This window comes from Streptomyces akebiae, from assembly GCF_019599145.1.
Taxonomy (GTDB): Bacteria; Actinomycetota; Actinomycetes; order Streptomycetales; family Streptomycetaceae; genus Streptomyces; species Streptomyces akebiae.
The window spans coordinates 1,029,637-1,259,505 of sequence record NZ_CP080647.1 but is presented as its reverse complement, the minus strand read 5'-3'; the positions used below and the strand labels follow the sequence as shown (position 1 = coordinate 1,259,505).

202 protein-coding genes, 5 tRNA genes, 11 pseudogenes and 1 riboswitch (2 of these 219 cut by a window edge) are annotated in these 229,869 nt (G+C 70.9%); of the genes and pseudogenes, 145 read left to right on the top strand and 73 right to left on the bottom strand.

Translation table 11 applies throughout. The features are described 5' to 3' along the window. A protein-coding gene (gene ligD, locus K1J60_RS05585; RefSeq protein WP_220645182.1) for a non-homologous end-joining DNA ligase crosses the window boundary here: on the top strand, positions 1-454 show its final stretch. It extends 557 nt beyond the left edge of the window; the window shows 454 of its 1,011 coding nt (coding positions 558-1,011); the start codon falls outside the window, past its left edge; the stop codon is at positions 452-454. A gap of 44 nt (positions 455-498) precedes the next feature. Here the strand turns inward: ligD and K1J60_RS05580 are convergent, their stop codons facing one another. Then, positions 499-2,703, bottom strand: a complete 2,205-nt coding sequence (locus tag K1J60_RS05580) for an OmpL47-type beta-barrel domain-containing protein (protein WP_220645181.1) — start codon at positions 2,701-2,703, stop codon at positions 499-501. Further along, positions 2,703-5,183 carry a ThuA domain-containing protein gene (locus K1J60_RS05575; RefSeq protein ID WP_220645180.1) on the bottom strand — a complete coding sequence of 827 codons (2,481 nt, stop codon included), beginning with the start codon at positions 5,181-5,183 and terminating at the stop codon, positions 2,703-2,705. Before K1J60_RS05575 ends, K1J60_RS05580 begins: the two co-directional genes overlap by 1 nt. 190 nt (positions 5,184-5,373) lie before the next feature. Here K1J60_RS05575 and K1J60_RS05570 point away from each other — a divergent pair, with 190 nt between their 5' ends. Further along, positions 5,374-6,381 carry a multicopper oxidase domain-containing protein gene (locus K1J60_RS05570; protein ID WP_220645179.1) on the top strand — a complete coding sequence of 336 codons (1,008 nt, stop codon included), beginning with the start codon at positions 5,374-5,376 and terminating at the stop codon, positions 6,379-6,381. A gap of 194 nt (positions 6,382-6,575) precedes the next feature. Next, complete coding sequence (locus K1J60_RS05565) at positions 6,576-7,634, top strand: LacI family DNA-binding transcriptional regulator (RefSeq protein WP_220645178.1); 1,059 nt, start codon at positions 6,576-6,578, stop codon at positions 7,632-7,634. A gap of 11 nt (positions 7,635-7,645) precedes the next feature. Here K1J60_RS05565 and K1J60_RS05560 read toward each other — a convergent pair whose 3' ends face one another. Continuing rightward, complete coding sequence (locus tag K1J60_RS05560; RefSeq protein ID WP_220645177.1) at positions 7,646-8,863, bottom strand: glycoside hydrolase family 64 protein; 1,218 nt, start codon at positions 8,861-8,863, stop codon at positions 7,646-7,648. A gap of 211 nt (positions 8,864-9,074) precedes the next feature. Beyond that, positions 9,075-9,866, bottom strand: a complete 792-nt coding sequence (locus K1J60_RS05555; RefSeq protein WP_220645176.1) for a VOC family protein — start codon at positions 9,864-9,866, stop codon at positions 9,075-9,077. A gap of 232 nt (positions 9,867-10,098) precedes the next feature. Here K1J60_RS05555 and K1J60_RS05550 point away from each other — a divergent pair, with 232 nt between their 5' ends. From K1J60_RS05550 to K1J60_RS05535, 4 genes are all read left to right on the top strand, one after another. Next, complete coding sequence (locus K1J60_RS05550; protein WP_052146248.1) at positions 10,099-10,347, top strand: WhiB family transcriptional regulator; 249 nt, start codon at positions 10,099-10,101, stop codon at positions 10,345-10,347. Positions 10,348-10,496: 149 nt separating this feature from the next. After that, positions 10,497-10,568: transfer RNA gene (locus K1J60_RS05545), tRNA-Asp, on the top strand. Positions 10,569-10,681: 113 nt separating this feature from the next. Further along, positions 10,682-12,058 (top strand): SDR family NAD(P)-dependent oxidoreductase, encoded by a 1,377-nt coding sequence (locus K1J60_RS05540; protein ID WP_398683125.1) that lies wholly within the window; start codon positions 10,682-10,684, stop codon positions 12,056-12,058. A 28-nt stretch (positions 12,059-12,086) separates the two neighbouring features. Continuing rightward, a tRNA-Trp gene (locus tag K1J60_RS05535) sits at positions 12,087-12,159 on the top strand. 50 nt (positions 12,160-12,209) lie between these two features. On the opposite strand, the gene K1J60_RS05530 is transcribed toward K1J60_RS05535, so the two are convergent. From K1J60_RS05530 to K1J60_RS05515, 4 genes are all read right to left on the bottom strand, one after another. Next, complete coding sequence (locus K1J60_RS05530) at positions 12,210-13,187, bottom strand: acyl-ACP desaturase (protein ID WP_220645175.1); 978 nt, start codon at positions 13,185-13,187, stop codon at positions 12,210-12,212. Between the two features lie 224 nt (positions 13,188-13,411). Continuing rightward, positions 13,412-14,188 (bottom strand): dimethylargininase, encoded by a 777-nt coding sequence (gene ddaH / locus K1J60_RS05525; protein ID WP_220645174.1) that lies wholly within the window; start codon positions 14,186-14,188, stop codon positions 13,412-13,414. A gap of 529 nt (positions 14,189-14,717) precedes the next feature. Continuing rightward, complete coding sequence (locus tag K1J60_RS05520; protein ID WP_220645173.1) at positions 14,718-16,349, bottom strand: ABC-F family ATP-binding cassette domain-containing protein; 1,632 nt, start codon at positions 16,347-16,349, stop codon at positions 14,718-14,720. Between the two features lie 345 nt (positions 16,350-16,694). Next, the gene (locus K1J60_RS05515; RefSeq protein WP_033529611.1) at positions 16,695-17,111 is read right to left on the bottom strand and encodes a spore wall synthesis regulator SsgD; all 417 of its coding nucleotides are present in this window, start codon (positions 17,109-17,111) and stop codon (positions 16,695-16,697) included. A 295-nt stretch (positions 17,112-17,406) separates the two neighbouring features. On the opposite strand from K1J60_RS05515, the gene K1J60_RS05510 reads away from it, so the two are divergent. From K1J60_RS05510 to mmpA, 4 genes are all read left to right on the top strand, one after another. Next, on the top strand, positions 17,407-18,453 hold the full coding sequence (locus K1J60_RS05510; protein WP_220645172.1) for a WD40/YVTN/BNR-like repeat-containing protein: 1,047 nt from the start codon (positions 17,407-17,409) through the stop codon (positions 18,451-18,453). A 98-nt stretch (positions 18,454-18,551) separates the two neighbouring features. Continuing rightward, positions 18,552-18,878, top strand: coding sequence for a plasmid stabilization protein (locus K1J60_RS05505; RefSeq protein WP_033529609.1), 327 nt, complete (start codon positions 18,552-18,554; stop codon positions 18,876-18,878). A 46-nt stretch (positions 18,879-18,924) separates the two neighbouring features. Then, the gene (locus tag K1J60_RS05500) at positions 18,925-19,614 is read left to right on the top strand and encodes an endonuclease V (RefSeq protein WP_220645171.1); all 690 of its coding nucleotides are present in this window, start codon (positions 18,925-18,927) and stop codon (positions 19,612-19,614) included. Positions 19,615-20,137: 523 nt separating this feature from the next. Continuing rightward, complete coding sequence (mmpA, locus tag K1J60_RS05495) at positions 20,138-20,284, top strand: morphogenic membrane protein MmpA (RefSeq protein ID WP_215457977.1); 147 nt, start codon at positions 20,138-20,140, stop codon at positions 20,282-20,284. Positions 20,285-20,305: 21 nt separating this feature from the next. Here the strand turns inward: mmpA and K1J60_RS05490 are convergent, their stop codons facing one another. Then, positions 20,306-21,487 carry a saccharopine dehydrogenase family protein gene (locus K1J60_RS05490; RefSeq protein ID WP_220645170.1) on the bottom strand — a complete coding sequence of 394 codons (1,182 nt, stop codon included), beginning with the start codon at positions 21,485-21,487 and terminating at the stop codon, positions 20,306-20,308. 103 nt (positions 21,488-21,590) lie between these two features. Between K1J60_RS05490 and K1J60_RS05485 the strand changes: the two genes are divergently transcribed. From K1J60_RS05485 to K1J60_RS05465, 5 genes are all read left to right on the top strand, one after another. After that, the gene (locus K1J60_RS05485; protein WP_220645169.1) at positions 21,591-21,971 is read left to right on the top strand and encodes an MmcQ/YjbR family DNA-binding protein; all 381 of its coding nucleotides are present in this window, start codon (positions 21,591-21,593) and stop codon (positions 21,969-21,971) included. A gap of 156 nt (positions 21,972-22,127) precedes the next feature. Further along, entirely contained in the window at positions 22,128-23,294 is a 1,167-nt protein-coding gene (locus tag K1J60_RS05480) for a CaiB/BaiF CoA transferase family protein (RefSeq protein ID WP_220645168.1), read from the top strand. Between the two features lie 47 nt (positions 23,295-23,341). Further along, positions 23,342-24,556, top strand: coding sequence for an acetyl-CoA C-acetyltransferase (locus K1J60_RS05475; protein WP_220645167.1), 1,215 nt, complete (start codon positions 23,342-23,344; stop codon positions 24,554-24,556). Between the two features lie 40 nt (positions 24,557-24,596). Continuing rightward, on the top strand, positions 24,597-26,771 hold the full coding sequence (locus K1J60_RS05470) for a 3-hydroxyacyl-CoA dehydrogenase NAD-binding domain-containing protein (protein ID WP_220645166.1): 2,175 nt from the start codon (positions 24,597-24,599) through the stop codon (positions 26,769-26,771). Positions 26,772-26,932: 161 nt separating this feature from the next. Continuing rightward, a complete protein-coding gene (locus K1J60_RS05465; RefSeq protein WP_259407566.1) occupies positions 26,933-27,739 on the top strand; it encodes a DUF5995 family protein in 807 nt (268 codons plus the stop codon). Positions 27,740-27,749: 10 nt separating this feature from the next. Here K1J60_RS05465 and K1J60_RS05460 read toward each other — a convergent pair whose 3' ends face one another. After that, complete coding sequence (locus K1J60_RS05460; protein ID WP_220645165.1) at positions 27,750-28,517, bottom strand: MerR family transcriptional regulator; 768 nt, start codon at positions 28,515-28,517, stop codon at positions 27,750-27,752. Between the two features lie 81 nt (positions 28,518-28,598). On the opposite strand from K1J60_RS05460, the pseudogene K1J60_RS05455 reads away from it, so the two are divergent. From K1J60_RS05455 to K1J60_RS05435, 5 genes and pseudogenes are all read left to right on the top strand, one after another. Then, a pseudogene (locus tag K1J60_RS05455) lies at positions 28,599-29,077 on the top strand (macro domain-containing protein). A gap of 51 nt (positions 29,078-29,128) precedes the next feature. Beyond that, complete coding sequence (locus K1J60_RS05450; RefSeq protein WP_220645164.1) at positions 29,129-29,650, top strand: F0F1 ATP synthase subunit B family protein; 522 nt, start codon at positions 29,129-29,131, stop codon at positions 29,648-29,650. A 478-nt stretch (positions 29,651-30,128) separates the two neighbouring features. Beyond that, complete coding sequence (locus K1J60_RS05445) at positions 30,129-32,093, top strand: Xaa-Pro dipeptidyl-peptidase (protein ID WP_220645163.1); 1,965 nt, start codon at positions 30,129-30,131, stop codon at positions 32,091-32,093. Beyond that, positions 32,090-33,373, top strand: a complete 1,284-nt coding sequence (locus K1J60_RS05440) for a M14 family metallopeptidase (RefSeq protein WP_220645162.1) — start codon at positions 32,090-32,092, stop codon at positions 33,371-33,373. Before K1J60_RS05445 ends, K1J60_RS05440 begins: the two co-directional genes overlap by 4 nt. 84 nt (positions 33,374-33,457) lie before the next feature. After that, positions 33,458-35,182, top strand: a complete 1,725-nt coding sequence (locus tag K1J60_RS05435) for a BCCT family transporter (protein WP_220645161.1) — start codon at positions 33,458-33,460, stop codon at positions 35,180-35,182. A gap of 187 nt (positions 35,183-35,369) precedes the next feature. On the opposite strand, the gene K1J60_RS05430 is transcribed toward K1J60_RS05435, so the two are convergent. Further along, positions 35,370-36,320: an FAD-dependent oxidoreductase gene (locus K1J60_RS05430; RefSeq protein WP_259407565.1), complete on the bottom strand. Its 951-nt coding sequence runs from the start codon at positions 36,318-36,320 to the stop codon at positions 35,370-35,372. Between the two features lie 66 nt (positions 36,321-36,386). Between K1J60_RS05430 and K1J60_RS05425 the strand changes: the two genes are divergently transcribed. Both K1J60_RS05425 and K1J60_RS05420 read left to right on the top strand, forming a co-directional pair. Continuing rightward, on the top strand, positions 36,387-37,415 hold the full coding sequence (locus K1J60_RS05425; protein WP_220645160.1) for an oxidoreductase: 1,029 nt from the start codon (positions 36,387-36,389) through the stop codon (positions 37,413-37,415). Positions 37,416-37,474: 59 nt separating this feature from the next. Continuing rightward, positions 37,475-39,115, top strand: coding sequence for an ABC-F family ATP-binding cassette domain-containing protein (locus K1J60_RS05420; protein ID WP_220645159.1), 1,641 nt, complete (start codon positions 37,475-37,477; stop codon positions 39,113-39,115). Positions 39,116-39,307: 192 nt separating this feature from the next. Here the strand turns inward: K1J60_RS05420 and K1J60_RS05415 are convergent, their stop codons facing one another. The 3 genes from K1J60_RS05415 to K1J60_RS05410 all read right to left on the bottom strand — a co-directional run bounded on the left by K1J60_RS05415 (position 39,308) and on the right by K1J60_RS05410 (position 42,964). Next, positions 39,308-41,710, bottom strand: coding sequence for a Tex family protein (locus K1J60_RS05415; RefSeq protein WP_220645158.1), 2,403 nt, complete (start codon positions 41,708-41,710; stop codon positions 39,308-39,310). A gap of 157 nt (positions 41,711-41,867) precedes the next feature. After that, positions 41,868-42,011 carry an LPFR motif small protein gene (locus K1J60_RS45640; protein WP_169797823.1) on the bottom strand — a complete coding sequence of 48 codons (144 nt, stop codon included), beginning with the start codon at positions 42,009-42,011 and terminating at the stop codon, positions 41,868-41,870. An 86-nt stretch (positions 42,012-42,097) separates the two neighbouring features. After that, positions 42,098-42,964: an SCO6745 family protein gene (locus K1J60_RS05410; protein WP_220645157.1), complete on the bottom strand. Its 867-nt coding sequence runs from the start codon at positions 42,962-42,964 to the stop codon at positions 42,098-42,100. A gap of 123 nt (positions 42,965-43,087) precedes the next feature. Between K1J60_RS05410 and K1J60_RS05405 the strand changes: the two genes are divergently transcribed. Both K1J60_RS05405 and K1J60_RS05400 read left to right on the top strand, forming a co-directional pair. Continuing rightward, a complete protein-coding gene (locus tag K1J60_RS05405; RefSeq protein ID WP_220645156.1) occupies positions 43,088-44,059 on the top strand; it encodes a GlxA family transcriptional regulator in 972 nt (323 codons plus the stop codon). Positions 44,060-44,069: 10 nt separating this feature from the next. Next, entirely contained in the window at positions 44,070-44,705 is a 636-nt protein-coding gene (locus tag K1J60_RS05400) for a DJ-1/PfpI family protein (RefSeq protein ID WP_220645155.1), read from the top strand. 18 nt (positions 44,706-44,723) lie between these two features. On the opposite strand, the gene K1J60_RS05395 is transcribed toward K1J60_RS05400, so the two are convergent. Next, complete coding sequence (locus K1J60_RS05395) at positions 44,724-45,467, bottom strand: enoyl-CoA hydratase/isomerase family protein (protein ID WP_220645154.1); 744 nt, start codon at positions 45,465-45,467, stop codon at positions 44,724-44,726. Positions 45,468-45,742: 275 nt separating this feature from the next. Between K1J60_RS05395 and K1J60_RS05390 the strand changes: the two genes are divergently transcribed. Continuing rightward, positions 45,743-46,258 carry an ATP-binding protein gene (locus K1J60_RS05390; RefSeq protein ID WP_220651288.1) on the top strand — a complete coding sequence of 172 codons (516 nt, stop codon included), beginning with the start codon at positions 45,743-45,745 and terminating at the stop codon, positions 46,256-46,258. Positions 46,259-46,288: 30 nt separating this feature from the next. Here K1J60_RS05390 and idi read toward each other — a convergent pair whose 3' ends face one another. The 4 genes from idi to galE all read right to left on the bottom strand — a co-directional run bounded on the left by idi (position 46,289) and on the right by galE (position 49,596). After that, the gene (gene idi, locus K1J60_RS05385) at positions 46,289-46,882 is read right to left on the bottom strand and encodes an isopentenyl-diphosphate Delta-isomerase (protein WP_033529979.1); all 594 of its coding nucleotides are present in this window, start codon (positions 46,880-46,882) and stop codon (positions 46,289-46,291) included. Between the two features lie 125 nt (positions 46,883-47,007). Beyond that, complete coding sequence (locus K1J60_RS05380; protein ID WP_220645153.1) at positions 47,008-47,526, bottom strand: GNAT family N-acetyltransferase; 519 nt, start codon at positions 47,524-47,526, stop codon at positions 47,008-47,010. Continuing rightward, entirely contained in the window at positions 47,517-48,455 is a 939-nt protein-coding gene (locus K1J60_RS05375) for a cation diffusion facilitator family transporter (RefSeq protein WP_220651287.1), read from the bottom strand. Before K1J60_RS05375 ends, K1J60_RS05380 begins: the two co-directional genes overlap by 10 nt. Positions 48,456-48,624: 169 nt before the next feature. After that, positions 48,625-49,596 (bottom strand): UDP-glucose 4-epimerase GalE, encoded by a 972-nt coding sequence (gene galE, locus K1J60_RS05370; protein WP_220645152.1) that lies wholly within the window; start codon positions 49,594-49,596, stop codon positions 48,625-48,627. Positions 49,597-49,999: 403 nt separating this feature from the next. On the opposite strand from galE, the gene K1J60_RS05365 reads away from it, so the two are divergent. The 20 genes from K1J60_RS05365 (at position 50,000) to K1J60_RS05275 (ending at position 71,290) form a co-directional block, all read left to right on the top strand. Beyond that, a complete protein-coding gene (locus tag K1J60_RS05365) occupies positions 50,000-51,805 on the top strand; it encodes a DUF5941 domain-containing protein (protein ID WP_220651286.1) in 1,806 nt (601 codons plus the stop codon). Next, positions 51,802-52,554: a phosphocholine cytidylyltransferase family protein gene (locus K1J60_RS05360; protein ID WP_215454109.1), complete on the top strand. Its 753-nt coding sequence runs from the start codon at positions 51,802-51,804 to the stop codon at positions 52,552-52,554. Before K1J60_RS05365 ends, K1J60_RS05360 begins: the two co-directional genes overlap by 4 nt. Then, positions 52,542-53,606 (top strand): iron-containing alcohol dehydrogenase family protein, encoded by a 1,065-nt coding sequence (locus tag K1J60_RS05355; protein WP_220645151.1) that lies wholly within the window; start codon positions 52,542-52,544, stop codon positions 53,604-53,606. The genes K1J60_RS05360 and K1J60_RS05355 overlap by 13 nt, the downstream gene beginning before the upstream one ends. Before the next feature lie 28 nt (positions 53,607-53,634). Beyond that, on the top strand, positions 53,635-54,363 hold the full coding sequence (locus K1J60_RS05350; RefSeq protein ID WP_033529583.1) for a CDP-alcohol phosphatidyltransferase family protein: 729 nt from the start codon (positions 53,635-53,637) through the stop codon (positions 54,361-54,363). 8 nt (positions 54,364-54,371) lie between these two features. Then, positions 54,372-55,244 carry a glycosyltransferase family 2 protein gene (locus K1J60_RS05345; protein WP_398684222.1) on the top strand — a complete coding sequence of 291 codons (873 nt, stop codon included), beginning with the start codon at positions 54,372-54,374 and terminating at the stop codon, positions 55,242-55,244. Positions 55,245-55,339: 95 nt separating this feature from the next. Next, positions 55,340-56,269 (top strand): ABC transporter permease, encoded by a 930-nt coding sequence (locus tag K1J60_RS05340; protein WP_220645149.1) that lies wholly within the window; start codon positions 55,340-55,342, stop codon positions 56,267-56,269. Next, entirely contained in the window at positions 56,262-57,029 is a 768-nt protein-coding gene (locus tag K1J60_RS05335; RefSeq protein WP_033529580.1) for an ABC transporter ATP-binding protein, read from the top strand. Before K1J60_RS05340 ends, K1J60_RS05335 begins: the two co-directional genes overlap by 8 nt. 430 nt (positions 57,030-57,459) lie before the next feature. Next, on the top strand, positions 57,460-58,365 hold the full coding sequence (gene hpnC, locus K1J60_RS05330; protein ID WP_220645148.1) for a squalene synthase HpnC: 906 nt from the start codon (positions 57,460-57,462) through the stop codon (positions 58,363-58,365). Further along, entirely contained in the window at positions 58,362-59,312 is a 951-nt protein-coding gene (gene hpnD / locus K1J60_RS05325; protein ID WP_220645147.1) for a presqualene diphosphate synthase HpnD, read from the top strand. The genes hpnC and hpnD overlap by 4 nt, the downstream gene beginning before the upstream one ends. Next, on the top strand, positions 59,312-59,452 hold the full coding sequence (locus tag K1J60_RS47070; RefSeq protein WP_398683121.1) for a DUF6380 family protein: 141 nt from the start codon (positions 59,312-59,314) through the stop codon (positions 59,450-59,452). The genes hpnD and K1J60_RS47070 overlap by 1 nt, the downstream gene beginning before the upstream one ends. After that, positions 59,449-60,876, top strand: a complete 1,428-nt coding sequence (hpnE, locus tag K1J60_RS05320) for a hydroxysqualene dehydroxylase HpnE (RefSeq protein WP_220645146.1) — start codon at positions 59,449-59,451, stop codon at positions 60,874-60,876. Before K1J60_RS47070 ends, hpnE begins: the two co-directional genes overlap by 4 nt. Then, entirely contained in the window at positions 60,873-62,018 is a 1,146-nt protein-coding gene (locus tag K1J60_RS05315; RefSeq protein ID WP_220645145.1) for a polyprenyl synthetase family protein, read from the top strand. Before hpnE ends, K1J60_RS05315 begins: the two co-directional genes overlap by 4 nt. Before the next feature lie 138 nt (positions 62,019-62,156). Then, positions 62,157-64,151 (top strand): squalene--hopene cyclase, encoded by a 1,995-nt coding sequence (gene shc / locus K1J60_RS05310; protein ID WP_220645144.1) that lies wholly within the window; start codon positions 62,157-62,159, stop codon positions 64,149-64,151. Next, positions 64,151-64,795, top strand: a complete 645-nt coding sequence (locus tag K1J60_RS05305) for a phosphorylase family protein (RefSeq protein ID WP_220645143.1) — start codon at positions 64,151-64,153, stop codon at positions 64,793-64,795. Before shc ends, K1J60_RS05305 begins: the two co-directional genes overlap by 1 nt. Positions 64,796-64,800: 5 nt before the next feature. Next, positions 64,801-65,859: an adenosyl-hopene transferase HpnH gene (gene hpnH, locus K1J60_RS05300; RefSeq protein ID WP_220645142.1), complete on the top strand. Its 1,059-nt coding sequence runs from the start codon at positions 64,801-64,803 to the stop codon at positions 65,857-65,859. Positions 65,860-65,863: 4 nt separating this feature from the next. Beyond that, positions 65,864-67,021, top strand: a complete 1,158-nt coding sequence (gene ispG, locus K1J60_RS05295) for a flavodoxin-dependent (E)-4-hydroxy-3-methylbut-2-enyl-diphosphate synthase (RefSeq protein WP_220645141.1) — start codon at positions 65,864-65,866, stop codon at positions 67,019-67,021. A gap of 40 nt (positions 67,022-67,061) precedes the next feature. Further along, a complete protein-coding gene (dxs, locus tag K1J60_RS05290) occupies positions 67,062-69,014 on the top strand; it encodes a 1-deoxy-D-xylulose-5-phosphate synthase (RefSeq protein ID WP_220645140.1) in 1,953 nt (650 codons plus the stop codon). Then, positions 69,011-70,420: an aspartate aminotransferase family protein gene (locus K1J60_RS05285; protein WP_220645139.1), complete on the top strand. Its 1,410-nt coding sequence runs from the start codon at positions 69,011-69,013 to the stop codon at positions 70,418-70,420. The genes dxs and K1J60_RS05285 overlap by 4 nt, the downstream gene beginning before the upstream one ends. Positions 70,421-70,538: 118 nt before the next feature. After that, positions 70,539-71,171, top strand: coding sequence for a helix-turn-helix domain-containing protein (locus K1J60_RS05280; protein ID WP_220645138.1), 633 nt, complete (start codon positions 70,539-70,541; stop codon positions 71,169-71,171). Continuing rightward, a complete protein-coding gene (locus tag K1J60_RS05275; protein ID WP_033529568.1) occupies positions 71,168-71,290 on the top strand; it encodes a DUF6126 family protein in 123 nt (40 codons plus the stop codon). The genes K1J60_RS05280 and K1J60_RS05275 overlap by 4 nt, the downstream gene beginning before the upstream one ends. Before the next feature lie 27 nt (positions 71,291-71,317). On the opposite strand, the gene K1J60_RS05270 is transcribed toward K1J60_RS05275, so the two are convergent. Beyond that, complete coding sequence (locus tag K1J60_RS05270) at positions 71,318-72,115, bottom strand: tyrosine-protein phosphatase (protein WP_220645137.1); 798 nt, start codon at positions 72,113-72,115, stop codon at positions 71,318-71,320. A gap of 258 nt (positions 72,116-72,373) precedes the next feature. On the opposite strand from K1J60_RS05270, the gene K1J60_RS05265 reads away from it, so the two are divergent. The 4 genes from K1J60_RS05265 to K1J60_RS05250 all read left to right on the top strand — a co-directional run bounded on the left by K1J60_RS05265 (position 72,374) and on the right by K1J60_RS05250 (position 77,839). Continuing rightward, entirely contained in the window at positions 72,374-74,449 is a 2,076-nt protein-coding gene (locus tag K1J60_RS05265) for an alpha-galactosidase (protein ID WP_220645136.1), read from the top strand. A gap of 302 nt (positions 74,450-74,751) precedes the next feature. After that, positions 74,752-74,910: riboswitch (cyclic di-AMP (ydaO/yuaA leader) on the top strand. 4 nt (positions 74,911-74,914) lie between these two features. Next, positions 74,915-75,922 carry a M23 family metallopeptidase gene (locus tag K1J60_RS05260; RefSeq protein WP_220645135.1) on the top strand — a complete coding sequence of 336 codons (1,008 nt, stop codon included), beginning with the start codon at positions 74,915-74,917 and terminating at the stop codon, positions 75,920-75,922. Between the two features lie 280 nt (positions 75,923-76,202). Beyond that, positions 76,203-76,934: a DUF6250 domain-containing protein gene (locus K1J60_RS05255; RefSeq protein ID WP_220645134.1), complete on the top strand. Its 732-nt coding sequence runs from the start codon at positions 76,203-76,205 to the stop codon at positions 76,932-76,934. Between the two features lie 119 nt (positions 76,935-77,053). Then, positions 77,054-77,839, top strand: a complete 786-nt coding sequence (locus K1J60_RS05250; RefSeq protein WP_033529563.1) for an SGNH/GDSL hydrolase family protein — start codon at positions 77,054-77,056, stop codon at positions 77,837-77,839. Between the two features lie 132 nt (positions 77,840-77,971). On the opposite strand, the gene K1J60_RS05245 is transcribed toward K1J60_RS05250, so the two are convergent. Together K1J60_RS05245 and K1J60_RS05240 are read right to left on the bottom strand one after the other, a co-directional pair. After that, complete coding sequence (locus K1J60_RS05245; protein ID WP_398683120.1) at positions 77,972-78,571, bottom strand: TetR/AcrR family transcriptional regulator; 600 nt, start codon at positions 78,569-78,571, stop codon at positions 77,972-77,974. A gap of 87 nt (positions 78,572-78,658) precedes the next feature. Next, a complete protein-coding gene (locus tag K1J60_RS05240) occupies positions 78,659-79,840 on the bottom strand; it encodes a Glu/Leu/Phe/Val dehydrogenase dimerization domain-containing protein (RefSeq protein ID WP_220645132.1) in 1,182 nt (393 codons plus the stop codon). A 131-nt stretch (positions 79,841-79,971) separates the two neighbouring features. Here K1J60_RS05240 and K1J60_RS05235 point away from each other — a divergent pair, with 131 nt between their 5' ends. From K1J60_RS05235 to K1J60_RS05180, 12 genes are all read left to right on the top strand, one after another. After that, positions 79,972-81,150, top strand: a complete 1,179-nt coding sequence (locus K1J60_RS05235) for an MBL fold metallo-hydrolase (RefSeq protein WP_220645131.1) — start codon at positions 79,972-79,974, stop codon at positions 81,148-81,150. Positions 81,151-81,537: 387 nt separating this feature from the next. Next, a complete protein-coding gene (locus K1J60_RS05230; protein WP_259407564.1) occupies positions 81,538-83,727 on the top strand; it encodes a sensor histidine kinase in 2,190 nt (729 codons plus the stop codon). 80 nt (positions 83,728-83,807) lie between these two features. After that, complete coding sequence (locus tag K1J60_RS05225) at positions 83,808-84,239, top strand: roadblock/LC7 domain-containing protein (RefSeq protein WP_033529559.1); 432 nt, start codon at positions 83,808-83,810, stop codon at positions 84,237-84,239. Between the two features lie 2 nt (positions 84,240-84,241). After that, positions 84,242-84,613, top strand: a complete 372-nt coding sequence (locus K1J60_RS05220) for a DUF742 domain-containing protein (protein WP_033529558.1) — start codon at positions 84,242-84,244, stop codon at positions 84,611-84,613. Next, complete coding sequence (locus K1J60_RS05215) at positions 84,591-85,190, top strand: GTP-binding protein (protein WP_220645130.1); 600 nt, start codon at positions 84,591-84,593, stop codon at positions 85,188-85,190. Before K1J60_RS05220 ends, K1J60_RS05215 begins: the two co-directional genes overlap by 23 nt. After that, positions 85,187-85,744 (top strand): GAF domain-containing protein, encoded by a 558-nt coding sequence (locus K1J60_RS05210; RefSeq protein WP_220645129.1) that lies wholly within the window; start codon positions 85,187-85,189, stop codon positions 85,742-85,744. Before K1J60_RS05215 ends, K1J60_RS05210 begins: the two co-directional genes overlap by 4 nt. A 485-nt stretch (positions 85,745-86,229) precedes the next feature. Next, positions 86,230-87,258: an L-threonine 3-dehydrogenase gene (gene tdh, locus K1J60_RS05205; protein ID WP_220645128.1), complete on the top strand. Its 1,029-nt coding sequence runs from the start codon at positions 86,230-86,232 to the stop codon at positions 87,256-87,258. Positions 87,259-87,449: 191 nt separating this feature from the next. Beyond that, a complete protein-coding gene (locus K1J60_RS05200; protein WP_220645127.1) occupies positions 87,450-88,649 on the top strand; it encodes a glycine C-acetyltransferase in 1,200 nt (399 codons plus the stop codon). 77 nt (positions 88,650-88,726) lie between these two features. Beyond that, a complete protein-coding gene (locus K1J60_RS05195; protein WP_220645126.1) occupies positions 88,727-89,626 on the top strand; it encodes a LysR family transcriptional regulator in 900 nt (299 codons plus the stop codon). A 70-nt stretch (positions 89,627-89,696) separates the two neighbouring features. Beyond that, positions 89,697-90,281: a helix-turn-helix domain-containing protein gene (locus K1J60_RS05190; protein ID WP_220645125.1), complete on the top strand. Its 585-nt coding sequence runs from the start codon at positions 89,697-89,699 to the stop codon at positions 90,279-90,281. After that, a complete protein-coding gene (locus K1J60_RS05185) occupies positions 90,278-90,847 on the top strand; it encodes a GNAT family N-acetyltransferase (RefSeq protein WP_220645124.1) in 570 nt (189 codons plus the stop codon). Before K1J60_RS05190 ends, K1J60_RS05185 begins: the two co-directional genes overlap by 4 nt. A 579-nt stretch (positions 90,848-91,426) precedes the next feature. After that, a complete protein-coding gene (locus tag K1J60_RS05180) occupies positions 91,427-91,786 on the top strand; it encodes an MmcQ/YjbR family DNA-binding protein (protein ID WP_220645123.1) in 360 nt (119 codons plus the stop codon). A 23-nt stretch (positions 91,787-91,809) separates the two neighbouring features. On the opposite strand, the gene K1J60_RS05175 is transcribed toward K1J60_RS05180, so the two are convergent. Then, a complete protein-coding gene (locus K1J60_RS05175) occupies positions 91,810-92,715 on the bottom strand; it encodes a transketolase family protein (protein WP_220645122.1) in 906 nt (301 codons plus the stop codon). Between the two features lie 47 nt (positions 92,716-92,762). Next, positions 92,763-93,452 carry a thiamine pyrophosphate-dependent enzyme gene (locus K1J60_RS05170; RefSeq protein WP_220645121.1) on the bottom strand — a complete coding sequence of 230 codons (690 nt, stop codon included), beginning with the start codon at positions 93,450-93,452 and terminating at the stop codon, positions 92,763-92,765. Between the two features lie 162 nt (positions 93,453-93,614). Between K1J60_RS05170 and K1J60_RS05165 the strand changes: the two genes are divergently transcribed. The 8 genes and pseudogenes from K1J60_RS05165 to K1J60_RS05130 all read left to right on the top strand — a co-directional run bounded on the left by K1J60_RS05165 (position 93,615) and on the right by K1J60_RS05130 (position 100,604). Then, positions 93,615-93,688: transfer RNA gene (locus K1J60_RS05165), tRNA-Pro, on the top strand. A gap of 326 nt (positions 93,689-94,014) precedes the next feature. After that, complete coding sequence (locus K1J60_RS05160) at positions 94,015-95,241, top strand: ABC transporter substrate-binding protein (RefSeq protein ID WP_259407563.1); 1,227 nt, start codon at positions 94,015-94,017, stop codon at positions 95,239-95,241. A gap of 70 nt (positions 95,242-95,311) precedes the next feature. Next, the gene (locus tag K1J60_RS05155; protein ID WP_220645120.1) at positions 95,312-96,271 is read left to right on the top strand and encodes a carbohydrate ABC transporter permease; all 960 of its coding nucleotides are present in this window, start codon (positions 95,312-95,314) and stop codon (positions 96,269-96,271) included. After that, positions 96,271-97,104: a carbohydrate ABC transporter permease gene (locus tag K1J60_RS05150; RefSeq protein WP_317619696.1), complete on the top strand. Its 834-nt coding sequence runs from the start codon at positions 96,271-96,273 to the stop codon at positions 97,102-97,104. Before K1J60_RS05155 ends, K1J60_RS05150 begins: the two co-directional genes overlap by 1 nt. Before the next feature lie 26 nt (positions 97,105-97,130). Beyond that, positions 97,131-98,318, top strand: a complete 1,188-nt coding sequence (locus tag K1J60_RS05145; RefSeq protein ID WP_220645119.1) for an ABC transporter ATP-binding protein — start codon at positions 97,131-97,133, stop codon at positions 98,316-98,318. Positions 98,319-98,431: 113 nt separating this feature from the next. Beyond that, positions 98,432-98,623, top strand: a pseudogene (locus K1J60_RS05140) (response regulator transcription factor); the annotation flags it as partial. Positions 98,624-98,734: 111 nt separating this feature from the next. After that, a complete protein-coding gene (locus K1J60_RS05135) occupies positions 98,735-99,463 on the top strand; it encodes a TetR/AcrR family transcriptional regulator (RefSeq protein ID WP_220645118.1) in 729 nt (242 codons plus the stop codon). A gap of 152 nt (positions 99,464-99,615) precedes the next feature. Next, positions 99,616-100,604, top strand: a pseudogene (locus K1J60_RS05130) (NAD(P)-dependent alcohol dehydrogenase). Between the two features lie 192 nt (positions 100,605-100,796). On the opposite strand, the gene K1J60_RS05125 reads toward K1J60_RS05130, so the two are convergent. After that, positions 100,797-101,192 (bottom strand): N-acetylmuramoyl-L-alanine amidase, encoded by a 396-nt coding sequence (locus K1J60_RS05125; protein ID WP_220645117.1) that lies wholly within the window; start codon positions 101,190-101,192, stop codon positions 100,797-100,799. A 76-nt stretch (positions 101,193-101,268) separates the two neighbouring features. Here K1J60_RS05125 and K1J60_RS05120 point away from each other — a divergent pair, with 76 nt between their 5' ends. After that, complete coding sequence (locus K1J60_RS05120) at positions 101,269-101,622, top strand: hypothetical protein (RefSeq protein ID WP_259407562.1); 354 nt, start codon at positions 101,269-101,271, stop codon at positions 101,620-101,622. Between the two features lie 139 nt (positions 101,623-101,761). Next, positions 101,762-103,222 (top strand): tetratricopeptide repeat protein, encoded by a 1,461-nt coding sequence (locus K1J60_RS05115; protein WP_220645116.1) that lies wholly within the window; start codon positions 101,762-101,764, stop codon positions 103,220-103,222. 225 nt (positions 103,223-103,447) lie between these two features. On the opposite strand, the gene K1J60_RS05110 is transcribed toward K1J60_RS05115, so the two are convergent. From K1J60_RS05110 to K1J60_RS05080, 7 genes are all read right to left on the bottom strand, one after another. Further along, on the bottom strand, positions 103,448-103,975 hold the full coding sequence (locus K1J60_RS05110; RefSeq protein ID WP_220651282.1) for an NUDIX hydrolase family protein: 528 nt from the start codon (positions 103,973-103,975) through the stop codon (positions 103,448-103,450). 108 nt (positions 103,976-104,083) lie between these two features. Next, entirely contained in the window at positions 104,084-104,812 is a 729-nt protein-coding gene (locus tag K1J60_RS05105) for a GntR family transcriptional regulator (protein ID WP_220645115.1), read from the bottom strand. Positions 104,813-104,914: 102 nt separating this feature from the next. Beyond that, entirely contained in the window at positions 104,915-105,916 is a 1,002-nt protein-coding gene (locus tag K1J60_RS05100; protein ID WP_220645114.1) for a proline racemase family protein, read from the bottom strand. A gap of 44 nt (positions 105,917-105,960) precedes the next feature. Further along, positions 105,961-106,875, bottom strand: coding sequence for a dihydrodipicolinate synthase family protein (locus tag K1J60_RS05095; protein WP_220645113.1), 915 nt, complete (start codon positions 106,873-106,875; stop codon positions 105,961-105,963). Positions 106,876-107,041: 166 nt separating this feature from the next. Next, positions 107,042-108,484 carry an FAD/NAD(P)-dependent oxidoreductase gene (locus K1J60_RS05090; protein ID WP_220645112.1) on the bottom strand — a complete coding sequence of 481 codons (1,443 nt, stop codon included), beginning with the start codon at positions 108,482-108,484 and terminating at the stop codon, positions 107,042-107,044. Beyond that, positions 108,474-108,773 carry a (2Fe-2S)-binding protein gene (locus K1J60_RS05085; protein WP_220645111.1) on the bottom strand — a complete coding sequence of 100 codons (300 nt, stop codon included), beginning with the start codon at positions 108,771-108,773 and terminating at the stop codon, positions 108,474-108,476. Before K1J60_RS05085 ends, K1J60_RS05090 begins: the two co-directional genes overlap by 11 nt. Continuing rightward, positions 108,770-109,936 (bottom strand): NAD(P)/FAD-dependent oxidoreductase, encoded by a 1,167-nt coding sequence (locus tag K1J60_RS05080; RefSeq protein ID WP_220645110.1) that lies wholly within the window; start codon positions 109,934-109,936, stop codon positions 108,770-108,772. The genes K1J60_RS05085 and K1J60_RS05080 overlap by 4 nt, the downstream gene beginning before the upstream one ends. A 198-nt stretch (positions 109,937-110,134) precedes the next feature. Between K1J60_RS05080 and K1J60_RS05075 the strand changes: the two genes are divergently transcribed. Then, positions 110,135-111,085 carry a formylglycine-generating enzyme family protein gene (locus K1J60_RS05075; RefSeq protein ID WP_220645109.1) on the top strand — a complete coding sequence of 317 codons (951 nt, stop codon included), beginning with the start codon at positions 110,135-110,137 and terminating at the stop codon, positions 111,083-111,085. A 67-nt stretch (positions 111,086-111,152) separates the two neighbouring features. Here the strand turns inward: K1J60_RS05075 and K1J60_RS05070 are convergent, their stop codons facing one another. Both K1J60_RS05070 and K1J60_RS05065 read right to left on the bottom strand, forming a co-directional pair. Continuing rightward, positions 111,153-112,019, bottom strand: a complete 867-nt coding sequence (locus K1J60_RS05070; protein WP_220645108.1) for an SDR family oxidoreductase — start codon at positions 112,017-112,019, stop codon at positions 111,153-111,155. A gap of 33 nt (positions 112,020-112,052) precedes the next feature. Next, positions 112,053-112,496, bottom strand: a complete 444-nt coding sequence (locus K1J60_RS05065) for a hypothetical protein (RefSeq protein WP_220645107.1) — start codon at positions 112,494-112,496, stop codon at positions 112,053-112,055. 323 nt (positions 112,497-112,819) lie between these two features. Here K1J60_RS05065 and K1J60_RS05060 point away from each other — a divergent pair, with 323 nt between their 5' ends. From K1J60_RS05060 to K1J60_RS05050, 4 genes and pseudogenes are all read left to right on the top strand, one after another. Then, complete coding sequence (locus K1J60_RS05060) at positions 112,820-114,685, top strand: glycoside hydrolase family 15 protein (protein WP_220645106.1); 1,866 nt, start codon at positions 112,820-112,822, stop codon at positions 114,683-114,685. 335 nt (positions 114,686-115,020) lie between these two features. Next, complete coding sequence (locus K1J60_RS05055; protein ID WP_220645105.1) at positions 115,021-115,935, top strand: glutathione S-transferase C-terminal domain-containing protein; 915 nt, start codon at positions 115,021-115,023, stop codon at positions 115,933-115,935. A 259-nt stretch (positions 115,936-116,194) separates the two neighbouring features. After that, positions 116,195-116,483: pseudogene (locus K1J60_RS45635) on the top strand (hypothetical protein); the annotation flags it as partial. Positions 116,484-116,625: 142 nt separating this feature from the next. Beyond that, complete coding sequence (locus K1J60_RS05050; protein ID WP_220645104.1) at positions 116,626-117,987, top strand: amidohydrolase family protein; 1,362 nt, start codon at positions 116,626-116,628, stop codon at positions 117,985-117,987. 312 nt (positions 117,988-118,299) lie between these two features. On the opposite strand, the gene K1J60_RS05045 is transcribed toward K1J60_RS05050, so the two are convergent. From K1J60_RS05045 to K1J60_RS05035, 3 genes are read right to left on the bottom strand one after another with little or no spacing between them, the layout of a single operon-like run. Then, positions 118,300-118,782, bottom strand: coding sequence for a Dps family protein (locus K1J60_RS05045; protein WP_033529527.1), 483 nt, complete (start codon positions 118,780-118,782; stop codon positions 118,300-118,302). Between the two features lie 14 nt (positions 118,783-118,796). After that, positions 118,797-119,072 carry a WhiB family transcriptional regulator gene (locus K1J60_RS05040; RefSeq protein ID WP_220645103.1) on the bottom strand — a complete coding sequence of 92 codons (276 nt, stop codon included), beginning with the start codon at positions 119,070-119,072 and terminating at the stop codon, positions 118,797-118,799. 41 nt (positions 119,073-119,113) lie between these two features. Then, positions 119,114-119,923 carry an alpha/beta hydrolase gene (locus tag K1J60_RS05035; RefSeq protein WP_220645102.1) on the bottom strand — a complete coding sequence of 270 codons (810 nt, stop codon included), beginning with the start codon at positions 119,921-119,923 and terminating at the stop codon, positions 119,114-119,116. Positions 119,924-120,120: 197 nt separating this feature from the next. Between K1J60_RS05035 and K1J60_RS05030 the strand changes: the two genes are divergently transcribed. Continuing rightward, positions 120,121-120,894 carry a sulfite exporter TauE/SafE family protein gene (locus K1J60_RS05030; RefSeq protein WP_220645101.1) on the top strand — a complete coding sequence of 258 codons (774 nt, stop codon included), beginning with the start codon at positions 120,121-120,123 and terminating at the stop codon, positions 120,892-120,894. 158 nt (positions 120,895-121,052) lie between these two features. Here K1J60_RS05030 and K1J60_RS05025 read toward each other — a convergent pair whose 3' ends face one another. Next, positions 121,053-121,673 (bottom strand): DUF309 domain-containing protein, encoded by a 621-nt coding sequence (locus K1J60_RS05025; RefSeq protein WP_220645100.1) that lies wholly within the window; start codon positions 121,671-121,673, stop codon positions 121,053-121,055. 99 nt (positions 121,674-121,772) lie between these two features. Here K1J60_RS05025 and K1J60_RS05020 point away from each other — a divergent pair. After that, positions 121,773-121,846, top strand: a tRNA-Pro gene (locus K1J60_RS05020). A 692-nt stretch (positions 121,847-122,538) separates the two neighbouring features. On the opposite strand, the gene K1J60_RS05015 is transcribed toward K1J60_RS05020, so the two are convergent. Both K1J60_RS05015 and K1J60_RS05010 read right to left on the bottom strand, forming a co-directional pair. Next, positions 122,539-122,715 carry a hypothetical protein gene (locus tag K1J60_RS05015; protein WP_220645099.1) on the bottom strand — a complete coding sequence of 59 codons (177 nt, stop codon included), beginning with the start codon at positions 122,713-122,715 and terminating at the stop codon, positions 122,539-122,541. A gap of 64 nt (positions 122,716-122,779) precedes the next feature. Further along, complete coding sequence (locus K1J60_RS05010; RefSeq protein ID WP_220645098.1) at positions 122,780-123,874, bottom strand: YeiH family protein; 1,095 nt, start codon at positions 123,872-123,874, stop codon at positions 122,780-122,782. Between the two features lie 106 nt (positions 123,875-123,980). Here K1J60_RS05010 and K1J60_RS05005 point away from each other — a divergent pair, with 106 nt between their 5' ends. From K1J60_RS05005 to K1J60_RS04950, 12 genes and pseudogenes are all read left to right on the top strand, one after another. Continuing rightward, positions 123,981-125,012, top strand: coding sequence for a LysR family transcriptional regulator (locus K1J60_RS05005; protein WP_220645097.1), 1,032 nt, complete (start codon positions 123,981-123,983; stop codon positions 125,010-125,012). A gap of 305 nt (positions 125,013-125,317) precedes the next feature. Next, complete coding sequence (locus tag K1J60_RS05000) at positions 125,318-126,103, top strand: GntR family transcriptional regulator (RefSeq protein ID WP_220645096.1); 786 nt, start codon at positions 125,318-125,320, stop codon at positions 126,101-126,103. Positions 126,104-126,108: 5 nt separating this feature from the next. Beyond that, positions 126,109-128,855 (top strand): annotated as a pseudogene (locus tag K1J60_RS04995) (fumarate reductase/succinate dehydrogenase flavoprotein subunit). Between the two features lie 12 nt (positions 128,856-128,867). Next, a complete protein-coding gene (locus K1J60_RS04990) occupies positions 128,868-129,095 on the top strand; it encodes a 4Fe-4S dicluster domain-containing protein (RefSeq protein ID WP_067022061.1) in 228 nt (75 codons plus the stop codon). Between the two features lie 75 nt (positions 129,096-129,170). Continuing rightward, positions 129,171-130,574: an ABC transporter substrate-binding protein gene (locus K1J60_RS04985; protein WP_259407561.1), complete on the top strand. Its 1,404-nt coding sequence runs from the start codon at positions 129,171-129,173 to the stop codon at positions 130,572-130,574. A gap of 88 nt (positions 130,575-130,662) precedes the next feature. Then, on the top strand, positions 130,663-131,559 hold the full coding sequence (locus K1J60_RS04980) for an ABC transporter permease (RefSeq protein ID WP_220645094.1): 897 nt from the start codon (positions 130,663-130,665) through the stop codon (positions 131,557-131,559). Beyond that, positions 131,556-132,329: an ABC transporter ATP-binding protein gene (locus tag K1J60_RS04975; protein ID WP_317619695.1), complete on the top strand. Its 774-nt coding sequence runs from the start codon at positions 131,556-131,558 to the stop codon at positions 132,327-132,329. Before K1J60_RS04980 ends, K1J60_RS04975 begins: the two co-directional genes overlap by 4 nt. A 130-nt stretch (positions 132,330-132,459) precedes the next feature. Further along, positions 132,460-132,798: a ferredoxin gene (gene fdxA, locus K1J60_RS04970; protein WP_220645093.1), complete on the top strand. Its 339-nt coding sequence runs from the start codon at positions 132,460-132,462 to the stop codon at positions 132,796-132,798. Continuing rightward, positions 132,795-134,699: a 2-oxoacid:acceptor oxidoreductase subunit alpha gene (locus tag K1J60_RS04965; protein WP_220645092.1), complete on the top strand. Its 1,905-nt coding sequence runs from the start codon at positions 132,795-132,797 to the stop codon at positions 134,697-134,699. The genes fdxA and K1J60_RS04965 overlap by 4 nt, the downstream gene beginning before the upstream one ends. After that, a complete protein-coding gene (locus tag K1J60_RS04960; protein ID WP_220645091.1) occupies positions 134,696-135,766 on the top strand; it encodes a 2-oxoacid:ferredoxin oxidoreductase subunit beta in 1,071 nt (356 codons plus the stop codon). The genes K1J60_RS04965 and K1J60_RS04960 overlap by 4 nt, the downstream gene beginning before the upstream one ends. A gap of 85 nt (positions 135,767-135,851) precedes the next feature. Further along, positions 135,852-136,970, top strand: a complete 1,119-nt coding sequence (locus tag K1J60_RS04955; protein ID WP_220651280.1) for an Mrp/NBP35 family ATP-binding protein — start codon at positions 135,852-135,854, stop codon at positions 136,968-136,970. A gap of 517 nt (positions 136,971-137,487) precedes the next feature. Then, positions 137,488-137,709: a hypothetical protein gene (locus K1J60_RS04950; RefSeq protein WP_259407560.1), complete on the top strand. Its 222-nt coding sequence runs from the start codon at positions 137,488-137,490 to the stop codon at positions 137,707-137,709. Between the two features lie 234 nt (positions 137,710-137,943). Here the strand turns inward: K1J60_RS04950 and K1J60_RS04945 are convergent, their stop codons facing one another. Beyond that, the gene (locus K1J60_RS04945; protein WP_259407559.1) at positions 137,944-138,321 is read right to left on the bottom strand and encodes a DUF6223 family protein; all 378 of its coding nucleotides are present in this window, start codon (positions 138,319-138,321) and stop codon (positions 137,944-137,946) included. Positions 138,322-138,560: 239 nt separating this feature from the next. On the opposite strand from K1J60_RS04945, the gene K1J60_RS04940 reads away from it, so the two are divergent. Both K1J60_RS04940 and K1J60_RS04935 read left to right on the top strand, forming a co-directional pair. After that, positions 138,561-139,688 (top strand): sensor histidine kinase, encoded by a 1,128-nt coding sequence (locus K1J60_RS04940; RefSeq protein WP_220645089.1) that lies wholly within the window; start codon positions 138,561-138,563, stop codon positions 139,686-139,688. Continuing rightward, a complete protein-coding gene (locus K1J60_RS04935; protein ID WP_220645088.1) occupies positions 139,685-140,347 on the top strand; it encodes a response regulator in 663 nt (220 codons plus the stop codon). The genes K1J60_RS04940 and K1J60_RS04935 overlap by 4 nt, the downstream gene beginning before the upstream one ends. A gap of 1,850 nt (positions 140,348-142,197) precedes the next feature. On the opposite strand, the gene K1J60_RS04930 is transcribed toward K1J60_RS04935, so the two are convergent. Continuing rightward, positions 142,198-142,890 carry a TetR/AcrR family transcriptional regulator gene (locus tag K1J60_RS04930; RefSeq protein WP_220645087.1) on the bottom strand — a complete coding sequence of 231 codons (693 nt, stop codon included), beginning with the start codon at positions 142,888-142,890 and terminating at the stop codon, positions 142,198-142,200. A 302-nt stretch (positions 142,891-143,192) separates the two neighbouring features. Here K1J60_RS04930 and K1J60_RS46845 point away from each other — a divergent pair, with 302 nt between their 5' ends. The 6 genes from K1J60_RS46845 to K1J60_RS04905 all read left to right on the top strand — a co-directional run bounded on the left by K1J60_RS46845 (position 143,193) and on the right by K1J60_RS04905 (position 147,016). Then, entirely contained in the window at positions 143,193-143,387 is a 195-nt protein-coding gene (locus K1J60_RS46845; RefSeq protein ID WP_317619694.1) for a DoxX family protein, read from the top strand. Between the two features lie 26 nt (positions 143,388-143,413). Further along, positions 143,414-143,542, top strand: a complete 129-nt coding sequence (locus K1J60_RS46840; RefSeq protein WP_317619746.1) for a DoxX family protein — start codon at positions 143,414-143,416, stop codon at positions 143,540-143,542. Between the two features lie 51 nt (positions 143,543-143,593). Continuing rightward, positions 143,594-144,094 (top strand): NAD(P)-dependent oxidoreductase, encoded by a 501-nt coding sequence (locus K1J60_RS04920; RefSeq protein WP_220645086.1) that lies wholly within the window; start codon positions 143,594-143,596, stop codon positions 144,092-144,094. Further along, positions 144,003-144,665 carry a class I SAM-dependent methyltransferase gene (locus K1J60_RS04915; RefSeq protein ID WP_220645085.1) on the top strand — a complete coding sequence of 221 codons (663 nt, stop codon included), beginning with the start codon at positions 144,003-144,005 and terminating at the stop codon, positions 144,663-144,665. Before K1J60_RS04920 ends, K1J60_RS04915 begins: the two co-directional genes overlap by 92 nt. Before the next feature lie 156 nt (positions 144,666-144,821). Beyond that, the gene (locus K1J60_RS04910) at positions 144,822-145,880 is read left to right on the top strand and encodes a hypothetical protein (protein ID WP_398683118.1); all 1,059 of its coding nucleotides are present in this window, start codon (positions 144,822-144,824) and stop codon (positions 145,878-145,880) included. Between the two features lie 2 nt (positions 145,881-145,882). Beyond that, entirely contained in the window at positions 145,883-147,016 is a 1,134-nt protein-coding gene (locus K1J60_RS04905; RefSeq protein WP_220645083.1) for a beta propeller repeat protein, read from the top strand. A gap of 19 nt (positions 147,017-147,035) precedes the next feature. Here K1J60_RS04905 and K1J60_RS04900 read toward each other — a convergent pair whose 3' ends face one another. Both K1J60_RS04900 and K1J60_RS04895 read right to left on the bottom strand, forming a co-directional pair. Continuing rightward, the gene (locus K1J60_RS04900) at positions 147,036-147,887 is read right to left on the bottom strand and encodes a class II glutamine amidotransferase (RefSeq protein ID WP_220645082.1); all 852 of its coding nucleotides are present in this window, start codon (positions 147,885-147,887) and stop codon (positions 147,036-147,038) included. Positions 147,888-148,103: 216 nt separating this feature from the next. Next, a complete protein-coding gene (locus tag K1J60_RS04895; RefSeq protein ID WP_220645081.1) occupies positions 148,104-150,026 on the bottom strand; it encodes a helix-turn-helix domain-containing protein in 1,923 nt (640 codons plus the stop codon). A gap of 160 nt (positions 150,027-150,186) precedes the next feature. Here K1J60_RS04895 and K1J60_RS04890 point away from each other — a divergent pair, with 160 nt between their 5' ends. From K1J60_RS04890 to K1J60_RS04840, 11 genes are all read left to right on the top strand, one after another. Next, on the top strand, positions 150,187-151,953 hold the full coding sequence (locus K1J60_RS04890) for an FAD-dependent oxidoreductase (protein WP_317619693.1): 1,767 nt from the start codon (positions 150,187-150,189) through the stop codon (positions 151,951-151,953). Between the two features lie 126 nt (positions 151,954-152,079). Continuing rightward, positions 152,080-152,976 (top strand): intradiol ring-cleavage dioxygenase, encoded by an 897-nt coding sequence (locus tag K1J60_RS04885; protein ID WP_220651278.1) that lies wholly within the window; start codon positions 152,080-152,082, stop codon positions 152,974-152,976. A gap of 5 nt (positions 152,977-152,981) precedes the next feature. Further along, positions 152,982-154,049, top strand: a complete 1,068-nt coding sequence (locus tag K1J60_RS04880) for a maleylacetate reductase (RefSeq protein ID WP_220651277.1) — start codon at positions 152,982-152,984, stop codon at positions 154,047-154,049. Between the two features lie 69 nt (positions 154,050-154,118). Beyond that, positions 154,119-155,030 carry a YceI family protein gene (locus K1J60_RS04875; RefSeq protein ID WP_220645079.1) on the top strand — a complete coding sequence of 304 codons (912 nt, stop codon included), beginning with the start codon at positions 154,119-154,121 and terminating at the stop codon, positions 155,028-155,030. A gap of 202 nt (positions 155,031-155,232) precedes the next feature. Next, positions 155,233-155,415 carry an FxSxx-COOH cyclophane-containing RiPP peptide gene (gene fxsA, locus K1J60_RS04870; RefSeq protein ID WP_220645078.1) on the top strand — a complete coding sequence of 61 codons (183 nt, stop codon included), beginning with the start codon at positions 155,233-155,235 and terminating at the stop codon, positions 155,413-155,415. Beyond that, positions 155,415-156,665, top strand: a complete 1,251-nt coding sequence (locus K1J60_RS04865; protein WP_220645077.1) for an FxsB family cyclophane-forming radical SAM/SPASM peptide maturase — start codon at positions 155,415-155,417, stop codon at positions 156,663-156,665. Before fxsA ends, K1J60_RS04865 begins: the two co-directional genes overlap by 1 nt. A gap of 327 nt (positions 156,666-156,992) precedes the next feature. Then, the gene (locus tag K1J60_RS04860; RefSeq protein ID WP_220645076.1) at positions 156,993-158,330 is read left to right on the top strand and encodes a TIR-like protein FxsC; all 1,338 of its coding nucleotides are present in this window, start codon (positions 156,993-156,995) and stop codon (positions 158,328-158,330) included. After that, positions 158,327-162,379 (top strand): FxSxx-COOH system tetratricopeptide repeat protein, encoded by a 4,053-nt coding sequence (gene fxsT, locus K1J60_RS04855; protein WP_220645075.1) that lies wholly within the window; start codon positions 158,327-158,329, stop codon positions 162,377-162,379. The genes K1J60_RS04860 and fxsT overlap by 4 nt, the downstream gene beginning before the upstream one ends. 274 nt (positions 162,380-162,653) lie before the next feature. Next, complete coding sequence (locus tag K1J60_RS04850) at positions 162,654-162,812, top strand: hypothetical protein (protein WP_220645074.1); 159 nt, start codon at positions 162,654-162,656, stop codon at positions 162,810-162,812. 26 nt (positions 162,813-162,838) lie between these two features. Further along, entirely contained in the window at positions 162,839-164,059 is a 1,221-nt protein-coding gene (locus K1J60_RS04845) for an FxsB family cyclophane-forming radical SAM/SPASM peptide maturase (protein WP_259407558.1), read from the top strand. 47 nt (positions 164,060-164,106) lie between these two features. Next, positions 164,107-164,180: transfer RNA gene (locus K1J60_RS04840), tRNA-Pro, on the top strand. A 144-nt stretch (positions 164,181-164,324) separates the two neighbouring features. Here K1J60_RS04840 and K1J60_RS04835 read toward each other — a convergent pair. Continuing rightward, positions 164,325-164,594: pseudogene (locus K1J60_RS04835) on the bottom strand (SRPBCC family protein); the annotation flags it as partial. A gap of 223 nt (positions 164,595-164,817) precedes the next feature. Between K1J60_RS04835 and K1J60_RS04830 the strand changes: the two are divergent. After that, positions 164,818-165,555: a flavodoxin family protein gene (locus K1J60_RS04830; RefSeq protein WP_220645072.1), complete on the top strand. Its 738-nt coding sequence runs from the start codon at positions 164,818-164,820 to the stop codon at positions 165,553-165,555. A 231-nt stretch (positions 165,556-165,786) separates the two neighbouring features. After that, complete coding sequence (locus K1J60_RS04825) at positions 165,787-166,296, top strand: DM13 domain-containing protein (protein ID WP_220651276.1); 510 nt, start codon at positions 165,787-165,789, stop codon at positions 166,294-166,296. A 973-nt stretch (positions 166,297-167,269) separates the two neighbouring features. Here the strand turns inward: K1J60_RS04825 and K1J60_RS04820 are convergent. Further along, positions 167,270-168,592, bottom strand: a complete 1,323-nt coding sequence (locus K1J60_RS04820; protein WP_220645071.1) for a hypothetical protein — start codon at positions 168,590-168,592, stop codon at positions 167,270-167,272. 115 nt (positions 168,593-168,707) lie between these two features. Here K1J60_RS04820 and K1J60_RS04815 point away from each other — a divergent pair, with 115 nt between their 5' ends. After that, positions 168,708-169,970 carry a molybdopterin-dependent oxidoreductase gene (locus K1J60_RS04815; protein ID WP_220645070.1) on the top strand — a complete coding sequence of 421 codons (1,263 nt, stop codon included), beginning with the start codon at positions 168,708-168,710 and terminating at the stop codon, positions 169,968-169,970. A 316-nt stretch (positions 169,971-170,286) separates the two neighbouring features. Here the strand turns inward: K1J60_RS04815 and K1J60_RS04810 are convergent, their stop codons facing one another. The 3 genes from K1J60_RS04810 to K1J60_RS04800 are packed head-to-tail and all read right to left on the bottom strand — an operon-like array spanning position 170,287 to position 172,321. After that, positions 170,287-171,054, bottom strand: coding sequence for a methyltransferase domain-containing protein (locus K1J60_RS04810; RefSeq protein WP_220645069.1), 768 nt, complete (start codon positions 171,052-171,054; stop codon positions 170,287-170,289). After that, complete coding sequence (locus tag K1J60_RS04805; RefSeq protein ID WP_220645068.1) at positions 171,051-171,668, bottom strand: TIGR04282 family arsenosugar biosynthesis glycosyltransferase; 618 nt, start codon at positions 171,666-171,668, stop codon at positions 171,051-171,053. Before K1J60_RS04805 ends, K1J60_RS04810 begins: the two co-directional genes overlap by 4 nt. Continuing rightward, the gene (locus tag K1J60_RS04800) at positions 171,665-172,321 is read right to left on the bottom strand and encodes a glycosyltransferase family protein (RefSeq protein WP_259407557.1); all 657 of its coding nucleotides are present in this window, start codon (positions 172,319-172,321) and stop codon (positions 171,665-171,667) included. Before K1J60_RS04800 ends, K1J60_RS04805 begins: the two co-directional genes overlap by 4 nt. Positions 172,322-173,050: 729 nt before the next feature. Between K1J60_RS04800 and K1J60_RS04795 the strand changes: the two genes are divergently transcribed. From K1J60_RS04795 to K1J60_RS04775, 6 genes and pseudogenes are all read left to right on the top strand, one after another. Then, the gene (locus K1J60_RS04795; RefSeq protein ID WP_220645067.1) at positions 173,051-173,215 is read left to right on the top strand and encodes a hypothetical protein; all 165 of its coding nucleotides are present in this window, start codon (positions 173,051-173,053) and stop codon (positions 173,213-173,215) included. Positions 173,216-173,517: 302 nt separating this feature from the next. Further along, positions 173,518-174,615, top strand: a complete 1,098-nt coding sequence (locus K1J60_RS04790) for a TerC family protein (RefSeq protein WP_220651275.1) — start codon at positions 173,518-173,520, stop codon at positions 174,613-174,615. 662 nt (positions 174,616-175,277) lie between these two features. Then, positions 175,278-175,581, top strand: a pseudogene (locus K1J60_RS45630) (potassium transporter TrkA); the annotation flags it as partial. Between the two features lie 205 nt (positions 175,582-175,786). Further along, on the top strand, positions 175,787-176,302 hold the full coding sequence (locus K1J60_RS04785) for a hypothetical protein (protein ID WP_220645066.1): 516 nt from the start codon (positions 175,787-175,789) through the stop codon (positions 176,300-176,302). A gap of 116 nt (positions 176,303-176,418) precedes the next feature. Continuing rightward, positions 176,419-177,852 carry a flotillin family protein gene (locus K1J60_RS04780; protein ID WP_220645065.1) on the top strand — a complete coding sequence of 478 codons (1,434 nt, stop codon included), beginning with the start codon at positions 176,419-176,421 and terminating at the stop codon, positions 177,850-177,852. A 148-nt stretch (positions 177,853-178,000) separates the two neighbouring features. Continuing rightward, positions 178,001-178,357, top strand: coding sequence for a hypothetical protein (locus K1J60_RS04775; protein WP_220645064.1), 357 nt, complete (start codon positions 178,001-178,003; stop codon positions 178,355-178,357). 64 nt (positions 178,358-178,421) lie between these two features. On the opposite strand, the gene K1J60_RS04770 is transcribed toward K1J60_RS04775, so the two are convergent. The 3 genes from K1J60_RS04770 to K1J60_RS04760 all read right to left on the bottom strand — a co-directional run bounded on the left by K1J60_RS04770 (position 178,422) and on the right by K1J60_RS04760 (position 181,035). Continuing rightward, a complete protein-coding gene (locus K1J60_RS04770) occupies positions 178,422-179,003 on the bottom strand; it encodes an Rv1733c family protein (RefSeq protein WP_220645063.1) in 582 nt (193 codons plus the stop codon). 288 nt (positions 179,004-179,291) lie between these two features. Next, complete coding sequence (locus K1J60_RS04765) at positions 179,292-179,705, bottom strand: GNAT family N-acetyltransferase (RefSeq protein ID WP_220645062.1); 414 nt, start codon at positions 179,703-179,705, stop codon at positions 179,292-179,294. 97 nt (positions 179,706-179,802) lie between these two features. After that, positions 179,803-181,035, bottom strand: a complete 1,233-nt coding sequence (locus K1J60_RS04760) for a cation:proton antiporter (protein ID WP_220645061.1) — start codon at positions 181,033-181,035, stop codon at positions 179,803-179,805. Positions 181,036-181,432: 397 nt separating this feature from the next. On the opposite strand from K1J60_RS04760, the gene K1J60_RS04755 reads away from it, so the two are divergent. From K1J60_RS04755 to K1J60_RS47395, 3 genes and pseudogenes are all read left to right on the top strand, one after another. Continuing rightward, entirely contained in the window at positions 181,433-182,503 is a 1,071-nt protein-coding gene (locus K1J60_RS04755; RefSeq protein ID WP_220645060.1) for a PucR family transcriptional regulator, read from the top strand. Positions 182,504-182,680: 177 nt separating this feature from the next. Further along, positions 182,681-183,997: a Na+/H+ antiporter NhaA gene (gene nhaA, locus K1J60_RS04750; protein WP_220645059.1), complete on the top strand. Its 1,317-nt coding sequence runs from the start codon at positions 182,681-182,683 to the stop codon at positions 183,995-183,997. Positions 183,998-184,004: 7 nt separating this feature from the next. After that, a pseudogene (locus K1J60_RS47395) lies at positions 184,005-184,097 on the top strand (potassium-transporting ATPase subunit KdpA); the annotation flags it as partial. 155 nt (positions 184,098-184,252) lie between these two features. On the opposite strand, the gene K1J60_RS04740 reads toward K1J60_RS47395, so the two are convergent. Next, positions 184,253-185,125: an alpha/beta fold hydrolase gene (locus tag K1J60_RS04740; RefSeq protein WP_220645058.1), complete on the bottom strand. Its 873-nt coding sequence runs from the start codon at positions 185,123-185,125 to the stop codon at positions 184,253-184,255. A 209-nt stretch (positions 185,126-185,334) separates the two neighbouring features. Here K1J60_RS04740 and K1J60_RS04735 point away from each other — a divergent pair. The 3 genes and pseudogenes from K1J60_RS04735 to K1J60_RS47060 form a co-directional block, all read left to right on the top strand. Further along, positions 185,335-185,580: pseudogene (locus K1J60_RS04735) on the top strand (SpoIIE family protein phosphatase); the annotation flags it as partial. A gap of 34 nt (positions 185,581-185,614) precedes the next feature. After that, positions 185,615-186,148 carry a MarR family winged helix-turn-helix transcriptional regulator gene (locus K1J60_RS04730; protein WP_220645056.1) on the top strand — a complete coding sequence of 178 codons (534 nt, stop codon included), beginning with the start codon at positions 185,615-185,617 and terminating at the stop codon, positions 186,146-186,148. Beyond that, positions 186,085-186,753, top strand: a complete 669-nt coding sequence (locus K1J60_RS47060) for a peptidoglycan-binding protein (protein ID WP_398684217.1) — start codon at positions 186,085-186,087, stop codon at positions 186,751-186,753. The genes K1J60_RS04730 and K1J60_RS47060 overlap by 64 nt, the downstream gene beginning before the upstream one ends. Here K1J60_RS47060 and K1J60_RS04720 read toward each other — a convergent pair. Further along, positions 186,681-187,667, bottom strand: a complete 987-nt coding sequence (locus tag K1J60_RS04720; protein ID WP_220651274.1) for a glycoside hydrolase family 43 protein — start codon at positions 187,665-187,667, stop codon at positions 186,681-186,683. The genes K1J60_RS47060 and K1J60_RS04720 overlap by 73 nt on opposite strands. 192 nt (positions 187,668-187,859) lie before the next feature. On the opposite strand from K1J60_RS04720, the gene K1J60_RS04715 reads away from it, so the two are divergent. Next, positions 187,860-188,843, top strand: a complete 984-nt coding sequence (locus K1J60_RS04715) for an aldo/keto reductase (RefSeq protein ID WP_220645055.1) — start codon at positions 187,860-187,862, stop codon at positions 188,841-188,843. 21 nt (positions 188,844-188,864) lie between these two features. Here the strand turns inward: K1J60_RS04715 and K1J60_RS04710 are convergent, their stop codons facing one another. Next, positions 188,865-189,284: a MarR family winged helix-turn-helix transcriptional regulator gene (locus K1J60_RS04710; RefSeq protein WP_259408228.1), complete on the bottom strand. Its 420-nt coding sequence runs from the start codon at positions 189,282-189,284 to the stop codon at positions 188,865-188,867. Between the two features lie 275 nt (positions 189,285-189,559). Between K1J60_RS04710 and K1J60_RS04705 the strand changes: the two genes are divergently transcribed. Further along, positions 189,560-190,528, top strand: coding sequence for an alpha/beta hydrolase (locus K1J60_RS04705; protein ID WP_220645054.1), 969 nt, complete (start codon positions 189,560-189,562; stop codon positions 190,526-190,528). Positions 190,529-190,607: 79 nt separating this feature from the next. On the opposite strand, the gene K1J60_RS04700 is transcribed toward K1J60_RS04705, so the two are convergent. From K1J60_RS04700 to K1J60_RS04690, 3 genes and pseudogenes are all read right to left on the bottom strand, one after another. After that, positions 190,608-192,827, bottom strand: a complete 2,220-nt coding sequence (locus K1J60_RS04700) for an NADP-dependent isocitrate dehydrogenase (protein WP_220645053.1) — start codon at positions 192,825-192,827, stop codon at positions 190,608-190,610. A 181-nt stretch (positions 192,828-193,008) separates the two neighbouring features. Then, on the bottom strand, positions 193,009-194,091 hold the full coding sequence (locus K1J60_RS04695; protein ID WP_220645052.1) for a mechanosensitive ion channel family protein: 1,083 nt from the start codon (positions 194,089-194,091) through the stop codon (positions 193,009-193,011). A gap of 268 nt (positions 194,092-194,359) precedes the next feature. Further along, positions 194,360-195,258: pseudogene (locus K1J60_RS04690) on the bottom strand (lysylphosphatidylglycerol synthase transmembrane domain-containing protein). 213 nt (positions 195,259-195,471) lie between these two features. On the opposite strand from K1J60_RS04690, the gene K1J60_RS04685 reads away from it, so the two are divergent. Continuing rightward, positions 195,472-197,370: an ABC transporter ATP-binding protein gene (locus tag K1J60_RS04685; protein WP_220651272.1), complete on the top strand. Its 1,899-nt coding sequence runs from the start codon at positions 195,472-195,474 to the stop codon at positions 197,368-197,370. Between the two features lie 402 nt (positions 197,371-197,772). Here the strand turns inward: K1J60_RS04685 and K1J60_RS04680 are convergent, their stop codons facing one another. From K1J60_RS04680 to K1J60_RS04660, 5 genes are all read right to left on the bottom strand, one after another. Continuing rightward, positions 197,773-198,528 carry a metallophosphoesterase family protein gene (locus K1J60_RS04680; protein ID WP_220645051.1) on the bottom strand — a complete coding sequence of 252 codons (756 nt, stop codon included), beginning with the start codon at positions 198,526-198,528 and terminating at the stop codon, positions 197,773-197,775. After that, complete coding sequence (locus K1J60_RS04675; protein ID WP_220645050.1) at positions 198,525-198,830, bottom strand: BON domain-containing protein; 306 nt, start codon at positions 198,828-198,830, stop codon at positions 198,525-198,527. Before K1J60_RS04675 ends, K1J60_RS04680 begins: the two co-directional genes overlap by 4 nt. Further along, a complete protein-coding gene (locus K1J60_RS04670) occupies positions 198,814-199,431 on the bottom strand; it encodes a nucleotidyltransferase family protein (RefSeq protein ID WP_220645049.1) in 618 nt (205 codons plus the stop codon). The genes K1J60_RS04675 and K1J60_RS04670 overlap by 17 nt, the downstream gene beginning before the upstream one ends. 195 nt (positions 199,432-199,626) lie before the next feature. Continuing rightward, complete coding sequence (locus K1J60_RS04665) at positions 199,627-199,887, bottom strand: DUF5988 family protein (RefSeq protein WP_220645048.1); 261 nt, start codon at positions 199,885-199,887, stop codon at positions 199,627-199,629. 328 nt (positions 199,888-200,215) lie between these two features. Further along, the gene (locus tag K1J60_RS04660) at positions 200,216-201,019 is read right to left on the bottom strand and encodes a helix-turn-helix transcriptional regulator (protein WP_220645047.1); all 804 of its coding nucleotides are present in this window, start codon (positions 201,017-201,019) and stop codon (positions 200,216-200,218) included. 87 nt (positions 201,020-201,106) lie between these two features. On the opposite strand from K1J60_RS04660, the gene K1J60_RS04655 reads away from it, so the two are divergent. After that, complete coding sequence (locus K1J60_RS04655) at positions 201,107-201,439, top strand: hypothetical protein (RefSeq protein WP_220645046.1); 333 nt, start codon at positions 201,107-201,109, stop codon at positions 201,437-201,439. Between the two features lie 140 nt (positions 201,440-201,579). On the opposite strand, the gene K1J60_RS04650 is transcribed toward K1J60_RS04655, so the two are convergent. Together K1J60_RS04650 and K1J60_RS04645 are read right to left on the bottom strand one after the other, a co-directional pair. Next, the gene (locus K1J60_RS04650) at positions 201,580-203,169 is read right to left on the bottom strand and encodes an MFS transporter (protein WP_220645045.1); all 1,590 of its coding nucleotides are present in this window, start codon (positions 203,167-203,169) and stop codon (positions 201,580-201,582) included. 792 nt (positions 203,170-203,961) lie between these two features. Continuing rightward, positions 203,962-204,316: pseudogene (locus K1J60_RS04645) on the bottom strand (thioesterase II family protein); the annotation flags it as partial. A 593-nt stretch (positions 204,317-204,909) separates the two neighbouring features. Between K1J60_RS04645 and K1J60_RS04640 the strand changes: the two are divergent. Beyond that, positions 204,910-205,524: a GOLPH3/VPS74 family protein gene (locus K1J60_RS04640; protein ID WP_220645044.1), complete on the top strand. Its 615-nt coding sequence runs from the start codon at positions 204,910-204,912 to the stop codon at positions 205,522-205,524. A 54-nt stretch (positions 205,525-205,578) separates the two neighbouring features. Here the strand turns inward: K1J60_RS04640 and K1J60_RS04635 are convergent, their stop codons facing one another. The 3 genes from K1J60_RS04635 to K1J60_RS04625 all read right to left on the bottom strand — a co-directional run bounded on the left by K1J60_RS04635 (position 205,579) and on the right by K1J60_RS04625 (position 210,412). Next, the gene (locus K1J60_RS04635; RefSeq protein ID WP_220645043.1) at positions 205,579-206,721 is read right to left on the bottom strand and encodes an acetamidase/formamidase family protein; all 1,143 of its coding nucleotides are present in this window, start codon (positions 206,719-206,721) and stop codon (positions 205,579-205,581) included. Positions 206,722-206,984: 263 nt separating this feature from the next. Further along, a complete protein-coding gene (locus K1J60_RS04630; protein ID WP_220645042.1) occupies positions 206,985-209,198 on the bottom strand; it encodes a cytochrome P450/oxidoreductase in 2,214 nt (737 codons plus the stop codon). Positions 209,199-209,329: 131 nt separating this feature from the next. After that, positions 209,330-210,412 carry an NAD(P)-dependent alcohol dehydrogenase gene (locus K1J60_RS04625; RefSeq protein ID WP_259407555.1) on the bottom strand — a complete coding sequence of 361 codons (1,083 nt, stop codon included), beginning with the start codon at positions 210,410-210,412 and terminating at the stop codon, positions 209,330-209,332. Positions 210,413-210,485: 73 nt separating this feature from the next. On the opposite strand from K1J60_RS04625, the gene K1J60_RS04620 reads away from it, so the two are divergent. From K1J60_RS04620 to K1J60_RS04580, 9 genes are all read left to right on the top strand, one after another. Further along, positions 210,486-211,934, top strand: coding sequence for an aldehyde dehydrogenase family protein (locus K1J60_RS04620; RefSeq protein WP_220645041.1), 1,449 nt, complete (start codon positions 210,486-210,488; stop codon positions 211,932-211,934). Positions 211,935-211,944: 10 nt separating this feature from the next. Beyond that, on the top strand, positions 211,945-213,144 hold the full coding sequence (locus tag K1J60_RS04615; RefSeq protein ID WP_220645040.1) for a PucR family transcriptional regulator: 1,200 nt from the start codon (positions 211,945-211,947) through the stop codon (positions 213,142-213,144). A 250-nt stretch (positions 213,145-213,394) separates the two neighbouring features. Then, the gene (locus K1J60_RS04610; protein ID WP_220645039.1) at positions 213,395-213,691 is read left to right on the top strand and encodes an alcohol dehydrogenase catalytic domain-containing protein; all 297 of its coding nucleotides are present in this window, start codon (positions 213,395-213,397) and stop codon (positions 213,689-213,691) included. Then, on the top strand, positions 213,688-215,067 hold the full coding sequence (locus K1J60_RS04605) for an amidohydrolase family protein (protein WP_220645038.1): 1,380 nt from the start codon (positions 213,688-213,690) through the stop codon (positions 215,065-215,067). The genes K1J60_RS04610 and K1J60_RS04605 overlap by 4 nt, the downstream gene beginning before the upstream one ends. Before the next feature lie 322 nt (positions 215,068-215,389). Then, positions 215,390-215,770, top strand: coding sequence for a hypothetical protein (locus K1J60_RS04600; protein WP_220645037.1), 381 nt, complete (start codon positions 215,390-215,392; stop codon positions 215,768-215,770). Between the two features lie 47 nt (positions 215,771-215,817). Beyond that, positions 215,818-216,909, top strand: a complete 1,092-nt coding sequence (locus K1J60_RS04595) for a BMP family ABC transporter substrate-binding protein (protein ID WP_220645036.1) — start codon at positions 215,818-215,820, stop codon at positions 216,907-216,909. 30 nt (positions 216,910-216,939) lie between these two features. Next, positions 216,940-218,493 (top strand): ABC transporter ATP-binding protein, encoded by a 1,554-nt coding sequence (locus K1J60_RS04590; RefSeq protein ID WP_220645035.1) that lies wholly within the window; start codon positions 216,940-216,942, stop codon positions 218,491-218,493. Next, complete coding sequence (locus K1J60_RS04585; RefSeq protein ID WP_220645034.1) at positions 218,490-219,671, top strand: ABC transporter permease; 1,182 nt, start codon at positions 218,490-218,492, stop codon at positions 219,669-219,671. The genes K1J60_RS04590 and K1J60_RS04585 overlap by 4 nt, the downstream gene beginning before the upstream one ends. Further along, the gene (locus K1J60_RS04580) at positions 219,668-220,582 is read left to right on the top strand and encodes an ABC transporter permease (RefSeq protein ID WP_259407554.1); all 915 of its coding nucleotides are present in this window, start codon (positions 219,668-219,670) and stop codon (positions 220,580-220,582) included. Before K1J60_RS04585 ends, K1J60_RS04580 begins: the two co-directional genes overlap by 4 nt. A 135-nt stretch (positions 220,583-220,717) precedes the next feature. Here K1J60_RS04580 and K1J60_RS04575 read toward each other — a convergent pair whose 3' ends face one another. Further along, a complete protein-coding gene (locus tag K1J60_RS04575) occupies positions 220,718-221,752 on the bottom strand; it encodes an aldo/keto reductase (protein WP_220645033.1) in 1,035 nt (344 codons plus the stop codon). Positions 221,753-221,939: 187 nt separating this feature from the next. Between K1J60_RS04575 and K1J60_RS04570 the strand changes: the two genes are divergently transcribed. Next, entirely contained in the window at positions 221,940-222,392 is a 453-nt protein-coding gene (locus K1J60_RS04570; RefSeq protein ID WP_220645032.1) for a VOC family protein, read from the top strand. Next, the gene (locus K1J60_RS04565; protein WP_259407553.1) at positions 222,377-222,772 is read left to right on the top strand and encodes a nuclear transport factor 2 family protein; all 396 of its coding nucleotides are present in this window, start codon (positions 222,377-222,379) and stop codon (positions 222,770-222,772) included. The genes K1J60_RS04570 and K1J60_RS04565 overlap by 16 nt, the downstream gene beginning before the upstream one ends. A gap of 248 nt (positions 222,773-223,020) precedes the next feature. Here the strand turns inward: K1J60_RS04565 and K1J60_RS04560 are convergent, their stop codons facing one another. The 4 genes from K1J60_RS04560 to K1J60_RS04545 all read right to left on the bottom strand — a co-directional run bounded on the left by K1J60_RS04560 (position 223,021) and on the right by K1J60_RS04545 (position 226,434). Continuing rightward, positions 223,021-223,581: a flavin reductase family protein gene (locus K1J60_RS04560; protein ID WP_220645030.1), complete on the bottom strand. Its 561-nt coding sequence runs from the start codon at positions 223,579-223,581 to the stop codon at positions 223,021-223,023. Positions 223,582-223,868: 287 nt separating this feature from the next. Beyond that, positions 223,869-224,534, bottom strand: coding sequence for a nicotinamide mononucleotide transporter family protein (locus K1J60_RS04555; RefSeq protein ID WP_220645029.1), 666 nt, complete (start codon positions 224,532-224,534; stop codon positions 223,869-223,871). A gap of 219 nt (positions 224,535-224,753) precedes the next feature. Beyond that, positions 224,754-225,251: a hypothetical protein gene (locus tag K1J60_RS04550; protein ID WP_220645028.1), complete on the bottom strand. Its 498-nt coding sequence runs from the start codon at positions 225,249-225,251 to the stop codon at positions 224,754-224,756. 73 nt (positions 225,252-225,324) lie between these two features. Further along, positions 225,325-226,434 carry a sugar ABC transporter substrate-binding protein gene (locus tag K1J60_RS04545; protein WP_220645027.1) on the bottom strand — a complete coding sequence of 370 codons (1,110 nt, stop codon included), beginning with the start codon at positions 226,432-226,434 and terminating at the stop codon, positions 225,325-225,327. 255 nt (positions 226,435-226,689) lie between these two features. Between K1J60_RS04545 and K1J60_RS04540 the strand changes: the two genes are divergently transcribed. The 4 genes in view from K1J60_RS04540 to K1J60_RS04525 are tightly spaced (at most 29 nt apart) and all read left to right on the top strand, a layout consistent with a single transcriptional unit that may run on beyond the window. Beyond that, positions 226,690-227,538, top strand: a complete 849-nt coding sequence (locus K1J60_RS04540) for a fumarylacetoacetate hydrolase family protein (RefSeq protein ID WP_220645026.1) — start codon at positions 226,690-226,692, stop codon at positions 227,536-227,538. Between the two features lie 27 nt (positions 227,539-227,565). Next, complete coding sequence (locus K1J60_RS04535; protein WP_220645025.1) at positions 227,566-228,729, top strand: amidohydrolase family protein; 1,164 nt, start codon at positions 227,566-227,568, stop codon at positions 228,727-228,729. Between the two features lie 29 nt (positions 228,730-228,758). Next, positions 228,759-229,532, top strand: a complete 774-nt coding sequence (locus tag K1J60_RS04530; RefSeq protein WP_220645024.1) for an HpcH/HpaI aldolase family protein — start codon at positions 228,759-228,761, stop codon at positions 229,530-229,532. Then, on the top strand, positions 229,529-229,869 hold the 5' portion of the coding sequence (locus tag K1J60_RS04525; protein ID WP_220645023.1) for a cupin domain-containing protein. 16 nt of this gene lie beyond the right edge of the window; the window shows 341 of its 357 coding nt (coding positions 1-341); its start codon is at positions 229,529-229,531; its stop codon lies off the right edge, out of view. Before K1J60_RS04530 ends, K1J60_RS04525 begins: the two co-directional genes overlap by 4 nt.

Sequence of the window (229,869 nt, the reverse complement as noted above, 5' to 3'; positions counted from 1 at the left end):
GACCTTCGCCCAGGTACGCCGCTCGGCCATCGCCGTCGCCCGTGAACTGGAGCGCCGGATGCCGGATCAGGTGACCACGGCCTGGTGGAAGGAAGAACGCGGCGCGAAGATCTTCGTCGACTACAACCAGACCGCCCGCGACCGCACCATCGCCTCCGCCTACTCCGTACGACCCCGCCCGCACGCCCCCGTCTCCGCGCCCCTCACCTGGGACGAGGTGGGAGTCGCCGTGCCGCGCGACTTCGATCTGGGGACCATGCCGGGGCGTTTCGCCGAGGTCGGTGACGTCCACGCGGACATGGACGAGCACGCGTTCTCCCTGGAGGCGCTGCTGGAGCTGGCGGCGCGGGACGAACACGACCACGGGCTGGGGGACCTGCCGTATCCGCCGGAGTACCCGAAGATGCCGGGGGAGCCGAAGCGGGTGCAGCCGAGCAGGGCGAAGAAGACATGACGGTGGCCCGCGCCCCCGCACGGGGCGCGGGCCACCGGGGTTCCCTACAGTTCCTTGATCCGGATGTCGCGGTAGGAGACGACATCCGTCGTGCCGTGCACCTGGAGCCCGATGTGGCCGGAGGCGAACCGTCGCCCGTCCGTGCCCGGGTCGTCCGAGCGGGGCGGGGTGAAGTCCTGCCCGCCGATGTTGTCGAACTCGTTGATCAGGATTCCGTTGCGGTAGACCGAGTAGTGCTGGTCGACCACCCTGATCTCGTAGTCGTTCCAGGTGCCCTTCTGGGTGACGCCCGCACCGGCGAGCCCCACCCGGTCGAAGCCGTAGACCGACCCCGTCTTGTACATGTCGCCGTCGGGCCGGTCGAGGACCTGCACCTCATGGCCGTACTTGATGGCCACCCACTCCGGCCGCGACTCCTCCGGATGGTCGTGGACCGAGGGGAAGCGCACGAACACACCGGAGTTGGCGTTCGACGTGCCGGGCGCGTCGTCACGCCACTGCAGGCGCAGCGAGAAGTCGCCGTACTTCCGCTCGGGGAACCACAGCATGCCGAGCCCGGCCTTCGTCGTCCCCGAGGTGATCGAGCCGTCGGTGTTCAGCCCGAACGAACCGCCGCCCACCTGCTGCCACTTGGCGAACGACTCGGCCGTGCCGTCCAGGATCGTGCGGTAGCCCTCCGTCTGACCGGGCCTGCCGATGCCGGACTCCTCCGCCGCCTCCTTCACGGCCGTGTACTCGCGCAGGTCGACGACCCCTTCCCGGAACAGCTTGTCGAGGACGGCGTCCACGTGCTTCAGGAACAGCGCGTGGGACGTCCACTCCTTCTCGTCCTCGATCAACTCGTTGATCCGGCACCGGTTGTTCGTGACCCGGTTCGGCACCCCCGAGTCGACCGTGCCGACGAAGACCGTCAACCTCTCGTCGTACTCGGCGCAGTTGGGCGCGGGAACCCCACCGCCCGCCACCACGGTGAAGCTGACCGAGCGCGCGGCGGCCGTGTTGCCCGCCTTGTCGCTCGCCCGGTACGCGACCGTGTGGGTGCCCGCCCGGTCGACCACCACGGGCGCGGTGTACGCGAGGTAGGGGCCGCCGTCCAGCGAGTACTCGACGGCGGCGACACCCGAGCCGCCGTGGTCCGTGGCGCTGACGGTGACCTTGGCGCTCTTCAGGTACGCGCCGGCGGAGTTCCGGTCGCCCTCGACGGTCACGCCCGTCACCGGGGGCGTGGTGTCGTCGACGGGCGGTGCGACGACGGTGAAGCCGACGCTCTTCTCGGCGGCGACGTTGCCCGCCTTGTCCGTGGCCCGGTACCGCACCTTGTGCGTGCCGACCTCGTGCACCATCACGGGCGCCGTGTATGTCTGCCAGGCCCCCGAGTCGCCGAGGGCGTACTCGATGGTGTTGACCCCCGACCCGGTGTCCGACGCGGAGACGGTGACCGTCGCCATGGACACGTAGTCGCCCTGGGGGTTCTTCTCGCCGGCCACCGTCGCCGAGGTCTCCGGCGCGGTCGTGTCGTCGGTCGGCGGGGCGACGACGGTGAACGCGACGCTCTTCTCCGCCGCCGTGTTGCCCGCCTTGTCGACCGCACGGTAGCGGACCCTGTGCGTGCCGACCTGGTTGACCACCACCGGCGTGGTGTACGGCAGCCAGGCTCCGGCGTCACCGACGGCGTACTCGATCCGCTCGACACCCGAGCCGCCCGGGTCGCTCGCCTTCACCGTCACCAAGGCCGAACCGACGTACGCGCCCGCGCTGTTCTGCGTCCCGGTGATCTCCGCCGAGGTCTCCGGCGCGGTGGTGTCCTCGCCGGTGCCCTCGGTCACCACGAGGATGCCCTGCATCTGGCCGTGCCCGGGGATCGTGCAGTAGTAGCGGTAGCGGCCGGGGGCGAGCGTGACCTCGGCGGTGTGCCGGCCGCCCTGGTCGTCGCCCGGGTTGGCCAGGATGTTGAGCGGCACGTCGTTGTTGTACTCCGGGTCGGAGACGTCGAACGTCAACGTGTGCGGCATCCCCATGGTGTTGCCGGTCGCCTTGCTGTTCTCGAACACCAGGGTGGCCGGACCCGCGACGGCGGTCTGCGGCGCGGTCAGGTACTTGGTGATGTCGTCACCGGCGGTCCAGGTGAGCACCTGGGCGGCGGCCTTCTCCCGCGCCCCGTCCGTACGGCCGGAGGCGGGCGTCGACGTGAGCCCGAGGACCATCAGCAGGGCCGCCAGCAGGGCCGCCCACAAACGTCTTTCCCGCATCACTCCGCCTTCCTCGCCAGCTCGTCGGCCGCCGGGGTCGGGCCGCCGCCCGTGTAGGTGACGCGCCACAACGCCGACTTGGCGTCCGAGGTGAAGAAGCCGCGTCCGTAGTCGAGGACGTACAGCGCGCCGTCCGGACCGAACTTCCAGTCCATGAGGTTCCTGATGCCGTCGGCCCCGACCGGCACGATCTTCTTCAGGGACTCCGCGTGGACCGGGAGTCCGCCGTTGCCCTGGTTCTTCGGGTCCATGACCACCGCGTGGCGCGGCTGGTCGGCGTCGTAGAAGTCGCCGACGAACCACTTGCCGTCCCAGTAGGCCGGCCACCGGCCGGAGTCGTCGCCGGACGCGGAGTACCGGTAGACCGGCCCGTTCATGGTCGCCTGACCGCCGCCCTTGAGCCACGGCAGCAGGTACGTGGCCTCCTCGTTCTTGTACGAGGGGATGCCGCTCGCGTCCCGGGGGAAGTCGGGGGCGCCGCCCTGCGGTGAGTACCAGATGTTGTTGCCGGTCACCGGGGGCAGGTTGACGAGTCCGTCGTTGTTCGGGGACTCGTTCTTCGGGTGGTCGCAGTCGTACCAGCCGAGCGGCTTCGAGGGGTCCGGCAGGTTGCGGTCCCGGTAGGGCTGCTTGTTGCCCATGCAGTACGGCCAACCCCGGTTCCCCGCCTCGGTGATGGCGGCGAAGGTGTCGTACTTGGCCGGGCCCCAGGCCGTGGAGGGTGTCGAGGCGTCCGGGCCGACCCAGCCGGCGTAGAGGACGTCGGTCTGCCGGTCGACGAAGATGCGGGCCGGGTTCCTGACCCCCATCACATAGATCTCGCCGCGGGTCTTGCCGCCGCCCTCGGCGGTCTCCTTGCCGGTGAAGAGGTTCCCCGCGGGCAGGGTGTAGGTGCCGTCCGGCTCCGGGTGGATGCGGAGGATCTTGCCGTTGAGGTTGTTGGTGTTGCCGGCGGTGCGGCGCGCGTCGGCGAAGGAGACGCCCTTGTGGTTCGGTTCGGGGTTGTTGCCCGAGTAACCGGCGCTGAAGCCACTGGAGTTGTTGTCGCCGGTCGCGATGTACAGGTTGCCCTTGGAGTCGAAGCTCATGCCGCCACCCGCGTGGCAGCAACTGTGGATCTGCACCGGCCACTTGAGCAGTACCTTCTCGCTGCCCAGGTCCAGCTTGTTGCTCGTGAGGTCGAGGGTGAAGCGCGAGACGCGGCGCTCGGCCATCCGGGTGTCACGGTCGATCCGCGAGTGCGGCGTGTAGTGCAGGTACACCCAGCCGTTCTGCTGGAAGCCGGGGTCCAACTCGATGCCCAGCAGGCCCTCTTCGACCTTGATCAGCTCGTCGCCGCCGCCCTTGTTGCCGAAGACGGTGAGGGCACCCGCGAGGGTGACCTTCTTCGTCCTCGGGTCGTAGACGTGGATCTCGCCCTTGCCCTTGCCGATGTCGGGGTTGTTCCAGTCGGTGACCACCGGCTGGGACGAGTCCGCGCCGCCCCGGCCGATGTACAGGACCCGTCCGTCGGGTGCGGTGACCAGGCCGTGCGGTTCACCGATCTGGTCGTTCTGCCCCGGCTGGTTGGGCTGGGTCAGCCGCTCCGCCTTGTAGTGCGCGTTGATGGTCGCCTTGCAGTCCGCCTGTGCGAGGCGGGAGGTCCAGAGCAGGGCGCCGCGCAGATGCGTACGGAAGTCGGTCTCGTCGTAGGCGGAGACGGTCCCGCCCATGCCCGTGTAGAAGGAACGGCCGCCGTCGTAGTCGCGGCACCAACTCACCGGGTGGTCCCAGCCGTTGGCGCCGGTGCCCGGCTGGTAGGTCGACTCGCGGACCCGGGCCACGGTGTGCACGGTGCCGGACGGGTTCTTGGTCCAGTTGAGCCACTTGTCGGGCCGCTTCCACTGCACCGGCAGGTCCTTGGTCGCCGGGTGCCGCCGGTCACCGACCTCGACGGTCGCCCGCTGCACGGTCGTCGGGCTGGACGCGGCCGGCCGCGCGCCGATCAGACCGGTGAACCAGTCCGAGTACGGTTCGGCGCGGGCCGCGTCGTGGACGCCCACGAAACCGCCGCCCGCCTCCATATAGGTTTCGAGGCCGGCCTCCTGCTCGGGATCCAGGACGTCACCACCGCCGGTCAGGAAGACGACGGCGTTGAAGCCGCTCAGGCGGGTCTCGTCGGTGAAGACGGAGGCGTCGTCGGTGGCCACGACCCCGAACCGCTCGGCGGCCGGGCCGGACAGCCCGATCCGTTCGATCGCCTCGATCCCGGCGTTCACGACGGGGGACTCGTCCCCGGCTGCCGCGGAGCCGTGGAAGATCAGCACATGAGGGCCGGAGCCGCCCGGCGGCGACTTGATCGACATCGTTGTCAGCGGTGGTTCCGGCGCCGGTCGCGCCTGGGCCGCGGGGCCCGACAGAAGTCCCGCGGTGACGACCGAGGCGGTCAGGGTGGCCGCCCAGGCCCGTCTCTTCGCGTCGCTCAACCCTCGTAAGTACATGGGCACCTCCTCGGTCACAGCAACAGCGCCAAGGAAGCTAGCCCGCTTTGGCGCGACTCGCCAAGAGCTATGACCGGAATGGTCTGAACTTTGTCCTGGGTGTGGATAAACCGACGTACGGCCGCTACCGTCTCACAGGTTGATCACAGATGCGTCTCCGCAAGATCCTTATCAGCGTGGGGAGTTCCGCATGGACGGGATGGACAGACGAGGGTTCAACCGGCGGATGCTGCTGGGTGGCGCGGCCGCCGCGACATCGTTGTCCGTGGCCATCGAGACCGTCGGCACCTCCGGGGCCGCGAGCGCCGCCACGCAGGCGAGGACGGCCCCGGCGGGCGGCCAGGTCCGGCACATCAAGATGTACGCCGAGAAGCTGCCCGACGGGCAGATGGGCTACGGCTTCGAGAAGGGCAAGGCCTCGATACCGGGCCCACTGATCGAGCTCAACGAAGGCGACACCCTGCACATCGAGTTCGAGAACACGATGGACGTGGCGGCCAGCCTCCACGTCCACGGCCTGGACTACGAGATCTCCAGCGACGGCACCAGGCTGAGCCGGAGCGACGTCGAACCCGGAGGCACCCGCACCTACACCTGGCGCACCCACGCCCCCGGCCTCCGCAAGGACGGCACCTGGCGTGCGGGCAGCGCCGGTTACTGGCACTACCACGACCATGTCGTCGGCACCGAACACGGCACGGTCGGCGTCCGCAAGGGTCTCTACGGTCCCGTCATCGTCCGCCGCAAGGGCGACGTGCTGCCCGACAAGACCGTCACCGTCGTCTTCAACGACCTGCTGATCAACAACAAGCCCGCGCACTCGGGCCCCCACTTCGACGCGACCGTGGGCGACCGGGTCGAGTTCGTCGTCATCACGCACGGCGAGTACTACCACACCTTCCACCTGCACGGTCACCGCTGGGCCGACAACCGCACCGGCATGCTGACCGGCCCCGACGACCCCAGCCAGGTCGTCGACAACAAGATCGTCGGCCCCGCCGACTCCTTCGGCTTCCAGGTCGTCGCGGGCGAAGGGGTGGGAGCGGGCGCCTGGATGTACCACTGCCACGTCCAGAGCCACTCCGACATGGGCATGGTGGGCCTGTTCCTGGTGCGCAGGACGGACGGGACGATCCCGGGGTACGAGCCGCACGAGCCCCACACCACCGAGGAGTCCGGGGCGTCCCACGCTCACTGAGGTCACCGAGGGGAAAGGCCGACCGGGCCGCGCCCGCTCGGCCGCGTCCCGCCGCCCGACGGCTTCGGCCACCTCGTCGATCGCGCAACGGAGCGGGTCGCCGTACGCGTCCCGGCCGGGCTCCGGGGAGCGCTCTCAGAGGGCTCTCCTCCAGGGCTATCCTGAGCGGAGCCGCCCCCGAGGAGTGTTCCGCAGTGACCGAGACAGCGTCGCGTCCCACGTTGGAGGCCGTGGCCGCGCGGGCCGGGGTGTCCCGGGCGACGGTGTCGCGGGTCGTCAACGGGGGCGAGGGCGTTCGGGAGCCCCTCGTCGAGCGGGTGCGGAAGGCGGTCGAGGAGCTCGGGTACGTGCCCAACCAGGCGGCCCGCAGCCTCGTCACCCGGCGGCACGACGCCGTGGCCGTGGTGATCGCCGAGCCGGAGACCAGGGTCTTCGCCGACCCCTTCTTCGCCCTGCAACTCCGCGGCATCAGCAAGGAGCTGACCGCGCACGACTCACAGCTCGTGCTGCTGCTCACCGAAGGACCCGAGGACTACGCCCGGGTGGGACGGTATCTGGCCGGCGGACACGTCGACGGGGCACTCGTGTTCTCGCTGCACCTCGACGATCCGCTGCCCGCGCTGATCCAGGGCGCGGGCGTACCCACCGTGTTCGGCGGCCGTCCCGGCTGGGCCGACGGCACGCGCGGCGACGCCACCACCGTGTACGTCGACAGTGACAACCGGGGCGGCGCGCGGGACGCCGTACGCCATCTCGTCGGCCTCGGCCGCACCCGGATCGCCCACATCACCGGGCCCCTCGACCAGACCTCCGCCGTGGACCGGCTCGACGGGTTCCGGGACGTCATGGTGGACGCCGACCCCCGGCTGATCGTGGAGGGCGACTTCACCCCGGCGGGCGGGGAGCGGGCGATGCGGGAACTGCTCGGCCGCTGCCCCGAGTTGGACGCGGTGTTCGCCGCCAACGACGTGTCCGCGTCCGGCGCGCTCCGGGTGCTGCGGGAGCTCGGGCGACGGGTTCCCGAGGACGTCGCCGTGGTGGGCTTCGACGACATGCTGCCGGTGGCCGAGCAGTCCGACCCTCCGTTGACGACGGTCCGTCAGGACATAGAGGAGATGGGACGTTTGATGGCCCGGCTCCTGCTCCGGGGCCTCGAACGGCGAGCCCCCGACGAGCCGGGCGATCAGGGCCCGGCCGGCACGCCGTCCAGTGTGGTCCTGCCGACCACACTGGTACGACGCGCCTCCGCGTAGCAGCCGAGCGCTCAGGCGCCCACCGTCACCGTGAACCGGCGCGGATTGCCGTCGTGGGCCGCGCCCGACACATCGGGCTGCCCGTCCGGCCGTACGTCGTCGTACGGAAAGGCGTACCCGATGGGCGAGTTGGCGTGCACCACGCGTGACCAGTGGTTCGTCACCGTCCCCCGGTAGTAGTCGGCGGCCGTCGCGCCGTTCGGCTGGGTGGGGTGGGTGAGCATGATCGAGCGGTTGAAGCCGGCCGCGAGGCGGGCGAGGAGGGCCTTCTTGTCGTCGGGGTCACCGGGGTTGTTGGTGAACGGTCCGTGGTTGCAGGTGAAGATGTCCTTCGAGGTGGGCTTGGCGAAGGAGTGGCCGCCGGCGAAGGTGAGGGTGTCGCCCGAGACCCGCCCCGCCAGGACGCCCCGGCCGCCCTGGAGGTCGATCCTCAGATCCGTCGACCGGTACTTCTCCCACACCTGGTCGATGTAGGAGTTCCAGTAGGCGCGGAACGGCATCTGGTCCGGTCGGTCGAAGTAGGGCGCCATCAGGTTCTGCGGTGAGACGACCCGCAGCACCCTGCCGTCGCCGCCCCGGATGACGAGCCGGTCCCAGGGCTGACCGTCCCGCGCCGACTGCGCCACCAGATCCGCGGCGATCCGGTCCACCGCGCCATCGGGCAGCGGGGCGACCGTGTGCGTGCCGTCGCCTTCCAGTGTCAGCCCGATCGGCAGGGCCGTCACCAGGTCGACATAGCTGATGTTGGCGAACAGTTGGGTGGTGTTGAACGTGAACTCGCAGAACGACCACGTCTTGCCGTAGTTGGCGTCGGCGGGTGTCGCGAAGGCGGGCTCGACCAGCGCGGGGCCCGGGTTGAGGAAGAACTCCAGGGTGCTGTCCCGTACGAAGTAGACGCGTGCGCCGAACATCTGGGGGAGCGTCAGCACCTTGGGTGCCGAGCCCGCCGCGCCGAGCGGGATCGCACAGTCGACAGGCAGCGGCGTCTGGGGTGCCGAGGGCGAGGCCGGCCGGTAGACGCTTCCGTCGGCCCGCAGCAGCACCCAGGCGCCCGTCGACTGCTCGTGCCCGGTGACGTAAGCCCGGACCGTACCCGGCAACGAGGCGTTGCGGAGGGCGAGTTGACAGGTCGCCGGCGCAGCTTGGGCCGGAGAGCCGAGGGCACCTCCGACGGCGGTGGCGCCGACCGCGGCGGCGGTCGTGGACAGGAACGTACGGCGGGAGATCACGATGGCCTCCTGGGACGTGGGGGAGTGGAGGCACAGCGGACGGGGCCCCTGCTGTGGTTCCCCCACTGTTCCCAGGGGAAGTTGAGGCGTCAAGACTTATGACTGAGAGCGCTCTCAAGAAGGCGGGTGAGTTCATGAGGTGACGGCAAGTCGAACGGTGTTCGGGCCCTGTTCGCCGAGGACGCCGGGGATGGTGAGGATGCCGAGGGCGCTAACCCTGCGGCCGTTCGCTCCTGATCACCGCGAACCGGGCTCCGTACGGATCGGTGAGTTTGGCGAAGCGCCCCGCGCCCGCGAGGTCGGTGGCGGGCAGCCGGACACCGCCGCCGTGCTCCAGCGCCCTGCTCACCGCCGCGTCCGTGTCCGGGACCTCGAAGTACGGCAGCCAGTACGGTCCGGACCCCGCCTCGCTCGGGTCCTCGTCGAGCGGAACGATGCCGGCGAACATCGACTCCGGCTCGGTCCCCGCCGGGTTCACACAGGTGTAGCTGCCGCCGGCGATGTCGATCGCGGAGGTCTCCCAGCCGAACACGGAGTTGAAGAACCCGGCCGCCGCGGGCAGATCCGGCGTGTACAGCTCCAGCCAGCACAGCGCGCCCGGGTCCATGACGACGTCGAGCCCGGTGATGCGCTGGGGCTGCCACACGCCGAAGGGCACCCCCGCCCGGTCGGCGAGGATCGCCATCCGGCCCTCGTCCGCCACGTCCATGGGCCGCATCAGCACGGAGCCGTGGGCCTGCTCGACCGCCTTGGCCGTGGCGTCGGCGTCCGGGGTCCGGAAGTAGATGTTCCAGGACGGAGGGCCCTGCTCCGGGGGGTTCTGCATACCGGCAGCGGCGGTACGGCCGTCGAGCCGGAAGAACCCGTACCCGCCCATCTCGGGGCCGGCCGACTCGAACTGCCAGCCGAAGAGGTGCCGGTAGAAGGAGGCGGCGCCTTCGATGTCGGGGGTGCCGAGGTCGATCCAGTTCGGGGCGCCGGTGACATAGCGGGTGGTGAGCATGGCTGCGCTCCTCTGAAGAGGTCCGAGGGGTCCGTTGCCGGTACTGCCGAGTCTGGCACCGCGTCCGCGTGACCGCCCGAGCATCGGCCGGACGCGCCACGGAAAGAGGTGCGCGCCCCTCCCGTGCGCCGCCGTGTGTCACCCCGGTGGGCGAGGGGACCATGGAGGCCGGGAGCGTCGTGTTGATGTCACGTTGATCGAACGTTTTTCGGCACTCGGCACGATGCCGTGCATGCACAACGACACGATCACCCCGATCGACCGTGCCTGGCAGGAGCGGGCGCTGTGTGCGCAGACGGGGGCAGACTTCTTCTTTCCCGAGCCCGGCAGCTCGGTGCGTGAGGCGAAGCGCATCTGCGGCATGTGCGAGATGCGTACCGCATGTCTCGAGTACGCGCTGTCCAACGACGAACGGTTCGGCGTCTGGGGCGGACTCTCCGAGAAGGAGAGACTGCGACTCCGCCGCAGCGACAACGGCTGACCGGCCGGTGGCGCACAGGTCCCACAGCGGCGAACCTGTTGGCTCCGCAGGCCTGTTCGGTGTCGGACCGGTCGGGTCGTCGCCCTCCGGTCCGGTCATAAATCGGTGGGCCGCGGCCGGCACGGGCGCATAGGATCCGGGGACGCGGTCCGGACGTAGCGCAGAGGCAGGCGCACCGCCTTGTCAGGGCGGAAACGCCGGTTCGAATCCGGTCGTCCGGACCGCTCTCCACGGTGGCGCACCGCGCCCGACGCATGGCGTTTGCTGCTCCGAAGGCCGCGTGGGCCGGCGGGGCAGCCGCGACATGACACGGGACACGCGGGGCGGGGCACTCATGAGCGACGACGGCGGCATCGCCGAGGACGGCGGCATCGCCGAGGACGGCGGCATCACCGAGGACGAACTGGCGGCCTTCCACCGTACGGTCGGCCGGCTGCGGGCGCTGCCCGTCGACGACCCCGTGCGGCTACGGGCCGAGCGGGTCGCCGCGTCCTTCGCGCGCGACGGTTGGAAGCGGCGCCGTAAAGCGCTCAGCGCCCGGAAGTCCGCCGCGGACGCCGCCGTGATGGCCGCGACAGCCACCGGAGCCCTGGACCGGCGCGAGGACGCCCCGCTGCCGGAGCGGGCGGCGGGCGGCGGGGGAGTCCTTCTGAAGTCGCGTCACTGCTATGTCTGCAAGACGTCCTATCGACACGTCGACCCGTTCTACCACCGGCTGTGCCCGGACTGCGCCGCCGACAACACCGCCCGCCGCGCCCTCGGCACCGACCTGAGCGGGCGCCGCGCGCTGCTCACCGGCGGCCGGGTGAAGATCGGCTTCCAGCTGGCCCTGATGATGCTGCGCGACGGCGCCGAGCTGCTCGTCACCAGTCGCTTCCCGCACGACACCGTGCGCCGCTTCCGCGCCGAGCCCGGCAGCGCGAAGTGGCTCGACCGGCTGACCGTCGTCGCCGTGGACCTGCGGGACCCGCGCCAAGTACTGGGCCTGTGCGAGCAGTTGAGGCAGGAGGGTGAGCCGCTCGACATCCTGGTCAACAACGCGGCCCAGACGGTGAGGCGGCCGCCGGAGTCGTACGCGCTGCTGGCCGCCGGGGAGTACGACACGCTGCCCGAAGGGGCGCGGCAGGCACCGGGGTTCACGCCGATGCGGATGCTGGGGGCCGGGGCCGCCACCCTGCCCGTCGTGTTGCGCGAGGCCGACGAGGCCGGGCTGCTGCCCGACCCCGCCCCGGAGAACTCCTGGTCGGCGCGGCTGGGGGAGCTCGACCCGGCGGAGGTCCTGGAGACCCAGCTGGTCAACTCCCTCGCCCCGGCGCTCCTCTGCGACCGCCTGCTGCCGCTGCTGCTCGCTTCCCCACGCCCCCGCCGTTACGTGGTCAACGTGACCGCCGTAGAGGGCCGTTTCGCCGTGCGCAACAAGACGGCCGGGCATCCGCACACCAACATGGCCAAGGCCGCCCTCAACATGCTCACCCGTACCAGCGCCGCCGAACTCGCGGACCAGGGCGTCCACATGTGCGCCGTCGACACCGGCTGGATCACCGACGAGAACCCCGCCCCCAAGAAACACCGCATGGCCGGCGCCGGCTTCCGGACCCCGCTCGACATCGTCGACGGCGCGGCCCGCGTCTACGACCCGATCGTGCGCGGCGAGGCGGGCGACCCGGTCTCGGGAGTGTTCCTCAAGGACTACCGGGAGGCCGAGTGGTGAGGAGAACGGCTGGGCTTGCGCCCAAGGGCGGGGCGTAGCGCAGAGGCAGGCGCGCCGGTCTCCAAAACCGGAACACGCTGGTTCGAATCCAGCCGCCCCGCCCCCCGCGCCGCACGGCCCCGCGCCGCGCAGCACCCGAGGCTCGCGGCCGTCACGCCCCGGCGCGCGCCGCCATCCGGGCCTTGCGCGCGGCCAGCTTCTCGTCGAACTTGCGGGCCTCCGCGTCGAGACCGCCCATGTAGAGGCCGAGCTCCTCCTGCGCCTTCATGCCCTCGGGGCCGAGGCCGTCGATCTCCATGATCTTCAGGAAGCGGATGACGGGCGCGAGGACGTCGTCGTGGTGGATGCGCATGTTGTAGACCTCGCCGATGGCCATCTGCGCGGCGGCGCGCTCGAAGCCGGGCATGCCGTGGCCGGGCATCCGGAAGCCGACGACGACATCGCGGACGGCCTGCATGGTGAGGTCGGGGGCGAACTCGAACGCGGCCTTCAGCAGGTTCCGGTAGAAGATCATGTGGAGGTTCTCGTCGGTCGCGATGCGCGCCAGCATGCGGTCGCACACGGGGTCACCGGAGTGGTGGCCGGTGTTGCGGTGCGAGACACGGGTGGCGAGCTCCTGGAAGGCGACGTACGCGACCGTGTGGAGCATCGAGTGGCGGTTGTCCGACTCGAAGCCCTCGCTCATGTGGGACATCCGGAACTCTTCGAGCTTGTCCGGGTCCACCGCGCGCGAGGCGAGCAGGTAGTCGCGCATCACGATGCCGTGCCGGCCCTCCTCCGCGGTCCAGCGGTGCACCCAGGTACCCCAGGCGCCGTCACGGCCGAAGAGGGTGGCGATCTCGTGGTGGTAGCTCGGCAGGTTGTCCTCGGTCAGCAGGTTCACCACGAGGGCGATCCGGCCCACCTCGGAGACCTTCGACTGCCCCTTCTCCCAGGCCTCGCCGTCCTCGAAGAAACCGGGGAAGTTGCGGCCGTCGCTCCACGGCACGTACTCGTGCGGCATCCAGTCCTTGGTGACCTTCAGATGCCGGTTGAGTTCCTTCTCGACGACTTCCTCCAGTGCGTACAGCAGCCGCGCGTCGGTCCATTCGCCGGACGGGCTGCCGAGGTGGGGAGAAGTGATCGACACAGAGGCTCCAGGGGGACGTACAGGGAACGGGACGTTCGGTGCTGCCACGGGCGGGCGACCTGAACCTACGGCATCGTAGGCTACGAATCCGTAGGTTACGATGCCGTAGGTTAAGCGTGCTGTAAAGACCGCTGATCAGCGAGTTCCCGGGAAGTGATCGGCGGCATGCCGAAGGCCCCGTGGACCAGCAGGTCCCGGGGCCGAAGAGACGATGCGATCGCCCGTCAGGCGTACAGTCCGCGCAGCCGCACCGAGAGGCATGTCACACAGCCCTCGAGCTTCTCGAACTCGCTGATGTCGACCACGACGGGCTCGTAGCCGAGGTCGGAGTACAGCTCGGCCGTCTTCGGCGCACTCGCCGCCATCAGCAGCTTGTCGCCGCCGAGGAGCACGACATGGGCCCCGGCCTCCTCCGGCACCGGCAGGAAACGCCCGAACAGCGACGGGGTGTCCATCTTCGGGATGTGCCCGACGACCGTGCCGTCGGGCAGCGCCGTGACCGCCGACTTCAGATGCAGCACCTTGCTCACCGGCGCGGAGACCACCCGCGCGCCGAGCGGCTCGAACGCGGCCCGCAGCTGCTGGATCCCGGCCGCGTTGGTGCGCCCGCCCCGCCCCACGAACACGGTGTCGCCGACCTTGAGGACGTCACCGCCCTCCAGCGTGCCCGGGGCCCAGACCCAGTTCACCGAGCAGCCGAGCGCGGCCACGGCCTCCTCGATCCCCTCGGTCTCGTCCCGCCGGGACTCGGCTCCGGGGCGTGCGATCAGCGCCACGTTCTTGTACATGACGACGGTGTCCTCGACGAACACCGAGTCCGGGCAGTCGTCGGCCGGCTCCACCTCGATCGTCTCCCAGCCGTGGTCACGCAGGGCTTCGCCGTACGCCTCCCACTGCTCGACCGCGAGGTCGACGTCCACCTCCGTGCGCTCGACGTGCGTGACGAGGCCTTCGGCCAGGCGGGGGCTGGGGCGGCGGACGAGGGCCTTCTTGCTGGGCACGTGGGTGACTCCGAATCGAACGACGGTTTTCCGGCGTCCGTGAAGCGACGCCGGTCCGCCATCATGCAGTCCCGGCCCACCAGGACAAAACCGTTCCTGGAGACTGAGCAGGAGTGAGCCTGACCCAGCCGCACGCCCCGAACGGTCTTGAGCGTACTGGTCCCCGGCGAACTCGACCCCGGGTGGCGACACGCATCCTGTGCGTGGTCCGATCCTGGGAGGCCAGTTCCCTGTGCGATCTGGCCAGGTGGGTACGGCCAGTGGCGACGGGGAGGCCCCGAACCATCCCTCTGGTGGACCGGGGGCCCCGTATGCTGGCGCCGTATCCGGCGTCCCAGATCGCGCGATCACGTTAACCCGGACGGCCCAGGGCGTCGCAAGCCCGGAAGCCGACCATCACACGATCGAGTTAAGCGGCCTTATGTGCCCTCCTCGCGAGCAATTGCCAACCCCGCGGGCAGGCTGTGGCCCTCCTGAGATAATCGGCGGTAGCCGAGCGGTCGGTCGCCGCCACCGCCGGCCGCCCGCCTCAGCCCGCCGTCCCGATCTCCTCCGGCGTGGTCGCCCGCAGCTCTCCCTCCTCCATCAGCAGCCACCGGGTGATCCCGATCGACTCCAGGAACGGCAGGTCGTGGCTGGCCACGATCAGGGCGCCCTCGTACCCCTCCAGCGCGGTCGTCAGCTGTCGCACGCTCGCCATGTCCAGGTTGTTCGTCGGCTCGTCCAGCATCAGCAGCTGCGGGGCGGGCTCGGCGAGCATCAGGGCGGCGAGGGCGGCCCGGAAGCGCTCCCCGCCCGAGAGCGTGGCCGCCTGCTGGTCGGCACGGGCGCCACGGAACAGGAAGCGGGCCAGGCGCGCCCGGATCCGGTTGTTGGTGGCGTCCGGCGCGAACCGGGCCACGTTCTCGGCGACCGTCAGCTCGTCGTCGAGGACGTCGAGCCGCTGCGGCAGGAACCGCATCGGCACGTGCGCCTTCGTCTCGCCGCTCACCGGCTCCAGCTCGCCCGCGATCGTCCGCAGCAGCGTGGTCTTGCCCGAGCCGTTGCGGCCGACCAGGGCGATCCGCTCCGGGCCGCGCAGGTCGAGGCCGCCCTTCACCCGGGCGCCGTACTTCAGTTCCAGGTCCAGCAGGGTGAGGACGCCACGGCCCGGCGGCACGGCCGTGTACGGCAGCTCGACGCGGATCTCGTCCTCGTCCCGTACGGCCTCCACCGCCTCGTCCAGACGTTCCTTCGCCCCGGCGAGCCGCTCCTCGTGCAGGATGCGGTGTTTGCCCGCGGACTCCTGGGCGGCCCGCTTGCGTGCGCCCGCGACGATCTTCGGTACCCGCTTCTGGTCCTGCATCTTCTGCCCGAACCGTTTGCGCCGGGCCAACTTGACCTGTGCGTCGACGAGTTCGCGCTTCTGCTTCTTCAGATCGGACTCGGCGACCCGGACCATCCGCTCGGCCGCCTCCTGTTCGGTGGCGAGCGCCTCCTCGTACGCGGTGAAGTTGCCGCCGTACCAGGTGACCTCGCCGGCGTGCAGATCGGCGATCTGGTCGACCAGGTCCAGGAGTTCGCGGTCGTGGCTGACCACGACCATCACCCCGGACCACGCCTCGACCGCGTCGTACAGCCGGCGCCGCGCGTACAGGTCGAGGTTGTTGGTCGGCTCGTCCAGGAGGAGGACGTCCGGGCGGCGCAGCAGCAGTGCGGCCAGCCGCAGCAGCACCGACTCGCCGCCGGAGACCTCACCGATGGTGCGGTCCAGGTCGACGTGGCCCAGCCCGAGTTGGCCGAGGGTCGCCAGTGCGCGCTCCTCGACGTCCCAGTCGTCGCCGACCGTCGCGAAGTGCTCCTCGGCCACGTCACCCGCCTCGATGGCGTGCAGCGCGGCGCGGGCGGTGGCGATGCCGAGCGCCTCGTCGACCTTGAGGCCGGTGTCGAGCGTGACGTTCTGCGGGAGGTAGCCGACCTCGCCGGCCACCCGGACGGTGCCGTCGGACGGGGTGAGTTCACCGGCCATCAGCTTCAACAGGGTCGATTTCCCCGACCCGTTGACGCCGACCAGCCCGGTCCGACCGGGGCCGAAGGCGATCTGCAGATCGTCGAAGACGGGGGTGCCGTCGGGCCAGGCGAAGGACAGGGAGGCGCAGGTGAGGGAAAGGGGAGTAGACATGAGGAACCTCGCGGGTGCGGGAAGCGGCCAGGGGCGACGCGTTCGAAACACCGCGAGGGCGACATACGACGAGGGCAAGAGAAAAGCCCGCTGCCGAAGGGACGGCTCGTACGCCGAGGTCGCACGCAACGCACACAGGGACGCCGGGATGCGGCGGGGTGTGTGACGCGGTGTCTCAGGACCTCAGACGAGCAACGTCCTTCTCCAATCGACGGCAACAGGACCGTGGAACAACGTACGGAGGGGCCGGAAGGGTGTCAACGCGATTAACGGCCCGACCGGCTTCCGGGCCGGCACCCGGACCGGCCGCCCCCGGCGGAGCGGGGCGGCGCCTGGGGTGTGGCCTCAGCAGGCGTCGCGCATCAGTTCCGCCAGGTCGTGGTCCAGGTCGACCTGGTGGTGTTCCAGCCCGAGCGGCACCAGATCCATCGAACGCTCCAGGAAGCGGCGTACCTCATCGGCGTGGACGTGCACCACGGCCGTGCCCTCGGGGGCGTGGAACTCCAGGACCAGCCGGTCGTAGCCGTACGGGCGGACCCGTACGTCGCCGAAGCCGACCGAGTCCTCCATGCCGGTGACGAGCAGCTCGCGGGCGAAGGTCCAGCAGACCTCGACGCCCTCCAGCGTGGCCGGGGCGGGGAAGGTCATACGGACGGCGAAGGGATCGCGACGGTCGTAGTGGAGCGTTGCGGGAATGCTCGGCATCCGCGGCGCGGCGGCGACGAGACGGGCCTCGACGGGCTGCTCGATGACGATGGACAACGCCTTGCTCCCTTGTGACGGGTGGACGGATTCCGGTTGACTGAGGCCGGGCAATTGCAAAGACGCCGGATCGAGCCGATCCGTGCACATGAGGGTCGAGTGACCTCTGTCACCGGGCCCAATCACTGTGGTGATCGATTTCTCATCCCGTGTTCCGGGACATGGGAGAGGACACCGCACGCCGCCCGGTGGTTCCCGGCCGAGGCCATCTGGACGCCACCTCGTCGCTGCACTAGCTTCGCCCGCCATGAGGGGCTTGGGGCAGTCGAGGCGGATGAGTCGGACGAGTCGGACGATGACGACGGGCCTGGCCGCGGTGGCACTCGCCGCCGCCCTGGCAGTGCCCGCACAGGCGCGGGGGGACGCCCGTCCACCGCACTGGGAACTGAAGGAGACCGGCACTGACGTGCGCTTTCGCGGTCTGGCCGCGGTCAGCCGGAACCACGCGTGGCTGGCGGGTTCCGCCGGCACCGTGCTCCGCACCGGCGACGGGGGCAGGACCTGGCGCAACGTCTCACCGCCCGGCGCACAGGATCTGCAGTTCCGGGACATCGAGGCATTCGACGCACGCAGGGCGGTCGTCCTGGCCATCGGCGAGGGCGAGGCCTCCCGCGTGTACCGCACGGACGACGGCGGTGCGACGTGGACCGAGTCCTTCCGCAACACCGATCCGCGCGCCTTCTACGACTGCCTCACCTTCTTCGACCCCCGCCATGGGCTCGCCATGAGCGACCCGGTGGACGGGAGATTCCGCATCCTGGCCACCGAGGACGGCGGCCGCTCCTGGAAGGTCCTGCCGAACGAGGGCATGCCCCCGGCCCTGGAGGGTGAGGCGGGCTTCGCGGCGAGCGGGCAGTGCCTGGTCCGTTCGGGGCCGCGCGACGTCTGGCTGGCGACCGGAGGGGCGGCACGCGCGCGCGTGCTGCACTCCGCCGACCGGGGGCTCACCTGGACGGTCGCCGACACGCCCGTGCCGGCCGGCGATCCGGCCCGGGGCGTCTTCGCGCTGGCCTTCCGCGACCGGAAGCACGGCATCGCCGTCGGCGGCGACTACCGCGCCGACCAGCCGTCCCCGCGGGCCGCGGCCACCACGGGCGACGCGGGCCGCGCCTGGACGACGGCCGCGCAGCCGCCGCCCGCCTACCGGTCGGGCGTCGCCTGGCTCCCGCACAGCCGGACGACCGCTCTCGCCGTCGGCCCCACCGGCACCGATCTGACCACCGACGGCGGCCGCACCTGGCGCACGGTCGACACCGGGTCGTACGACACGGTCGACTGCACCCCGGACCGGGGCTGCTGGGCGGCGGGGGAGCGGGGGCGGGTGGCCCGGCTGGAGAAGTGACCCGCGCGGGGGCGTTCCGGCAGGTGGGCGCGTACGGGGTTGGTCCGGCCGGGAGGGGTACTTGTGGCGTGTTCGAGTCACGAAAGGAGTGATCGGTCATGCCACGCGGTTCGAGCCCGAAGAGGGAACGCCAGTACGAGCACATCAAGGAGAGCGCCGAGGACCGCGGTGAGAGCGAGTCCCGCGCCAAGGAGATAGCCGCCCGGACCGTGAACAAGGAGCGCGCCCGCTCCGGCGAGTCGAAGACCGCGAGCCGCAGCTCGACCCAGGACATGTCGTCGAGCAAGCGCGGCGGGCAACGTTCGCACAAGGGATCCGAGGGGCCCACGTACGACCAGCTCTACGCCGAGGCCAAGCGACGGAACATCCAGGGCCGTTCGGACATGAACAAGAGCCAGCTCAAGCGCGCCCTCGGCGACAAGTAGCCCGGGGCCGCGCGTCCGCGCGGGGATGCGTACGCTCGTCGACACCATGACGACCGTACGCATCCCCGCGGGCTGGCCCGCCACCGAAGAACAAGCCCTGGCCGTGCAGGACGAGTTGCGGGGCAGGGTCGTCCTCGACGAGGGCGGACCGCCGCCGGGCACCGGACGGGTCACCGGCGTCGACGTGGCGTACGACGACGAGCGGGACGTGGTCGTGGCGGCGGCCGTGGTGCTGGACGCGGCCACCCTCGACGTGGTCGCCGAGGCCACGGCGACCGGGCAGGTCTCCTTCCCCTACGTCCCCGGTCTGCTCGCCTTCCGCGAGATCCCGACGGTGCTGGCCGCGCTCGACGCGCTGCCGTGCGACCCCGGTCTCGTCGTCTGTGACGGCTACGGCCTCGCTCATCCGCGCCGCTTCGGCCTCGCCGCGCACCTCGGCGTCCTCACCGGCCTGCCCACGATCGGCGTCGCCAAGAACCCCTTCACCTTCACCTACGACGCCCCGGGCGCCGTACGCGGCAGCGCGTCCCCGCTCCTCGCGGGCACCGAGGAGGTCGGCCGCGCCCTGCGCACCCGTGACGGCGTCAAGCCGGTCTTCGTCTCCGTCGGCCACCGCGTCGGCCTCGACAACGCCTGCGCCCACACCCTCGCCCTCACCCCGTCCTACCGCCTCCCGGAAACGACGCGCCGAGCCGACTCCCTCTGCCGCCGGGCCCTGCGGACCACGACCGCCTGACTCCGGCCGGGCGGCGGCGTCGGACCGCGCGGTCGGCGGACGGAGCAGGCCTGCCCTCGCCGCCGCCGGGGAGTGCGCCGACGGCGGCACCCGAAACCCCGGGGGCGGTGCCCCGACGGTCTGTTCGGGTTGCTGCCGACGGTCGTCTTCCGCTCGCTGCTCGTCCGTCGCCGCCGCGCTCGGCACGATCACCCGGGTTCTCCGGCACGGCCGACTCGGTGCGCGGCCCGGCCGGAGGGAGGCGCATCTGCCCGTCATGACCTTCGCGTGCGCCTGATCGTCGCGGCCGTGACGGCTCCGCTGGGACGCCGGGGCCGGTGGCTGCCCGGCCCCCCGGCCCACCGGCGCGCCGACCTCCTAGTCACACCGGGGCGCCCCGCCGTAAGAGGCCGTCGGGGCACCAGTCGGGCGCACGCGCGGACCGGGAACCTGAGGACCGGGAACCTGAGGACCGGGTACCTGAGTACGAACTGAGTACCTGTACGGATGCCGGTGCGTCGCCATGATCGGCAGGCTGTGCCGTATGACGACGCACCGAGCCCCGAAGCCCGCCGCCAGCCCCACCCAGTCCGTCGAGCGTGCCGTGACGACCGGCCTGCTCCTCGCCGTGCTCGCGGGACTGGCCTGGATCGCCGGGATGGTCTACACGCTGACCGGGTGGGCGCAGTAGGCCGGTCGGCCCCTCACCGGGTCACCGGGTCGCCGCCACCCGGAACGTGATCCCCGCCGCGCGCAGCCGCTCGATCAGCGCGTCGCCCATCGCGACCGCCGTCGTGACCTGTCCCGCCGTGGCGGGGAGGTCGTCGAAGGCCAGGCACAGGGCGGACTCGGCGAACATCTTCGCCGTCTCGCCGTAGCCGGGGTCACCGCCCGCGACCTCCGTGAAGACCCGGCGTCCGCCGCCCTCGCCGACGAAACGCACCGAGAACCAGCTCTTCGCCCGCTTCTCCGCACTCGGGCCCTCACCCGGCTTGAGCCGGTCGCCCAACCAGCGCCGTACGGGCGGCACCTGGGCGGCGGCGACGAGCGCGCCGACGAACGCGACGCCGCCCACGGCGAAGGGGAGCGTCCTGACGGCCGCGTAGTGGCGGTAGCGGAAGTCCGGACCGTAGCGCCGCAGGGCGCGCGCCGAGCGCTGCACCACCTGCGCGTCGATGGTCGGCAGTGGCAGCGCCCACGCCCCGACCTCCTTGGCGAACCGGGGCGCGCTCACCGGCGCGTACGCCCGGCGGCCCACGAGGCGCGGTTCGTGCCGCTTGCGGTCCTGCGCGGCGGCCATCGTCTGCCGGCCGCGGGAGAACCCGGTGAGCGCGGAGTTGAACGTGCCGCCCGAGAACATGCCCTCGGCGCGCACGAAACCGTCCACGGTGATCGGCACGTCCTCCGGGAGCTGCCGCACCGTGAAGTACACGCCCAGGTCGTGCGGTATCGAGTCGAAGCCGGCCGCGTGCACGATGCGGGCGCCGGTCTCACGCGCGCGTGCGTCGTGCCGCACGTACGTGAGATCGACGAACTCGGGTTCACCGGTGAGATCCAGATAGTCGGTGCCCTCGTCCGCGCAGGCGGCCACCAACTCCTCGCCGTGGGTGATGTACGGCCCGACGGTCGTGGCCACCACGCGGGCCTGGCGGGCGAGTTCGCGCACGGCGTCCGGATCGGACCCGTCCGCCCGGAGCACACCGATCCCCGCTCCTCCGGGCAGCCGCTCACGCAGCGCGGCGAGCTTCTCCGCGTTGCGCCCCGCGATCGCCCAGCTCAGCCCCTCGGGCGCGTTCTCGGCGAGATACCGCGCGGTGAGCTCCCCGACGAACCCCGTGGCCCCGTAGAGCACGATGTCGTACGCCCGCTCGGCCCTGCCCTGCCCCTTGCTCATGGAACCCCTCAGCACTCGCCCACGGCCCGCCCACGCGCCGTTGTCGGTGGCTGAGGCTAGCGTGAGGGACGAGCAGTCGAGTGCGCGGGATCCGGAGGTGGCCGTGACCGTACCGAAGAACGCCCTGAAAAAATGGGAGAAGGTGCGCGAGTTCGCCCTCGGGATGCCCGGCGCGGCCGAGGAGTTCCCGTGGGGCGAGAGCGTCGCGAAGGTCAACAAGAAGGTGTTCGTGTTCCTCGGGACCGATGACGGCGGCTATCCGCTGGGCGTCACCGTCAAGCTCAGGGACGAGGAGACGCATGCCCACGCCCTGACCTGTCCGGGCGCCGAACCCGCGGGGTACGGCCTGGGCAGGTCCGGCTGGGTGCGTGTCCCGCTGGAGGAGCAGGGTGCCCCGGGCGCGGAGCTGCTGTGCGACTGGGTGGAGGAGAGCTACCGCGTGATCGCCCCGAAGCGGCTGATAGCGGAGCTGGACGCCCGCTGAGGTCGCCGCGCCTCAGGTCCGGCCAGGCCGGGCTGACACCTGTCGCGACTCCGGGCACAATGACTAAGCGTTTGCTCATTCGGGGCTTGTGCGGAGTGGAACACGTTCTTAGCATCGCTGGTGTTACATCGTTTGTGTCACAGAGCTGGGGGCTCGATGTCAGTGGCGAAGACGCCCGGGCACGGTCCGCTCGCCGGTGTGCGCGTGGTCGAACTCGCGGGCATCGGCCCGGGACCGTTCGCCGCCATGCTCCTCGGTGATCTCGGTGCCGACGTCGTCCGCGTCGACCGGCCGGGCGGCGCGGGCCTCGCGGTGAACCCGCAGTACGACGTCACCAACCGCAACAAGCGGTCGGTGATCGTCGACCTGAAGTCCCCGGACGGCCCGGACGCCGTCCTCGGCCTGGCCGAACGCGCCGACATCCTGATCGAGGGCTACCGGCCGGGCGTCGCCGAACGCCTCGGCGTCGGCCCCGAGACCTGCCACGCCCGCAACCCGAGACTGGTCTACGGCCGGATGACCGGCTGGGGCCAGCAGGGCCCGCTCGCCCAGCGCGCCGGCCACGACATCGCGTACATCGCCCTGACCGGCACCCTCGGCATGACCGGAGCACCGGGCACCCCGCCCGTCGCTCCCGCCAACCTCCTCGGCGACTACGCGGGCGGCTCCCTCTATCTCGTCGTCGGCGTCCTCGCCGCCCTCCACCACGCCCGCGCCACCGGCGACGGGCAGGTCGTGGACGCGGCCATCGTCGACGGCACCTCGCACCTGTCCGCGATGATCCACGGCATGCTCGCCGCCGGCGGCTGGCAGGACCGCCGCGCCGCCAACCTCCTCGACGGCGGCTGCCCCTTCTACGGCACCTACGAGACCGCCGACGGCCGGTACGTCGCCGTGGGCGCCCTTGAACAGCAGTTCTACGAGGAGTTCGTGGACCTCCTGGGCATCGGGGACCGGGCCCCGGCCCGCAAGGACACAGCCGCCTGGGGTGACCTGCGCGAGGCGGTCGCGGCCCGCTTCAAGACCCGTACGAGGGACGAGTGGACGGCCGTCTTCGAGGGCTCCGACGCCTGTGTGGCCCCCGTCCTGTCGCTCCGCGAGGCCCCGCACCACGCGCATCTCGCGGCCCGGGGCACCTTCACCGACTTCGGCGGCATCACCCAGCCCGCCCCCGCGCCCCGCTTCTCCGCCACCCACACCTCGGTCCGCACCGGACCCGCCCAGCCGGGCGCCGACACGGCGGACGTCGCCCACGACTGGGGCATAGCGGGCCTCCTGCCCGACAGGCGGGCCGTGGACGGCCCCGCGAAGGACACCGACTGACACCGGCCCCCGGGCCGCACCCTCCCGCCACTGGAAAGGCCAGACTCGTGAGCACCGAAGCGTACTTGTACGACGCGATCCGCACCCCGCGCGGCCGCGGCAAGGCGAACGGCTCCCTGCACGGCACCAAGCCGATCGACCTCGTCGTGGGACTGATCCACGAGGTCCAGGGCCGCTTCCCAGGCCTCGACCCGGCCGCCGTCGACGACATCGTGCTCGGTGTCGTGGGTCCGGTCGGCGACCAGGGCTCCGACATCGCCCGGACCGCCGCGATCGCCGCCGGACTGCCCGACACCGTGGCCGGCGTCCAGGAGAACCGCTTCTGTGCCTCGGGCCTGGAGGCCGTCAACCTGGCCGCCGCGAAGATCCGTTCGGGCTGGGAGGACCTGGTGCTGGCCGGCGGCGTCGAATCGATGTCCCGGGTGCCGATGGCGTCGGACGGCGGCGCCTGGTTCAACGACCCGATGACCAATCTGGCGGTCAACTTCGTGCCGCAGGGCATCGGCGCCGACCTCATCGCCACGATCGAGGGATTCTCCCGGCGCGACGTGGACGAGTACGCGGCACTGTCCCAGGAGCGGGCGGCGGCCGCCTGGAAGGACGGCCGGTTCGACCGCTCCGTCGTCCCCGTCAAGGACCGCGCCGGACTCGTCGTCCTCGACCACGACGAGTACCTGCGGCCCGGCACCACCGCCGACTCGCTCGCCAAGCTGAAGCCGTCCTTCGCGGACATCGGCGAACTGGGCGGCTTCGACGCCGTGGCGCTGCAGGAGTACCACTGGGTCGAGGAGATCGACCACGTCCACCACGCGGGCAACTCCTCCGGCATCGTGGACGGCGCGGCCCTCGTCGCCATCGGCACCAGGGAGGTCGGCGAGCGCTACGGCCTGCGCCCGCGCGCCCGGATCGTCTCCGCCGCCGTCTCCGGCTCCGAGCCCACCATCATGCTCACCGGCCCCGCGCCCGCGACCCGCAAGGCCCTTGCCCGGGCCGGGCTGACCATCGACGACATCGACCTCGTCGAGATCAACGAGGCGTTCGCCGCCGTCGTGCTCCGCTTCGTCAAGGACATGGGCCTCTCGCTCGACAAGGTCAACGTCAACGGCGGCGCGATCGCGCTCGGCCACCCGCTCGGCGCGACGGGGGCGATGATCCTCGGCACGCTGGTCGACGAACTGGAGCGCCAGGACAAGCGGTACGGGCTGGCCACGCTCTGCGTGGGCGGCGGCATGGGCATCGCGACGATCGTCGAACGTGTCTGAAACCCGGCGGAACCAAGAGACTTCTACGGAGAGCCCCGCTATGACCGAGAGCACCACCATCCGCTGGGAACAGGACCGCACGGGCCTCGTCACCCTCGTCCTCGACGACCCCGACCAGTCCGCGAACACCATGAACCAGGCGTTCCGCGACTCCCTCGCGGTGATCACCGACCGCCTGGAGGCCGAGAAGGACACCGTCCGCGGCGTCATCATCACCTCCGCCAAGAAGACCTTCTTCGCCGGCGGCGACCTCCGCGACCTCATCAAGGTCACCCCCGACACCGCACAGCAGTTGTTCGACGGCGGCCTGGAGATCAAGCGCAACCTGCGCCGCATCGAGACCCTCGGCAAGCCGGTCGTCGCGGCGATCAACGGCGCCGCCCTCGGCGGTGGTTACGAGCTGGCCCTCGCCTGCCACCACCGCGTCGCCCTGGACGCCCCCGGCTCCAAGATCGGCTGCCCCGAGGTCACCCTCGGCCTGCTTCCCGGAGGCGGCGGCGTCGTCCGCACCGTCCGGCTGCTGGGCATCACCGACGCCCTGCTGAAGGTGCTGCTCCAGGGCACCCAGTACTCCCCGCGGCGCGCCCTGGAGAACGGTCTGATCCATGACGTGGCCGCCACCCAGGACGAGTTGATGGACAAGGCCCGCGCGTTCATCGATGCCAACCCCGAGTCGCAGCAGCCGTGGGACAGGCCCGGCTACCGCATCCCCGGCGGCACCCCCGCCCACCCGAAGTTCGCGGCGAACCTGCCCGCCTTCCCCGCCACCCTGCGCAAGCAGACGAACGGCGCGCCCTACCCGGCGCCGCGCAGAGTCCTCGCCGCCGCCGTCGAGGGCGCCCAGGTCGACTTCGAGACCGCCCAGGTCATCGAGGCCCGCTACTTCGTGGAGCTGGCCGCCGGGCAGACCTCCAAGAACATGATCCAGGCCTTCTTCTTCGACCTCCAGGCCGTCAACTCCGGCGCGAACCGCCCCCAGGGCATCGCGCCCCGCCAGGTCCGCAGGGTCGCCGTCCTCGGCGCCGGGATGATGGGCGCGGGCATCGCGTACTCCTGCGCCCGCGCGGGCATCGAGGTCGTCCTGAAGGACGTGACGCCCGAAGCGGCCGCGAAGGGCAAGGGGTACTCGGAGAAGCTCTGCGCCAAGGCGGTCGCCAAGGGCCGCACCACCCAGGAGAAGGCCGACGCCCTCCTCGCCCTGATCACCCCCACCGCCGACCCGGCCGACCTCGCGGGCTGCGACGCCGTCATCGAGGCCGTGTTCGAGAACACCGAGCTCAAGCACAAGGTGTTCCAGGAGATCGAGGGGGTCGTGGCACCGGACGCCCTGCTCTGCTCCAACACCTCCACCCTCCCCATCACCGAGCTGGCCGAGGGCGTCGTCCGCCGGTCCGACTTCATCGGCCTGCACTTCTTCTCGCCCGTCGACAAGATGCCCCTCGTCGAGATCATCAAGGGCGAGCAGACCGGCGACGAGGCCCTGGCCCGCGCCTTCGACCTGGTCCGGCAGATCAAGAAGACCCCGATCGTCGTCAACGACTCGCGCGGCTTCTTCACCTCCCGGGTCATCGGCCACTTCATCGACGAGGGTGTCGCGATGGTCGGCGAGGGCATCGAGCCCGCGTCCGTCGAACAGGCGGCGGCCCAGGCGGGCTACCCGGCCAAGGTCCTCTCCCTCATGGACGAGCTGACCCTCACCCTGCCCCGCAAGATCCGCGCGGAGTCCCGGCGGGCCGTGGAGGAGGCGGGCGGCACCTGGACCGTGCATCCGGCCGAGGCCGTGATCGACCGCATGGTCGACGAGTTCGGCCGTCCCGGCCGCAGCGGTGGTGCCGGGTTCTACGACTACGGGCCCGACGGCCGCCGCGCCAAGCTCTGGCCCGGACTGCGCGAGCACTTCACGAAGCCGGGGTACCGGATCCCGTTCCGGGACATGCAGGAGCGGATGCTCTTCGCGGAGGCGCTGGACACCGTGCGGCTGCTGGAGGAGGGCGTCCTCACATCCGTCGCCGACGCCAACATCGGGTCCATCTTCGGGATCGGGTTCCCCGGGTGGACCGGTGGGGTGCTGCAGTACATCAACGGCTACGAGGGCGGGCTCCCGGGGTTCGTCGCGCGAGCGCGGGAGCTGGCCGGGCGTTACGGGGAGCGGTTCGAGCCGCCGGCGCTGTTGACGGAGAAGGCGGAGAAGGGGGAGCGGTTCGGGGACGCGTGAGGTTGGGGGGTGGCTGGGGTGTTCTTCCCGCCCCCGCCGCCCCTACCCTTCCCATCCCCAGGGGCTGCGCCCCTTCGGCCCCGCTTCGGGCGTGTGGTCGGCCGCGGGCCCGTGGGGCTTCTCGCGCAGTTCCCCGCGCCCCTGGCGGGGGCGCGGTCTTCATGAGGGTGCACGCCGAACTGCACGGTTGCGGGAGGGAGTTGGGCATGGTGGTGGCCGGGAACATCGACGAGGTCGTGGACGGGCTCGCCCAGGTGGTGCGGGAGGCGCGCCGGGGTGGTGACCGGGTGGGGTACTTCGCCGCGCTGTACCGACAGGTGACCGTCGAGGTCCGTACGGCCATTCACCAGGGGCTGTTCGACGACGGCGCGCGGATGGACCGCTTCGACACCCTCTTCGGCAACCGCTACTTCGAGGCGTACGACGCCTGGCGCCGTGACCGGAGCGGGCCGCGCTGCTGGCGCGAGACGTTCGGCCTGCTCGACGACCCCGACACCGTCATCGTCCAGCACCTGCTCCTCGGCGTGAACGCGCACATCAACCTGGACCTGGCCGTCGCCGCCGCCCGGACCAGCCCGGGCGAGGACATCCACGCGCTGCGACGCGACTTCCTGCTGATCAACGACATCCTCGGGCGGGTGGTGCTGGCTGTGCAGGACTCGCTCGGCGCGCTGTCGCCGCTGATGTCGCTGCTGGACCAGGTCGGAGCCCGCACCGACGAGCGGATCCTCGACTTCAGCGTGCGGCGGTCGAGAGAGGAGGCCTGGTTCAACGCCGTGCTGCTCGCGGGCCAGAGCGAGGAGGAACGCGCGGCCACCATCGAGCGGCTCGACATCCGGGCCGCCGTCCTCGCACGGTTGATCGCCCGCCCCGGCGGCCTCGTCCGGCCGGCCCTGCAGCTGATTCGCGGCACCGAGAGCGACGACGTGCCCGCCGTCATCACCCACCTGGACCGGGCCGTGCGGTGACCCCCGCGGTTCAGGACTCCGCCGCCCACTGGCTCAGCTCGTCCTTCAACGACCGCTGAAAGGTCGTCAACAAGGCCTGTACGACCAGTGGTTGCATATGTGCCGACAGCGACTTCACGGCCTGCGGATCGCGTTCCGCCACCGCGTCGCGGAAGAGCCGCGACAACTCTCGGGCCGCCGCGCGCGAGTGCTCGATCAGTACGGTCCGCGCGGCGCGGATGGACTCCTCCGACAGGGGTACGCCGAGCAGCTCCACGCCCAGCCGCAGCAGCCCCGGGTCCACGCGGAGACCGTCACCGTGCCGTTCCACCACGCCCATCGCCACGAGCCGTTCGATGTCCTCCTCGTTCAGGGACCGCCCCGCCCGCCGGTCGAGCTCCTCCCGCGTGACCGTCGCCACCGCGTCCGGCGCCCAGGAGGCCACCACCGCGCGCTGGAGCGCGAGGTCGCGCGGGGTGAGGTCCGGAGGCAGCCGACGCAGGTACCCCTCGATGGCCGCCAGGGTCATGCCCTGCCGCTGCAGCTCCTCGATCAGCGCGAGCCGGGCGAGATGGTCCCGACCGTAGTGCCCGACCCGGCGGGGCCCGATCTCCGGCGGCGGCAACAGGCCCCGGGTGCCGTAGAAGCGGACCGTACGCACCGTGACCCCCGCCCGCGCGGCCAGCTCGTCGACGGTGAGAACGATCTCCTCGGAGCCGGAGCCGGAGCCGGAGCCGGAGCCGGAGCCGGAGCCGGAGCCGGAGCCGGAGCCGGAGCTCTCCCCGATGTCGGTCGTCATGCACAGCAGTATCGCTGTCCCACCAGTGCTGTGACACCTCGGACGACACCGACTGTCAGTACCGACCCGTACGGTGGCGCCATGTCGGGGATCACGTACATCCGGGGCGACGCGACCCAGCCGATGGGCAAGGGGTCAAGGTCATCGCCCACGTCAGCAACGACCTGGGCGGCTGGGGCAAGGGCTTCGTCGTCGCCCTGTCCCGCCGCTGGCCGGAGCCCGAGGCCGCCTACCGGGCCTGGCACCGCGACCGGGCGACCAACGACTTCGGACTCGGTGCCGCCCAGTTCGTCCAGGTCGGCCGCTACACCTGGGTCGCCAACCTGATAGGCCAGCGCGGCATCCGCACCGGCAGCAAGGGGGTGCCCGTTCGCTACGAGGCCATCGACACGGCCCTCGGCCTGCTCGCCGACAAGGCACTGGAGCTGGACGCCTCGGTCCACATGCCCCGCATCGGCTGCGGACTCGCGGGCGGCAAGTGGTCCCGGGTCGAGCCCCTGATCACCGATCGACTGATCCGGCGCGGGATATCGGTGACGGTGTACGACCACGGGGACTGATCCGGGGCCGGAGCACGGTACCGCACGCGTGGGAACGGGTAGGGCACCGGTATGGATCTTCTCCCGATGGACATCGGCCCGTTGAACCCCGTCGTCGGGGAACTCGTCGTCGCGGCAGTGCTGTTCGCGCTCGTGTTCCTCTTCTTCGTACGGTTCGTGCCCCGGATCCAGCGCGTCCTGGACGAACGGGAGGCCGCGACGAAGGGGACCGAGGCTGAGGCCGAAGCCCTGCGGGAGCAGGCCCGGACCAAGCGGACCCAGGCGGCGGCGGCCCTGGCCGAAGCCCGGCACGAGGCCGCCCGCATCCGTCAGCGCGCAGTCGAGGAGGGCGCGGCCCTGATCGCCGAGGCCCGCGCCGACGGCCGACGCGAGTACACCACCCTGCTCGCCGAGGGGCATGCACGCCTTGCCGCGGACCGCGCCACAGCCGAGGCCGAACTCCGCGTCCACGTAGCGGAACTGGCCTCGGATCTGGCCGCCAGGATCATCGGAGAACCGATCGACGCGGGGAACTGCGGGAGAATCCACGACGAACCCGCGGCCACGACCCGGCCGCACCCCCCGAGCTCCTAGTGCCTGCGCTCGGGGCCCCACCGTGAACGGAGTTCGTCGCCGCGATCTTCGTCCACGAATGCGGCCTTATGAGTAATCCCGGCCGCAGCCACCCCCACCTCATCGGCCGCCGTAGCCCCCGGCTTCACCGGCTGGTACAGCCATGTGTCGAACAAGCCCTCCAGGGACCGACCGGCAACGCCCTCGGCGTACGCGACGAAGTCGCCCACCGTCGCGTTCCCGTTGCGCGTACTTCGCCGGCCACCCCTTCAGGATCTCGAGGAACGCCTCGTCCCGCCGCCGACGCGAAGCTGTTCGGAGCCCATTGAGTCCCTGTGAGCCCGGACGTGTCCATGAACCGCTCCCGTCACACGATCGCCATTCGGCCCTCACGAGCGATCCGGCCCCACGCTCCTTTCCGGCCACACCATGGCCGAAGTCCCGCGAGTCCCCCAAAGTCCCTCTGTCGCACGGGAGTTGACCGCAGTACCGTCCGCGCATGCCGATACCTGTGCGACGCACACGCTTCACGACCTGGAGATCGCTCGCGACGGCGGCCTCGGCCGCCGCCCTCACGGCCACGTTCCTCACCCCGGCGGCCGCCGGCACACCGACGTCCCGGACGAGTGAGCCGATCTACTCGTACGACGACGCCGTCCGCGAATCCGTCTGGGTGGACACCGGGCTCGACGGTGACCGCGACGGGAAGCCGGACCGGGTCGCCGTCGACATCGTCCGCCCGAGTGAACCCGCCCGGCAGGGCCGCGAGATTCCCGTGATCATGGACGCCAGCCCGTACTACTCCTGCTGTGGACGCGGCAACGAGGGGCAGCGCAAGACGTACGACGCGAACGGGAACGTCGTCCAGATGCCGCTGTTCTACGACAACTACTTCGTGCCGCGCGGCTACGCGTTCGTCGCCGTCGACCTCGCGGGAACGAACCGCTCCGACGGCTGTGTGGACGTCGGCGGCCGCTCCGACATCCAGTCGGCCAAAGCTGTCGTCGACTGGCTCAACGGCCGGGGCCGGGCCTACACCACCCGCACGGGCACCACGAAGGCCCGGGCCGGCTGGACCAACGGCAGGACCGGCATGATCGGCAAGAGCTACGACGGCACGATCGCCAACGGAGTGGCCGCCACCGGAGTCGAGGGACTGGAGACCATCGTCCCGATCGGCGCGATCTCCTCCTGGTACGACTACTACTTCGCCAAGGGCGCCCCCCTCTACAACTCGGGCCCCGAATGGCTGTCCGACTACGTCGAGAGTCCCGACGCCCGCGCCAAGTGCGGCCACGTCCAGCGCGAACTCGTCGACGGCGCCCCACGCACCGGGGATTGGACCCCGCTGTGGACGGAACGCGACTACGTCAAGGACGTCCGGAAGATCGACGCCAGCGTCTTCGTCATCCACGGGCAGCAGGACCTCAACGTCCGCCCCAAGCACTTCGGCCAGTGGTGGGACGCCCTCGCGAAGCACGGCGTCGAGCGCAAGATCTGGCTCTCCGAGGTCGGCCACGTCGACCCCTTCGACTTCCGCCGCGCCGCCTGGGTCGACACGCTGCACCGCTGGTTCGACCACGAACTCCTCGGCTACGACAACGGCATCGACGACGAGCCGATGGCCGACATCGAACGCCACCCGGACCGGTGGGAGACGTCCACGGTCTGGCCGCCGCGCGCCACCAGGGCCACGACCCTCCGTCCGGCCGAGGGCGGTGAGCCCGGCGTCGGCACCCTCGGACTGCGCAAACGGTCCGGCACCGAGACCTTCACCGACGATCCCGCGCTGAACGAGACCGACTGGGCCGCCCACATCGACAGGTCCACCCCGGAGAAGGCGGGCTTCGTCACCGCGCCCCTCGGCACGGACCTGCGTCTGTCCGGCTCCTCCAAGGTGACCGTCACCGCCACGCCCACCACCTCCACCGCGCATCTCTCGGCGGTCCTCGTGGACCTCGGCCCGGACATCATCCGCGACTACGCGACCACCGGCGAGGGCATCACCACCCTCGCCGAGCGCACCTGCTGGGGCCCGAGCACCACCGGTGACAGTTCCTGCTACCGGGAGACGAAGGCCAAGACCGCGGACGTCGACTACACGATCTTCAGCCGCGGCTGGGCCGACCTCGGCAACCACTCCTCCGCCACGGGAGCCCCGCTCACCCCCGGCACCCCGTACACGATCACCCTCGACCTGCACGCGAGCGATCACGTCGTCCCGGCGGGGCACCGCCTCGCGCTGATCATCGCGGGCACCGACGAGGACCTCATCGACCCGCCGTCGAGCACGCCCACCCTGACCATCGACCTCAAACGCACCTCCGCGCAGGTCCCGCTGGTCGGCGGCGGCGCGGCCTTCGCGAAGGCCACCGCGGGCGCCGACGCCCGCCCGGAGTCCTCGGTCCTCGACGGCGTCGGCGACCCGAGCCGGGCCGCCCGCGTCCCGGGCGGTGGAGCATGAGGGCCCGGATCGCGGCACTGATGATCGCCACGGCGCTCGCGGTGCCCCTGCTGTCCACGCCCGCGCAGGCGACGGACACCCCCCGCACCACCCCGCCGCGCACGGGATTCGAGCGATCGGGCGGCGCACGCTGGACCAGCCAGCCCGAGGAGCAGGCGTTCCTGGCCGCCGTCGACCGGGCGAGCGACCGCGTGTCGACGACCCGGATCGGCACGACCGAGCAGGGCCGCCCGCTCCAGCTCGTCCGTATCGGCACCCGCCCCACCTCGCGCACGGTCCTGCTCATCTGCAGTCAGCACGGCGACGAGCCCTCCGGCCGGGACGCCTGCCTCACCACCGTTCGCGACCTCGCCTTCGCCAGGGACGAGCGGACCGAACGGCTGCTGAGAACCACCAGCGTGCTCGTCGTCCCCACCGCCAACCCGGACGGCCGGGCCGCCGACACCCGCGGCAACGGCGACGGCGTCGACATCAACCGCGACCACCTCGCCCTGCGGACGGCCGAGGCGCGGGCACTCGCCGCGGTCCTGCGCGACCGCACACCCGACATCGTCTACGACCTGCACGAATACGGTGCCACCCCGCAGTACTACGACAAGGACCTCTTCGACCTCTGGCCGCGCAACCTCAACACCGACCCGGCCGTCCACGACGAGGCACGCAAGCTGTCCCTCGACCACGTACGTCCGGCCGCCGGCGCCGCCGGCCACTCGACCGGCACCTACGGCATCTGGACCGATCCGGTCACCGGTGATCCGATCCGCCAGGTCGCCGGTGACGGCCAGGAACGCATCCTGCGCAACATGTCCGGAATCAAGCACTCGGTCGGGCTGCTGATCGAGAGCCGGGTGCAACCCCTGACGGCCGACACCCCGGAACCGGCCAACAACCTGCGCCGGGTGAACTCCCAACTCGCCGCACTGAAAGGCCTGTTCGGCTTCGTCGTCGAACGCGGCCGACAGGTCGACCGGGTGACCGGCGCGGCCCGTCTCGCCGGCCTCCGTGACACCGGCCCGGTCTATGTCGGCGGCGCCGACAACGACCCCGCCGAACCCGCGGAGGTGATCCAGGACCCGCCCTGCGGCTACCGGCTCAGCGCACAGCAGTACGAGGAGGTCGCGGACGAGCTGGCGCTGCACGGTGTCCGTGTGAGGCCGGAAAGCGACGGTGACGGCGTCGTCGTACCGCTGCGCCAGCACCTGCGCGCGCTGGTCCCGCTGCTGCTCGACGAGCGGGCGCCGTACCGCCTGACACAGGGGGTGCCCGACACCGCCTGTTGAACGAGAAAGCATCGAGGTCACATGTGGTACGGGTTCCTGGGCAGGAGAAGGTCAGTTCCGGCCACTCGCTGAAAGGTTCCACCTGTGACGCACGATCATCGCACCACCCACCACGGGGGAGGCGCGCTTCCGGGTTCGGAGGCGGGTCTCCCCGGCGGCGGGCGGCCCCGGACGGACCGCGTCGTCTTCGGTGTGACGGCGGCGCTCACCCTGGCCTTCGTGCTCTGGGGCGCCATCTGGACCGACGCACTCGAAACCGTCTCCGGCAAGATGTTGAACGGCCTGATCCACAACGGTGGCTGGGCGTTCATGCTGGCCGCCTCCTGCTTCGTCGTCTTCGCCCTGTGGCTCGCGGTCAGCCGCTACGGCCGTATCCACCTCGGCGTCGAGGGCGAGAAACCCGAGTTCCGCACGGTCTCCTGGGTCGCCATGATGTTCAGCGCCGGCATGGGCATCGGTCTGATGTTCTATGGCGTCAGTGAGCCCCTCGCCCACTACACGGCGCCCCCGCCGGGCACCAGCCCCACGGGCTCCGGGGAACGCATGGAAACGGCGATGGCGACCACGCTCTTCCACTGGACGCTGCACCCCTGGGCGATCTACGCGGTGGTCGGACTGGGCATCGCCTACAGCACCTTCCGCAAGCAGCGCCGCCAGACCATCAGTGCCGTCTTCACCCCGCTGATCGGCGAGAAGCACGCGGGCGGCGCCGCAGGCCGGGCCATCGACATCCTGGCGATCATCGCCACGATCTTCGGTTCGGCGGCCTCCCTGGGCCTCGGCGCCCTCCAGATCGGCTCCGGGTTCCGGGAACTGGACTGGATGAACAAGGTGAGCACGGGGCTCCTCGTCGCCATCATCGCCGTCCTGACCCTGGCCTTCGTCGCCTCCGCCGTCTCCGGAGTGGAGAAGGGCATCCAGTGGCTGTCCAACACCAACATGGTGCTGGCCCTGGTGCTCGCGATCTTCGTCTTCGTCGCCGGCCCCACCATCCTGATCCTCGACCTCCTGCCCACCTCGGTCTTCTCCTACCTCGGCGACCTGCCGCAGCTCGCGGGCCGCACCGAGGCGTCCGGCGGCGAGGGCGTCGCCGACTGGCTCGGCAGCTGGACCGTCTTCTACTGGGCGTGGTGGATCTCCTGGACGCCCTTCGTCGGCATGTTCATCGCCCGCATCAGCCGCGGCCGCACCATCCGCCAGTTCGTCGGCGGCGTCATCCTCGTACCCAGCACGGTCAGCCTCGTCTGGTTCGCGGTCTTCGGCGGCGCGGCGATGAAGCTCCAGGAGCAGGGCCGGCTCGGTGAGAAGGCCACACCGGAGGGCCAGCTCTTCGCCGTCCTGCACGAGTTCCCCGCCGCCACGGTCTCCAGCCTGCTCGTGATGATCCTCGTCGGTATCTTCTTCGTCTCCGGCGCCGACGCCGCGTCCATCGTCATGGGCACGCTCTCCCAGCGCGGCGCGCTCGAACCCGGCCGCTTCGTCGTCGTCTTCTGGGGCGTCGTCACCGGGGCCGTCGCCGCGATCATGCTCCTCGTCGGCAGCGGCCAGGGCGACGCCCTGACCGGCCTGCAGAACCTCACGATCCTGGCCGCCGCGCCGTTCGTCCTGGTCATGATCGGCATGTGTGTCGCGATGATGCGCGACCTGCGCCGGGACCCCGTGATGGTCCGCGAGGAGATGGCCTCCGAGGCGGTCGAACTCGCCGTCATCGAGGGCCACAAGCGCTATGACGGCGAGTTCGAGATCCGGGTCGGCCCGGGCCAGGGCACGGAGATCGAGGGGGACCCGATCGGTCATCGCGCGGAGTGAGAACAGTCGCGGGGAACGGCCGCCGGGGCCCGGGGATCGGACGTCCGCAGGCCCGCCACGGCCGGTCGCGCCGTTCCCCGCGTCTGTGGCGGGTCACCCGACGGCGAGTTGTGGGCGCCGTTCCCCGCGTCTGTGGCGGGTCACCCGACGGCGAGTTGTGGGCGCCGTTCCCCGCGTCCGTGGCAGGTCAACCGGCGGCGAGCCGCGCGGCCTCCCTCGCACATCCCCACGCCACCGTGACCCCGGCCCCGCCGTGCCCGTAGTTGTGCACCGACACCCGCCCGTCCGGCCGGAGTTGGCGTTCCAGACGGACCGCCGGGCGCGAGGGCCGCAGCCCGACCCGGTGCTCGATGATCCGGGCCCCCGCGATCTCGGGCCGAACCGCCGCGCACCGCCGCACGATCTCCTCGGCGATCACCGGGTCCGGTGTCAGGGACCAGGCGTCCTCCTCCGCCGTACCGCCGAGGATCAGCCCGCACGGCTGCGGCATGAAGTACGTGCTCTCGGCGCCGGAGTGGTCCACCGAGGTGAGCCAGGTGGTGACCCCGGGGTTCTCCACGACGACCAACTGCCCCCGCACCGGCCGCACGGAGGGATCCGGCACCAGCTCGCGGGCGCCCAGCCCCGTGCAGTTGACGACCACCGGCGCGTCGACCGCGGCGAGGTCGGTCACCGTACGCTCCTCCACCGCGCCGCCCGCCTCCACGAACCGCTCGCGCAGCCACCGCAGATGGACCGGCATGTCGATCAGCGGCAGCTGCGCCCACAGCCCGACACCCGGGTACTCCTCGGCCGTCGCCACGCGCAGCCCGGCCACGCGTGCGGCCCACGCGCCGAGCCCGTCCAGCGACGTCTCGCCATGTACGCCCTCGACCATGCGTACGCCTGTCTCGTCCGGCCGGGCCGCCAACGACTCGTACACGGCGAGGGTGTCGAGCGCCCAGGCGCCGACCAACTCCTCCGGCTCGATCCGGTAGGGCCACCACAGTCCACCCGCGACGCCGGACGTCGCGCGCTCCCCGGGCTCCCGCGCCCACACCCGAACCCGTCTTCCGCTCTCCGCCAGAACGACGGCGGTCGTGAGACCGACGACTCCGCCACCGACCACGATCACATCACTGTTCGATTCACTGGTCACCCAGGGACGTTAACGGAATATGTCATGCCGTGCTCACAAGTCTGCCTTTGTGGGGATACTCACACCATGTCTGCCGAGTACGCGACCTTCGGCCTGGCACCGGCGATGCGAGCCGGTGGCGTCCTCGCCAACGGTGCTTACCAAGTGCACCGGGATTTCGTGGACTTCATCGTCGACGGACGCCCGCTGCTGTTCCAGCTCTCCGACCTCGATGCCGTCTCCCCCCTCGCCTCCGACGTCCCGCCCTCGATCTTCACCGCCCAGGTGCGCAGTCTGCTCCTGGAAGCCGAGCCACCCCTGACAAGCGGCCGCTACGTCATCTACGGCTGCCCCGAATGCGCCGACCTCGCCTGCGGAGCGGTGACCGCGGTGATAGAGCGGGACGGCGACGACTTCGTGTGGCGGGACTTCGCCTGGCAGACGGAGGAGGAGGCCGACCTCAAGCTCAACGGCTACACCGGCATCGGACCCTTCCGCTTCCACGGCTCCGAGTACCGCGGTGCCCTGCGATCCCTGTTGCGCGAGTCGGGTGCCGAGCCGTCGGCCCGGCGCCGGGTCCTGCTCATCGGTGCCCGCGTCGCCGTGCTCGCCAGACTCGCCGCCGCCCTGCGCGCCATCGGGATCGGCGCCGACATAGCGCAGGACGCCGCCGGCGTGCCCCCGGAGGAACTGCGCGCCTACGGCGCCGTGGCCTTCGGACGGGCCGTCGCCGAGGCGGACCGCGCCGCCGTGCGGCTGGCCTTCGACCGCGCGGGCGTCCAGGTCGCGTACGTCGACGGGCTCGCCCCGATCATCCCGCTCCTCGTCGCCCAGATCGAACACGCCCTCGACCGCAGCCCGGCCGAACAGCGCCGCCTCACCCGACTCGTCGCCGCCGGTGGGCAGGCCGGCATCGAGATCACCTCCACCTGCCGGGTGGAGCTCACCGCCTACCGCCTCGACCGTCTCTACCGCCCCCACACCTACCGCTTCTTCGACGGCATCCTCCCGGCGGGCCGGCACCGCATCGGCCTGGACCCGAAAGCGGTGAAGGGAGAATCGTTCATCGTGGCCCGCACCTCGGGGACGGTGCTGGTGGAACCGATGGCCCGCTGAGAGCGCTCCGACCGGTGCGACGCGACCCGGGCGCCGCCCTGTCGTTAGGATCGCCCCCTGTGACCGCCACCCTCGTCGTCAAGAACCTCGCCGCCGGACACGGCGACCGCTCACTCTTCTCCGGGCTGGACCTCGTCGTCGCCCCCGGAGACGTGATCGGGCTGGTCGGCGCCAACGGCGCCGGCAAGTCCACGCTGCTCCGCCTGCTCGCCGGCCTGCTCCCGCCGGAGGAGGGCGAGCTGCGGCTGTCCCCGCCCACGGCGACGGTCGGCCACCTGCCGCAGGAACCGGAGCGGCGGGAGGGCGAGAGCGTCCGGCAGTTCCTCGCCCGGCGCACGGGGGTGGCCGAGGCCCAGCGCGTGATGGACGAGGCCACCCAGGCCTTGGTGGACGGCGCGCCGGGCGCCGACGACGCGTACTCGGTGAGCCTGGAGCGCTGGCTCGACCTGGGCGGCGCCGACCTCGACGAGCGTGCGGAGGAGGTCGCCGCCACCCTCGGCCTCGGCGTCGACCTGGACCAGCCGATGACCGGCCTCTCCGGCGGCCAGGCCGCCCGCGCCGGACTCGCCTCCCTCCTCCTCTCCCGCTACGACGTCTTCCTCCTCGACGAGCCCACCAACGACCTCGACCTCGACGGCCTGGAACGGCTCGAACGCTTTGTCTCCGGCCTGCGCGCGGGCACGGTCGTCGTCAGCCACGACCGCGAGTTCCTCACCCGCACGGTCACCAAGGTCCTCGAACTCGACCTCGCCCAGAACCGGATCAACCTCTACGGCGGCGGATACGAGGCCTATCTGGAGGAGCGCGAGACCGCTCGTCGGCACGCCCGCGACGGCTACGAGGAGTACGCCGACAAGAGGGCCGCGCTCCAGGACCGCGCCCAGATGCAGCGCTCCTGGATGGACAAGGGCGTCAAGAACGCGCGGCGCAAGGCGAGCAACGACAACGACAAGATCGGCCGCAAGTTCCGCAGCGAGGCGAGCGAGAAGCAGGCCGCGAAGGCCCGGCAGACCCAGCGCATGATCGAACGGCTCGATGTGGTGGAGGAGCCGCGCAAGGAGTGGGAGCTGCGCATGGAGATCGCGGCGGGCCCGCGCTCCGGTGCCGTGGTCGCCACCCTGCGGGGCGCCGAGGTGCGGCGGGGGGACTTCGCCTTCGGACCGGTGTCCCTGCAGATCGACTGGGCGGACCGCGTCGCCATCACCGGTGCGAACGGCGCGGGCAAGTCGACGCTCCTGGGCGCGCTGCTCGGCCGGGTCCCCCTGGACTCGGGCCACGCCGCCCTGGGCTCCGGTGTCCTGGTCGGCGAGGTCGACCAGGCCCGCGCCCTCTTCCACGGCCCCGAGGCCCTCCTCGACGCCTTCTGCGCGGCCGTCCCCGACACCGAGCCTGCCGAAGTACGCACGCTCCTGGCCAAGTTCGGCCTGAAGGCCCACCACGTCCTACGCCCGTCGGTCACCCTCTCCCCGGGCGAACGCACCCGCGCGGCCCTCGCCCTGCTCCAGGGCCGAGGCGTCAACCTCCTGGTCCTCGACGAGCCCACGAACCACCTGGACCTCCCCGCGATCGAACAACTGGAGTCGGCCCTGGACTCCTACGAGGGCACGCTCCTCCTGGTCACCCACGACCGCCGCATGCTGAACGCGGTGAAGGTGACCCGCCGTCTGGCCGTGGAGGCGGGCAAGGTCACGGAGAACTGAGGACATCCGCCTTTTGATGGGCCTACGGCCCTTTCGCCCCTGGGGGAGGCAGGCCGCAGCCCCTGCTTCCCCCAGGGGCGCGGGGAACTGCGCGACCAGCCCTCACCGGACCCACACCTGGGGGTCGAAGGGGCACAGCCCCTTGAGGACGGGCAGGGGCGGCGGGGGCGAGAAAAGCCCCCGCCGACACCCTCAGCCGCGCTTCTTGTCCACCAACCCAGCCCGCCGCAAGGCATCCGCCATCGCACTGTTGGCCGGAGCCGCGCCACCCCCCTGCCGGGAACCGCCACCACCCCCACGCCCCTGCTGCCGAGGCGGCTGCCCCCCACGGGCTCCCCGCTGCGGCCGACCGCCCCCACCACCGGACTGCCCCTGCCCGCCACCCTGCCCCTTGGGCGCGGCCTCGTCGTCCAACCGCAGCGTCAGCGAGATCCGCTTCCGCGGGATGTCGACATCGAGCACCTTCACCTTCACGATGTCCCCGGGCTTCACCACATCACGCGGATCCTTGACGAACGTCCGGGACAGGGCGGAGACGTGCGCCAGCCCGTCCTGGTGGACACCGACGTCGATGAACGCCCCGAAGGCCGCGACGTTCGTCACGACCCCCTCCAGGACCATCCCGGCCTCCAGGTCGGAGATCTTCTCCACGCCCTCCTTGAAGGTGGCCGTCTTGAAGGCCGGCCGAGGGTCCCGACCCGGCTTCTCCAGTTCCTTGAGGATGTCCGTCACCGTCGGCAGACCGAAGGTCTCGTCCACGAAGTCCCCGGGCTTCAGCGACCGCAGCACACTCGTGTTGCCGATCAGCGCCGCGACCTCGCTGCCCGCCGTCTTCACCATCCGGCGCACCACCGGGTACGCCTCCGGGTGCACGCTGGAGGCGTCCAGCGGGTCCGAGCCGCCCCGGATCCGCAGGAAGCCCGCGCACTGCTCGTACGCCTTGGGGCCGAGCCGCGCCACGCCCTTCAGCTCGGAACGCGAGGTGAAGGGGCCGTTGGCGTCGCGGTGGGCCACGATGTTCTCGGCGAGTCCGGAGGAGATGCCGGAGACTCGGGACAGCAGCGGCGCGGAGGCCGTGTTCACGTCCACGCCCACGCCGTTCACACAGTCCTCGACCACCGCGTCCAGCGAACGCGACAGCTTCACCTCGGACAGGTCGTGCTGGTACTGCCCGACACCGATCGACTTGGGGTCGATCTTCACCAGCTCGGCGAGCGGGTCCTGGAGACGGCGCGCGATCGAGACGGCGCCGCGCAGCGAGACGTCCATCCCGGGCAGCTCCTGCGAGGCGAACGCCGACGCCGAGTACACCGAGGCGCCGGCCTCGGACACCATCACCTTGGTGAGCTTCAACTCCGGGTGCCGGGTGATCAGTTCACCGGCGAGCTTGTCGGTCTCGCGGGACGCCGTGCCGTTGCCGATCGCGATCAGCTCGACCGCGTGCTCCTTGGCCAGGCGCGCCAGCTTGGCGATGGCCTCGTCCCACTTGTTGGCCGGGACGTGCGGATAGATGACGTCGGTGGCGACGACCTTGCCGGTGGCGTCCACCACGGCGACCTTCACGCCCGTACGGAAGCCGGGGTCCAGGCCCAATGTGGCGCGCGTCCCGGCCGGAGCGGCGAGGAGGAGGTCGCGGAGGTTCGCCGCGAACACGTTCACCGCCTCGTCCTCGGCGGCGGTCCGCAGCCGCAGCCGCAGGTCGATGCCGAGGTGGACGAGGATGCGGGTCCGCCAGGCCCAACGGACGGTGTCCGTCAGCCACTTGTCGCCGGGCCGGCCCCGGTCGGCGATCTGGAAGCGATGCGCGACGATCCCCTCGTACGACGAGGGGCCGGGCTGCTCGGAGGGCTCCTCCGGCTCCAGGACGAGATCGAGGACGTCCTCCTTCTCGCCGCGCAGCATCGCCAGGATGCGGTGGGAGGGCAGCTCGGTGAACGGCTCGGCGAAGTCGAAGTAGTCGGCGAACTTGGCGCCCGCGTCCTCCTTGCCCTCCTTGACCTTGGCGGCGAGCCGGCCCCGTACCCACATGCGCTCGCGCAGCTCGCCGATCAGGTCGGCGTCCTCGGAGAACCGCTCGGTGAGGATCGCCCGGGCGCCGTCCAGGGCGGCCTGCGGGTCGGCGACGCCCTTGTCGGCGTCCACGAACGCCGCGGCGGCGGCCAGCGGCTCGACGGTCGGGTCGCCGAGCAGGCCGTCGGCCAGCGGTTCGAGGCCGGCCTCGCGGGCGATCTGCGCCTTGGTGCGACGCTTGGGCTTGAAGGGGAGGTAGATGTCCTCCAGGCGGGCCTTGGTCTCGGCGCCGCGGATCCGGCTCTCGACCTCGGGGGTCAACTTGCCCTGCTCGCGCACCGAGTCGAGGATGGCGGTCCGCCGCTCCTCCAGCTCCCGCAGATAGCGCAGCCGCTCCTCGAGCGTGCGCAGCTGCGCGTCGTCGAGCATCTCGGTCGCTTCCTTGCGGTAGCGGGCGATGAAGGGCACGGTCGAACCGCCGTCGAGCAGCTCCACCGCGGCCCTGACCTGCCGCTCCCGTACGCCGAGCTCCTCGGCGATCCTGCTTTCGATGGACCCTACGTCGATGGACTCGGGTGTCGTCACGATCCCGTACCGCCTTCTCCACTGAGGTTGCGCGGCAATTGTGGCAGGTGGCACGGACAACGGGGGCCCAGGGAGGGAAACGCGCGGATCCGGGACAGCCGGGGAGCCGGACGCGACCACGCGTCCGGCTCCCCGGTGATCGAAGGCCTGGCCGTCCTCAGGCCCGGCGGGCCCGCCCGGTGCGGCGCGTCGAACTCGACGCGCCCCCGAAGAGCCGGGCCACAGCCCGGAACGGCAGCGTGACCACCGTCGCAATGGCCCCACCGATCTGCCGCAACACGTCTGCGATCGCACGGAACACGTACTTCCCCTTTCGTCTCCCGGCTGGGTGGGCCAGGAACGACCGGGTACCGCGCCCGGCGCCGTTCATGCCTGTACCGTCCGTGCTCAGCTCTTGCCGATCATCCCCGCCGGGAACGCCCCCGCGCCGAGCATCGTCGTGACCAGGCCGGTCATCAGCTCGGTGAGCCGCTCCACCCCGGCCGCGCCCAGACGCTCGTACGGGGCCAGGTCCAGACGGTCCGTCGCGTCCTCGATCTTCCTGCGCAGGGCCACGCCCGACTCCGTCAGTCCGCCCTCGGTGTCGAGCAGCCCGCGCTGCCGGAGCCGGGCGCTCGCGGCGTCCCACTCGTCCCGTGTCCAGCCGCGCGTGGTGGTGGCCCACTTCGGGGACATGCCCTTCCCTGTCGCGGCGTGGCTGGCCAGGGCCTCGACCGGGTCGAGACCGGCGTCGAGGAGCACCGCGAGATGTCCATCGCCCCGGTGCTCGCGCAGCAGGGTGGCCGCGTGCCAGAGCGCGAGATGAGGGCGCTCGGGTACGGGCAGATCGGCGTGCGCGGCGTACAAGGGGCGCGCGGTCCGCACGCACGCCTCCGTGGCGCGCAGCGCCAGCTCCGCCGCCTCGGCGACCTCCTCGGAGGCGAGCAGCTCCTCGCCGAGCAGTCGTCGCAGCGTGGCGTCCACGGCACGCTCGCGGGCCGCCAGCACCACGGACGGCGACGCCGTCTCCCACACGGCGGGCACGTGCTCCGCCACCAGCTCGTGACGGAAGTTGAAGAACGTGGCCGTCACGACACCCGCTCCGACGCCGCCCAGGGCGGCGGCCCGTACGGCGAAGTACGCCGCTTTCGGGTCGTCGATCCCCACGGCGGCCAGCTCCCGCCCGAGGTCCGGCGAGAAGTAGTGCGCGGAGTGGAACGGATTGAGGAGGCTGTGGCAGCGCCGCCCGGCGCGCTCCGGAAGGGAAGAGGTCATACCCGCAGGTTACCGACTGGTTGGTACGCCAGGGGGTGGCGGCCTCGCTCACCTCCCACGATGGCAGGAAAGGTGGGGTACTCGTCATTGCGGTCATGGTCCGGCCGCCCAAGAATCGAAGGCATGCGAACTGTCCTGGTCGTCCTCTTCGACGACGTGCAGAGCCTCGACGTCACCGGTCCGCTGGAGGTCTTCGCCGGTGCCGAGCAGCACACCCCGGGGACCTACCGCATCAGCACGGCCTCCCTGGACGGCACACCCGTACGGACCTCCAGCGGCCTCACCCTCGTCCCGGACCACACCCTCGCCACCGCCCCCGCCCCGCACACCCTGCTCGTCCCGGGCGGCCGGGGTACGCGGAACCCGGCTCCCGAGGTCGTCGACTGGCTGCGCGAGCACGGCCCGAGTGCGGACCGCCTGGTCTCGGTCTGCACCGGCGCCATCCTGCTCGCCGAGGCGGGTTTCCTGGACGGCCGCCGGGCGACCACCCACTGGGCGTACTGCGACACACTGGCCCGCCACCACCCGGCGATCGAGGTCGACCCCGACCCCATCTACGTCCGCGACGGCCATGTCGCCACCTCCGCCGGCGTCACCTCCGGCATCGACCTCGCCCTCGCGCTCGTCGAGGAGGACATCGGCCGCGAGGCCGCCCTCGACATCGCCCGCCAGCTCGTCGTCTTCCTGCGCCGCCCGGGCAACCAGGCCCAGTTCAGCGCCCAGCTCGCAGCCCAGACCGCACAACGGGAACCGCTCCGCGAGGTCCAGCGATGGATCACCGAGCATCCCGGCGACGACCTGAGCGTCGACCACCTGGCCGCCCGCGCGCGCCTCTCGCCCCGCCACTTCGCCCGTGCCTTCCGGGCCGAGACGGGCATGACCCCGGGCCGGTACGTCGACCGCGTCCGCCTCGAACACGCCCGCCGCCTCCTGGAGGACACCTCCGACGGAGTGGAGGAGATCTCCCGCGCCTGCGGCTACGGCACCGCCGAGGCCATGCGCCGCGCCTTCGTGAAGGCGCTCGCCACCTCCCCGGCGGAGTACCGCCGCCGCTTCCGTCCGGCCGCAGTCCCGGCCCCCGCCCGCATCCGCTGAAAGGAAACCGATGCAGATCGCCATCGTTCTCTTCGACCGCTTCACCGCCCTGGACGCCGTCGGCCCCTACGAGACCCTCGGCCGTCTGCCCGACGCCGAACTCGTCTTCGTCGCCGAGGAGCGCGGCCCCGTCCGCTCCGACACCCGCGCCCTCGCGCTCACCGCCGACAGGACGCTCGCCGAGGTCCCGAGTCCCGACGTCGTCGTGGTGCCGGGCGGCCCCGGCCAGTTCGAGCAGATGGAGAACGAGACCCTCTTCGACTGGCTGCGCACGGCCGACCGCACGAGCACCTGGACGACCTCCGTGTGCACCGGCTCCCTGATCCTGGCCGGCGCGGGGCTCCTCGAAGGCCGCCGGGCCACCTCCCACTGGCTGGCGCTGGACTTCCTGAAGCAGTACGGCGCCGAGCCGACGGGGGAGCGGGTCGTCATCGACGGCAAGTACGCCACCGCGGCCGGGGTCTCCTCCGGCATCGACATGGGCCTGACCCTGATCGGTCGGATCGCGGGCGACGAACACGCCCAGGCCGTACAGCTGATGATCGAGTACGACCCCCAGCCGCCCTACGACGTCGGCGCCCCGCACAAGGCGCCCGCCCACCTCGTGGAGGAGTTCCGCACCAACAGCCGCTTCGCCCTGATGTGACCGCCCTCGGCGCGGCCCTCACGCCGACCAGGTGAACCGGGGCCGTCTGCGCTCCAGGAACGCGGCGACGCCCTCCGCGGTGTCGCCGCTGCCCCGCGCCTGCTCGGCCCAGTGGGCGTCGCGGTCGGTGCGGCCGTTCGCGAACTCCTTGGCCGCCGTCTGCGTCAGCCGCGAGCGCGAGACCAGTATCCGGGTGAACTCCGCCACCCGTTCCGCGAGTTCACCGGCGCGCAGCACCTCGTCCACCAGCCCCGTGCGCAGCGCCCGCTCCGTATCGATCAACTCTCCCGAGAACAGCAGGTACTTGGCGGTGCTCGGCCCGACCAGCGACACCAGCCGGCGGGTGGAGGAAGCGGGGTAGACGAGCCCCAGCTTCGCCGGGGTGATCCCGAACAGCGCTCCCTCCCGCGCGAACCGCAGATCGCAGGCCGCCGCCAGCTGCGCGCCGCCGCCCACGCAGTGCCCCCGGATCGCCGCGAGGGTCGGCTTCGGGAAGGCGGCCAGGGCCTCCTCGGCGAGGCCCGCCAGTTCCTGTGCCTCCTCCGGGGCCCCTCGCAGGGTGGAGATGTCGGCCCCCGCGCAGAACGTCCCGCCCTCCCCGGTGAGCACCAGTGCCCGTACCCCGGGGTCGGCGGCCAGCCGGTCGAGCAGCGGCGGCAGCGCTCGCCACATCCCGGCCGTCATGGCGTTGCGCTTGGCGGGGTGGTGGATGACGACGGTCGCGATCCCGTCGGCGACGGTGTCCAGCAGTTGAGGCTCCATGCCCCGGATGCTAGCCACTCGCCCTCCGGGTGATTCACGCAGAGTGAGGGGCCGGGGGAGGAAGCGGGCGAGAGGGGCGTCCAACCCGTACAACCCGAATAGTTCTGAAAGCGGCGTAGCTCGATAAAACGCTGTCATGTGCCCGACTGAATCGCTCACGAGCGATCCGAAAGTCGCCGATACACGCTGACTTCTGTTCAGTTCTCCGCGCGCGGCGTCGCGTTACCAACACTCGACATGTGGTGACAATCGAGCGCAAGGGTGGCGACCGGACCATGGACGACCAAGGGCGCGGGAGCGACCCACGCCCTGACGGCGGCGGGCACGGCCCCGACGACCCGAGGCCGCCGGAGCCGCTGCCTTACGAAGGGGTCTGGCGGTTCACCGCGGCCGCGGTCGACGCCTCGGTGCCGCAGGCGCGGCGCGCCGTCCGGGACCTGCTCGCCCGCCAGGGCGTGCCGATCTCGGACGACCTCGTCCAGGGGCTCCTGCTGATCGTCTCCGAGCTGGTGACCAACGCCGTGAAACACGCGGCGCTCCTGTCGCCCACGCTCGCCGTCGAGGTCGCCGTCGCAGCCGAGTGGGTGCGGGTCTCGGTGGAGGACAACCACCCCTACCGCCCGACCGCCCTGGAGACCGACCACGGCCGGCTGGGCGGCCGTGGTCTGCTCCTGGTGCGGGAGATCACCCTGGAGGCGGGCGGGGTCTGCGACGTGGAGCACACCGCGAGCGGAGGCAAGGTGGTCTGGGTCGCCGTGCCGCTCAAGCCCGCACATCTGATCCAGGGGTGAGGGGCACCGGCCCCGGGCCGAAGGCCGCGGTCACCAGCCCGCGGCCGGCCCCGTCAGCTCCCTGACCGCCGGCCGCGCCGCGTCCAGGACCGTCATGAACCAGGCCGAGAACGGGTCCTTGGCATGCCGCTCCGCCAGCTCGGCCGGGGTGACGAACGCGGTGTCCCCGACCTCGTCCGGGTCCGGCCGGAGCGGGGACTGCAGCAGCCCGACGAACAGGTGGTTGAACTCCTGCTCCACCAGGCCCGAGTCCGGGTCCGGGTGGTTGTAGCGGACCGTGCCCGCCTCGCCGAGCAGCGCCGGGGAGACCCCCAGCTCCTCGTGCGTCCGCCGCGCGGCCGCCGCGAAGGGGGACTCGCCCGGGTAGGGGTGGCCGCAGCAGGTGTTCGACCAGACGCCGGGGGAGTGGTACTTGCCGAGGGCCCGCTGCTGCAGCAGCAGCCGCCCGCGCTCGTCGAAGAGGAAGACGGAGAACGCCCTGTGCAGTTGACCGGGCGGTTGATGAGCGGCCAGCTTCTCCGCGGTGCCGATCGTGGTGCCGTCCTCGTCGACCAGCTCCAGCAGGATCGCTTCCGTGGTGCCGTTCTCGGGACTGTGCATCGCGGTGGCAGGTGTGATCGGCATGCCCATCCTTCGCCTCGTTCTTCGAGCCTCAAGTCTGCCGCACGAAACCGGCGCTCCCGGCACTTCGCGGTAGACCCGCATGTCCTACCCGCACACCCCTGCCGAAGACACCTACGACGTGTGTGTCAGACCCCGAAGGCCGCCGGATACCTGATGGTGCCGGGAGCCACCGCCGCGGAACCGTCCAGGACCAGCGCCATCATCGCCTCGTCCGGCACCTCGAATCCCGGCCGGATGCCGTACTCGGACGCACGCACGAAGCCGAAGCGCGGGTAGTACTCGGGGTGCCCCAGGACGAGGACGAGCCGCTCCCGACGCGCGCGTGCCGCCTCCAGCACCGCGCGTACGACGGCCGCTCCCGCCCCCTGCCGCTGATGGTCCGGCAGCACCGCGACGGGGGCCAGTGCCAGCGCGGGCACCTCGTCGACATGGCAGCGGGTGATCAGCGCGTACGCCGCGATCGTGCCGTCCGGGGCCTCGGCGACGTACGACAGGTCCGGCAGCCATGCGCCGGGGTCCTCGCGCAGCGCGTCGACCAGTCTGGCCTCGGCGTCGGTCTCGAAGGCGGCGGCGTTGACGCCGTACACCCCCTCGCGGTCGGCGGACGTCTCCGGTCGCGTGGTCCAGTCGGTGGTCAGTGACACAGCTTCGCCTCGTGTTCCGCGTGGCCGCCCGGCTCCAGCTGGAAGGTGCAGTGCTCGACGTCGAAGTGGTCGCCGATGCAGCCCTGGAGGTCGTGCAGCATCTTCTCGTGGCCGATGGAGTCCAGCGTGTCCGAGCTGACCACCACGTGGGCGGAGAGCACCGGCATGCCGGAGGTGATGGTCCAGGCGTGCAGATCGTGGACGTCCTCCACGCCCGGCAGCGCCAGTATGTGGGCCCGTACCTCGGCCATGTCGACGTTCTTCGGGGCCGCCTCCAACAGCACGTCGAGGGTCTCGCGCAGCAGCTTCACCGTACGCGGGACGATCATCAGACCGATGACGAGTGAGGCGATCGGGTCGGCGGCCTGCCAGCCGGTGAGCAGGATGACCGTCGCCGAGATGATCACCGCCAACGAACCGAGCGCGTCCGCGGCCACCTCCAGGAAGGCGCCCCGGACGTTCAGGCTCTCCTTCTGGCCCCGCATCAGCAGGGTCAGCGAGATCATGTTCGCGACCAGACCGATCGCGCCGAAGACGACGGTCAGTCCGCCCTCGGTCCCGACCGGTGTGACGAACCGCTGGATCGCCTCGTACAGCACATAGCCGCCGACGCCGAGCAGCAGCAGGCAGTTGGCGAGCGCCGCGAGTATCTCGGCGCGGGCGTATCCGAACGTGCGGTTGCCGCTCGGGGGGCGGTTCGCGAAGTGGATCGCGAGGAGCGCCATGCCGAGGCCCACCGCGTCCGTCGCCATGTGCGCCGCGTCGGCGATGAGCGCCAGCGAATCGGCGAGCACGCCGCCGACGATCTCGACCACCATGACGGTGAGCGTGATCGACAGGGCGATCCGCAGCCGCCCGCGGTACGCCGCCGCGGCCGTACCGCTGGTCGGCGCGTGATGCGCGTGCCCGTGGTCGTGACCGGCCCCCATGGAATCCGCCTCTCTCATGCGTCCGTGTGTTCGGCTCCGGATCACAGTGAACTACGGGTGGGGGGTATCCGGCAACGCGGCACTGAACACCGTTGTCATCTGCTCTGACCTGCGGAAACGACCTGCAGGTCAGAGCGTTGCCATGATCGGGGACGCGGCCGGGAAGGGTTCAGAGACCGTGGTGCAGCCGCCAGCCCGCCCAGGCCGACTCGACCATCTCGCGTACCCCGCGCCGGGCCGTCCAGCCGAGCTCGTGCCGGGCCCGCTCGGCCGAGGCGACCGCGCGCGGCGCGTCACCGGGGCGGCGGGGCTCGACGAGTGCGGGACGGCGGTCCCCGGTCACCTCGCCGATGAGGTCGACGAGTTCGCGGACCGAAACGCCTTCGCCCCGGCCGATGTTCACGGTCAGGTCGCCCGAGACGTCGTCGGCGGTGAGGCGTCGGGCCGCCGCGAGGTGCGCGTCGGCGAGATCGGCGACATGGATGTAGTCCCGGACGCAGGTGCCGTCCGGGGTCGGGTAGTCGTCGCCGAAGATCCTCGGTGCCTCGTCACGGGTGAGGCGGTCGAAGACCATCGGGACGACGTTGAAGATGCCGGTGTCGGCCAGGGCGGGTTCGGCGGCGCCGGCCACGTTGAAGTAGCGCAGACAGACGGTCGCGATGCCGTGCGCCTGCCCCGCCGCCCGCACCAGCCATTCCCCGGCCAGCTTGGTCTCGCCGTAGGGGCTCATCGGGGCGCACGGGGTGTCCTCCGTGATGAGGTCCACGTCCGGGTTGCCGTACACGGCCGCCGAGGAGGAGAAGACGAAGCGCTCGACCCCGGTGGCGGCCGCCGCCTCCAGGAGCGTGGCGAGACCGCCGACGTTCTCCTGGTAGTAGCGGGTGGGCTGGGCGACGGACTCGCCCACCTGCTTGCGGGCCGCGAGATGGACCACACCGGTCACGGCGTGCTCGGTGAGGACACGCTTGAGGAGGTCGCCGTCGAGGGCGGAGCCGTGGATCAGCGGGATGTCTTCGGGCAGGCGGCCGCGGACCCCTGCGGAGAGGTCGTCCAGTGCGATGACCTCGTCGCCGGCGGCGGTCATGACCTTCGCCACGTGTGCGCCGATGTAGCCCGCCCCGCCTGTGATCAGCCATGTCATGCGCTCACCTTATGCGGGGGGTGTGTTGTGCCTGTTCGCCGTAGGGGGTGTGTGGGGTTGGCGTGCGGGAGGGGTGGCGGTGGTCGCTGCACGCAGTCCTCCGTGCCCCTCGCGGCGCGCGGAACGCGGCCTGTCTCACGGAGCGAGTCCATGCCTTTGCCCCCTATCAACCGATATTCGCACCGGAGTTTGTGGCGCAACCCCCACATCCCCGATGATGATCGCGGCGGAGGGCCGACGGCTTGAGCAGGCCGAACTGATCTGGCCGTGAACGGGCGATGAACGCCCGCTTCTCTTCATCCGATAACCTCTGCCGACACGCCGCCGGGTCGCAGCGGGCCGGGGCGCCTCCACCACGTACATGTCCGGCGCGATCGCGCCGGCACCCAGGGAGTGAGTTCGTCTGTCGACCGCCATCCTCACCGGTCAGCCGGTCCCCGGATCGTCGCTGGAGGGCGATCTGCGGTCGCTCGGCTTCGACGTGCGGACCGCCTCCGACGCCGGTGACGCCGAGACGCTCCTGGCGACGGTGCCCGCGGACCAGCGGGTCGCGATCGTCGACGCCCGGTTCGTCGGCCATGTGCACGCCCTGCGCCTGGGACTCACCGACCCCCGCTTCGAGGCCGCCGCCCTCCCGGGCGCGGTGACCGTGCGGCCCGCCGCCCGTCAGGCGCTGACCCGGGCGCTGGCCCGCGAGGGCTCGGCCGCGGGCGGCACCACGGCCGTCGCCGTCGACAGCGTCGCCGACCGGGTCGTCGCCGCCCTCGAGGCCGAAGACGTCAGCCTCTACCGGCCCGAACTCGGCACCCTGGTCGCCGTCGTCCCCGCCGACCCGCAGGCCCGCAACGAGGCCCGCCAGGCGGTCGCCGCCGTTGACGACGAGGCCGTACGGCTGCGCACGGCGGTGAAGTCCCGCGACGGCTTCTTCACCACGTACTTCATCAGCCCCTACTCCCGCTACATCGCCCGCTGGTGCGCCCGCCGGGGCCTGACCCCGAACCAGGTCACGACGGCCTCGCTGATCACCGCCCTGATCGCGGCGGGCTGCGCGGCAACCGGCACCCGTGGTGGGTTCGTCGCGGCCGGCCTCCTGCTGCTCTTCTCCTTCGTCCTCGACTGCACCGACGGCCAGTTGGCCCGCTACTCGCTGCAGTACTCGACGCTCGGCGCCTGGCTCGACGCCACCTTCGACCGCGCCAAGGAGTACGCCTACTACGCGGGCCTCGCCCTCGGCGCCGCCCGGGGCGGCGACGATGTATGGGCGCTCGCCCTCGGCGCGATGGTCCTGCAGACCTGCCGCCACGTCGTCGACTTCTCCTTCAACGAGGCGAATCACGACGCCACCGGCAACACCAGCCCCACCGCCGCCCTCTCCGGCAAGCTCGACAGCGTCGGCTGGACGGTCTGGATCCGCCGCATGATCGTCCTGCCGATCGGCGAGCGCTGGGCGATGATCGCCGTCCTCACGGCGGTCACCACACCCCGCATCACCTTCTACGCGCTGCTCATCGGCTGCGCCTTCGCCGCGACCTACACCACGGCGGGCCGTGTGCTGCGCTCGCTGACGCGCAAGGCGCAGCGGACGGACCGGGCGGCCCGGGCGCTGGCGGACCTCGCGGACACCGGCCCGCTCGCCGGAGCGCTGGCGCGGATCCTGCCGGGCCCGCCGCGCAAGACGGCACTGCTCAGCGCGGCCTTCGGAGCCGTGGCCGTGGTGACCGCCGCCTGGGTCTGGGGCCCTGCCTGGCAGGTCGTCGCCATGGCCGCCCTGTACGTCGGGCTGTCGGCCGAAGCCGTCGAGCGCTCCCTCAAGGGCCCCCTCGACTGGCTGATCCCGCCGCTCTTCCGGGCCGCCGAATACGGCACCGTTCTCCTCCTGGCAGCCAAAGCCGACGTGAACGGAGCCCTTCCCGCGGCCTTCGGGCTGGTGGGGGCCGTCGCCTACCATCACTACGACACGGTGTACCGCATCCGCGGTGACGCCGGCGCGCCACCGCAGTGGCTGGTGCGGGCGATCGGCGGTCACGAAGGCAGGACCCTGCTGGTCACCGTACTGGCCGCGCTGCTCGCGCCCACAGAGTTCACCGTCGCGCTCACGGCTCTCGCCGTGGCCGTGGCGCTGCTGGTGCTCCTCGAGAGCATCCGCTTCTGGGTGATCGCCCATAAGACAGGCGCACCCGCCGTACACGATGAAGGAGAACCCGCATGATCGGCCTCGTGCTGGCGGCCGGCGCCGGACGGCGTCTTCGCCCCTACACCGACACCCTCCCCAAGGCTCTGGTGCCGGTCGGCCCCGAGGGCGACGAGGAGAGCCTCACCGTTCTCGACCTCACCCTCGGCAACTTCGCCGAGATCGGCCTGACCGAGGTCGCGATCATCGTCGGGTACCGCAAGGAGGCCGTCTACGAGCGCCGCGAGGCGCTGGAGGCCAAGTACGGGCTCAAGATCACCCTCATCGACAACGACAAGGCCGAGGAGTGGAACAACGCCTACTCCCTGTGGTGCGGCCGTGACGCCATCAAGCACTCGGTGATCCTCGCCAACGGCGACACCGTGCACCCGGTCTCCGTCGAGAAGACCCTGCTCGCCGCCCGCGGCGACGGCAAGAAGATCATCCTCGCCCTCGACACGGTGAAGTCCCTCGCCGACGAGGAGATGAAGGTCGTCGTCGGCCCCGAGGGCGGCATGACCAAGATCACCAAGCTGATGGACCCCGCCGAGGCGACGGGCGAGTACATCGGCGTCACCCTCATCGAGGGCGAGGCCGCCGACGAGCTGGCCGACGCCCTGAAGACCGTCTTCGAGACGGACCCGCAGCAGTTCTACGAGCACGGCTACCAGGAGCTCGTGAACCGCGGCTTCCGTATCGACGTGGCCCCCATCGGTGACGTCAAGTGGGTCGAGATCGACAACCACGACGACCTCGCCAAGGGACGTGAGATCGCGTGCCAGTACTGACGAGGCTCATCCCCTCGCCGGTCGTCGTGGACATCCGTCCCGGCGCGCTCGATGACCTGGCGACGATCCTGTCGGACCAGCGCATCGCGCCGTCGGGCCGGTTGGCCTTCGCGATCAGCGCCGGCTCCGGCGCGGCGCTGCGCGACCGGTTCGCCCCCGCGTTTCCGGAGGCGGACTGGTTCTGCGACGCCGACGGCACCATCGACGGCGCGGTACGGCTCGCCGACTCGATCAAGAAGGGCGGTCACTACGACGCCGTGGTCGGGCTCGGCGGCGGCAAGGTCATCGACTGCGCCAAGTACGCGGCGGCCCGGGTCGGTCTGCCGCTGGTCGCCGTCGCCACCAACCTCGCCAACGACGGTCTGTGCTCCCCGGTGGCCACCCTCGACAACGACGCGGGCCGCGGCTCGTACGGGGTGCCGAACCCGATCGGCATCGTCATCGACCTGGACGTCATCCGTGAGGCCCCGGTGCGCTTCGTGCGGGCCGGCATCGGCGATGTGATCTGCAAGATCTCCGCCGTGGCCGACTGGGAGTTGTCCAGCCGGGAGACCGGCGAGAAGGTCGACGGACTGGCCGCCGCCATGGCCCGCCAGGCCGCCGAGGCCGTACTGCGCCACCCCGGCGGGGTCGGCGACGACGACTTCCTGACCACGCTCTCCGAGTCCCTCGTCCTGTGTGGGATCTCCATGTCCGTGGCCGGCGACAGCCGTCCCGCCTCGGGCGCCTGCCACGAGATCAGCCACGCGTTCGACCTGACGTTCCCCAAGCGGAACGCCCTGCACGGCGAACAGTGCGGTCTCGGCGGAGCGTTCGCCACCTTCCTGCGGGGCCACCACGAGATCGCGGGCCAGATGACCGAGGTGCTCCGCCACCACGGCCTGCCCGTCCTCCCGGACGAGATCGGCTTCACGGTCGACGAGTTCGTCCAGGTCGTCGAGTTCGCCCCGCAGACCCGGCCGGGCCGCTACACCATCCTGGAACACCTCGAACTGAGCACCGAACAGATCAAGGACGCCTACGCCGACTATGCCAAAGCCATCAGTAGCTGAGCTCCGCCCGGTCGTTCACCCCCCGGGTGTGAAGGACCGGCGGAGCGGTGAGCACTGGGCCGGCCGGCTCTACATGCGCGAGATCTCGCTGCGCATCGACCGGCACCTGGTGAACACCCGGGTCACGCCCAACCAGCTGACCTACCTGATGACCGTCTTCGGCGTCCTCGCCGCCCCGGCCCTGCTGGTGCCGGGCATCCCGGGCGCCGTCCTCGGCGTCCTGATGGTCCAGCTGTACCTGCTGTTCGACTGCGTCGACGGCGAGATCGCCCGCTGGCGCAAGCAGTACTCGATGACCGGCGTCTACGTCGACCGGGTCGGCGCCTACCTCTGCGACGCGGCCGTCCTCGTCGGCTTCGGGCTGCGCGCCGCCGACCTGTGGGGCACCGGCCGGATCGACTGGCTGTGGGCCTTCCTCGGCACCCTCGCCGCCCTCGGCGCCATCCTGATCAAGGCCGAGACCGACCTCGTCGGTGTCGCCCGGCACCAGACCGGCAAGCCGCCGGTCCAGGAGTCGGCCGCCGAGCCGCGCTCCTCCGGCATGGCGCTGGCCCGCAAGGCCGCCGCCGCCCTGAAGTTCCACCGGCTCATCCTCGGCGTCGAGGCCTCGCTGCTGATCCTGGTCCTCGCCGTCGTGGACCAGATGCGGGGCGACCTCTTCTTCTCCCGGGTGGGCGTCGCCGTCCTGGCCGGCATCGCCCTGCTCCAGACCCTGCTGCACCTGGTGTCGATCCTCGTCTCCAGCAGGCTGAAGTGAGCGGCGCCATGAAGGTCGGCGCGGTGATCATCACCATGGGCAACCGCCCCGACGAACTCCGCGCCCTCCTCGACTCGGTCGCCAAGCAGGAGGGCGACCGGGTCGAGGCGGTCGTCGTCGGCAACGGCTCGCCCGTCCCGGACGTCCCCGAGGGCGTACGGACGGTCGAGCTGCCCGAGAACCTCGGCATCCCCGGCGGCCGCAACATAGGCATAGAGGCGTTCGGTCCCAGCGGCCGGGACGTCGACGTCCTGCTCTTCCTCGACGACGACGGCCTGCTCGCCCACCACGACACCGCCGAACTCTGCCGCCGGGCCTTCGAGGAGGACCCGAAACTCGGCATAGTCAGCTTCCGCATCGCCGACCCCGACACGGGTGAGACCCAGCGGCGCCATGTGCCCCGGCTGCGGGCCGCCGACCCGATGCGCTCCTCCCGGGTCACCACCTTCCTCGGCGGCGCCAACGCCGTACGCACCCAGGTCTTCGCCGAAGTCGGCGGTCTCCCGGACGAATTCTTCTACGCACACGAGGAAACCGACCTGGCATGGCGGGCCCTCGACGCGGGCTGGATGATCGACTACCGGTCCGACATGGTGCTGTACCACCCCACGACCGCGCCCTCCCGGCACGCGGTCTACCACCGCATGGTCGCGCGCAACCGCGTCTGGCTCGCGCGCCGTAACCTCCCGGCGCCGCTCGTACCGGTCTACCTGGGCGTCTGGCTGCTGCTGACGCTGCTCCGCAAGCCCTCCGGGCCTGCGCTGAAGGCCTGGTTCGGTGGCTTCAAGGAGGGCTGGACGAGCCCCTGTGGTCCCCGCCGGCCCATGAAGTGGCGTACGGTGTGGCGGCTGACCCGGCTGGGACGGCCTCCCGTCATCTGACAAGCTCGAAATCTGAGAGCATTCGGCCGTACCCGGTCCAGGTTTCCGCCTCGGCCCGACCAGGCTGCGCACTTTGAGGACGAAAGTTTCCATTTGTGAGTGAGACAACGCATGACGGCAGGGTTGTGGTGAGCGACCGTCCGTCGCCCGACGACGGGCTCTCCGCGACGGAGCTGGCCGCCAAGTACGGGCTCGCCGTGAGCGGCGCCCGGCCCGGACTCGTGGAGTACGTCCGCCAGATGTGGGGGCGGCGCCACTTCATCCTCGCCTTCTCCCAGGCGAAGCTCACCGCGCAGTACAGCCAGGCCAAGCTCGGCCAGCTGTGGCAGGTGGCCACTCCGCTGCTCAACGCGCTGGTGTACTTCCTGATCTTCGGCCTGATCCTCAACGCCGACCGGGGCATGTCGCGCGAGGTCTACATCCCGTTCCTGGTCACGGGTGTGTTCGTGTTCACCTTCACGCAGAGCTCGGTGATGGCCGGTGTCCGCGCGATCTCCGGCAACCTGGGCCTGGTCCGCGCCCTGCACTTCCCGCGCGCCTCGCTGCCCATCTCCTTCGCGCTCCAGCAGTTGCAGCAGCTGATGTTCTCGATGATCGTGCTGTTCTGCGTCGCGGTCGGCTTCGGCAGCTACCCGCGCCTGTCCTGGCTGCTGATCCTCCCCGTCCTGGTGCTGCAGTTCCTCTTCAACACAGGGCTCGCGCTGATCATGGCCCGCATGGGCGCCAAGACCCCGGACCTCGCCCAGCTGATGCCGTTCGTGATGCGGACCTGGATGTACGCCTCCGGCGTCATGTTCTCCATCCCGGTGATGCTCGACGGCCACCCCGAGTGGATCGCCGACGTCCTCCAGTGGAACCCGGCCGCGATCTACATGGACCTGATGCGCTTCGCGCTGATCGACGGTTACGGCCGCGAGAACCTGCCCCCGCACGTGTGGGCGGTCGCCGGCGGCTGGGCCGTGCTGATCGCGCTCGGCGGTTTCGTGTACTTCTGGAAGGCGGAGGAGAGGTACGGCCGTGGCTGAGTCACTCATCCCCACCGTCATCGCGGACGAGTTGCACATCGTCTACCGCGTCAACGGCGCCAAGACCGGCAAGGGCAGCGCGACCGCCGCTCTCAGCCGCATCCTCAAGCGCGGCGAGGAGCGGGGTGTGCGCAAGGTGCACGCCGTCAAGGGTGTCTCCTTCATCGCCTACCGGGGCGAGGCCATCGGTCTGATCGGCTCCAACGGCTCCGGCAAGTCCACCCTGCTGCGGGCGATCGCCGGTCTGCTGCCGGCGGAGAAGGGCAAGGTCTACACCGACGGCCAGCCCTCGCTGCTCGGCGTCAACGCCGCCCTGATGAACGACCTCACGGGCGAGCGCAACGTCATATTGGGCGGCCTCGCGATGGGCATGTCGCGGGACCAGATCAAGGAGCGCTACCAGGGGATCGTCGACTTCTCCGGCATCAACGAGAAGGGCGACTTCATCACCCTGCCGATGCGCACCTACTCCTCCGGCATGGCGGCCCGCCTGCGCTTCTCCATCGCGGCCGCCAAGGACCACGACGTGCTGATGATCGACGAGGCCCTCGCCACCGGCGACCGCGCCTTCCAGAAGCGCTCCGAGGCCCGCATCCGCGAGCTGCGCAAGGAGGCCGGCACGGTCTTCCTGGTCAGCCACAACAACAAGTCCATCCGCGACACCTGCGACCGCGTCCTGTGGCTGGAACGCGGCGAACTCCGCATGGACGGCCCGACCGACGAGGTGCTCAAGGAATACGAGAAGTTCACGGGCAAGTAGTCCCGTGCGACCCGGGCCCCGCCGGAACTGCTCCGGCGGGGCCCGGCGTCTGCAAGGGATACCGGGGCGAGGCGCTCGTCCGGCACACCGGGAACGGCATCCGCAAAGGAATCGCCAACTTCGGCAAGGATGTGTCAACTCCGGCCGCCCATAGGAATCTTGAGGGCAATCGGTGCTTTCTTGTGATGTGCAGGACACCCCTACGGAGCATGGTGCGTTGTACAACGTAAGCTGTACCGGTGCCGAATCGCGGCAAGTGGGTCCATAATGCGCGACACCCGGCATCAGCCGCAGACGCCGCCCACTGGGCGGCGTGTCCGAAATAGTGCGTATTGGGTCGGCAGTGTAGAACGGGAGATGTGACGGCCATGGCTACGGAGACTCCCCAGCTCAATCACGCTTCTGCCGTGCCCGCGCCGGGTGACGAGCGGTGACCGAAACCGGGACGGCGCGCACCGGGAACCCGGAGCGCGACACCCTCGGCAAGGCCGGGGCCGAGAACTTTCCCGTCGCCCCGTTCTTCCTGCCCCGGGCCTGGCGCGACGACCTCATGGCCGTCTACGGCTTCGCCCGACTCGTCGACGACATCGGTGACGGCGACCTCGCCCCCGGCGGCGCCGACGCCCGCCTCCTGGGCCTCGCCCCGCACGACGCCGACGACCGGCTGCTCCTCCTGGACGCCTTCGAGGCCGACCTCGGCAAGGTCTTCGACGGCACCCCGAACCACCCCCTGCTGCGCCGGCTGCGGCACACCGTCCGCCGCCGCTCCCTCACCCCCGAGCCGTTCCTCGCGCTGATCGCCGCCAACCGCCAGGACCAACTGGTCAAGCGGTACGAGACGTACGACGACCTGCTCGCCTACTGCGCGCTGTCGGCCAACCCCGTCGGCCACCTGGTCCTCGCCGTCACCGGCGCGACCACCCCCGAGCGGGTCCGGCACTCGGACGCGATCTGCACCGCGCTGCAGATCGTCGAACATCTGCAGGACGTCGCAGAGGACCTGGGGGGCCGGGACCGCGTCTATCTGCCCGCCGCGGACATGAAGCGCTTCCACGTCCAGGAGGCGGACCTCGCCGCGCCCTCCGCGGGCGCGTCGGTGCGCGCCCTGGTCGCGTACGAGGCGGAACGCGCCCGGAATCTCCTGGATGAGGGCGCCCCCCTCGTGGGTAGCGTCCACGGCAGGCTGAGGCTGCTCCTCGCGGGGTTCGTGGCGGGAGGAAGGGCGGCCGTCCACGCGATCGCCGCCGCCGAATTCGACGTACTTCCCGGCCCGCCCAAGCCCGGCAAGCTCAGGCTGCTGCGCGAGGTGGGCGCGACCCTGCGAGGAGAGGGGTGATCCGGACCGTGGAGTCGGAACCACACGTGTCCGCGCCGGTACTCGCCGCCTACAGCTACTGCGAGGCCGTCACCGGACAACAGGCCCGCAACTTCGCCTACGGCATCAGGCTGCTGCCGACACCCAAGCGCCGCGCGATGTCCGCGCTGTACGCGCTCTCCCGGCGCGTCGACGACATCGGTGACGGCGCCCTCGCGATCGAGGTCAAGGCGGCCCGGCTGGAGGAGACCAGAGCGCTGCTGACCCGGGTCAGACGCGGCTCGGTCGACGAGGACGACACCGACCCCGTCGCGGTCGCCCTCGCCCACGCGGCGGCCGCCTTCCCGATCCCCCTCGACGCCCTCGACGAACTCATCGACGGCGTCCTCATGGACGTGCACGGCGAGCACTACGAGACCTGGGACGACCTGAAGGTCTACTGCCGCTGCGTCGCCGGGGCCATCGGCCGGCTCTCCCTCGGCGTCTTCGGTACGGAACCCGGGGCGCGCGGTGCGGAGCGCGCGCCGGAGTACGCCGACACTCTCGGACTCGCCCTCCAACTGACCAACATCCTCAGGGACGTTCGTGAGGACGCGGTGGGCGGGCGCGTCTATCTGCCCGCCGACGACCTCGCGAAATTCGGCTGCTCGGCCGGGTTCGCCGGGCCCCTGCCACCCGCCGACTCCGACTTCGCGGGTCTGGTGCACTTCGAGGTGCGCCGGGCCCGCGCCCTGTTCGCCGAGGGGTACCGGCTGCTGCCGATGCTCGACCGCCGCAGCGGCGCCTGTGTCGCCGCCATGGCCGGTATCTACCGTCGGTTGCTCGACCGCATCGAGCGCGAGCCCGAGGCCGTGCTGCGCGGACGCGTCTCGCTGCCCGGCCGGGAGAAGGCGTACGTCGCCGTGCGTGGCCTCTCCGGTCTGGACGCCCGCCATGTGTCACGCCGTACCGTCAGGAGGCGCGTCTGATGGACAATCCGGCCCAAGGCGAACCCATCGGCGAAAAGTGGTACGCAACCCTCCGCACCGAACGGGCGTCCCAGTCTCCGACGGTCTGCCGCGAACCGTTCCGGCACCCCGGCGGACCGGCAGGGGAGGGTGCACGATGACCGACGGCGCACAGTCCGAGGCACTGCCGGAGGCGGACCGCGAGGGTCGGCCCCGGAGCACGGCCGTGGTGGTCGGCGGAGGGCTGGCGGGCATCACCGCCGCGCTCTCGCTCGCCGACGCCGGCGCACAGGTGACACTCCTGGAGGGGCGGCCCCGCCTCGGCGGACTCGCCTTCTCCTTCCAGCGCGGCGACCTGACCGTCGACAACGGACAGCATGTGTACCTGCGGTGCTGCACCGCCTACCGCTGGTTCCTCGACCGTGTCGACGCGACCGCGCTCGCACCCCTGCAGGATCGTCTCGACGTACCGGTTCTCGACGCCGAGGGCCGGCCGGGCAGGCGGCTCGGCAGACTGCGGCGCGACGCGCTGCCCGTACCGCTGCACCTGGGGCGCAGCCTCGCCACGTACACCCATCTCTCGCTCGCCGAGCGCGCGAAGGTCGGGCGGGCCGCGCTGGCACTCAAGGCACTCGACCTCACCGATCCCGCGCTCGACGAACAGGACTTCGGCGGCTGGCTGGCCGCACAGGGGCAGTCGGCGCGGGCCGTGGAGGCGCTGTGGGACCTCGTGGGGGTCGCCACCCTCAACGCGGTGGCCCGCGACGCCTCCCTCGCGCTCGCCGCGATGGTGTTCAAGACCGGTCTGCTGTCCGAGCCGGGCGCCGCCGACATCGGCTGGGCCCATGTCCCACTCGGTGAACTGCACGACCGGCAGGCCCGCAAGGCGCTCGACTCCGCGGGCGTCCGTACCGTGCTCCGCGCCCGCGCCACCTCCGTCTGTCGTGCGGAGAACGGGAGTTGGCGCGTCGAGGTGCCCGGCGAGACCCTCGACGCCGACGCGGTCGTGCTCGCCGTACCCCAGCGCGAGACGCACGATCTGCTGCCCGAGGGAGCCCTCGACGAGCCCGGACGGCTGCTGGAGATCGGCACCGCGCCGATCCTCAACGTCCATGTGGTGTACGACCGGAAGGTGCTCAGCAGGCCCTTCTTCGCGGCGCTCGGCTCGCCCGTCCAATGGGTCTTCGACCGGACCGAGGCCTCGGGCCTGCGCGACGGCCAGTACCTGGCGCTGTCGCAGTCGGCCGCGCAGAGCGAGATCGACGCACCGGTGGCCGTCCTGCGCGAGCGGTATCTGCCCGAGCTGGAACGGTTGTTGCCCGGCGCGCGCGGTGCCGGGGTGAAGGACTTCTTCGTGACCCGGGAGCGCACCGCGACCTTCGCTCCCACCCCCGGCGTCGGACGGTTCAGGCCCGGCGCCCGCACCAAGGCACCCGGCCTGTTCCTGGCCGGAGCGTGGACCGCCACCGGGTGGCCCGCGACCATGGAGAGTGCGGTCCGCAGCGGCATCGCGGCGGCGGACGCCGCCCTCGCCGCTCCGGGCCGGCCCCGGAACCGCCTCCTCGACCACGAGGAGGCGGCATGACGCTCGAAGCGCACCGGACCGGACCCCGCACTCTCGGTACCGCGAACACATCGACATCTGGAGAGACTGTGCCCACTGTGCCCCCGGCCGTGACGGCCGCCGCGAGGACCGCGGTGGACGTGACCGCGCTCCTGGAGCGCGGGCGGACCCTGGCCACCCCCGTGCTGCGGGCGGCCGTCGACCGGCTGGCGCCCCCCATGGACACCGTCGCCGCCTACCACTTCGGCTGGATCGACGCCCACGGCAAGCCCGCGGACGGCGACGGCGGCAAGGCCGTACGCCCCGCGCTCGCCGTCATGTCCGCCGAGGTCACCGGCGCCGCACCCGAGGTCGGCATCCCCGGCGCGGTCGCGGTGGAGCTGGTGCACAACTTCTCGCTGCTGCACGACGACCTGATGGACGGCGACGAACAGCGCCGCCACCGCGACACCGTGTGGAAGGTGCACGGCCCCGCGCAGGCCATCCTCGTCGGTGACGCCCTGATGGTCCTCGCCAACGAGATCCTCCTCGAACTGGGCACCGCCGAGGCGGCCCGAGCCACCCGCCGCGTCACCACGGCGACCCGGGCGCTCATCGACGGCCAGGCCCAGGACATCTCCTACGAGCACCGCGAGCGGGTCACCGTCGAGGAGTGCCTGGAGATGGAGGGCAACAAGACCGGCGCCCTGCTCGCCTGCGCCTGCTCCATCGGCGCGGTCCTCGGCGGCGCGGACGACCGCACCGCCGACACGCTGGAGAAGTACGGCTACCACCTCGGCCTCGCCTTCCAGGCCGTGGACGACCTGCTGGGCATCTGGGGCGACCCGGTCTCCACGGGCAAGCAGACCTGGAGCGATCTGCGCCAGCGCAAGAAGTCCCTGCCCGTGGTGGCCGCGCTCGCGGCGGGCGGCCCGGCCTCCGAACAGTTGGGCGAACTCCTCGCCGCAGACGCCAAGGCCAGCGACTTCGAGAACTTCTCCGAGGAGGAGTTCGCCGCGCGCGCCGCCCTCATCGAGGAGGCGGGCGGCCGCGAGTGGGCCGTCGAGGAGGCACGCCGTCAGCACCGGATCGCCATCGACGCGCTGGACTCGATCCGGATGCCCGAGCGGGTCCGGGAGGAGTTCGCGGCGCTCGCGGACTTCGTCGTCGTACGGAAGAGATGATCGCCATCCCCCAGGAGCCGACCGTCATCGGTCGAATAGCCCTCGCGTAGTCGCCGGCCGGTGCCCCGTCACCGGACACGCACCGGCCGACGGCTGACCCACCGCAGAGAGATCCGTCCACTGCACGAAGGGGAAGCCATGACAGCGACGACCGACGGAAGCACCGGGGCACTGCCGCCCCGCGCCCCCTCGGCCAGCGACACCGTCCACGACGCCCCGCCGACGGCCGGTGTCCAGGACGCCGCCGCGCACGCCGTACGACGCGCCACCGACTTCCTCCTCTCCCGGCAGGACGCCCAGGGCTGGTGGAAGGGCGACCTGGAGACCAACGTCACCATGGACGCCGAGGACCTGCTGCTCCGTCAGTTCCTGGGCATCCGTGACGAGAAGACCACCCGCGCCGCGGCCCTGTTCATCAGAGGCGAGCAGCGCCCGGACGGCACCTGGGCCACCTTCTACGGCGGCCCGCCCGACCTCTCCGCCACCGTCGAGGCGTACGTCGCGCTGCGACTGGCCGGGGACGACCCCGGCGCGCCGCACATGGCACGGGCCTCCGCGTGGGTCCGGGAGCGGGGCGGGATCGCCGCCGCCCGGGTCTTCACCCGTATCTGGCTTGCGCTGTTCGGCTGGTGGAAGTGGGACGACCTGCCGGAGATGCCGCCGGAGATCATCTGGTTCCCGAAGTGGATGCCGCTCAACATCTACGACTTCGGATGCTGGGCCCGGCAGACGATCGTGCCGCTGACGGTGGTCTCGGCGAAGCGTCCGGTGCGGCCCGCGCCGTTCCCGCTGGACGAACTGCACACCGACCCCGGACGCCCGAACCCACCCAAGGCCCCCGATCCGCTGACCAGTTGGGAGGGCGCCTTCCAAAGGATCGACAGGCTCCTGCACGGCTACCACAAGGTGGCGCTGAAGCGGCTGCGCAAGGCCGCGATGAGCAGCGCGGCCCGCTGGATCATCGAGCGGCAGGAGAACGACGGCTGCTGGGGCGGCATCCAGCCGCCGGCCGTGTACTCGCTCATCGCGCTGCACCTGCTCGGCTACGACCTCCGACACCCCGTGATGCGGGCCGGGCTGGAGTCGCTCGACCGGTTCGCCTTGTGGCGCGAGGACGGGGCCCGGATGATCGAGGCCTGCCAGTCGCCGGTGTGGGACACCTGCCTCGCCACCATCGCGCTCGCCGACGCGGGCCTGCCCGCCGACCACCCCCAACTCGTCAAGGCCGCCGACTGGATGCTCGGCGAGGAGATCGTCCGCCCGGGTGACTGGGCGGTGAAGCGCCCCCACCTCCCGCCGGGCGGCTGGGCCTTCGAGTTCCACAACGACAACTACCCCGACATCGACGACACCGCCGAGGTCGTCCTCGCGCTGCGCCGGGTCGCCCACCATGACCCGGAGCGCGTGGAGAAGGCCGTCCGGCGAGGGGTGCGCTGGACCGTCGGCATGCAGTCGAGGAACGGGGCGTGGGGTGCCTTCGACGTCGACAACACCAGCCCGTTCCCGGGCCGGCTGCCGTTCTGCGACTTCGGCGAGGTCATCGACCCGCCGTCCGCCGATGTCACGGCGCACGTGGTGGAGATGCTCGCGGTCGAGGGCCTGGCGCACGATCCGCGGACCCGGCGCGGCATCGAGTGGCTGCTCGCCGAACAGGAGCCCAGCGGCGCGTGGTTCGGGCGCTGGGGCGTCAACTACGTGTACGGCACGGGCTCGGTGGTCCCGGCGCTGGTGACCGCCGGGCTGCCCGCCGCGCACCCCGCGATCCGCCGGGCCGTGGCCTGGCTGGAGACCGTGCAGAACGACGACGGCGGCTGGGGAGAGGACCTGCGCTCCTACCCCGACCCCGCGGAGTGGGGCGGCAAGGGCGCCTCCACCGCCTCCCAGACCGCGTGGGCGCTGCTCGCGCTGCTGGCGGCGGGGGAGCGGGACGCCAAATCCACCGAACGCGGGGTCGAGTGGCTGGCCCAGACCCAGCGGGAGGACGGTTCCTGGGACGAGCCGTACTTCACCGGCACCGGCTTCCCCTGGGACTTCTCGATCAACTACCACCTCTACCGGCAGGTCTTCCCGCTCACCGCGCTCGGCCGGTACGTCAACGGCGAACCGGCCGTCCTCAAAGCCCAGGGGCGCTGATGGACACGCCCGCCGCCCCGGCCCCGCTGCTGATCGCCTGCGCGCTCGGCATCGAGCAGCTCGCCCTGCGCAGCGGCGACCGGGGCGGCGCCGGGGGCCCGGTCACCGTCGTACGCACCGGCATGGGTCCGAGGGCCGCCGAGCGGTCCGTCGCCCGGCTGCTCGCCGGCCCGGAACTGCGCGACGCCGCGGTCCTGGCCACCGGGTTCTGCGCCGGACTCGCCCCGGGCACGCACCCCGGCGACCTGGTCGTCGCCGAGGAGACCCGAGGCCCGGGCGGCGCCGTCACGCCCTGCGTGGGCACCGAACTGCTGGTCAAGGAGCTGGCGAGGGCCGTACCCGGGCGCACGATCCACACCGGCCCACTCACCGGATCGGACCACGTCGTACGTGGTCAGGAACGGTCGGACCTGTTCGCGACCGGCGCGATCGCGGTCGACATGGAGTCCGCGGTCACGCTCCACCGCGCCATGAGATCGGGCGCACGCCCGGTTGCGGCCGTCCGGGTGGTCGTGGACGCCCCAGCACATGAACTGGTCCGGATCGGCACGGTACGCGGGGGAATATCAGCCTTCCGCGTCCTTCGTGCCGTCCTTCCCGCATATTACGAATGGCACCGTTCTTTGCTGCTCCCCAGGAGGTGAGCCAGATGGCCATGCCGCTCCGCCAGTCCATCAAGGTGGCGACGTATCTCGCCGAACAGAAGCTTCGCAAGCGGGACAAGTTCCCGCTGATCGTCGAGCTGGAACCGCTCTACGCCTGCAATCTGAAGTGCGAGGGCTGCGGCAAGATCCAGCACCCGGCGGGCGTGCTGAAGCAGCGCATGCCTGTGGCGCAAGCCGTGGGCGCCGTCCTGGAGTCCGGAGCGCCGATGGTGTCGATCGCCGGCGGCGAGCCCCTGATGCACCCCCAGATCGACGAGATCGTGCGGCAGTTGGTGGCCAGGAGGAAGTACGTCTTCCTGTGCACCAACGCCATGCTGCTGCGCAAGAAGATGGACACGTTCAAGCCCTCGCCGTACTTCGCGTTCGCCGTGCACATCGACGGGCTGCGGGAGCGGCACGACGAGTCGGTGGCGAAGGAAGGGGTGTTCGACGAGGCGGTCGCCGCCATCAAGGAGGCCAAGCGGCGCGGCTTCCGGGTGACCACCAACTCGACCTTCTTCAACACCGACACGCCGCAGACCATCATCGAGGTCCTCAACTACCTCAACGACGACCTCCAGGTCGACGAGATGATGATCTCGCCCGCCTACGCCTACGAGAAGGCCCCCGACCAGGAGCACTTCCTCGGCGTCGAGCAGACCCGCGAGCTGTTCAAGAAGGCCTTCTCCGGTGGCAACCGGCGGCGCTGGCGGCTCAACCACTCGCCCCTGTTCCTCGACTTCCTGGAGGGCAAGGTCGACTTCCCCTGCACGGCGTGGGCGATCCCCAACTACTCACTCTTCGGCTGGCAGAAGCCCTGCTACCTGATGAGCGACGGATACGTCACGACGTACCGGGAGCTGATCGAGGACACCGACTGGGACGCGTACGGCCGGGGCAAGGACCCGCGCTGCGCCAACTGCATGGCGCACTGCGGCTATGAGCCGACCGCCGTCCTCGCCACCATGGGGTCGCTGAAGGAGTCCCTGCGCGCCCTGCGCGAGACCGTCTCCGGGAACCACGGGAACCACGGGAACCACGGGAACCACGGGAACCAGGGGTGATGTGATGACCGCCGTGTCGCTGGGCGTCCCCGAGCTGCCCGCCCGACCGATCGCGGAACGCCGCCGCTCGCGGCGGATCCAGGTCGGCCCGGTGGCCGTGGGGGGTGGCGCCCCGGTGTCGGTGCAGTCGATGACGACGACCCGTACGTCGGACGTCGGCGCCACCCTCCAGCAGATCGCGGAACTCACCGCGTCCGGCTGCCAGATCGTCCGGGTCGCCTGTCCCACGCAGGACGACGCGGACGCCCTCGCCACCATCGCCCGCAAGTCGCAGATCCCCGTGATCGCGGACATCCACTTCCAGCCGAAGTACGTCTTCGCGGCGATCGAGGCCGGCTGCGCGGCGGTACGGGTGAACCCCGGCAACATCAAACAGTTCGACGACAAGGTCAAGGAGATCGCGCGGGCGGCGAAGGACCACGACACCCCGATCCGGATCGGGGTCAACGCCGGTTCGCTCGACAGGCGGCTGCTCCAGAAGTACGGCAGGGCGACGCCCGAGGCGCTGGTGGAGTCCGCGCTGTGGGAGGCGTCGCTGTTCGAGGAGCACGACTTCCTGGACATCAAGATCTCGGTCAAGCACAACGATCCGGTCGTGATGATCGAGGCGTACCGGCAGCTGGCCGCCCGGTGCGACTACCCCCTGCACCTGGGCGTGACCGAGGCCGGTCCCGCCTTCCAGGGGACCGTCAAGTCCGCCGTCGCCTTCGGGGCGCTGCTCAGCGAGGGGATCGGCGACACGATCCGGGTCTCGCTGAGCGCCCCGCCGGTCGAGGAGATCAAGGTCGGCATCCAGATCCTCCAGTCGCTGAACCTGCGGGAACGGCGGCTGGAGATCGTCTCGTGCCCCTCGTGCGGGCGGGCGCAGGTCGATGTGTACCGGCTGGCCGACGAGGTCACCGCCGGTCTGGAAGGCATGGAGGTCCCGTTGCGGGTCGCGGTCATGGGCTGCGTCGTCAACGGACCCGGGGAGGCGCGGGAGGCGGATCTGGGGGTCGCCTCCGGCAACGGCAAGGGGCAGATCTTCGTCAAGGGCGAGGTCGTCAAGACCGTGCCCGAGTCGAAGATCGTGGAGACCCTCATCGACGAGGCGATGAAGATCGCCGAGCAGATGGAGAAGGACGGCGTCGCGTCGGGGGAACCGGCGGTCACCGTGAGTTGACGACACGGGCTGAAGAGCACGGATCGAGAGGGGGCCCGACGTGACGATTCTGGAGAACATCCGGCAACCGCGCGACCTGAAGGCGCTGACCGAGGCGGAACTCGGTGAACTGGCGGCAGAGATCCGGGAGTTCCTGGTGCACGCGGTCGCCAGGACCGGTGGTCACCTGGGGCCCAACCTGGGGGTGGTGGAACTGTCCGTCGCGCTCCACCGGGTCTTCGACTCACCGGTGGACCGCATCGTCTGGGACACCGGTCACCAGAGCTATGTGCACAAGCTGCTGACGGGCCGCCAGGACTTCTCCAAACTGCGCGGCAAGGGCGGCCTGTCCGGCTATCCCTCGCGTGAGGAGTCCGAGCACGACATCGTCGAGAACAGCCACGCCTCGACGGCACTCGGCTGGGCGGACGGTCTGGCCAAGGCCCGCCAGGTGCGCGGGGAGCAGGGCCATGTGGTCGCGGTCATCGGAGACGGCGCGCTGACCGGAGGCATGGCCTGGGAGGCGCTCAACAACATCGCCGCCGCCAAGGACCGGCCGCTGATCATCGTCGTCAACGACAACGAACGCTCCTACTCACCGACCATCGGCGGCCTCGCCAACCACCTCGCGACCCTGCGGACCACCGACGGCTACGAGCAGTTCCTCGCCTGGGGCAAGGACGTCCTGCTGCGCACCCCGGTCGTCGGCAAGGAGGTCTACGAGGCCCTGCACGGGGCGAAGAAGGGCTTCAAGGACGCCTTCGCGCCGCAGGGCATGTTCGAGGACCTGGGCCTGAAGTACGTCGGACCGATCGACGGGCACGACACCAGGGCGGTCGAGTCGGCGCTGCGCCGCGCCAAGCGCTTCCACGGGCCCGTCCTGGTGCACTGCCTGACGCAGAAGGGCCGCGGCTACGAGCCCGCCGTCGCCGACGAGGAGGACCACTTCCACACCGTCGGCGTGATGGACCCGCTGACCTGCGAGCCGCTCACGCCCGCCGGTGGACCGTCCTGGACGTCGGTCTTCGGCGACGAGATCGTGAGGATCGGGGACGAGCGCGAGGACGTCGTGGCGATCACGGCTGCCATGCTGCACCCCGTGGGACTCGGCAGGTTCGCGGAGAAGTTCCCCGACCGGGTGTGGGACGTCGGGATCGCCGAGCAGCACGCGGCGGTCTCGGCCGCCGGGCTGGCCACGGGCGGGCTGCACCCCGTCGTGGCGGTCTACGCGACCTTCCTCAACCGGGCCTTCGACCAACTGCTGATGGACGTGGCCCTGCACCGGTGCGGGGTCACCTTCGTCCTGGACCGGGCCGGGGTGACGGGCGTCGACGGCGCGTCGCACAACGGCATGTGGGACATGTCCATCCTCCAGGTCGTGCCCGGGCTGCGGATCGCCGCGCCCCGCGACGCCGAACAACTGCGCGCACAGCTGCGGGAAGCGGTCGCCGTCGACGACGCTCCCACCCTGATCCGGTTCCCGAAGGAGTCGGTGGGCCCGCGGATCCCGTCGCTGGAGCGGGTGGGCGGCATGGACGTGCTGTACCGCTCCCCGTCCGCGACGAGCGCCACGTCCTCGGGCCGACCGCGGGTGCTGCTCGTCGCCGTCGGCGTGATGGCGTCGGTGTGTCTGCAGACCGCCGAACTGCTCCGTACCCGGGGCATCGGCTGCACCGTCGTCGACCCGCGCTGGGTCAAGCCGGTCGATCCGGCCTTGCCGTGGCTCGCCGACGAACACCGGCTGGTGGCCGTCGTGGAGGACAACAGTCGGGCCGCCGGGGTCGGTTCGGCCGTCGCCCTCGCCCTGGGGGACGCCGAGGTCGACGTACCCGTACGGCGGTTCGGCATCCCGGAGCAGTTCCTCGCGCACGCCAAACGCGGGGAGGTGCTGGCGGACATAGGGCTGACACCGGTGGAGATCGCCGGGCGGATCAGCGCGTCGCTGGCCGCCCGGGACGAGTTCGCCGAGCACGACCTGCCGAAGGCCGAACCTGCCGAGGAGAAACCGGAATGACCACCCTGGAACCAGCGGCGGACACCGAGGAGTTCGACCTCGGCGGACTCCTCGCCGAGCGCGGTGCCGAGCGCTACGAACTCCACGCCCGGTACCTCAACCACCAACTCCCGCGCATGCTGCACACCATCGGCTTCGACAAGGTCTACGAGCGGGCCGAGGGCGCGTACTTCTGGGACGCGGACGGTGCCGACTACCTGGACATGCTGGCCGGGTTCGGGGTGATGGGGCTCGGCCGCCACCACCCCGTGGTCCGCAAGGCCCTGCACGACGCGCTCGACGCGGGGCTCGCCGACCTGACCCGCTTCGACTGCCAGCCGCTGCCCGGCCTGCTCGCCGAGAAACTGCTCACCCACAGTCCGCACCTGGACCGGGTGTTCTTCGGCAACAGCGGCACGGAGGCGGTCGAGACCGCGCTGAAGTTCGCCCGGTACGCCACCGGCAGGCCCCGCGTCCTCTACTGCGACCACGCCTTCCACGGGCTCACCACCGGATCGCTCTCGGTGAACGGTGAGGACGGCTTCCGGGACGGCTTCGCGCCGCTGCTGCCCGACACGGCCGTACCGCTCGGTGATCTCGACGCGCTGGCACGGGAGTTGAGGAAGGGGGATGTCGCCGCCCTCATTGTCGAGCCCATCCAGGGCAAGGGCGTGCACGAGGCGCCGCCCGGCTATCTGCGTGCCGCCCAGGAGTTGCTGCACCGGAACAGGGCGCTGCTGATCGTCGACGAGGTGCAGACCGGGCTCGGCCGGACCGGGGACTTCTACGCCTACCAGCACGAGGACGGCGTCGAGCCGGACCTGGTCTGCGTGGCCAAGGCGCTCTCCGGCGGCTACGTCCCGGTCGGCGCGACCCTCGGCAAGGACTGGATCTTCAAGAAGGTCTACTCGTCGATGGACCGTGTCCTCGTCCACTCGGCGAGCTTCGGCTCCAACGCCCAGGCCATGGCCGCCGGGCTCGCCGTCCTCTCGGTCATGGAGAACGAGCAGATCGTGGCCCATGCCCGGGCCATGGGGGAACTGCTGAAGAGCAGGCTCACGTCACTGGTCGACAAGTACGAGCTGCTCAGCGACGTACGCGGCCGGGGCCTGATGATCGGCATCGAGTTCGGCAGGCCAAAGTCGCTCAAGCTGCGCAGCCGTTGGACCATGCTCCAGGCGGCCCGCAAGGGGCTCTTCGCCCAGATGGTCGTCGTACCGCTGCTGCGACGGCACCGCATCCTCACCCAGGTCTCGGGCGACCACCTGGAGGTGATCAAGCTGATCCCGCCGCTGGTCATCGGGGAACGGGAGGTGGACCGGTTCGTCGCCGCGTTCACGGAGGTGATGGACGACGCACACAGCGGCAGCGGGCTGATGTGGGACTTCGGCAGGACGCTGGTGAAGCAGGCGGTCGCCAACCGCTGAGCGGACGGGCTGAGCGGACGGTGTGCCGGGCCGCCGTGGTGCGGCTTGTGAGCCCGCCGGCTTTGCCTCTGAGGCAAGAGATTTGCCGCAGAGGCAAAGCTCCGGCTGAATGGAGGGCATGAGCCCCTCCGAGGGTACGCACCCTCCCGAGCCTCCGGTCGACACGGAACTGCCCGCCGTCGCCCCGCAGCTGCGGGGCCTGCGCCGCCGGGCCGCCCTCACCCTGGAGGCCGCCGCCCGTGCCGCCGGCCTGTCGCCCGCTCATCTCTCCCGGCTGGAGACCGGACAGCGCCAGCCCTCGCTGCCGATGCTGCTCGCGCTGGCCCGCGTCTACGGTACGACCGTCTCCGAGCTGCTCGGCGAGACCGTCGTCGAACGGGACGCCGTGCTGCGGGCGCCCGACACGGAGCCCACCCGGGCCGGTGGCTGGACGTACTGGCAGGCGGGCGCGTCCGGGCGCGGGATGCAGGCGCTGCGCGTCCATGTGCCGCACGGCTCGCAGGGCGACATCGTGCGCGTGCATCCCGGCGAGGAGTGGCTCTACGTCCTCAAGGGGCGGCTGCGGCTGCGCCTCGGGGACACCGCGCATCTGCTGGCGCCCGGCGACAGCGCCCACTTCGACTCGCTGACCCCGCACCGCATCGCCGCCGCCGACCACGACGGCGCCGACCTCCTGTTCGTCCACACCCTCCTGCAGAGCCCGACCGCCGCGCTGTGCCTCGGGCCGACCACCTCCGGAGAGACGCCATGACCGACCTGGAAGAGAAGTTCCCCCGCGCCCTGTGGGTGCGGCTCATCATCTACATCGCGGTCGGCCATGTCTTCGCGGCCTTCATCTATCTGCTGTTCGAGGTGGGCGCCAACCAGTGACCCGACCGTCGGGACGGGCGAGACACCCTAGTCCAGCAGGCGCTCGCGCAGCCGCTCCCGGGTCTCCGGGGTGACCTTCAACCCCTGCTCCAGGTACCTGTCCACATCCCCCCAGGTCTCCTCGACGGTGTCGAAGGCCGCCTTCAGGTACTCGGCGCGGGCGTCGAAGAGCGGGCTCAGCAGCTCCATGACCTCCGGGGAATAGGCGTTCGCCGCGGTGCTGCTGCGGTGCACCTTGTAGCGGCGGTGCTTGGCGTTCGACTCCAGGTAGTCGGCGACGATGGCCTCGTGCTCCACACCCAGGGCCAGCAGGGTGATGGCGACGGAGAGCCCCGCACGGTCCTTGCCCGCCGCGCAGTGCATCAGCGCCGGCACGCTGTCCTCGGCCAGGGCGTGCAGCACCCGGGAGTGCTCCGCCGTGCGCTGCTTGATGATCGTCCGGTACGAGGCGATCATCCGGCCTGCCGCCTTGCCGTCGTCCAGCAGTGCGCGCAGCTGGTCCAGGTCGCCGTCGCGGACCAGCTTCCAGAACTCGGCGCCGTCCGCCGGGTCGCTCAGCGGCAGGTTCACGTTGAGGACGCCGGGCAGCTCGACGTCCGGGCCCTCCAGCTTCTGGTCGGCCGCGTTGCGGAAGTCGAAGATCGTGTGCAGGCCCAGGGAGGCCAGGAACGCGGCGTCCTCGTCGGTCGCGTGGGCCAGGTGGCCGCTGCGGAACAGCACCCCGTGACGCACCCGCCGGCCGTCCACGGTCGGCAGACCGCCCACATCGCGGAAATTGCGCACTCCGGTCAGCTCGGGTTCGGTCGACGGGATCTGCTGCGTCACTGGGGCTCCCCTCCCATCCGGCCGTCCGCGCCGAGCGCCGACGGGCGCGCCCTCGACGTCGAGGGCGCGCACTCGACCATACGACATGCGTGCGTACCCCAATGAGTTGTCCACAGCCGGGTCCAGGGCACCGGAGTGGTTGTCCACAGGCCGCTCCGCCGATGCGTCGGCGGTTGTCCACAGGCGCCGTCGAGCGCCCGCCGCGACCTGCGATGATGTTGAAGCCCGATCGCACCTGTTCGAATCTGTGGGGGCTTGATGTTGGAAATCGGAGCAGACGGCCGGACCTGGCTTCTCACCGGGTCCAGGAGCAGCTATGCCCTGCGGCTCACCGAGAACGACGAGCTGCTGCACCTGCACTGGGGTCCCCGGATCGCCCTCGCCGACGCCGAGGAGCTGGCCGTACGGCAGCAGCTGCCGTACTGGCCGTTCGAGGCCCCGGTCGACGGACATGAGGAGTACCCCGTCGAGGGCGGACCCCGCTTCACCCGACCGGCACTGTCCGTGCGCACGGACGAGCGGCGCGGCACCGAGTGGACCTTCCGGACGTACGAGGCCGACGGCGACGAGCTGCGGCTGCGGTTCACCGACGACGGACTCGGGATCACCCTGCACTACCGGATGCGCGACGACGTGGTCGAGCGCTGGGTGACTCTCGTCAACGACGGCCCGGCGGCGGAGCTGCTGCGGGCAGACTCGGCGACCTGGACGCTGCCGCCGCGCGCGGAGGAGAACTGGCGCCTCTCCCAGCTGCACGGGCGCTGGGCGGCCGAGTCCCGGCTCGTACGCGCCGACCTCACCTACGGCGAGAAGGTCATCGGCAGTCGGCGCGGGCACACCGGGCACCAGCACCTGCCCTGGGTCGCCCTCGACACCGACGCCACCGAGGAGCGCGGCGAGGTCTACGGCTGCGCCCTGGGCTGGTCGGGCTCCTGGCGGATCGCGGTGGCCCAACTTCCGGACGCGCGCGTGCAGATCACCGGCGGCGCCGGATACGACGAGTCCGGACTCCTGAGGCTGGAGACCGGGGAGACCTTCACCACGCCCGTCTTCGCCGGCCTGTGGAACGACGGAGGCTTCGGCGGGGCGAGCCGCGCCTGGCACGCGTACCAGCGGGCGTATGTCATCCCGGACGCGGACCAGGACCGGCCGGTGCTCTTCAACTCCTGGGAAGCCACCGAGTTCGACATCTCCGAGGAACAGCAGGGGGCCCTCGCGCGGCGGGCGGCGGCCATGGGGGTCGAGCTGTTCGTGGTGGACGACGGCTGGTTCGGGGCGCGGACGAGCGACCGGGCAGGCCTCGGCGACTGGACGCCGAATCCGGACCGCTTCCCGAAGGGGCTGCGGCCGCTCGCCGACCAGGTGCACGCCCTCGGGATGCAGTTCGGTATCTGGGTCGAGCCGGAAATGGTCAATCCGGACAGTGAGCTGTACCGGGCGCATCCTGAATGGGCACAGTTCCAACCGGGGCGAAAGCGGACGGAACTGCGTAATCAGCTCGTACTCAATCTCGCGCGCGAGGACGTCCAGGAATACCTCTGGGAACGGCTCGACACCCTCCTGTCCAGCGCGCCGATCGACTATGTGAAGTGGGACTTCAACCGCTGCTTCACCGACGCGGGCTGGCCCGGTGAGCCCTATCCGCAGAAGCTGTGGGTCGAGCACGTGCACGCCTTCTACGCACTGCTGGACCGGTTGCGGGCCGCGCACCCGGGGGTGGCCTTCGAGTCGTGCTCGGGCGGCGGCGGCCGGATCGACCTCGGCGTCATGGCGCGGACGGACCAGGTGTGGACCTCCGACAACACCGATCCTCTCGACCGGCTCGCCATCCAGCACGGCTTCACCCAGATCCATCCGGCCCGGACCATGGCCGCGTGGGTCACCGACAGCCCGAACAACCAGCTCAACGGGCGGGTCAGCTCGCTGCGGTTCCGGTTCGTCAGTGCCATGGCGGGTGTGCTCGGGGTCGGCGGTGACCTCGCCGAGTGGAGTGAGGAGGAGCTGGCCGAGGCCCGGGAGTGGGTGCAGCTGTACAAGGAGATCCGGCCGGTCGTGCAGCGCGGTGACCTGTATCGGCTGCGTCCTCCCGCAGGGGGGCTGAGTGCCGTGCAGTACGTCCACGGTGACGAGGTCGTCGTCCTCGCCTGGCTCCAGGCGCAGCACTACGGTGAGCCGCTCGCCCCGCTCCGGCTGCGCGGGCTGGATCCGACGGGGACGTACGAGTGCCGCGAAACGGGCGAAACGTACCGGGGTGCCGTGCTGGCGCATCACGGATTGCGGACGGGGCTGCGTGGTGACTTCGATGCGACAGTTATCCGCCTTCGGCGCACTTGAGCGATCTGTCCGAAATGCAGCTGTAATTCCAACAAGGCCTGGAATAAAGCCTACTGAGTCGTAGGTGCGTGAGCAGCGTCATATTCGTGACGTTCCGTTGCCGTCATGTCCACGTAATTCGTATGGATTTCCAGGGAGGTTGGAATGCGCCCAAGACCTGTCTATTACGGAGCGTGATGGTGAATTGAAGTAAGGATCAGGGAGGAAGACGCACAGGAAGTCCCAATGGTTGTACCTGTGGGCACAAGTCGCTTACGTTCGGCGTCAATCCGGACGGACGCCCAATCCTGCCGCCGACCGGAGCCGCGTACCGACCCGATCCACGGCAGGAGCGGGGGACCCACAGGAATCACCGCCTGTTCCGGTCTCCGGAACGGCTAGGGGTACAGCCGTGCGCAAGCACGGCCGGACATCTCCAGTCCGCACCCGACAGCTCACCTCGCAGGCGACGGAGAGGAATTCGCCATGCCCGCGAAGGGTAAGCACCGCCGTCCGAAGTCCCAGCGCTTCACTCGCTCGATCGCCGCCGCCGGGACCGGTGGCGCGGCGCTCGCGCTGCCGCTGATCGGTGCCGCCGGCGCCCACGCCGCGACCCCGGCGGCCGCCGTTTCCGGTGTCTCCGAGAAGACGGCCACGATCACCCCCGAGAAGGCCGCGGCCGAGGCGGGCGCTCGGTTGGAGCAGGCCGAGAAGGCCGCGCAGGCGGAGAAGACCACCACCAAGAAGGCGGCGACTAAGACCTACTCGGTGAAGGTCGGCGACTACCTCGCGAAGATCGCGGACGAGCAGGATGTCGAGGGTGGCTGGAAGCGGCTGTACTCGGACAACCGTGAGGCGATCGGCTCCGATCCCTCCCTCATCCACCCGGGGCTGAAGCTGTCGATCGGTGAGCGGGCCGCGTCGAGCGAGACGTCACGCTCGTCGTCGAAGCCGCAACTGTCGCAGTCCTCGAAGTCCACCGAGTCCTCCAAGTCGTCGAAGTCCTCCGGTTCCGCGAAGCAGGAGTCGAAGGACACCCAGGCGTCGACCTCCACGGCGAGCGGCCAGTCCTCGACGACCGGCAGCTCCGGCTTCAGCCGGCCCATCCAGGGCGCGACCGTCGGTACCGCGTACAAGACCGCCGGCAGCATGTGGTCCAGCGGCTACCACACGGGCGTCGACTTCGTGGCCCCGACCGGGACCAGCCTCAAGGCCGTGGGCGCGGGCACCGTCGTCTCCGCCGGCTGGGGCGGCGCGTACGGCAACCAGGTGGTCATCAAGCTCGCCGACGGCTACTACGCCCAGTACGCCCACCTGTCCTCGATCTCCGTCTCCGCGGGTCAGTCCGTCAGCGGCGGCCAGCAGATAGGCCTCTCGGGCGCGACCGGCAACGTCACCGGGCCGCACCTCCACTTCGAGATCCGCACCACCCCCAACTACGGTGCGGACATCGACCCTCTGGCCTACCTCCGCTCGAAGGGCGTCGGCATCTGACCCACGCCGCCGCACCCGTCGAAGGCCGGACCCCGTGACTCGGGGTCCGGCCTTCGACGTTCCCGGATAGCAGGCGGGGTCGCGCACCAACAGGGGGCAGGGGCAGGGGCCGCGATCGGGCGTGGCGACTCCGTGGTCACCGCATTGCGGTTGTGCGGCATGGCTGATCGACGTCTCGACAGTGGCCGGGGTGTGCGGTCAGAGTGATCTCCACAAGCGCTTTCTACGATGTCGTGTCGGCACGGGGACAGAACCGGCACGGGGACAGAAGGGGTGTCGTATGACCACCCGTAGAGCTTTCGGAGCACTCGCCGCCGGTGCCGCCCTCGCGGCCGTCGCTCCGGCGGGGACCGCGTCCGCCCACACGTCGCGGGGCCGTGGCCGGCTGATCGCCGCCGACGACTTCCGGCACGGACTCGGGCGGTGGGCCGTGGAGTTGGAGCGGGGCGGTACGGTCACGGCCTCGCGCGGTGTGCTGGAGGTCGACGTACCGGCCGGGGCCACGCTCTGGTTCAAGCGCAGGCTGCGAGGGCCGTACGCCGTCGAGTACACGGCCACGCCGGTCTCCGCGGGCGGGGTCAACGACCGGGTGTCCGATCTGAACAACTTCTGGAACGCCGTCGACGTGCGATCGCCCGACGATCTCTTCGCCACTCCACGAGGGGGCGCGCTCGCCGAGTACGACCATCTGAAGACGTACTACGTCGGGTACGGGGCCAACACCAATACGACGACGCGGTTGCGGCGCTATGTGGGTGAGGCGGGGGTGCGGCCGCTGATCTACGACTACACCGAGCCGCTGCTCGTCGCGAACGAGCCGCATCGCGTGCGGATCGTCTCGGACGGGTCGAGGGTCCGGTGGTGGAACAACGGACGGCTCGTGTTCGACTACCGCGATCCCGAGCCGTACACGAGTGGGCATTTCGCCTTCCGGACCACCTGGAGCCACTTCCGGATCGAGGACTTCCGTGTGTGGGGGCCCCACCGACGCGACGTGGGTATTCCGGGTTGACCAACACTTGACACGTGGTCTATCTCACCGTCCGTCAAGTGCTTATTACGGTCGCGTAGGTCACATCCGAAGGTGAATCATGGCCCGATGTGGCAGACGATTCGAATGGCAGCAGAGCAATGATCGGGTCGTACGTGGCGCTGGGGGACAGCTTCACCGAGGGCGTCGGCGACCCCGGGCCCGACGGGCGGTTCGTCGGCTGGGCCGACCGGTTCGCGGTGCTTCTCGCGGACCGGTTGCCCGAGGGCGACTTCGACTACACCAACCTGGCCGTGCGGGGGAAACTCCTCGACCAGATCGTGGAGGACCAGGTGCCGAGGGCGCTGGAGCTCGCCCCCGATCTGATCTCCTTCTGCGCGGGCGGCAACGACATCATCCGGCCGGGCACCGACCCCGACGAGGTCGCGGAGCGGTTCGAGCGGGCGGTGGTCAGGCTCACCTCGGCCGTCGGCACGGTCATGGTGACCACCGGGTTCGACACCCGCGACGTGCCGGTGCTGAAGCATCTGCGGGGCAAGATCGCCACGTACAACCTGCATGTACGGGCCATCGCCGACCGGTACGGATGCCCCGTGCTGGACCTGTGGTCTCTGAAGACGGTGCAGGATCGTCGGGCCTGGGACCTGGACCGGCTGCATCTCTCGCCGGAGGGGCACACACGGGTCGCCCTGCGGGCCGGGCAGGTGCTGGGGGTCGACGTTCCGGCCGATCCCGATCAGCCGTGGCCGCCGTTGCCGCCGCGCGGGACGCTGGAGATGCGGCGGGACAACATCACCTGGGCGCGGGAGTATCTCGTGCCGTGGATCGGTCGGCGGCTGCGGGGGGAGTCCTCCGGGGACCATGTGTCGGCCAAGGGACAGCTGTCGCCGGACGACATCAGGTTGCGGATCGAATCCGTCGCCTGAGGCCCGCGACGGGCGCGTTCTCGTCGTGCGCGTCGTCGCCGTGCGCGTGCTGCTCCGTGGGCGGCGTCGGTCCGTCGTGGTCGCGAGCGCGGTTCCCCGCGCCCCCTTTCGGGCGCGGGGTCTTGTCGCGTTTCAGCGGTCGGCGCGCGTCAACGATGCGGGATCCAGGCCCAGTTCATGGGCCAGGGCCCTGTCGGCCCAGTCCTGGGCCCGGGTGCGGGAGACGGCTCCGTCGTAGGTCGTCATCTGCACGGCCAGGCCGTCCAGGAGTGCGGTGAGGCGGAGGGCGGACGCCGTGGGGTCCGGGCAGTGGAACTCGTCGGCGGCCACGCCGGCTTCGATGACCTCGGTGAGGGCGGCCTTCCACTGGCGGTCCAGGTCGCGGGTGACCTCGCGCAGGGCGGGGTCGCGGAGGGACACGGCCCAACCCTCGATCCAGAGCCGCCAGCCCTTGGCCTGGCCGGTGGGGGCGTACCAACGGACGGCCGCCCGGAGGCGGCGCAGGGCCGTGGTGCGGCGGCCCAGGAGCTTGCGGAGATGGGCCAGGTCGTCCTCGGCGGCGTGGCGGAAGGCCTCGGCCACCAGTCTCTCCTTGGTGGAGAAGTGGTAGAGCACCAGGGCGTTGCTCACACCGAGGACGGCGGCCACGTCGGCGATCCGTACGGCCGCGACGCCCCGCTCCTCGATCTGCTCGATGGCGGCCCGGAGCAGCTCCGCTCGCCGCTCGGCCACGCTCAACCGCACCCTGCCCACGTGGCAACCCTACCCAGGCCCCGCGCGGCGCCGCAGGCTTCGAGCCACCTCGGCGGGGCCGGGGCGTCAGCGGTGCCAGCCGAAGCGGTCCGTGATAGCCGGCAGGCGGTCGGCGGCGATGGCGTGGGCGGCGGCGCGGGGCGTGGTGCCGTCGGCCTCGGCGCGGGTCAGCATCAGGTCGACGAGGGCGCGCATGGAACGCCGGGTGTGGGCGAACGCCTCGTCGGCGGTGGGGCCGATGTCACCGAACAGGGTCCACCACCACCAGGCGTTCGTACCGGAGTTGACCACGACGTCGGGCAGGACGGTGACGCCGCGGGAGGTGAGCGTTTCCTCGGCCTCCGGCAGGACGGGCATGTTGGCCGCCTCGACGATCAGAGGCGCCGTGACGAGGTGGTGGTTGGTGGTGTCGATCGCGTAGGAGACGGCCGCGGGGACGAGCACGTCGGCCTCGGCGGCCAGCCAGGCGTCGGCGGAGGTCTCGTGGTCCGTGGGCCGGAGCGCGGTGCGGTCGATCGTGCCGTGCGCGTCGCGTGCCGCGAGCAGGGCCTCGACGTCCAGGCCGGCTGGGTTGGCGACGGTGCCCTTGATGTCGGCGACAGCGACGACGGTGAGGCCGGCGCGGGCGAGGAAGCGGGCGGTGGCGCCGCCCATGGTGCCCAGGCCCTGCACGGCGACCCGTGTCCCGGCGTACGGCGTACCCGTCCGGTCCAGGGCGGTGAGCACGGACTCGGCGACACCGCAGCCGCCGACCAGCTCGTCGAGGCCGATGCCGTCCACCTGGACGGCGAAGGCGTCCGCGAGACGCCGTCGGGCCGATCCCTCGTCGTCCAGGAGGGGGTACACAGCCTGGATCGTCGACACCAGGCCCGCCTCAGCAGCCGCGCGGTCCACCAGGTCCTGGGCGAGACCGAGGTCCTCGCCGGTGGTCCAGAAGCTCTCGACGTACGGGCGCATCGCGCGCAGGTAGCGCACCAGGACGCCGTAGGCCTCCGGGTCCCGGGGGTCGCAGTCGATGCCGCCCTTGGCGCCGCCGAGCGGGACGTACCGGCTCTCGGGGGAGTAGTGCAGCGCCTCCTTCATGGTCATGCCGCGCGCGAGTCCGGCGACCTCGTCCAGCGTGCAGCCGGGGCGCATGCGCAGGCCGCCGCTGCAGACCCCGCGCACCAACCGGTCCACGACGAGAAAGCCCCGTCGGCCGGTGAGGTGGTCGGTCCAGGTGAGCGACATGAAAGGAGTGATGGTCATGGGGCTCCCCGGGAACAAAAGGATCTACTGAATAGTTGGTCAGTATTGCATCGTGCGGGGACAGTCGGACCCGGCGCGGTCGGAGGGGCGGACCATAATGGGATGCCTGAGCGAATCCACCTGGAGGTGCCGTGTCCGGTTCGGGATCCCGTTCTTTGAGCTCGGGGCTGCGCGCTGCGCGGCCCGCCGCCTTCGGCGCGGATCCGAGCGGTGCCCGATGGGAGCGGATCCGTAGATCCCCGCATTTCGCGAACGGGGTCTTCGTGAACCCCGAGGGCGCCCAGGTCCGCCCCTCAGGGGGCGCCGCCGTGGAGATGGCGAAGAGCTTCTTCCGCAAGGACGAGAGGGTGCGGCGGGCTCCGGCGGGGCTGATCCCCGTGCACTCCACGACCCTCGCCGACCTGGCCCGACCCCCGGCGAGCGGGCTGCGGACCACCTGGATGGGCCATTCCAGCGTGCTCGCCGAGATCGACGGCCACCGGGTGCTCTTCGACCCGGTCTGGGGTGAGCGCTGCTCCCCGTTCGCCTTCGCCGGTCCCAAGCGGCTGCACCCCGTGCCGCTGCCGCTGGCCGCGCTCGGCCCGGTCGACGTCGTCGTCATCTCGCACGACCACTACGACCACCTCGACATGCCCTCGATCAAGGAGCTGGCGGGTACGGACACGCTCTTCGCCGTTCCTCTCGGCGTCGGTGCCCATCTGGAGCACTGGGGAGTCTCCGCGGACCGCATCCGCGAGCTGGACTGGCACGAGGCCACGAAGGTCGGCGGCCTCACCCTGACCGCGACCCCCGCCCGGCACTTCTGCGGCCGGGGCCTGCGCAACACCCAGCACACGCTCTGGGCCTCCTGGGTCGTCGCCGGTGACGAGCACCGGATCTACCACAGCGGCGACACGGGGTACTTCAAGGGGTTCAAGGACATCGGCGCCGCGCACGGCCCGTTCGACCTCACCATGATCCAGGTGGGTGCCTATTCGGAGTTCTGGCCCGACATCCACATGACGCCCGACGAGGGGCTGCAGACCCACCTCGACCTCCAGGGCGGCGAGCCCGGCGGGGTGATGATGCCGATCCACTGGGCGACGTTCAATCTGGCGATGCACGCCTGGGCGGAGCCGGGCGAGCGCATGATGTGGGCCACCCACGGAGCGGGAGTCACGATGGCCGCGCCGCGACCGGGGGAGCCGTTCGAGCCGAAGAACACCCCGCCGGTGGATCCCTGGTGGCGTGCGGTCTCCCAGCAGCCGGTCGGCGGCTGGGCCGCCTGGCCCCCGGTGGGGGAGCGGCTGGACCTGGTCGCGGAAGGCTGAGAAACGGGTCGGGAATTCTCCCGACAGGGTGATTTTTAGAAGGAAGTCGAGGGCCGGGGAGCGATGTGCTCCCCGGCCCTCGACGTCTTTTGTCGATCCATTCTGATCAGCTCTGATCGAAATTCGGACGCAAAAAGAATTCGGCAGGAACAGACGTCCGAAGAATTATCGGACTGTCGCACGAAGCCTCATACCAGAGCGGGACGCATTACGGCGCTCTTTGTCAACTGCGCACCGCACATGACGCGTCGGCGACTACTGTGAGTCGCCGTCGGACGACGCTGGGCCGAATTCTTCGACTCTCGCAACCGACACGCGATGGCGCATGCCCAAGTCGCCCAGACGCGGCACCCCCCACACCCCAGACGGACCAGTACGAGGACGCTGATGTCTCACCTTCGCGCACCGGCCGCCCGCGCAGACCGCCGTGAGGGCGGGCGGCACGGGCGATCGGCCGCCCGCGCCGCCGTCCCCTCGCTGCCCGAGATCCACATACGGCCACAGCTGGTGCGACTCGCGGTCCTGCCCCCCACCGCGGTCGCACTCAGCGCCTGCGCCGCCGTCCTCTTCACCTTCCGCGCCGGCGGCGCCCGCCCCAGCCTCACCCTGTGGGCGGTCCTCGCCGGAGCCGCCGCCGTGGCCCTCACGGGCATCGCCATCGGCGCCGTGGCCGCCGGGCGCACCGCCAAGTCCGTCCGCGAACGGCTGGGCAGTCTGCGTCAGGCCAGCAGCAAGAGCGAGGACGACCTGCGCTCCCTGGTCGACGCGCTCCGGCGCGGCGACCAGCCGCCCGCCCGCGGGCCCCGCGTCAGAACCGCCGCCGGCGCCGACGACTTCGAGCCACTCGCCGCCGACCTCGCCCGCGCCCACGACAGCGCCGTCACCGCCGTCGTCCAGGCCTCCCAGCTCTCCAGCCACGCCGGCAGCGAACAGAAGCTCGAAGTCTTCGTGAACCTGGCCCGCCGGCTCCAGTCCCTCGTCCAGCGTGAGATCTCCATCCTCGACGACCTGGAGAACGAGATCGAGGACCCGGACCTGCTCAAGGGCCTCTTCCACGTCGACCACCTCGCCACCCGCATCCGCCGCCACGCCGAGAACCTCGCCGTCCTCGGCGGCGCCGTCTCCCGCCGCCAGTGGAGCAACCCCGTCTCCATGACCGAGGTGCTGCGCTCCGCGATCGCCGAGGTCGAGCAGTACTCCCGGGTCAAGCTGGTGCCCCCGGTCGACGGCACCCTGCGCGGGCACGCCGTCGCCGACGTCATCCACCTCCTCGCCGAACTCGTCGAGAACGCCACGGTGTTCTCCGCCCCGCACACGCAGGTACTGCTCCGCGCCAACCTCGTCACCTCCGGGCTCGCCGTCGAGGTCGAGGACCGCGGCCTCGGCATGCCCGTCACCGAGCAGAACAAGATGAACGCCCTGCTCGCCGACCCCGACCAGGTCAACGTCGCCAGCCTCCTCCAGGACGGCCGCATCGGCCTCTTCGTCGTCTCCCAGCTGGCCCGCCGCCACGGCATCCAGGTCCGCCTCCAGAGCAACATCTACGGCGGGGTCCAAGCCGCGTTCGTCGTCCCCCAGGGCCTGCTCGGCAGCGAGCCCGGCGATCTGCCGCACACCCACGGCGTCCCCGAGCAGAGCACCGGCGCACGCCGACCCGCCGGACCGCTCCACCCGCAGGCGGCCACGCCCCAACGGGCGTCCGCACCCGGTCCCGCCGACCGCCCGACCACAGGCGGACCCGCTCACGCCGCGAACGTCAACGACCGGTCCGACCGTCCGGCCCCCGACCGGCCCACGCGTCCCGAGCCCGGCCACCGCGGCGTCCCGAGCCCCGCGCGTGCCACCGTGCCCCGACAGCAGGGCCCCGGCCGGGGCAGCGGTCAGCAGGGCTCAGCCAGAGGGGGCACCGGGCCGACCCCGCTGCCGGTGCGCGGCGCCCGGGAGGAGCGGCCCAACCCGGCCGAGGCCGTGCCCGGCATCCGCCCCGACGACCGGCGGATCGTCGAGGAGAACACCGGGAAACCCCCGACCCCCCGGGTCGGCGGCGCCGTCCGCGGCACCATGGGCAAGCCCCAGCTGCCCCGCCGCCGCGCCCAGCAGCACATCGTGCCCCAGCTCCGCGGCGGCCCTCCGCCCCCGCCCCGCCAGGACCCCGACCACTACATCGGCCACGACCCCGGGCTGATGGCCGCCTTCCAGCGCGGCATCGGACTCGCCGAGGCACGCCAGCTGGAGAGCTCCGACTGGGACACCTCCACCCTGGACACGCCCCCGGCGGACTTCGCCGCCCCCGCCGACTTCGCACCCCCCGCCCCCGACGCCGCCTCCCGCATCGACACGGGACAGCTGCGCACGAGCCCGAACACGGGCCACCCGAACCCGGCACCGCACGGCGGCACGGGCGGCGCCGCCGCACTCCACATGGAGCTGGCCCACATGGACGCACCCCACAAGGACGCCGCGCAACCCCTGGGCGGACACCCCAGGGGCGGCGCCCCCATAGCCGTACCCCCGTCGGCCCTCGACGCGGCACACGACCTCACGTCCCGGCAGGACGGGAGCACACCGGCCGGATGACCACCCCCCTCACCACCCCCACCGCGGTCCCCACCTCCTGCGCTCCCGCAGACCAACGCACCCCAAGGAGTCGATCCACCATGGCGAGCGATGCGCCGACCGGCCATGTATCCGACCTCGACTGGCTGATGAGCGGCCTCGTCCAGCGCGTACCGCACACCACGAGCGCGGTGCTGCTCTCCTGCGACGGGCTGGTGAAGTCGGTCCACGGCCTCGACCCGGACAGCGCCGACCACATGGCGGCCCTGGCCTCCGGCCTGTACTCCCTCGGGCGCAGCGCGGGCGTCCGCTTCGGCGACGGCGGCGACGTCCGCCAGGTCGTCGTCGAACTCGATTCCAGCCTGCTGTTCGTCTCCACCGCCGGTTCCGGCACCTGCCTCGCCGTGCTCGCCGGACGCGAGGCCGACGCCGCCGTCCTCGGCTACGAGATGGCGATGCTGGTCAAGAGCGTCCGCCCGTACCTGGTCACCCAGCCCCGGCAAGCCGTCGAACCCTCAGCGATGAGGCCTTGACCGTGCCCGAGGCCGGCGACGGACCCCTGTACGACGACGCCGCCGGGCGTCTGGTGCGCCCCTACACCGTCATCAACGGCCGGACCCGGCCGACCACCGCGCTCGATCTCCTCTCACAGGTGATGGCCACCGGGGCGACCCCCCTCGGCTATCTGGGCCCCGAACACGCGACCGCACTCGACCTGTGCCGGGCACCCGTCTCGGTCGCCGAGATCGCCGCGCACCTCAAGTTGCCGGCGACGGTCACCAAGGTGCTGCTGTCCGACCTCGTCGACTGCGGAGCCCTCACCACCAAGCCCCCGGTTTTCCACCACAACCCGACAGACCGGTCTCTTCTGGAGGCAGTGCTCGATGGACTACGACGACAGCTCTGACCCCTTCCCCACCGCACTCAAGATCCTGGTGGCGGGAGGGTTCGGGGTCGGCAAGACGACCTTCGTCGGCGCGGTGAGCGAGATCGCGCCGCTGAGCACGGAGGAACTGCTCACCACCGTGAGCGCCGCCACCGACAATCTCGACGGCATCGAGAACAAGGTCGAGACGACCGTCGCGATGGACTTCGGCCGCATCACCCTGGACGCGCGCCATGTGCTCTACCTGTTCGGCACCCCGGGACAGCAGCGGTTCTGGTTCATGTGGGACGAACTCTCCGAGGGCGCCCTCGGCGCGGTCATCCTCGCCGACACGCGCCGCCTGGAGGACTGCTTCGCCGCCGTCGACTTCTTCGAGCAGCGCGGCCTCGGCTTCATCGTCGCCATCAACGAGTTCGACGGCTCCTACCGCTACGACGCCGACGAGGTGCGCGCGGCCCTCGACCTCGACCCGGAGATCCCCGTCGTCTGCTGCGATGCCCGTATCTCCAGCTCGGGCGTCCAGACCCTGCTCACCCTCGTCCGGCACCTCCTCGCCCACACCCCGGCGCAGCTGCCGAGCCACGGAGCCCACACGTGACGTACGACCCGCCGCGTCCGGTAGGCCGGCTGCTGCTCACCCCCGAGGACCGGGACGCTCCCGAGCGCGTGGAGCGGCTGCGGCTGCTGGGGCTCGGCGAGTACGCCGAACCGGCCTTCGACGCCTTCGCGGACCGGCTCGCAGAGGTCGCCGCGGTGCCGTACGCGACGGTCAACTTCATCGACGAGGCACGGCAGTTCTTCGCCGGCCTGCATGTGTCGGCGCAGCCCACGGCGGACACCACGGTCCTCGGGGTCGATCGGCACCTCGCCCGTGACCACGGGTTCTGCCCCTATGTGGTGGTCCGACGCAAAGGGCTCGTCCTCGAAGACGTGCGCGAATACCCGAAGTTCGCCGGTAACCCCGTCGTCGACGACCACGGCATTCGCTCCTATCTCGGGGCCCCTCTCCTCGACCGCACGGGCATCGCCCTCGGCACGGTCTGCGTCATGGACGTGCAGCCGCGCCCCTGGGGCAGGGCGGGACTGGAGACCATCAAGTCGATGGCCGCGGAACTGGCCGCCCGGATCGAGGGGCGGGAGGCGTTCCCGTGACCTGCGAAGCGGGTGGCACTTCATGGCGGATCGCGGATGAGGCTACTCGTCCGCGATCCAGGTCCTGGGCGCTCCTGACTCGTAGTGCCTCCCCGAGTGGCCGAGTGGCAGGGCGCAGAAACTGCCACCCTGTAGCAGAAGGGTCCAGCTGTCCGGTTCGGGTTCGGCGCAGCGAGGCACGGTGTCCGGGTCCGGCGCTGTCCTGGCCGCATGTGGTTCGGCCGTGGCTCCTCCCGCGCAATCGTCCCGACCCATGTCGGGATGTGGCTCGTTGGGCATGAGGACATCGTTTCACTCCGCGGTGCCGGGCGCGGTGTGGGTGTGAAGGAAAGCTGCGGCGGAGGTTAAGAAAACCTCGATGGACCCGGGGCGCCGGTGTGCGGCAGATTGATCGGCGATCCCACCCCTCTCCCCGGTACGGGCCTGTTCGTCATGCCCCGCTCGTCATGGACCGCGCCGGGGGCGCACCCACAGGAGCCGTAGCGTTGAAAGCGCTGGTCAAGGAGAAGGCGGAGCCCGGGTTGTGGCTCGTCGACGTCCCGGAGCCCGAGATCGGCCCCGGCGACGTACTGATCAAGGTCCTGCGGACCGGGATCTGCGGCACCGACCTGCACATCCGGTCCTGGGACGGCTGGGCCCGGCAGACCATCCGCACCCCGCTCGTGGCCGGCCACGAGTTCGTCGGCGAGGTCGTGGAGACCGGCCGTGCCGTCACCGAGATCCAGGTCGGCGACCGCGTCAGCGGCGAGGGCCACCTCGTGTGCGGAAAGTGCCGCAACTGTCTCGCCGGCCGCCGCCACCTGTGCCGCGCCACCGTCGGCCTCGGCGTCGGACGCGACGGCGCCTTCGCCGAGTACGTGTCCCTGCCCGCGACCAACGTCTGGGTGCACCGTGTGCCCGTCGACCTCGATGTGGCCGCGATCTTCGACCCGTTCGGCAACGCCGTGCACACCGCGCTCTCCTTCCCGCTGGTCGGTGAGGACGTCCTGATCACCGGGGCGGGCCCCATCGGCCTGATGGCCGCCGCCGTCGCCCGGCACGCCGGCGCCCGGCACGTCGTGGTCACGGACGTCAGCGAGGACCGGCTGGAACTCGCCCGCAAGATCGGGGTCAGCCTGGCGCTCGACGTGCGGGAGTCGACCATCGCCGACGGGCAGCGGACCCTCGGTCTGCGGGAGGGCTTCGACATAGGCCTGGAGATGTCCGGCAACCCCGCCGCGATGCGCGACATGATCGCCAACATGACGCACGGCGGCCGGATCGCCATGCTCGGGCTGCCGTCGGAGGAGTTCGCCGTCGACTGGTCCCGCGTCGTCACGTCCATGATCACCATCAAGGGGATCTACGGCCGAGAGATGTTCGAGACCTGGTACGCGATGACGGTGCTCCTGGAGGGCGGCCTCGACCTGGCCCCTGTCATCACCGGCCGGTACGGCTACCGCGACCACGAGGCGGCGTTCGCGGACGCGGCGAGCGGCAGCGGCGGCAAGGTCATCCTCGACTGGGCTGTCTGACATTCGGCTCGGTTCGCCTCCGGGGTGCCAAAGCCTGTGTCGAGAGGCCGATCGTGCTCGACCCGACTTCGTCGGGTCTGGGCGCGAACCCCACTCTCGGCTCCGCTCGAACGGGAGGGGCCCCATGCCCTCTCGACCCAGGCGCGCCCCTTCGGCTCACCCGCTCTTCCTCGCACCCTAGGAGCTTCCTGATGTTCGACTCCGTGCGCGACGACCTGCGCGCCACCCTCGACGAGATCCGCGCCGCCGGACTGCACAAGCCCGAGCGGGTCATCGGCAGCCCACAGTCGGCGACCGTCGCGGTCACCGCCGGGGGCCGTCCCGGTGAGGTCCTCAACTTCTGCGCCAACAACTACCTCGGCCTCGCCGACCACCCCGAGGTGATCGCCGCCGCCCACGAGGCCCTCGACCGCTGGGGCTACGGCATGGCCTCCGTCCGCTTCATCTGCGGCACCCAGGAGGTCCACAAGGAACTGGAGGCGCGGCTCTCGGCGTTCCTCGGCCAGGAGGACACGATCCTCTACTCCTCCTGCTTCGACGCCAACGGCGGCGTCTTCGAGACCCTGCTCGGCCCCGAGGACGCGGTGATCTCCGACGCCCTCAACCACGCCTCGATCATCGACGGCATCCGGCTGTCCAAGGCCCGCCGCTTCCGCTACGCCAACCGCGATCTGGCCGACCTGGAAAGGCAGTTGAAGGATGCCTCCGAGGGCGGTGCCCGCCGGAAGCTGATCGTCACCGACGGCGTCTTCTCCATGGACGGCTACGTGGCCCCGCTCCGCGAGATCTGCGACCTCGCCGACCGTCACGACGCCATGGTCATGGTCGACGACTCCCACGCCGTCGGCTTCACCGGCCCCGGCGGCCGCGGCACCCCCGAGCTGCACGGCGTCATGGACCGCGTCGACATCATCACCGGCACCCTCGGCAAGGCCCTCGGCGGCGCCTCCGGCGGCTACGTCGCCGCCCGCGCCGAGATCGTCGCCCTGCTGCGCCAGCGCTCCCGCCCGTACCTCTTCTCGAACACCCTCGCCCCGGTGATCGCGGCGGCCTCCCTGAAGGTGCTCGACCTCCTGGAGTCGGCCGACGACCTGCGTGTCCGCCTCGCCGAGAACACGGCGTTGTTCCGCGGGCGCATGACCGAGGCGGGCTTCGACATCCTCCCCGGTGACCACCCCATCGCGCCCGTCATGATCGGCGACGCGGCGAAGGCGGGCCGCCTGGCCGAACTGCTCCTGGAACGCGGCGTCTATGTGATCGGCTTCTCCTACCCGGTCGTCCCGCAGGGTCAGGCCCGCATCCGCGTCCAGCTCTCCGCCGCGCACTCGACGGCGGACGTGCACCGGGCGGTGGACGCGTTCGTGGCGGCGCGGGCCGAGCTGGAGCGCTGAACGGAGCGGTTCGGCCGAGGCGGAGGACCGAAGCGCGCGGCTCCGGGGGAAAGCGGGCATTTGAGAGAATCGATCCCATGATCGAAGCACGGCGGCTCCACATCCTCCGTGCGGTGGCCGACCACCGCACGGTGACGGCGGCTGCCGCCGCGCTGTATCTCACCCCCTCCGCCGTCTCGCAGCAGCTCACCGCCCTGGAACAGGAGACGGGGCACCGTCTGGTCGAGCGGGGCGCGAAGGGCGTACGGCTGACCCCGGCGGGCGAGATCCTGCTCGGCCACACCAACGCGGTCCTCGCCCGGCTGGAACTGGCGGCCGCGGAGCTGGCCGCGTACAGCTCGGGCGAGGCCGGCACCGTCACGGTCGCCTCCTTCGCCACCGGTATCGCCCAGGTCGTGGCACCCGCCCTGGCCCGCCTGGCCTCGTCCGCGCCCGGCATCCGCCTCCGCGTCCAGGACGCCGAGGGCGACGCGAGCCTGCCGATGGTCCTGGACCGGCAGGTCGACATCGCGGTGGCCGTCGAGTACCGGGGCGCGCCGGCCGCCGACGACCCCCGCCTCACCCATGTCGCGCTGTACGCCGAGCCGTTCGACGCGGTCGTGCCCGTCAGCCACCGCCTCGCCGACTCGGCCGAGGTGCCGCTCGCCGAACTGGCCAAGGATCCCTGGATCGGCCCCTATCCCGGCAACCCCTGCCATGACGTCGTCGTCCTGGCCTGCGAGAACGCCGGTTTCCAGCCGCGTCTCGAACACTCCTCCGACGACTTCCGCGCCGTGGTCGCCCTCGCCTCGGCCGACGCGGGCGTCGCCCTCGTGCCCCGCTCGGCGCTGCGCGGCACGGACCTCACGGGCGTCGTCGTACGCCCCGTCGACGGCGTGGCCCCCACGCGCCGGGTCTTCGCCGCCGTGCGGCGTGGCGCGGAGGGGCACCCGCTGATCCGGCCGGTGCTGGAGGCGCTGGGGGAAGCGGCCGAGTAAGGGGAAGCAGCCGAGTAGGCGGCGCCCCCGCGCACCCGCCGATTCCCGTATTCGGGATAACATCTCAGATATGGGAATCGATGATGAAGGGGCGGGACCGGACCCCGTAGACCTCCGTCTGGCCGCCCGCCTGTCCGAACTGCGGGCCGAACAGGGTTGGTCTCTGGGGGAGTTGGCGGACCGCAGCGGTGTCAGCCGTTCGACCCTCTCCCGGGCCGAGCGTGCGGAGACCAGCCCCACGGCGGCTCTGCTGAACCGCCTCTGTCAGGTGTACGGCCGGACGATGTCCCAGCTGCTCAGCGAGGTCGAGTGCGAGCCCGTCTCGCTCGTGCGCGCGGCGGAGCAGTCCGTCTGGGCGGACGGCACGTCCGGATTCGTACGGCGGTCCGTGTCGCCGCCGGCGGCCGGGCTGCGCGGCGAGCTGGTGGAGGGGCGGCTCACGGCGGGTGCCGACATCGCCTACGACGGACCGTCCGTGCCCGGCCTCGAACAGCACATCTGGGTCCTGGACGGCACCCTCCGGATCACCGACCGGGACGTCGAACACCTGCTGGCCGCCGGGGACTGTCTGCGGATGCGGGTGTGGGGGGCGACGCGGTTCCGGTGCCCGGGGCCCGAGGACGTGCGGTACGCGCTGGTGGTGGTGCGGCCATGAGTGTGATCACCCGCCTCGACGTCGCCCGACTCCGTTCCCTGATCGACGAGTTGGCAAATCTGCTGGTGGACACCGTGGACGGCGGGGCGTCAGTCGGCTTTCTGGCGCCGCTCGACCGTGCGGCAGCCGTCGACTGGTGGGAGCGGCGCGTCGAGGCGGTGTCGGCGGGCGGGCTCGTCGTGTGGGTGGCGTGCGACGACGGCCGAGTGGTCGGCACGGTCGGCCTGGCCCTCCCGGACAAGCCCAACAGCGGCCACCGCGCCGAACTCGTCAAGCTGATGGTGCACCGGGCCGCCCGGGGCCGGGGTCTCGGCCGGGCGCTCCTCGCGACCGCCGAGTGCGCCGCCGCCGACGCGGGCGTCACCCTGCTCCACCTGGACACCGAGACCGACAGCCCCGCCGAGCGCCTCTACGGCGGGGCCGGCTGGACCCGGATCGGAACGATCCCCGACTACGCGACGGACCCGCACGGGAGGCTGCGGCCGACGTCGATCTACTACAAGCGGGTGGGAGCCGGGGGCGGGGGTGAGGCGGGGGCTGGGGCCGAAGCCGGGATCTCCGCCTAGGAGTTGGCGCCGAGCCCCCAAGGCGCCGACAGCGCGGCAGGCGCCTTGGCCATGGTGTTCAAGGTCGTCGAGTCCGCCCGGCGCCGGATCCTGCTTCGAACGCGGCCGGCTCGTGGAACGGCCACGGACGGCTGCGGCACGAAACCTGTTCCGTGACACCAGCGGTCGGGCTCACCGGTTCCCGCGCACGGAGCAGGGCATCTACGTCGACAGGCCACTTGGCGAAGGCCGGCCCCTTGGTGGCGCACCGGCCCGAGCCCGCGACCGGTCCCCGTAGCCGGCCTGGTGTGAGGGGTGCCGGGAACCCCGACGGGGTTCCCGGCGCGTTTGGTCAGGCGCTGTCGGTGACGGCGTCCTGTGGCGGGCTTCCGCGGTGCCGCTCCGGCAGGCGGCCTTCACCCGCGGGTCGGCGGCCGGTTCTGCGGCCGGACCCTCCACCGCGACCCGGCCGCAGACACGGTCTCTCCACGCCGGCAGAGGCGGTCAGCCGAGCCAGGACTCCTTGCTCATTGCGGGACGGCCCTCAGGGAGCCCTGGGCCCCTCGGTGATTGTCAGTGGTCACCGCTACCGTGCGTTCCATGCCCGATGCAGATGACGTACGACGTGTCGCCCTCTCCCTGCCCGACAGTACGGAGAAGGTCGCCTGGAGCATGCCCACCTTCCGGGTGGCGGGGAAGATGTTCGCGACGCTGCCGGAGGACGAGACGTCCATGGCCGTGCGCTGCCCCAAGGTGGAGCGGGACGAGTTGGTCCTCGCCGAGCCCGGCAAGTTCTGGATCGCCGACCACGAGGCAGGGTTCGCCTGGGTGCGGGTGCGGCTCTCCGCTCTGGAGGACGAGGCCGAGCTGCGCGATGTCCTCGCCGACTCCTGGCGCCAGGCGGCACCGACCAAACTCCTCGACGCCCACCCCGAGTTGGGGCTCCCCGCCGACGGCTGAGGAGCCCCGGCCCGTGTGTGCCGCTACCGCAGGAAACCCGTGATCCGCTCCCGCAACGAGGCCGCGTCCAACCCGTGCGCGGCCACATGCTCCCCGAGCTGCCCGTAGCGCCGCAGCTCTCGCCGGCCCACCCCCAGCCCGAGCACCCGGTGCGGCACATGGAGGAGCGCGTCATTGGCGGCAGCCGTCGACGTGCCCGCCAGGAAGGGCTCGACGAGGACAACGTCCGTGTCGGCCGAGTCGGTGGCCCGGCGCAACGCGGCCGAGTCGAACGGACGTACGGTCGATGCGTACAGCACGGTCACATCGAGCCCCTCCGTGGCCGCGAGAACGGCGTCGAGCATGGGCCCCACGGCTACGACGACCCCGCGGCGCCCCTCCCGCACGGTGAGGAACCGCTGTCCGTCCACCGCCCGTGCCTGCTCGTTGGACTGCGCGGACAGACGCACGTACACCTTGTCGTCCTTGCCCTCACCGGCGCCGACCGCGTGCCGGAGCAGCGTCTCGGCCTCGTCGGGATGCCCCGGTACATGGACGGTCCACCCGTCCAGCGTGTCCAGGACGGCCACGTCGCCGGGTGCCATGTGGGTGAAGCCGCCGGCGGGCCAGTCGTAGGACGCTGCGGCGCTGACCAGCACCGCACCCACGTCCTGGTGCCCCAGATCCAGCTTCACCTGCTCGAAGGGCCGTTCCACGAGGAAGCTCGCGAAGGTGTGCACCACGGGCCGCATTCCGGCCAGCGCCAGGCCCGCGCCCGCGCCGATCAGCAGTTGCTCCCGGATGCCGACGTTGATCACCCGGTCCGGATGGCGGCGCGTCGCTTCCATGAAGCCGTCCCGGCCGATCTCGGCGAGGACCACCGCGACCCGGGGATCCTCGTCGAGCATGCCGGAGACGACGGGGGCGAAGCGGTCACGCATGGTGTCCATGAAGTCTTTCGTCCTTTCAAGGTGGTTGCGGGGACGTCCGGCGGGGGTCAGGCGTTCTTCGGCTCGACACGGGCCACCACGACCCGCGGCCGCCCCGGGTGCGGCGCGGTGAAGGCGGCGTGCAACGCCTCGTGGTCGCGCCCGTCCACGGTCTCGGCGGACCAGCCCGCCACCTCGAACCGCGCGGCGATCCCGCCCGGCAGCGCATGGCTGGCGGAGGAGTTGTCGATCACGACGGTGTGCAGCCGGTCGAGCCCGGCGGGCCCGGCGTACGCGATCGCCTCGTGATTGCTGCCCTCGTCCAGCTCCGCGTCCCCGATCAGCACCCATACCGCCGGGTCGACCCGCCCCTGGGCCCGCAGCCCGAGCGCCGTGCCGACCGCGATCGGCAGGCCGTGCCCGAGCGATCCGCTGCCGATCTCCGCGCCCGGCACCAGCACCCGGTCCGGGTGGTGTCCGAGCGGAGAGTCGTACGAGCCGAAGCCGGGCAGCCACTCGACCGGCAGGAAGCCCTTCGCCGCGAGCACCGCGTAGTACGCCATCGGCCCGTGTCCCTTCGACAGCAGGAACCGATCCCGCTCCGGGTCCTCCGATCGCCCGGGCTCCACCCGTAGCACCCGGTCGTAGAGCACCCACAGCACGTCCAGCGTGGACGTGGCCGCCGGTCCGTGCTTCTCCGCGCCCGTCATCAGGCCCATCAGCTCGGGCAGCTCCGTGAATCCGTACGTCGTCGTCATGAGGAAGAGCCTGCAACCTCAACCAAGCTTCAGGTCAAGGGGCGGCGTCGGAGGCCTTCCCTTCCCGCCGTGCCCCGATAAACGCGTGCGCGACCACCGGCCCGAGTGCGGTATTGTTTCCGTGCGCGTTCAACCAGGGGAAACCCCAGGTCAGACGGGCATCGGGACGTGGCGCAGCTTGGTAGCGCACTTGACTGGGGGTCAAGGGGTCGCAGGTTCAAATCCTGTCGTCCCGACTTGAAGAAGTCGCAGATGAAGGGCCGGTTTCGGAGAAATCCGAAACCGGCCCTTCATCGTTTTTTGGGGCCGGATCGGGGTCGACCGTCACGGGGCGGAGCGCCGGGCGATTGGGTGAATTATCTGCTTGATCAATCCTTATGTACTTGATCGTCCCTTATGTGGCCTTTAGTGTTCGCCGGGAGCAAGAGCTGAGAGATCCGATTCCCGTGCCACCGTCCGGAAACGAGGTGTGGAGCGCGTGCACGCGAGGTACGGCTGCCGGCCGGTTTCAGGTCAGAGGGGACGTCGCGGAGGGACGCGATGGCTGCGGGCGTTCGCCGTGATGCCGTTGCTGGCGTCGGTACTCGCCGCTTGCGGCGGTGACGAGGGCTCCGGCAGGCCCACCCTCAACTGGTACAACTTCCCGGACGACTCCGGGGCGCTCCAGAAGGCGGCCGACCGGTGCAGTCAGGCGTCGGGCGGTCGCTACTCGATCAGCTACAACAAGCTCCCGCGCGCCGCGGACGGCCAGCGCCAGCAGCTCGTGCGAAGACTCGCCGCCGAGGACGACTCGCTCGACATCCTGGGCCTGGACGTCACCTGGGCGGCGGAGTTCGCCGAGGCGCGCTGGATCCGGGAATGGACGGGGACGGCGAAGCGGCAGGCCGTCGAGGGCACCCTGCGCGTACCGCTGCGGACCTCCACCTGGAAGGGCAAGCTGTACGCCGTCCCGTACAACACCAACACCCAGCTCCTGTGGTACCGCAAGGACCTGGTGCCCACCCCGCCCAGGACCTGGGCCGAGATGCTGGACATGGCCGGCGCCCTCGCCCGGCAGGGCAAGCCGCACTTCGTGGAGATCCAGGGCGCCCAGTACGAGGGCCTGACCGTCTGGTTCAACACGCTGATCAACAGTGCCGGCGGTTCCATCCTCAACGCGACCGCGACCGAGCCCTCTCTCGGTCGGCCTGCTGTGCGGGCCGCCGGGATCATGCGTGATCTGGCGAGGTCCCCGGCCGCCGACCCCTCCCTGCCCAATCAGATGGAGGACCAGAACCGGCTCGCCATGGAGTCGGGGACGGCGGCGTTCGAGCTCAACTACCCGTTCGTCTATCCGTCGATGAAGGCGAACAACCCCGAGCTGTTCAAGAACTTCCGCTGGGCGCCGTACCCCCGGGTCGATCCGAACCGCCCCGCACGGCCCACCATCGGCGGCATCGATCTGGCGGTGAGCGCCTACTCGCGCCACCCCGACCTGGCCTTCGAGGCGGCACTGTGTCTGCGCAACCGGGAGAACCAGCTCAGCGCCGCGCTGGAGGGCGGTCTGCCGCCCACCCTGCGCGCCCTGTACGACGAGCCCGCCTTCATGAAGGAGTACCCGTTCTCCAAGGACGTCCTGGCCGCCCTGGAGTCAGCGAGCGTGCGCCCGATCACTCCGGTCTACCAGAACGTGTCGATCGCGGTCTCCCACACGCTGTCCCCGCCGTCCGGGATCGAACCGGAGAGCTCCGTCGACACCATCGGCGAGCAGATCGACGATGCCCTGCGATCCGAGGGTGTGATCCCGTGAAGCACCACCTCCCGCGCCACTCCGTCGCCCGGCGCCGCGGCGCGCGGGCCTCGTCCCCGGGCGGCCCGCGATGAGCACACGGGCGCGACCCGCCGCAACCCCACCGCCCCCCGAGGCGCGGACGGAGCAGGCGGGGCCGGACCGGGCGGAACTCTCGGCCGGCGCCCGGCAGGAGCGGCGGCTCGGCTGGCTGCTCTGCGCGCCCGCCGTCGTCGTCATGATCGCCGTGACCGCCTACCCCATCGGGTACGCCGTCTATCTGTCCCTCCAGCGGTACGACCTGCGCTTTCCCGGACGGGCGGAGTTCGTGGGTCTGAGCAACTACGGCGCGGTGCTGTCCTCCCCGTTCTGGTGGGACGCCTTCTGGGTCACGCTGTTCATCACCGCGGTGTCCGTGGCGATCGAACTGGTCCTCGGAATGGGGCTCGCCCTGGTGATGCACCGCACGATCTTCTGGCGCGGCGTCGTCCGCACGTCGGTCCTCGTCCCGTACGGGATCGTCACCGTGGTCGCCGCCTTCTCCTGGCAGTACGCCTGGACCCCGGAACTCGGCTACCTCGCCGAGCTGTTGCCCAGCGGGGAGGCCCCGCTGACCGAGCAGTGGCCCGCCCTCTGGCTGATCATCCTCGCCGAGGTGTGGAAGACGACGCCGTTCATGGCCCTGCTGCTGCTCGCGGGCCTCGCCCTGGTTCCCGAGGAGACCCTGAAGGCAGCCATGGTGGACGGCGCCACTGCCTGGCAGCGCTTCACCAAGGTCATGGTGCCGCTGATGAAACCGGCCATCCTGGTGGCACTGCTCTTCCGCACCCTGGACGCGTTCCGGATCTTCGACAACATCTACATCCTGACCGCGGGCGCCCAGGGAACCGGCTCCGTGTCGATCCTCGGGTACGACAACCTGTTCACCGCGCTGAACCTGGGCATCGGGTCGGCGATCTCGGTCCTGATCTTCATCTGCGTCGGGATCATCGCCTTCACCTTCGTCAAACTGTTCGGCACCGCGGCACCCGGTGCGGAGGTGAAGCGCTGATGGCCGCGGTGGGAAGGACGCACGCCACCCGATGGGGTGTCCTGAACGTGGTGGTCGTGCTGTACGCCCTGTTCCCGGTGTGGTGGATCGCCGCGCTGTCGTTCAAGGACCCCAGCACCCTGACGGACGGCAACTACATCCCCACGGACTGGACCTGGGAGAACTACCGAGGAATCTTCGAAACCGCCGAGTTCACCCGGGCGCTGATCAACTCGATCGGCATCGCGCTGATCGCCACGGTGATCGCCGTGGCCCTGGGCACCATGGCCGCCTACGCGGTGGCCCGGCTGCGGTTCCCCGGCAAGCGGGTCCTCATCGGCATGTCACTGCTGATCGCCATGTTCCCGCCGATCTCCCTGGTGTCACCGCTGTTCAACATCGAGCGGATCATCGGGATCTTCGACACCTGGATCGGGCTGATCATCCCGTACATGACCTTCTCCCTGCCGCTCGCGATCTACACCCTGTCGGCGTTCTTCCGGGAGATCCCCTGGGACCTGGAGAAGGCCGCCAAGGTCGACGGGGCGACGCCCGCGCAGGCCTTCCGGCTGGTCATCGTGCCGCTGGCCGCACCGGGCGTGTTCACCACGGCCATTCTCGTGTTCATCTTCTGCTGGAACGACTTCCTGTTCGCGATCTCGCTGACGTCCACCGAGTCCGCGCGCACCGTGCCCGCAGCGATCGCGTTCTTCACCGGCAGCTCCCAGTTCCAGCAGCCCACAGGGTCGATCGCCGCCGCCGCTGTGGTGATCACCATCCCGATCATCGTTTTCGTCCTGCTCTTCCAGCGGCGGATCGTCGCCGGACTGACCTCCGGGGCAGTCAAGGGCTGAACGGGGAAGGCAAGGAGGCACCATCCATGGCCGAGATCATCCTTGAGGGAGTCACCAAGCGCTTTCCCGACGGGGCCCTCGCCGTGAAGGACGTGGACCTCGACATCGCCGACGGCGAGTTCGTGATCCTGGTCGGCCCGTCGGGGTGCGGCAAGTCCACCACGCTGAACATGATCGCCGGACTTGAGGACATCACCGAGGGCACCCTGCGCATCGATGGCCGAGTCGTCAACGACCTGGCTCCCAAGGAGCGCGACGTCGCCATGGTGTTCCAGAGCTACGCCCTGTACCCGCACATGAACGTCCGGGAGAACATGGGCTTCCCGCTGCGCCTGGCCAAGGTGGACAAGGCCACCATCGACGCCAAGGTGACGGACGCCGCCCGGATCCTCGACCTCACCGAGCACCTGGACCGCAAGCCCGCCAACCTCTCGGGCGGTCAGCGCCAGCGGGTGGCCATGGGGCGGGCGATCGTCCGTGATCCGAAGGCGTTCCTGATGGACGAGCCGCTGTCCAACCTGGACGCCAAACTCCGGGTACAGATGCGCACTCAGATCTCCCGGCTGCAGCGGCGGCTCGCCACGACCACCGTGTACGTCACCCACGACCAGACCGAGGCGATGACGCTGGGCGACCGCGTCGTGGTCATGAGACAGGGCCTGGTCCAGCAGCTCGGCACACCGGCCGAGCTGTACGACCTGCCGCGCAACCTCTTCGTCGCGGGCTTCATCGGCTCCCCGGCGATGAACTTCCTGAACGCCACCCTGGAGGCCGGCGCCCTGCGCTCGTCCCTCGGCGACCTGACCCTCGACGACCGTACGAGGCAGGCGCTGGAACGCCAGAACGCCCCCCGCGAGGTCATCGTCGGGCTGCGACCGGAGGCATTCGAGGACGCGGCCCTGTCACATGACGTGGCCCGGACGGGCCCGGTCCTCACCGTCACCGTGGAGGTACTGGAGTCGCTGGGCTCCGATGCGTACGTCTACTTCACCGCGGAGGGAGGGCCCGCGACGACCACCGAACTGGAGGAGCTCGCCAAGGACTCGGGTCTGCGCGACACCGGCACCGACACCCAGCACATCGTGGCCCGCCTGGACGCCGCCACGCGCGCCCGCGAGGGCGAACCGGTGGAACTGCGGGTCGACATGGCCAAGGCCCACGTGTTCGACCCGGGGAGCGGAACGAACCTCACACATCCGGCGAGGGCGGACTGACGACGCACCACACGGGGCGCGATCCGCATCCCCGTGCCGGAGAGATCCGATACGGCGGCGCGTATGCGGTTCCCGATACGCCGTCGATATGCGTCGGCTCGTAGCCTCGGAGCATGTGTGTCTTGGTGGTGGAGGACGAACCGTACCTGGCGGAGGCCATCCGCGACGGTCGGCGCCTGGAAGCGATCGCGGCCGACATCGCCGGTGACGGCGACACCGCTCTGGAACTGCTGAGCGTCAACACCTACGACGTCGCCGTCCCCGACCGTGACGTCCCCGGACCTTGCGGCGACGAGGTCGCCGAATGGTGCGATCATCCGGTGATGTCATGAGGGTGTGTTCCGGTGTGGCTCCGGCGGCTTCGGTGGCATCGCGGGACGCTGTACCGTCGGCGACGGGAAGGTGGTCGGCCACGGATGGCGACCGCACCCGTACGAGAGGGGATCGTGGAGACGAGCACGCAGGCGGGCCCCGCCCGGCAGTCGCGAACACCCTTGAGCAGAGGGCGTGTTCTGGCCGCCGCCGTCGCCCTGGCCGACGAGGGCGGAGTCGACGCGCTGAGCATGCGCAAGATCGCGCAGGCGCTCGGCGTCGTGCCCATGGCGCTCTACAAGCACGTGGCGAACAAGAACGAGTTGCTGGACGGCATGATCGACGCCCTCGTCGGTGAGATCGACCCGCCGGTCGCCGACGCCGACTGGAAGACCGCCGTCCGCGGACGGGTTCTCTCCGCCCGCCGTATGCTGCTGCGCCACCCGTGGGCGCCCGAGGTCATCGAGTCGCGCATCAAGGCGCGGACCACCCCGACACCCGCGGTCATGGAGTACCTGGACTCGATGATCGGGATCTTCCGGGCCGGGGGCTTCTCGCTCGATCTGACGCATCACGCGATGCATGTCATGGGCAGCCGCCTGCTGGGCTTCTCCCAGGAACTGTTCTCGGACTCCTCCGGCCGTGCGCCCGACCCGGACGCCCTGTCGCCCGAGGAGATGGCCGCGCGCTACCCGCACATCACCGCGCTGGCCATGGCGGTCGCCCACGACCGTGATTCGGTCGTCGGCTCGGGCTGTGACGACCAGTTCGAGTTCGAGTTCGCCCTGGACCTGACGCTGGACGGCCTGGAGCGGCTCCTCGGCGCGCCCTGATCCGCGCTGATCCGTCGACGACCGCCTGAACTCCGGGAAACCCAACGCCCCTGCCGAGCCGCGCCCCTTGACGGGTGTACGCCGTACACCTACCTTGCCTCCAAGAGGGTGTACGCCGTACACCAGGCGGTCGCGAAGTGAGGGGGAAGACGATGAAGGCGATCGTTCAGGAGCGGTTCGGTCCGCCGGACATCCTGCGGCTGGCGGACATCGACCGTCCGGAGGTCGGAGCCGACCAGGTGTCCGTACGGATACGCGCCGCCGCGCTCAATCCGTACGACTGGCACATGATGCGTGGCGACCCGTACGTGGCGCGGCTGTCGGGAGTCGTGGGGCTGACCCGGCCGAAGACCCGGGTGGCCGGGATCGACGCGGCGGGCGAGGTCGAGGCGGTCGGCGCCGAGGTGCGGGGGCTGCGGCCCGGGGACGAGTCATGGGCTTCTGCCCGGGTTCCTTCGCGGAATTCGCGTGCACCACTGCGGATCTGCTGGTGCGCAAGCCCGCGAACCTCACGTTCGAGCAGGCCGCGGCTGTGCCGGTGGGGGCGGTGACCGCCCTGCGCGGAATCCGGACCGTGGGGCGGGTGAAGGCGGGGCAGCGGGTGCTGGTCAACGGGGCGGGCGGCGGTGTGGGCACGTTCGCCGTACAGATCGCCGTGGCCCTGGGCGCCGAAGTGACCGGCGTGTGCAGCGCCCGTAACGTCGATCTCGTGCGCTCCCTGGGCGCCGCGCACGCTGTCGACTACGCCCGGGAGGACTTCACCGGAGGGCGCACGCGCTACGACGTGATCCTCGACAACGTGGGCAACCATCCGCTGCGGCGACTGCGCCGGGCGCTCACGCCGACGGGGACGCTGCTGGCCAACGGCGGCGGCTCGCCCGGCCGGGTGTTCGGGGCGATGGGTTCCATGGCGCGACTGGCCGCTGCCGACCTGGTCACCCGCCGACGGCTCCGCCCGATCCTGCCCTCGCCCCCGTCCGGACCGACCCACGACGACCTGCTCGCCGTCGCCGAGCTCATCGAGTCCGGCGAACTCACCCCGGTGGTCGACCGGACCTACCCGCTGGCGGACACGGCCGAGGGCGTACGCCACGTGGAGCGGGGCCACGCCCGGGGAAAGGCGGTGATCACCGTGCGGTGAGCGGCGCCTCGATCGCCGTCCGGGGCGCTGCGGACCAGGGGCACGGCCGGCGGGTGCCGTCGGCGGCGCGCGGGCACGGCTGACGGCACCCAGGATGCGTCAGCCATGCCCGGAGTGCGCACAGCCCTGCACGAGGTGCGTCAGTCGTGTCGCCGCTCGTGTCGACGCGGCCGTGCGAGCGGCCCGGTCGCGTCACCCCATCAGGGCCGCCACGTCCGCGCGGATCGCCGGTGGTTGGGCGTGCGGTACGCCGCCGGGGGGGCAGGCGGTGGCCGCCCAGTCGCGGTGGCCGGAGACGGCGGGACCGCTCCAGGTGGCGCCGTTGACCGGGTTGACGTAGCCCACCTTCTGCTGGAGGGGGTCGATGGAGTGCCGGGTGGCGAGTTCCGCCAGCGGTTGGACGAGTGCGCCGCGCGCGGCGGACGTGGGCGCGCCGGTGGTGAATGTCCCGAGCAGGGCTGTCCCGACGTTCCCGGAGTTGTACGTGGCGATGTGAGCGGCGGTGACCAGCTGTCCCGCCGCGTTGTGCGCGGGGTCTCCGTCGGTGCCGGACCAGCGTCCCTCGTAGACCAGTCCGGCCGCGTCCATCAGATAGTGGTAGCCGATGTCGCCCCAGCCCTGACCGACCGACCAGGGGGGCCAGACCGATGGTGCCGTTCAGGTGGTGAGCGTTCCCGACGCCGGGCAGTTCGCGATCTTCCCGTGGTTCCCGCCGCACGACACCGACGTGTCCGGCATCCGCTGGATCGAGGTGATGCAACGGCTGTCGGCGCGGCATCCGCGCGTGGTCGTGCCCGGCCATGGCGAGGTCAGGGGCGCGCGGCTGATGGCCGATGTCCGCACCTATCTCGAACTGCTCCGCGACGAGACGTGGCGTCGCCGGGACTCCGCGATGAGCGAGGCGACGATCGTCGAGGAGGTGAGTAGGAGAACGCGGCATGCTGCTGGGTGCTGGGTGCTGGGTGCTGGGTGCTGGGTGCTGGGTGCGCGGACCCGGTCTCGCGGCGCGCGGTGGTGATCGGGGGCGTGTCGGGGGTGCTCGGTGGACTTGGCGGTGGGGTGGTCGGTTGGATGGGGACTCGGGCTGGTCCGCGGTGTCACGGTCGACGGCCGCGGGCAGATCGACGACACTCGACACGCGCCGGAGATGAGCTGCGATGGTGACCGACCGGTACGGCAACCCCCTGTACGAGTGCACCGCCGAGGGAGCGGGGCACCTGGACCGGGCCGTGGAAGGGCTGTTGTTCTTCCGGCCGGAGTTTCCGACCGCCGTCGCGGACGCCGTGGCCGCGTGCCCGCGCGCGCCGCTGGCCCAGGCGTTCGCGGCGTATCTGGGGGTGCTGGGGACCGAACCGCGGGACGCCGAGCAGGCGGGCCGCACCTTCCAGGACTTCAGCGCGGGGCTGGATCGTTCGGCGCTGCCCCGGCGGGAGCGCATGCACATGGCCGCGGCGGAGGCCTGGCTCGGCGGTGATCTGGGGCGGGCCGGCCGGATCCTGGAGGATCTGGTCGTCGAGTGCCCCCGTGATCCGCTCGCCCTCGCGGTGGGCCATCAACTCGACTTCTTCACCGGGGACGCCACGCGGCTGCGGGACAGGATCGGCGGAGCCCTGCCGGCGTGGGACACGGACGAGCCCCACCGGGGGCCACTGCTGGGCATGTACGCGTTCGGCCTGGAGGAGTCGGGTCACTTCGACCGGGCCCAGGAGGTGGCCCACGCCGCCGTCGAGCGGAACTCCCGTGACATCTGGGCCATCCACGCCGTCGTCCATGTGCACGAGATGCAGGGCCGGTTCGCCGAGGGGCTCGACTTCCTCGACGCGCGCCTCGACGACTGGGCGAGCGGCAGCCTGCTGACCGTGCACAGCTGGTGGCACTACGCCCTGTACGCGCTGGAGGCGGGCGACACCGCCGCGGCCCTGCGGATCTACGACGCCGTACTGCATCACGAGGACTCGTCCGGGTTCGTCATGGAACTCCTCGACGCCGCCTCGCTGTTGTGGCGGTTCCTCCTGGACGGTTCGGACCAGGAAGCCCGTTGGCAGGCCCTGGCCGACGCGTGGGCCGCCCGCGAGGACCCGCCGTTCTACGCCTTCAACGACGTGCACGCCGTCATGGCCTTCGCGGGCGCGGGGCGGCTGGACACGGCGGACGAGTTCGTCGCCGACCGGCGGCGCTGGCTGGGGGCGGCCCGGGAAGGCGCCCGGCCCCGCACCAACCGCGTGATGACCGCCGAGATCGGGCTGCCCGTGTGCGAGGCGCTGGTTGCGTTCGTCCGTGAGGACTACGCGACGGTGGTGGAGCTGCTGTGGCCCGTTCGCCGCCGACTGCACACCTTCGGTGGAAGCCACGCCCAGCGGGACGCCGTCCAGCGGACCCTGCTGGAGGCGGCGCTCCGCGCACGCCGGGACGACCTGGCCCGGCTCCTGCTCGGCGAACGTGCCGGTCTGAGTCCCCACAGCCCCTACAACTGGCTCGGCCGGGCCCGCCTCGCCGACGCCCTCGGGGAAGCGGGCCGCGCCGCCGTCGCCCGCGCCACGGCGACCGAACTGGCGGCCCCCGCCGCGGCGAGGCTGAGCGGGAACGGGCACGTCACCTACCTCGGACGGAAACCCTGAGCCCGGCGTGAATCCCTAGTCCGGACGGAAACCCTGAGCCCGGCGTGAATTCCCGGTCCCGGCCGGGAATCCTGAGCCGACGTGAATCCCGAGTCCCGGCCGGGAGGCTTGAGCCCGCCCGGAGGGCCTGGGGCCGAGCCCGGCCGGAAGCCCTGAGGCCGAGCCGAGTCCCGGCCAGGAACCCTGAGCCCCGGCGAGGGCGACCCACGCCCCGTCCCGCCTCCGCTAGGACAAGCAGCCCACATGCGCCAGGGCCTGCTTCAGCAGGACCCCCTGCCCACCCGGCATCTCGCTCTGGACGGAGGCCGACGCCGCCTCCTGGGGGCTGAACCACACCAGGTCGAGGGCGTCCTGCCGGGGGCGGCAGTCGCCGGATACCGGGACGATGTAGGCGAGGGAGACCGCGTGCTGACGCGGGTCGTGGAACGGGGTGATGCCCTGCGTCGGGAAGTACTCGGCGACCGTGAACGGCTGGAGGGCGGACGGGACGCGGGGCAGCGCCACCGGGCCGAGGTCCTTCTCCAGATGGCGCAGCAGCGCGTCACGCACCCGCTCGTGGTGCATCACACGGCCGGAGACCAGCGTGCGGCTGACCGTTCCGTCCGGGCCGATGCGCAGCAGAAGGCCGATGCTGGTCACTTCGCCGCTGTCGTCGACGCGCACGGGCACGGCCTCGACGTACAGGATCGGCATCCTGGCGCGCGCCGACTCGAGCTCGTCGGACGTCAGCCAGCCCGGCGTGGTTTCGGTCATGTCAGACATTGGCTGATCATACTTTCAACGTCAGTCGGAGCGCGCGTCGCTCCGATCACACCTGTCAGAGATGCCCCGTCGCTCCGTCCCCATGCGCGGCGTGGACGATCACTCCGGCGCGGCCCACATTCCGCGCACATGACCGAGGTGGCGGGTCATCACCCCGCGTACGGCCTCCTCGTCGCGGGCGAGCAGCGCGTCCAGAAGTTCCAGGTGCTCCTGTGCCGAGGACAGCAGCCGGCCCGACTCGGCGAGCGCGGTCAGGCCGTAGAGGCGGGCGCGTTTGCGCAGGTCGCCGACCACCTCGACGAGGTGCGCGTTGCCCGCGAGGGCGAGCAGACCGAGGTGGAAGCGGGTGTCGGCCTCGACGTACGCGATGAGGTCACCGGCGGCCGCGGCGGCGACGATCTCGCGGGCGGCGGGCCGCAGCGCCTCAAGGGAGACCGGGTCGGCCGTCCGGGCCAGGCCGGCCGTGGTCGGGATCTCGATCAGCGAGCGGACATGCGTGTACTCGTCGAGCTGCCGCTCGGTGACGGCGGTGACCCGGAACCCCTTGTTGGGCACGGTGTCGACCAGCCCCTCCTTGGCCAGATCCAGCATGGCCTCGCGCACCGGCGTCGCCGAGACGCCGAAGCGTCCGGCGAGCGCAGGCGCGGAGTACACCTCGCCCGGCCGCAGCTCACCCGCGATCAGCGCGGCCCGCAACGCGTCGGCGACCCGCTCGCGGTAGCTGCTCTTCTTGCCGCCCAGCACCGGCAGGGCGGGGGCCGGGGGAGCGGCGGCGGCAGCGGTGGAGACGGACGGTACGCCGCCGCGCCGCGACTCCGTGGGGGGCATGCGGTCTCTCCTGAATTCCTGAAGTCCGAAGTTTCTGAAGTCCGAAGCTGAAGTCCGTCGGTCCTGAAGTCCGTGGTTCCTGAAGTGTGAAGTTCCGGAATCCTAGAGGACGAATCCGGACGGGAAGGGGTCGGACGGGTCGAGCAGATACTGGGCGGTGCCGGTGACCCAGGCGCGGCCGGTGAAACTCGGCAGCACGGCCGGGAGCCCGGCGACCTCGGTCTCGCCGAGCAGCCTGCCGGTGAAGTGGGTGCCGATGAAGGACTCGTTCACGAACTCGGTGTGCAGCGGGAGTTCACCGCGCGCGTGGAGCTGGGCCATGCGCGCGCTGGTGCCCGTGCCGCAGGGGGAGCGGTCGAACCAGCCGGGGTGGATGGCCATCGCGTGCCGCGAGTGCCGGGCGGTGGCGCCGGGAGCGTAGAGGTGGACGTGGTGGACGCCGTGGATCGACGGGTCCTCCGGATGCACGGGTCCCCCCTCGGCGTTGATGGCCTCCATCAGGTCGAGGCCCGCCCGCAGGATGTCGTCCTTGCGGCCACGGTCGAAGGGCAGTCCGAACTGCTGCAGCGGCAGGATCGCGTAGAAGTTCCCGCCGTAGGCGAGGTCGTAGGTCACGGTCCGGCCGTCGGCGAGCGTGGCCTTGCGGTCGAGGCCGACGGAGAACGACGGTACGTTCCGTAGGGTGACCGCCTTGGCCGCGCCGTCCTCCACCGCCACCTCGGCCACGACGAGGCCCGCCGGGGTGTCGAGGCGGATGGTGGTGACCGGCTCGACCACCTCGACCATGCCGGTCTCCACGAGCACGGTCGCCACGCCGATCGTGCCGTGGCCGCACATGGGCAGATAGCCGGAGACCTCGATGTAGACCACGCCGTAGTCGCAGTCGGGGCGGGTCGGCGGCTGGAGGATCGCGCCGCTCATCGCCGCGTGCCCGCGCGGCTCGTTCATCAGCAACTGCTTGATGTCGTCGCGGTGTTCACGGAACCACAGTCGGCGTTCGTTCATGGTCGCGCCGGGGATCGTGCCGATCCCGCCGGTGATCACCCGGGTGGGCATGCCCTCGGTGTGCGAGTCGACGGCGTGCAGGACGAGTGTGCTGCGCATGCTCCGGTCTCCTTCTCGCTCGTTCTCGCTGCGTCCCGCGCGGGTCAGGCGAGGCCCGCAGCGACGGCCTTCTCCGTGGCCGCCCGGATCACGGCCTCCTGCTCCGGCAGCAGTTCCACCCGAGGCGGCCGGCAGCGTCCCCCGGGCCGCCCCACGATGTCCATGGACAACTTGATGGCCTGCACGAACTCGACCTTGGAGTCCCAGCGCAGCAGCGGGTGCAACTGTTCGTAGAGCCTCTTCGCCGTGGCGAGGTCGCCGTCCACGGCCGCGTGGTACAGCTCCACCGTCGCGGCGGGCAGCGCGTTCGGGTATCCGGCCACCCAGCCCTTGGCGCCGGCCAGCGCCAGCTCCAGCAGTACGTCGTCCGCGCCGACCAACAGGTCCAGTTCCGGGGCGAGTTCGGCAAGCTGGTAGGCCCGGCGGACATCGCCGGAGAACTCCTTCACGGCCCGGATGTACCCCTCGCCGTACAGCTTGGCGAGCAGGTCGGGGACGAGGTCGACCTTGGTGTCGATCGGGTTGTTGTACGCCACGACCGGGACGCCCGCCTTCGCGACCTCGGCGTAGTGCGCGAGCACGGACCGCTCGTCGGCACGGTACGCGTTCGGCGGCAGCAGCATCACCGCCCCACAGCCCGCGTCCCTCGCCTGTTCGGCCCAGCGCCGGGACTCGGCGGACCCGTACGCGGCGACGCCCGGCATCACCCGCGCGCCACCGATCGCGGCGACGGCGGTCTCGACGACCGCGGCGCGTTCCTCGGGCGTCAGTACTTGGTACTCGCCGAGCGAGCCGTTCGGTACGACGCCGTCACAGCCGTTCTCGACGAGCCAGGCGCAGTGCTCGGCGTACGCGTCGTGATCGACGGAGAGATCGTCGCGCAGGGGGAGCGCGGTGGCGACGAGGACGCCGCGCCAGGGACGGTTCTCGGTGTTCTCGGTGTTCGCGGTGGTGGCCATGTGTGGTGCCCCTCTCCATGAGGTGTGACATATCACTGGTGGTGTGGTGATCAGGGTCCGGTCCACGAGGTCCGGGGCGGTCCGGGGCCCGCGAGAGCCGGCGTGTGATCGGTGACGGGTGCCGGGTGCCGGGTGCCGGGTGCCGGGTGACGGGTGCCGCGTGGGCTCACGGCGGGGCGTCGTCGCCGTCGTCCTCCCCGCTCTCACCCGCCCGTGACAGCACGCCGAGGGGTACCGGCAGGGCGAACGGCCGCCGGGCCACGGCCTGCCCGCATCCGGCGATGCCCGCGACCGCCGGCTCGCAGATCCGGCCCTGGCACCAGCCCATCCCGGCACGGGTGAGGAGCTTCACGGTCCGGACATCCGCGGCGCCCAGCTCCCCGACGGCCTCGCGGACGGCTCCGGCGGTGACCTCCTCGCACCGGCAGACCACCGTGTCGTCCGTGACCTGCTCGGTCCAGTGCGCCGGTGGGACGTACACGGCGTCGATGGCGCCGAAGAACTCCCGCAGTTCCTCACGAGCCTTGGCGGCCTTCGCCCACTCGCCCGGGTCCGGCACCCGGCCCCCCAGACGGGCGGCGGCCGACCGGCCGGCGATGTGGCCCTCGGCGAGGGAGAGGGCCGCGCCGCCGATCCCGGTGGTCTCGCCCGCCGCCCAGACACCCGGCACATCGGTGCGCTGCTCCTCGTCGACCCAGACGCGCGGCCCGGTGGACTCGATCCGGCAACCGAGCGCCTCGGCGAGATCGGTGTGCGGCAGCAAGCCGTGCCCGACGGCGAGCGTGTCGCAGGGGATACGCAGCCCGGTACCGCCCCGGACCCGGCCCTCGGCGTCGAGCGCGGCGACGGTCACGGCCTCCACCCGGTCGTCGCCGTGCGCCTCGACGACGGTGTGGCGTACGAGGGTCCGTACCCGGCGGCGCAGCAACTCGGCCGCGTACCAGGCCCCTTCGGTGAGCTTGTCCGCCCGGCGCGTCAATGCCCCGGTCCGCCGCACCAGGGCCGCCGGGTGCGCGGACTCCACCAGCGCGGCGACCGTGACTCCAGCCGACGCGAGCCCGGTCGCCACCGGCAGCAGCAGCGGGCCGGTCCCGGCGACGACCGCCGTACGGCCCGACACCGCGAGCGTGCCCTTCAGCATGGCCTGCGCACCGCCGGCCGTGACCACGCCCGGCAGGGTCCAGCCGGGGAAGGGCAGCACCTTCTCGTAGCCGCCGGTCGCGAGCAGGACGGCGTCCGCGCGCACCTCGACGGGCTTCTCCTGCTCGGGCCCGACCAGCGCGTGCACGGTGAAGCGCCCGGAGCCGTCCAACCGCCGTTCCACGCACCACACATGGTGGTCCGGCAGATGGGTGACGCGTCCGGCCGCGACCTCGCGTGCGAGGCCGTCGCTCAGCCGCTGCCAGGTGCGCCACTGATGGTGCAGGGCCTGCGGGCGCCGCGCGCCGAGCCCGGCCGAGGGCTGCCGGTAGAACTGGCCGCCGGCTGCCCGGGCGGCATCGACCACGGTGACCCGTACGCCTCGTCCGGCCGCCGCCAGGGCCGCGGCGAGACCCGCGGGGCCTGCGCCGACGATCGTCAGACGGGGCGGCCCGGGTTCAGTGCTCATGGCCTGTGCCCTCCTGGGTGCGGATCGCGTCGCCCGGTCGTACCGGAACAAGACACGCCCGTTGATTGGGGCGTTCGTTGACGGTGACCAGGCAGTCGTGGCAGACACCGATGCCGCAGAAGATCCCGCGTGGCCGCCCCGCGCCCCGGGTGGTGCGCCAGGACGTCACGCCGGCGGCCCAGAGCGTGGCCGCGACCGTCTGGCCCGGCAGCGCCTCCAGCTCGCGCCCGTCGAGGGTGACGGTGAAGGCGGGCCCCGGCTCCGCCCGCGCCAGTTCCAGCGGGTTCATGTCGCGCCCCCCTCGTGCTCCGCGAACCGGTCCGGGCGGAACGGAGCGAGATCCAGATCGGGCGTCCCGCCCGAGAGCAGCTGGGCGATCAGCCGGCCGGTACCGGTGGCGAGCCCGATCCCGGCGCCCTCGTGCCCGCAGGCGTGGAACAGGCCCGGCACCCTGGGGTCCGGCCCGATCGCGGGCAGATGGTCCGGCATGTACGGCCGGAAGCCGACGTACGTCCGCATCGCGCGCACCTCCTGAAGGAACGGGAACAGCCGGGTCGCGCCCGCCGCCAGCGCCCGTACGACGGGGAGCGAGAACGACCGGTCGAAGCCCACCCGTTCGCGGCTAGCGCCGATCAGCACGGGTCCGGCGGCCGTGCCCTCGACCACCGGGGAGGTCTGCAGCGCCGCCGAGTCGCTGGCCACGTCGGCCACGTAGTCGGCGGCGTACACCTTGTGGCGCACCATCGGCGGCAGCGGTTCCGTGACGAGCACGAACCCGCGCCGGGGGAGGACCGGAAGGCCGACACCGGCGAGCGTGGCCAGTCGACCGCCCCAGGTACCGGCGGCGTTGACCACCGCCATGGCGTGGATGTCGCCCCGGTCGGTCCGTACGCCGCGTACGGCACCGGCCCGCGTGCGCAGCACCTCGGTCACGGTCCGGCCGGTGAACAGTCGGCACCCGGAGGCCCGTACGAGATGGGCGGCGGCCAGGGTCGGCATGACCTGGGCGTCCTGGGGGTAGTGGATGCCGCCCGCCAGGCCGGGTGCCAAGTGTGGTTCCAGCTCGGCGAGTTGGTGGGAGGCTACGGTGAACGCCTCGACCCCCGCCGCGCGTTGCCGGGCAGCGAACAGTTCCAGCGCGGCGAGACCCTCCGGCGCGGACGCCACGACGACCCCGCCCTTGGACTCGTACTCGAACGCCGTTCCCAGGCCGGGCTCGGTGGCCAGCTCCGCCCACAAGCGGTGGGACAGCAGGGCGAGTTCGAGTTCGGGACCGGGCTCCTTGTCGGAGACCAGGACATTGCCCTCACCGGCGCCGGTCGTGCCGCCGGCCACCGGGCCGCGGTCCACCACGGCGACGCTCAGACCCGCCCGGGCCGCGTACAGGCCGCAGGCCGCACCCACCATTCCCGCTCCGACAACCACGACGTCGCAGGTCAGTCGCTCGGTCACGCCAGTACTATGTCACATGGCTCTGTGCCACGGAATACCCCGACAGCGCGTCCCGGCCGCCGCCGGGGGGGGGCGACATCTGACGCGGGCTACTCTTCAGGCACGGCGCGGCACGGCCATGCACGGGGCGGGTCGGGACCACGCCTCCACGCCGCACCACACCACACCACGCCGCCCTACGTCCCCGAGGACAGCGCGATGTCCCACGACAAGCCCTGCTGCGCCCCCGGCCGAGAGCCGTCGGGCGGTCCGCTCGCCGTGCCGTCGGCCGGAGCCCGGGGTTCGGCGGCCTCGAACCACGAACGGTTGCTGGCGCTGGCCGGCGGGACCTTCCTGATGGGGTCCGAGGACGAGGTCGGTTACCCGGCGGACGGCGAGGGCCCGGTGCGCGAGGTCGAGCTGAGCCCGTTCCGTATCGCCGCCACGACCGTCACCAACGAGCGGTTCGCGGAGTTCGTGGACGCGACCGGACATGTGACCGAGTCCGAGCGCTTCGACTTCTCCTTCGTCTTCGAGGGCTTCCTCCCCGACGAACTGCGCGCCGTCTCACCTCGCGTCCCCGGCACCCCCTGGTGGCGCGGCGTCCGGGGTGCCGACTGGCGACGGCCCACGGGGCCCGGTTCCTCGGCCGAGGCGATCCCCGACCACCCGGTGGTCCACGTCTCCTGGAACGACGCGCAGGCCTACTGTGCCTGGTCGGGCACCCGTCTGCCCACCGAGGCAGAGTGGGAGTACGCGGCCCGCGGTGGCCTGGAGCAGCGGCGCTATCCGTGGGGCGACGACCTCGCCCCCGACGGCCGGCACACCTGCAACATCTGGCGCGGTACCTTCCCGACCGACAACACCGCGGCCGACGGCCACGGTGCGACGGCCCCTGTCGACGCCTTCGCACCCAACGGCTACGGCCTGTACAACACCGTCGGCAATGTGTGGGAGTGGTGTGCCGACCGGTTCAGCCCGGACTTCCATCGCACCGGCCCGCGCACGGACCCGACGGGGCCGCCCGACGGCCCGGCCCGGGTGATGCGCGGTGGCTCCCACATGTGCCACGCCTCCTACTGCAACCGCTACCGGGTGGCCGCCCGCTCCTCCAACACCCCCGACAGCGCCGCCGGGAACATAGGCTTCCGGGTCGCGGCGGCGGGCTGAGCCGACGGCGGACCACCACACCGGCGGCCACCGTCGAAGGGGGGCGTGTCGATGGGGACCGCCGCGGTCACGTGCTCGGCGTCGACCGCTGGACCGCCCGCACCCGCCGGTCGAACTCACGGTTGAGCAGCGGGGTGAGCACGCTGCCGAAGCGGGCCAGGGCGCGGGTGCCCGTGTCCGGGCAGATGGTGAAACGCCGCCGGTCGATGCCCTTCACGATCGCGGCCGCGACCTTCTCCGCCGTGAGCGGTCTGATCGTGCCGCCGACGACACGGGTCTCCTCCGGCTTCCACCGGTTCTCCTCGGCGAGCTGGGGGGTGTCCACGTCCGGCGGGAACACGACGCCGACATGCACCCCGCGCGGGGTCAGTTCGGCCCGTACCGACTCCATCAGGCCGCGTACGGCGAACTTGGCCGGCCCGTAGGCGCTGTAGCCGAAGACGCCGAGCAGCCCGGCGGCGGACGACACGGCGACCACACTGCCGTGTCCGCGCTCCACCATGCCGGGGGCGACGGCGCGCACGGCGTGGAGCGTGCCGAAGTAGTCGACCTCGATCATCTGCCGGAAGACCTCGTCGGACAGTTCGAGGAAGTGGCCCGGGCGGGCGAGCCCGGCCGAGGTGATCAGGATGTCGCAGGGCTGCGCCTGTTCGGCCTCCAGCTCGGCGATGGCACGGGTGAGGGCCGTCCGGTCGGCGACGTCGGCGGCCCGCGCGGCGACCGAGGCCCGGGCGTGGGCAGGGACCGGGGTGCCGGCGGCCGATATCTTCCTCGCCGCCGCCTCCAGGCGCTCGGCGCCCCGCGCGACGAGCGAGACCTTCGAGCCGCGCGCCGCCAGCAGCAGGGCCGTGGCCAGACCGATGCCGCTCGACCCGCCGGTGACGATGACATGAGCCGAACCGATGTCCAGGGGGCGGGTGTTCCGCAGTTTCATGGCGGGGAGCGTAGCGGCTGAAAGGGCGGGCGGTCAGAGCCCGAGCCCCTGCACCATCTGGTCGACGACCACCCGGCAGCGGGGCAACGGGCGACGGTCCGTTCGCGTCGGCGCCGTGTCCTCGACGGAGCCTCGGTCGGTTCGGTCCGCTGGGTCGGTCCGATCCGCTGGGTCAGCCCGGTCGGTCCGGTCGGTCCCGTCGGTCCGGTCGGTCCCGTCGGTTCGGTCCGCCGGGTCCGGTAGGTCGGTTCGGCCGGCCGGCCCCGTTGGGTGCGCCCGGGCCGGTCGGCCGCTTCGGTCCGCCGCGTCCGTCGGCGCGGCCACCGGGATCTCTCGCAGCCACTGCCGGACGACCCGCACCGGGAGGTCGTGGCGGCGGGCGGCCTCCCTCGGCGTGATCCTGCCGGAGAGGATGTGCGCGAGGGTACGGATCCGCTCGGTCGGGGAGATCTCCGGGGCCTTCGTGGAGGCGGTCAAGAGCTGGTCCTTTCCGTGGGCGTTCACCGGTGTCGAGGTCGAACCGTCGGAACTCAGTACGTGGTGCGCGGTACTCGGAACAGGGTCCTGAGCAGCTTCGGGCCGTGCGGGGGAGTGGTCCTTGCCGTGGCGTTGCCCGCGACCGTCCGGAAGGTGAAGAACCCCGGTCGCGCCCTCGCCGTCCACTCCCTGCCCGCCCTCGCCTTCTCGGCCGAGTACCGGGCCGGCCCCTCGTCAGTCCTCCCGCGCACGGGTCGGCCCCGGCGGAACTCGAACGCTCCACACCGCATGCCACGCACCCCCGGTCCCCCGAAACTGACCCCATGCCAGGACAGCCCAGCCGCATCGAGGACTACGCCCTCATCGGCGACCTCCTCACCGCGGCCCTAGTGGGCAAGGACGGCAGCATCGACTGGCTCTGCCTCCCCCGTTTCGACTCGCCCGCCTGTTTCGCCGCCCTGCTCGGTGACGAGGACAACGGCCGCTGGCGCATCGCCCCCGCCGACGAGGACGGCCCGTACGCCCGCCGCCGCTACCGGGACGACACGGCGATCCTGGAGACGGAGTGGGAGACGACGACCGGCCAGGTCCTGGTCACCGACTTCATGCCGTGCCGCAAGGCCGGCGCCCCCAGCGTCGTACGCATCGTCGAAGGTCTCTCCGGCACCGTCGACATGCGTATGGACCTGCGGCTCCGCTTCGACTACGGCCGTGTCCTGCCCTGGATGCGCCGCCGCGGCGGCGCGCTGACGGGCACCGCCGGACCCGAGTCGGTGTGGCTGCGCACGCCCGTGCGGTCGGTCGCCCACGGCACGGCCCACACCGCGGTCTTCCCCGTCACGGCGGGCGAACAGATCCCCTTCGTGCTGACCTGGCACCCCTCCCACCTGTCCGCACCGCACCAGGTGGACGCCTTCGAGGCTCTGCGCAGCACGGAGTCGTACTGGCGCCGCTGGCTGCGCAGGCTCACGTACGACGGGCCCTACCGTGATGCCGTCGCCCGCTCCCTGATCACCCTCAAGACCCTGACGTACCAGCCGACCGGCGGCATCGTCGCCGCCCCGACCACCTCCTTGCCGGAGGAGATCGGCGGCGTCCGGAACTGGGACTACCGGTTCTGCTGGCTGCGGGACGCGGGCATGACGCTGGAGGCCCTGCTGCGCAGCGGATTCAAGGCGGAGGCGGACGCCTGGCGTGCCTGGCTGGAGCGGGCCGTGGCGGGGCGGCCCGAGGATGTGCAGATCATGTACGGCATCGCGGGGGAGCGACGACTCACCGAGTGGGAGGCCGACTGGCTGCCGGGCTACGAGGGGTCGCGCCCGGTGCGGATCGGCAACGCCGCCGCCGGTCAGCGTCAGCTCGACGTCCCCGGTGAGGTGATGGACGCCATCCATCTGTCGATCGGCTGCGGACTGCGCCCCCGCAAGCATCTGGTCGCGCTCCAGGCGGTGTTCCTGGAACATCTGGAGCGGGCATGGACCGAGCCCGACCAGGGGCTGTGGGAGATGCGTGGCGCCCCCCGCCACTACACGCACTCCAAGGTGATGTGCTGGGTCGCCTTCGACCGGGCGGTCCGGCTGGCGGAGGCGCACGCCCGTCCGGGCCCGGTGGAGAGATGGCGCGCGGTCCGTGACCGTATCCACCGCGAGGTCTGCGAGCGGGCGTACGACCCGGAACGCAACACCTTCACCCAGTCGTACGGCTCCCGGGAGCTCGACGCGGCGCTGCTGCAGATCCCGCAGACCGGGTTCCTGCCGCCGGACGACCCGCGGGTGGTCGGCACCGTCGATGCCGTGCAGCGCGAACTCCTCGCCGACGGGCTGGTGGCCCGCTACTCGGCGGGCACCGCCGACTCCCCGGACGGCCTCACGGGCAGTGAGGGGGCTTTCCTCGCCTGTTCCTTCTGGCTCGCGGACGCCCTGCGGATGATCGGCCGGGAGGACGAGGCCCGCGCCCTGTACGAACGGCTGCTGGAGCTGCGCAACGACGTCGGACTGCTCGCCGAGGAGTACGACCCCCGCGCCCGCCGCCAACTGGGCAACTTCCCGCAGGCGTTCACCCACGTCCCACTGATCCGGGTCGCCTACGAGCTGGACCTGCACGCCCCGCACGCCCGCCGGGAGAACCCGAGGAAAGCACCGGATGTCCACCCCTCGGACGGCGTGACCGATTCCCGGACACCCCCTTGACGCGAGGCGTGGGCGGCTCGACACTCCAGGTGGGGTATTTCCTAGTGAATGGGTAGGGAATGATGGGGCGTCTGCAGCCGGTGGTCACTCGTGTGCCGCGCACGCGCCGGCAGTCCCTTCTGCTGACCTCCCGCCTGCACATCGATCTGCTGCGCGTCTGCAGCGCCGGAAGCCCCCCGAGCTGACCGCGCCGAGCCGAGCCGAGTCGACCTGAGCCGTCGGCATGGCACGCCGTGGCGCCCACGCGTCGGCGTGCTCGCGTCGCCACCGTTCCCTCCCGTCGTCGCGTCACCGCGCCACCACGCCACCACGCATCAGAGCCTCCGGGGAGACAGATGTCCGCCATGCCCGTCCATGCCCTGAACGCCGTCCCGTCGCCGCGCCCCCTGCCCTCCTTCCGCGGCCGGATCGGCTGCGACGCGCGCAGCGGCCACTACGCCGTCCCCGGCCGCTACCGGCTCCATCTGTCGCTCTCCTGTCCGGGCGCCCTGCGCATCGCCGTCGTCCACAGCCTCCTCGGGCTGGCGGACGTCTGTCCCGTGACCCTCCTGCCCGCCGTGCCCGACGGCCCCGACGGCGAGCACTCCGCGCTGCGCCCGCTGTACGAGGCGAGCGCCCACCGCTACCCCGGAGCGGCCGTGGCGCCGGTGCTCAGCGACGACTGGTCCGGACGCATCGTCAGCACCCACGCCCCCGACATCACGCGCGACCTCGCCCGTCGCTTCGGCGCCGCCCGGCCCGAGCTGTACCCGCAGGGCGCCGAGGGCGAGATCGAGGGGGTCGCGCGCCTCTGCGAGCAGGGCATGGACGGTGCGGCACAGCGCGCCGGACGCGCCGACGCCGACGACCTGGAACGCGGCGACGCACTCGGCTCCCTGCTGCGTACCCTGCGCTCCCTGGACGCCCGGCTCGCCGGACAGGAGTACGTCCTCGGCGATCAACTCACCTTCGCGGACGTGGAGTTGTGGGTGTCTCTGGTCCGGCTCGACACCGTGCACCGCTGGCACCTGGACGCCTCCGCCGTGCACCGCGTCGCCGACCATCCGCACCTGTGGGCGTACGCGCGCCGCCTGGCCGCCCATCCCGCCTTCGGCCCCCACCTCGACCTCGACGGCATCGCCCGCCGTCACCACGCGCACTGTCGGGGCCTGGAGGCGGCCGGCGCGGCCGTACAGATCCTGGACTGGGCCTCCCACGTCCCGGACCAGGGCGTATCGGCAGGCGGACAGGTGTCCCATGTGCTGGACTGACGTTGGCAGCCGTCCGCCGGGCCTGAGTTACTTACGGCCACCCGATGAGCACGAGGCCCGCAGGGCCGGAAGACGATGGTGACGGACATGGACCCGACCCAGAGGCCTGCCGCATGGCGCCGCCACGGTCGCGTGCCGCTCTGCGCCGACCGCGCCGTCGATCTGCTCCGGGTCAACAGCGCACTGTGTAGCGCACGTTAGCGCGCGGCCGGGCCCCGCCCGGCGCCGCGCTCCCGTCGAGGCTGACGGTTCCCCCCCCGGCAACCGTCAGAGCTGCGTCGGCTCGCCGGAGACCGTGGCACGGAGCATCCATCACTACGTCCAGTCCGAACGCCGCCGACGGCTTCATCCTCGTCCCCCACCTCACTCCCACCGGCCTGGACCCCTTCGCCGACAAGGTCGTCCCCCTCCTCCAGGAACAGGGCGCCTTCCGCACGGACTACGAGGGCACGACCCTCCGCGACCACCTGGGCCTGGACCCGCTGCCGCCGCCGCTACCCCAGCCAGTCGCTCCGCCGACAGCCGTGGCGCTGGGCGGCGCCCGCTGACCGGCACCGGCGTCGGCCCCGGCGCCGGCGTCGGCACGGGCCGGGGGAGTGCCGTCGGCCGGGTCATGCGCACAGTCCGCGACCTCGCCGCATACTGACACTCTGTCAGCTCTATTCGGACCCACCTCCGGGAGGAACGGCGATGACCACACGGATGCTCCTGCGCTCGGGTTATGTCGTCACCATGGATCCGGCCATCGGTGACCTGGCCCGGGGCGACATCCTCATCGAGGACGGCACGATCACGGCGGTCGAGCCACAGATCGACGCGGACGTGGACGCCGAGGTGCTCGACATGACCGGCCGCATCGTCATCCCGGGCTTCGTCGACACCCACCGCCACACCTGGGAGGCGCCGATCCGGGGCTGCGCCCCCGACGCCACCCTCGACGACTACTTCGTCGACGTCCTCGACACCTTCGCGCCCGTCTACACCCCCGAGGACGTGTACGCGGGCAACCTGGCCGGCACCCTGGAGTGCCTCAACGCCGGCATCACCACCCTCGTCGACTGGTCCCACATCAACAACACGCCCGAGCACCCGGACGCCGCGATCCAGGCGCTGGCGGAGACCGGCATCCGGGCCCAGTACGCGTACGGGAGCGCCAACACCTCCCTCGCCGACTACTGGTTCGACAGCAAGATCGCGGTACCCGGCGACGACGTCCGCCGGATCCGCGCCGAGCACTTCGCCTCCGACGGCGGCCTCCTCACCATGGCCCTGGCCACCCGGGGGCCCGGCTTCTGCACCGACGACGTCGTCACACAGGAGTGGGGACTCGCCCGCGAACTGGGCATCCCGATCACCGTGCACGTCGCCATGGGCCGCCTGGCCGGACGGTTCGGCATGGTCAGGCAACTGCGCCGGCTGGGTCTGCTCGGCCCCGACACGACCTACGTCCACTGCTGCTACCTCGGTGAGGACGAGTGGCGGATGGTGGCCGACAGCGGTGGAACGATCTCCATCGCCGCCCAGGTGGAGACCCAGATGGGGCACGGCTGGCCGCCGGTGATGCAGGCGATCGAACACGGACTGAGGCCGTCCCTGAGCATCGACGTCGTCACCACCGTGCCCGGGGACATGTTCACCCAGATCCGCGCCGCCTTCGGCGCCGAACGCGCCCGGGTCAACGCCGACTGCTGGCAGGCCAACCTGCCTGTCCCCTCGACCATGTTGACGGCACGTCAGATGCTGGAGATCGCCACGCTCAACGGCGCACACGTGGCCGGCCTGGAGGACCGTACCGGCTCCCTCACCCCCGGCAAGCGCGCCGATGTCGTCGCCCTCGACGCCACCGCCCTCAACATGGTGCCCGTGCACGACGCGACCGCCGCCGTGACACTCAGTGCGGACGTCTCCAACGTCGACACGGTCATCGTCGACGGCGTGATCCACAAGCGCGACGGCAGGCTGCTCGCCGACGTCGACCGGGCCCGCCGCCTGGTCGAGGAGTCACGCGACCGGCTGCTCGCGGCCGTGGCGGCGGCAAGGCGCGACACCTGACGGACCGTGCGATACGCCGACCGCTCTGGCCCCCGCCACCCTGGGGGCCACTGACCAGGTCATGGCCCGCATCGCGGGCGAACGGCTGCTGCGCCACGCCTGCTGGAACGAGGATGCCGTCCGTAGCCACCCTTGTGTTCGGCTCGGTTGCTCGGCGGGGGAGCCCCGGTGATGGATTGGGGAAAACACGCCCTCGGCGAAACACGACGCCGGCCTTCACGACCACAGCGGGACATGAGGACCGACGTCGTGTTCAGCCCAGGCTTCGCCAACAGTGTCCCCTGGGGTGGCGGGGACGTGGCCGTGCCGCCGTCAGTCCTCGCGCGGCCAGTTCTCGGCCTCGAACATCCAGCGCTGCTTCTCCAACTCGTAGGTCAGCGAGATCAGCAGGTCCTGGGTGACCTTGTCGGCCTCCTCGGTCGCGTCGATCCGCTTCCGCAGCCGTCCGATCGCCGTCTCCAGCGCCTCCACCAGCAGCCGTACGACCTCGGTGTCCCGGAGCCAGCCCTCCTTCGGCCCCTGCAGATCGAAGCGTGCCGCCACGGTCTCCGGCCGGCCGTCCGGGGAGACCCCGAGCGCGGCCGCCCGTTCGGCGACCTGGTCTGCGTAGGACCGTGCCGTGGACACCACCTCGTCGAGCTGGAGGTGGATCGAACGGAACCTCGGCCCCACGATGTTCCAGTGGGCCTGCTTCCCGATCAGCGACAGCCCCAGCAGATCCACCAGGCTCTCCTGCAGCGCGTCGCCCGCGATCCCGCGGGCGGGCTCGGGAAGCGTGCTCCTCACCATCGTCATCTACGCGTCACTCCTCATCGCTTGGTACCGGCGAGCGCTTCGTGCCGGGCGGCGTCGGCGCTCCCGGCTCTGCGGAGCAGGTCGGTGCGTTCCTCCTCGCCCATGCCGCCCCACACGCCGGCCGTCTGCCCGTTCCCGAGCGCCCAGGTGAGGCACTCGCGACGCACGGGGCAGCGGCGACAGACGCGTTTGGCGGCGGCGACGTCGTCGAGCGCCGGTCCTGTGGTGCCCACGGGGAAGAACAGTTCGGGGTCCTCTCCCACGCAGGCCGCTCTCCGCAACCACTCCATGCGGGGCCGGGTGCCCAGCGAGGACGACGGAAAACGCGGGCTCAGCGACCCAGCACGCCGTCCACGAACTCCTTGACGTCCGCGAGCACTTCGCTCCGGTTCGTCTCGTTGAACACCTCGTGCCGGGCGCCCGGGTAGACACGCTCGGTCCACACGGTCCCCCGGAGATCCTCGACCCCCGTACGGCTGCCGGGCAGCGGCACGATCCGGTCGTCGTCGCCGTGCAGCCACAGCAGCGGGAGCGGACCGATGGACCCGCCCTTCGAGACCGTCTCCAGGGCGCGGTCGATGGCCTCCAACGTCGGCCGCTTGAACGGGCCGTGCCACACCAGCGGATCGTTCGCGTACGCGGCGCCGACCGCCATGTCCCGCGAGAGCAGCTTCGGGTCGAGCGGCACCTCGGGCACCTCGGGCGGCGCGAGCAGCGCCCGCAGCGGCTCCCAGATCCCGATCAGCGGCGCGGACAGCACGACCGCCGCGAGCCCGGCTCCGTACCGTTGGGCGTACCGCGCGCCGATCAGACCGCCCATGGAGTGACCGATCAGCACCACCGGCAGCCCCGGATACGCGGCCCGCGCCAGCACCTCCACGGCGTGCACATCGGTGACCACGGCCTCGAAGTCCTCGATCAGCACCCGCTCGCCCGCCGACCTGCCGTGCCCCATGTGATCGGGACCGAACACCGCCGCACCGTGCCGCACCAGAGCGTCGGCCACATGCTCGTACCGGCCGATGTGCTCCCCGTAGCCGTGCACCAGGAGCACGACGTACCGCGCCCCCTCGCACGGCCATTCCCGCGCGGTGACACCGCCCCGCGTACCGGCGAAGCTGTGCTCGCGCGAGTCGGCCATGACTCCTCCAACTACGTCGGTGAAGGTACCCGGTGGATCTTGCCAGCCCGTCGGACGTGGGTCCATGGGCCGTCCGGGGCCAAAGCGCCGACCCGGGCGGCGGCGAGGAGCCCCGGGCACCGACCGCGCGGCGGCAGGGTCAACTGGCGAGACGGCCGTGTCGCGCGCCGATAGGTGCGCATACCATCGGACCCCGCATGAACACGATGACTCTCTGGCACCTGTCCACGGCCGAGTTCGCGGCCCTCGCCTTCGCCGCCCTGCTCGTCGGCTTCTCGAAGACCGCCGTGAGCGGTGCCAACACGGTCAGCCTCGCGATCTTCGCGGCCGTCCTGCCGGCCCGCGCCTCGACCGGCGTCCTCCTGCCGATCCTGATCGTCGGCGACGTCCTCGCGGTGCTCACCTACCGCAGGCATGCCCACTGGCCCACCCTGTGGAAGCTCTTCCCGGCGGTCGGCGCCGGCGTCGTCCTCGGCACGCTGTTCCTGATTCCGGCCGACGACCAGATCGTCCGCACCTCCATCGGCGCGATCCTGCTGCTGATGACGGCCGTCACGGTCTGGCGTCGCCGCACGGTCGACAAGGACGACGAACCCGACGCGATCACCACACGCGCCGGCCGCGTCAAGGCCCGCTCGTACGGCGTCCTCGGCGGCTTCACCACCATGGTCGCCAACGCCGGCGGCCCCGTGATGTCCATGTACCTGCTCTCCGCGGGCTTCCGCAAGCTCGGTTTCCTCGGCACCTCGGCGTTCTTCTTCCTCATCGTCAACGTCTCCAAGGTCCCGTTCAGCGTGGGCCTGGGACTCATCGACGGGCACTCGCTGCTGCTGGACGCCGCGCTCGCCCTGTTCGTCGTACCGGGCGCGTTCCTCGGCAAGTGGGCGGTGCACCGGATCAACCAGAAGCTGTTCGAGCACCTGGTGATCGCGGCGACGATCGTCGGCGGCCTGCAACTACTGCTCCGCTGAGCCCTCCCCGCGGGTCCGCGTCGACGGGCGCACGCCGTAGTCCTGCCCGGCGCGTTGCCGGAGCGGGTCTCCCCAGGCGGCACCGATGCCCCGGCCCTCGCGGGCACCGGCCTCGGCGTGAACGAACCGCCCAGCGTCCGGACCGGCTCCGCGCGGCGCTACCGCTGTCCGGGCCGGGCCGTCGCGTGCCCGTCCCCGCCTCCCTCTCCGATTCCGTCCGCCTCTCCGATTCCGTCCCCCTCGCCGTTTCCGTCTCCCTGTCCGTTTCCGCGCAGCCGGGGCGCCCAGTTCCCCGCGTCCACCGCGTGTCCCTCGCGTTCCACGACTCCGGCCAGATCCCGGGCCCAGGAACCCACCAGGGCCAGCTCGATGCCGTACGGACGCCGCCGTCCGTTCTCGGCACCCCACGCCTCGACGGCCCCGGCCCCACGGCGCAGCAGCCGGGCCCCGCCCCTGACGTTCCCGCGCGCCGAGTGTGTGAGCCCCACCGCGAGCTGGGCGAGGCCACGCCACAGCGCGCGTTCCTCGTCGGGCCCCGACTTCCAGGCGTCCTCGAAGACCTCGTGCGCATGGAACGGCTTCCCCGCGTCCAGCAGAGCCTGAGCCTCGACGACCGTCTCCTCGGGGCTGCGCACCACCCCCTCGGGCTGCCGTTCCACACCCGACGCCCCGTACGGCAGCGGGCGCCCCAGCCCGTCCCGGGGCCGCGCGCTCCGCGCCCGCCCCTCCTCGTCCCGGTCCCGCTCCGGCGCCGTCCCGTCCTGTGCTGTCCCGCTCATGCCTCGATTGTCCCTCGACGCTCACCGGCCGCGGGGCACTGGCCGACGTACGGTAAAGTTCTCAGTGCGCGATCACGCGGTTCTCCGCGGACAGCGCACCGGGACGTGGCGCAGCTTGGTAGCGCACTTGACTGGGGGTCAAGGGGTCGCAGGTTCAAATCCTGTCGTCCCGACTTTACGAAGTCGCGGGTCAGAGGCCGTTTCAGAGGAGATCTGGAACGGCCTTTTGATCATTCTTGGGGACCCTATGGGGACCGGCGCACTTGACTGGGCTGTAGCGCACCTTGACCCAGTCAAGGTGGCCATGCGGTCCGTTGACGTGCGCACTGTCCGCCTTCCGCGGGCCGATGCCCGTACGGCCGGTCCATCCAACGCCCCTGTCGTAGCGGCACGTGCTCGTGCCTGTCCTCCCGGGTTCCGACCAATTGAGATCCACCGACTTGAACGGTGCCGGTCATGCGGCTGGTGTTGTTGTCGGTCGTGTTCTCATGCTGGTCGTGGGCTGGGGGCGACTTCGTGGACGTGACCGATGCTGCGGCCTCTGGGGCGTCGATCGGATCTCTGAGCACCCTCGTGGTCATCAGGAGGATGGAGGTGAGGTGTGGGTGACCACGGCAGGAAGGCGCCCGCTCTCGATCACCTGCCGCGGCAGTGACAGGCCGAGTGATCACCGACGACCGTCAACACCGGCGCGTCTGATGGAAAGGCGACTGCTCCTCGTCCGCGCCGAGCAGTCATCGATGGAGCCTTCCGGCGGGATGGCTCCGGCCGCCTCCAGCGCCGGGCGCAGCAGGTCAGGCTGGGCTCCGGCGGGGTCGTGGCCGAATCCCAACTCGAAGTGCAGCCGTACCTCACCGTCGGCGAATCACCTGAAGAAGGAGGGCGGATCGTCCGGCCGTGGGTCGAGTATCGGCATCTCGGCGCCGCAGGACGCTGCCGGGTCCAGGGCCCAGCCTTTGCTGCCCACGCACGCCACGACGAACGACCAGTCGCCGCTTCGGCCGATGCGGCCGACGCAGTGGATCTGCGCGAGGTCGACCATGCAGGGCGCCTCCTGGACGATGAGAGCGGGCCCGACCTCGACAGGCGCATGGTCCGTGCTGGACTCAGAGCCGCCCGGTGATCGACTGGAGACCGACGCCGGTCGCGGCGACGGCGGCCCAGAGGATCGCACCCAGCAGGAGTGGCCGCGGCCCCGCCTCGCGAAGCTTGGAGAACTTCAGCGACAGACCGATCCCCGATAGGGCCAGAGTGATCAGAAACGTGCTGATCACGGGCAGTGTTGGCTCCCATGAGGCAGGGATGGCGTCATAGGTGGCGGCGGCTGAGGCGAGCAGGAATCCAACGATGAACACGGGGAACGCGCGCCAGATCCGCTTGCCCGCGCTCTCGTCCCGCTGGGCGTCCCGAACCCGCCGACCGAAGGACCGCCACAGCACCAGGGCCACACAGATCGGCACGATCATGAGACTACGGGTCAGTTTGACCACCACCGCGTACTGCCCGGCCTCGGTTCCGTAGCTGTGGGAGGTGGCGACGACCGAGGACGTGTCGTTGATCGCGGTGCCGCTCCACAGTCCGAACGCCTCCTGCGACATACCCAGAAGGTGGCCCAGCGGGGGAAACAGGACAACGGCGGCGATGTTGAAGGTGAAGATGGTGCCGAGGGCATAGGCGACACGGGCCTCGGCGGCGCCGACGACGGCGGTCACCGCGGCGATCGCCGAGGCTCCGCAGACGCCCGTGCCGACTCCGATGAGCAGCCCGGTCTCAGGGTGGACACCCAGCAGTCCGCCGACGGCCCAGGCACCGAGCAGCGCCACGGCCAGCGTGCCCAGCATGACCGGCAGTGACCCCACCCCGACGCGCACCACGTCAGTCAGCGAGAGCCCGGTCCCGAGCACGATGACGGACACCTGCAGGACCTGTCTGCCCACGACCGCGAACCCGGGGTGCAGACGCTCGGCCGTTCCGTGGGGGGCCGTCCGCCTCAGCAGGGCTCCGGCGAGAGCACCCATGACGATCCCGAACACCGGGCCGCCCACGGTCGGGACGAGACGGCCCAGCCAGGCGGCCGGCAGCGCGACCGCCACCGCCACCGCCAGTCCCGGCAGTACGGCGCCCGACGCGCGACCGGCGCGCCTCGCACCGGCGAGCACGCGTGGCGGTGGCTTGACCGGCAGGGCGTGGGACGATTCCATGACCTCTCCCTTCCTGCAGCTCGATGGCGATCTGCATCTGCACGATCGCCGGGTCCAGCCGGTCTCCGGTAGAACCCCGTTTCAGAGGAGGTCATAAGCAGTGCTGATGGGCCTTCCGCCGGGGACGCCGGAACTCAAAGTGCTGGACCTGCTGGTCTCCGTCGCCCAGACGGGCAGTCTCGGACAGGCCGCAGCGCGGCACGGGATGAGCCAGCCGGCGGCGAGCATGCGCATCACAGCGCTGGAGCGGCAGCTGCGGCTGGTGCTACTCGAACGCGGACCCACCGGATCACGCCTCACGCCGGCCGGGACCGCCGTCGTGGACTGGGCGTTGCCCGTGCTCGACGCGGCCCGGGCACTGGTCAGTGGCGTCGCGGCGCTCCACGCTGATCAGCAGGGGCGGCTGCGGATCGCCGCGTCGATGACCATCGCGGATCACCGGGTGCCGGGATGGCTGATGGCCCTGCGCACCAGGCTTCCCGAGGTCAAGGTCGCTCTGCGGGTCGGCAATTCCTCGCAGGTCGCCGAGATGGTGCGCGGCCGCGAGGCTGACCTCGGGTTTGTCGAGGGCCCGCACGCGCCGGACGGACTCCGCAGTCGCACCATCGCTGAAGACGAACTGGTCGTGGTCGTCGCGCCGGGGCACCCCTGGGCCGGACGCGGACAGCCGCTGCCGCTGCGGACACTGGCGGCCACGCCCTTGATCGTGCGCGAACAGGGCTCGGGCACGCGCGACGCCGTATGGGAGATCCTTCGCCGTTCGGCGGGAACGGCCCTGTCCCCGCATGTACTCGACGCTCCCGCTCCTGCTGTGTCTTCGGATCGGCCCCCTCCCACCACGGTCTCGGCCAGTGCCGCCGGACGTGTCCCTGCCCAGCCGAGCAGCCGCGAGGAACCCGCGCCGCCCGCGGCGGAACTGGGTTCCACCACTGCGATCAAGTCGGCTGTGTCCACGGGCGACGCACCCGCCGTGCTGAGCCGTCTCGCCGTATCGGCCGAACTCGACGACCGTCGGCTGATCAGCGTGCCGCTGGAGGAACCCGCCCTGCTGCGACGGCGGTTCCGGGCCGTCTGGCTGCGGGATGCGCCCCCGGTCGGGCCGGCGGCCACCCTGCTGACTCTGATTTCCCGCAGGTAGCGGACAGGGGCGGACTCCCGCATGGGCGACGGCCATCCGTCTCGCCGCCGTGGACCGTGGCCTGCGTGACGGTGCCGGGCAGCGCCCGTGGTGATTGCCGCGCCGGAACCCCCGTCCGCCGACCGCCCGCAAGCCCTCCGGGAGCCCGCAGCCCTTGCGCCCGCAAGCCCGCAGCCCTGGCGGTAACGGCTCACTCATGCCCGTTCTCCCAGGTCAGGAGGGCGCGGGCAGGGATGAGCTTGGCGTAACCGATGCGTAATTGCGGCAACCGGTTGGCGTAACACGCCATCCGCAGCATTCCGGCCATGACAGCGATCGCCGCAGGTGGCAGAGGTTCAGGTAGCCGTGTCGCACCGGTACGGCGCATTCGGGACGTGCTGCGCGCCCGCATCCTGACGGGCGTATACGGAACCCGGCCGTTGCCCTCCGAGGCGGAGCTGGCCGCGGAACTGGGGGCCAGCCGCAACATCGTCCGGGACGTCCTCGCGCTGTTGCGCGTCGAGGGCCTGGTCGACCGGATTCCCGGGGTCGGAACGTTCGTCGTGTCGGGAAAGGCCGTACAGGGCCTGGACCGGCTGCGCGGGCTCGCGGAGAGCTTCGACACCGGCTGCGAACGCGTGGTCAACCAGGTGCTGCTGGCGGACACCGTGCCCGCCACACCCACCGTCGCCGAGCGCCTTGAACTCGCCCCCGGCACCGAAGTGGTCGCCCTGGAGCGGGTGCGGCTGCTCGATGGTCAGCCCCTGTCGCTGGACGCCAGTTACCTTCCCGCGGACATCGGCCGGCCCCTGCTGGAGATGGACCTGGCGCGGCACGACATCTTCGGGCTGCTCGAAGGCGAACTGGGACTCCCCCTGGGGGCCGCCGCCCTGTCCATAGAGGCGATCGCCGCCGACCGTACCGTCGCCGACCTGCTGCGCGTGGCGGACGGCTTTCCCCTGTTGTTCCTCGAACGGCTGACCTACACCGACGCGGGCCGGCCGATCGATCTCGAATTCGTCCGATTCCGCGGCGACCGGATGTCCCTGGCCGGCTGGCTTCACCGCACCCCCGACCCGCTGCTGAACCACCCTTCCACCGAAAGGGGCTGACCTCCGTGCAGATCCCACCCCAGTCTCAACGCCGCGAGTTCACCTGCGACGTTCTCATCGTCGGCGGGGGCACCGCCGGCACCATGGCGGCCCTCACCGCGGCAGCGAACGGCGCGGACGTACTCCTGCTGGAGAAAGCACACGTACGTCACTCCGGTGCCCTGGCCATGGGCATGGACGGGGTGAACAACGCCGTCGTTCCGGGCAAGGCGACCCCCGAGGACTACGTCGCGGACATCACCCTCGCCAACGACGGCATCGTCAACCAGCGCACCATCTACGAGACCGCCACCCGCGGCTTCGGCATGGTGCAGCGGCTGGAGGGGTACGGCGTCAAGTTCGAGAAGGACGAACACAACGAGTACGCCGTGCGCAAGGTGCACCGCTCGGGCAGCTATGTGCTGCCGATGCCAGAGGGCCGCGACGTCAAGAAGGTCCTGTACCGCACGCTGCGCGCCCGCCACGTGCGCTCCCGGGTCACGATCGAGAACCGGATCATGCCGGTGCGGGTCCTCACCGTGGACGGTCGGGCGGTCGGCGCGGTGGGGTTCGACACCCGGTCGGGGGAGTTCGTCACGATCTCGGCCGGCGCGGTGATCCTGGCCGCCGGGGCCTGCGGGCGCCTGGGCCTCCCGGCCAGCGGCTATCTGTACGGAACCTACGAGAACCCCACCAACGCCGGTGACGGCTACGCGATGGCGTACCACGCGGGCGCGGAACTGTCCGGTATCGAGTGCTTCCAGATCAACCCGCTCATCAAGGACTACAACGGGCCGGCGTGCGCCTACGTCGCCAACCCCTTCGGGGGCTACACGGTCAACGCCGACGGCAACCGCTTCGTCGACTGCGACTACTGGTCCGGCCAGATGATGGCCGAGGTCAAGCGCGAACTGGACAGCGCACGCGGCCCCATCTATCTCAAGCTCAGCCATCTGCCGGACGCCACGATCAACCAGATCGAGGGCATCCTGCACACCACCGAGCGGCCCACGCGCGGCACCTTCCACGAAGGCCGCGGCCACGACTACCGCACCCGCGACATCGAGATGCACGTCTCGGAGATCGGACTGTGCAGCGGCCACTCCGCCTCGGGCGTCTGGGTCGACGAGCACGCCGCCACCACGGTGCCGGGCCTGTACGCCGCCGGGGACATGGCCTGCGTACCGCACAACTACATGATCGGCGCCTTCGTCTACGGGGACATCGCCGGCGAGCACGCCAGCGGCTTCGCCGCCTCCGCCGGCCGCCCCGCGCTGCCCGAGGACCAGATCACTGCGGCGCACGAACTGATCTACCGGCCGCTGTCGAACCCGGACGGACCGCCCCAGCCGCAGGTGGAGTACAAGCTCCGCCGCTTCGTCAACGACTACCTCCAGCCGCCCAAGACCGAGCGCTACCTGACCCTCGGTCTGGAGGCGTTCGGGCGGATGAGCCGTGAAATCGCCGGCATGGGGGCCCGCACTCCGCACGAGTTGATGCGCTGCGCCGAGGTCACCTTCATCCGGGACTGCGCCGAGATGGCCGCGCGCGCCTCACTGGCCCGTACGGAAAGCCGCTGGGGCCTGTACCACCAGCGCGCCGACTGGCCCGAGCAGGACGACGCGAACTGGTTCCGGCATCTGAACCTGCGCAAGAGCCGCGCGGCGGGCGCGGGGGAGACGGGCGAGATGGAGACGCTGACCCGGCCGGTGGCGCCGTACATCGTGCCGGTGCCCGGTTTCACCCGCCCGGACGGGGTGCCGGACGTGCCCGCCCCGACCGGTGCCGACCTGGCGGCGGTGTGGGGATGACCAGCGCCACGCCCGCGCGGGGCGGCCCCCACCGCATCCTGGCGCTCCTCGAACTCGCCGAGGAGATCCCGACCACCGAAGAGCTGGCGGAGTTCCTCACCGACGCCGACCCCGATGTGCGCCGCACCGCGCTGACCGTGCTCAGTGAGGCGGCGGAATCCTGGGAGGAGCCGTCGGCGGTCTTCGCCGCCGCCCTGCTGGACCCGGATCCGACCGTCCGCCGTGCCGCCGTCGAACTGCTCGGCGAGCTGCGGGAGGTGCTGGTGCCCGGCGAACGTTTCACACGGTCGCTGCGCGAGGCGTGCGGACACCCGGACCCCGACGTCCGGGGCGCCGCGGTGGTCGCTCTGTGGCGTCACCGGCTGTGCACGGTCGACGAGTTGACCGCCCTGCTGACCGATCCGGACGAGGCCGTGCGCTGCGAGACCGTGCTGGGGCTCGTCTCCCTGGACGCACTGGACGCGCTGGCGGCCGCCGCCGGTGATCCGGCCGCCGCCGTACGTCTCGCCGTGGCCCGGGGGCTGGCCGCCGTCGGAGACCCACGCGGCGCCGCCACCCTGATCCGTCTCGCCGAGGACTCCGACGTCCTGGTCCGGGCGGCTGCTCTGTCCGCCATGGCGCACACCGGCTGCACCGAGCAGGCGGCGGCCCTGGCCCGTACGGCTCTGGCCGACCCTGCCTGGCAGATCCGGCAGGGGGCGGCGGCAGCGCTGGCCGTGGCCGATCCTCAGGAGGCGGTCGCCCCGCTGATCGCCGCGACCCGGGACACCAACCTCGATGTGCGCAAGGCCGCCGTCCGCGCCCTCGGGGGTCTGGCGGCGGGCCGTCCGGAGGTCCGGGCGGCGCTGGAGGCAGCCGTCGCCGATGTGGACGCAGATGTCCGCGCCTTCGCCCGCATGGGCCTGTCCGACGCGCGTACGGACCTCACCGAATCCCCGATCACCGACACCGCGACAGGCTGAAGGAGACCACTGATGGCGCAAGCATCCAACCGGGTCGACGTACCCGTCACCATCGACGAATCCAAGTGCATCGACGGATGCACCCTTTGCGTGGACATGTGCCCGCTGGACTCACTGGCCATCCACCCCGAGACCGGCAAGGCGTACATGCACGTCGACGAGTGCTGGTACTGCGGTCCCTGCGCGGCCCGCTGCCCGGTCGACGCGGTCACGGTCGACATCCCCTTCCTGCTGCGGTGACTGGAGCCTGACATGTATCCCTTTCCGCACCCTGTCCCACGGCCCGCGCTCCGGCATCGGTCCCGCCGTCGGCTGTTGCTCGCCGTAGCCGCCGTACTGGGGCTCGGCGCCAGTGCCTGCGGTACCGACACCTCGGCCGGCGGCTCCTCGACCGTGGTGGTCAACATCGGCTACCAGTCCAAGACCATCAACACCGTCACCGCGGGGACCCTGCTGCGCGACCGCGGCACCTTCGAGCGCAAGCTGAACGCCATCGGCGAGACCTCGGGCGTGCGTTACAAGGTCGTCTGGCAGGACTTTCCCTCGGGGCCGCCGCTGACCGCCCAGATGGTCGCCGGCAAGGTGGACATCGGCTCGATGGGCGACTACCCGGTCCTCGTCAACGGTTCCAAGACCGCCGAATTCCCCGACGCCAGATCGGAACTGGTTGCGGTGACCGGCTACAACCTGCGCGGATCGCTCAACCAGGTCGTCGTGCCGAAGGATTCCTCGGCACAGAAACTGACCGATCTGCGAGGCAAGGTCCTGTCCACCAGTGTCGGTTCGGCCGCACACGGGATGCTCGTCAACGCCCTCCGGAAGAACGGGCTGAGCCCGGACGACGTCAAGCTCCTCAACCAGGAACCGGCGGTCGGCGCCTCGGCGCTGGAGGGCAAACAGGTCGCCGCGCTGTCCCAGTTCGTGCCCTGGCCGCAGCTGATGGTGTTCCGCGAACAGGGCAGGCTGCTCTACGACGGCGGATCCAACGGCGTCCCGACGTTCCACGCCGTCGTCTCCCGCAAGGCGTTCGCCGACGATCACCCCGAAGTGATGCGGGCCTTCCTGGAGTCGGTCCGCGACACCGCGGACCACCTCAACAAGAACCCGCTGGCCGCCGCCCAGCAGGTCGCCGAGGTCACGGGAATCGAACCCGAGGTGGTCTACCTCTACAACGGACCGAGCGGCCTGGTGACCTTCGACCCGACCATCAAACCCCAGCTGGTCGACGCGCTCTCCAAGGACCTGCCCTTCCTCAAGGACCTCGGCTCGGTCAAGAACCTGGACCTCGACAAGTTCGTCAACGACAGCTATCTCCGCAAGATCTACGGCGCCTCGTACGACGCCGCAAGCAAGAGCACCGCATCCCCGAGCAGGCTCGGCGGCCAGGACCCCGTCTGCCACGAGCCCGTCAAGGATCCGCGCACCGCCTCGGAAGTGTGGTTCGGCGGTCAGAAGTCGACCGCGGTGGCGGCGACTCCCACCTGCCTGTTGCGGCAGATCGCCGCCCACGACGGGGAGGTACGCGCCGCCTACGTCCCGGACGCGAAGTACGGGACGCGGATGTTCGCGTCCGCCGCGACCTGGGTGTTCGACCCCGACCGGCCCGCGAACTCCCAGCTGCTGCCGTACGCGGTGGCCGCGGACGCGGACTCCTATCTGGCAGACCACTCCGACGCCCGCGGGCTCGGCTACGAGGCGGCGCTGGAGGCCGCTTCGTGAGCCCGCCACGCTCGCACGAGCCGCGCTTGTGCACCACCCGTCGCAGAGCCGAGTAGGTATCGCAGGTATCGCGCAGGAAAGAGGACGCATGACAACGACTCCCGTCTCCCAGCAGTCCGTGACGCCCACCGGTGATCCGATCACCGTCATCCCGCGATCACGCCCCGGTCTGCGTGCCGGCCTGCGCCCGCGCACGGTGCTCGGCGGGTGGCCGCGCCGGCTGGCCGCCGGAGTGCGGGCGGCGCTGCCGCTGGCCGCGGCGCTGCTGGTCTGGTATCTGCTCACGGCCAACAACGTCGTCCTGTGGCTGCGCTTCGACAAAGTGCCCGGCCCGGTCGAGGTGTTCCACACGCTCAGGGGGCAACTGACGTCCGGCAGCTACTACCAGGACCTGCTGGCCAGTCTGCGCCGCATCCTGCTCGGCTTCGGGCTCGCCGCGGTGAGCGGGGTAGCCATCGGCATGGCGATCGGGCGCTCCCGGGTCGTCCAGGCACTGGTCCGGCCGCTGATCGAGGTGGCCCGGCCGATCCCGGCGATCGCCCTGGTCCCGCTGGCGATCCTCATGTTCCCGACCGGCGAGCAGGGCATCGTCTTCATCACCTTCTTCGCCGCGTTCTTCCCGGTGGTGGTCAGCACCATCCACGCGATGAAGACCCTGCCCAAGGTGTGGGAGGAGGCCGCCCGGACGATGGGCGCCCGCCGACTGTCCGTACTGGCGCACGTGGTGCTTCCGGGAGCGATGCCCGGCATCTTCTCGGGGCTGTCCGTCTCGATGGGGGTGGCCTGGATCTGCGTCATCAGCGCCGAGATGATCTCCGGCCAGTTCGGCATCGGTTACTACACCTGGCAGTCCTACGGCCTGCTCGACTACTCCGGCGTGATCGTCGGCATGCTGTCCATCGGCATCCTGGGCTGGGGCACGGCCTGGCTGGTGGAGCGGCTCGGGTCGCGCATCAACCGCTGGCTGCCGAGGAACGCCCGGTGAGCGCGGGAGCGCGGGTCCGGCTGGAAGGACTGAAGCTCGCCTTCGGCGACATGCCGGCCGCCGAGGTCGACCTCGATGTACGGCCGGGAGAGATCGTCGTCCTGCTCGGACCGTCCGGGTGCGGGAAATCGACCGTTCTGCGGGCCCTGGCGGGACTGCTCACACCCACCGCCGGGCGTGCGGAGGTCGACGGGAAACCGGTGGGTGGGACCGACACGGTCTGCGCGATGGTCTTCCAGGAGGATGCCCTGCTGCCCTGGCGTTCGGCGGCGCGCAATGTCGAGTACGCCTTGAAACTGCGTGGCGTGCCCCGGGGTCAGCGGCGTCGGGAAGCCGAGGAACTCCTGGCCCAGGTCGGTCTGGAGGGCTTCTTCGACCACCTGCCGGGCCAGTTGTCGGGCGGCATGCGGCAACGTGTGCAGCTCGCCCGGACGCTGGCCACCCGCCCCCGGGTGATGCTGATGGACGAGCCGTTCGGCGCACTGGACGCCCAGACCCGCTCGGAGATGCAGCAACTGCTGATCTCCGTATGGCGGCAGTACGGGACCACGATCCTTTTCGTCACCCATGACGTGGACGAGGCCCTGCTGTTGGGCGACCGGGTCGTTCTGCTCAGCCCCCGCCCCGCCGTCGTACGCGAGATCGTCGACATCCCGGGACCGCGGCGTCCGGGGGCCCAGTTCGAACCCGAATTCGCCCGTCGCCGCTACGAGATCCTGGCCTCGCTCGGCGACGCTCCGCCCGCCGAGCTTTCCCCCGAAGGCGCCTGAAGCACCTGTCGACCGTAACCGCGCAGGTCTTCCGCACCCCCGCGCCAGGTCTTCCGCACCGCCAGAGGCCGACCGAGCCGAACCACTGCGGGTCGTTCGATCGACCCCACACCAAAGGAGTCACCTCATCATGACTTTTGTCATCGGGGCCGCGTGCGTCGACGTCATGGACCGCGCCTGTGTCGACGAGTGCCCGGTGGACTGCATCTACGTCGGGGAACGCATGGCCTACATCAACCCCGACGAGTGCATCGACTGCAGTGCCTGCGAACCGGTCTGCCCGGTCGAGGCCATCGCCACGGTCGAGGAACTCGCACCCGAGGACGCGCCGTTCGTCACGGAGAACGCGCGCTTCTTCTCCGAACCGCTGCCCGGGCGTGCCGAGCCTCTGGGCTCGCCCGGCGGTGCCGCGGACCTCGGTCCTCTCGGTGTCGACACACCCTTCGTCCAGAGTTACGTAGCGCCATGAGCGGCACCGACGCCGGCCCCGTGGGCACCGGACAGACCGGACAGACCGGACAGACCGAACAGCTCGAGCGGGTGGTCATCCGGTTCGCCGGTGACTCCGGAGACGGCATGCAGCTCACCGGTGACCGGTTCACCTCGGCGGCCGCAGCCTTCGGCAACGACCTGGCCACGCTGCCCAGCTTCCCCGCCGAGATCCGCGCCCCCCAGGGCAGCATCGCGGGAGTCTCCTCCTTCCAGGTGCACTTCGCCGACTACGACATCCTCACCGCCGGGGACCGGCCCGATGTGCTCGTGGCCATGAACCCGGCCGCGCTGAAGGCGAACCTCGCCGACCTGCCTCCGGGTGGCACGGTGATCGTGAACACCGACGAGTTCACCCCGCGCAACCTGGCCAGGGCCGGCTACCGCTCCGACCCGCTGGAGGACGGCACACTCACCTCCTTCCAGGTCCACCAGGTCACGATGGCCACGCTGACCCGGGGCGCACTGGCGGACTCCGGTCTGAGTAAGAAGGACGCGGAGCGGGCGAAGAACATGTTCGCCCTAGGCCTGCTGTCCTGGATGTACCACCGTCCGACCGCCGGGACCGAGCGGTTCCTCCGGCAGAAGTTCGCGCGGAGGCCCGAGATCGCCGAGGCGAACATCCTCGCTTTCCGGGCCGGCTGGAACTACGGCGAGACCACCGAGTCGTTCGCCGTGACATTCGAGGTCGCCCCCGCGACGGCGCTGACTCCGGGCACGTACCGGCAGATCACCGGCAACACCGCCCTGGCGTACGGAATCGTCGCGGCCGGGGCCAGATCCGGGCTGCCGGTGCTCCTCGGCAGCTACCCGATCACCCCGGCCAGCGACATCCTGCACGAGCTGTCCCGGCACAAGAACTTCGGCGTGACCACGGTGCAGGCGGAGGACGAGATCGCCGCCGTCGGCGCCGCGCTGGGAGCCTCGTACGGCGGGGCCCTGGGCGTGACCACCACGTCCGGACCCGGTCTCGCCCTCAAGAGCGAGACGATCGGCCTGGCCGTGATGACCGAGCTGCCGCTGCTGGTGATCGACGTACAGCGCGGTGGGCCGTCCACCGGCCTGCCCACCAAGACGGAGCAGGCGGATCTGCTGCAGGCGATGTTCGGGCGCAACGGCGAGTCCCCGGTGCCGGTCCTCGCGCCGGCCACCCCGGCGGACTGCTTCGACACGATGCTCGACGCGGCCCGGATCGCCCTCACCTACCGGACCCCGGTGCTGCTGTTGTCCGACGGCCATATCGCCAACGGCTCCGAGCCCTGGCTCGTCCCGGACGCAGCGCAACTGCCCGATCTGAGCGTCGAGTTCACCACCGAGCCCAACGCCCCCGACGGATCCGGCGGGTTTTGGGGCTACCTGCGCGACCCGCACACCCTCGCCCGGCCCTGGGCGGTGCCCGGCACTCCCGGACTCGAACACCGCATCGGCGGTCTGGAGAAGGCCGACGGCACGGGCGACATCTCGTACGACGCGGACAACCACGACCGCATGGTGCGACTGCGGCAGGCCAAGATCGACGGGATCACCGTGCCCGACGCCGTGCCGGACGACCCGTCCGGGCGGGCCGAGGTCCTGGTGGTGGGCTGGGGTTCGTCGTACGGGCCGATCGGCGCCGCCGCACGCCGTGTCCGCCGGGCCGGGCACCCCGTCGCACACCTGCATCTGCGGCACCTCAACCCCCTGCCCGCCAACCTCGGCGAGGTGCTTGCCCGCTACCGGCGCGTCGTCGTCCCGGAGTTGAACCTCGGCCAGCTCGCGCTGCTGCTGCGCGCCAGGTACCTGGTCGACGCCGTCTCGTACACGAAGGTCGCCGGTCTTCCGTTCGGTGCGGAAGAACTCCAGGGCGTGTTCACCGACGCGATCGAAGGAGTCCGGACATGACCACCCTCGACCTCGACCTCGGCCTGCCCGGCATCGGCGGACAGGCACTGGTGCCCGAGTCCGACACGAAGCTGTCGCCGAACGACTTCAAGTCCGACCAGGAGGTGCGCTGGTGCCCCGGCTGCGGTGACTATGCCGTCCTGGCCGCTGTGCAGGGCTTCATGCCCCGGCTGGGGCTGAAGCGGGAGAACATCGTGTTCATCTCCGGCATAGGCTGCTCCTCCCGCTTCCCGTACTACATGAACACCTACGGGATGCACTCCATCCACGGCCGCGCCCCGGCCATCGCCACCGGTCTGGCCGTCGCGCGCCCCGATCTGTCGGTGTGGGTGGTCACCGGCGACGGGGACGCCCTGTCGATCGGCGGCAATCATCTGATCCACACGCTGCGGCGCAACGTGAACCTGAAGATCCTGCTGTTCAACAACCGCATCTACGGACTCACCAAGGGCCAGTACTCGCCGACCTCGGAGCCCGGCAAGGTCACCAAATCGACCCCCATGGGCTCGGTCGACTCCCCCTTCGACCCGGTCTCGCTGGCCCTGGGCGCCGGTGCCACGTTCGTGGCCCGCGTCCTCGACTCGGACCGTGCCGGGCTGACCGGCGTGCTCACCGCGGCCGCCGAACACCGGGGCACCGCGCTCGTGGAGATCTACCAGAACTGCCCGATCTTCAACGACGGCGCCTTCGAGGTCCTGCGGCGGCCCGGCGAGCGGGAGCGGCGGCTCATCCCACTGCTGCACGGCAAGCCGCTGCGCTTCGGCGCCGAAGGGGAGTTCGGCGTCGTCCGTAACGGCTTCGGAGGGTTGGAGACGGCGAAGGTCTCCGAAGTGGGGAAGGAGGCGCTGGTGGTGCACGACGCCACCCTGGAGGACCCCTCCTACGCCTTCGCCCTGTCGCGCCTGTGCTCCCAGGATCTCGCCCACACCGTCACCGGCGTCTTCCGCTCCGTCAGCCGCCCGGTCTACGACGATCAGGTCCGCGCCCAGATCGAGGAGGCCAGGAGCACCACACCCGACTTGCAGTCCCTGCTCGCCGGCAAGGACACCTGGACCGTCGCCGGCTGATGTCGCGTCCCCCCGCCCGCACACCCAGCGCCCCACGAATTCGGAGCCACCTGTGACAACAGCACAGACCCACGAACGGGCCGCCCTGGCCACGGAGACGGTCCGCAAGGCACTGTCCGAGGTCCTCGACCCGGAGATCCAGCGGCCCATCACCGACCTCGGGATGGTCAAGGAGATCACGGTGGGCACCGACGGCACGGTGCTGGTCGGCATCTTTCTGACCGTCTCCGGCTGCCCGCTGCGCGAGAAGATCACCGCGGACGCCACCGCCGCGGTGTCCGCGCTGCCCGGTGTGCGCGAGGTGCGGATCGAGCTGGACGTGATGAGCGACGAGCAACGCACCGAACTGCGAAGGAACCTGCGGGGTGACACGGACCAGCCGGAGATCCCCTTTGCCCGGCCCGGGTCCCTGACCCGGGTGTACTGCGTCGCCTCCGGCAAGGGCGGGGTCGGCAAATCGAGTGTCACGGTCAACCTGGCCGCTGCGATGGCCTCCCGCGGGCTGTCGGTCGGCGTGCTGGACGCCGACATCCACGGCCACTCGGTTCCGCGCATGTTGGGGGTGACGGCGGGCCCCACTCGCGTCGAAAAAATGATCATGCCGCCCCGGGCGAACGGTGTGAAGGTGATCTCCGTCGGCATGTTCACCTCAGGGAACGTGCCGGTGATGTGGCGCGGCCCGCTGCTGCACCGCGCGCTGCAGCAGTTCCTCGGCGAGGTGTACTGGGGGGATCTCGACGTGCTGCTGCTCGACCTGCCGCCCGGCACCGGCGACATCCCCATCTCCATAGCCCAGTTGCTCCCCGGCTCCGAGATCGTCGTGGTGACCACACCGCAGGCGGCCGCGGCCGAGGTGGCCGAGAGGGCCGGGGCCATCGGCCTGCAGACCGGTCAGCGGGTGGCCGGGGTGGTGGAGAACATGTCCTGGCTGCGGCTGCCGGACGGTTCGACGACGCGGCTCTTCGGCTCCGGCGGCGGCCGGACGGTCGCCGACTCGCTGTCGCTCGCGCTGGACACGGAAGTCCCCCTGCTGGGTCAGGTGCCGATGGACCCCCTCCTGGGCGAGGCGGGCGACGCTGGTACGCCGTTGGTGCTGAGCGCCCCCGAGGCTCCCGCGGCGGTGGCGCTCCGCGGAATCGCGGAGGGGCTGTCCGCACGCAGACGTGGCCTGGCTGGTCGCCGGCTCCCGGTCAGCCTGTCATGAACGGGCTACAGCAGGCGACTGTCTGTCTGCCCGGCCTCGTGGTCAGCCGGGCCTCCGCCGGCTATCGCGGCCTGGGTGCAACCGGATACGCAGTCGAGTGTGCTCGTTGATTCGTCCGGCAGACAGATACTCACGCTGTCACCACTGCCGTGGGGATCATTTGGGGACCACACGGTGCTCGCGATTTCGAACGGCACGCCCGGGGACGTACGTTCTGCGCCCTAGTTCTACTTGATATGTGCAGGTCGTTCCTGCGGCCCTCACTCCTGGGGGTCAAGGGGTCGCAGGTTCAAATCCTGTCGTCCCGACTGGAGTCCGCTCCGTAGTCGCAGGTCAGGGCCCAGTCTCACAAGATGTGAGACTGGGCCCTGACCCTTTCTGCGGCTCTCATCTCGCGATTTCTCACAAACGTGGATGATCAACGCTCAGGACCTGTCCGCCCGATCACGGGGCGTGCATAGTCATGGACGTGCGCTGCAGCGGGTGCCAGTCGGTTACCCGTGCCTGGGTGGTCCCCATGAACCGGCGCCATATTCGCGCCCCGCGGATCTACGGCTGGGGTCAGCTGGTGGTGGCCTTCACGCTGTGCTGGCAGCTGGCCTTCGGGCTTATGGTCAGCCATTCCGGCGTTCGGCCGACGGGAACGCTGACCGGCGGCGCGATTCTCCTGGCTGGCGTCATCGTCATGATGGTGGGTCGGCTCGGCGGCGGTAAGCAGAAGGGCGGCAGCACACCGTGAACCTTGTCCGAGCGATCATGTTCGGAACCAAGTGACAAGAGCTGCTGCGGTGTGGACGGGCTTGGGCAACGGCAACTCTCGCTTGTGCGGTCGTAGACGACGGTTCGGGTATTGCCAACGGCAGTCGTCCCCTCACCAGTCAGGCCAACGTCTTCACGCCATCTGGCACCGCAGACTTCTGCAGGGCGCTCGGCAATAGAGGCAGGCGCGAACGCGTGCCCGTATCCGTCGCCGTCAGCCGGTGCGCCGAGCACGGGTCAGTGCCAGGCCGCCGAGAGCCGTGCCGATCAGCCCCAGTGCCAGGGCCGCGACGCCGGCGATCACTCCGTTGCCGGTGCCGGGGCCACCGTCGGCGACGGCCAGGTTCACGACGCCCATGACCAGGCCGACCAGTCCCGCCGCCAGGGCCGTGATGGCCCTGTTTCGCCTGTTGCCGATGCCGGGACGATCGGTGGAGCGGGCCAGAGCCAGTCCGCCGATGACCACGCCGGCCAGGGCCACGACGGCGGCCGTGGTGCCGACCAGGCGGCCGGAGGTCAGGTCGGTGCTGGCAGCCGACTGGACTGCGATGTGCGCGGCTGCCGGTGCGCCAAGCACGAAGTGGACTGCCATGAGAGGCCTCCTTGGCTCCTGCGATTCGATGTCGCCTCAGTGCGATTCGAGGTCGCCTCAGCTTGTACGTCGGCCCCGCCGTCCGTCGTCCGGCGGACGCAGACGATTCGCGCTGCTGCCGGTGGCTCATCCGCCTGCTGCGGGTGCGGCAGACGACGCGCGGGTACTGCGGGGGCGGTACTCGGCCGCTCGTTCGTGAGCGGGACTCGCCCGTAGTGGCGTCCGGCTAGGGTGCGCGTATGGGCAGAGGACGGTTCGGTGTCCCGGCCGGTGTCTGGGACTGGGCGGTCGCCGTCGGCGTGGCGGTGCTGCTGGTGGGCACCGGGCTGTCCGGTGAGAGCGCCACGGCGAACAGCGACCTGCTCGGCTACGCGCTGCTGGCGGGCGGCGGGCTGGCGCTGGCCGCCGGCCGCCGGGCTCCGCTTGTGGTCCTGGCCGTTACCGGGCTGTGTGCGGTGGGGTATCAGGCGGCCGGGTTCGACGTGCTCGCCGTGTCGTATCTGGTCGCGGTGTACGGCGCGGTGCGGGCCGGGCACCGCGCCGTCACCGTGGCGGTGTCCGTCGTCATGCTGGTCGCTCTCCACCTCACGGCGCTGGTCTTCCAGGACGAGCCGGTGCGCGAGGCGTTCGGGCGGGGCGGCGGTGTGCTCGAGATCGCCTGGCTGATCGCAGGCTTCGCCGCGGGGGAGGCGGTGCGGCAGGCCGAGCGGCGGGCGGAGGAGGCCGAGCGGAGCCGGGAGGAGACCGCGCGGCGGCGCGCAGATGAGGAGCGGCTGCGCATCGCGCGGGAGCTGCACGATTCGCTCACTCATCAGATCTCGGTCATCAGGGTGCAGGCCGAAGTCGCGGTCCATGTGGCCCGCAGACTCGGCGAGCAGGTGCCGGAAGCGATGCTGGCGATCCAGGAGGCCGGCCGTGAGGCCAGCCGGGAACTGCGCGCCACGCTGGAGGCGTTGCGCGACGACGACACGACCCCGCCGCGCGGGCTCGACGATGTTCCGGAACTGGTGGAAAGATCCCGAACGTTGGGCCTGGACGCCACGCTGACGATCGACGGGCGGCAGCACGACGTACCGGTTGCGGTGGACCGTACCGTCTACCGCATCGTGCAGGAGGCGCTCACCAACGTCGCCCGGCACGCCGACGCCACCACCGCGGTGGTCCGCATCGACTGCCTTCCGGATTCCCTCACCATACGCATCGACGACGACGGCAGGGCGACGTCGGTCACCGCCCCGCTGCCCGGCCTCGGGCTGCTCGGCATGCGCGAACGCGTCACCGCCCTCGGCGGCCGGCTGCGCGCCGAACCACGTGACGGGGGCGGCTTCACCGTCCAGGCCGAGCTTCCCGTGGAGCGGACGTCATGATCCGTGTCCTGCTGGTCGACGACCAGCCCCTCATTCGCAGCGGATTTCGCGCCCTCCTCGACCTCGAGGACGACATCGAGGTGGTGGCCGAGGCCGCCGACGGCATCGAGGGCCTGGAACTCGCCAAGGATCACCTGCCCGACGTGGCGCTCATCGACATCCGGATGCCGGTCGTCGACGGCATCGAGGCAACCCGGCGCATCGCCGCGGACCCGGCCCTGGCCGGGGTGCACGTGGTCATCCTGACCAACTACGGCCTGGACGAGTACGTCTTCGACGCCCTGCGCGCCGGCGCTGCCGGTTTCCTGGTCAAGGACGTGGTGCCGGAGGACTTCCTGCACGCCGTACGCGTCGCCGCTCGTGGCGATGCCCTGCTCGCGCCCTCGATCACCCGCAAGCTGATCAACCGGTACGTCACCCAGCCGCTCCCTACCGACACCGGCGCGGGGCTGGAGGAGCTGACCAGCCGCGAACGCGAGGCCGTTGTCCTGGCTGCGCGGGGCCTGTCCAACGACGAGATCGCCAACCGCATGGTGATCAGCCCACTGACCGCGAAAACCCACATCAATCGGGCCATGACCAAGCTCCAGGCCCGTGACCGCGCCCAACTCGTGGTCTTTGCCTACGAGTCCGGCTTGGTGGCCCCACGCAACTCTTGACCGTGCGTCACGCACACCACCCGCGTCGTGGTTGGCAGGGGTGCTCAACGTCTTCGTCCTGGCCGGGTGCTGGCGTTTCTCGTGAACATTGAACACGGTGGAGTTCGAGTGCCTCTTCGCATGGAACCGCCAGGAGCACTCAACGTCAGAAGCGTTCACGATCCTCCTCAGGGCCGACCCGCTTGGGATCACCAGGGCGGGCAGGCTGCACCCGCCCACCGGAGCGAGCAATGCTCACAGAGCGTCCGTTCCTGTTCTGCGATGAAGTGTTGTGAGGCCCGGCGCATCTCCGAAGAGCCGCTCAACCTGGCGGCTGGATGGTATCCGTGGGGCGCCGCAATGAGTGGCGGTACCTCGAGTATTGGTCGATGTCGTCTCGCCTTACCGGGTGTCTGATGGCAGGGCAGAGCCAGGTCGTGGGGACCAGTTGGGGACCACACGGTGTGCGCGGTGGCGCACGAAGGAGCCTCCTGCGCACAACTTGTGCACAAATTAGGTATGTTATGTCCTGATAATTCTCTCGACCCTCACTCCTGGGGGTCAAGGGGTCGCAGGTTCAAATCCTGTCGTCCCGACTTTACGAAGTCGCAGATCAGGGGCCGTTTCAGAGGAAATCTGAAGCGGCCCTTGATTATTCTCCGGGACCACTCGGGGATCAGGGTGTTTTGCGGGCGGGGGGCTGTGGCGCCCTCGGACCCGGTCGAGGTGCGCCAAGGGGCGGACGGTAAGGCGCAGAGCAGCCGACGCCGCCTGCTCGCTACGGGAGCGGGCGCCGCCCTCGGCCTCACGGAGACTCTCGTGCCCGTCGTCGTACGGCTACTCCAAGGGCTACACCGTTCCTGTGGACTGAGCGGGAGTGAGCCCGTTCAGCCGCGCGCCCCGAACGGTCTCGGGCGAGCTGGTCCCCGGCGTACTCGACGCCGGGGCGGCGACACGCATCCTGTGCGTGGTCCGATCCCGGGAGGCCGGTTCCCTGCGCGACCCGGCCATATGGATACGGCCAGAGGCGACGGGGAGGCCCTGAGCCATCACACCGGTGAAACAAGGGCCCCGCACGCTGACGCCGTACCCGGCGTCCCAGGTCGCACGATCACGCTGACCCGAACGGCCCAGGACACCGCAAGCCCGGAAGTCGACCATCACACCATCGAGCCAATTCGACCTCGTTTGCACTCCTTGGCAAGCAGCTCATACCCCCTTCAAGGACTCGCACTGCCCGGGTCGTCGTCCGGATGAGCGCCCTCAGCCGCATGTGCGGTGCGGTGGTGGTCGGTTGGACGCAGCGCGCGGGCGCAGCCCGTTGGACCTCGTCGACGCCGAGCGGAAGGGGCGAGGCGACGCCGTTCATGTCCTGGGGACGACGGGCCGCGATCCTGAAGCAGGCCAAGCACCCACGGCCGCCAAGCTCTGCCTCGACCGGCGACTGTCCACCGAGTGGCGGCAAGCCGTCACCACAGACCTTTGCCCTGCAGTGCGGTGAGTTGAAGGGTGACCCGCCGCCCGGCTGGCTCGGGCTGCGCCCGGGGATCCTGACGCGGTTCTCGGCAGCATCCGGGCCACGGCCGTCCTCCCGGGAAGACTCGGAGAAGGAGGGCGCACCCCGTGGCCCATATATGGCGCCAGGAGCGTGAGTTCGTCACGCCGTCCGCGCGGACCCCGCGCGGATCCGTGCTCCGGTCGCACCTCCTTGCCTCGTCTGCACCTCTCTCCAGGCCGTGGTCGTCTCCGCATCGGCACCCGCACCCGCACCCACATCGCCCTCGCCCGCGTGTGACGGAGCAGGGCGGCCGTCCGTTGTCGGCAGACGTACGCCGCGGAGTGAAGGCGTGCTACGGGCCGAGGCCGCCGTCCTAGGCGGTGCCCGGGCCGGTTTGTGAGAGGCGGACCATGGCGCGGTAGAGGGCGGTGGGCTTCGGGGCTTCGGGCAGTGGAGGGATCGGTGCGCCGGGCGCGGCGTAGGAGCGGATCATGTGGGCGACGAGGCGGCGCCAGGTGTCGGGGGCGGCGTCGCCGGTGGCGGTGACGACTCCGGCGTTGGCGATGAGCAGGATGACGACGTCCTGGTGGGTGAAGTCATCACGCAGGTGCCCGGTGTTCTTGGCGCGGGTGATGAGTTCGAGCAGCCGGTCGTACGCCTCGGCGCGGCGGGCTTCCAAGGCCTTGGCGGCGGGGAAGGTCATGGTCAGGACGTCGGCGAAGCCGCGGTCTGCGGCCTGCATGGCGCAGACGCCGTGGAGGTAGCCGATGAAGCCGTGCCAGGGGTCGGGGTCGGCGAGCGCCTCGGTGACGGCGTCGACGTACGCGTCCATGCGGTCGGCGAAGACCGCGTTGACGAGTTCCTCCCGGGTGGCGAAGCGTCGGCCGAGGGTGGCTTTGCCGACGCCGGCCTCGCGGGCGACGGAGGCCATGGACACGCCGAGCCCTTCGGTGGCGTAGAGGCGGCGGGCCGCGTCCAGGATGCGGTCGCGGTTGCGCTCCGCGTCGGCGCGCAGTCCCGTGCCGGGCTGTTGGCATGGCGTCTGGTCGGAAGGCGGGGAGGTCATGCCTCCATTCTACCCAAGTGGGACGGGCGGACCACTTCTGTTGCACGGTGGGCGAGAGTGAAATCGGGAAGGTCGTACCACTTATCGAGAGGTGCTGTCATGCGTGCTGTGCTACCCCACGGCCACACCCGAGCAGATCGTCCCCCTGTACGGGGCCCCGCACGAAAACCGACACCGCTCCGAGGCCGTCTTCAACGCCTGACCGGCCGGTTCACCCCGCACTCCCGGGAGGAGTACCCGCTCCCTCCTCACTCCGTCCCCTCCGTCAAGGAATCCTTCTCGCGAACGTCTTCTTGTGGATCGTGCAGGCTGTGCTGGCCGCCATGTTCGTCATGGCCGGTGTCATGAAGTCCACGCAGCCCAAGGCCAAGCTGGTCGGCCGGCTGCCCTGGACCGCCGACTTCTCCCAGGGCACCGTCCGCTTCATCGGCGTCGTGGAGTTCGCCGCAGCCCTCGGGCTGGTCCTGCCCGCGGCCACCGGCATAGCCCCGTACTGACCCCACTGGCAGCTACCGGCTTGGCCGTGGTGATGGCGCTGGCCGCGATCACCCACGCCCGCCGCAGGGAACCCGGCGCGATCGCCTTCAACGCCGTCCTGCTGATCCTGACCGCCCTGGTGGCCTGGGGCCGCTTCGGCCCGTACGGCTTCTGACTCTCTCCGTCCTGCTCCCCCCTTCTGTCCGCCATCGCGAGGAACCCCCTGATGCGTGTCACCGTCTTCGGCGCGTCCGGCGCCATCGGCCGCCTGGTCGTCCAGCGGCTCCTGGGCGACGGCCACCAGGTCACCGCCCTGGTCCGCACCCCGGCCAAGCTCGCCCTCGTCCACTCCCATCTCACGGTCGTCACCGGGCAGTTGGCCGACCGCGATGCCGTCGAGCAGGCCGTCAGTGGCGCCGACGCCGTGATCAGCGCGCTCGGCCCGAAGGTGGACCGATTCATCGGCCTGGCCACGCCCTCATTGCGTGGCTGCGCAGCCCTGTCGCGGACAGGCAGCCGCTGCCGTTCTTCGTCGCGGACCTCCATGTGTGCCGTCGTCCGTGTGTGGTGGAGCGCCGAACAGCTCCGATCGTCCTTTGCGTTCCGCTCCACGGTCACGAGCTACTGTCACGCGCATGGTCGAACACGATGCTCTCCGTGCCACCCGCGAGGCCTACGACGCCGCTGCCGTCACCTACGCGGAGCTGTTCCGCGACTCGCTGGGTGAACGTCCCCTGGATCGCGCCATGTTGAGCGCCTTTGCCGAGGTGGTCCGCGCGACCGGGCGTGGTCGGGTCGCGGATCTGGGGTGCGGGCCCGGCCATGTCACCGCTCATCTGGTCGAGTCGGGGCTTGCGGCCTTCGGCGTCGATGCCTCCCCCGCGATGATCGAGTCGGCTCGGCGGGCCCATCCGGGGCTGCGGTTCGACGTGGGCTCGATGGCCGCGTTGGACATCCAGGACGGCGAGCTGGACGGTGTCCTCGCACGCTGGTCCGTCATCCACACTCCACCTCGGGAACTCCCTGTCCTGCTGGCCGAGTTCCATCGGGTGTTGACACCCGGCGGCCACCTGCTGATCGGCTTCTCGGCGACCGACGGCCCGGCCCACCCGACGCAGGTCTTCGACCACGCCGTCGCGCCGGCCTACCGGTGGTCGCCCGATCACCTCGCCGCGCTGCTGCGCGAGTCCGGGCTGGCCGAGGTCGCCCGGCTGGTGCGTGAGCCGGAGCCCACCGACCGACGGCAGTTCCAGGAGGTCCATCTGCTCGCCCGCAAAGCGGTGACAGCGTCCGCCTGACGGGACGGCGGGCCGCCGAAGGGGCCTGTGTTCGGCCGGATGCGGTCTGTGCACGGAGGGGCGAACCTCAGTAGTTTGTGCGACCGTCGCGTCCTGGGGGGTCTCGTGAACGGTCTCCGTGCGGTCATCGTCTGTCTTGCGATCACGTGTACCGCGGTGACGTCACCGGGCGCCGTGGCGTCACCCGCCGTGGCCGTGACGTCGGCCGCGACCGGTGACGCCACCGCCAGTGCGGCCCCGAAGCCGAGCTGGTCGGCGCTGGCGGTGCCGGCGGCGGCCCCGCCGGTGACCGTGGCCGATCTCGCCGCCCGGGGGCCGGGCGACGCATGGGCGACCGGCTCCGAGCACGCCGCCGACGGGCAGCGGCCCACGTTGTACCGGTGGGACGGCACGACATGGAGCCGTGACACCACCTTCCCCGGCGCCGACGCCCCGGGCCGGCTCGGCCGGGTGCAGTTCGTCGACGACGAGGTGTGGATCTTCCACGAACGCGACGGGGCGGGGGAGATCCTGCGCCGGTCGGCGGGCGCGTGGAGTGCCGTGCCGCTGCCGCAGGCCCTGCGCGTCTACCAGGACTTCACCGCCGTACCGGGCGCGGCATGGGTGGTCGGCGAGGACGACACCGGACTGAAGGTGCTGCGACACGACGGTTCCGGCTGGACCGCACAACCCACCCCGGACGACGTGCTGTACCTGATGGGGATCACCGCGCGTACCGCCGACGACGCCTGGGCCTGGGCGGACACCAGCACCGGGACCACCGTCCTGCGCTGGGACGGCACGGCGTGGCGGGACGCGAACGTGCCGCTGCCGCCGAACAGCAACGTGCACACGATCCTGCCCGAACCATCCGGGCGGGTCACGATCGGAGGCAGCCGGTACACCGACGGTGTGGTCGACACCTACCTGATGACCTTCGACGGGCACACCTGGCGCACCACCCACCCACCGCTGGGCGACACCTACACGGCAGGCATGGTCCGCGGCCCGGACGGCGCCCTGTGGCTGCCGGTGCGCAGCGACCGCGCGTTCCAGTCCAAGTACGCGCGGGTGGAAGGCCGGCGAACCACCTACTCCTACGGCCCCGTGCGCACGAACGCGATCGACGTCAAACCGCGGGCCCTGGCGAAGGCCGGGCCCGCGCTGCTGGCCTTCGGCACCGTCGAGATCTACGGCTCCAAACCGAACCTGATGAGCGAGCGGCTGGGAGGCTGACCATGGCACGCAGACTTCTCGTCACCGTGCTCGCCGCCACCATGACCCTCTTGGCCCTCATGACCGCCGCCGCGGCGGACCCCATGACCGCCGCCGCGGCGGACCCCCTGTCCTGGCGACATGTTCCGGTGCCGCCCGAGGTACGCCCGCAGGCCGGGTTGAACGAGGCCGTGGCGTTCGGGCCGGACCGGGCGTGGGCGGTGGGCGCCGACGCCGTGGGGCGCGAGGCGCCGGGCTTCCCCCTGGTCCTGCGCTGGGACGGAACCGCGTGGCAGCGTCACACGCTGCCCGGGATCGGCTGGCAGGGAGAGCTGCTGTCGATCGCCGCGACCTCACCGACCGCGGTCTGGGCGGTCGGGCGGGACTCGGCGGGAGGCGCCCGTCTGCTCCGTCACGACGGCACCGTCTGGCGCGAGAGCCGCCCACCGAGCGGTGTCGTCCTGACCAAGGCCGTCGCCGGTGGCGGTGAGACCTGGCTGATCGGTTCCCGGGACGGCGCCCAGGTACTGCTGCGCTGGGACGGGCGAGGCTGGCGCGACCTGCCGGTGCCGCCGGGAGCGGTGCACGGCCTGCACATCCTGGCGGCCGACGACGTCTGGGCCGCGGGAGCCACCGTCTCCGGCGCGGCCGTGTCGCACTGGGACGGGCAGACGTGGCAGCAGACGATCGTGGACGGGTTCCCGCGCTCGGCCGTCGGCAGCGTGCTGGCGGTCTCGCCGACGGAGGTGTGGGCGGGCGGCACGGCCGGGTTCGTGGGCGGCCCGGTGGGACGGCCGATTCCGCCGTTGCTGGTCCGCTTCGACGGTCAGACGTGGAACCGGGCGACCGTGCCCACCGACTTCGGCGGGATCACGTCACTGACGCCCACCACGACCGGTGCGCTGGGCTGGGTCGCGGTGTCCCGGTCCCAGAAGTGGGGCCCGCCGGGCAGCTACCCGCCGTTCGTCTCCGGGCCGGACCTCCTCGCCTGGGACGGCCAGGCGTTCACCGGGTACGACGAGCCGACGGTGGCGGGGGAGGGCGACTCCTCGCTGCTGCGCCTGGCGCCGGTGCCGGGCACGGAGTCGGTGTGGTCGGTCGGCCGTGCCGACGGACCCGAGGGCACGTTCGCGCCGAGAGTCCTGCGGTTCGGCTGAGGGCGGGGACCCGGTCCGGTCACACCCGGGTTCTGCCCGCCACGGGCTGCGGGGCGAAGGGGCGCAGCAGGTCCGCGCCGGGCCGGACCATGCCGTAGCTGCTCTCGGGCACCTCGTTCCAGGCGCCGGGTAGGTCGCCCAGGGGCTCGGAGACGATGAGGCGGGTGTCGTCGGAGACCTCCCGCAGGAAGGCCACGTCGGGGTGGAGCGAGCGCAGCGTCTCCACGCGGGTGCTGTAGAACAGCGAGCGTGACGTCTTCTGACTGGAGTAGCGGAAGGCCCACAGCGACTGGCCGTCCGTGACGGCCACCGTCATCTGCAGCGGGTACTCCACCCCGTGCTCGTGACCGATCTGCTCCACCAGGCCCGCCATCCGCGCGACGGCACCCGGAGGGTCGTCCTCCAGACCGTAGGTCAGCGCCAGGCGGAACATCAGCTCGGAGTCCGTGGACCCCTCGATGCCGCCGAAGAGCTCCGGGTCGACGGCCAGGGAGAGGTCCCGTCGCAACAGATGGAAGTCGGCGATCGCCCCGTTGTGCATCCACATCCAGCGGCCGTGCCGGAACGGGTGGCTGTTGGTCTGCTGCACCGCCGTACCCGTCGAGGCCCGGATGTGGGCGAAGAACAGCGGGGAGCTGACATGGTCGGCGATCTCCCGCAGGTTGCGGTTGCTCCAGGCCGGACCGACGTCGCGGAAGACCGCGGGGGTCTCCAGACCCGGCGTGTACCAGCCGATGCCGAACCCGTCACCGTTGGTGGTCTCCACGCCCAGCCGTGAGTGCAGACTCTGGTCGATGAGGGAGTGCGTCGGCCCGTAGAGAATGGTGTCGAGCAGGATGGGCGTTCCCGAGTAGGCGAGCCACCGGCACATCGACCAAGCACCTCCTGCCGAGCGGGCTGAACGGGTAACCAGCATTCCCATGGTCGTGCGGCGGCCCGTTGATCGCCACACGACGGGACCGCGCGGCCGGTGTCCCGGCTGCCGGCGTACCCGTCGGCCGGTGTCCCGGCTGTCGGCGTACCCGTCGGCCGGTGACCCGTCGGCCCGATGCGTCGGCTGTCGGCGTTCTGGTGCCGGTGCGCGCGCTCAGCTCCGATAACCCCGCAGTTTCCGGTACAGCGTGGCGCGGGCGATGCCCAGGGACGCCGCCGTGCGGGCCTTGTTGCCGCCGTTGCGGCGCAGGGCCTCCAGGATGGCGGAGCGTTCGGCGTGCTCCATGGGGCTGAGCCGCCGGGCCGCCGGACCCTCGCGGACGTGGTCCGGCAGTTCGGCGCGGCGGACGGGCCCCGACACTCGCCGCTGCTCGGCCAACGCCCGGACGACATGGACGAGTTCGGTGACGTTGCCGGGCCACGGATGCCGTTCCAGGGCGCGCAGGGCGTCCAGTGTCCAGGTGAGCGGGGGCTGCCCGGGAGCCGGCTTCGGAGCCAGGGCAGCCAGCAACTCCCTGATGTCCTCCGGGCGTTCACGCAGCGCGGGCAGGCTGACCGAGCGGGCGGCCAGGGTGTCCAGGAGCCGCTGGAGGCAGGGACCCGGAGGCGCTCCGGGGGTGTACGTGGCCAGCAGGGGGGTGCCCGGAGCCGTTTCGAGCAGTGCGTTGAGCGTCGCGGTGTCGGGCTGTGCGAGACGCTCCGCATGGCGGATGAGGAGCGCGTGCCCCTCCTTCAACGCCTCTACCGCGGAACCGAGTTCGCCCTCCGCAGCGTCGACGACCAGCAGCTCGGGAGCGAGTTCGTGGGCGAGCGCGGTCTTGCCGGTACCGCGTTCGCCCACCAGCAGCAGCGGCTCCGGTGACCGGGCCAGCTCCGTGGCGCGACCGACCGCATGCAGCCATGGCACCGAGCGCCCTGCCAGCGCCACGACACCCCGCCCGACCGGTGCGACGGCGTCGGCGCGGAGCGACTCCAGCACGGCCACCGCTCCGATGACCGCCCCCCGGTGCGAGACCGGGGCGACCGTCGCGGAACACCGGACGCCGTCCGGAAGCCGCACCCGGTACGCGTCCGCAGCCGTGCCCGTGCCCGTGCCCGCAGCAGTGCCCGTGCCCGCAGCAGTGCCCGCAGCCGTGTCCATACCCGTGCCGGCCACCGACTCGCCCTGCGCCGGGTCCCCCGCCGAGACCGCCGCCGCCCGGCCGTCCACGTCCCGCAGCAGCGCGACCACGCCCCGCTCCAGCGCCTCCAGCCCTTCCGGTGACAACAGCCGCGCCGCGGCCTCGCTCACCAGCCGGTTACGGCCGTCGAGGGCGACCACCGCCTGCCCCCGTTCCCGCGCCGCCCTTAGATACGCGTCCAGCAGGACCCGCTCGGCCGGCCGCGAGCGGGCCAGGAGCTCCGCCTCCACGGCACCGGCGGCTGCCTCGGCGAGGGAGGCCCACGGATGCGGAGCACACTCGGCGCACAACTCGGAGGTGACCGTCACCGTGCCCACGGTCCGCCCGGTCTCCGGCCCGAGCACGGGCACGCTGACCGCGGACACGTCCTGCCACAGATCGAGGAAGTGCTCCGGGCCGTGCACCTCGGCGCGACGGCGGGTACGCAGCGCCAACGCCGCGCTGTTGTGGCCGACCACCTGCTCGGAGAGGTCCTCGCGGCACGGGTCGCCCGGGGCGCACCCGGTCGCCCACAGCACCCGCAGCCGCTCGTCGGTCAGCAGGAGCGCCGTTCCCCCGGTGCCCACGGCGGGGGACAGCCGTTCGAGCACCGGCCGGGCCGCCGCCAACAGGTCCGACTCCTCCGGTCGTACGCCGTCGGGGCGCCCTTCCTCCGGCCGTACACCGTCGGAACGGTCGTCACCAGGGCGTCCACCGTCGGGACGGTCGTCATCAGATCGCACGCCGTCGTGCCGTACGCCGTCGTGCCGTACGCCGAAGAACCGGGCACGCCTCCAGGCGGCGACGATCTCCTCCGGCACCCCGTCCGGCAGCCGGCGTCCTTCCAGGAACGACTCACGGGCCCTGCGCAGCGACGCCAGGGCGGGGGCGACGGGGCGATGCTCTGCGGTGGTCACGACACCGTTCACCGTACCCGGCGAGGTTGAAGGGGCAACAACCACCCCGAGCAAAGAGCAAACCGTGCGCACTGTCTCTTATTGAGACACCCACGCCCCCGCGCCGCACTCCATGATCTTGAACGATCGGTGCCCGTCCTCATTCCCTGGAGCGTCTGCCGTGCACACCGTCGAGCCCGATGTCGTGACCGACGTACTGATCGTGGGCAGTGGCCCCGCGGGCGCCTCCGCCGCACTCGCCCTGAGTACGTACGGCGTCCCCAACATCGTGGTCACCCGCTACGCGAGTCTCGCCGACACGCCCCGGGCGCACATCACCAACCAGCGCACCATGGAGGTGCTGCGCGACCTCGGTGTCGAGGAGGAGGTCGTCGCGAAGGCCACCCCGCAGCGGCTGATGGGCGACACGACCTTCTGCACCAGCCTCGCGGGGGAGGAGCTGGGCCGGATCCGCTCCTGGGGCAACGACCCGCTCGTCCAGGCCGCGCACGAACTGGCCAGCCCCACCCGGATGTGCGACATGCCGCAGCACCTGATGGAGCCCGTGCTCGTCGACGCGGCCGTGGCACGCGGCACCCACCTGCGCTTCGGTACCGTCTACAAGTCCTTCGTCCAGGACGACGACGGCGTCACGGTCACCGTCGAGGACCGGCTGCGCGGCGACGAGTACACCATCCGTGCCAAGTACCTCATCGGCGCCGACGGCGGCCGCTCCCAGGTCGCCGAGGACGCCGGGCTGCCGATGGGCGGTCAGATGGGCGTGGCCGGCAGCATCAACATCGTCTTCGACATGGACCTGTCGAAGTACACCGCGCACCGCCCGTCCACCCTCTACTGGGTGCTGGCCCCCGGCGCCACCGTCGGCGGCATCGGCGCGGGCCTGGTGCGGTGCGTGCGCCCGTGGAACGAGTGGCTGATCGTCTGGGGCTACGACGTCACCGCGGGCGCCCCCGACCTGACCACGGAGTACGCCGAGTCGATCGTCCGCAGACTGGTCGGCGACGACGAGATCCCGGTGACCGTCAAGTCCTCCTCCGCCTGGACCGTCAACGAGATGTACGCCGAGACCTACTCCAACGGGCGGGTCTTCTGCGCCGGCGACGCCACCCACCGCCACCCGCCGTCCAACGGCCTCGGCTCCAACACCTCCATCCAGGACGCCTACAACCTGGCCTGGAAGCTCAAACTCGTCCTCGACGGCACCGCGTCCCCCGGGCTGCTCGACACCTACACCGCCGAACGCGCCCCGATCGGCAGGCAGATCGTCACCCGTGCCAACAAGTCCATCGGCGAGACCGCCCCCGTCTTCGAGGCGCTCGACGGGCTCTCTCCGCAGACCCCCGAACAGCTGTGGGCCAACATCGCCGCCCGCAAGGACGACACCGAGGCCGCCGAGAAGCAGCGGGCGAAGCTCCGGGAGGCGATCGCGTTCAAGGTGTACGAGTTCAACGCGCACGGCGTCGACCTCAATCAGCGGTACTCCGCCGAGAGTTCCTCGGCGGTCGTCCCCGACGGCACGCCGGACCCCGGTTTCGATCGCGACCCCGAGCTGTACCACCAGCCGACGTCCCGACCCGGAGCCAAACTCCCGCACGCCTGGATCACCTCGGGCACCCGTACCCTCTCCACCCTCGACACCGTCGGCCGAGGCCGTTTCACTCTGCTCACCGGCATCGGCGGCGCCCACTGGCTCCGGGCCGCCGGTGCCCAGGACCTGGAGATCGCCACCGCCGTCATCGGCCCCGGCCAGGAGTACGAGGACCCGTACGGCGACTGGGCACGGCTCCGGGAGGTCGCCGACGGGGGAGCGCTCCTCGTACGGCCGGACGGGTACGTCGCCTTCCGCCACGCGACGGCGGCCGCCTCCCAGGAGGACGCCGAGCGGTTGCTGACCGGGGCGGTCCGGCGGATCCTCGGGCACGGCTGACCGGAGAGGGCCACAGACATGACCAGGGACGCGAGCAAGGACGCGAGCAGGGACGCGAGCAGGGACGCGAGCAGGGACGCGAGCAGGGACGCGAGCAGGGACGCGAGCAGTGGTATGACCACGGACATGACCACCGAATTCACCACCCGCATCACCGAGGCGGTCGTCGCCAGCCTCGACGGCACGGCCGATCCGCGCCTGCGTGAGCTGCTGACCGCCCTCACCCGCCATCTCCACGCCTTCGTCCGCGAGACCGGGCCCACGACGGCGGAGTGGGAGCGGGCGATCGCCTTCCTCACGGCGACCGGGCAGGCCTGCACGGGCACCCGGCAGGAGTTCGTCCTCCTGTCGGACGTCCTCGGTGTCTCGATGCTCGTCGAGACGATCAACAGCGACGAGCGCGGGGGCGCGACCGAGTCGACGGTCCTCGGCCCCTTCCACATGACCGAGTCCCCGGTCCGGGAACTCGGCGCCGACATCGACCTGGTCGGCGGCGGCGAAGCGTGCGTGATCAGCGGACGCGTACTGTCCGGGGACGGCACCCCGCTGCCCGGCGCGAACCTCGATGTCTGGCAGGCGAACGCCGAGGGCTACTACGACGTCCAGCAACCCGACGTACAACCGGCGGGCAACGGCCGCGGACTGTTCACGACGGACGACGAGGGCCGCTTCTGGTTCCGCACCTGTGTGCCGAGCCCGTACCCCATCCCCACGGACGGCCCCGTCGGCGACCTCCTCCGGGCGACCGCCCGGCACCCCTTCCGGCCGGCGCACATCCACTTCATCGCCTCGGCCGAGGGGCACACGCCGGTCACCACGCACATCTTCGTGGCCGGCAGCGACCACCTCGACTCGGACGCGGTCTTCGCGGTCAAGGAGAGCCTCGTCCAGGACTTCACGGAGACCGACGACCCGTCGCTGGCACGGCGGTTCGGCATCCCGAACCCGTTCCGCCACGCCCGCTTCGACCTCGTGCTCAACCCGCGGGACGTACCGGCCGAGCACCACCCGGAGCAGTCGTGACGGCGATGGAGTTCGTGTACGAGGCGCCGCCCGCGCGGGTCGTGATGCGCCCCGGCGCGTCGGTGACGGCGGTGCCGGGAGAGGCCGAACGGCTCGGACTGCGCAGCCTGTTGGTGGTCTGCGGACCGAGGGGCGCCGAGACCGCACGGGCTGTCGCACGGGCGCTCGGCGACGCGTGCGCCGGAGTGTTCGCGCGGGCTCGCCAGCACGTGCCGGTGGAAGTCGCCGACGAGGCGGTCGGCGCGGCCCGGGACGCGGGCGCGGACGGCTGCGTGGCGGTCGGTGGCGGCTCGGCCATCGGACTGGGCAAGGCGATCGCACTGCGCACCGAACTGCCGCTGATCGCCGTGCCGTCCACCTACTCCGGCTCCGAGATGACCCCGGTCTGGGGCCTGACCGAGCACGGCGCCAAGCGCACCGGCCGCGCTCCGGCGGTCCTGCCGCGCAGCGTCGTCTACGACCCCGAACTCACCCTCACCCTCCCGGTGCCCCTCTCCGTGACCAGCGGCATCAACGCCGTCGCGCACGCCGCCGAGGCCCTGTACGCGCCGGACGCCTCGCCGCTGGTGTCGCTGACGGCGGAGGAGGGCGTCCGGGCCATGGCCGGCGCGCTCCCCGGTGTGGCGGCCGACCCCGGGGACCTGGAGGCGCGCGGCCGTGCCCTCTACGGCGCCTGGCTCTGCGGCACCGCGCTCGGCGCGACCACGATGGGACTGCACCACAAGCTGTGCCACGTCCTCGGTGGCACCTTCGGCCTCCCGCACGCCGAGACCCACACGGTCGTCCTCCCGTACGCCCTCGCCTACAACGCCCCGGCCGCCCCCGAAGCCATGACGGCCCTCGCCCGAGCGCTCACCACCGACGACGCCGTCCAGGCCCTCCGGGACCTGTCGGGCAGCCTCGGAGCCCCCCGATCCCTGGCGGAACTCGGCCTCGCCGAAGCCGACTTGGCGACGGCCGCCGCCCTGGTGACGGCACAGGCGTACGCCAACCCGCGCCCGGTCACCACGGCGGACGCCCTGGAGATCCTGAGAGCGGCCTACGGCGGCGATCGGCCTCCGGCGTGGTCCTGACCGCCTCCCGACCGGCCGGCCCCCGGCCGACGCAGCACAACCGACGATGAGAACCGAAAGGTGAACACCATGCCCCTCGGACTGCTCCGGCGGCGACTCAGGAATGCCTCCGGAGGCGCCGCGGGCGCCACGTTCCCGGTGCCGGACGGCGCGGGTGTCGTCCTCCGGGAGGTGCTGGACCCCGTGAACCAGCCCATGGGCGCGGCCGACGTGACGGTGACGGAGCTGCGCAGCCACCGTGTCGCGGCACGCGGAGCCACCGACCCGTACGGCTTCTTCACGGCCGCTCTGCCACCGGGCACCTACAGCGTGCTGATCATGGCCGAGGGGCTGGAACCGCACCGTGAGACGGTCGAGATCACCGCGGACACCGGTGTCTCCCGGGAACGGGTGTGGCTCCAGTCGGCCCGCGCCCTCGAACTCCCGCCCCCCGGGGTCTGGCTCTTCGACCCGCCGCACACGGCGATCCGCTTCATCGCCAAGCACGTCGGCATGGCCCATGTGCACGGCCGTTTCGAGCGCTTCGAGGGCGGCCTCGCGGTCGCACAGGACATGACGCGGTCGCGCGTCCACGTACGCATCGACGCGTCCAGCATCACCACCGGCAACAACACCCGCGACGCGCATCTGCGTTCCGCCGACTTCCTCGACGTCGAACGCTTCCCGTACATCGACTTCACCAGCACCCGCTTCGCCTACCGCGGCGGCAGCAAGTGGACCCTCCAGGGCAGCCTCACCATGCACGGCGTCAGCCGCTCCGTCTCCCTCGACACCACCTACCTCGGCACCGTCAACGGCGGCTACGGCGAGGAACTGCGCTGCGCCGCCCTCGCCAAGGCCGAACTCCACCGCGAGGACTACACCCTGAACTGGCGCTCCATGCTCGCCCGAGGAATCGCGGTCGTCGGCCCCACGATCCAACTCGAACTGGACGTCCAGGCGATGTACCGCACCCACGACACGCCCACGCCGCCGGAGTAGGACCGGAAACCGGCGCGATTTCCCCTGTCCCCGTGCGAAACCGACCGGCCATTCATTGTGGTTCGCGGCGGATGTATGCAAGGGCCAACTGGCTCCAACTGCCTTGTGGACGTGCGAAGAGCACTGACAGAGCATGGACAGGGAATACATCCGAGCGGGGCGGCTTCTCCGCGCCCATGGGCTCTCAGGGAGGCAGCAAGGCATGGACGCGCCTCGGAACAGCCACAACAGCACAGAGCTGGTCGACATCCGCGAAGTGTCGCCGGCTCTGCTGGAGGCGGAGGCCGGCAAGGACACGGCGTTCGGCCAGGCCGTACGGCGTCACCTCCAAGAGCGGGACGACTCGTCGAGGACGACCGACGTCGTCTTCGAAAGTGCGCTGTGATGACGGCGGATGCGGAACCGGGAGGCTTACCTGTAGTTCCCTTCCGGCAGTTCCTGCTGAAAATACACAGTTTATGCAACTTATCGTGCGACTACTGCTATATGTACTTCGCCGCGGACCAGAGCTGGCGCAGACGGCCGGGAGTGATGTCCCTCGGCACCGTGCGGCAGACAGTGGACCGGATCGCCGAACACGCCCGTGAACACGGGCTTTCCACGGTGCGCCTGATCCTCCACGGGGGAGAGCCCCTCCTGGTCGGCAAGCGGCACCTGGCTCAACTGCTCGCCGTCGTCGCCGAGCGCCTCGCACCCGTCGTGGAGGTGCGCTGTTCGATGCAGTCGAACGGCGTCCTCCTCGACCACGCTTTCCTCGCGCTGCTGAGCCACCACCGGGTCGGTGTGGCGGTCAGCCTGGACGGCACCCGCGCGTCCCACGACAGACACCGGCGGTTCGCGAACGGCCGTGCCAGCCACGAGCGCGTGGCGGCGGCGCTGCGCCGCCTCAACGAACCGCGCCACCGGAACCTGTTCGTGGGTTTGCTCTGTACCGTCGATCTGGAGAGCGACCCCGTCGAAAGCTACGAGGCCCTCCTCGAATTCGCCCCGCCCCGGGTGGACTTCACCCTTCGGCACGGGGACTGGAAGCATCCCCCGCCCGGGCTCGAACACCGGTCGGTTCCGCCGACGCGGCCTCCTGGCGACGTGCCGGACGGGGAGCCGACCCCCTACGCGCACTGGCTCATCGCCGCGTTCGACCGTTGGTTCGACGCGCCGCGCAAGGAGACGGGGGTGCGGATGTTCGAGGAGGTCATCTCCGGAGTGCTCGGCGGCGCCGTGAACACCGAGGTGTTCGGACTGGAGCCGGTGGACCTCGTGGTGGTGGAGGCCGACGGGGAGCTGGAACACTCCGACTCCCTCAAGATCGTCGGTGAGGGAGTTCCCGAGACGGGCCTCGATGTCTTCCGGCACTCCTTCTCGGAGGTGTTGGCGACGGAGACCATCAGGCGCAGACAGGCAGGGCTTCGCGGCCTGGGCCCGGTCTGCCGGGACTGCGCCCTGGCCGATGTCTGCGGTGGGGGTCTCTACACCCACCGCCACCACCCCACCACCGGTTTCGAGACCCCGTCCGTCTACTGTCACGACCTGGCCGCCTTCATCGGTCACGTCCGCTCCCGGGTCCACACCGCTGTGGCACGACTCGGCGGGGGCGCACCGCGCATCGGACCGGATCACCCGTCAGCCCTCTTCTGAGCCGGAGCGCAACTCAGGGCGCACGCGCACCGCGTGCGCGGATTTCGCGTACGGACATACCGAGAACGGGAGTCGGACGCGGAGAACGGGGAAGCATGCATTCGGGTCCTACCGGAACGGGGCCCGTCGCGCCGGACAGCGGTATCGTCTGCTGTCTCGGCACGACCCAACCAATGGCTATGGCTGAGGGGTAAGGGTTGGGGGGTGAGGAGGTGTGGGAGGCGACCGAACCGCGTGCACTTCCGCCGGGGTCGGCCACCTTCCGAGGCGCGAGAATCCATCCACCCCACGACAAGGACCCCGCTGACGCGGCACGTCGGGGGCTCGTTGGAACCGTATTTCTTCCTGAGCTATGCGCGCAGGCGCGGACCCCGGGTCCTCGTCAAGCGGTTCTACGACGATCTGTGCGCGGAATTACGCCAAGAACTGCGGCGATTACACAAGGGCAATACCGTGCCCTTCGACCGTCCCTTCTTCGACGTCCAGTCCATTCAGGTGGGGCAGGACTGGAACGCCGCGCTGGGGGAGGCACTCGGTCGCTGCCGCACCATGCTGGCGTTGTATACACCCGAGTACTTCAGAAGCGACTTCTGTGGTCGCGAATGGAAGGCGTTCGAGGACAGACAGCGCAGGCACAGAAGCGTCACAGGTGTGGACGCGAAGGCTCTCATTCCCGTTCTGTGGGAACCGGTACAGAACATTCCGGCGGGCGCGGCCCATATCCAGTACGACAATTTCGACTTCGGCGAGAACTACGCGCGCTGGGGCCTGCGCCGCATCCTGGCCGCGGACCCGGGGGGCGAGGAGTACCGCCGCATCGTCCACCTCGTCGCGCACCAGGTCCTCGTCGCCGCGGAGCACTTCCGCATACTGCCGGTCAGTGGCCTGGACCTCACCGCGCCGGAAGCCGCCGGCCCGTTCCCGTCCGCCGCCGAACGCGCGGAACCCGGCAGTCACGCCCTGCTGTTCTTGGCCGCCCGGACCTCGGCGGAAGCACACAACGGGGCGACGGACCCGGGGTGCCACGGGGACAGTCCGACGGACTGGAACCCCTACCACGCCGACGGCTCGGATCCGCTGGCCGCGCGAGCGAGCCGGCTTCTGGAGGAGCGTGGCTTCGCGGTACGGACCGAGATCGTCTCGGACGCGATGAGTGCCAGCCTGGACGAGGCGCGCGGGCGCGGCCAGGTCGCGGTCCTCCTGGTGGAGGCGCTGGCCGCCGGGGACGAACCCTTCGGCAGGGCTCTTCGCGCCTACGACCGGAGCAACCATCCCGGCAGCGCGGCGATCGTCCCGTGCGCTCCGGAAGAAGCAGGTGACGGACCCCGTAGCAAGGCGTACTGGGAGGCGGTCCGGGGCGCTCTTCCGTTCAACTGGGCGAAAGGAGTGGGGGACCCCCTGCCGCTGCTCCAGTCCGGCGTCAGCTCCGACCAGTTCGACGGGGCGTTGCATGCCGTCGTGGTCAAGGTGCAGAACCACCTCGTCTCCTTCCTCGGCACGCTCAGAACCAGTCTCCTGGAGATGTCGCAGAGCCTGCCCCCTCCGCTTCCGGTCCTGAGCCCGGCCCCACCGCAGTCCGACCGGCCGAGGCCCGGACCACCGCCGACACCTGCCCGCCCCTTCTTCGAACCGATTCCCATTGAAGAGCAGGAGCAGGACAGATGACCCATGACGACCGCGGCCGCGGCACCATCATCACCTTCTACTCCTTCAAGGGCGGCACGGGGCGCACCATGGCGCTGGTCAACACCGCCTGGATCCTGGCCAGCAACGGTCTGCGGGTCCTCGTCGTGGACTGGGACCTCGAAGCGCCCGGACTCCACACCTACCTCCAGCCCCTGCTCGCCGACCCCGAACTCACCGAGAGTGCCGGCATCATAGAGATGGTCAGCGCGTTCGCCCTGCGCGAGGCGCAGGTGAGCTCCGGAGTGGAGAACGGGCGCACGGCCCGGCCCCAGCCGAACGGCGGCGGACTGCCCGAGCCCCCCGACATCCGCGAGCAGGCCCGGGTCGACCGCTATGTCGTCGGCACGGAACTACGGTTGCCACCGGGCGGGAAACTGGACCTCCTGCCCGCCGGCGTGCAGGACGCCTCCGGCTACGCGGCCGCCGTCAGCAGCTTCGACTGGAGCACCTTCTTCCTCACCGGCGGTGCCGACTTCCTCAGGGCCCTGCGGGACGACATGGCCGCCCGATACGACTACGTCCTGATCGACAGCAGGACCGGCCTCAGCGACACCGCGAGCATCTGCACGGTCGTCATGCCGGACATCGTCGTCGACTGCTTCACCCTCAGCCGACAGGGGATCAACGGCGCGGCCCGCGTGGCGAACGCGATCCGCCGCAACGTGGAGGAGCGACGCAACACCGGCAACTTCCACGACCACCGCGACATCCGCATCGTGCCCGTCCCCATGCGCGTCGAGGACGCGGGCGCCGCGCGTCTGGAGGCGGGCCGGTACCAGGCGCGCAGCCTCTTCGCGCCCTTCCTCGACTGGGTGCCGCCCGAGGAGCAGGACCAGTACTGGAGCAGTGTGGAGATCCCGTACAAGGCCAGCTACGCGTACGAGGAGATTCCCGCGACTGTGGGGGAGCGCCGGCAGGACGGCACGCTGCTCGTCGCCTTCGAGCGGCTCACCGCCCGGCTCACCGACCACCGCGTCTCCCGTCTGAGCAACATGCCGGAGGCCTACCGGCTCACGCTGCGCGCCGAGTACGAGCGCACGTCCCCGATGATTCGCAAGGCGCTCCACGTCAGTTACGCCGCGACCGACCGGCTGTGGGCCGACTGGATCGTCACGGTGCTGCGGACCGCCGGCTACGAGGCGACGCTGGCACCGATCGAGTCGGACGACCTGCCGGCGACCTCCACGAACCCGACGGCGCTGGAACGCACGCTGGCCGGCGAGGGCCGCATGCTGGTCCTGCTGTCCCCGCGTTATGTCGCGCTCCCGCCCGCGAGGGAGATCTGGCGCCAGACCAGCCGCAAGGATCCGGCCGGGCAGATAGGCATGGTCGTCCCCCTGCGGATCGACGACTCGCCGCCCTCGCCGGAGTTCGCCTCCCCCGCGGCGGTCGCTCTCGCCGGAGTCTCCGCCGAGGAGGCCGTGACACGACTGCTCACCGCCGTGGACCGGGGCGGCCCGGCGGAGTCGGGGTCCCACGCGGACGTCGCGGCTCTGGCCGCCGCGGCTCGGATCCCGGGGACGCCGCCGCAGCTCATAGGGGGGCGTCCCCAGCGCAATGTCGTCTTCACCGGCCGCCGGACCACCATCGAACGACTGCGCGACAGTCTGCTCGCCGGCACCACGGCCGTACTCCCGCAGGCGCTGTTCGGACTCGGGGGTGTGGGAAAGACACAGGTCGCACTGGAGTACTCGTACCGGTTCGAGTCGGACTACGACCTCATCTGGTGGATCAAGGCGGCGGATCGCACCCAGATCCGACAGGACCTGAACGCGCTGGCCGTACACCTCGGCATCCCCGTCGGCGGCAAGGACCTGACCGCGGTGTGCAACGACGTGCTGGAGCGGCTGCGGCTCGCCGAGACGTTCTCCCGCTGGCTCCTCGTCTACGACAACGCCGAGAAACCCGCCGACCTGGACAATCTGATCCCGGTCAGCGGACCGGGACGGCACGTCCTCATCACCTCGCGGGACCCGGCATGGGCGGAGCGAGCCGCGCGCGTCGAGGTGGACCTCTTCACCCGCTCGGAGAGTGTCGCTCTGCTGCGGCGCTACAACGAGGGGCTGGAGCCCGCGGAAGCCGCCCGGGTGGCCGAGGAACTCGGGGACTTCCCGCTGGCGGTGAGCCTGGCCGCCGCGTCACTGCTGGAGTCGGCGACGCCGGTGGACGCCTACGTGGACATGCTGCGGACCAAGATGTCGGAGATCCTGGGGAGCCGCTCCGCCCCCGACTATCCGACGTCGGCGGCGGCAACCTGGTCACTCGAACGGTTGAAGACTCGAACACCCGCCGCAGCCGTCCTGCTCGAACTGTGCGCGTTCTTCGGGCCTGACCCCATTCCACGGGAACTACTCAGCAGCCGACCCGCACTCGAACTGCTCGAACGCCACGACCGGAGCCTGTCCGACCCTCTGCTCATGAGTCGACTTTATGGGGAGATAGTGCGAAATGGGCTCGCGCAGGCCGACCAGCGGACGGACACTCTGACCATGCATCGCTTGATCCAACACGTGCTCCGGGACCAGCTCCCCGGCGAACAACAGGCCACCATGAGGGGGCGGGCCCAGGCCGTACTGGGCCAGGCCAATCCGAAGGACCCGGACGAGTCCGAGAACTGGAAGAGCTATGCCGCGCTGCTCCCTCATCTGTGGCCCACCAAATCCGAGGAGAGCGACAACCTCGAGGTGCGCCAGTGGATCTGTGACACCGTCCGCTACCTGTGGCGCAGCGGCGACGCGGACACGGCCAACAAGACGGCCGAGCGGGTGCTGGAGAGCTGGCTGCCACGCTTCGGCGAGGACGACGCCCTCGTGCTGCGTCTGCGCACCGAACTCGGCAACGCGCTGCGCGACCAGGGCCGGCTGTCCGAGGCGTACGAGGTGACCCGCGACGTGTACGAGCGGGGCAGCCGGGTCCTGGGCGAGGAACACCCCTACACGCTCGGCGCGGCCATGAGCCTCGGATCCGATCTGCGCAGCATCGGCCGGTACGCGGACGCGATGGAGAGCGACAGGGAGACGCTGCGGCGCACCCGCCGGGTCTTCGGGGAGAACCACCCCCGCGCGCTCGCGGCGGCCAACAACCTCGCCGTCTCCGAGTTCCTCTCGGGCAACCGGCAGGCGGCTCGCGAAACCAACCGGGACATCCTCACCCAGCGCCGGGAGATCTCCGGACCCGACCAGCGTGCCACCCTCAACTCCGCCACGAACTACGCACGCGACCTGCGCGCGGCCGGTGCGTTCCGTGAGGCTCTGAAGCTCATCGAGGACACGCTCAAGCGCAGCCGGGGCGCGCTCGGCCCGGACCATCTGATCACCTTCCGCGCCTCTCTCGGAGCCGCGATCCTCTACCGCCGACTCGGCCGGTACGAGGACGCGTACAAGCTGACGGACGAGATCTACGAGCGCGCGCTGAAACAGCTGGGCCCCGAGCACCCCGACACCCTGGCCATCGCGACGAACCTCTGCTCGGACCTGTACGACCGAGGGGAGTCCGTACGGGGGCGCGAACTCGCCAAGGAGACCCTGGGCAGTTACGAGCGCAGGTTCGGCCCGGACCACGTCTTCACGCTCGCCTGCGGAGCCAACCTCGCCGTACTGCTCCGGCTGACCGGCGAGCCGGAGGCCGCTCTGGAACTGTCGACCCGGACGGTCGACCGCTTCCGCCGACTCCTCGGGCCGAGCCACCCCTACACCCTCACCTGCATGCTGAACCACGCGACAGACCTGTCCGAGAGCGGGGACCACGCGGGGGCGTTGGCGGTGGGCCGCGAAGCGTACGAGGGACTGACCCGCGAACTCGGTCCCGACCACTACCTCGCCATCGCCGGGGCGTCGAACCTCGCGGCCGAACTCCGCCGCGACGATTCGGCCGAGGCGGAGCGGTCGCAGGCGGACGCCGGACGACTCCACGACGAGGCGGAGCGCCGTGCCGTCGACAGCGCGGAACTAGGCGGTGACCACCCCATGACCCGAGCCGTCACACGCTGGCATCCCATCGACGCGGACATCGAGCCGCCCGTGACCTGACGTCCGCCGCGTGAACGCGCACACTGCCCGGGTCCCGCAGACCAGTTGGTCTGCGGGACCCGGCGTACACCCGCCGACACTTCACCTTGGACGTGCCGAGACGAGGCCCTCTCGGACGCCGTCGGTGACTGGATCCACCTTCTGAGCGGTTTATGGCACTTCCTGTCGTTTCTTAGCGTTTCGTTGCTATTCTCCGATCGAAGTCACGGCGTGATCGCCGTCGCCGCACGCTTCCCCCATCTGTTCGGATTCCCGGGAGAACGGTGTCAGCCCTATGGTTCCGTCAACCGCCCCCGCACGCCCCGACCTCGTCGTCGCGGACAACGCTCTGGGACACGTCCTACGCCGCCTCGAACACGAGGCCATCGATCCGGACGGCACACACTTCGCCGAGTTCGAGTCGTCGATCGATTTTGAAGCGCCGATGCGGTGACCACTCCGCCGGTACCGCAACCTCCGGTGTCCCTGCGCCAGTTCATCCTCAAGGTGCACAGCCGCTGCAACCTCGACTGTGACTACTGCTACGTCTACCACTCCGCCGACACCAGCTGGCAGGCCAAACCCCGGGTGATGGACGTGGCCGTCGCCGAGCAGGTGGTCCGGCGGGTCGCCGAGCACGCCGTGGCCCACCGGCTGCCCGATGTGCGTGTCGTGCTGCACGGTGGGGAACCGCTGTTGCTCGGGGCCGGACAGCTCGGGGAACTGCTCGGGGTCCTCGGGCGAGGGCTGGCGGAGGCGGGGGTGCCCGTCCGCTTCTCCCTGCAGACCAACGGCGTGCTCCTCACCCCCGACATCCTGGACGTGCTGCGGCGCCACCGGGTCGGCGTCAGCGTCAGCCTCGACGGCACCCGGGCGGGACACGACCGGCATCGGCGCTTCCCGAAGGGCGGGGGGAGCCATGGACAGGTGATGAGCGGCCTCGCCCGGCTCGTCGCGCCCGAGTACCGGCACCTGTACGCGGGTCTGCTGTGCACCGTCGACCTGGCCAACGACCCGGTCGAGACCTACGAGGCGCTCCTGGCCTCGCGACCTCCGCGCATCGACCTCCTCCTGCCGCACGGCACTTGGGAGACCCCACCCCCGGGTCTCGCCTTTCGTCGACGGCGGATACCCACCGCCCCGCCGGTGGCCACCCGGGGAGCGACGGCCCGCACGGGCAGGACTCCCTACGCCGACTGGTTGCGGGGCGTGTTCGACCGTTGGTACGACGCACCCGGACGGGAGACGGGCATCCGGCTCTTCGAAGAGCTGATGGCCGGTGTCCTCGGGGGGGCGATGCGCACCGAGTCCGTCGGTCTGGCCCCCGCCACGCTGGCCGTCGTCGAGACCGACGGTTCCATCGAGCAGTCCGACTCCCTCAAGGTCGCGTACGAAGGGGCGCCGGAGACGGGGCTCGACGTGTTCCGCCACAGTTTCGACGACGTCCTGGACGAACCCCTGGTCCGTCAGAGGCAGTCGGGCGCCGTCGGACTGGGACCCACCTGCGGACGCTGCCCCCTGGTCGCCGTGTGCGGGGGCGGACTCTTCGCCCACCGGTACGCCCCCGGCAGCGGCTTCCGCAATCCGTCCGTGTACTGCGCCGACCTGGCGGCGTTGATCCAGCACATCCGCTCCCGGGTCCGGGCCGACCTCGCCCGCGCCTCGCCACACCGGCCCGGACTCGACGTCATGGGCACGTAGGGTAGGGTTTACCTGCGCGTTCACACGGAACACCGTGACGAGCGCGACGGGACGTGGCGCAGCTTGGTAGCGCACTTGACTGGGGGTCAAGGGGTCGCAGGTTCAAATCCTGTCGTCCCGACTGGAGACAGTTACAGGTCAGGGCCGGTTTCGGAGGCATCCGAAACCGGCCCTTGATCATTCTTGAGGACCAGTCGGGGACCAGCGTCCCTGACCGGCGTCAGCGGGTCATGACGATCGGGCCCGGCAGGGAGCGCGGTGCGCGGAGAGGGCCGGCCACGGAGACCACGTCCGGCAGCCGAGGCGGCTCGTACGCGGCCACGCGCAGGACGTAGTCCATGCGTCGGCCGAGGAAGTACGCCGTCCGTGTGACCTCGGCACCCACGACGAAGCCGCCCCCATCCGCCTCCCGCGTCAGCTCCGCGGTGCGGATCCCACGTGTCCACTCGGCGTCGTGGCGCCAGTCCATGGCATACCCGGCCACCACTTCGGGCGGGAGCGGGATGAGGCGCTCCGCTGACACGTCGACGGCCATCGTGTTGCCCTTCGCCTTCGGCCGAACGGGATCCGGCAGCTCTGTTACGCCTCCGGCATCCTCGGGGCGGGAAGCAGGCGCACGACGAACTCCCGGACGACCCTCACGTGCCTCGGCCGGTGCGTCGCAGCGGGACCCGGCGCGCACTCCGCGAGAAGCTGCTTCAAGGGGCACGCGGAGTGCCGCCCCGAACCCTGTCCGCTCTCCTGCCCGGGAACTCGCCATGGCCGCACCGTCCGCCCCGTCCACCGAGGACAGGTACCGCTTCGATGACCTGCACGCGCTCTTCGTCAACTGCACGCTCAAGCCTTCACCCCAGGTCAGTCACACCGAGGGACTCGTGGCCAAGAGCCGGGCGATCATGGAAGCGCAGGGGGTGACCACGGAACTCGTCCGAGCGGTCGACCAGGACATCGCGCCGGGCGTGTACCCGGACATGACCGAGCACGGCTTCGCCACCGACGCCTGGCCCGCGCTGTACGAGCGGGTGATGGCCGCGGACATCCTGGTCCTGGCCGGGCCCATCTGGCTGGGTGACAACAGCTCCGTCACCAAACAGGTCATCGAGCGCCTGTACAGCTGCTCCAGTCTGCTCAACGCGCAAGGGCAGTACGCCTATTACGGGCGGGTCGGTGGTTGTCTGATCACCGGTAACGAGGACGGGGTCAAGCACTGCGCCATGAACGTCCTCTACAGCCTGCAGCACCTCGGCTACACCATCCCGCCGCAGGCCGACGCGGGCTGGATCGGAGCGGCGGGCCCCGGCCCCTCCTACCTGGACCCGAATTCGGGTGGCCCGGAGAACGATTTCACCAACCGCAACACCGCCTTCATGACCTGGAACCTGATGCACCTGGCGGCCATGCTCAAACGCGCCGGGGGTGTCCCGGCCCATGGCAACCAGCGCTCGGAGTGGGACGCCGGCTGCCGGCCGGGGGCGGACAATCCCGAGCACCGCTGAGCCGGGCCTGTGCTTCGTCTCATGGCGGCCGACTCCAGCCCCGCTCACGGCACCGGGCTCCCACCCGTGCGCGAGAGAGAGGCCGCCGTAAGCATTCCGTCATCACCTCCGGGGTACGGGACGGCCGTCCGTTTCTGTTGAATGTGGAGCGACAGGTAATTTCCAGGAGGAGAGGCGGGGGACGGGCGCGTGCGAAAGCCACTGAGCAGGCCGTGGGTCATCGTGGTGCTGATGGCCGCGGTCGCCGGAGCCGGCATCGGTTCGTACTGGTTCCAGCCGTGGAAGCTGTGGCAGGACGAGACCGTCGAGGAGGCCCTGCCCCAGGCGGTGGAAACCTCCACTCCTCCTGCGGCGGCGCCCTCCCGGACGCCCACCACGCCGACGGGGCCGCAGACGGTGATGAGCGGTGAGCTGATCAGCCACGAGCACACGACATCGGGCACCGTGAAGCTCGTACGGCTGACCGACGGCTCCCACGTCGTCCGGCTGGAGAACCTCGACACCAGCAATGGACCCGACCTGCGTGTCTGGCTGACCGACGCGCCGGTGAAACAGGGGAAGGCCGGGTGGCACGTCTTCGACGACGGAAAGTACGTCAGCCTCGGCAAGCTCAAAGGCAACAAGGGAAGCCAGAACTACGCGCTGCCCAGTGACGTGGACTGGTCGAGCTACAACAGCGTGAGTATCTGGTGCGACCGTTTCGACGTCTCATTCGGCGCCGCCGAGCTCGCCCGCCTCTGACAGCGTGCGACCGCAGCTCGACCGGGCCGAGCCGACAGAGCTGTGGTGGACCGGCCGTCGAAAGGCTACTGAACGGCTCGGTCCGCGTGTGGGCGGCGATTCTCGGCTCGCGCAGCGGGGAGACAGCGCTCATCCCCGACAGCCCGGTGTGTCGGGCGACGGGAGATTGCGCGCGGGTCCCGGGGCCGGCCGGTTCCGACGCCGCCCACGGCACGTTCGGTCGTGCGCCGCCGAGCTGATGGTGCGGGTCTTCTCGCCGGGCACGGCCTCGTCCCGGTCGCGTGCGAGACGGACGCGGCGTCCCAGTTCAGGTCACAGGTCCAGTGGAACCTGCGGTCGAGGAGATGCGAGTTGGCCCTGCTGCCCGTGATCCGCCAGTTGTCGGCCGAATTGACCACGAACGTGACGCCGCGGCTTACACCCCGGCTGCTGTCGTCCGTGGCGAACGTGACCGTCTGGCCGTCCGCCGAGACCAGCTCGGTGGTGGCGTTGGCCTGTGCGGGAACCGCTCCGAGCAGCAGCGCCGGCCCCCGCCCGAGTCCGGATCCGACCGGACGTCCTGGTGCCGTCGTTGGCGGCCTTGAGCAAGGGCGGTCCCGAACCGACCGTGGCGTGGGCGACGCGGGTGCCGTCGCCGGACCGGCAGAACCGGATGGTCTGACGGTCGGCGCCGCGCGGGCCGTCGGCCGTCGCAGGCCCGACAGCGGCACTCTGGCTGAATCCGGTGGCCGGACCGTCTCCCACTGCCGTCGTCGGGGCAACGAACTGGTAGGCCCGTCGGTGCACGGTGCTCGTTCTTCGGCACCACACGGTCCCGGTGCGCGACGAGGTGGGACAGCAGGTCCAGGGCGCGGGCTCGACGTGAGCCGAGCTGCTGTCGAGCCGCGTCCAACTCGCACATATGAGCGATACGCCCAGCGATCAAGGATGTGGCCGTGCCCGGTCGCTGCTGAACCGGCTGGTGCGAGAGCACTCACCAGCCGGTCAGCAGGAGGTGGTTGAGGAGCAGGCCGAGCGCCGCCTGGGCCGTCAGCCAGGCGCGGGGTCGGTCGAGGAAGGCGCCTGCCGCGAGCAGCCACATCGCGAACGGCAGCCAGATCCGTTCCGTCTCCGCCTTGCTCATCCCGGACAGGTCGGCGATGAGCAGCATGAGCAGCGCGGAGCCCAGCAACAGCCCCATACGGCGCTCGGCGGCGGGGGACTTGCGCCACCGGGCGAGGAGGGCGCCGGTGCGGCGAAGGCCCGCCACCGTGGCGGGGCCCACGACCAGGACCGTGCAGGCGAGATTGGCCCACACCCAGTAGCCGTACGGGCGGAAGCCACCGGCGCCCTGGTGGTAGCGCTCGACCAGCAGGTGGTATGCCTCCCACCAGTTGAAGCCCGCCATGGTGAACGCGAGCGGGACGACGGCGAGTCCGGCGATCGTGTACGGGAGGATCGGCAGCCGCCGGGAGCCGAGCAGCAGGACGGTGGCGGCCATCACGGCGAAGAGGGTGAGGCCGTACGACAGGTAAACGGTGAGACCGAGGAGGAGCCCGGCGGTGAAGGCGGTCGCCCGTGGTCGGTGGTCCGTCACCGCGAGGGCGAGGAACGCCACGGCCCAGGCGGCGACCGCCGCGAAGTACCCGTCCGCCGACGTGCCCGCCCATACTGCCGCCGGCGCCAGGACGAGGAAGGGGGCGGCCCTGCGTGCGAGGGCCTCGCTCGTGAGGGTTCGCGCGGTGACGAGGACCGCGGCCGCGGTGGTCGCTCCGACGGTGATGACGAAGGCGCCCGCCCACGCTCCGCCGCCCAGGCCGATCCGGTCGAGGAGGACGAAGGTGAGGGTGGCGCCTGGCGGGTGGCCGGCGACGTGCGGCGGCCAGTGGTCGGGGGAGCCGAGCAGGATGTGGCGGGTGAAGTCCCGCAGGGTGTGGGGTATGTCGTCGAAGCGGTCGATGACCTGGAGGTACTCGTATCTGGTCGTCAGCCGGCGGGCGACGCCGCGGTGCCAGCCGTCGACGAGGGCGAGGGAGAAGGTCCAGGCCGTGGAGGTGGCCCACACGGTCCACAGCAGGAGCCGCCAGGGCAGCCGGGCGGCCAGTGCGGGGCCGTACGCGACGACGACGGCGGCGACGATGATCGCGGCGGGGGTGCCGGGGCCGGTGTGGGGCAGCCAGTTGGCGTACAGGGGTGGCCAGCCGACGTGCAGGACGTCCTCGGCGCGCTTGATCGCGATGCCTGCCAGCGCGGCCGTCACGACGAGCAGAGCGGCGGCGGCGACGGCGTACAGGTCGCGGCGGAGATCGCGGTTCACGCTCGGAGACGTTAGGCCGGAGGGGGGCCGGTGGATCCTCGACATGCGCGGACGTCAGCCTTTCGTCATGAGTCGCGCACCCTCTCACCGGGTGCTCCGGGCCTAGCGTCGGGGCATGGCACGGTCTCCTTCCTCACCCGCTTTCTGGCGCAGCCCGCTGCGCGGCCCCTGGTTCACCTCTCTCCTCGGTGTGGTGCTGCTCGCCGGGATCACGGCACTGTTCGTGACCGGGCTGCTGTCGTACGCCGCGTACAACCCGGGTCTGTCGCCGGTGAACGACAAGACCCCGGACAAGGGGGTTCTCGGGTTCTACCTCTTCCCGTGGCCGACGGGTCCGTCCTGGCTGTACCGGTTCACCCAGGGCGTCCATGTCACGCTCGGGATCGCGCTGGTCCCGGTCCTGCTGGCCAAGCTGTGGTCGGTGGTGCCCAGGCTCTTCCAGCTGCCTCCGGCGCGGTCGCTCGCCCATGCTCTGGAGCGGATCTCGCTGCTTCTGCTGGTCGGCGGGGTGCTGTTCGAGTTCGTGACCGGCGTGCTCAACATCCAGCTCGACTACGTCTTCCCCGGCTCCTTCTACCCGCTGCACTTCTACGGGGCGTGGGTGTTCTTCGCCGCGTTCACGGTCCACGTGGTGCTGAGGGCGCCTACGGCCGTACGCAACCTGCGTCAGATGCGAGGGAGCGGCGGGGAAGGGGCACCGCCGCCGGTGTCCTCGGAGGAGCCCTCGCTGGTGCCCCCGGACCCGGCGGAGCCCACCGTGTCGCGGCGGGGCGCCGTCTGGCTGGTCGGGGGCGGCTCGCTGCTGCTGTTCGGGACGACCGTGGGGCAGAACTTCGACGGGCCGTTGCGGCGGACGGCCCTCCTCGCTCCGCACGGTGGTGCCGAGCCGGGCAGCGGGCCGAACGGCTTCCAGATCAACAAGACGGCCGCGTCGCGGGGGATCAGCACGGCGGAGACGAGCGGGGAGGTGTGGCGGCTGGCCGTCACCGGGCCCTCCGGGACCGTACGGCTCAGCCGGGCCGAACTGGTCGAACTGCCGTTGCACAGCGCCGCGTTGCCCATCGCCTGCGTCGAGGGCTGGTCCACCTCCGACCAGTGGTGGCGGGGCGTACGGCTGCGTGACCTCGCGGCCCTTGTCGGGTACGAGGCCGAGGCGGCACCCGATGTCCTGGTGGAGTCCCTCCAGCGGCGCGGCGCCTTCCGCCGGGCCGCCCTGCGCGCCAATCAGGTCCGCGACCCGCGCTCCCTGCTCGCCCTGGACGTCAACGGCGAGCGACTGTCCCCCGACCACGGCTACCCGGCGCGGATCATCGTGCCCGCCGCGCCCGGCGTGCTCAACACCAAGTGGGTGGCCCGGATGACGTTCGGAGATCTCTGATGGGGAAGTTCCGGCTGCCGCTGGGCGGCCCGTTCCAACTGCTGCTCCTGGCATGCACGTTCGCGCTCGCCGGGTACGCGGGGGTGCGGCTGCTCGCGGACGACTGGTTCGGGGTCTTGCTGTGGTTCGTGGGTGCGACGGTGGTGCACGATCTCGTGCTGTTGCCGCTGTACGCGACGGCGGACCGCGCGGTCGTACGGGCGTCGGGTGCGGCCGGCCGCCGCGAGTGGGCCATGTACGTGCGGGTGCCGGCTGCCCTGTCGGGGCTGCTGCTGTTGGTGTGGTTCCCGCTGATCAGCCGGCGGGTGGCGGACCGTTACGCGTCCGCCACCGCGCTGTCGGCGAGTGGGTTCCTCGGCCGCTGGCTGCTGATCACGGCCCTGCTGTTCGGTGGTTCGGCGCTGCTGCTGGTGGTGCGGCTGCGCAGGGCGACGAAGGAGCGCCCGCCCGCCGTCCACTGATCGGTGTCGCGCCAGCCGAGCGGGCGGGCGCGCCGCAGCAGTGCCGGGGTGCCGAGCCGGGCCCAGGGGAACGTGGCCTCGGCTCCGCTGTCGGCCTCGGCACCGTTCACGATGCGGACCTCGGCACTCTCGTCCACATCCACCGGGACCGTCTCGGCGATCAACAGGCCGCTGGGGGTGAGCAGTTCGGCCAGCCGGCGCAGGAGAGCGGACGGATCGCCGCCGATGCCGAGGTTGCCGTCGAGGAGCAGCGCGGTGTCCCAGCGGCCCTCGCCGGGCAGGGAGTCGAACACCGAGCGGGTGAGTGCTTGGCCGCCGAGCCGCAGGGTGTGGGCGACGGCGGCCCGGCTGACGTCGATGCCCAGCGTGGGCCGCCCGCGGGCGGTGAGTTCCGCGACCAGCCGTCCCGGCCCGCACCCCACGTCGAGGACGGCTCCCTCGCACCTCTCCAGGACCTGAAGATCCACCGCGTCGGCGCGCGCGCACCACCGCTCCACCTCCAGGGGCAGCAGCCAGCCGTCACGACGTCGCAGGAGGAGCGGTCCCCGGCCGGTGCGCAGGGCGTCGGAGTAGGGGTCCGAGGACCAGGGCCGCCGCATGGTGTCCCGCCCCGGCCCGGTCATCGGCCGCTGACCGCTCGCAGCCGGGCCAGCTCCAGCGCGAACCGGCTGCGCGGCGCGATCGCGGCGACGGCTTCGGCGTCGGCGGCCGTGTCGACGTCCCTGAGGAGCGGCAGGTCGCGGACGCGTAGACCGGCGGCGACCAGCCGGGCGCGCTGCACGTCGCCGGTGACGGGCGTCGACATGGGGACCCCGCGCAGGAGTGCCGGGTCCGGCTCGGCCAGCCCCAGCGCCCAGAAGCCGCCGTCCTCGGCCCGACCGAAGCACGCGTCGCATCCGGCGAGGTCCACGGTCAGCAGGGCCGGGGTGACCTGGGGGGTGTCCATGCCGATGAGCAGGGCCGGGCCGTCGCAGTCGGCGAAGGCGGCGGCGAGCCGTTCGTCCAGTCCGCCCGCGCACTGCGCTACTACGTCGAAGCCGGACGGCAGCCAGGGACCGGGTTCCCCGGCGAGCACCAGGACGCGGCGGCGCGCGGGCGTCGCGGACACCGCGCGCAGGGTGTCCACAAGGGCGGCCTCGGCCAGCGCCGCCGCCTCGGTGGGGGTGAAGGGCGGGCACAGCCGGGTCTTCACCCGGCCTGGCTTCGGCTCCTTGGCGATGACGAGCAGCGTGGTCATCGGCGGACTCCTTCCGCCGAGGCGGGCGTGGACGTCTCGTTCAGCACGCGACTCATGTCCCGGACCGCCTGCCAGGTGCCCCGCCAGGTGCCGGTGACCTTGGAGGCGCCGGTGCGCGGCAGGTACGGCACGTCGTGCTCGGTGACGCGCCAGCCCGCGTCGGCGGCGCGCACCACCATCTGCAGCGGATAGCCGCTGCGCCGGTCGGTGAGGCCGAGGGCGAGGAGTGAGTCACGACGGGCGGCGCGCAGAGGGCCCAGGTCGTGCAGGCGCAGTCCGGTGCGGCGGCGCAGCATCCGGGCGAGTGCGAGGTTGCCGGCCCGGGCGTGCGCGGGCCACACGCCGCGGCCCTGCGGGCGACGCCGGCCGAGCACCAGGTCGGCCCGGCCGTCCGCCACCTCGCGTACGAAGGGGACGAGGAGCGACGGGTCGAGGGAGGCGCCGTCGTGATTTCCCAGCTGCGACGCCCCCTGCCTGGTGCGGACAACCGGGTGGGGCTTGCTCTGGTGACGTTGGCTGCCGCGCGGATACTCGCCGGGCTCGGCCGCACGGTCCACCGGATCGTCGGCGGGGCCGTGGGTCCCCGGCTGGGAGCCTCTCCCGGCAAACCGCGAGATGTCGAACAGCGCTTGGTCCGGCTGCGGGGTGTCCACCGGGTGGGGTCACGCGCCTGTCGCCTGCCACGGCCCGCCCGAGGTACGTCCCCTGGTCGAGCTGATCCTTGAGGCTTTCTTGGCGTGGGACCGGCATCAACGGCCTGGTGAGGACTGCCGGGAGTCGGCAGTGCGCCGGGGAGTCGACCCCAGGCAGGATGGGGCCGAGGGGAGCCCGCGAGGGAGTCCGATGCCGGACATCGGCAGGTGTCCGGCATCCGGCTCCTCACATGTACTTGCGCGGAGGCCGCCGCGGGACGGGTGTGATCGGGGGTTGGGGATGCGGACGTTCTTCGAGGCAGTCACAGGCTTTCCGACCTTCCTGTTCACCGTCCCCCTCTTGGCGGCCCTGGGCTTTTGGTCGCTGGTCGCGGTGGGCGCGGCCGATTCCGACACCTTCGACGGGGACGCGGACCTCGGCGTCTGGGGGCTGGGCGGGGTACCGGTGGCGGTCGCCTTCTCGCTGTGGACGGGGTTCGCCTGGTCCTGCAGCCTCGGTGTGGCCGTCCTGCTGGATCCGGTCGCCCTCTCGGGGCCGGCACGGGCGCTGACCGGACTCACCGTGTTCGGCGTCGCCGCCTTGGCCTCATGGTGGGTGACGCGAGTGCTCGTACGGCTGCTGCGCCGCCTGCACCCCGATGAACCCGGGCCGTCCTGGCCGGACTGCGTCGGGCTGACCTGCACGTCCGTGCGGAACGGGCTGACGACGGATGCGGCCGGGCCGAAGTCGTGTCCCGGGACGGCCCCACCGCGGTCGTCAGGGTCCGCCGACGCGGTACCGACGATCTCGCCCGCGGGGGTACGGAGTTGCTCCGCGCCTACGACGAGGTCAACGGCTTCTTCCAGGTCGGCCGCCGTGAGGCGGAACTCCATCCGCACGGTCGAGTCGCCTGAGCGGCGCTGCTCGACTTCTTGAGCCGTGGCATCCGCGCGTCGGCGATACCTGCTCCAGGGGGCTACCGGGCGGGCTCGTGCCATCGCCGGGTCGGATTTTGCAGGGCGAGAAGCAGGCGATGAAGCTCACGAGATCGGCCGCTGCGGAACTCGGGGCTCCTCATGCCGGCCCCGTTGTGTCACAGGCGCCCGGCCCGGTGAACGGGCGGACGGCGCCGGCTCTGGGTCGCTCTCCGCGGTGAGATGCCACAAACTCAGTAGGAGGGCCTGCGTCCGTGTAGGCCACGGAGAGGGTGACCGGCGTGCTGGAGGTCCCGCTCTGGCTTTGGGTGGTGTTCGCCGCGACGGTGGTGGTGTCGCTGGCGGTGGACCTGCTGGCCCATCGTGCCGCACATGTCATCGGCTTCAAGGAGGCCGCCGCCTGGAGTTCCCTATGGGTGGGCCTCGCTGTGGTCTTCGGCGGGGTCGTCTTCCTCGTCCTCGGTACGACGGCCGGCACCGAGTACACCACCGCGTGGCTGTTGGAGAAGAGTCTGTCCGTCGACAATCTCTTCGTCTTCGCCGTGATCTTCGCCTACTTTCGCGTTCCCCGTGCCTACCAGCACCGTGTTCTGTTCTTCGGCGTCATGGGCGCCCTGGTTTTCCGCGGGATCTTCCTCACCCTCGGTGTTGCCGTCGTCAGCCGGTTCACCGCGGTACTGTTCGCCTTCGCCGCGGTGCTCTTCTACAGCACCTACAAACTCCTCAAGGGCGACGAGGAGGGCTTCGACCCCGGTAAGAGCTTCACTCTGCGGGTGCTGCGCAAGGTCATCCCCGTTCGGGACGAGTACGCGGGCATGAGGTTCACCGTCAAGGAGGCCGGAAAGCGCGTGGCCACCCCGCTGCTCGCGGTGGTGGCCGCCATCGAGGCGGCCGACCTCGTCTTCGCCGTCGACAGCGTGCCCGCGGTCCTCGCCGTCAGTGACGACCTCTTCATCGTCTACACCAGCAACGCCTTCGCCATTCTGGGTCTGCGCGCCTTGTATTTCCTGCTCGCGGGACTGCTCGACCGCTTCCACTACCTGAACATGGGTCTGGCGGTGATCCTCGGCTTCATCGGCGTCAAACTGGTCTTCCAGGCGGCTCACAAGACGATCAGCTCCAGCGTCCCGGAGATCCCGTCCCCGATCAGCCTCGCGGTCGTCGTCGTGGTGCTGGCCGGATCTGTCGTTCTCAGTCTGCTACGGCCGGCCGCGCCCCATTCAACTCCTGAAGTTCAGGCGGACGAGGCGACACCGTCGGACACGGCGACACGGTCGGACACGGCTGCCGATGACTCGGGACGTGCCGGTTCGCGGCATGCGGAAGGGGATCGGCCCGTCGGCCCCGAAGGACCCGCCGGTCGCGCGGACGATGGCTGAGCACGTGGCCGGTCTGCTTTCTGCGGCCGGGCGCTCTATGGTTAAAGGATGAGTAAAACCGAGCATGAGACCGGCCCTCAGGGGGCGCTGGTGTGCCCGGCCTGTGAGCAGCCCCTGACCATGACTGTCACGAGACGGCACAAGACCTTGGGAGTGTTCGTGCCCGTATGGGGCCCGGCCTCCTGCCACAACCCTCACTGTTCCGAGTACATGGCGGAGCCGGAGCCGGAGCCCGGCAGCCACCACCGAAGGCGTTGACAGCCCGCGCACCAGACACCGGGCCGCAGGCCGCCCGTGCGGGCTGACCTCATCGCGGCACTCTCTTCCATGCCGCTTGGCTCGGATGGATGTGATCAGCGGCTCGCGTCGCCCCGACGGACGGGCAAGGTCCGGGAGCGGCCGTGGGGCTCTCCACGTGGCTGCACCGCCCCGCGGGTGAGCCGGGAAGTCTGGTCGGCATCGCACTCAAACGTCTCTGGGAGTCGGCCATGACCAGGTCTGCGAGAGGTCGGACAGTTGTTCTCGCGTCGGCTGCGCTGGTCGTTGTCCGGGCTCATCTCGTGTGTCTTCGGCCTCGCCGTCGCCTCCTGGCTGACCACCGATGACGACCTCGTGCACGCCACCTATCTCACCCTGCTGGACCTGTTCGCCATTGAAGCAAGGTGCTGTTCGCCGCCCTCGTCGTCGCAGGGCATCCGCAACTGGAGGGCCGCACGGTTGCCGCATCCTTCCACCCCGGGGCCTGGCGCGTCCTGGCCCTGGATGCCGCCGCTCCCGCCGACCGGCGCCCGACCTTGCCACGGCACATCCGACCGACGGGGACGACCGGCCTCCCGGGCTGGTCTGGGAACTGCACCCCGGATATGTCCTGCACCCGAGGGCCGGGGCGTGCCGGCCACCACCCGGCAGGGTCTCGCCGAGCTCCTCGACCGCCATCCCCGCCCGGCCGACCCCGCCGCACCGTAGGAACCGGCCGGCCCTGCCACACCCATGGCCCTCTCCCTGCGCTGTCCGGCATGGCCGGGTCACGTGTGCGGTGCACGGAAGCTGTGCAGAGACCGGCATCAGGGGAGCGTAAAGATTGCCGGGACCAGGCAGCGTTTTGGCATCGCCCATATGTGAGCATGCGGTCACCGGCGCGGTGACAGTGGGGGAGAGGCGGTGAATGCGGATGACCTGGTTTCTGGGTCTCGGCATAGCAGGAGTCGTACTCCTGGTCTTGTCCCTCGTTTTCGACGGTGTTCTTGAGGGTCTCTTCGACGGCGTCGACGCGCTGGACGGTTTCTTCGACGGCTGGCTGTCGCTTCCGGTCATCGCCGGTTTTGTGTCCATGCTCGGCTTCTCCGGCGCGATCGTCATGGGCGCCACCGGGGTTGGCGCGGTCGGTGCCACCGCGATCGGAGTGCCCGCAGGGGCCGCCACGGGCTGGCTCGCGTACCGCCTCAGCCGCGCACTGCTGAACGACCGGACCGGTGCCGCGCCGCGCGACGACGACCTGATCGGTGCTTCGGGCTCCGTGGTGACGGCCATTCCGGCCGACGGCTACGGCGAGGTGCTCGTCCATCGGGCCGGGCAACTGGTGAAGCTTGCGGCCAAGAGCCCGGTCCCGGTGGCGCGAGGCGCCGAGATCTGGGTGGAGGAGGCGCTGTCGCAGACGGCGGTCTCCGTACGCCCGGTCGAACGCTGACCCACCACACCACGCCGTACACCGGGCGCCGCGACAGCCGATACATCGACGTTCTTGCATCCACACGAACCCACATCGATCTGCCGTCCCCTGGGAGGGCTGAGGGGAAAGACACCATGAGTCCAGTGGTCATCGCCGTAGTAGGGGTCGTCGTACTCCTGGTCCTGCTCGGCCTCGTCGTGGTCACCCGTTACAAGGTGGCGGGTCCCAGCGAGGCGTTCATCGTCACCGGGCGGCGCGGCAAGAAAGCCACCGACCCGGAGACCGGCCGCGTCTTCACCGACAACAGCGGGCAGAAGGTCGTGGTCGGCGGCGGGGTGTTCGTCGTGCCGTTCGTGCAGCAGAAGTTCACCCTCGACCTGTCCTCCAGGCACATCCCGGTCGCGGTCCGGGGCGCGGTCACGCTGCGGGGTGTGAAGGCGCACCTGGAGGGTGTCGCCATCGTCAAGGTGGGCGGCACCGAGGACTCGATCCGGGCCGCCGCGCAGCGGTTCCTGATGCAGCAGGACGGCATCGTCGGCTTCACCCAGGAAGTACTCTCCGGCGCGCTGCGCGCAATCGTGGGCCGGATGTCGGTGGAGGACATCATCCGGGACCGGGCCGCGTTCGCCGGGCAGGTCGCTGAGGAGGCCGAGGCGAGCCTGTCGGGGCAGGGACTGGTGCTGGACGCCTTCCAGATCCAGGACATCACCACCGAGGGCTCCTATCTGGAGGACCTCGGCCGACCGGAGGCCGCGCGTGCCAAGCAGGAGGCCGACATAGCCGAGGCCGTCGCCCGGCGTGCCGCCGAGCAGGCCCGGTTGAAGGCCGAGGAGGAGATCGCGATCGCCCAGCGGACGTTCGCGCTGAAGCAGGCCGAGATCAAGGCCGAGACCGACGAGGCCGCAGCCCGCGCGGCTGCCGCCGGCCCGCTGGCCGAGGCTGCCCGTCAGCAGGAGGTGCTCAGCGAGCAGGAGAAGGTCGCCACCCGCCAGGCGGCGCTGACCGACCGAGAGTTGGACACCAAGGTCCGCAAGCCCGCCGACGCCGCCCGCTACCAGGCCGAGCAGGAGGCCGAGGCCCGCCGCATCGCGCTGGTCAAGGAGGCCGAGGCCACTGCCGAGCGGGCCAGGCTGACCGGTGAGGGGGAGAAGGCGCAGCGCGCCGCGCTCGCTGCGGCGGTGCGTATCGAGGGTGAGGCGGAGGCCGCCGCCATCGGCGCGAAGGGGGCTGCAGAGGCCGACGCGATGCAGAAGAAGGCCGACGCGTTCGCCCAGTACGGCGACGCGGCCGTGCTGCAGATGCTGGTGGAGGTGCTGCCGCAGGTGGTCGCCAAGGCATCTGAGCCCCTCAGCGCGATCGACAAGATGACGGTGATCTCCACCGACGGCGCCAGCCAGCTCTCCCGTACGGTCGCCGACAACGTGGCCCAGGGCCTCGAACTGCTCGGTTCCACCACCGGAGTCGACGTCGCTGAGCTGTTGAAGAGCATCACCGGGCGGGCCGGCGGCGCGCGGCCCGCGCCGACGGCGCCCGCTGAGGTCAACGGGAAGGTCGAGATCACCGGCTGACGCCGACATCGAGAGAGAAAGCCCGGGCGGTCCTGCAACCAACCGCCCGGGCTTGTGCGAGAAGGCGCTGGAGCTGTCTTGCATCGCACCGGAGCAAGGGTGCGGGTTCTTCGCCGCCGGGGCGGCTGTTCGTACGGAGGTGCGAGTGATGTTTCTGTGGCTCTGGCTGATCGGCTGGTCGGCATTCGCCCTCCCCGTGGCCGTCGCCTCGCTGCGGGGCTGGGCACCCAAGCGAGTCCGTAGCCGTACGAGCCCTTGGAGTATCCGCGTCCGGGGTGTCGCACTGCTGGTGATCTGGCTCGGCGGGCTGACGGGCCCGTTGCTGCGGTGGAGCGACCTGGACTCCGCGGACGCCGGTTTTCTCGCTTCCGTGGTGCAGGGCGGAATCCTCGTCTTCGCGGGAGGGCTGGTGGCCGGATCGCAGCTGGGCGAGTGGTTCTACCGGCGGGCCGCGCGAGCACAGGCGGTCGACCAGGCTGACGGCATCAGCGGCCGGTCGCGATGAGTGGCTGACCGATTGGCGGGGCCGACCCCGCGCCCCGCTCGCTCTCACTGGCTGACTGATCCGGTCAGCCCGCTTTCCTCCCCCACCGCGTGTCGATCCGCTCCCACTCCACGGCCCACTGCCGCATCCGCCGCTGATTCAAGTGGAAGCGTGCGACGGAGACAGCGGCCAGGACGATGCCACCGGCCCCGACGGCGACCAGCAACCCCCCGGCGGCCGCATGGGATCGCGCCTGCCCGTCGGTCAGGGGCGGGGCGGTGAGGTGACCGCTCTTGTCGATCCAGACCGTGACCTGCTCGCCGGCAGGACTGGTGGCCGGCACCCTGGCCTTACCAGTACGTGCCGAACCGTCCGGCGCGGTCCAGCGGACCGTCGCCCACACCCGGGGATCGCCGGCTGCCCTGGCGGGCACCTGGCCCTTGGCGTCTTCCACGAGTGCAGCGGGCACCTCGCGGCGCTCCGTCCGCTGCCGGTCGGCGGACCGCTGGACCGCGTCTGCCCCTGCCAGCCCCGCGTACAGGCCGCCCGCCAGGGCCAACACCCATCCAGCGAGGATGATCCAGGCTTCGATGACGTCGCTGAGCCGCCGTAGCGGGTTTCGCCGCCACCGCCAGCATCGAATTCTGGCGTACGGTGCCGTCGCCATCGGCCGACACCCCTTCGTGAGTACCGGGGGTCCCAGTGCAGCAGGCCGAGACGATGCAGGGCACGGGACCGCCGCCCAGGCTCCCCACACTTATCCTGCGCGCGCAGCCGTGGTGGCCGCACTGCCGGAACCCGGCAGTGTTCCCCACGGTCCGAATGCCGGTTTCCGTCAGAAATCCACCTACGCCCCGGCCGCAGCTCCTGGTGATCAAGCACCGTTGACGGCCGGTCGGACGGCGTGGGGCGATCCGGTAGGGGCCGGGAGGACCGACCGCGCGGAGAGAAGCCGTCAGCGGGTGTGCGGCAGGCAGCGCCAGGTCCGGCGGAGCCGGCCCATCAGATGGGGGCACAACGGGCTGCCGTGGTGCAGGCTCACGGCGGTTTCTTGGGCCATCGCCGTGAAGAACGCACGCCCGCGGCGGCTCTGCAGGGTGGTGTTCCACCGGTAGCCGCGACACTGGGCCAACAGGAAACACACGAGCTCTCGCCCCAGCCCTTGGTTTTGCCACTCGTCGCAGATCCAGAGGTTCAGGATGCGCCCGGTGCGGCACGTCCGGCAGGTACGGAAACGAAGTCGGCCGATGACACGGCCGCACGGGCCGGTCAGGACCAACTCGACCGGGCCGTTCGGAGCGGCGGCGGTGACGCGGCTCAGTCGTAACGGTCGACCGTCAGGGGAGCCGTCGTCCGAGAACCCGGTCATCGAGGGTGCCCCTCCTGCTGTCTCTGCCCGGTGAGCGGGTCCGGCCGAGCTCCGGCGTCCTGCGTCCGACCGCGCCGGGCCACATCTCCCCGCTCCTTCAGGCCACCACGTGGGCCTCGGGCCGCTGATCGTCGCCCTTGTGTCCGGCGGGGATTCCGGCGAGGTCGTCCACGTCGAAGAGGCGGGCGATCGGTACGTCGGTGGAGCTGTGCGCGATGATCGAGAAGGCGATGCAGACGGCGATGAGGGTGAACGCTTCCTGGCCTTGCGGGATTCCGGCCTGCAGCACGAGCAGCCCGTAGACCACGGACGCGAAGCCCTTCGGGCCGAACCAGGCCGCGACCAGCTTCTCCTGGCGGGTGAACCGCGTGCCGAGCAGGGAGAGCAGCAGGGAGGCCGGGCGGATCAGCACGATGGCGAGGACCACGGCGACGTATCCGCCGAAGGACAGGTCCCCGAAGAGCGATGGTGTCAGCAGCGCGCCGAAGACCAGCAGTGCCGCGAACTTGGCCAGCTCGGCGAGCGCCTCGCCGAGTGGTTCGAACGCCTCCTTCGCCTCCAGGGACCGGGCGGTCAGCACGGCGCCGGCGGAGAACGCGGCGAGGTAGGGGTTGGCGTGCGTGAGGTGGCAGACCGCGTACAGGGTCACCCCGATCGCCAGGGGCAGCAGCGGCTGCAGCTTGGGTTCGGCGCCCAGCAGCCGGAACCGTACGAGTTCGATGACGATGTAGGGCAGGGCGATACCGAAGACCAGCCCGAGGACCAGCTCCAGGGCGATCTTGCCCAGGGATGCCTCGGCGTGCCCGGAGGTCGGGCCGGCCGCGGCGATCAGGATGAGGACGACGGGAAGGGCGAGGCCGTCGTTGATGCCGCTCTCCACGTTCAGCAGCTGCCGCAGTTTCGCCGGGACTTCCTTGCGGCCGACGATCGCGGAGGCGAACACCGGGTCGGTGGGCGCGAGTACGGCGCCGACGAGGAAGGAGGTCGTCCAGTCAAGACCCACCACGTAGTGCGTGATCAGTGCCATGCCGACGAACGCCAGGGGCATGCCGAGCCCGAGCGCGCGGGCCGGGTTGCGCCAGTTCTCGCGCAGCTTGGGGAAGGAAACGTGCATGCCGTCGGTGAACAGCACCGCGAACAGGGCGAGGTCGGCGGTCACGGACACGATCTCGCTGTCCGGCGTGATGTGGATCAGCCCCAGAAAGCCGTCGCTGACGAGCGCCCCGCCGACCAGGAACAGCAGCGATGTCGACAGAACGGTCCGGGCGGCCAGACCTGACAGCAGCACCGCGATGAGCAGTGCCACCCCGAAAACCATGACGAGCACCATGCCTGCGACCCCCGATCGGCGAAGAGAGCTCTCCCAAAACCGCCGACCAGGCTTCCCGGCACACCGCGGGGAACCCTACACGTTCCTTACGCCGCACTGACAGGGTCTTGTCCGCGTTCCGCGTGCCCGCGCGGCCCGCAGGGCGGTGAAGAACGCCCACAGCCGACTGGGCCGAGATGCCGAAGATCCGTCAGATCCACCTCCAGGACATGTGACCGTCCCTGCCCTGGCCGTCGGAGTCCCGGCCCTCGGCGGGCAGCGACGCCTTGCCGACCGTCGGCATGCCAGCGCCTTCGACAACTGCCGGAGGCCGGCAGCGAGCCGACCTGTACGGAGTCACAGCTGTGGGCATGCGCTAGAAAGGCGTCAACAAGGCATCGACATCGGGGGTACTCACATGGCGGGGCGGGGCGCGTCCGGGGAGTACGACGAGTACCTGGAGGGGTATGCCGACATCCTCGCGGACGCCTCGGCGACCGGGCGTCGGCTGACCCGGAGTGAACTGGATTCGCGCCGTGCGCTGGGTGAGCAGGCGGCGGAGGCGGGCCTCGGACTGCGGGCCATGGTCGGCGCTCACCTGGCCGCGACCCGGTCGCACTGGCCGACCGGGAACCGTGTTTCCGTCGACGACGTGCTGGGCGCGGTGACGCAGGCCGTGGACGCCTTCGCCGAAGGCTATGAGCGGGCCCAGCGCCTCGCCGTGCGCCAGGAGGAAGCCGCTCGCCGTGAGTTCATCGACGACCTGCTGTACGGCCGCAGCGACCTGGGCCGCCTGGCCCAGCGCGCGGAACGGTACGGGCTGCGGCTGTCGTACGAGCACGCGGTGGCCGTGGCACGCGGCACGGCCGCGTACGAGGAGGGGGACACGGTTCTGCGGGAGGTGGAGCACGCGCTGATCGGCCGGTTCGGTGACCGCAGCATCCTGCTCACCACCAAGGACGGCCGACTGGTGTGCATCGCCCCGGGAGACCAGGGCGAGGTGCTCGCCCACTTCGCGAAGCAGGCGTTCGCGGCCACCGGCGGCGGTCAGGTGGGAATCGGCCGTCCGCAACCCGGCGCCGCCGGCGTCGTCCAGTCCTACGAGGAAGCCCTGAACGCCCTTGACCTGGGCGAACGCCTCGAACTCGACGAACCGGTGCTGCACGCGGCCGACCTTCTCGTCTACCCGGTCCTCACCCGCGACCGGCAGGCCATGGCCGACCTGGTGGAGAGCGCCCTCGGCCCGCTGCGCGGAGCTCGCGGCGGCGCCCAGTCGCTGCTGGACACCCTTACCGCCTATTTCGACTCCGGGTGCGTGGCCGCCGAGGCGGCGCGGCGGCTCTCTCTCAGCGTGCGCGCCTTCACCTACCGCCTGGAACGCATCCACAAGCTCACCGGCGCGGACCCCTCCGACCCCGTCCACCGCTACACCCTGCAGACCGCGGTGATCGGAGCCCGGCTGCTGGACTGGCCGGCGAAACCCGACTGACGCCGTGACGACGATCACGGTGAGGCGTCGCATCCGGGGGCAGCCGGTCCGCATACCCGCGGTGGTCGCGGATAGGGTGTAAAGAACGCGTCAAGCGACGCGGGGTGTGCCGGGAAGTCTGGTCGGCGTCGTAGGGGCACGTATGCCCGAAACCCGATGCTGTGGAGGTCTCCCCGGATGCGCGACGGTCGGCGTGAGCGTTCAGTGTTCCTCGGCCTGCTGCCCTGGCCGGAGCAAGTGCGGGTGGCCCGCGCCCTGCGCACGGAGACGGTCGGCGGACTGGTGCTGTTGGCGGCGGCCGTGGTGGCACTGGTGTGGGCGAACACCCCGTGGAGCGGCACGTACGAGGACATCCGCGACTTCCACTTCGGGATACCCGCACTCGGCCTGGATCTGTCGGTGGGGCACTGGACGGCGGACGGGCTCCTGGCCGTCTTCTTCCTGGTCGCCGGGATCGAGCTGAAGCGCGAGCTGGTCGTGGGTGAGCTGCGGACCCCGGCCACCGCTGCCCTGCCCGTCGTCGCGGCCCTGTGCGGCATGGCGGTGCCCGCCGCCGTCTACCTGGCCACCACCGGGATCGGCGGGGGAAACGGTCAGGGCTGGGCGGTGCCGATGGCCACTGACATCGCCTTCGCGCTCGCGGTTCTCGCGGTGCTCTCCACCCATCTGCCGTCCGCCCTGCGAGCCTTCCTGCTGACCCTGGCGGTGGTCGACGACCTCGGCGCGATCCTGGTCATAGCCGTCTTCTTCACCAGCGACCTGAACCCCGTCGCCCTCGCCGGAGCCGTGGCCGGACTGGTCGTCTTCTCTCTGCTGCAGCGCTTCCGGGTGCGTGGCTGGTGGTGGTACGTCCCGCTCGGTGTGGTGATCTGGGCGCTGATGTACAACGGCGGCGTGCACGCGACGGTCGCCGGTGTGGCCATGGGCCTGATCCTGCGGACTACCCGGGACGAGGGCGAGGACGCCTCACCCGGGGAGCGGACCGAGCATCTGCTGCGGCCGGTGTCGGCCGGCGTGGCGGTGCCGCTGTTCGCGCTGTTCGCCGCAGGGGTGAGTGTGTCGACCGAGGCTCTGGGCGAGGTCTTCACCCGCCCGGAGCCGTTGGGCGTGGTGTTGGGCCTGGTCGTGGGCAAGACGGTCGGGATCTTCGCCGGCACCTACCTGGCCGCCCGCTTCACCCGGGCCCGCCTCAATCCGGACCTGGCATGGGCGGACGTGTTCGCCCTCGCGGTCCTGGCCGGGATCGGCTTCACCGTCGCCCTCCTGATCGGTGAACTCGCCTTCACCGACCCGGCCGACGTCGAGCACATCAAGGCCGCCGTCCTGCTCGGCTCACTGATCGCCGCGGCCGGAGCGGCGCTGCTCATCAAGCGCCGAAATGGGATCTACCGCCGCCTGTGGGAGGCCGAGACCCGGGACGACGATGCCGACGGAATCCCCGACATCTACCAGCGCACCGCCTCCGGCCGCGATGGTGTGGAGGGCACGAGCTGAACGGCGCCTGTTCAACACGGACGTTTCGTTCGTGTCGATCACCAACTGGCAGTCGTACTCGGGTGAGACGGCGATGTGCCACATCACCCAGACCGCTGGACGTGGACGGCTGGCCCGGCGAGGAGATCGAACCACGTGCCGCGGTGGGCGGTCGCTACCCGGTCAGGTTCATACTCCAGGCCGGCGCGGCGTTGGACACGGCGGGGCCGGTGCTCGACCGATGAGCACCCTGGGTTTGGCCGGCCGTGTCTCCTGCTACTCGGCGTCCCCGAACGCCGAGTCCAGCGCCTGAGCCACCAGAGCGACGACCTCGTCAGGCGACTCGTCGAGCAGTAGATGACCCGAGCCGTCCACGACGTGGAGCCGGGCGCCGAGGTGCCGTCGGGCGGCCGGGCCGAGGCGCCGGGGCGGCAGGAAGACGTCATGGCGCCCCGTGGCCACAAGGCACGGCGTTGACCGGCGTTCGGCCAGCAGCTCGGGCGACAGCGGGGGAGGGGCGAGACTGCTGTGACAGCAGCGGGCGACCAGCGTCATCCACTCCGTGAGCTCGTCAGGCACCCGCCCGTCAAAGGCCATCATCCGACGCAGCACCCGGGCGGTCCTCGGCGGAGTCGGCCGGGCGAGCCACGGCACGGTGGACGCCACCACGCCCGTCGGGACCCGCAGCCGCACCAGCCCGGCACTGGAGAGCAACAACCGCCCGGCGATGCGCGGGGAGTCGGAGGCGAGCACGACGGCGCCGCCCAGCGAATGCCCGACGAGCAGGGCCGGTCCCGGCACAGCCTGCTCCAATGCCTCGGTGAGCCATCGCCCGTACCACGTGGACCGTCCCCGGCGTGGGCGGACGTCCGCGCTCAGACCGGGCTGCCCGGGCACGTCGAGCACGACGGTGGGCCAGCGGGCGCCGAGCGCCGCGGCCAGGTGGCGGCAGACAGCACCGTTGGTGTTCGTCCCGGGCACCAGCACGACGGCCGGCGCCCGGTCGGGCCCCATGGTGATGACGCTGGTGACGCCGACGGTCGTAGGGATCTCACGGCGCTGGTGCGGCACACTCCACTCACTGAGCCGTTCAAGACACCAGGCTCGTACTTGCTGCCGACACTTCGCGTTGCGATAGATGGAGGGCACGTCGGCAGGGTAGCCCCGTAGAGCGGTACGGGGGCGGGGCGGGCGCCTGGTCCCACACGCCCACACCGCCGCGGTCGGTGCCGCCGGTGTGGCAGACGGTGCGGACGAACGCGCAGAGGGGACTGAGGCCGCGCGATCTCCTCGGTGGACAAGGTCATGCACAGCGGCATGTGGGCGAAGACGGCGTCTGTGCAGGCGTTCGGCAGGCCTTCGAGCCGGGTGAGCAACTACTGCTGTACACCGACGGCGTCACCGAGGCGCGTGAGCAGCGAGGCGCGTTCCATCCGCTGGCCGACCGGTCCCACCTGCTGGAAGACCCTGACTCGGGCCGCGTGCTGACCGCGCTGCGCGAGGATGTGGTGCGGCACGCGTCCGGTCCGCCGCACGACGACGCCGCGATGCTCCTGCTGCGCCACCACGGTCATGGAAAGGGAAAATCCGTTCCGACCGATTGAGCGCGCGGGTGCCTCAGCGCGTAAAAAGGGGGGCATGGCGGAACGTAGGACCCCCTCAAGGGGCATGGACGATGTCGACGCGGTCACCCGAGCGGTGCTCACCGCGTCGCGGTTGCTGGTGGCGGTCTCGGCGAGATCTCTGGCCGAGGTCGAGGAACGGGTGACGCTGCCGCAATTCCGCATGCTGGTCGTGTTGTCGACCCGTGGTGCCACCAAGCTCGTCGTGCTCGCCGACCTGCTTCAGGTGGCGCCGTCCACCGCCATGCGGATGATCGACCGACTGATCGCGGCCGGGCTCGCCGACCGGCAGATCAACCCGGACAACCGCCGCGAGACCATGCTCCAGCTCACGGACGAGGGGCGGCGCACCGTCGCCGACGTCACCGCCCGGCGCCGCACCGAGATCGCGACGATCGTCGAACGGCTCGCTCCGGCCCAACGGACGGCGCTCGTCGGCGCGCTCACCGCGTTCAACGAGGCGGGTGCGGAGCCCCTGGCCCCGGCATCGGACGACCCGGAACTGTATCCGCTCGGCTGGGTGGATACGCCGTTGGGGCGCGGCGCCTGACAACGTGCGCCGAGCGCCCTCGCGCTCGGGACCACGCCGGCCGCCGCGAGCGGGACGTACAGCGGGCTCGCCTACGTCTACGGTGCCGACACCCACATCGACGACTGGGGCAACGAGGGCATCCTGTCGACCGTCACCGTCACCGTCACCGTCACCGTCACCGTCACCGGCACCAACTCCAACACCAACTCCAACGCCACCTGCCTCTGGCAGAAGATCCTCTGGGCGGACGGCTTCCTGGACTCGCCTCGGACATCGACGGCAGGTTCGGCTCGGACACCGAGGCCGCGACCGAGGCCCTCCAGAGGTACTTCGCCCTCGGTGTCGACGGATCGGTCGGTCAGGAGACGTTCGGACACATGGACAAGTGGCTGTACTTCGTCTCCGGCAGCACCGCCGACGGCCGGACCGCGAACCTGACCTGCTCCGCACCGGCCGGGCCGCGGTCCGCACCGGGTACCGACCGCGAACGCCGAGCCGCGCATGCCTCTCCCGGGGCAAGGGACATGCGAGGTGCTCCGGGGTGCCGGGGTCAGCCGCCGCCGTCGAGATCGGCACGCCTGCGCAGCACGCGCAGCTCGCTGCCGGTGAGCCGCATCTCGTAGAGCTTGCCCCGGGCGTTCTCGAAGGGGCGGTGGACGATCATCATCAACTGCCCGTCGAACGTGCGGAACAGCATGCCGTGGCCGCTGTCCTCCCGCACCAGCGGCCGTCGTTGGTCCCACGGCCCCGTGAGGTCGCCCGACCTGGAGACCGCGTAGGTCTGTACATAGCCGCCGCTGATGGTGCCGTCGTCGCCGGCCACGTTCTTCTCGTACGTCGACCACAGCATCAGCAGGGAGTCGTCGGGTGTCCGGTACAGCTGTGGACCGTCGGTGATGTACGGCGCGAGCTGGTGCGGCATTCCGCCGGGGATCTGCTCGGTGAGCCAGGAGGCGTCGGAGGCCTTGAAGAGGAAGACCGGATCCCCGATGGTCCGGGTCAGGTCCGGCGCCAGCCGGATCGCCTCCATGGTCCCGTCCACGGTCTGCAGCCACTCGTGCGCGTACACCATCCAGGGCTGCCCGGACGGGTCGACGTAGAGCGTGCCGTCGAGGGTCATCAAGTTCTCGGGCGGGGTGGGGCGTTCGGGGTCCACGACGGTGAAGGGCCCCGACAGGGAGTCGGAGACGGCCGTGATCGTGCCGCGCATGTGGTTCGGCAGCTGGAACGGCGTGCCCCAACGGTTGGCCGGTGGCACCTTCAGCGGCTTGTTCTCGTCATGCAGTGTGGTGAACAGGTAGAAGCGGCCGTTCCATGCGTGCACCTCCGGCGCCCACGCGCCGTCGCTCGCCCAGATCCCGTGCTGGTCGGCCGTCCGGAAGACCACCTCGGGGCGGGTCCAGTCCCGCAGGTCGGCGCTGCGGTAGACCATCGTGCCGGTGCCGTCCACACCCGAGACGGCCGGGTCGTTGGACGTGTAGAGGTGGTACGTGCGGCTCCTGTCGTCGGCTACCACGAACGGATCGTGCAGCGGCATGTCGGGAAGCCGCAGCTCAGCACGGCGCGTCGGTTCGGTCACGGTCGAAGAATAGTGGTCGACGAAACGTGTGAAACGTGTGGACCGGGCGCGCGGCGAACGGCCGTCCGGCGAAGGGCGTTGACTTCGCGTGCGCTTCAAGTTGAAGACTCCCGTGCAGGCCCGAGAGCCGGGCGGAACGGAGGCAACGGCATGAGGTACCGCACGATCGGCAGTGACCCCGGGACCCGTCGCGAGGTCAGTGTGCTCGCGCTGGGCGCGATGCTGTTCGGTTCGCGGACGGACGACAGGACGTCCTTCGCGATACTCGACCGCTACGTCGAGGCGGGCGGGAATTTCATCGACACCTCCGACAACTACGCCTTCTGGACCGACGGTGGGCAGGGCGGGCAGAGCGAGGAACTGCTCGGCCGGTGGCGGCGCAGCCGGGGGATCGGCGACGAGATCGTCATCGCCACCAAGCTCGGCGCCCGGCCCCTGGCGCCCGGCACCAGCTATGTCGACAACGCGGAGGGCCTGTCGGCCGAGGCGATCCGGGAGTCGGCGGAGCGCAGCCGGGAACGGCTCGGGGTGGAGCGACTGGACCTGCTCTACGCCCACATCGAGGACCGTACGGTGCCGCTGCGGGAGACCGTCGAAGGCTTCGCGGGTCTCGTCGCGCAGGGCACGGTCGGGCTGCTCGGCGTGAGCAACCACGCCGTGTGGCGGGTGGAGCGGGCGCGCGCCCTCGCCGCCGCCACCGGTCTGCCCGGGTACGAGGTGCTCCAGTACCACCACAGCTATCTGCGGCCGCGGACCGACGTCCCGGGCGACCTCTGGGCGGACGGCACCCTGGGCGCGACCACCGCCGAGCTGCTGAGCTATCTGGAGGCCGAGCCCGACCTCACTCTGGTCGCCTACTCACCGCTGCTCAAGGGCGGTTACGTACGGCCGGACAGGCTGCCGTCGGACTACGACCACCCGGGCACCACCACACGGACGAAGGTGCTCGGCGAGGTGGCGCGGGAGACCGGCGCGACCGTCAACCAGGTGGTGCTCGCCTGGCAGTTGGGGGGCCGGTTCCCGATCGTTCCGTTGACCGGGGTGTCGTCGGTGGCGCAGTTGGAGGAGAACCTGGATGCGGTGGAGCTGGAGCTGACGCGGGAACAGCGGCTCAGGCTCGACGCCGCGAACTGAGGCGCGGAAACCCGGGCCCGGTCACGTACGGCTGACGTTCGCCGTGAGCAGCCGCAGCAACTGCTTGGTCAGGGTGTGCTGTTCGGGGGACAGCCCCATGGCCTCGCCGATGTCCACGGGGACGCTCCGGGCCCGCTCCTCCAGCCGGGCACCGGAGTCGGTGAGGCGGATGGCGACGGAGCGCTCGTCGTCCGTGCGGCGCTCGCGGCGCAGCAGGCCGCCGGCTTCCAGGCGTTTCAGCAGCGGGGAGAGGGTGCTGGACTCCAACTGGAGCGCCGTGCCCAGGTCGCGCACGGAGATCGAGTCCTGCTCCCAGAGCACCAGCATGACGAGGTACTGCGGATAGGTCAGCCCCAGCTCGTCGAGGAGTGGTCGGTAGCGGGCCGTGACCGCGCGCGAGGCGGCGTACAGGGCGAAGCAGAGCTGGTCGTCCAGGAGCAGCGTGTGCCCCGGTGCCGGGTCCGCCCCGGCGGCGGTCACGATGTCGCCGGCTGTGCTCACGGTGTCGCTCCTCGGTCCCGTGCTCTGCATGACGATCTCCCACCCTACCTGCGAACGCCCTCATTGTATCGGGCACGAAATGATCGAGCGATAGTAGATCGTGTGCGTATTAGTTGTGCACGACTTAATGGCGCGCTACTGTCATGGGGTGCCGCCGACCCGGCGAACGACGTCGGCCGAAGCCTGCCCGCGGCACCCGTTTCGAGGAGATCGTCATGACCGAGACCACCCACCGCCCTCCCGTCCTCGAACCCGCCGCGGCGGCCTTCGCGGAGGCGACCGCGAACCCGCCGTACCTCTTCGACCTCGGGCCGGTCGAGGGCCGCAAGGTCGTCGACGAGGTGCAGTCGGGCGACATCGAGAAGCCGGCCGTGGACGAGGAGTGGGTGACCGTGCCGGGAGGGCCCACCGGCGAGGTCAGGGCACGTGTCGTCCGCCCGGCGGGAGCCGAGGGCGTGCTGCCGGTGATCCTCTACATCCACGGCGCGGGCTGGGTGTTCGGCAACGCGCACACCCATGACCGGCTGGTGCGCGAGCTGGCCGTGGGCGCGCGGGCCGCGATCGTCTTCCCCGAGTACGACCTCTCGCCCGAGGCCCGTTATCCGGTCGCCGTCGAGCAGAACTACGCGGTGGCCCGCTGGATCGTCGCCGAGGGCGCCGGCCGTGGCCTGGACGCCACCCGGATCGCCGTGGCCGGTGACTCCGTCGGCGGCAACATGACCGCCGCGCTGACCCTGATGGCCAAGGAGCGGGGCGATGTGCCCCTGGTCCAGCAGGTGCTCTTCTACCCGGTCACCGACGCCGCCTTCGACACCGGCTCCTACCAGCGGTTCGCCGAGGGCTACTTCCTGCGGCGCGACGCCATGCGGTGGTTCTGGGACCAGTACACGACCAGCGAGAAGGAGCGCGCCGAGATCACCGCCTCACCGCTGCGCGCCACTCCCGAGGAGCTCCAGGGGCTGCCGCCGGCCCTGGTGATCACCGCCGAGGCCGACGTCCTGCGCGACGAGGGTGAGGCGTACGCGGACAAGCTCCGCGAAGCGGGGGTGCCGGTGACCGCGGTGCGCTACCAGGGCATCATCCACGACTTCGTGATGCTCGACGCCCTGCGCGGGACGCACGCGGCCGAGGCCGCCATCGGGCAGGCGATCAGCACCCTGCGCACGGCGCTCGGCACCGACTGAGCGCGGAGCCGGGGGGAAAGCGGCCGACCCCGGCCGGGAGTGGTCCCGGCCGGGGTCGGCGTCATGCGCGGGCGACGGCTCAGGCGAAGTTCGCCAGCGCCTCGTTCCAGGTGGCCGACGGGCGCATGACCGCGGCGGCCTTGGCCGGGTCCGGCTGGTAGTAGCCGCCGATGTCGGCCGGCTTGCCCTGCACGGCGATCAGCTCGTCGACGATTCGCTGCTCGTTCGCCGCGAGGGTCTCGGCGAGCGGGGCGAAGGCCTTGGCCAGGTCGGCGTCGTCGGTCTGGGCGGCCAGCTCCTGGGCCCAGTACAGCGACAGGTAGAAGTGGCTGCCGCGGTTGTCGATGCCGCCGACGCGACGCGAGGGGGACTTGTCCTCGTTGAGGAAGGTCGCCGTGGCGCGGTCCAGGGTGTCGGCGAGGACCTTGGCCTTGGCGTTGCCGGTGGTCGTCGCGTACTGCTCCAGGGACGGCACCAGGGCGAAGAACTCACCGAGCGAGTCCCAGCGCAGGTAGTCCTCCTTGACCAGCTGCTGGACGTGCTTCGGGGCGGAGCCACCGGCGCCCGTCTCGAAGAGGCCGCCGCCCGCCATCAGCGGGACGACCGACAGCATCTTGGCGCTGGTGCCCAGCTCCAGGATGGGGAACAGGTCGGTGAGGTAGTCACGCAGTACGTTGCCGGTCACCGAGATGGTGTTCTCGCCGCGGCGGATGCGCTCCACCGACAGCTTGGTGGCCTCGACCGGGGCGAGGATGCGGATGTCCAGGCCCTCGGTGTCGTGCTCCGGCAGGTAGGCGTTGACCTTGGCGATCAGGTTGGCGTCGTGCGCGCGGGTCTCGTCCAGCCAGAACACGGCCGGGTCACCGGTGGCGCGGGCGCGGGTGACGGCCAGCTTGACCCAGTCGCGGATCGGGTCGTCCTTGGTCTGGCAGGCGCGGAAGATGTCACCGGCGGAGACCGTCTGCTCGATCACCACGTTGCCGGCCTGGTCGACGAGGCGGACCGTGCCGGTGGTCGGGATCTCGAAGGTCTTGTCGTGGGAGCCGTACTCCTCGGCCTTCTGCGCCATGAGGCCGACGTTCGGGACGGAGCCCATGGTCGACGGGTCGTAGGCGCCGTTGGCGCGGCAGTCGTCGACGACGACCTGGTAGACACCGGAGTACGAGGAGTCCGGGAGCACCGCGAGGGTGTCGGCCTCCTGGCCGTCCGGGCCCCACATGTGACCGGACGTGCGGATCATGGCCGGCATCGAGGCGTCGACGATGACGTCGGACGGCACGTGCAGGTTGGTGATGCCCTTGTCGGAGTCGACCATCGCCAGCGCCGGGCCCTCGGCGAGCTCGGCGTCGAAGGAGGCCTTGATCTCGGCGCCCTCCGGCAGGGCCTCCAGACCCTTGTAGATGCCGCCCAGACCGTCGTTCGGGGACAGACCGGCCGCGGCCAGCGTCTCGCCGTACTTCGCGAAGGTCTTCGGGAAGAAGGCACGCACCACGTGACCGAAGACGATCGGGTCGGAGACCTTCATCATCGTGGCCTTGAGGTGCACGGAGAACAGCACGCCCTCGGCCTTGGCCCGGGCGACCTGCGCGGTCAGGAACTCGCGCAGCGCGGCGACGCGCATCACGGAGGCGTCGACGACCTCGCCCGCGAGGACGGGTACGGACTCGCGCAGCACGGTGGTGGAGCCGTCGTCGCCGACCAGCTCGATCTTCAGGGAGCCGGCCTCGGAGATCACCGCGGACTTCTCGGTGGAGCGGAAGTCGTTCTCGCCCATGGTCGCGACGTTCGTCTTGGAGTCGGCGGACCAGGCACCCATGCGGTGCGGGTGGGTCTTCGCGTAGTTCTTGACCGACGCGGGGGCGCGGCGGTCCGAGTTGCCCTCACGCAGGACCGGGTTCACGGCGGAACCCTTGATCTTGTCGTAGCGGGCGCGGATCTCGCGCTCCTCGTCGGACTTCGGGTCGTCCGGGTAGTCCGGCAGCGCGTAGCCCTGGCCCTGCAGCTCGGCGATCGCGGCCTTCAGCTGCGGGATGGACGCCGAGATGTTCGGCAGCTTGATGATGTTCGCCGCGGGCGTCTTGGCCAGCTCGCCCAGTTCGGAGAGGGCGTCGGGGATGCGCTGGCCCTCCTCCAGGTACTCCGGGAAGACGGCGATGATGCGCCCGGCCAGCGAGATGTCACGGGTCTCGACGGAGACACCGGCCTGCGAGGCGTACGCCTTGATCACGGGCAGGAACGAGTGGGTCGCCAGGGCGGGCGCCTCGTCAGTGTGCGTGTAGATGATGGTCGAGTCAGTCACCGGGTGCTCCGCTCCACGTCTGCAACATTGCTCGACATCAAGATATCTCGTGTGGGGGAGGGACTCGACAGGGGTCGGTGTGTGCGGGGGCTCACGGCGCAACTTTCTCGCCCCCCGCCACCCCTACCCGTCCCGTCCCCAGGGGCTGCGCCCCTTCGACCCCGGTCCGGGGCGGAGCCGGCTACGGCGCGAGCTCGATCGTCGATTCTCGTTGGTGGGGGATCTCGACCGTCGTTCCGGCCGGCTGGAGGGTGATCGCCCGCCGCGGCACCGGCACGCTGATGCCCTCGGCGCGATAGCGCCTGTGCAGGCGCTTGATGAACTCGTGCTTGATCCGGTACTGGTCGCTGAACTCGCCGACCCCGAGGATCACGGTCATCCCGATGCGCGAGTCGCCGAAGGTGTGGAACCGGACGGCCGGCTCATGGTCGGGGACCGCGCCCTCGACCTCCTTCATCGTCTCGGCGATGACCTCGTTGGTGACCCGCTCGACATGCTCCAGGTCGCTGTCGTAGCCGACGCCCACCTGCACCAGCAGGGTCATGTCCTGCTCGGGCTGGTTGAAGTTGGTCATGTTGGTGCCGGCGAGCTGACCGTTGGGGATGATCACCAGGTTGTTGGAGAGCGACTTGATCGTCGTCTGCCGCCAGTTGATGTCGACGACATAGCCCTCCTCGCCACTGCTCAGCTTGATGTAGTCGCCCGGCTGGACCGTCTTCGAAGCGAGGATGTGGATGCCCGCGAAGAGGTTGGCGAGGGTGTCCTGGAGCGCCAGGGCCACCGCGAGACCGCCGACGCCGAGGGCGGTGACCAGCGGGGCGATCGGGATGCCCAGGGTCTGGAGGATCACCAGGACACCGATCGCGAGGACCGTGACCCGGGTGATGTTCACGAAGATCGTGACCGAGCCCGCGACCCCGGCCCGGGACTGGGCGAGCGTACGCACCAGACCGGCGATCACCCGGGCCGCCGTGACCGTGGCGACGAGGATGAACAGCACCGTCAGACACTGGTTCACGTTGTGCTGCACGGTCTTCGTCAGCGGCAGCACCGCCGCCGCGGCCGCCGCGCCGCCGACGAACGCGCTCCAGGGCACCAGCGAGCGCAGCGTGTCGACGATGACGTCGTCACCGCCCCAGCGGGTCTTCGTCGCGTGACCGCCGAGCCAGCGCAGCAGCAGCCGCAGCAGGAAGGCGGCCAACAGGCCCGCGACCAGGATGATTCCGGCCACGAGATAGTCGTCGAGGGTGAGGGTCCGGGTCATCGCCCGCCTCCCGAGGGACGCGGGGAGCGGCCGGGGAACCGTATGTCGTGTCCCGAGGGCCGTATGTGATGTGTCGTCACCATGCCACCTGCTCGAATCCGAAGTGCACGTTCTCGCCTGCCCGGACGCGTGTACGACATCCGGCGCGACCGCTCATCCTGCCGTATCCGCACGGCTGATCGGCACCGGACCTGCGTGGATCGGCCGACGGCAGGCCCCGTGCCCCCGGGAATGTCCGGATGTGCTCGGCGGTAGGACGGCCTCCGCCTCAGATCACCTTCAGCCGGACCAGCGCACCCGGCGTCAACGCCCCCGGCAGCAACGGCAGCCAGACCGTGATGATCCGGAACGCCGGCACCACGGCGGTCGCCACGGTCACCGGGCCACCGGCCGCCACCAGGGCGACCACGAGCGCTGCCTCGACCGACCCGAGGCCGCCCGGCGTCGGGACGAGGGCGACCGCCACCGTGGCGGCGAGATGGGCGAGCGCCATGTGCGTCACGGGGATGTCGAGCCCCAACGCCAGCCCCACGGTGACCAGTACACCCGCTTGGAGCGCCGGGAACGCCAGCGAGCCGCCCCACAGCGCCAGCACCTGCGCCGGGCGCGCGTGCACCGCTCGGGCCTCGCCCGGCGCGGTGCGTACGAAACCGGACACGGCCGCACGCGGACGTCGTACCAGGAACACCACGGCCACGGCGCCGCACCCGACGACGACGGCCGTGACGAGCAAGGGAGTCGAGGTGCCGACGGGCAGGAGCGGACCGAGCCGCAGCGCCCCGGGGAACGCCCCCAGCAGGGCCGGCAGCAGGCCGACCCGTGCGACGGATTCAGCCAGCAGATACAGCGCGAGCGCCGCCGACGAACGGGCCGCCGACACCCCGCACACCATCATGAACCGCAGGTTCACCGCACTCGCGCCCAGGCCCGTCGGCAGCAGCTGGTTCGCCGCGCCCGCCGCGAACTGGGTGGCCGGCAACCGCCGCACGGGCAGCCGCTCGACGAGCGCCCCCTGCCGGGTCAGGCCGCCGCGACCCAGGTCAGACACGTCACACCGACCGCGGCGACCAGCCACGGCCACCGCGCGGTGGCCAGATGGGCGAAGCCCTCGACGAGCACGGAACGGTGCGGCACCGCCACCACCAGGACCAGTGCGAGGGGAAGCAGACAGAGGATCCGCCGTACCGGCACGCGCCTGGTGAGTGGTCGGGGAAGCTGTGTCGCTGTCACACCGGAAGAGGCTTTCCGCGCCCGGCCAACAGCGGGTTGCGGGCGCGGGGACGGCCGCTGACCGGTGGCGGACTTCCACCGCACTCCGGCATGCGCCGAAATACGCTTGACCTCAAGTTTGGTCGAGGTCCTAGCGTCGTCCGTATGAGTATGGAGACCACCGCCTGGACCCAGCTGCAGGGCATGATGACCGCCCAGCAGCACAGCCGCCCCCTCGCCCGGACCACGCTACGGCGTATCGGAGCCTTCGCCCGTCCACATCGTCGCCGTATCGCGTGGTTCGTCGGCCTCAGCGTCGTGACCGCGCTGCTCGCCGTGGCGACGCCGGTGCTCGCGGGGAACGTCGTGGACGTGATCGTCTCGGACGGGGACGAGGACCTCGTCGTCCGCCTTGCCATGCTCATCGCCGTCATCGCCGTCGCCGAGGCGGCGCTCGGCCTCCTGGCCCGACGTCTGTCGGCGACCCTCGGCGAGGGTCTCATCCTCGATCTGCGAACCGCCGTCTTCGATCATGTGCAGCGCATGCCGGTCGCGTTCTTCACACGTACTCGTACGGGAGCGCTCGTCAGTCGTCTCAACAACGACGTCATCGGTGCCCAACGCGCCTTCAGCAACACCCTGTCCGGAGTGGTCGGCAACATCGTCACCCTGCTGCTCACCCTCGCCGTCATGCTCACCCTCTCCTGGCAGATCACCCTGCTCTCCCTCGTCCTGCTGCCCGTCTTCGTGATCCCCGCCCGGCGCATGGGCCGGCGCATGGCCCGGCTGCAGCGGGAGGCGGCCGACCTCAACGCGGCCATGGGCACCCGGATGACCGAGCGCTTCTCCGCCCCCGGCGCCACCCTCGTCAAGCTCTTCGGCCGGCCCGACGACGAATCCGCCGAGTTCGCCGAACGGGCCCGCCGGGTACGGGACATCGGCATCCGTACGGCGATGGCACAGTCGGCGTTCATCACCGCCCTCACCCTCGTCTCGGCCCTCGCGCTCGCCCTGGTGTACGGCCTCGGCGGATGGTTCGCGCTGCGAGGCGCCCTGGAGGCGGGCGCGATCGTGTCCCTGGCCCTGCTGCTGACCCGGCTGTACGCACCGCTGACCGCGTTGGCCGGGGCACGCGTCGAGGTCATGAGCGCCCTGGTGAGCTTCGAGCGCGTCTTCGAGGTACTGGACCTCAAGCCGCTCATCGAGGAGAAACCGGACGCCCGCGAGGTCCCCGAGGGCCCGGTGGCCGTCGAGTTCGACGACGTCCGTTTCGGCTACCCGTCCGCCGACAAGGTCTCCCTCGCCTCACTGGAGGAGGTGGCCTCCCTCGACACCCGGGGCGGCACCGAGGTCCTGCACGGCGTCTCCTTCCGCGCCGAACCCGGCCAGACCGTCGCCCTCGTCGGCTCCTCGGGCGCCGGCAAGTCCACCGTCGCCCAACTGCTGCCCCGGCTCTACGACGCGGACGCGGGCACGGTCCGCATCGGCGGCGTCGACGTACGCGACCTCAGCGCGGCATCGCTGCGCGGCACCCTCGGCATGGTCACCCAGGACGGCCACCTCTTCCACGACACCGTCCGCGCCAACCTGCTCCTCGCCCGCCCCGACGCCGGCGACGACGACCTGTGGGACGTCCTGCGCCGGGCCCGCCTCGACGACCTCGTACGCGCCCTGCCCGACGAACTCGACACCGTCGTCGGCGAACGCGGCTACCGGCTCTCCGGCGGCGAACGCCAGCGCATGACGATCGCCCGGCTGCTCCTGGCCCGCCAGCGCGTCGTGATCCTCGACGAGGCCACCGCCCACCTCGACAACACCTCGGAGGCCGCCGTCCAGGAGGCCCTCGCGGAGGCGCTGGAGGGCAGGACCGCCGTGGTCATCGCCCACCGCCTGTCGACCGTGCGCACCGCCGACCAGATCCTCGTCGTCGAGGCGGGCCGGATCGTGGAGCGTGGCCGGCACGAGGAATTGCTCGCGGCGGGCGGACGCTACGCGGAGCTGTACCGGACCCAGTTCGAGAGGTCGACGGCCCACGAACCCGGGGCGGAAGCACCGGTCGCGGTGGCCTAGGGCCACGACAGGCGACGTTCGCCCCGTCGCGACACCCGGCACGCCCTCTCGCCGCACCGGCCGCAAGCCCAAGTACGTCCAGTACGAGGACTTCCGGCCGGCACCCCGAGAGCACGCTCCCCCGGTCTCGGCTGCGCTCGACCGGGAGGTACCCCCCGACGCCGCTCCTTGACGGACGAACGTTGCCCGCCGCGGCACTGGAAGCCGTGCGGTCTCCCGGGGGTCAGCCCTCCACGGTCGCCGCGTGGGAGGCCCCGACCGGCTTGGACGCCGGTGCATCCGGGACCTCCCCTTCGGCCGTCCGCGCCCATGTCGACGGACGGTATCCCCGCCGTCCGGCTCACGCCCGGGTGCCGCGCGACAGGCCCGGCCCCCCGGTCCCCCCGGCCGGGGGGACCGGGGCTACGAACCGTCCCCGCCAGCCCCGCGGTCCCCGTCCACCGGCAGCCCGTACACGGCGAAGGCACGCCGGATCACCGGCTGGGCGACATTGCGCACCCGCACCCCACCGCTGGTGATGCCGTGCTCGGTGCCCAGGTGGGCATGGCCGTGGACGGCGAGGTCGGCGCCGGACTCGTCCATCGCCTCGGCCAGCAGGTAACTGCCCAGGAAGGGATAGATCTCCAGCGGCTCACCGACGAGCGTGTCCGGTACGGGGGAGAAGTGCGTGAGCGCGATACGGACCGCGCAGCCGTCCTCCGCCAACTCGTCCAGCGCGCGGCGCAGTCCGTCCGCGAGCCCCCGGGTGTGACGGACGAAGGCCTTCATCTCGGGTTCGCCGAACTCGCTGCCGCTGCGCCCGGCGAAGCCGCCGCCGAACCCCTTCGTCCCGGCGACCCCGACCCGTACACCGCCGACCCGGACGACGGTCCCCTCGCCCTCCAGCACCGTCACACCCGCGTCCCGCAGCACGGCCGTCACGTCCTCGGGCCGCTCGGCGTGATGGTCGTGGTTGCCGAGGACGGCGACCACCGGCACCGGCAGCCCGGCCACCTCGTCGGCGACGACCCGCGCCTCCTCCGGTGTGCCGTGCCGGGTCAGGTCCCCGGCGAGCAGCAGCAGGTCGGCGTGGTCGGGCAGGGTGTCGAACGCCGGGCGGAGCAGACCCCGGCTGTCCGGCCCCAGATGGATGTCCCCGACGGCCGCGACCCGGATCACGACAGTTCCTCGGGACGGTCCGGCGCGGTGACGTCGGCCAGAGTGATGTCCGCCCGCACGGGCACGCCGGGCAGTTCCTCCGCGGCCAGGCGCAGGATCGTCTCACGATCGGCCGCAGTGGACACCGTGCCGGTGATGTGCACGGCGTCGCCGCGCGCCTCGATCCGCATCCCGAGCTCGGCCAGATCGCTCCGGGCGAGCCGCTCCTCCAGATGGGCTATGCGGTACTCGGTGTGCGCCGGCGGGTGTGCGGCGCGGTGCCCCGGGCCGTCCGCCGCCGGGTGGTCATGTCCTGTCGCCATCGCCGGTCTCCTCCGGCTCGATCACGTTGAGGCGCTCCAGCAGGAAAAGGAAGGCGGCCGGCATCGGCTCGGCACCGCACTCGTGCCGCACCCGGTCCCAGTCGATCTTCTCGCGCAGGGCGCGGGCGATCGGCAGCACGGCACCGAAGTCGCAGTAGTGCTCGGAGAACGCCAGGAGACGCCCGACGAGCAGATCCGTCGCCGCCAGTACGGGCATCCACACGGACTCGACCGACAGCACCTCCGCCCGGTCCAGCAGTTCGCGGCTGACCGGGGCCCGGGACGGCCGGAAGATCAGGTCGACCTCCTGGCCGTGACTCCGGGTCTTCAGCAGCCAGTCTTCGGGCGGCTCGACCACGGTCAGCCCCGCGGTCTCCAGGGTGCCGGTGACCGCCTCGATGTCCTCCGGCAGCACACAGAAGTCGACGTCGTGCTGGAGCGTCCCCGGGCCGCCGTGGGCGTACACCGCGACGCCGCCCGCCAGCGCGAAGGGATGCCCACCGGCCTTGAGCAGCGAAGCGACCTCCTTGGCCGCTTCGAGGATGGCCTGGGTCCGGTCGGGAGGGAGCCCGTCGTCGTCCGGCTCGGCGAGATCGCCCATGCCTTCCACGATAGTGGGACCCCGGCCGATGGCCAGACGTGCGCGAGTGCGCTCTCACCCTGCGTCATCACCGCAGGTCGGAGAGATGGCGTTCGGTCCGGGCAGCGAACGTGTCCCGGACCCACAGCACTGTGTCGACCGCGGAGAGGGCGGGACACAGTGCTGCGGGTCCGGGACACGTTCCGAGGGTTGTGCCTACTCGGCGATCTGGGTACGCCCGACCCACCGGAACGTCATGTTCTCGGATCCCTCACCGCCGCCGGTCCTCGGCGGCGCCGGGCGGACGGTCTCGAAATGTTCGTAGCCATTGCCGTAGCGGATCTTGATCTTCTCGTCGGAGAAGATCACCTCGTCCAGTTCGGTGAGCTCGACCGTCCCGGACAACTCATGGGGACCGCCCTCCAGCTGTACGGAGCTCAGCGCGGTGGCGGAGGAATCGTGGGTGACTCTACGCATGGGCCTCCTCTCGTCTCGCACCGATTCTTCGTCGGACCAGCTTCCTCGGACACCCCTGAAGTTCCCCTATAGATGGGCCTGTTGGACCGCTATCGGCCCCGGGGGACTTGAGGGGGGTCTAGGGGTACGCACGGCAGAACCCGCCTCCCTATCGTCGGATCAATGCGGCAGACGTGAAGGAGACAGACGTGCGCGCCGTGCGGGAGGGGCCCGCGAGCCGGGGCGCGAGGGTCAGCGGACCCGGGCGGCCGTCCCGGGAGTCGCTGGAGCGACAGTCCCGCCGGGAGGTCCGAGCGGCCACTGACGTTGAGCTTGCGGTACACCCGGGTCAGATGCTGCTGACCGTGCTGACCGTGATGTACAGCTGACGTCCGATCTCCCGGTTGGTGTGCCCGAGCGCGGCCAGCGTGGCCACGCGTCGTTCGGCGTCGCTGAGGGCCGGGGCCGCCGAGGAGCCGCCACCGGACTCGGCCGGCTCACCGTCCGCCGAGCCGGACTGAGCGGGCCGCGGGAACTCCTCCGCACCGCTCGCCTTCGCCTCCTGCGTCGCCCGGCGGGCCATGATCCGGGCTCGCCGGAACTCGCCCAGGGTGTGATGGGCCTGACTGAGGTCGGCGAGGGCGTGGGCGAGTTCCAGCCGGTCGCCGGAGCTCTGCAGGGCGTCCACCGCGCGGCGCAGCAGGGCGGGACGCTGCTTGAGCGGGCTGGCCGACGCGAGCACCCGCAGCGCGCCGCCACGTGCTCCGGGATTCCTGCCGCCCGGCAGCTCCTCCTGGTCGAGGAGCAGTTGCCGGGCCGTCTGCTCCCAGCCCGGGAGGACGTTGGCCCGAGCCGGCTCGGTGCGCCACGGCACCGGGCAGAGGTGGTCCAGATTCCGCTCGCGCAGCATGTCACCGCACTGCTGGAGGTCGCTGACGGCTGCCAGGACCCGGTCCGCGGACAGCCCGAACTGACCGCGGGCCAGGACCCGGTCCGCGGACAGCCCGAACTGACCGCGGGCCAGGAGGTAGCGCGGGCCGAACACCGTGTCGTACATCTCCGGCGGCACATTGATCTGGACGGTCTCCGCCCCGGCGGCCAGGTCGCCCATCGCGGCGTGCGCGGCGAGCAGCACCGACAGCGGCAGCCCCACGACGACCCCCAGCCCTCGGGCGGGACCAGCGCCAGGGCGTGCCCGGCCCGCGCGGCGGCGGCCGAGACGTCGCCCTGCCGCAGCGAGATGTCCGCCCGCAGCGTGGTGAACAGCGCCTCCCAGGTGCGGGCGTGGGAACGCTGGGTCTCCTGGATCAGGGCGTCGCACCAGCCCGCGGCGCGATCGAGGCGCCCCGTCGTGGTGAGGGACGCCACCGAGGCGGCGATCACCTCCAGGGTCTCGTCCCCGACCTGGCAGCTGCGCAGCAGTCGTTCGCTCTCGTCCGCCACGCGCTCGGCCTCGGACCGTATCGACGCCGACAGCACGGCCGCCGCCCGTGACCAGAGACTGCCCCCGGCGGTGCGCAGCTCGGCAGCGGCGGCACCTCACGGTCCTTCTTCGAAGGCGCTCTGCGCCTGAGAGCCGCCGGCCCAGAGCAAGTGCTGTACGACGGACACGGCCTCCTTGCCCTCCGCGTCGGCCGACCGTGATCGGCCGACGCGAAAGGGCTGCTGGCACGAGCGGTCACAGGGGCGGTCGAATCGCCGTCAGGGGCCCGCTCAGCGGGTGGAAAGCTTGGCTTCGTGGTCCTGCGAACTCGGGGCCGCGGCATGCGGATCCCCGGCCGACGGGCTGTCGATCCGCAGCTGACGCAGCATCAGCCCCGCCAGCACCGCGGCGACGAGCATCACTCCGGCCGCCGTGTAGGAGGCGATCTGCATACCCTCGGTGAACGCCTCCCGGCTCGCCGTGAGCAGGAGCCCCGCGAGGTCCTCCGGCAGCTGTCCGGCGACCTGTACGGCACCGCCCAGCGTCTCGTGCGCGACCTCGCTCGCGGCCTCGGGGATCCCCGACGGCATGTCGTCGTCCATGGACTGGCGGTAGACGGCGGCACCGATGCTGCCCAGGACCGCGATACCCAGAGCGCCACCGAACTCGGCGCAGGTCTCCGACAGTCCGGAGGCGGAGCCCGCGCGCTCCGGTGGCGCGGCGGCGATGATCAGGTCGGCGGCGAGCGTCAGTACGACGCCCACGCCGGCCGCCATCATCGTGGCGCCCGTGATGACGAGGGCGAGTTCGGAATCGGCCTCGACCTGCGCGATGACCCCGAACCCGGCCGAAGCGAGCAGCAGGGCCGCGGAAATGACGTACGCCGGCCGGATCTTCTGCACGAGGACGGCCGCGAGGGTCGCGCTGACCATCGTCGCGCCGGCGGCCGGCAGGGTCCACAGGCCGGCGCTCCACGGCCGCAGGCCGTACACCAGCTGCAGATACTGCGAGGTGAACAGGCCGAAGCCGACCATGGCGAACATCGCCAGGACGTTGGTGCCCACCGAGGTGCTGAAGGCGCGCTGCCGGAACAACGACACGTCGAGCAGCGGATGGGTGAGCTTGCGCTGGCGCAGGACGAACACGATGCCGACCAACAGACCGACGCCGATCGTCGCCAGCGGGACGACCGCCACGCCGTCCTCGGCGATCTTCTTCATGCCGTAGATGACGGGCAGTACGGCGGCGAGGCTGAACGCGGTGCTCAGCAGGTCGAACTTACCGGGATCGGGGTCGCGGAACTCCGGCAGCAGCAGCGGCCCGAGGATGAGCAGCAGCGCCATGACGGGCACGTTGACCAGGAACGCGGAGCCCCACCAGAAGTGCTCCAGGAGGGCCCCACCGAGCAGGGGGCCGAGTGCCGCGCCGCCGGCCAGGGCGGCGGTCCACACGGAGACGGCGGTACGGCGCTGCTGGTCGTCGCGGAACATGTTGCGGATCAGGGAGAGGGTCGAGGGCATCAGCGTCGCCCCGCCGATACCGAGTAAGGCCCTTGCCACGATGAGCATTTCGGCGCTGCCGGCCATGGCGGCCGCCGCCGAGGCGGCGCCGAAGGCGGCGGCGCCCAGCATGAGCAGCTTCCTGCGGCCGATGCGGTCGCCGAGCGTGCCCATCGTGATGAGCAGGCCGGCCAGCAGGAACGAGTAGATGTCCATGATCCAGAGCAGCTGGGTGCTGCTCGGTTCCAGGTCGGCGCTGAGGAAGGGCAGAGCGAAGTAGAGGACGGTCATGTCCATGGAGATGAGGAGCACCGGAAGGGTCAGCACGGCGAGGCTGGCCCACTCCCGTCCGGTCGCCTTCAGTGAGGGATTGGTAGCCATGAGCGGCACTATACGCTTGTGTAGGACGGGCGTATAGATGGCTCGTTGATTCTGTTCCACAGAGGCCCGGGAATGCGCCACTTCGGGTCGAAGGAAGCGCTGCTGAATGCCGCATTGATGGAGGCGTTCGAGGAGGGGGGGCGAATAACTTGAACGGGCGATGCCCGGACAGGGAGGATCCGGCGAGAGCGGCGAGGAGCAACTCGTCGCCATGTGGACACGGGTGACGAAATCCTTCCAGTCGCATCGCCCCTTGCTCGTGGTCGGTATCGAGGCATTTGCCCAGGCTGAGCATGCGCCGGAATTGCGGAAGCAGTTGGCCGACGACAACGAACGCGCGCCGACGGGCCAGGACAGGGTGGATGTCTTGCGAGCCGTGGGGCAGGGCCTCGGTGTCGTCACGCCCGACGTTACGGAGAACCGATACCAACCGCACTCGTGTCCTCGGGATCGGCACTTAAATTCCGTGTCGTTTTTCTTGGTATTTTTTTACCGCAAAACGCCACCTGGTCGGATCGGTTGTCCCGGAGCCGTCGCAGGACAGCGGGCCGGCTTATCTGGAATTCGGTGGCGATCGCCTCTCACGCCACAATGCAGTTTCGCCAAGAGTTTGCATGGAGTGTGTTAAGAACCGGCAAGAGCAATGGGGGGAGAGGCTTGGGTCCGGCACGAGGCAACGGCCGCACGCTCCGCGACGAACTGCCGGATCTCCCGAAGCACCTCCGGGGCATGCGAGTTGAGATAGAAGTGACCGCCGTCGAAGAAGCGGAAGGTCGTGTCCTTGGCCGTGTGCGAGGCGAAGAGACCGAGCAGTGTGGTGCCCCTGGCCTCCAGCCGCAGGGCCACCTCGTAGGCCGGCGGCGCGCCCATGCTGGGCCCGAAGAAGGTCAACGGCCTGTCGAGCCAGGGTTCGAGCTCCGGGACGATGAGGTCGGCCAGTTCCTCGATGCTGTCCACCAGGGGCTCCGTGCGGCGCTCCTGACGCCCCGGATACTGCACCGCCACCACGTCGATCTCCGGGCAGGGCCCGTGAGACCGGGTGGTAGTAGGTGGCGGAGCCACCGGCGTGCGGGAAGCAGACCAGGCGCGTCGAGGCGTCCGGCGCGGGGTGGTAACGCCTGATCCACCTCTCGGAGTTCGTCACCATGCTGAGGCGAGTCCTTTCGTTCCAGACGGTTGCCGGGCCGCAGGGCCGGCCGGGCGGGGCGCGACAGAGCCCTCCCGCGAGACCGCGGACACCCACGCGCCTGCGTGCCGTCGGGACGGCGTGAGCGGCGGGGCGGCCGTGCCCGCCCAGTGGACGCCGCGACGCCCCTGCCCCCGCCAACACAGACGCCCCCTACGTCGGGTCCCCGCCACCCCTGACCTCCGGGACGGCGATGTCCTCCCTGCGAAGGACGTCTTGACCGATGAGGTCCTCGGACGGGTCGGACTCGGCGTTACGCAGCGGTCGGAGTCGGGAGACGGGAAGCGTGCGGCGTTCGTCCACGGGCCGCCCCGCGTTTCCTGCGTGCAGCCCTGTATCAAGTGCTGAAGCCGTCTCACCACATGGGGCGACTCCTGCGTGAAGGTCTGCAGTCTGTTTCCAGGAGCGTTCTGTATACCGGGACGGCGTCTTGCATTGACGAGATGGTGTGTGACCTCCATAGTGCTGTGTCTGACCCTCCGGGATCTGGGGCGACGCCAGATTCGGAAGCATCCGGAAGTCCAAGCCGACGCGCCGCGAAGGGGAGATCGGGAATGAAGGCAGGTTCCAGAACGACTCTTGCGGGCGAGTTCATGCTGGCCGTGTACCTGGACGGACAGGGGCGTGTTCCCGGCTATCGCACTGGTCTCGACTTCGGCCTGAGCGGTGCGATGCTGATGGAACTGGCTCTGGACGGCTGCATCCACGCTGTTGACGGACATATAGTCGCCGTCCGCGCCGCACAGCCGCGTGACCGCGTACTCGGCGAGGTTCTCGCACGGATCCAGTCGTCGCGCAGGCCGCGTACGGCATCGCAGTGGGTCATGATCCTGAGTGCCGGCGCGCACAAGCGTCTCGCGGCCGGGTTGATCACTGACGGCGTCCTTGTCCGCAGGCCGCGGCGGTTGCCATTGCCGACCGCGTCGGCTCGTCGCTACGACGTCCTGTGCGGGGAGCGACGGGGTGCCGCGGTCCGGTCTCTGCGCAGTGGGGCTGATGATCGCTCCGTCGCACTGACCGCACTGGCGACTGCGTGCGCAGTGGCATCCGGGGATCAGGACGGGAGCGAGTACGGGGCGGCGGTGCGGTCCCTGGGCCCGGCCTGCGCCCAGATCCTGGCCGCGGTCGCCGCGTGTGTGTGGCCCATGGCCCTCTGCTCGTGGGCCTGAACCGCTGCCCCGGTGCCCTTCCATAGCGGGGCGGACATCGGCGCAGCCTGCCGGTCAGCGCGGTCGGCAGACCTCGCGGAAGTCCGACTTGCGGATCTTCCCGTGAACACCCTTCACGCCATCGACGACTTGGGAGACGGCGAAGTCGCCTGCCGCGCTGAGGTACGCCATCGCCAGGTGGCGGTCGATGCCGTAGTCGGTCGCGAGCAGGTCCAGCGCGCAACGCACGCAGTCGCGCATCGCCTCGTTCAGGTCCTCGTCCAGACCGATCGGCACGAGGTAGTCGTCCGTCTCGGCGAACGGGGCGACGCGGCCGTGGCCGGGGCGCAGCGCCGCACCACCCGGTACCACTTCGAGCTTCACGGTGGCGCGCAGCGACGCCTCGAACGCTGTCAGGGCGACCTCGCCATCACCCTGCGCGAAGTGGGGATCTCCGAAGTAGACCAGCGCGTCGTCGACCTGCACTGGAAGGAACAGCGTGGCGCCCTCGCCCAGCAGGGACACATCGATGTTGCCCCCGTGGCGCCCCGGCGGGACCGAGTGCGGTCGCTCTTCCCCGGGCACCGCCACGCCCATGACGCCGAGGAACGGCCGTAGCGGGAAGCGCAGTGAGCCGCGGGCGGAGTCCGACGGGTCGACGGCTATCCTCCCCCACGCACCGTGGCGATCCACATGTGCCGTCGCGAAGGTGACCACGGGGCCGGGCAGCGACGGCATCTCGCCAGGGAGTGCGCCGAAGCCGTGGCGTGCGGAGACCAGGCCGTACGGGACCCGCGGGGTGAGGTCGAGGACGGTCACGGCGAGCAGATCGCCCGGCCGGGCGCCGGCCACGGCGATCGGCCCGGTGACGAGGTGCGGCCCGTCGTCGTCGAAGTCGTGCGGCATGCCCGAGTCCGCCACCTGCTGGGCGTCGTCGAGCACATGGCTGCCGCTGACGCCGTAACGGCCGAAGAACTCACGCGGGTTGCGGCCCTGGTCCTCCAGAACTCCCTCGTGGCTGATCGTGTCGACCGTGATGACGGAGCCCGGTTGCACGACCGCGCACGGTGAGTCCGCCTCGCACGGAAGGCGACCCCACAGGGTGTTCCCGGACGTGGCTGGGACGTAGGTCGTCGAGGCGATCACTCCGTGATGGGGCTGGAGGATCGGGAAGCCGGTCGCGGCAACGTCGAGCAGGGGCGAGTCGGTCACGGTCATGGCCCACCTTCTTCTGTAAGCGATGACCCGACGCTAGGAACGCTCTGTTGCCGTGGTGTTTCACCTCTGGGGCGGCACGGTAAAAGCGTCTCGTATTGCAATACGTCATCTCGGAAAAAGGGATGAGGTGCAACGAGTATGGGCCCCGTCCGGTCTTCGGACGGGGCCCATCGTCGTGCCTGGAGGCGCTGCGCGCGGCGGTGGTGGCGTACGACGTGATCGTCGGCCCGGGCGGCCGGTGGACGCGCCCGCCCGGCCCGCTCTCAGAGGTCGATGACGAGCCGATCGCCCTGGCAGCGGCCGACGCAGATCATCATCGTGCGCCCGGCGAGACGTTCCTCGTCGCTGAGCACGGAGTCGCGGTGTTCGGGTGTCCCGGCGAGGACACGCGTCTCGCAGGCGCCGCAGTATCCCTTCTCGCAGTCGTAGGACAGACCGCTGACGGCATCGCGCAGGACCTCGATGAGGCGGCGGTCGGCCGGCACGGTGAGCGTGACTCCCGTGCGCGCGAGCTGGACCTCGAAGGCCCGGTTCTCAGCGGCGTCGAACGTGGTCTCCGGGGCGTCGCCGTCGGCGAAGCGCTCCAGGTGCAGCCGGTCGGTGAGGTCCAGTCGGGCGCATTCCTGTTCGACCGCCGCCAGCATCGGCGCCGGCCCGCACGCGTAGACGGCGGTGTCCGGGGCCAGCCCGCCCAACAGCCGGGGGAGATCCGGCAGTCCGGCCTCGTCCTGTGGGAGCAGGGTGAGCGCGTCGCCGGCGATGGCGGCGAGTTCGTCTGCGAATGCCATCGTCGAGCGGGTGCGGCCGCCGTACACGACGGTGAAGGGCGTGCCGCGTCCGGCGGCCTCGCGGACCATGGCGAGGATCGGTGTGACACCGATGCCGCCGGCGATGAACAGATACGACGGCGCCCGCAGCAGCGGGAAGTGGTTGCGCGGTCCGCGTACCGAGAAGATGGCTCCGGGCCGGGCGAGTTCATGGAGTTCGACCGATCCGCCCCGGCCCTGCGGCTCGTGAAGGACGCCGATGCGCCAGGTCGTGGCGTCGGCGGGGTCGCCGCACAGCGAGTACTGGCGCAGCCTGCCCGAGGGCAGACGCAGCTCGACGTGCGCGCCGGGCCGCCACCCGGGCAGTTCGCCGCCGTCCGGCAGGCCGAGGTCGACGGCGACGACGCCGTCGGCCGCTGCGCGGACCTCGGTGACCCGCAGCGGAGTGGGTGTGGTCAGCGCCCGGATCGAGCCGGTCGCCGCGGTCGCTCGGGCACCGGGCGTGAAGACCGCCGGGACCGCGTCCCAGCCGGACTGGTTGCCGCGTGTCGGGTAGGGAACGAGCCCCTCCTCGATCACCCGGTAGTCGGGCAGCCTGGTCAGGACCTGGGTCATCATCGCGCGGAACATGGCCCGGGCGAGGTGCGCGCCGACGCACCGGTGCGACCCGATCCCGAAACTGAGGTGCCGGCCGGCGTCGCGGTCCAGTCGTACCTGCTCGGGGTCGGGGAACACGGCGGGGTCGTGGTTGGCGGCGACCCATGGGATCAGCACCCGGTCGCCCGCGTGCATCGGGCAGCCGCCGACCTCCGTGTCCCGGGTGACCGTGCGGGCCATCGACTGCGACGGGGCGAACGCGCGGAGGAACTCCTCGGTCGCGGTGTCCAGCAGGCCGGGGGATTCGATCAGCTTCTGGCGCTGCTCGGGGTGGCGAGCGAGGTGGACGAGGGTCGATCCCGTCAGGGAGGTGGTGGTGTCGACGCCGCCGGCGATGAGCAGGCCGATCACCGACACCAGTTCGTCCTCGCCGAACTCGCCGCCGTCGTCGCGCCGGCCGGCCACCAGCGTGCTGACCCCGTCGGACCTCGGCTCGGACCGGCGCTCGGCGATCAGCTCGCGGATCCGCCGGTCCATGTAGGCCAGTCCTGCGGCCCCCCGCGCGGCGCGCTCGCTGCCGGCCGGGGCGGCGAAGATGTCGTGGATCGGCCCGGCCAGCCTGGCCCAGTCCTCCTCGGGGAAACCCAGCCAGTCCAGGGTCACCGCGGCCGGCAGCGGATTGGTGAGGTCGCGGACGAGGTCGCAGGAACCGAGCTCGACGAAGTCGTCCACGACGCGGGCGGCGTGGCGCTCGATCATGGGGACCAGATGCTCGACCGCCTCGGGGGTCAGCAGCGGGTTGATCAGTTTCCGGTACGCGGTGGAACTCGGCGGGTCGAGCTCGATCGGGTACTGCTCCAGCCCGGGTCCCTTGGGGATGACGATGCCGACTCCTTGACCACCGTGGTCGCTGCGGGCCGAGGAGAACGTCTCGTCGTCGCGGGCGATTCGGGCCACGTCGGCGTATCGCGTCGTGTAGTGGAAGCCGCCGTGTGCCGCGGAGCGGCCTACCGGGCAGGCCTCTCGGAAGCGCGCGTAGTAGGCGACCGGGTCGGCGTTGGCCTCGTCGGAGTGGTGATCGAAGTCGATGTCGATGTCGAAGTCGGCGGACATGGTGGGCACGCTCCACGTGCTCGGACCTGTGCGCGGTGTTGTCCGGCCGCGCCACCGGATGCCGGGTGCCTCATCGGCGTCGGCCACCCTAAGGTGTCGCGCCGCCTGCGACAACGTCCCGTGGGCGATGCTCAGAAGGCCAGCACGGCTTTGCCGACCGAACCGGACCGGACCGCTGCGACGGCCTCGTTGATCTGCTCGAACGGGAAGTAGGTGATCATCTTCTCCACCGGGAAACGGCCCTTGGCGTTGAGGTCGAGCAGTTGCGGCAGGAACAGCTGCGGCAGGCTGGACCCGCCGATGATGCCGGTGACGGTGCGCCCGTTGAGGATGCTGCGCCACTCGAAGCTCATCGACTCGCTGGGGCCGATACCGATGACACCGGCGCGACCGAGCGGCCCGAGAGCCTCCACGGCGGTGCGCAGGACGTCCTCCCGCCCGGTGGTGTCGATCACGAAGTCGAACCCCTCGGGGACGAGGGCCGCCAGCTGCTCGGCGGTGTTCCCGACCGAGGAGTCGACGGTGTGTGTGGCTCCGAAGCCGCGGGCCGCCTCGAGCTTGGCCGGGTTCACGTCGACGGCGGTGACGACGTCGCAGCCGCTCAACCCGGCGGCGATGAGGGCGGCCACGCCGACAGCCCCTGCCCCGAACACCGCGATCGACGAGCCGGGACGCGGCTGCAGCACGTTGAGCACGCCACCGGCTCCGGTCTGGAAGCCGCAGCCGAAGGGGCCGGCCCGCAGCAGGTCCAGTGACGGGTCGATCCTGACGACCGCCCGCTCCGGTGCGACGACGTGACTGGCGAAGGACGACTGGCCGAGGAAGTGGGCATTGACCTCCCGCCCCTCGTGGGTCACCGCGGTGGAGCCGTCGGGCCTTCGGCCGGAGAAGTTCACCGCGTCGAAGCCGCGGCAGTAGGCGGGCGAGCCGGTGCGGCACAGCGCGCACGTGCCGCACGACGCGAAGGACATGGCGACGTGGTCGCCCGGACGCACGGAGGTGACGTGCGCGCCGACCTTCTCGACGACACCCGACCCTTCGTGCCCGAGCAGCGCGGGCGTGGGGAAGAAGGTGGCGAACTCGAGGTCGGTACCGCAGATGCCGACGGCGGCGACACGGACGAGGACCTCGTCGGGGCGAGGGTCCTCCAGTTCCACCTGGGTCAGGACGAACGGCTGTCCGGGCTGCTCCAGCAGAGCGGCGGTGGCACGCACAGGGCCTCCTCTATGCATCACAAAGCGAGACCGCATATTGACATGTGGGACAAGGTCGGTCAAGGTTCCCCCCATGGCGGCTGTTGACTTCCCTTCTTCCCAGCACTTCATCGACGGCGAGTGGGTCGAGGCCCGCGACGGCGACACCCTCGATGTCCTCGATCCGGCGACCCGGCAGGTGATCACCCAGGTGGCCCGGGCGGGCGCGGCCGACGTCGACGACGCGGTGGGCGCGGCGCGCCGCGCCTTCCCCGCCTGGGCGGCGACCAACCCGAGCGAGCGCGGAGCGCTCATCAGGCGGTGGGCCGACCTCGTCATCGCCGAGGTCGAGGCCCTCGCGGCCGTCGAGGCCCAGGACGTGGGCAAGCCCCTGTCGGGGGGCCGGACGAACATCTACATCGCGCACGGCATCGTCGACTACTTCGCCGGCGCGGCCGACAAGCTCACCGGAGTCACGCTGCCGACGCGCAGCCCCGAATACCTGGGCTACACGGTGCACGAGCCGTACGGCGTGTGCGCCGTCGTCATCCCGTGGAACGTTCCCGCGGTGCTCACCGCCGCGAACGTCGCGCCGGCTCTCGCCGCGGGCAACACGGTCGTCCTCAAGCCGTCCGAGATCGCGCCGCTGGCGCCGTTCGCCCTCGTAGAACTCGCCCGCCGTGCCGGCTTCCCGCCGGGCGTGATCAACGTCGTCGCGGGGCTCGGCCCCGAGGCGGGCGTCGCACTCACCACCCACCCGGGTGTCGACCACATCAGCTTCGTCGGCTCCACCGCCACTGGGCGGGCGATCATGGCGGCCGCCGCACAGAACCTCGTCCCGGTGAAACTGGAACTCGGCGGCAAGTCGCCGAACGTGGTCTTCGCCGACGCCGACCTCGACACGGCGATCCCCGCGATCGTCGCCTCGATCACCGAGAACGCGGGGCAGAACTGCTACGCCGGTTCCCGGCTGCTCGTGGAGGCCTCGGTGCACGACGAGGTCGTGGAGCGGGTCGCCGTCGGCATGGCCGACGTCAAGACCGGGCCCTGGGAAGCCGACCTGGACATGGGGCCGCTGGTCAGTGCCGCGCAGTTCGCGCGCGTCAGCGGCTTCCTCGAGGACGCGCCTCGCGAGGGGGCGCGGCTGGTCACCGGTGGCAGGCCCACCGGCGACGGGTGGTTCGTCCCGCCGACCGTGTACGACCGGGTGGACGCGGGCATGCGCGTCGCCCGGGAGGAGGTGTTCGGCCCTGTGCTGGCCGTGCAGTCGTTCCGCGACACCGCCGAGGCGACCGGGTTGATGAACGCGACGGACTTCGGCCTGCTGGCCTGCATCTGGACCAACGACATCTCCCGGGCGTTGCGGCTGGCGAAGGACGTCCGCTCCGGGCAGGTGGCGGTCAACCAGTTCCACGACGCGGGAGTCATCGGCTTCCCCTTCAACATGCAGAAGGACAGTGGCTTCAGCCGGGGCGGCGGGTACGCGGCGCTGCGCGAGTACACCCAGGAGAAGGGCGTGGCCATCCGGCTGCTGGCCCGGTGAGACCGACACCATGGGAACCATCGCCGGGGCACGGTCGGAACCGGCCCGGGAAGGACCGGGGCCGGAAGCCTCACCTGCCGTGCTGGAGCGGGAGCTGACCGAGGCCGTGCTCGCCGGCGCCGCCCGCTCGGACGTCCTGCACGCGCTTCGCCGGGCGACCGGCCGACAGGTGCGGCTGCTGTCCGCTGACGGCGCGCCGCTGGCGACCACCGACGGCGGCACGGGAGTACCGGCCGCGGTGGCGGACGGCGTGCTCGCCGACGTGAGCGGACCGGCCGTCGACACGCTGGACGGGCTGCGGGCCACGGCGCTGCCCGTGCGAGCGGGGACGACGGTGGCCGGCGTGCTGCTGACCATGGGTCCCGGTGATCCACGCGTGCGGGCGCTGGCAGGTGCCGCCGTCACCGCGCTGCTCATCGACGCCGTGCGCGCGGGGGGCGGGTCCGCCGAGGTCTCGACGCAGCTCACGCCGGCCGACGTCATCGCCGCCCTGCGGTCAGGCACGGTGAGCCCCGCGGCGTGCGCGGCGGCGGCGGGACTGGGGATCGATCTGCGGCGACCGCCGGCCGGTGCCGTACTGCACTACAGCGGCTCCCGCCCGCGTGCCTGGTCCACTGCCCTCACCTGGCTGGAGCACCCTGTGCGGCAGGAGGGGCGCACCGCGTGGACCGTGGTGCCCGACGAGGCCGTGCTCGACCGGCTGCGGAACCGGCTGCGCCTCATGACCGGCGACGACTCCGCCGACCACGTCATGGCGGCGAGCGGTTCCCGCCCCGACTCGACCGTGGGCCTGGCCCGGTCCTTCACCGAGGCCGAAAGGCTGCTCGGACTTGCCCGGATCCGGAGGGTCCCGCTGCTCACCTTCGACCACTGCGGGGTTGTCCAGGTACTCCTGCCCCTCCCGCGTGCGCAGGTCGAGGCCTACGCCGAGGCGCACCTCGGGCCGATCCGGCAGCGTCCGGAGCTGATGGCGACACTGCGTGCCTGGCTGGCCGAGAGAGGCAGCAGGCAGAGCGTCTCCGCGCAACTCCATCTGCACCGCAATTCGGTGGGTTACCGGGTGCGCCAGATCAAGAGTCTCCTGGGCACCGACCCCCTGATTCCCGCCGCCTCGGCGCAGCTGCACCTGGCGCTGGCCGCCCTGGACCTGCTCGCCGCTGACGACCAGCGGCTGTACGGCGACGACGAGCCGGTGCCGACCGGGGGCTGAGCCGCCATGTGCCGCCGTCGCGCGGCGCGGTGACGCCTTCCGACACGGTGGCCCTCACGCGCCTCCGTACCCTCGCCGACCTGCGGTGGCCTGGGCTGTCAGCCATCTGAGTGGGCGATACACCAATGAAACCAAGATGTTCCTCGGGAGCGTTGACAGCACCCGTCGGCGGGGGCAGAGTACCTCGCAATACGTTCCACCGCCTCGCAATGCGAGACGGCAAGGGTGAGGAGGCAGTGCGGTGCGAGCCATGGTGCAGACAGATTTCGGCGGACCCGAGGCCGTGTCCCCGCAGGGTTTCCCCGAGCCGGTCCGCGGACCGCGCGACGTTCTCGTCGAGGTCGTGCACCGCGGGCTGAACCGCCTGGACCTGCCGCAGCGCATGGGGCCGGGCCGGGTACCCGGCTTCCGGCTTCCGCCCGTGCCGGGCATGGACTTCGCCGGGACGGTGGTGGCGACCGGGACCGCGGTCAGCTGGGTCGTCCCCGGTGACCGGGACGTGCTCGCCGCCCGCGAGACGATCGGCAAGGTCGTGATCGAGCCATGACCGACCTTCTGATCGTGGGTGGCGACGTCGTCACGATGGACCCCGCTCGGCGCGTCCTCACCGGTACGACGGTCGCGGTCTCCGGGGACGGCATCGCCGCACTCGGCACGGCCGCGGACCTGCGCGCCCGCTTCCCGGGAGCGCGGGAGATCGACGCGTCGGGCTGTGTCGTGATCCCGGGCCTGGTCGACGCCCACCAGCACACCACCGTCGACCCCCTCGTGCGCAGCACGATCCCGGACGACATCGGCTCGCAGGAGTCGATCTTCGACTGGATCGTCCCGCTGCACGCCCACGCCGACGGTGACGACGACGAACTGGCCGCGACCATCACGGCGGTCGACTGTCTGACCCGGGGCGTCACCACGGTGCTGGAACCGGGCACGGTGGCCTACCCGGAACGAGTCGCCGCGGGGCTCGCCGCCGCAGGTGTCCGCGCGCGGGTCGGCGGCTGGGGCTGGGACGCCGAGGGCGTGCCGTTCGGCGCGCCCGCCGACGAGGTGCTCGCCCGGCAGGAGGACATCGTCAGGTCCCTGCCGGCCACCGGGCCGGTCACCGGCTGGGTGACGCTCGTCGGCCACGACCTGGCGAGCGACGAACTCTTCGCCGGGGCGGCGAGCCTGGCCCAGCGGCTCGATGTCGGACTCACCTGGCACATCTCGCCGGGACCCGCCGACATCGAGGCTTACGCCCTGCGCTGCGCGCGCCGGCCGGTGGTCCACTTCCGCGAGCTGGGGGTGCTCGGCCCACGTCTGCTGCTGGGGCACGCCCTGTGGCTCGACGACGCGGAGGTCGACGCCATCCTCGAGACCGGAACCGCTGTCGCCGTCTGCCCGGGGGCCTACCTGCGTCTCGCCCAGGGGTACACGCGTGCATCCCGCCATGCCGAACTGGTGCGGCGTGGCGGCCGGGTGGCGCTGGGCTGCGACGCGCACAACGCCGGTGACGGCCCGGACGTCCTCCTCGCCGCCTACCTGTTCGCCGCCCTCGAACGCGACCGTGATCTGCCCGACCCTGTCCGCGCCGAGCAGGCGTTCGCGCTGGCGACGATCGACGGCGCTCGGGCCATCGGTCTCGGCGACCGCATCGGCTCGATCGAGGTGGGCAAGGCCGCCGACATCGTCGTGCTCGACGCCGACGATCCCGCCTGGATCCCCCGGGGCGACCTCGCCCGCCAGCTCGTATGGGGTCATGTCTCGCGCACCGTCCGTGACGTGCTGGTCGACGGCCGCGTGGTCGTCCGTGACCGGCGGCCGACGGGTGTTGACCTGGCGGCCGTCGCCGCGGCCGCCGCCGAACGATCCGCCGCCCTCCTCGGACGCGCCGGCATCACGCCCCGCCCCACCTGGCCCACGGAGCGGGCGGCCGACCGGTAAGGAGACCCGCCGTTGAACGTCATCGACAAGTCAGGGCTTCCGTCGGCGAGGAAACAGGACCCGCTGTCACGAGGGATGGTCGCCGGCCCGGCCGGCACGACCTACCAGGCTCGCCTCCGACACACTCGCCTCCAACACAGGAGTCGACGCCGCGCCGTACGGCTGCTGCACGCAGTTCAGCGAGGGCCGCCGTCGATCACGGTCGTTCACCGGTGCCCGGCAGCCGGACACCCCCAGCCGAAGACGCCTGGCTCGACACCGAGCACACCGACGCTCTCACAGCGAACGTCACGACCAGCGAGACCCTCGATCACATCGAGCGGTGGCCCTCGCACATCCACTGTGCGCCAGTGAAACGGCCATCGCCGACCGGCGACTGCGCCCCACACAGAACGTCGACCCACCGTCGTCGGCCGACAGCCTCGCCCCATGGAGTGGCGGGCGCACGGGCGAAGTCCGGGGCGAACACCATCCCTGCTTCCAGGACGCGCTCATCGCGCCCTCGGAGGCCGTCCGCACCACCACCGATCTTTCGATCACATCCGCTCCTGACCGCGTCGACCCCAACCGGGTCCGAATGGCCGGGCGGATCCCGTGGTTCGTCACCACGGGCGAGGAGCCCCTCTCCCACGAGGACCGTGTCTCCTGCGCCGAACTCGACCGGGCCGTCGGCCCCGCCGACAGACCGCCACCCCCGACGTGATCACCGCCCCGAAGAGGCGGTGCCACCGAGCGAACGGAAGCACACAGATGACCACAAGAAGCATGCCCAGGCGTCGTCGGGCCGCGGCCGGCCTCGCTTTCGCGGGAGCCCTCGTGCTCTCCGGCTGCGCCGACAACGCGGCGACGGCGTCCAAAGCGACCCCTGCGGCGAACGGCGGCGGCAGCGACTCCGCCCTCAAGGAGCCCGACGTCAACGGTGACGGCAAGGTCGTCGTCGGTGTCCTCAGCCCCGGCGACATCAACGACCGCGGCTACTACCAGAGCTTCGTCGACTCGGCGGAGGCGTTCGCGAAGGAGAAGGACTGGACGATCATCAAGCGCGGCAGTGTGCCGCCGAGCGACGCGCTCACCGCGGCCCGCGCGATGTGCCAGCAGAACGTCGACATGGTCGCGCTCGGCGCGAGCGAGCTCAAGACGGCGATCCCGGCCTCCGAGGAACCGGTCTGCAGCAAGACGGTCTGGTACCTGCCGTCGTCGTCGGACACCGACGTCCACCCCCGGGTCCTGCTGTCCGCCGACGACCCCAACCAGTCCCTGCTCGCCGCCGGCTACGCCGCGGGCCTGAAGATGAAGGCGGCCGGCTACACCAAGGCCGGGTTCATCACCGGCAACAAGGCCGACTTCAGCGTCAACGCCGCCAAGGCGTTCCTGGCGGGGATCCGGGAGGTCCTCCCGAAGGCCACCATGACGAGCACCTACACCGGCGACTTCAACGACTCGGCCAAGGCCAAGGAAGCCACCCAGGCACAGATCAGCCAGGGGATCAAGGTCATCTACCCCTACCTCGGCGGAGCGACCGACGCCGCCGCGCAGATGGCGAACGAGGGCGGTGCGCTGACGCTCACGCCGGGCACCGACCGGTGCGACTCGACCAGCCCGAAGTACGACATCTCCGTGATCTTCAGCCCGGGTGACTACTTCCGCTCAGCGCTGGAGGAGTTCGCCAAGGACAACCTCAAGATGGGCACGACGCGCGTGTGGAAGCTGGGCGTCGACCCCTACCCGACCGTCAAGATCTGCCGTCCCGAGGGCGACGAGGCGCAGCGGCTGGACCGGTTCATGAAGAAGATCGGCACCGACAAGATCGATCCGGCGGCCGAGGTCGAGCGCCTCGGCTGAAGCGCCGACAGCGACGAGGAAAGATCAGCGATGACACCGACGACCTCAGCGGTTCCGATTCTCGAGCTGCGCGGCATCACGAAGTCATACGGATCCGTCAAGGCCTGCGCCGGCGTCGACCTCAGGGTCGACGCCGGCGAGATCCACGGACTCCTTGGTGAGAACGGGGCGGGCAAGTCCAGCCTCATGAAGGTCCTGCTCGGGCTGGTCCGGCGCGATGCCGGCACCGTCCTGGTGTGCGGGGAGGAGGTCGCGCTGGACAGCCCGCAGGAAGCGGCCGAGCTGGGCATCGGCATGGTGCACCAGCATTTCAGCCTCATCAACGGGTTGACCGTGTGGGAGAACGTGGCGCTCGGCGACCACGGCAAGGTGAACAAGCAGGCCATCTGCGCCGATATCGCCGAGGTCTCGGCGCGGTACGGGCTGCCCATCGACCCCGACGCACCCGTCGAGACTCTCTCGGCCGGTGAGCGGCAGCGGGTCGAGGTGGTCAAGTGCCTGCGGCGCAACCCTCAGATCCTGATCCTGGACGAGCCCACCTCGGTGCTGACCCAGGTCGAGTCGGAGGAGTTGTTCGCCGTGCTCGGCCGGGTGGTGCAGGAGGAGGGACGCGCGGTCATCCTCATCAGCCACAAGCTCGCCGAGATCGCCCAGGCCACCGACCGGGTGACGGTTCTGCGCAAGGGAAGTGTCGCCTTCCGGGCCGTCACCGCCGAGACCACTCCCCAGCTGCTCGCCCGGCAGATGGTGGGCAGGGACGTGTCCCTGGGGGAGGAGGCCGCCGCCCTCGGCCTGGTGCCGACAGGCAGGAGGCCCGAGGGGGGCGGTGGCCCCGAAGGGCAGCCGCCCGTCCTCCGCCTCGCCGGACTCACCGTCGAGCAAGGCGGGGTCAGACTCCTCGCGGACGTCGACCTGACCGTGGAGTCGGGCGAGATCGTCGCCCTCTACGGCGTCGAGGGCAACGGCCAGGCGACCCTCGGCGATGTCCTCGCAGGGTTGATCCCGCCGACCGCGGGCACCGTCGAGGTCACCGGGAGCAGGGTCGACGTGACGCGGCCGGGAGCCCTCTGCAAGGCCGGTCTCGGCATCGTGCCGGAGGACCGGCATCACAGCGGCGTCGTCCTCGACATGAGCGTCGCCGAGAACCTGACGATGAAGTCGCTCGGCAAGGTCAGCGGCCGGTTCCTGCTGAGGCGGAGCGCCATGCTCGCCGAGGCGCGCCGCCTCGCCGACGAGTTCAACATCGTCACCCCGTCGCTGGACGCACCCGTGCGCAGCCTGTCCGGCGGCAACCAGCAGCGGGTCGTCCTCGCCCGGGAACTGTCCGGTGACACCCGGGTCCTGGTGGCCGCACAGCCCACCCACGGCCTCGACATCGGTGCCATCGAGGACATGTACGCCCGGCTGCGCGCAGCGGCCGACGAGGGCGTCGGCGTGCTGCTCATCTCCACCGAATTCGAGGAAGTCATGGCCCTTGCGAGTCGGATCGCGGTGATCTCGTCCGGGCGGATCACCGGAGCACTCCCCGCCTCCGAGGCGACCCCCGAACGGCTCGGCATGCTGGTCGGCGGTGAGGCCGCATGAGTGCCGCCTCTCTGACGGATCCGGACGACCCCGGCCGACGCTTGCTCGCCCGGCTCCGGCCAGGGCGCCGTGACTGGATGACGGCGGGCCTGACACTCGCGCTCATCGGTGTCGCCGGCGGCGTGTCCGCGCTGCTGCTCACGCTGACCGGTGCCTCGCCGAGCGCTTCGCTGACCGCGATATGGACCGGGTCCCTCGCCAACGCCACCGGATGGACGACGACGCTGCTCAACACGGCGCCCCTGCTGCTGGTCGCGGTCGGTGCGTGCGTCTGCGCGACCGCCGGCACGTTCAACATCGGACAGGAGGGGCAGGTGCTCATCGGCGGCCTGGCCGGTGCCTGGGTGGGGCTGCGCCTGGCCGTGCCCGGTCCGATGCTGGTCGTCGTGGTGCTGGGCGCCGCAGCGGTCGGCGGTGCCGCCTGGGCCGCGCTCAGCGCCCTGATGCTCCGCTTCCGTGGTGTCAACGTCCCGGTGAGCACTCTGCTGATGACGTTCCTCGCCATCCAACTCGTCACCTTCGCGGTCAGCACGCCATGGGTCCTGCAGGAGAGCGTGCAGGGCGCCGGGGACATCGCCGACGCGCAGTCCAACGCCCTGCCGGCCAACGCCCAGCTCGCCGGCTTCGGGCACTACCCCTCGCTGCAGCTCAACACGGGCCTGTTCCTCGCGGTCGTCGCCGCGGTCGCGGTCGCCATGCTCCTGAGCCGCAGCCGGTGGGGCTTCAAGGTGCGCATGGTCGGTCTGAACCCGCGCACGGCCAAGCACGCCGGTGTCAGGGTGGCCGCCCTCGGCGGTCTCACCCTGGCGCTGTCCGGCGCTTTCGCGGGACTGGCCGGAGGACTGCTGCTGGCCAGCCCGGTCAGCACCAACCGGCTGCAGGCCGGGCTCTCGGACAACGTCGGCTGGGACGGCCTGCTCGTCGCGCTCGTCGCCCGCAACCGGCCCCTGGCCGCTGTCCCGGTGTCGTTCGTGTTCGCCGTGCTGCGCGCGGGCGGCGATTTCCTCTCGGCCACCGGCGTTCCGTCGTACCTCGTCGACATCGTCAAGGCGTTGCTCGTCCTCGCCTTCGTCGCACCGCCCGTCCTCGTCGACCTCTTCCACGGGCGTCGCGGCGCCACACTGCGGGCGGCGTCCGCCGTTTCCGTTGTCCCGACCAAGACGGAGGTGGCCGCGTGAGCGTTCTGGACAGCACCACGACCATTCTCGCGAGCGGTGTCCGGCTGACCGTGCCGCTGGCCTTCGCCGCCTGCGGTGAGTACCTGGCCCAGCGCGCCGGCGCGATGAACATCTCCGTCGAGGCGATGATGCTGAGCGCCGCGTTCACCTCGGTCGCCACCGCCAGTGCGACCGGCAGCGCCACCGTCGGCCTCGCGGTCGGCGTCCTGACCGGCCTCGTCGTCGGTTTCGTGCACGGCAACCTCTCCCACCGGGCCCAGATCAACACCTTCGTCGTCGGCCTCGTGCTGAACGCGCTGGTGCTCGGACTGACGAGCTACCTGATCACGATCGAGCAGTTCGCCTCGCACCAGGTCGGGGTGCTGTCGATCCCGCTGCTCCAGGACATCCCGCTCATCGGCAAGCCCCTGTTCTCCGAACGCTGGCCCGCTTACCTGCTGATTCTGCTGGTGCCGCTGACCTGGTGGTTGGTGGAGCGCAGCCGCTGGGGCCTGGAACTCCGGGCGGTGGGGGAGAACCCGCAGGCCGCCGACGTCACGGGCATCAAGGTGAACGCGCGCCGTCGGCAGGCCCTGCTGTGGTGCGGCGCGCTGGCCGGCCTGGGCGGCGCGTACCTAGCGGTCGGCGAGGTCGGATCGTTCAACCAGAACATGACCGCCGGACGCGGCTACCTCGTCATCGCCGCGGTGATCTTCGGGGCCTGGCGGCTGGGTCGGACCATGCTGGGCTGCCTGGTGTTCGGCCTCTCCGACGCGATGCGCCTGGCGCTCCCCGCGCTCGGTGTCACCCTCAACGCCCAACTGCTCGTCGCGGCCCCGTATCTGCTCGCGCTCCTCGCCATGCTGCTGTTCACCACCCAGCACCGAGAACCGGGGGCGCTGGGCCGGCCTTTCGAGCGCGGGTCGACCTGACGGCAGGATCCGAACCGATTCCCTCCGGACGCACCCGATCCCTCGGATGCACCGGATGGCGGATGCCGGCCCCGCGACAACGCGGGGCCGGCATCCGCCATGGCGCACCGGTGCGCCACCGGTGGCACACCGGGATCAGCGGCGGCGCAGCGCCGGGGTCTCCAGCGCCGGAGGCGTATGGCCGACGTCACGCGGGTTGAGCACGCTGCCCGGAGCGACGAGTTCGTCGATCCGGTCCAGCGCCTCTGCCGACAGGGGCCGGTCGACCGCGGTGAGCTGCGTCAGGAGCTGCTCGTGGGTGCGCGGGCCCATGAGCGCCGAGGTGACGCCGGGGTGGGCGAGTACGAACCGCAGTGCCAGCTCGACGAGTGTGCAGCCCTCGTCCGCGGCGAGGCGCACGAGTTCCTCGACGACCGCCAGCTTGCGCTCGCGTATCCGCTCGTCGGCGTAGTCGAAATGGTCGCCGTGGGTCCGCGCGCGTGCGTCCCGCGCCGGTTCGGCGCCGGCCCGGTACTTGCCCGTCAGCCAGCCGCCGTTCAGCGGGCTCCACACCATGACCCCCATACGGTGCCGCTGCGCGGTGGGCAGCGCGGCGGCCTCAGCGTGCCGGGCCAGCACCGAGTACGACAGCTGTTCCACGGTGAACCGCTCGCGGCCGGCGCGTCGGGCCGCCCACTGGGACTCCACGATCTCCTCGGCCGGGAAGCTGGAGGTCCCGATCGCCCGCACCTTGCCCGCCCGCACCAGGTCGCTGAGCGCACCGAGTGTCTCCTCGATGTCGGTCCGGGGATCGGGACGGTGGACGAGGTACACGTCGAGGTGGTCCGTCCGCAGCCGTCGCAGGCTGTCCTCCAGGGCACGCCTGATCCAGAGCCGGGAGTTGCCGTGCCGGTTGCGGTTGAGCGGCCTTCCGGGCATCTCGTTGTGGAATTTCGACACGACCACGACGTCGTCGCGGCGTCCCTTCAGCGCGCGGCCGAGTATCTCCTCCGACTGGCCGAAGGCGTACACGTCGGCCGTGTCGACGACGTTGACCCCGGCGTCCAGCGCCGTCGAAACGATGCGACGGCACTGCGCCTCGTCGGTGTTGCCCCAGGCCCCGAACATCATCGACCCGAGGCAGAGTTCGCTCACCTCGATACCCGTCCCACCCAGAATCCGGTAGCGCACGTCTTCTCCTCGTCCTCGCCGGCGACATCCGTCGCCGTCATGCCGCAGGCTCCCACCGCGACGGGCGCGGAACCGATGTCGCCCGGGGTCAGCGTTCCGGGCTCGGACGTTGTGTCCGCAGCACATCGACCTCCGGGTGCGCGCAGACCTAGGCTCGAGGAAAACAGCACCACTCACTGGAGGTACCGTGGCCACCGGCCTCATCTCGGCCCGCTGGACTCATGTCGCGCTGCCGACCGGCGATCTCGACAAGGCGATCGAGTTCTACACCTCGCTGACTCCCCTGGTCGTCGTCGAGCGGTTCAAGGACGCCGACGGCGAGAGCGTCTGGCTCTCGAACGACAAGCAGGCCGAGACGCCGTTCGTGCTCGTCCTGGTGTCGTTCAACAAGGACAAGGGCACCCAGCAGGGACTGCTGCACCCGTTCGCGCACATCGGCATCGAGGTGCCGGAGCGCGGGGACGTCGACGCGCTCGCGGACAGGGCCCGCGAACTGGGCTGCCTGCACTGGGAGCCCCGGCAGATGCCCGACCCCATCGGCTACATCTGCGCTCTGAAGGACCCCGACGGCAACGTCGTCGAGATCTCCCACGACCAGCGTGTCTTCGACACGGTCCGGCAGAAGTGGGGTTCGTCCTGAAGGAAACCCGCGCCGCGATCGAGGCATACCTCGCGGCGTTGAACGCACATGACGCCGACGCCGTGGCCGCCTGCGTGGCCGAGGACTTCGTCAACGACCACACCTCGTCGATGGGGCGGAGCCGCAGGGGCCGCGCCGAGTACCGTGCCGCGCTGACCGGGTTCCTGGAGGAATTCGTCGACCTGCGCTACGTGCCCGAGGGCTTCCTCGTCGACGGCGAGTCGGCCGCGGTGCCGTACGTCATGACGTTCGGTATACGCTCGGCGGGCGACCGGCCCGTACGCATCCGAGGGATCTTCGTGTTCACCGTCGCCGACGGTCTCATCACACGACGAACGGACTACTGGGACAGCGGCGAGGTGCAGCGGCAACTCGCGTGACGCCCCGGCCGAAGCGCCCGAACCGGTGCCCTGACCAGGAAGCCCGCACCACTGACACCCCGCCCGCCTTCGCGCGGACGGGGTGTTCTCGTCTTGCCGCACCGGGATGCCTGTGAGCATGACGCCCCCGGCCGCGCGGCAGGACGGTGACCCATGGGGCTGTCGCCCCATGGGTCAGGTCGACGAACGTGTCGTGAGGTCTTCGACGGGCCCGGGACGGTCGACGGTGTCGAACCCGTCCCGGGTGGTCATGACGGGTTCTTCCCGGTCGGCTGCGGTGCGGCCGGCTGCAGCGGGTTCAGCGTGTGGAACCGGCGTCCCTGGTAGGTGAGCGGCTCTCCTCCGCCGACCACCACACCGGCCACCTCGATCAGGATGATCGTGTGGTCGCCGGCCGCGAGGCGCTGGTGCACCGCACCTTCGAGCGACAGGGTGGCGCCGTCGAGCAGGGGCGCACCGAGTTCACCCGGACTGAAGTGCGCCGTGGCGAACCTGTCGACGCCGGGCGTCGCGAACGCCTGCGCCACCTGGAACTGGTCGGCCGCCAGGACGTTGACGGCCACGGACTCGGCTCGACAGAAGGCGGAGTGGACGTCGGCGGTGTCGGCCAGACAGACCGACATCAGGGGCGGGTCCATCGACACGCTGGTCACCGAGTTGGCGGTGAAGCCGTACCGCGTCCCGTCCACTTCGGCGGTGACCACACACACGGACGTGACCATCGAGGACAGTCCGTCGCGGTACGCCTGCGGGTCGTAGCCGGTGACAGGGCCTCGAGTGCCGGCCTGATCCCTCGCAGGGATGGTCATGTCAGACCTCCGCCGTCTCGGGGGCCGCGTCCGTCGCCGGAACGGGCAGGGAGGCCGACGGGAAAATGGCGCATCTCATCATGTCTTGCCTTTTGTTGAGGGTTGCTCCGACGCTAAGACGCCTCATCTCGTATGTCAATATGCCATCTCGCAATAGCTGCACCCGGATATCGCCGTCATCCGCCGACGGCGGTCAGGGTCTTTCATCGGTCGTCCCGGAACGCGGTACGGCCCGCCTGTGGGGCGGGCCGTGAGAGGTGAATCAGTGTGAGACGTGCGCTGCTCGGTTACCGCGACGCTCCCTCGGAAGCGTGCGCACCGGGCAGTTCCGGAGCGGGCCGCGGTCCACCGCGGGAGCGCAGCCACCAGTCGCGCATGCCCCACAGGACGAGTGCCCCGTAGATGACGTAGACGAAGCCGGAGAAGGCGTAGCCGTTGGCGAAGGTCAGCGGGACGCCGACCATGTCGACCAGCAGCCAGGCGATCCAGAACTCGACCATGCCGCGCGCCTGGGCGTACATCGCGACCACCGTGCCGACGAAGATGTAGGCGTCCGGCCAGGGGTCCCAGGACAGGGTCGGGTAGGCCTTGAACAGCAGGGCCACCGCGACCGTGCAGACGGCGACGGCGCCGAGCATCGCCGCCCGCTCGCGCCAGGTGGCGAATCGCGGGGTGATCTGGCCGTGTTCGGACCGGCCCTTGTCGCGGTTCCACCGCCACCAGCCGTACAGGGCCACAGTCATGACGACGGCCTGCTTGCCGGCGCTGCCGGTCAGATGGCCGAAGAAAGCCCCGAAGAGGATGAGGCCGGACAGGAACTGGACCGGCCAGGTCCACAGGGAGCGGCGCCAGCCGAGGGCGAGGGCGGCCAGGCCGAGGATGTTGCCGATCATGTCCGACCACAGAATGTGCTGGCCGAACAGGACGAACGCCTCGGAGTTCAGCCCGTTCACCGGACGACCAGGCCGGTGGGCGACGAGTGGAGCGCGAGCCCGCCGTCCGGCAGGTCGTCGAATATGTGATTCCGGTAGCGGTCCATGCGGCACAGCTTCGGGCCTGCATGCCCGTATTGTCTAGGCTCAAACCCAATGAGACCGAAATCAAAGAGACGGGTGTGGCGCCGTAGGCCGGTGATGCGGTGGCCGGGTGAGCGCGTTCGGCGCGTCGGCGGTTCAGGTGGTCCAGTACACCGTCCGATGCTGTCCGGAGAGCGCGCCGAGGGCCTCGGGGTCCATCGGCTCCACGGCCTCGGGGGCGTTGCCCCTCATGCGCAGCGCGCCCTGCTGGACCGGCAGGAACTCCGTGTTGATCTCCCGGACCAGGGCCGCCGACATCATGTCCGCGCGGACGCAGAACGTGTAGTCCTTGCGGTCCCGGCTGATCTTGACGCCGAAGGTGCGCAGGGGTAGCCGCTCGGGGTCCACGCGCTCGTACTGGACATGGAACTCCGGCGGGGTGGCCGCCAGCTCGGGCTGCAACACGTACAGGTTCGAGTGAGCCAGGTGCCGGCAGAACTCGTCCAAGTCCCACAGCAGCGTGGGGTGCGCGTGCTGGGCGAGGAGCAGATGGTCGCTGCGGATGCCGTCCGGCGCGGGGGTCCAGCGGGCCTGCACGAGGCGTGAGTCCGGCAGTGCGTCAGCTATCTGCCAGAAGGTTCTGAATCTGGGCATGTGCCCAAGAATGCGCTGATGGGTACCGTGTGTCCAGTGTCGGGCAGTGGCCGCAGACACCCCCCCTCAGGACCTACTTCGTCAGGCCCGCCGCCGTGCACTCGGCGGCGAGTCGGGGCGTGCATATATCGGACGGTTCGTACATGCCGTCCCTGATGACCGTCTCCGCGATGTTGTCCTTCGTCAGGGCGACCACCGGCACGAGATGTGAGGGGATGCCCTTGCGGGTGGGGCCGTCGACCCTGTCGCCCGTGAGGGCGTCGAACTCTATGTCTCTGCTCAGGGCCTTCGCCACGGCCATCTCCGCGGCGGTCTCGGCTTCCTGCGCGTACGGCTTGTACACGCTCATGTACTGCTCGCCGGTGACGATCCGCCGCACCGCCGAGAGCTCGGCGTCCTGACCCGTGATCGGCGGAAGGTCGGTGACGCCCGCGGCCTTGAGCGCTTTGACGACGCCGCCCGCCAGGCCGTCGTTGGCGGCGTAGACGGCCTTGATGTCGTTCTGGCCGAGTTCGTCGATCGCCTCGGCCATGTTCTTCTCGGCGTTCTGCGGCTTCCAGTCCTCGGTGTCGAACGACCTGGCGATCGTCACCTTCCCGTCGAGCACGAGGAGCGCGCCCGCCTTGAACTGCTGGGCGTTCGGGTCGGTGGGCGAGCCGTTCATCATGACGATCTGGTCGGAGACGTCACCGTCCTCGCCCAGGGCCCGCAGCAGGGAGCGGCCCTGCGCCTCGCCGACGAGCCCGTTGTCGAAGGTGATGTACGCGTCGATCGGTCCCTCGGCCAACCGGTCGTACGCGATGACCGCGATACCGGCTTCCCTGGCCTTCCTCACTCCGCCGGCGATGGCGTGCGTGTCGACGGGGTCGAGCAGGATCACGTCGACGTGGTCGTTGATCATCTGCTGCAGCTGTCGTGCCTGCTCGCCCGCGTCGGCCTCGGCGTTGGCGTACTCGACCCGACCCTTGCCGCTGGTGAGGGACTCGACCTTCGCTTTGATGATCGGATAGTGGAACTGCTCGTACTGGGGGTTCGACTTCTCCGGCAACAGCAGCCCCACGGTGATGTCGTCGCCTCTCGTCGGGCTCGCGTCGCCGCTGTTCCCCGTCGCGTCGAGCCCGCCGCAGCCGGTGAGCGGAACGGTGAGCGTGGTGGTGGCTACGGCCATGGCGATACGACGCATCGGCAACTCACTTCAGGCGTGATCCGGGCGTGGGCGCTTTTGTCGCGGCCCACCTGACTGACGGTCGACACGGAGGCGCGCTCGGCGTCGAGCGGCGCAACTCTACGGGATAAGAGATGGCATCTTGCAATATGTAAACAGCTGTGCCGTCGCATCGGCCCCGGCTCCTGTCCGGGGCGAGGTGTCCGACCTGCCCGGAACCCGCCTCTCCGTATCGCTTGACACGATGCCATCTCGCATTGAAAGATGCCCGCCATGCGAGTAGTGACGACGGACGCCGGCCTGGGCCGACTGGAGGACGGGGCTGTCGCCCTGTTGGACACGGCTTTTCCGCACGTCGGAGCGGTCCTCGAACAGGAGGGTTCGCTGCGGTGCCTGGCGTCGTGCGCGGTACGTCGGCGCATCCCCCTCGAAGAGGCCACGCTCGTGGCCCCACTGGGCCGCCCCCGCGCGGTATGGGGCGTCGGGCTCAACTACGTGTCGAAAGCGGCCCGCACCGGACGCGGACTGCCCGAGCAGCCGATCCTCTACCTGGCCGCCTCGTCCGGTGTGCCGGCACCCGGTGCCCGGGTGGTGATCCCGCAGTCCGTGACGGAACCCGACTACGAGGGCGAGATCGCGGTGGTCGTCGGGCGCCGCCTGTACCGGGCGACCGAGTCCGAGGTCTGGCCCGCGATCGCCGGTGTCACCGCGGCCAACGACATGACGGCCCGCGACATCATGCGCGCCACCGGCACACCCGCCCTCGCCAAGAGCCACCCGGGCTTCACACCGCTCGGCCCGTCGGTCCGCACTCCTGAGGATTTCGCCGACCGTGACGCGATCCGCGTACGGACCCGGGTCAACGGCGAGCTCGTGCAGGACGACACGAGCGACGGGATGATCTTCCCGGTTCCCGATCTGCTCAGCCGGCTGTCGTGGTTCACCGCGCTCGAACCCGGCGACATCGTCCTCACCGGAACCCCGGCCGGCACCGGCCAGGACCGCGCGTGCTTCCTCGCCGACGGCGACGAGGTACGCGTCGAGGTGGACGGCGTGCTGCCCCTCGTCACCCGCATCGTGCGTCCCACGGACGCCTCCCAGCCGACCGAACCGGTCAGCTGACCGTTCCCCACCCTGGAGCACACCTCGATGTCCATCTCCTCCCAGCCGTCGTACGACCTCGTCCTGGCCGGCGGCACCGTCATCGACCCGGCGTCGGACACCCACGCCCGGCTCGACGTGGCGGTCACCGGTGACCGCATCGCCGCGATCGGGGAGGGCCTGTCAGCGAACGCGGCCCGCACGATCGACGTCACCGGCTCGACCGTGCTGCCGGGCCTCGTCGAGGGCCACACCCACATCTTCCAGTACGTCTCCGCCGTCGGCGCCCCCGCCGAGGAGGCACATCTGCGGCGCGGCGTGGTCGCCGCGGCGGATGCCGGTACGGCCGGCGCCTCGACGTTCGCGGCCTTCCGCAAGCTGGTGGTCGAGGCCAACCCGCTGCGCATCGTCAACTTCCTCAACGTCTCGGTGCTCGGCCTGATCGACTTCAGGTTCGGCGAGCTGCTGAACCCCGACACCCTGGTCCCCGAGGACGCGCTCGCGACCGCCGAGGCCCACCCCGACATCGTCCGCGGCTTCAAGATCCGTCTCTCCGAGGACGTCGTCGGCGAGAACTGGGAGTCGCTGTTGAAGAAGTCCGTGGCACTGGCCGAACAGGCCGATCTGCCGCTGATGCTGCACATCGGCGAGACCTCGGAGCCGCTGCCCGTCGTCCTGGACCATCTGCGCCCCGGCGACATCGTGGCGCACTGCTACACCGGCAAGCCGTACGGCATCCTCGACGGCGACCACGTCCAGCCCGCTGTCAACGCCGCCCGTGAGCGCGGCGTCCTGTTCGACTCCGCCCACGGCAAGAGCAACCTCAGCTTCGAGGTGGCACGCCGGGCGATCGCCGACGGATTCCTGCCCGACGTCCTCAGCTCCGACACCAGCGCCCGCAACTGGCGCGGGCCGGTGTTCGACCTGCTCACCAGCATCTCCAAGCTGGTCGCGCTCGGCGCGCCGCTGGAGGAGTGCGTCCGGCGGGCCACCGTCGCGCCGGCCCGGCTGCTCGGGCTCGACGCCGAGGGCTACGGGCGCCTGGAGGTCGGCGGGCGGGCCGACGTCACGGTCGTCGACTGGACCGACGAGGTCACCCTGCCCGACGCCGCCGGCAACACGATCGTCGCGCCGCGTCTGGAGCCCACCGTGGTGCTGCACGCCGGCGAGGAGGTCGACGTCGTGCCGTGGCGGGGTCTGAAGCCGGCGTGACGCGCGCTCGCACATCCCGGGAGGACTCCATGAGCGTCGGCGACGTCCATCTGCTGCGGCGCCGGCTGCGCACGGCCCTGACGGCGGGGCGACCCGCCGTCGGCACGTTCGTCAAGCTGGCCTCGCCCGACGTGGTGGAACTGGCCGAGGCGGCCGGGTACGCGTTCGTGGTCGTCGACCTCGAACACTCCACCCTCACCGAGCGGGACGCCGTCGGCCTGGTGCGCCACGCCGACGTGTGCGGGCTGCCTGCCCTGGTCCGCGTGCCCGAGGTGGACGCCGCCGCCATCAACCGGCTCCTGGAGGCCGGGGCGGCGGGGATCCAGCTCTCCATGCTCACGCGCCTCGCCCAGACCGAGGCACTCCTGGGGGCGACCCGGTTCGCTCCGGCCGGCCGCCGGTCCGTCAGCCTGGCCAACCGGGCCGCTCGGTTCGGCGCGGCCCCGCTGGCCGGGTTCCTGCGCGCCGAGCGGGACGACCCGCCGGTACTGGTGGGGCAGATCGAGACGGCGCGGACGGATCCGCTGCCGGACCTGGTCGCCTCTCTCGACGTGTGCTTCGTCGGCAGCACCGACCTCGCGGTCGACCTCGGCCTGCCGGCGGACCCGGCAGTGCTGGGTGCCGCCGTGGAGCGGGTGAGGGACGCCGCCCGCGCCGCCGGAGTGGCGTTCGGCGGCTGGGCACCGAGCCGGAACGCCGCGTCGGACCTGGGACTCGGTGACGCCGACTACCTGGTCGTCGGCTCGGACCTGCAGATGTTGGCGGCCGGCCTGCGGGCGGCCGCCGGAGAGGAGAACCAGTGAGCACACGCAACGCGGCCCTGTTCCACACGGTCGTCAACTGGGACGAGATGCCGGTGACCCAGGTACGGCCGGGGGTCCGTCGGCGCGTCTACGCGACGGACGAGGTGATGATCTGCCACCACGAGCTGGAGATCGGCATGACCCTCAACCCGCACCGCCACGAGGACTTCGACCAGCTGGTCCATATCGCAGAGGGGCGCGCGAACTACTACGTGGACGGTGTCGCACACGACATGCGTGCCGGATCGTTCCTGTTGGTCCCCCGTGGCAGCGAGCACTACGTGGAGCCGACTCAGGCCCCCTGCGTGAACATCGACTTCTTCGTTCCGCCGCGGGC

Coding starts and splice junctions, on each gene's coding strand:
- K1J60_RS05580 (WP_220645181.1), bottom strand. CDS start 2,703: ATGCGGGAAAGACGTTTGTGGGCGGCCCTGCTGGCGGCCCTGCTGATG.
- K1J60_RS05575 (WP_220645180.1), bottom strand. CDS start 5,183: ATGTACTTACGAGGGTTGAGCGACGCGAAGAGACGGGCCTGGGCGGCC.
- K1J60_RS05570 (WP_220645179.1), top strand. CDS start 5,374: ATGGACGGGATGGACAGACGAGGGTTCAACCGGCGGATGCTGCTGGGT.
- K1J60_RS05555 (WP_220645176.1), bottom strand. CDS start 9,866: ATGCTCACCACCCGCTATGTCACCGGCGCCCCGAACTGGATCGACCTC.
- K1J60_RS05550 (WP_052146248.1), top strand. CDS start 10,099: ATGCACAACGACACGATCACCCCGATCGACCGTGCCTGGCAGGAGCGG.
- K1J60_RS05540 (WP_398683125.1), top strand. CDS start 10,682: ATGAGCGACGACGGCGGCATCGCCGAGGACGGCGGCATCGCCGAGGAC.
- K1J60_RS05520 (WP_220645173.1), bottom strand. CDS start 16,349: ATGTCTACTCCCCTTTCCCTCACCTGCGCCTCCCTGTCCTTCGCCTGG.
- K1J60_RS05510 (WP_220645172.1), top strand. CDS start 17,407: ATGACGACGGGCCTGGCCGCGGTGGCACTCGCCGCCGCCCTGGCAGTG.
- K1J60_RS05505 (WP_033529609.1), top strand. CDS start 18,552: ATGCCACGCGGTTCGAGCCCGAAGAGGGAACGCCAGTACGAGCACATC.
- K1J60_RS05500 (WP_220645171.1), top strand. CDS start 18,925: ATGACGACCGTACGCATCCCCGCGGGCTGGCCCGCCACCGAAGAACAA.
- mmpA (WP_215457977.1), top strand. CDS start 20,138: ATGACGACGCACCGAGCCCCGAAGCCCGCCGCCAGCCCCACCCAGTCC.
- K1J60_RS05490 (WP_220645170.1), bottom strand. CDS start 21,487: ATGAGCAAGGGGCAGGGCAGGGCCGAGCGGGCGTACGACATCGTGCTC.
- K1J60_RS05480 (WP_220645168.1), top strand. CDS start 22,128: ATGTCAGTGGCGAAGACGCCCGGGCACGGTCCGCTCGCCGGTGTGCGC.
- K1J60_RS05470 (WP_220645166.1), top strand. CDS start 24,597: ATGACCGAGAGCACCACCATCCGCTGGGAACAGGACCGCACGGGCCTC.
- K1J60_RS05465 (WP_259407566.1), top strand. CDS start 26,933: ATGAGGGTGCACGCCGAACTGCACGGTTGCGGGAGGGAGTTGGGCATG.
- K1J60_RS05460 (WP_220645165.1), bottom strand. CDS start 28,517: ATGACGACCGACATCGGGGAGAGCTCCGGCTCCGGCTCCGGCTCCGGC.
- K1J60_RS05450 (WP_220645164.1), top strand. CDS start 29,129: ATGGATCTTCTCCCGATGGACATCGGCCCGTTGAACCCCGTCGTCGGG.
- K1J60_RS05445 (WP_220645163.1), top strand. CDS start 30,129: ATGCCGATACCTGTGCGACGCACACGCTTCACGACCTGGAGATCGCTC.
- K1J60_RS05440 (WP_220645162.1), top strand. CDS start 32,090: ATGAGGGCCCGGATCGCGGCACTGATGATCGCCACGGCGCTCGCGGTG.
- K1J60_RS05425 (WP_220645160.1), top strand. CDS start 36,387: ATGTCTGCCGAGTACGCGACCTTCGGCCTGGCACCGGCGATGCGAGCC.
- K1J60_RS05410 (WP_220645157.1), bottom strand. CDS start 42,964: ATGACCTCTTCCCTTCCGGAGCGCGCCGGGCGGCGCTGCCACAGCCTC.
- K1J60_RS05405 (WP_220645156.1), top strand. CDS start 43,088: ATGCGAACTGTCCTGGTCGTCCTCTTCGACGACGTGCAGAGCCTCGAC.
- K1J60_RS05400 (WP_220645155.1), top strand. CDS start 44,070: ATGCAGATCGCCATCGTTCTCTTCGACCGCTTCACCGCCCTGGACGCC.
- K1J60_RS05395 (WP_220645154.1), bottom strand. CDS start 45,467: ATGGAGCCTCAACTGCTGGACACCGTCGCCGACGGGATCGCGACCGTC.
- K1J60_RS05390 (WP_220651288.1), top strand. CDS start 45,743: ATGGACGACCAAGGGCGCGGGAGCGACCCACGCCCTGACGGCGGCGGG.
- idi (WP_033529979.1), bottom strand. CDS start 46,882: ATGCCGATCACACCTGCCACCGCGATGCACAGTCCCGAGAACGGCACC.
- K1J60_RS05375 (WP_220651287.1), bottom strand. CDS start 48,455: ATGGGGGCCGGTCACGACCACGGGCACGCGCATCACGCGCCGACCAGC.
- galE (WP_220645152.1), bottom strand. CDS start 49,596: ATGACATGGCTGATCACAGGCGGGGCGGGCTACATCGGCGCACACGTG.
- K1J60_RS05360 (WP_215454109.1), top strand. CDS start 51,802: ATGATCGGCCTCGTGCTGGCGGCCGGCGCCGGACGGCGTCTTCGCCCC.
- K1J60_RS05345 (WP_398684222.1), top strand. CDS start 54,372: ATGAAGGTCGGCGCGGTGATCATCACCATGGGCAACCGCCCCGACGAA.
- K1J60_RS47070 (WP_398683121.1), top strand. CDS start 59,312: ATGGACAATCCGGCCCAAGGCGAACCCATCGGCGAAAAGTGGTACGCA.
- hpnE (WP_220645146.1), top strand. CDS start 59,449: ATGACCGACGGCGCACAGTCCGAGGCACTGCCGGAGGCGGACCGCGAG.
- K1J60_RS05315 (WP_220645145.1), top strand. CDS start 60,873: ATGACGCTCGAAGCGCACCGGACCGGACCCCGCACTCTCGGTACCGCG.
- shc (WP_220645144.1), top strand. CDS start 62,157: ATGACAGCGACGACCGACGGAAGCACCGGGGCACTGCCGCCCCGCGCC.
- K1J60_RS05305 (WP_220645143.1), top strand. CDS start 64,151: ATGGACACGCCCGCCGCCCCGGCCCCGCTGCTGATCGCCTGCGCGCTC.
- hpnH (WP_220645142.1), top strand. CDS start 64,801: ATGGCCATGCCGCTCCGCCAGTCCATCAAGGTGGCGACGTATCTCGCC.
- ispG (WP_220645141.1), top strand. CDS start 65,864: ATGACCGCCGTGTCGCTGGGCGTCCCCGAGCTGCCCGCCCGACCGATC.
- K1J60_RS05285 (WP_220645139.1), top strand. CDS start 69,011: ATGACCACCCTGGAACCAGCGGCGGACACCGAGGAGTTCGACCTCGGC.
- K1J60_RS05280 (WP_220645138.1), top strand. CDS start 70,539: ATGAGCCCCTCCGAGGGTACGCACCCTCCCGAGCCTCCGGTCGACACG.
- K1J60_RS05275 (WP_033529568.1), top strand. CDS start 71,168: ATGACCGACCTGGAAGAGAAGTTCCCCCGCGCCCTGTGGGTGCGGCTC.
- K1J60_RS05265 (WP_220645136.1), top strand. CDS start 72,374: ATGTTGGAAATCGGAGCAGACGGCCGGACCTGGCTTCTCACCGGGTCC.
- K1J60_RS05260 (WP_220645135.1), top strand. CDS start 74,915: ATGCCCGCGAAGGGTAAGCACCGCCGTCCGAAGTCCCAGCGCTTCACT.
- K1J60_RS05255 (WP_220645134.1), top strand. CDS start 76,203: ATGACCACCCGTAGAGCTTTCGGAGCACTCGCCGCCGGTGCCGCCCTC.
- K1J60_RS05250 (WP_033529563.1), top strand. CDS start 77,054: ATGATCGGGTCGTACGTGGCGCTGGGGGACAGCTTCACCGAGGGCGTC.
- K1J60_RS05240 (WP_220645132.1), bottom strand. CDS start 79,840: ATGACCATCACTCCTTTCATGTCGCTCACCTGGACCGACCACCTCACC.
- K1J60_RS05230 (WP_259407564.1), top strand. CDS start 81,538: ATGTCTCACCTTCGCGCACCGGCCGCCCGCGCAGACCGCCGTGAGGGC.
- K1J60_RS05225 (WP_033529559.1), top strand. CDS start 83,808: ATGGCGAGCGATGCGCCGACCGGCCATGTATCCGACCTCGACTGGCTG.
- K1J60_RS05215 (WP_220645130.1), top strand. CDS start 84,591: ATGGACTACGACGACAGCTCTGACCCCTTCCCCACCGCACTCAAGATC.
- K1J60_RS05200 (WP_220645127.1), top strand. CDS start 87,450: ATGTTCGACTCCGTGCGCGACGACCTGCGCGCCACCCTCGACGAGATC.
- K1J60_RS05195 (WP_220645126.1), top strand. CDS start 88,727: ATGATCGAAGCACGGCGGCTCCACATCCTCCGTGCGGTGGCCGACCAC.
- K1J60_RS05190 (WP_220645125.1), top strand. CDS start 89,697: ATGGGAATCGATGATGAAGGGGCGGGACCGGACCCCGTAGACCTCCGT.
- K1J60_RS05185 (WP_220645124.1), top strand. CDS start 90,278: ATGAGTGTGATCACCCGCCTCGACGTCGCCCGACTCCGTTCCCTGATC.
- K1J60_RS05180 (WP_220645123.1), top strand. CDS start 91,427: ATGCCCGATGCAGATGACGTACGACGTGTCGCCCTCTCCCTGCCCGAC.
- K1J60_RS05175 (WP_220645122.1), bottom strand. CDS start 92,715: ATGGACACCATGCGTGACCGCTTCGCCCCCGTCGTCTCCGGCATGCTC.
- K1J60_RS05170 (WP_220645121.1), bottom strand. CDS start 93,452: ATGACGACGACGTACGGATTCACGGAGCTGCCCGAGCTGATGGGCCTG.
- K1J60_RS05160 (WP_259407563.1), top strand. CDS start 94,015: ATGCCGTTGCTGGCGTCGGTACTCGCCGCTTGCGGCGGTGACGAGGGC.
- K1J60_RS05155 (WP_220645120.1), top strand. CDS start 95,312: ATGAGCACACGGGCGCGACCCGCCGCAACCCCACCGCCCCCCGAGGCG.
- K1J60_RS05150 (WP_317619696.1), top strand. CDS start 96,271: ATGGCCGCGGTGGGAAGGACGCACGCCACCCGATGGGGTGTCCTGAAC.
- K1J60_RS05145 (WP_220645119.1), top strand. CDS start 97,131: ATGGCCGAGATCATCCTTGAGGGAGTCACCAAGCGCTTTCCCGACGGG.
- K1J60_RS05135 (WP_220645118.1), top strand. CDS start 98,735: ATGGCGACCGCACCCGTACGAGAGGGGATCGTGGAGACGAGCACGCAG.
- K1J60_RS05125 (WP_220645117.1), bottom strand. CDS start 101,192: ATGGACGCGGCCGGACTGGTCTACGAGGGACGCTGGTCCGGCACCGAC.
- K1J60_RS05115 (WP_220645116.1), top strand. CDS start 101,762: ATGGTGACCGACCGGTACGGCAACCCCCTGTACGAGTGCACCGCCGAG.
- K1J60_RS05110 (WP_220651282.1), bottom strand. CDS start 103,975: ATGACCGAAACCACGCCGGGCTGGCTGACGTCCGACGAGCTCGAGTCG.
- K1J60_RS05105 (WP_220645115.1), bottom strand. CDS start 104,812: ATGCCCCCCACGGAGTCGCGGCGCGGCGGCGTACCGTCCGTCTCCACC.
- K1J60_RS05100 (WP_220645114.1), bottom strand. CDS start 105,916: ATGCGCAGCACACTCGTCCTGCACGCCGTCGACTCGCACACCGAGGGC.
- K1J60_RS05095 (WP_220645113.1), bottom strand. CDS start 106,875: ATGGCCACCACCGCGAACACCGAGAACACCGAGAACCGTCCCTGGCGC.
- K1J60_RS05090 (WP_220645112.1), bottom strand. CDS start 108,484: ATGAGCACTGAACCCGGGCCGCCCCGTCTGACGATCGTCGGCGCAGGC.
- K1J60_RS05085 (WP_220645111.1), bottom strand. CDS start 108,773: ATGAACCCGCTGGAACTGGCGCGGGCGGAGCCGGGGCCCGCCTTCACC.
- K1J60_RS05075 (WP_220645109.1), top strand. CDS start 110,135: ATGTCCCACGACAAGCCCTGCTGCGCCCCCGGCCGAGAGCCGTCGGGC.
- K1J60_RS05070 (WP_220645108.1), bottom strand. CDS start 112,019: ATGAAACTGCGGAACACCCGCCCCCTGGACATCGGTTCGGCTCATGTC.
- K1J60_RS05060 (WP_220645106.1), top strand. CDS start 112,820: ATGCCAGGACAGCCCAGCCGCATCGAGGACTACGCCCTCATCGGCGAC.
- K1J60_RS05055 (WP_220645105.1), top strand. CDS start 115,021: ATGTCCGCCATGCCCGTCCATGCCCTGAACGCCGTCCCGTCGCCGCGC.
- K1J60_RS05050 (WP_220645104.1), top strand. CDS start 116,626: ATGACCACACGGATGCTCCTGCGCTCGGGTTATGTCGTCACCATGGAT.
- K1J60_RS05045 (WP_033529527.1), bottom strand. CDS start 118,782: ATGACGATGGTGAGGAGCACGCTTCCCGAGCCCGCCCGCGGGATCGCG.
- K1J60_RS05040 (WP_220645103.1), bottom strand. CDS start 119,072: ATGGAGTGGTTGCGGAGAGCGGCCTGCGTGGGAGAGGACCCCGAACTG.
- K1J60_RS05035 (WP_220645102.1), bottom strand. CDS start 119,923: ATGGCCGACTCGCGCGAGCACAGCTTCGCCGGTACGCGGGGCGGTGTC.
- K1J60_RS05030 (WP_220645101.1), top strand. CDS start 120,121: ATGAACACGATGACTCTCTGGCACCTGTCCACGGCCGAGTTCGCGGCC.
- K1J60_RS05025 (WP_220645100.1), bottom strand. CDS start 121,673: ATGAGCGGGACAGCACAGGACGGGACGGCGCCGGAGCGGGACCGGGAC.
- K1J60_RS05015 (WP_220645099.1), bottom strand. CDS start 122,715: ATGGTCGACCTCGCGCAGATCCACTGCGTCGGCCGCATCGGCCGAAGC.
- K1J60_RS05010 (WP_220645098.1), bottom strand. CDS start 123,874: ATGGAATCGTCCCACGCCCTGCCGGTCAAGCCACCGCCACGCGTGCTC.
- K1J60_RS05005 (WP_220645097.1), top strand. CDS start 123,981: ATGGGCCTTCCGCCGGGGACGCCGGAACTCAAAGTGCTGGACCTGCTG.
- K1J60_RS05000 (WP_220645096.1), top strand. CDS start 125,318: ATGACAGCGATCGCCGCAGGTGGCAGAGGTTCAGGTAGCCGTGTCGCA.
- K1J60_RS04990 (WP_067022061.1), top strand. CDS start 128,868: ATGGCGCAAGCATCCAACCGGGTCGACGTACCCGTCACCATCGACGAA.
- K1J60_RS04980 (WP_220645094.1), top strand. CDS start 130,663: ATGACAACGACTCCCGTCTCCCAGCAGTCCGTGACGCCCACCGGTGAT.
- fdxA (WP_220645093.1), top strand. CDS start 132,460: ATGACTTTTGTCATCGGGGCCGCGTGCGTCGACGTCATGGACCGCGCC.
- K1J60_RS04965 (WP_220645092.1), top strand. CDS start 132,795: ATGAGCGGCACCGACGCCGGCCCCGTGGGCACCGGACAGACCGGACAG.
- K1J60_RS04960 (WP_220645091.1), top strand. CDS start 134,696: ATGACCACCCTCGACCTCGACCTCGGCCTGCCCGGCATCGGCGGACAG.
- K1J60_RS04950 (WP_259407560.1), top strand. CDS start 137,488: ATGAACCGGCGCCATATTCGCGCCCCGCGGATCTACGGCTGGGGTCAG.
- K1J60_RS04945 (WP_259407559.1), bottom strand. CDS start 138,321: ATGGCAGTCCACTTCGTGCTTGGCGCACCGGCAGCCGCGCACATCGCA.
- K1J60_RS04940 (WP_220645089.1), top strand. CDS start 138,561: ATGGGCAGAGGACGGTTCGGTGTCCCGGCCGGTGTCTGGGACTGGGCG.
- K1J60_RS04935 (WP_220645088.1), top strand. CDS start 139,685: ATGATCCGTGTCCTGCTGGTCGACGACCAGCCCCTCATTCGCAGCGGA.
- K1J60_RS04930 (WP_220645087.1), bottom strand. CDS start 142,890: ATGACCTCCCCGCCTTCCGACCAGACGCCATGCCAACAGCCCGGCACG.
- K1J60_RS04920 (WP_220645086.1), top strand. CDS start 143,594: ATGCGTGTCACCGTCTTCGGCGCGTCCGGCGCCATCGGCCGCCTGGTC.
- K1J60_RS04915 (WP_220645085.1), top strand. CDS start 144,003: ATGGTCGAACACGATGCTCTCCGTGCCACCCGCGAGGCCTACGACGCC.
- K1J60_RS04905 (WP_220645083.1), top strand. CDS start 145,883: ATGGCACGCAGACTTCTCGTCACCGTGCTCGCCGCCACCATGACCCTC.
- K1J60_RS04900 (WP_220645082.1), bottom strand. CDS start 147,887: ATGTGCCGGTGGCTCGCCTACTCGGGAACGCCCATCCTGCTCGACACC.
- K1J60_RS04885 (WP_220651278.1), top strand. CDS start 152,080: ATGACCACCGAATTCACCACCCGCATCACCGAGGCGGTCGTCGCCAGC.
- K1J60_RS04880 (WP_220651277.1), top strand. CDS start 152,982: ATGGAGTTCGTGTACGAGGCGCCGCCCGCGCGGGTCGTGATGCGCCCC.
- K1J60_RS04875 (WP_220645079.1), top strand. CDS start 154,119: ATGCCCCTCGGACTGCTCCGGCGGCGACTCAGGAATGCCTCCGGAGGC.
- fxsA (WP_220645078.1), top strand. CDS start 155,233: ATGGACGCGCCTCGGAACAGCCACAACAGCACAGAGCTGGTCGACATC.
- K1J60_RS04865 (WP_220645077.1), top strand. CDS start 155,415: ATGACGGCGGATGCGGAACCGGGAGGCTTACCTGTAGTTCCCTTCCGG.
- fxsT (WP_220645075.1), top strand. CDS start 158,327: ATGACCCATGACGACCGCGGCCGCGGCACCATCATCACCTTCTACTCC.
- K1J60_RS04850 (WP_220645074.1), top strand. CDS start 162,654: ATGGTTCCGTCAACCGCCCCCGCACGCCCCGACCTCGTCGTCGCGGAC.
- K1J60_RS04830 (WP_220645072.1), top strand. CDS start 164,818: ATGGCCGCACCGTCCGCCCCGTCCACCGAGGACAGGTACCGCTTCGAT.
- K1J60_RS04825 (WP_220651276.1), top strand. CDS start 165,787: ATGGCCGCGGTCGCCGGAGCCGGCATCGGTTCGTACTGGTTCCAGCCG.
- K1J60_RS04815 (WP_220645070.1), top strand. CDS start 168,708: ATGGCACGGTCTCCTTCCTCACCCGCTTTCTGGCGCAGCCCGCTGCGC.
- K1J60_RS04810 (WP_220645069.1), bottom strand. CDS start 171,054: ATGACCGGGCCGGGGCGGGACACCATGCGGCGGCCCTGGTCCTCGGAC.
- K1J60_RS04805 (WP_220645068.1), bottom strand. CDS start 171,668: ATGACCACGCTGCTCGTCATCGCCAAGGAGCCGAAGCCAGGCCGGGTG.
- K1J60_RS04785 (WP_220645066.1), top strand. CDS start 175,787: ATGACCTGGTTTCTGGGTCTCGGCATAGCAGGAGTCGTACTCCTGGTC.
- K1J60_RS04780 (WP_220645065.1), top strand. CDS start 176,419: ATGAGTCCAGTGGTCATCGCCGTAGTAGGGGTCGTCGTACTCCTGGTC.
- K1J60_RS04775 (WP_220645064.1), top strand. CDS start 178,001: ATGTTTCTGTGGCTCTGGCTGATCGGCTGGTCGGCATTCGCCCTCCCC.
- K1J60_RS04770 (WP_220645063.1), bottom strand. CDS start 179,003: ATGGCGACGGCACCGTACGCCAGAATTCGATGCTGGCGGTGGCGGCGA.
- K1J60_RS04765 (WP_220645062.1), bottom strand. CDS start 179,705: ATGACCGGGTTCTCGGACGACGGCTCCCCTGACGGTCGACCGTTACGA.
- K1J60_RS04760 (WP_220645061.1), bottom strand. CDS start 181,035: ATGGTGCTCGTCATGGTTTTCGGGGTGGCACTGCTCATCGCGGTGCTG.
- K1J60_RS04755 (WP_220645060.1), top strand. CDS start 181,433: ATGGCGGGGCGGGGCGCGTCCGGGGAGTACGACGAGTACCTGGAGGGG.
- nhaA (WP_220645059.1), top strand. CDS start 182,681: ATGCGCGACGGTCGGCGTGAGCGTTCAGTGTTCCTCGGCCTGCTGCCC.
- K1J60_RS04730 (WP_220645056.1), top strand. CDS start 185,615: ATGGCGGAACGTAGGACCCCCTCAAGGGGCATGGACGATGTCGACGCG.
- K1J60_RS04720 (WP_220651274.1), bottom strand. CDS start 187,667: ATGCCGCTGCACGATCCGTTCGTGGTAGCCGACGACAGGAGCCGCACG.
- K1J60_RS04715 (WP_220645055.1), top strand. CDS start 187,860: ATGAGGTACCGCACGATCGGCAGTGACCCCGGGACCCGTCGCGAGGTC.
- K1J60_RS04705 (WP_220645054.1), top strand. CDS start 189,560: ATGACCGAGACCACCCACCGCCCTCCCGTCCTCGAACCCGCCGCGGCG.
- K1J60_RS04695 (WP_220645052.1), bottom strand. CDS start 194,091: ATGACCCGGACCCTCACCCTCGACGACTATCTCGTGGCCGGAATCATC.
- K1J60_RS04685 (WP_220651272.1), top strand. CDS start 195,472: ATGGAGACCACCGCCTGGACCCAGCTGCAGGGCATGATGACCGCCCAG.
- K1J60_RS04675 (WP_220645050.1), bottom strand. CDS start 198,830: ATGGCGACAGGACATGACCACCCGGCGGCGGACGGCCCGGGGCACCGC.
- K1J60_RS04670 (WP_220645049.1), bottom strand. CDS start 199,431: ATGGGCGATCTCGCCGAGCCGGACGACGACGGGCTCCCTCCCGACCGG.
- K1J60_RS04665 (WP_220645048.1), bottom strand. CDS start 199,887: ATGCGTAGAGTCACCCACGATTCCTCCGCCACCGCGCTGAGCTCCGTA.
- K1J60_RS04655 (WP_220645046.1), top strand. CDS start 201,107: ATGTCCGCCCGCAGCGTGGTGAACAGCGCCTCCCAGGTGCGGGCGTGG.
- K1J60_RS04650 (WP_220645045.1), bottom strand. CDS start 203,169: ATGGCTACCAATCCCTCACTGAAGGCGACCGGACGGGAGTGGGCCAGC.
- K1J60_RS04640 (WP_220645044.1), top strand. CDS start 204,910: ATGAAGGCAGGTTCCAGAACGACTCTTGCGGGCGAGTTCATGCTGGCC.
- K1J60_RS04635 (WP_220645043.1), bottom strand. CDS start 206,721: ATGACCGTGACCGACTCGCCCCTGCTCGACGTTGCCGCGACCGGCTTC.
- K1J60_RS04630 (WP_220645042.1), bottom strand. CDS start 209,198: ATGTCCGCCGACTTCGACATCGACATCGACTTCGATCACCACTCCGAC.
- K1J60_RS04620 (WP_220645041.1), top strand. CDS start 210,486: ATGGCGGCTGTTGACTTCCCTTCTTCCCAGCACTTCATCGACGGCGAG.
- K1J60_RS04615 (WP_220645040.1), top strand. CDS start 211,945: ATGGGAACCATCGCCGGGGCACGGTCGGAACCGGCCCGGGAAGGACCG.
- K1J60_RS04610 (WP_220645039.1), top strand. CDS start 213,395: ATGGTGCAGACAGATTTCGGCGGACCCGAGGCCGTGTCCCCGCAGGGT.
- K1J60_RS04605 (WP_220645038.1), top strand. CDS start 213,688: ATGACCGACCTTCTGATCGTGGGTGGCGACGTCGTCACGATGGACCCC.
- K1J60_RS04595 (WP_220645036.1), top strand. CDS start 215,818: ATGACCACAAGAAGCATGCCCAGGCGTCGTCGGGCCGCGGCCGGCCTC.
- K1J60_RS04590 (WP_220645035.1), top strand. CDS start 216,940: ATGACACCGACGACCTCAGCGGTTCCGATTCTCGAGCTGCGCGGCATC.
- K1J60_RS04585 (WP_220645034.1), top strand. CDS start 218,490: ATGAGTGCCGCCTCTCTGACGGATCCGGACGACCCCGGCCGACGCTTG.
- K1J60_RS04560 (WP_220645030.1), bottom strand. CDS start 223,581: ATGACCATCCCTGCGAGGGATCAGGCCGGCACTCGAGGCCCTGTCACC.
- K1J60_RS04550 (WP_220645028.1), bottom strand. CDS start 225,251: ATGCCCAGATTCAGAACCTTCTGGCAGATAGCTGACGCACTGCCGGAC.
- K1J60_RS04545 (WP_220645027.1), bottom strand. CDS start 226,434: ATGCGTCGTATCGCCATGGCCGTAGCCACCACCACGCTCACCGTTCCG.
- K1J60_RS04540 (WP_220645026.1), top strand. CDS start 226,690: ATGCGAGTAGTGACGACGGACGCCGGCCTGGGCCGACTGGAGGACGGG.
- K1J60_RS04535 (WP_220645025.1), top strand. CDS start 227,566: ATGTCCATCTCCTCCCAGCCGTCGTACGACCTCGTCCTGGCCGGCGGC.
- K1J60_RS04530 (WP_220645024.1), top strand. CDS start 228,759: ATGAGCGTCGGCGACGTCCATCTGCTGCGGCGCCGGCTGCGCACGGCC.